221 protein-coding genes, 1 tRNA gene, 1 rRNA gene and 1 riboswitch are annotated in these 208,324 nt (G+C 70.8%); of the genes, 110 read left to right on the top strand and 113 right to left on the bottom strand.

What is annotated here, in order from left to right; genetic code table 11:
• Together rrf and ACIQWG_RS35580 are read left to right on the top strand one after the other, a co-directional pair.
• Positions 1-88, top strand: a 5S ribosomal RNA gene (gene rrf / locus ACIQWG_RS35585); the annotation flags it as partial.
• A gap of 61 nt (positions 89-149) precedes the next feature.
• Positions 150-695, top strand: coding sequence for a GNAT family N-acetyltransferase (locus ACIQWG_RS35580; RefSeq protein WP_404103487.1), 546 nt, complete (start codon positions 150-152; stop codon positions 693-695).
• A 39-nt stretch (positions 696-734) separates the two neighbouring features.
• On the opposite strand, the gene ACIQWG_RS35575 is transcribed toward ACIQWG_RS35580, so the two are convergent.
• From ACIQWG_RS35575 to ACIQWG_RS35535, 9 genes are all read right to left on the bottom strand, one after another.
• Positions 735-1,994 carry an MFS transporter gene (locus ACIQWG_RS35575; protein WP_404103485.1) on the bottom strand — a complete coding sequence of 420 codons (1,260 nt, stop codon included), beginning with the start codon at positions 1,992-1,994 and terminating at the stop codon, positions 735-737.
• A gap of 74 nt (positions 1,995-2,068) precedes the next feature.
• Complete coding sequence (locus ACIQWG_RS35570) at positions 2,069-2,698, bottom strand: ArsR/SmtB family transcription factor (RefSeq protein WP_404103530.1); 630 nt, start codon at positions 2,696-2,698, stop codon at positions 2,069-2,071.
• Positions 2,699-2,844: 146 nt separating this feature from the next.
• A complete protein-coding gene (locus ACIQWG_RS35565; RefSeq protein WP_404103482.1) occupies positions 2,845-4,413 on the bottom strand; it encodes a TraM recognition domain-containing protein in 1,569 nt (522 codons plus the stop codon).
• Positions 4,414-4,421: 8 nt separating this feature from the next.
• Positions 4,422-5,831, bottom strand: coding sequence for an ATP-binding protein (locus tag ACIQWG_RS35560; protein WP_404103479.1), 1,410 nt, complete (start codon positions 5,829-5,831; stop codon positions 4,422-4,424).
• Between the two features lie 6 nt (positions 5,832-5,837).
• On the bottom strand, positions 5,838-7,394 hold the full coding sequence (locus ACIQWG_RS35555) for an SCO6880 family protein (protein ID WP_404103476.1): 1,557 nt from the start codon (positions 7,392-7,394) through the stop codon (positions 5,838-5,840).
• A complete protein-coding gene (locus ACIQWG_RS35550) occupies positions 7,391-8,716 on the bottom strand; it encodes a hypothetical protein (protein ID WP_404103474.1) in 1,326 nt (441 codons plus the stop codon). Before ACIQWG_RS35550 ends, ACIQWG_RS35555 begins: the two co-directional genes overlap by 4 nt.
• The gene (locus tag ACIQWG_RS35545; protein ID WP_404103472.1) at positions 8,706-9,536 is read right to left on the bottom strand and encodes a hypothetical protein; all 831 of its coding nucleotides are present in this window, start codon (positions 9,534-9,536) and stop codon (positions 8,706-8,708) included. The genes ACIQWG_RS35550 and ACIQWG_RS35545 overlap by 11 nt, the downstream gene beginning before the upstream one ends.
• A gap of 197 nt (positions 9,537-9,733) precedes the next feature.
• The gene (locus ACIQWG_RS35540; RefSeq protein ID WP_003991275.1) at positions 9,734-10,042 is read right to left on the bottom strand and encodes a hypothetical protein; all 309 of its coding nucleotides are present in this window, start codon (positions 10,040-10,042) and stop codon (positions 9,734-9,736) included.
• Positions 10,043-10,404: 362 nt separating this feature from the next.
• Complete coding sequence (locus ACIQWG_RS35535) at positions 10,405-10,869, bottom strand: MarR family winged helix-turn-helix transcriptional regulator (RefSeq protein ID WP_404103469.1); 465 nt, start codon at positions 10,867-10,869, stop codon at positions 10,405-10,407.
• Positions 10,870-11,074: 205 nt separating this feature from the next.
• Between ACIQWG_RS35535 and ACIQWG_RS35530 the strand changes: the two genes are divergently transcribed.
• The gene (locus ACIQWG_RS35530) at positions 11,075-12,073 is read left to right on the top strand and encodes an alpha/beta hydrolase (RefSeq protein ID WP_404103466.1); all 999 of its coding nucleotides are present in this window, start codon (positions 11,075-11,077) and stop codon (positions 12,071-12,073) included.
• A 55-nt stretch (positions 12,074-12,128) separates the two neighbouring features.
• Here ACIQWG_RS35530 and ACIQWG_RS35525 read toward each other — a convergent pair whose 3' ends face one another.
• Complete coding sequence (locus ACIQWG_RS35525; protein WP_404103463.1) at positions 12,129-12,731, bottom strand: TetR/AcrR family transcriptional regulator; 603 nt, start codon at positions 12,729-12,731, stop codon at positions 12,129-12,131.
• A 90-nt stretch (positions 12,732-12,821) separates the two neighbouring features.
• On the opposite strand from ACIQWG_RS35525, the gene ACIQWG_RS35520 reads away from it, so the two are divergent.
• Positions 12,822-13,754: an oxidoreductase gene (locus ACIQWG_RS35520; protein WP_404103460.1), complete on the top strand. Its 933-nt coding sequence runs from the start codon at positions 12,822-12,824 to the stop codon at positions 13,752-13,754.
• 51 nt (positions 13,755-13,805) lie between these two features.
• Positions 13,806-14,564 (top strand): PIG-L family deacetylase, encoded by a 759-nt coding sequence (locus ACIQWG_RS35515; RefSeq protein WP_404103456.1) that lies wholly within the window; start codon positions 13,806-13,808, stop codon positions 14,562-14,564.
• Between the two features lie 55 nt (positions 14,565-14,619).
• Here ACIQWG_RS35515 and ACIQWG_RS35510 read toward each other — a convergent pair whose 3' ends face one another.
• Complete coding sequence (locus tag ACIQWG_RS35510; RefSeq protein ID WP_404103454.1) at positions 14,620-14,967, bottom strand: DUF1330 domain-containing protein; 348 nt, start codon at positions 14,965-14,967, stop codon at positions 14,620-14,622.
• Positions 14,968-15,184: 217 nt separating this feature from the next.
• Here ACIQWG_RS35510 and ACIQWG_RS35505 point away from each other — a divergent pair, with 217 nt between their 5' ends.
• Together ACIQWG_RS35505 and ACIQWG_RS35500 are read left to right on the top strand one after the other, a co-directional pair.
• Positions 15,185-16,192 carry an NlpC/P60 family protein gene (locus ACIQWG_RS35505; protein ID WP_404103451.1) on the top strand — a complete coding sequence of 336 codons (1,008 nt, stop codon included), beginning with the start codon at positions 15,185-15,187 and terminating at the stop codon, positions 16,190-16,192.
• Positions 16,193-16,387: 195 nt separating this feature from the next.
• A complete protein-coding gene (locus tag ACIQWG_RS35500; protein ID WP_404103448.1) occupies positions 16,388-17,098 on the top strand; it encodes a phosphatase PAP2 family protein in 711 nt (236 codons plus the stop codon).
• A 76-nt stretch (positions 17,099-17,174) separates the two neighbouring features.
• Here the strand turns inward: ACIQWG_RS35500 and ACIQWG_RS35495 are convergent, their stop codons facing one another.
• The 3 genes from ACIQWG_RS35495 to ACIQWG_RS35485 form a co-directional block, all read right to left on the bottom strand.
• Positions 17,175-18,773 carry an FAD-binding oxidoreductase gene (locus ACIQWG_RS35495; RefSeq protein WP_404103446.1) on the bottom strand — a complete coding sequence of 533 codons (1,599 nt, stop codon included), beginning with the start codon at positions 18,771-18,773 and terminating at the stop codon, positions 17,175-17,177.
• A gap of 308 nt (positions 18,774-19,081) precedes the next feature.
• Positions 19,082-20,080, bottom strand: a complete 999-nt coding sequence (locus ACIQWG_RS35490) for an anion permease (RefSeq protein WP_404103443.1) — start codon at positions 20,078-20,080, stop codon at positions 19,082-19,084.
• A gap of 7 nt (positions 20,081-20,087) precedes the next feature.
• Positions 20,088-20,708 (bottom strand): DUF47 domain-containing protein, encoded by a 621-nt coding sequence (locus ACIQWG_RS35485; protein WP_030951199.1) that lies wholly within the window; start codon positions 20,706-20,708, stop codon positions 20,088-20,090.
• Positions 20,709-20,950: 242 nt separating this feature from the next.
• On the opposite strand from ACIQWG_RS35485, the gene ACIQWG_RS35480 reads away from it, so the two are divergent.
• A complete protein-coding gene (locus ACIQWG_RS35480; protein WP_404103440.1) occupies positions 20,951-21,328 on the top strand; it encodes a metal-sensitive transcriptional regulator in 378 nt (125 codons plus the stop codon).
• Between the two features lie 23 nt (positions 21,329-21,351).
• Here ACIQWG_RS35480 and ACIQWG_RS35475 read toward each other — a convergent pair whose 3' ends face one another.
• Together ACIQWG_RS35475 and ACIQWG_RS35470 are read right to left on the bottom strand one after the other, a co-directional pair.
• Positions 21,352-21,531: a hypothetical protein gene (locus ACIQWG_RS35475; protein WP_404103438.1), complete on the bottom strand. Its 180-nt coding sequence runs from the start codon at positions 21,529-21,531 to the stop codon at positions 21,352-21,354.
• A gap of 110 nt (positions 21,532-21,641) precedes the next feature.
• Positions 21,642-22,475: a hypothetical protein gene (locus tag ACIQWG_RS35470; protein ID WP_404103435.1), complete on the bottom strand. Its 834-nt coding sequence runs from the start codon at positions 22,473-22,475 to the stop codon at positions 21,642-21,644.
• Positions 22,476-22,598: 123 nt separating this feature from the next.
• Between ACIQWG_RS35470 and ACIQWG_RS35465 the strand changes: the two genes are divergently transcribed.
• Positions 22,599-22,778: a hypothetical protein gene (locus ACIQWG_RS35465; RefSeq protein WP_404103432.1), complete on the top strand. Its 180-nt coding sequence runs from the start codon at positions 22,599-22,601 to the stop codon at positions 22,776-22,778.
• A gap of 132 nt (positions 22,779-22,910) precedes the next feature.
• Here ACIQWG_RS35465 and pstB read toward each other — a convergent pair whose 3' ends face one another.
• The 12 genes from pstB to mshD form a co-directional block, all read right to left on the bottom strand.
• Positions 22,911-23,687, bottom strand: coding sequence for a phosphate ABC transporter ATP-binding protein PstB (pstB, locus tag ACIQWG_RS35460; RefSeq protein ID WP_404103429.1), 777 nt, complete (start codon positions 23,685-23,687; stop codon positions 22,911-22,913).
• Between the two features lie 54 nt (positions 23,688-23,741).
• Positions 23,742-24,803: a phosphate ABC transporter permease PstA gene (pstA, locus tag ACIQWG_RS35455; protein WP_404103426.1), complete on the bottom strand. Its 1,062-nt coding sequence runs from the start codon at positions 24,801-24,803 to the stop codon at positions 23,742-23,744.
• Positions 24,800-25,801: a phosphate ABC transporter permease subunit PstC gene (gene pstC / locus ACIQWG_RS35450; protein WP_404103423.1), complete on the bottom strand. Its 1,002-nt coding sequence runs from the start codon at positions 25,799-25,801 to the stop codon at positions 24,800-24,802. The genes pstA and pstC overlap by 4 nt, the downstream gene beginning before the upstream one ends.
• Before the next feature lie 103 nt (positions 25,802-25,904).
• Complete coding sequence (pstS, locus tag ACIQWG_RS35445; protein ID WP_404103421.1) at positions 25,905-27,035, bottom strand: phosphate ABC transporter substrate-binding protein PstS; 1,131 nt, start codon at positions 27,033-27,035, stop codon at positions 25,905-25,907.
• A gap of 246 nt (positions 27,036-27,281) precedes the next feature.
• Positions 27,282-27,704 (bottom strand): NUDIX hydrolase, encoded by a 423-nt coding sequence (locus ACIQWG_RS35440; RefSeq protein ID WP_404103418.1) that lies wholly within the window; start codon positions 27,702-27,704, stop codon positions 27,282-27,284.
• A gap of 70 nt (positions 27,705-27,774) precedes the next feature.
• Positions 27,775-28,920 carry a CHAD domain-containing protein gene (locus ACIQWG_RS35435; RefSeq protein WP_404103415.1) on the bottom strand — a complete coding sequence of 382 codons (1,146 nt, stop codon included), beginning with the start codon at positions 28,918-28,920 and terminating at the stop codon, positions 27,775-27,777.
• A complete protein-coding gene (locus tag ACIQWG_RS35430; protein ID WP_404103411.1) occupies positions 28,901-31,276 on the bottom strand; it encodes an RNA degradosome polyphosphate kinase in 2,376 nt (791 codons plus the stop codon). The genes ACIQWG_RS35435 and ACIQWG_RS35430 overlap by 20 nt, the downstream gene beginning before the upstream one ends.
• Positions 31,277-31,423: 147 nt before the next feature.
• Entirely contained in the window at positions 31,424-32,356 is a 933-nt protein-coding gene (locus ACIQWG_RS35425) for a hypothetical protein (protein ID WP_404103408.1), read from the bottom strand.
• Positions 32,353-33,354: an ABC transporter permease gene (locus tag ACIQWG_RS35420; protein ID WP_404103405.1), complete on the bottom strand. Its 1,002-nt coding sequence runs from the start codon at positions 33,352-33,354 to the stop codon at positions 32,353-32,355. Before ACIQWG_RS35420 ends, ACIQWG_RS35425 begins: the two co-directional genes overlap by 4 nt.
• On the bottom strand, positions 33,351-34,238 hold the full coding sequence (locus ACIQWG_RS35415; RefSeq protein WP_404103402.1) for an ABC transporter ATP-binding protein: 888 nt from the start codon (positions 34,236-34,238) through the stop codon (positions 33,351-33,353). The genes ACIQWG_RS35420 and ACIQWG_RS35415 overlap by 4 nt, the downstream gene beginning before the upstream one ends.
• Positions 34,235-34,621: a GntR family transcriptional regulator gene (locus ACIQWG_RS35410; RefSeq protein ID WP_404103399.1), complete on the bottom strand. Its 387-nt coding sequence runs from the start codon at positions 34,619-34,621 to the stop codon at positions 34,235-34,237. Before ACIQWG_RS35410 ends, ACIQWG_RS35415 begins: the two co-directional genes overlap by 4 nt.
• A gap of 120 nt (positions 34,622-34,741) precedes the next feature.
• On the bottom strand, positions 34,742-35,668 hold the full coding sequence (gene mshD / locus ACIQWG_RS35405; RefSeq protein ID WP_404103397.1) for a mycothiol synthase: 927 nt from the start codon (positions 35,666-35,668) through the stop codon (positions 34,742-34,744).
• 146 nt (positions 35,669-35,814) lie between these two features.
• Here mshD and ACIQWG_RS35400 point away from each other — a divergent pair, with 146 nt between their 5' ends.
• The 4 genes from ACIQWG_RS35400 to ACIQWG_RS35385 all read left to right on the top strand — a co-directional run bounded on the left by ACIQWG_RS35400 (position 35,815) and on the right by ACIQWG_RS35385 (position 41,085).
• Positions 35,815-37,620 carry a bifunctional metallophosphatase/5'-nucleotidase gene (locus tag ACIQWG_RS35400; protein WP_404103394.1) on the top strand — a complete coding sequence of 602 codons (1,806 nt, stop codon included), beginning with the start codon at positions 35,815-35,817 and terminating at the stop codon, positions 37,618-37,620.
• A 93-nt stretch (positions 37,621-37,713) separates the two neighbouring features.
• Positions 37,714-38,931, top strand: a complete 1,218-nt coding sequence (locus ACIQWG_RS35395) for a DUF2993 domain-containing protein (RefSeq protein WP_404103391.1) — start codon at positions 37,714-37,716, stop codon at positions 38,929-38,931.
• A gap of 170 nt (positions 38,932-39,101) precedes the next feature.
• Positions 39,102-39,230 (top strand): hypothetical protein, encoded by a 129-nt coding sequence (locus ACIQWG_RS35390; protein ID WP_404103388.1) that lies wholly within the window; start codon positions 39,102-39,104, stop codon positions 39,228-39,230.
• A 100-nt stretch (positions 39,231-39,330) separates the two neighbouring features.
• The gene (locus tag ACIQWG_RS35385) at positions 39,331-41,085 is read left to right on the top strand and encodes an ABC transporter ATP-binding protein (protein WP_404103385.1); all 1,755 of its coding nucleotides are present in this window, start codon (positions 39,331-39,333) and stop codon (positions 41,083-41,085) included.
• Positions 41,086-41,141: 56 nt separating this feature from the next.
• Here ACIQWG_RS35385 and ACIQWG_RS35380 read toward each other — a convergent pair whose 3' ends face one another.
• Both ACIQWG_RS35380 and ACIQWG_RS35375 read right to left on the bottom strand, forming a co-directional pair.
• Positions 41,142-41,912 carry a carbonic anhydrase gene (locus ACIQWG_RS35380; protein ID WP_404103382.1) on the bottom strand — a complete coding sequence of 257 codons (771 nt, stop codon included), beginning with the start codon at positions 41,910-41,912 and terminating at the stop codon, positions 41,142-41,144.
• A 312-nt stretch (positions 41,913-42,224) separates the two neighbouring features.
• Positions 42,225-42,503, bottom strand: coding sequence for a hypothetical protein (locus tag ACIQWG_RS35375; RefSeq protein WP_404103380.1), 279 nt, complete (start codon positions 42,501-42,503; stop codon positions 42,225-42,227).
• A gap of 448 nt (positions 42,504-42,951) precedes the next feature.
• On the opposite strand from ACIQWG_RS35375, the gene ACIQWG_RS35370 reads away from it, so the two are divergent.
• Genes ACIQWG_RS35370 through ACIQWG_RS35360 form a run of 3 tightly spaced genes read left to right on the top strand, consistent with a single transcriptional unit; the run spans position 42,952 to position 44,552 of the window.
• A complete protein-coding gene (locus ACIQWG_RS35370; protein WP_404103377.1) occupies positions 42,952-43,785 on the top strand; it encodes a helix-turn-helix domain-containing protein in 834 nt (277 codons plus the stop codon).
• Positions 43,782-43,982: a DUF397 domain-containing protein gene (locus ACIQWG_RS35365; protein ID WP_404103374.1), complete on the top strand. Its 201-nt coding sequence runs from the start codon at positions 43,782-43,784 to the stop codon at positions 43,980-43,982. Before ACIQWG_RS35370 ends, ACIQWG_RS35365 begins: the two co-directional genes overlap by 4 nt.
• A gap of 21 nt (positions 43,983-44,003) precedes the next feature.
• Positions 44,004-44,552: a hypothetical protein gene (locus tag ACIQWG_RS35360; protein WP_404103371.1), complete on the top strand. Its 549-nt coding sequence runs from the start codon at positions 44,004-44,006 to the stop codon at positions 44,550-44,552.
• 149 nt (positions 44,553-44,701) lie between these two features.
• Here the strand turns inward: ACIQWG_RS35360 and ACIQWG_RS35355 are convergent, their stop codons facing one another.
• The 7 genes from ACIQWG_RS35355 to ACIQWG_RS35325 all read right to left on the bottom strand — a co-directional run bounded on the left by ACIQWG_RS35355 (position 44,702) and on the right by ACIQWG_RS35325 (position 51,190).
• A complete protein-coding gene (locus tag ACIQWG_RS35355; protein ID WP_404103369.1) occupies positions 44,702-45,391 on the bottom strand; it encodes a hypothetical protein in 690 nt (229 codons plus the stop codon).
• Between the two features lie 156 nt (positions 45,392-45,547).
• Positions 45,548-46,993, bottom strand: coding sequence for an ATP-binding protein (locus ACIQWG_RS35350; protein WP_404103366.1), 1,446 nt, complete (start codon positions 46,991-46,993; stop codon positions 45,548-45,550).
• Positions 46,990-47,724, bottom strand: a complete 735-nt coding sequence (locus ACIQWG_RS35345; RefSeq protein WP_404103363.1) for a response regulator transcription factor — start codon at positions 47,722-47,724, stop codon at positions 46,990-46,992. Before ACIQWG_RS35345 ends, ACIQWG_RS35350 begins: the two co-directional genes overlap by 4 nt.
• A 78-nt stretch (positions 47,725-47,802) precedes the next feature.
• The gene (locus ACIQWG_RS35340) at positions 47,803-48,000 is read right to left on the bottom strand and encodes a hypothetical protein (protein WP_404103361.1); all 198 of its coding nucleotides are present in this window, start codon (positions 47,998-48,000) and stop codon (positions 47,803-47,805) included.
• A gap of 11 nt (positions 48,001-48,011) precedes the next feature.
• Positions 48,012-49,037, bottom strand: a complete 1,026-nt coding sequence (locus tag ACIQWG_RS35335; RefSeq protein ID WP_404103358.1) for a S1C family serine protease — start codon at positions 49,035-49,037, stop codon at positions 48,012-48,014.
• A gap of 224 nt (positions 49,038-49,261) precedes the next feature.
• The gene (locus ACIQWG_RS35330) at positions 49,262-50,284 is read right to left on the bottom strand and encodes a LacI family DNA-binding transcriptional regulator (protein WP_404103355.1); all 1,023 of its coding nucleotides are present in this window, start codon (positions 50,282-50,284) and stop codon (positions 49,262-49,264) included.
• A 126-nt stretch (positions 50,285-50,410) separates the two neighbouring features.
• The gene (locus tag ACIQWG_RS35325) at positions 50,411-51,190 is read right to left on the bottom strand and encodes a winged-helix domain-containing protein (RefSeq protein ID WP_404103352.1); all 780 of its coding nucleotides are present in this window, start codon (positions 51,188-51,190) and stop codon (positions 50,411-50,413) included.
• A gap of 182 nt (positions 51,191-51,372) precedes the next feature.
• On the opposite strand from ACIQWG_RS35325, the gene ACIQWG_RS35320 reads away from it, so the two are divergent.
• The 8 genes from ACIQWG_RS35320 to ACIQWG_RS35285 all read left to right on the top strand — a co-directional run bounded on the left by ACIQWG_RS35320 (position 51,373) and on the right by ACIQWG_RS35285 (position 56,807).
• Positions 51,373-52,242 carry an alpha/beta hydrolase family protein gene (locus ACIQWG_RS35320; protein ID WP_404103350.1) on the top strand — a complete coding sequence of 290 codons (870 nt, stop codon included), beginning with the start codon at positions 51,373-51,375 and terminating at the stop codon, positions 52,240-52,242.
• 102 nt (positions 52,243-52,344) lie between these two features.
• Positions 52,345-52,599, top strand: coding sequence for a MoaD/ThiS family protein (locus ACIQWG_RS35315; RefSeq protein ID WP_404103347.1), 255 nt, complete (start codon positions 52,345-52,347; stop codon positions 52,597-52,599).
• Position 52,600: 1 nt separating this feature from the next.
• Positions 52,601-53,899, top strand: coding sequence for a hypothetical protein (locus tag ACIQWG_RS35310; protein WP_404103345.1), 1,299 nt, complete (start codon positions 52,601-52,603; stop codon positions 53,897-53,899).
• A gap of 183 nt (positions 53,900-54,082) precedes the next feature.
• Positions 54,083-54,820: a DUF2993 domain-containing protein gene (locus ACIQWG_RS35305; RefSeq protein ID WP_404103527.1), complete on the top strand. Its 738-nt coding sequence runs from the start codon at positions 54,083-54,085 to the stop codon at positions 54,818-54,820.
• Between the two features lie 223 nt (positions 54,821-55,043).
• Positions 55,044-55,124 carry an Ms5788A family Cys-rich leader peptide gene (locus ACIQWG_RS35300; protein WP_350751515.1) on the top strand — a complete coding sequence of 27 codons (81 nt, stop codon included), beginning with the start codon at positions 55,044-55,046 and terminating at the stop codon, positions 55,122-55,124.
• A 128-nt stretch (positions 55,125-55,252) separates the two neighbouring features.
• Positions 55,253-56,092 (top strand): sulfurtransferase, encoded by an 840-nt coding sequence (locus ACIQWG_RS35295; protein WP_404103342.1) that lies wholly within the window; start codon positions 55,253-55,255, stop codon positions 56,090-56,092.
• Positions 56,093-56,155: 63 nt separating this feature from the next.
• Positions 56,156-56,443: a DUF1416 domain-containing protein gene (locus ACIQWG_RS35290; RefSeq protein WP_404103339.1), complete on the top strand. Its 288-nt coding sequence runs from the start codon at positions 56,156-56,158 to the stop codon at positions 56,441-56,443.
• Between the two features lie 97 nt (positions 56,444-56,540).
• Entirely contained in the window at positions 56,541-56,807 is a 267-nt protein-coding gene (locus tag ACIQWG_RS35285; RefSeq protein ID WP_404103337.1) for a DUF3099 domain-containing protein, read from the top strand.
• Here the strand turns inward: ACIQWG_RS35285 and ACIQWG_RS35280 are convergent.
• Positions 56,801-57,163 (bottom strand): DsrE family protein, encoded by a 363-nt coding sequence (locus ACIQWG_RS35280; RefSeq protein ID WP_404103334.1) that lies wholly within the window; start codon positions 57,161-57,163, stop codon positions 56,801-56,803. The two genes, ACIQWG_RS35285 and ACIQWG_RS35280, sit on opposite strands and share 7 nt — an antisense overlap.
• Positions 57,164-57,293: 130 nt before the next feature.
• On the opposite strand from ACIQWG_RS35280, the gene ACIQWG_RS35275 reads away from it, so the two are divergent.
• The 6 genes from ACIQWG_RS35275 to ACIQWG_RS35250 all read left to right on the top strand — a co-directional run bounded on the left by ACIQWG_RS35275 (position 57,294) and on the right by ACIQWG_RS35250 (position 61,986).
• The gene (locus ACIQWG_RS35275; protein ID WP_404103331.1) at positions 57,294-58,028 is read left to right on the top strand and encodes a hypothetical protein; all 735 of its coding nucleotides are present in this window, start codon (positions 57,294-57,296) and stop codon (positions 58,026-58,028) included.
• Complete coding sequence (locus tag ACIQWG_RS35270) at positions 58,025-58,858, top strand: hypothetical protein (RefSeq protein ID WP_404103328.1); 834 nt, start codon at positions 58,025-58,027, stop codon at positions 58,856-58,858. The genes ACIQWG_RS35275 and ACIQWG_RS35270 overlap by 4 nt, the downstream gene beginning before the upstream one ends.
• On the top strand, positions 58,855-59,745 hold the full coding sequence (locus tag ACIQWG_RS35265; protein ID WP_404103325.1) for a hypothetical protein: 891 nt from the start codon (positions 58,855-58,857) through the stop codon (positions 59,743-59,745). Before ACIQWG_RS35270 ends, ACIQWG_RS35265 begins: the two co-directional genes overlap by 4 nt.
• Before the next feature lie 236 nt (positions 59,746-59,981).
• Positions 59,982-60,557 carry an FABP family protein gene (locus ACIQWG_RS35260; RefSeq protein WP_404103322.1) on the top strand — a complete coding sequence of 192 codons (576 nt, stop codon included), beginning with the start codon at positions 59,982-59,984 and terminating at the stop codon, positions 60,555-60,557.
• Between the two features lie 16 nt (positions 60,558-60,573).
• Positions 60,574-61,011, top strand: a complete 438-nt coding sequence (locus tag ACIQWG_RS35255) for a Fur family transcriptional regulator (protein ID WP_404103320.1) — start codon at positions 60,574-60,576, stop codon at positions 61,009-61,011.
• 9 nt (positions 61,012-61,020) lie between these two features.
• Positions 61,021-61,986 carry a YgfZ/GcvT domain-containing protein gene (locus ACIQWG_RS35250; RefSeq protein WP_404103317.1) on the top strand — a complete coding sequence of 322 codons (966 nt, stop codon included), beginning with the start codon at positions 61,021-61,023 and terminating at the stop codon, positions 61,984-61,986.
• A 50-nt stretch (positions 61,987-62,036) separates the two neighbouring features.
• Here ACIQWG_RS35250 and dtd read toward each other — a convergent pair whose 3' ends face one another.
• Entirely contained in the window at positions 62,037-62,462 is a 426-nt protein-coding gene (dtd, locus tag ACIQWG_RS35245; protein WP_404103314.1) for a D-aminoacyl-tRNA deacylase, read from the bottom strand.
• Between the two features lie 160 nt (positions 62,463-62,622).
• Between dtd and ACIQWG_RS35240 the strand changes: the two genes are divergently transcribed.
• Together ACIQWG_RS35240 and ACIQWG_RS35235 are read left to right on the top strand one after the other, a co-directional pair.
• Positions 62,623-63,246, top strand: coding sequence for an aerial mycelium formation protein (locus ACIQWG_RS35240; RefSeq protein WP_404103311.1), 624 nt, complete (start codon positions 62,623-62,625; stop codon positions 63,244-63,246).
• A gap of 119 nt (positions 63,247-63,365) precedes the next feature.
• Complete coding sequence (locus tag ACIQWG_RS35235) at positions 63,366-64,625, top strand: GNAT family N-acetyltransferase (protein WP_404103308.1); 1,260 nt, start codon at positions 63,366-63,368, stop codon at positions 64,623-64,625.
• Positions 64,626-64,840: 215 nt separating this feature from the next.
• Here the strand turns inward: ACIQWG_RS35235 and ACIQWG_RS35230 are convergent, their stop codons facing one another.
• Positions 64,841-65,020, bottom strand: a complete 180-nt coding sequence (locus ACIQWG_RS35230) for a hypothetical protein (protein ID WP_404103305.1) — start codon at positions 65,018-65,020, stop codon at positions 64,841-64,843.
• A 181-nt stretch (positions 65,021-65,201) separates the two neighbouring features.
• Between ACIQWG_RS35230 and ACIQWG_RS35225 the strand changes: the two genes are divergently transcribed.
• Positions 65,202-66,113: a GntR family transcriptional regulator gene (locus ACIQWG_RS35225; RefSeq protein WP_404103302.1), complete on the top strand. Its 912-nt coding sequence runs from the start codon at positions 65,202-65,204 to the stop codon at positions 66,111-66,113.
• A gap of 81 nt (positions 66,114-66,194) precedes the next feature.
• On the opposite strand, the gene ACIQWG_RS35220 is transcribed toward ACIQWG_RS35225, so the two are convergent.
• Positions 66,195-66,383, bottom strand: coding sequence for a hypothetical protein (locus tag ACIQWG_RS35220; protein WP_404103299.1), 189 nt, complete (start codon positions 66,381-66,383; stop codon positions 66,195-66,197).
• Positions 66,384-66,537: 154 nt separating this feature from the next.
• Here ACIQWG_RS35220 and ACIQWG_RS35215 point away from each other — a divergent pair, with 154 nt between their 5' ends.
• The 4 genes from ACIQWG_RS35215 to ACIQWG_RS35200 all read left to right on the top strand — a co-directional run bounded on the left by ACIQWG_RS35215 (position 66,538) and on the right by ACIQWG_RS35200 (position 71,285).
• Entirely contained in the window at positions 66,538-67,413 is an 876-nt protein-coding gene (locus ACIQWG_RS35215) for a GntR family transcriptional regulator (protein ID WP_404103296.1), read from the top strand.
• The gene (locus ACIQWG_RS35210; RefSeq protein ID WP_404103293.1) at positions 67,413-68,129 is read left to right on the top strand and encodes an HAD family hydrolase; all 717 of its coding nucleotides are present in this window, start codon (positions 67,413-67,415) and stop codon (positions 68,127-68,129) included. The genes ACIQWG_RS35215 and ACIQWG_RS35210 overlap by 1 nt, the downstream gene beginning before the upstream one ends.
• Positions 68,130-68,148: 19 nt before the next feature.
• Positions 68,149-68,904, top strand: a complete 756-nt coding sequence (locus ACIQWG_RS35205) for a GntR family transcriptional regulator (protein WP_404103524.1) — start codon at positions 68,149-68,151, stop codon at positions 68,902-68,904.
• A 152-nt stretch (positions 68,905-69,056) separates the two neighbouring features.
• A complete protein-coding gene (locus ACIQWG_RS35200; protein ID WP_404103290.1) occupies positions 69,057-71,285 on the top strand; it encodes an aminoglycoside phosphotransferase family protein in 2,229 nt (742 codons plus the stop codon).
• Between the two features lie 48 nt (positions 71,286-71,333).
• Here the strand turns inward: ACIQWG_RS35200 and ACIQWG_RS35195 are convergent, their stop codons facing one another.
• A complete protein-coding gene (locus ACIQWG_RS35195; RefSeq protein WP_404103287.1) occupies positions 71,334-72,173 on the bottom strand; it encodes a nitroreductase/quinone reductase family protein in 840 nt (279 codons plus the stop codon).
• A 201-nt stretch (positions 72,174-72,374) separates the two neighbouring features.
• Between ACIQWG_RS35195 and ACIQWG_RS35190 the strand changes: the two genes are divergently transcribed.
• Complete coding sequence (locus ACIQWG_RS35190) at positions 72,375-72,956, top strand: HAD domain-containing protein (RefSeq protein WP_404103284.1); 582 nt, start codon at positions 72,375-72,377, stop codon at positions 72,954-72,956.
• Here ACIQWG_RS35190 and ACIQWG_RS35185 read toward each other — a convergent pair.
• Positions 72,925-73,878, bottom strand: coding sequence for an NAD(P)-dependent oxidoreductase (locus tag ACIQWG_RS35185; RefSeq protein WP_404103281.1), 954 nt, complete (start codon positions 73,876-73,878; stop codon positions 72,925-72,927). The two genes, ACIQWG_RS35190 and ACIQWG_RS35185, sit on opposite strands and share 32 nt — an antisense overlap.
• Positions 73,879-73,928: 50 nt before the next feature.
• On the opposite strand from ACIQWG_RS35185, the gene ACIQWG_RS35180 reads away from it, so the two are divergent.
• Positions 73,929-74,276: a winged helix-turn-helix transcriptional regulator gene (locus ACIQWG_RS35180; protein ID WP_404103279.1), complete on the top strand. Its 348-nt coding sequence runs from the start codon at positions 73,929-73,931 to the stop codon at positions 74,274-74,276.
• A 131-nt stretch (positions 74,277-74,407) separates the two neighbouring features.
• Here the strand turns inward: ACIQWG_RS35180 and ACIQWG_RS35175 are convergent, their stop codons facing one another.
• From ACIQWG_RS35175 to ACIQWG_RS35150, 6 genes are all read right to left on the bottom strand, one after another.
• Positions 74,408-75,346, bottom strand: a complete 939-nt coding sequence (locus ACIQWG_RS35175) for an NAD-dependent epimerase/dehydratase family protein (protein ID WP_404103276.1) — start codon at positions 75,344-75,346, stop codon at positions 74,408-74,410.
• A 95-nt stretch (positions 75,347-75,441) separates the two neighbouring features.
• Positions 75,442-75,633: a hypothetical protein gene (locus tag ACIQWG_RS35170; protein WP_404103273.1), complete on the bottom strand. Its 192-nt coding sequence runs from the start codon at positions 75,631-75,633 to the stop codon at positions 75,442-75,444.
• A 119-nt stretch (positions 75,634-75,752) separates the two neighbouring features.
• Positions 75,753-76,331, bottom strand: a complete 579-nt coding sequence (locus ACIQWG_RS35165; protein ID WP_404103270.1) for a dihydrofolate reductase family protein — start codon at positions 76,329-76,331, stop codon at positions 75,753-75,755.
• A 70-nt stretch (positions 76,332-76,401) separates the two neighbouring features.
• The gene (locus ACIQWG_RS35160) at positions 76,402-76,995 is read right to left on the bottom strand and encodes an AAA family ATPase (RefSeq protein ID WP_404103267.1); all 594 of its coding nucleotides are present in this window, start codon (positions 76,993-76,995) and stop codon (positions 76,402-76,404) included.
• 50 nt (positions 76,996-77,045) lie between these two features.
• A complete protein-coding gene (locus ACIQWG_RS35155) occupies positions 77,046-77,954 on the bottom strand; it encodes an aminoglycoside phosphotransferase family protein (protein WP_404103264.1) in 909 nt (302 codons plus the stop codon).
• 87 nt (positions 77,955-78,041) lie between these two features.
• Positions 78,042-78,686, bottom strand: a complete 645-nt coding sequence (locus ACIQWG_RS35150; protein ID WP_404103261.1) for a class I SAM-dependent DNA methyltransferase — start codon at positions 78,684-78,686, stop codon at positions 78,042-78,044.
• 120 nt (positions 78,687-78,806) lie between these two features.
• Between ACIQWG_RS35150 and ACIQWG_RS35145 the strand changes: the two genes are divergently transcribed.
• The 4 genes from ACIQWG_RS35145 (at position 78,807) to ACIQWG_RS35130 (ending at position 81,525) form a co-directional block, all read left to right on the top strand.
• Positions 78,807-79,532: a class I SAM-dependent methyltransferase gene (locus ACIQWG_RS35145; protein WP_404103259.1), complete on the top strand. Its 726-nt coding sequence runs from the start codon at positions 78,807-78,809 to the stop codon at positions 79,530-79,532.
• 119 nt (positions 79,533-79,651) lie between these two features.
• The gene (locus ACIQWG_RS35140; protein WP_404103256.1) at positions 79,652-80,227 is read left to right on the top strand and encodes a helix-turn-helix domain-containing protein; all 576 of its coding nucleotides are present in this window, start codon (positions 79,652-79,654) and stop codon (positions 80,225-80,227) included.
• Between the two features lie 110 nt (positions 80,228-80,337).
• Positions 80,338-81,051, top strand: a complete 714-nt coding sequence (locus tag ACIQWG_RS35135) for a hypothetical protein (protein WP_404103253.1) — start codon at positions 80,338-80,340, stop codon at positions 81,049-81,051.
• Between the two features lie 141 nt (positions 81,052-81,192).
• Positions 81,193-81,525 carry a DUF2516 family protein gene (locus ACIQWG_RS35130; protein WP_404103250.1) on the top strand — a complete coding sequence of 111 codons (333 nt, stop codon included), beginning with the start codon at positions 81,193-81,195 and terminating at the stop codon, positions 81,523-81,525.
• Between the two features lie 196 nt (positions 81,526-81,721).
• Here ACIQWG_RS35130 and ACIQWG_RS35125 read toward each other — a convergent pair whose 3' ends face one another.
• The 4 genes from ACIQWG_RS35125 to ACIQWG_RS35110 all read right to left on the bottom strand — a co-directional run bounded on the left by ACIQWG_RS35125 (position 81,722) and on the right by ACIQWG_RS35110 (position 85,908).
• Positions 81,722-83,020 carry a PP2C family protein-serine/threonine phosphatase gene (locus ACIQWG_RS35125; RefSeq protein WP_404103247.1) on the bottom strand — a complete coding sequence of 433 codons (1,299 nt, stop codon included), beginning with the start codon at positions 83,018-83,020 and terminating at the stop codon, positions 81,722-81,724.
• Between the two features lie 286 nt (positions 83,021-83,306).
• On the bottom strand, positions 83,307-84,392 hold the full coding sequence (locus ACIQWG_RS35120; protein WP_404103244.1) for an NlpC/P60 family protein: 1,086 nt from the start codon (positions 84,390-84,392) through the stop codon (positions 83,307-83,309).
• 282 nt (positions 84,393-84,674) lie between these two features.
• Complete coding sequence (locus ACIQWG_RS35115; RefSeq protein ID WP_404103241.1) at positions 84,675-85,493, bottom strand: class I SAM-dependent methyltransferase; 819 nt, start codon at positions 85,491-85,493, stop codon at positions 84,675-84,677.
• Between the two features lie 22 nt (positions 85,494-85,515).
• Positions 85,516-85,908 carry a CPCC family cysteine-rich protein gene (locus ACIQWG_RS35110; protein ID WP_404103238.1) on the bottom strand — a complete coding sequence of 131 codons (393 nt, stop codon included), beginning with the start codon at positions 85,906-85,908 and terminating at the stop codon, positions 85,516-85,518.
• A 201-nt stretch (positions 85,909-86,109) separates the two neighbouring features.
• Here ACIQWG_RS35110 and mshA point away from each other — a divergent pair, with 201 nt between their 5' ends.
• The 3 genes from mshA to ACIQWG_RS35095 all read left to right on the top strand — a co-directional run bounded on the left by mshA (position 86,110) and on the right by ACIQWG_RS35095 (position 89,775).
• A complete protein-coding gene (gene mshA, locus ACIQWG_RS35105; protein WP_404103234.1) occupies positions 86,110-87,447 on the top strand; it encodes a D-inositol-3-phosphate glycosyltransferase in 1,338 nt (445 codons plus the stop codon).
• Positions 87,440-87,952: a YbjN domain-containing protein gene (locus ACIQWG_RS35100; protein ID WP_404103231.1), complete on the top strand. Its 513-nt coding sequence runs from the start codon at positions 87,440-87,442 to the stop codon at positions 87,950-87,952. Before mshA ends, ACIQWG_RS35100 begins: the two co-directional genes overlap by 8 nt.
• 170 nt (positions 87,953-88,122) lie before the next feature.
• On the top strand, positions 88,123-89,775 hold the full coding sequence (locus ACIQWG_RS35095; protein ID WP_404103521.1) for a glycosyl hydrolase family 28-related protein: 1,653 nt from the start codon (positions 88,123-88,125) through the stop codon (positions 89,773-89,775).
• On the opposite strand, the gene ACIQWG_RS35090 is transcribed toward ACIQWG_RS35095, so the two are convergent.
• On the bottom strand, positions 89,754-90,560 hold the full coding sequence (locus tag ACIQWG_RS35090) for an AraC family transcriptional regulator (RefSeq protein WP_404103228.1): 807 nt from the start codon (positions 90,558-90,560) through the stop codon (positions 89,754-89,756). The genes ACIQWG_RS35095 and ACIQWG_RS35090 overlap by 22 nt on opposite strands.
• A gap of 49 nt (positions 90,561-90,609) precedes the next feature.
• On the opposite strand from ACIQWG_RS35090, the gene ACIQWG_RS35085 reads away from it, so the two are divergent.
• Positions 90,610-91,047 carry a DUF2000 family protein gene (locus tag ACIQWG_RS35085; RefSeq protein WP_404103225.1) on the top strand — a complete coding sequence of 146 codons (438 nt, stop codon included), beginning with the start codon at positions 90,610-90,612 and terminating at the stop codon, positions 91,045-91,047.
• 89 nt (positions 91,048-91,136) lie between these two features.
• Here the strand turns inward: ACIQWG_RS35085 and ACIQWG_RS35080 are convergent, their stop codons facing one another.
• Positions 91,137-92,393, bottom strand: a complete 1,257-nt coding sequence (locus tag ACIQWG_RS35080) for an MDR family MFS transporter (RefSeq protein ID WP_404103518.1) — start codon at positions 92,391-92,393, stop codon at positions 91,137-91,139.
• A 205-nt stretch (positions 92,394-92,598) separates the two neighbouring features.
• Here ACIQWG_RS35080 and ACIQWG_RS35075 point away from each other — a divergent pair, with 205 nt between their 5' ends.
• Both ACIQWG_RS35075 and ACIQWG_RS35070 read left to right on the top strand, forming a co-directional pair.
• Positions 92,599-93,360 (top strand): phosphoglyceromutase, encoded by a 762-nt coding sequence (locus ACIQWG_RS35075; protein ID WP_404103222.1) that lies wholly within the window; start codon positions 92,599-92,601, stop codon positions 93,358-93,360.
• Between the two features lie 119 nt (positions 93,361-93,479).
• Positions 93,480-94,436, top strand: coding sequence for a hypothetical protein (locus ACIQWG_RS35070; RefSeq protein WP_404103219.1), 957 nt, complete (start codon positions 93,480-93,482; stop codon positions 94,434-94,436).
• A gap of 66 nt (positions 94,437-94,502) precedes the next feature.
• Here ACIQWG_RS35070 and ACIQWG_RS35065 read toward each other — a convergent pair whose 3' ends face one another.
• On the bottom strand, positions 94,503-94,847 hold the full coding sequence (locus tag ACIQWG_RS35065) for a cold shock domain-containing protein (RefSeq protein WP_404103216.1): 345 nt from the start codon (positions 94,845-94,847) through the stop codon (positions 94,503-94,505).
• Between the two features lie 10 nt (positions 94,848-94,857).
• Entirely contained in the window at positions 94,858-95,526 is a 669-nt protein-coding gene (locus tag ACIQWG_RS35060; RefSeq protein ID WP_404103213.1) for a hemerythrin domain-containing protein, read from the bottom strand.
• 92 nt (positions 95,527-95,618) lie between these two features.
• Between ACIQWG_RS35060 and ACIQWG_RS35055 the strand changes: the two genes are divergently transcribed.
• The gene (locus ACIQWG_RS35055; protein ID WP_404103210.1) at positions 95,619-96,074 is read left to right on the top strand and encodes a MarR family winged helix-turn-helix transcriptional regulator; all 456 of its coding nucleotides are present in this window, start codon (positions 95,619-95,621) and stop codon (positions 96,072-96,074) included.
• Positions 96,075-96,200: 126 nt separating this feature from the next.
• Positions 96,201-98,873, top strand: a complete 2,673-nt coding sequence (locus tag ACIQWG_RS35050) for a SpoIIE family protein phosphatase (protein ID WP_404103207.1) — start codon at positions 96,201-96,203, stop codon at positions 98,871-98,873.
• A gap of 109 nt (positions 98,874-98,982) precedes the next feature.
• Here ACIQWG_RS35050 and ACIQWG_RS35045 read toward each other — a convergent pair whose 3' ends face one another.
• Together ACIQWG_RS35045 and phoU are read right to left on the bottom strand one after the other, a co-directional pair.
• The gene (locus tag ACIQWG_RS35045; RefSeq protein WP_404103204.1) at positions 98,983-99,147 is read right to left on the bottom strand and encodes a hypothetical protein; all 165 of its coding nucleotides are present in this window, start codon (positions 99,145-99,147) and stop codon (positions 98,983-98,985) included.
• A gap of 113 nt (positions 99,148-99,260) precedes the next feature.
• A complete protein-coding gene (phoU, locus tag ACIQWG_RS35040) occupies positions 99,261-99,962 on the bottom strand; it encodes a phosphate signaling complex protein PhoU (protein WP_404103201.1) in 702 nt (233 codons plus the stop codon).
• A gap of 368 nt (positions 99,963-100,330) precedes the next feature.
• On the opposite strand from phoU, the gene ACIQWG_RS35035 reads away from it, so the two are divergent.
• Positions 100,331-101,608, top strand: coding sequence for a sensor histidine kinase (locus ACIQWG_RS35035; RefSeq protein ID WP_404103198.1), 1,278 nt, complete (start codon positions 100,331-100,333; stop codon positions 101,606-101,608).
• Positions 101,605-102,285 carry a response regulator transcription factor gene (locus ACIQWG_RS35030; RefSeq protein ID WP_015659563.1) on the top strand — a complete coding sequence of 227 codons (681 nt, stop codon included), beginning with the start codon at positions 101,605-101,607 and terminating at the stop codon, positions 102,283-102,285. Before ACIQWG_RS35035 ends, ACIQWG_RS35030 begins: the two co-directional genes overlap by 4 nt.
• 93 nt (positions 102,286-102,378) lie before the next feature.
• Here ACIQWG_RS35030 and ACIQWG_RS35025 read toward each other — a convergent pair whose 3' ends face one another.
• Complete coding sequence (locus ACIQWG_RS35025) at positions 102,379-103,092, bottom strand: DUF461 domain-containing protein (RefSeq protein ID WP_404103195.1); 714 nt, start codon at positions 103,090-103,092, stop codon at positions 102,379-102,381.
• A gap of 613 nt (positions 103,093-103,705) precedes the next feature.
• Between ACIQWG_RS35025 and ACIQWG_RS35020 the strand changes: the two genes are divergently transcribed.
• The 6 genes from ACIQWG_RS35020 (at position 103,706) to ACIQWG_RS34995 (ending at position 110,041) form a co-directional block, all read left to right on the top strand.
• Positions 103,706-104,188 (top strand): CarD family transcriptional regulator, encoded by a 483-nt coding sequence (locus tag ACIQWG_RS35020; protein WP_003953493.1) that lies wholly within the window; start codon positions 103,706-103,708, stop codon positions 104,186-104,188.
• Positions 104,189-104,468: 280 nt separating this feature from the next.
• The gene (gene ispD, locus ACIQWG_RS35015; protein WP_404103192.1) at positions 104,469-105,245 is read left to right on the top strand and encodes a 2-C-methyl-D-erythritol 4-phosphate cytidylyltransferase; all 777 of its coding nucleotides are present in this window, start codon (positions 104,469-104,471) and stop codon (positions 105,243-105,245) included.
• Positions 105,235-105,729: a 2-C-methyl-D-erythritol 2,4-cyclodiphosphate synthase gene (gene ispF, locus ACIQWG_RS35010; protein ID WP_404103189.1), complete on the top strand. Its 495-nt coding sequence runs from the start codon at positions 105,235-105,237 to the stop codon at positions 105,727-105,729. Before ispD ends, ispF begins: the two co-directional genes overlap by 11 nt.
• A gap of 108 nt (positions 105,730-105,837) precedes the next feature.
• Positions 105,838-107,235 (top strand): cysteine--tRNA ligase, encoded by a 1,398-nt coding sequence (gene cysS, locus ACIQWG_RS35005; RefSeq protein WP_404103186.1) that lies wholly within the window; start codon positions 105,838-105,840, stop codon positions 107,233-107,235.
• A 92-nt stretch (positions 107,236-107,327) separates the two neighbouring features.
• Positions 107,328-108,269, top strand: coding sequence for a 23S rRNA (guanosine(2251)-2'-O)-methyltransferase RlmB (rlmB, locus tag ACIQWG_RS35000; protein WP_404103183.1), 942 nt, complete (start codon positions 107,328-107,330; stop codon positions 108,267-108,269).
• Positions 108,270-108,403: 134 nt separating this feature from the next.
• Positions 108,404-110,041, top strand: coding sequence for a DoxX family membrane protein (locus ACIQWG_RS34995; protein ID WP_404103516.1), 1,638 nt, complete (start codon positions 108,404-108,406; stop codon positions 110,039-110,041).
• Positions 110,042-110,218: 177 nt separating this feature from the next.
• Here the strand turns inward: ACIQWG_RS34995 and ACIQWG_RS34990 are convergent, their stop codons facing one another.
• The 3 genes from ACIQWG_RS34990 to ACIQWG_RS34980 form a co-directional block, all read right to left on the bottom strand.
• Positions 110,219-110,950 carry an NDP-sugar synthase gene (locus ACIQWG_RS34990; RefSeq protein ID WP_404103180.1) on the bottom strand — a complete coding sequence of 244 codons (732 nt, stop codon included), beginning with the start codon at positions 110,948-110,950 and terminating at the stop codon, positions 110,219-110,221.
• A gap of 93 nt (positions 110,951-111,043) precedes the next feature.
• A complete protein-coding gene (locus ACIQWG_RS34985; RefSeq protein WP_404103176.1) occupies positions 111,044-111,502 on the bottom strand; it encodes a hypothetical protein in 459 nt (152 codons plus the stop codon).
• Between the two features lie 228 nt (positions 111,503-111,730).
• Positions 111,731-112,819, bottom strand: a complete 1,089-nt coding sequence (locus ACIQWG_RS34980) for an ABC transporter ATP-binding protein (RefSeq protein WP_404103173.1) — start codon at positions 112,817-112,819, stop codon at positions 111,731-111,733.
• Positions 112,820-113,035: 216 nt separating this feature from the next.
• Here ACIQWG_RS34980 and ACIQWG_RS34975 point away from each other — a divergent pair.
• The 5 genes from ACIQWG_RS34975 to ACIQWG_RS34955 all read left to right on the top strand — a co-directional run bounded on the left by ACIQWG_RS34975 (position 113,036) and on the right by ACIQWG_RS34955 (position 115,380).
• Positions 113,036-113,110, top strand: a tRNA-Thr gene (locus ACIQWG_RS34975).
• 190 nt (positions 113,111-113,300) lie between these two features.
• The gene (locus ACIQWG_RS34970; protein WP_404103171.1) at positions 113,301-113,537 is read left to right on the top strand and encodes a hypothetical protein; all 237 of its coding nucleotides are present in this window, start codon (positions 113,301-113,303) and stop codon (positions 113,535-113,537) included.
• Between the two features lie 262 nt (positions 113,538-113,799).
• Positions 113,800-114,183, top strand: coding sequence for a hypothetical protein (locus tag ACIQWG_RS34965; protein ID WP_404103168.1), 384 nt, complete (start codon positions 113,800-113,802; stop codon positions 114,181-114,183).
• 296 nt (positions 114,184-114,479) lie between these two features.
• A complete protein-coding gene (locus ACIQWG_RS34960; protein WP_404103165.1) occupies positions 114,480-114,797 on the top strand; it encodes a hypothetical protein in 318 nt (105 codons plus the stop codon).
• A 235-nt stretch (positions 114,798-115,032) separates the two neighbouring features.
• Positions 115,033-115,380: a hypothetical protein gene (locus ACIQWG_RS34955; protein ID WP_404103162.1), complete on the top strand. Its 348-nt coding sequence runs from the start codon at positions 115,033-115,035 to the stop codon at positions 115,378-115,380.
• Positions 115,381-115,496: 116 nt separating this feature from the next.
• On the opposite strand, the gene ACIQWG_RS34950 is transcribed toward ACIQWG_RS34955, so the two are convergent.
• The 3 genes from ACIQWG_RS34950 to ACIQWG_RS34940 all read right to left on the bottom strand — a co-directional run bounded on the left by ACIQWG_RS34950 (position 115,497) and on the right by ACIQWG_RS34940 (position 117,065).
• Positions 115,497-115,787, bottom strand: a complete 291-nt coding sequence (locus tag ACIQWG_RS34950) for a hypothetical protein (RefSeq protein ID WP_404103159.1) — start codon at positions 115,785-115,787, stop codon at positions 115,497-115,499.
• Positions 115,788-116,042: 255 nt separating this feature from the next.
• Entirely contained in the window at positions 116,043-116,336 is a 294-nt protein-coding gene (locus tag ACIQWG_RS34945) for a hypothetical protein (RefSeq protein ID WP_404103157.1), read from the bottom strand.
• Between the two features lie 243 nt (positions 116,337-116,579).
• Positions 116,580-117,065 (bottom strand): hypothetical protein, encoded by a 486-nt coding sequence (locus ACIQWG_RS34940; protein ID WP_404103154.1) that lies wholly within the window; start codon positions 117,063-117,065, stop codon positions 116,580-116,582.
• A gap of 409 nt (positions 117,066-117,474) precedes the next feature.
• Between ACIQWG_RS34940 and ACIQWG_RS34935 the strand changes: the two genes are divergently transcribed.
• From ACIQWG_RS34935 to ACIQWG_RS34910, 6 genes are all read left to right on the top strand, one after another.
• Positions 117,475-118,242 carry a hypothetical protein gene (locus ACIQWG_RS34935; protein ID WP_404103151.1) on the top strand — a complete coding sequence of 256 codons (768 nt, stop codon included), beginning with the start codon at positions 117,475-117,477 and terminating at the stop codon, positions 118,240-118,242.
• 71 nt (positions 118,243-118,313) lie between these two features.
• Complete coding sequence (locus ACIQWG_RS34930) at positions 118,314-118,595, top strand: hypothetical protein (RefSeq protein WP_404103148.1); 282 nt, start codon at positions 118,314-118,316, stop codon at positions 118,593-118,595.
• 79 nt (positions 118,596-118,674) lie between these two features.
• Positions 118,675-119,913, top strand: a complete 1,239-nt coding sequence (locus tag ACIQWG_RS34925) for a wax ester/triacylglycerol synthase domain-containing protein (protein WP_404103145.1) — start codon at positions 118,675-118,677, stop codon at positions 119,911-119,913.
• A 26-nt stretch (positions 119,914-119,939) separates the two neighbouring features.
• Positions 119,940-120,230, top strand: a complete 291-nt coding sequence (locus tag ACIQWG_RS34920) for a phosphopantetheine-binding protein (RefSeq protein ID WP_404103143.1) — start codon at positions 119,940-119,942, stop codon at positions 120,228-120,230.
• Positions 120,227-121,441 carry a beta-ketoacyl-[acyl-carrier-protein] synthase family protein gene (locus tag ACIQWG_RS34915; RefSeq protein WP_404103140.1) on the top strand — a complete coding sequence of 405 codons (1,215 nt, stop codon included), beginning with the start codon at positions 120,227-120,229 and terminating at the stop codon, positions 121,439-121,441. The genes ACIQWG_RS34920 and ACIQWG_RS34915 overlap by 4 nt, the downstream gene beginning before the upstream one ends.
• A gap of 51 nt (positions 121,442-121,492) precedes the next feature.
• The gene (locus tag ACIQWG_RS34910) at positions 121,493-122,824 is read left to right on the top strand and encodes a wax ester/triacylglycerol synthase domain-containing protein (protein ID WP_404103136.1); all 1,332 of its coding nucleotides are present in this window, start codon (positions 121,493-121,495) and stop codon (positions 122,822-122,824) included.
• Here the strand turns inward: ACIQWG_RS34910 and ACIQWG_RS34905 are convergent.
• The gene (locus ACIQWG_RS34905) at positions 122,772-123,263 is read right to left on the bottom strand and encodes a GNAT family N-acetyltransferase (protein WP_404103132.1); all 492 of its coding nucleotides are present in this window, start codon (positions 123,261-123,263) and stop codon (positions 122,772-122,774) included. The two genes, ACIQWG_RS34910 and ACIQWG_RS34905, sit on opposite strands and share 53 nt — an antisense overlap.
• Before the next feature lie 9 nt (positions 123,264-123,272).
• On the bottom strand, positions 123,273-124,196 hold the full coding sequence (locus ACIQWG_RS34900) for an aminoglycoside phosphotransferase family protein (RefSeq protein ID WP_404103129.1): 924 nt from the start codon (positions 124,194-124,196) through the stop codon (positions 123,273-123,275).
• 19 nt (positions 124,197-124,215) lie between these two features.
• On the opposite strand from ACIQWG_RS34900, the gene ACIQWG_RS34895 reads away from it, so the two are divergent.
• Entirely contained in the window at positions 124,216-125,622 is a 1,407-nt protein-coding gene (locus ACIQWG_RS34895; RefSeq protein ID WP_404103126.1) for an NAD(P)/FAD-dependent oxidoreductase, read from the top strand.
• A 61-nt stretch (positions 125,623-125,683) separates the two neighbouring features.
• On the opposite strand, the gene ACIQWG_RS34890 is transcribed toward ACIQWG_RS34895, so the two are convergent.
• Genes ACIQWG_RS34890 through ACIQWG_RS34880 form a run of 3 tightly spaced genes read right to left on the bottom strand, consistent with a single transcriptional unit; the run spans position 125,684 to position 129,479 of the window.
• The gene (locus ACIQWG_RS34890) at positions 125,684-127,180 is read right to left on the bottom strand and encodes an MFS transporter (RefSeq protein ID WP_404103124.1); all 1,497 of its coding nucleotides are present in this window, start codon (positions 127,178-127,180) and stop codon (positions 125,684-125,686) included.
• A 56-nt stretch (positions 127,181-127,236) separates the two neighbouring features.
• Positions 127,237-128,217 (bottom strand): zinc-binding dehydrogenase, encoded by a 981-nt coding sequence (locus ACIQWG_RS34885; protein WP_404103121.1) that lies wholly within the window; start codon positions 128,215-128,217, stop codon positions 127,237-127,239.
• A 53-nt stretch (positions 128,218-128,270) separates the two neighbouring features.
• A complete protein-coding gene (locus ACIQWG_RS34880) occupies positions 128,271-129,479 on the bottom strand; it encodes an FAD-dependent oxidoreductase (RefSeq protein WP_404103118.1) in 1,209 nt (402 codons plus the stop codon).
• 151 nt (positions 129,480-129,630) lie between these two features.
• Between ACIQWG_RS34880 and ACIQWG_RS34875 the strand changes: the two genes are divergently transcribed.
• A complete protein-coding gene (locus tag ACIQWG_RS34875) occupies positions 129,631-130,326 on the top strand; it encodes a pentapeptide repeat-containing protein (RefSeq protein ID WP_404103115.1) in 696 nt (231 codons plus the stop codon).
• 51 nt (positions 130,327-130,377) lie between these two features.
• Here the strand turns inward: ACIQWG_RS34875 and ACIQWG_RS34870 are convergent, their stop codons facing one another.
• Positions 130,378-130,878 carry a hypothetical protein gene (locus ACIQWG_RS34870; protein WP_404103112.1) on the bottom strand — a complete coding sequence of 167 codons (501 nt, stop codon included), beginning with the start codon at positions 130,876-130,878 and terminating at the stop codon, positions 130,378-130,380.
• Positions 130,879-130,921: 43 nt separating this feature from the next.
• On the opposite strand from ACIQWG_RS34870, the gene ACIQWG_RS34865 reads away from it, so the two are divergent.
• The gene (locus ACIQWG_RS34865; RefSeq protein WP_404103109.1) at positions 130,922-132,364 is read left to right on the top strand and encodes a M1 family metallopeptidase; all 1,443 of its coding nucleotides are present in this window, start codon (positions 130,922-130,924) and stop codon (positions 132,362-132,364) included.
• A 24-nt stretch (positions 132,365-132,388) separates the two neighbouring features.
• Here the strand turns inward: ACIQWG_RS34865 and ACIQWG_RS34860 are convergent, their stop codons facing one another.
• From ACIQWG_RS34860 to ACIQWG_RS34850, 3 genes are all read right to left on the bottom strand, one after another.
• On the bottom strand, positions 132,389-132,862 hold the full coding sequence (locus ACIQWG_RS34860; protein ID WP_404103107.1) for a hypothetical protein: 474 nt from the start codon (positions 132,860-132,862) through the stop codon (positions 132,389-132,391).
• A 6-nt stretch (positions 132,863-132,868) separates the two neighbouring features.
• On the bottom strand, positions 132,869-133,837 hold the full coding sequence (locus ACIQWG_RS34855; RefSeq protein WP_404103104.1) for a GNAT family N-acetyltransferase: 969 nt from the start codon (positions 133,835-133,837) through the stop codon (positions 132,869-132,871).
• A 76-nt stretch (positions 133,838-133,913) separates the two neighbouring features.
• A complete protein-coding gene (locus tag ACIQWG_RS34850) occupies positions 133,914-134,489 on the bottom strand; it encodes a TerD family protein (RefSeq protein WP_404103101.1) in 576 nt (191 codons plus the stop codon).
• 171 nt (positions 134,490-134,660) lie between these two features.
• On the opposite strand from ACIQWG_RS34850, the gene arfB reads away from it, so the two are divergent.
• Positions 134,661-135,098 carry an alternative ribosome rescue aminoacyl-tRNA hydrolase ArfB gene (gene arfB / locus ACIQWG_RS34845; RefSeq protein ID WP_404103098.1) on the top strand — a complete coding sequence of 146 codons (438 nt, stop codon included), beginning with the start codon at positions 134,661-134,663 and terminating at the stop codon, positions 135,096-135,098.
• 339 nt (positions 135,099-135,437) lie between these two features.
• Positions 135,438-136,316, top strand: a complete 879-nt coding sequence (locus ACIQWG_RS34840) for a sigma-70 family RNA polymerase sigma factor (protein ID WP_404103096.1) — start codon at positions 135,438-135,440, stop codon at positions 136,314-136,316.
• Positions 136,317-136,328: 12 nt separating this feature from the next.
• Here ACIQWG_RS34840 and ACIQWG_RS34835 read toward each other — a convergent pair whose 3' ends face one another.
• Positions 136,329-136,826 carry a GNAT family N-acetyltransferase gene (locus tag ACIQWG_RS34835; protein ID WP_404103093.1) on the bottom strand — a complete coding sequence of 166 codons (498 nt, stop codon included), beginning with the start codon at positions 136,824-136,826 and terminating at the stop codon, positions 136,329-136,331.
• A 172-nt stretch (positions 136,827-136,998) separates the two neighbouring features.
• On the bottom strand, positions 136,999-137,598 hold the full coding sequence (locus ACIQWG_RS34830; protein ID WP_404103090.1) for a flavin reductase family protein: 600 nt from the start codon (positions 137,596-137,598) through the stop codon (positions 136,999-137,001).
• Between the two features lie 364 nt (positions 137,599-137,962).
• On the opposite strand from ACIQWG_RS34830, the gene cdgB reads away from it, so the two are divergent.
• Positions 137,963-139,618 (top strand): diguanylate cyclase CdgB, encoded by a 1,656-nt coding sequence (gene cdgB / locus ACIQWG_RS34825; RefSeq protein ID WP_404103087.1) that lies wholly within the window; start codon positions 137,963-137,965, stop codon positions 139,616-139,618.
• Positions 139,619-139,736: 118 nt separating this feature from the next.
• A complete protein-coding gene (locus ACIQWG_RS34820) occupies positions 139,737-140,696 on the top strand; it encodes a CBM35 domain-containing protein (protein WP_404103085.1) in 960 nt (319 codons plus the stop codon).
• On the opposite strand, the gene ACIQWG_RS34815 is transcribed toward ACIQWG_RS34820, so the two are convergent.
• The 3 genes from ACIQWG_RS34815 to ACIQWG_RS34805 form a co-directional block, all read right to left on the bottom strand.
• Positions 140,697-141,626, bottom strand: coding sequence for a 1-phosphofructokinase family hexose kinase (locus tag ACIQWG_RS34815; RefSeq protein ID WP_404103082.1), 930 nt, complete (start codon positions 141,624-141,626; stop codon positions 140,697-140,699).
• 144 nt (positions 141,627-141,770) lie between these two features.
• A complete protein-coding gene (gene nagA / locus ACIQWG_RS34810) occupies positions 141,771-142,877 on the bottom strand; it encodes an N-acetylglucosamine-6-phosphate deacetylase (RefSeq protein ID WP_404103079.1) in 1,107 nt (368 codons plus the stop codon).
• A 104-nt stretch (positions 142,878-142,981) separates the two neighbouring features.
• Positions 142,982-143,926, bottom strand: coding sequence for an ROK family protein (locus tag ACIQWG_RS34805; protein WP_404103076.1), 945 nt, complete (start codon positions 143,924-143,926; stop codon positions 142,982-142,984).
• Between the two features lie 179 nt (positions 143,927-144,105).
• Here ACIQWG_RS34805 and ACIQWG_RS34800 point away from each other — a divergent pair, with 179 nt between their 5' ends.
• The 3 genes from ACIQWG_RS34800 (at position 144,106) to otsB (ending at position 146,709) form a co-directional block, all read left to right on the top strand.
• Positions 144,106-145,341 carry an ABC transporter substrate-binding protein gene (locus ACIQWG_RS34800; protein WP_404103073.1) on the top strand — a complete coding sequence of 412 codons (1,236 nt, stop codon included), beginning with the start codon at positions 144,106-144,108 and terminating at the stop codon, positions 145,339-145,341.
• Positions 145,342-145,406: 65 nt separating this feature from the next.
• Positions 145,407-145,661: a DUF3263 domain-containing protein gene (locus ACIQWG_RS34795; RefSeq protein WP_404103071.1), complete on the top strand. Its 255-nt coding sequence runs from the start codon at positions 145,407-145,409 to the stop codon at positions 145,659-145,661.
• Positions 145,662-145,869: 208 nt separating this feature from the next.
• Positions 145,870-146,709 (top strand): trehalose-phosphatase, encoded by an 840-nt coding sequence (gene otsB / locus ACIQWG_RS34790; RefSeq protein ID WP_404103069.1) that lies wholly within the window; start codon positions 145,870-145,872, stop codon positions 146,707-146,709.
• Here otsB and ACIQWG_RS34785 read toward each other — a convergent pair.
• Together ACIQWG_RS34785 and ACIQWG_RS34780 are read right to left on the bottom strand one after the other, a co-directional pair.
• Entirely contained in the window at positions 146,688-148,133 is a 1,446-nt protein-coding gene (locus ACIQWG_RS34785; protein WP_404103066.1) for a trehalose-6-phosphate synthase, read from the bottom strand. The genes otsB and ACIQWG_RS34785 overlap by 22 nt on opposite strands.
• A gap of 95 nt (positions 148,134-148,228) precedes the next feature.
• Positions 148,229-149,173 carry a glucosyl-3-phosphoglycerate synthase gene (locus ACIQWG_RS34780; protein ID WP_404103064.1) on the bottom strand — a complete coding sequence of 315 codons (945 nt, stop codon included), beginning with the start codon at positions 149,171-149,173 and terminating at the stop codon, positions 148,229-148,231.
• A gap of 131 nt (positions 149,174-149,304) precedes the next feature.
• A riboswitch (SAM riboswitch) is annotated at positions 149,305-149,486 on the top strand.
• An 18-nt stretch (positions 149,487-149,504) separates the two neighbouring features.
• Here ACIQWG_RS34780 and thrC point away from each other — a divergent pair.
• From thrC to ACIQWG_RS34750, 6 genes are all read left to right on the top strand, one after another.
• On the top strand, positions 149,505-150,791 hold the full coding sequence (gene thrC / locus ACIQWG_RS34775) for a threonine synthase (RefSeq protein ID WP_404103061.1): 1,287 nt from the start codon (positions 149,505-149,507) through the stop codon (positions 150,789-150,791).
• Entirely contained in the window at positions 150,788-151,063 is a 276-nt protein-coding gene (locus tag ACIQWG_RS34770) for a MoaD/ThiS family protein (RefSeq protein ID WP_404103058.1), read from the top strand. The genes thrC and ACIQWG_RS34770 overlap by 4 nt, the downstream gene beginning before the upstream one ends.
• Positions 151,064-151,505: 442 nt before the next feature.
• Positions 151,506-151,712, top strand: coding sequence for a cold-shock protein (locus ACIQWG_RS34765; protein WP_016436693.1), 207 nt, complete (start codon positions 151,506-151,508; stop codon positions 151,710-151,712).
• 353 nt (positions 151,713-152,065) lie between these two features.
• A complete protein-coding gene (gene groL, locus ACIQWG_RS34760; RefSeq protein WP_369271854.1) occupies positions 152,066-153,688 on the top strand; it encodes a chaperonin GroEL in 1,623 nt (540 codons plus the stop codon).
• Positions 153,689-154,008: 320 nt separating this feature from the next.
• Positions 154,009-155,136: an NADH:flavin oxidoreductase gene (locus tag ACIQWG_RS34755; protein WP_404103053.1), complete on the top strand. Its 1,128-nt coding sequence runs from the start codon at positions 154,009-154,011 to the stop codon at positions 155,134-155,136.
• A gap of 147 nt (positions 155,137-155,283) precedes the next feature.
• Complete coding sequence (locus tag ACIQWG_RS34750; protein WP_404103050.1) at positions 155,284-156,759, top strand: MFS transporter; 1,476 nt, start codon at positions 155,284-155,286, stop codon at positions 156,757-156,759.
• Positions 156,760-156,769: 10 nt separating this feature from the next.
• Here the strand turns inward: ACIQWG_RS34750 and ACIQWG_RS34745 are convergent, their stop codons facing one another.
• The 5 genes from ACIQWG_RS34745 to ACIQWG_RS34725 all read right to left on the bottom strand — a co-directional run bounded on the left by ACIQWG_RS34745 (position 156,770) and on the right by ACIQWG_RS34725 (position 160,026).
• Positions 156,770-157,345, bottom strand: a complete 576-nt coding sequence (locus tag ACIQWG_RS34745; RefSeq protein ID WP_404103047.1) for a hypothetical protein — start codon at positions 157,343-157,345, stop codon at positions 156,770-156,772.
• A gap of 51 nt (positions 157,346-157,396) precedes the next feature.
• Entirely contained in the window at positions 157,397-158,371 is a 975-nt protein-coding gene (locus ACIQWG_RS34740; RefSeq protein WP_404103044.1) for an ankyrin repeat domain-containing protein, read from the bottom strand.
• A 95-nt stretch (positions 158,372-158,466) separates the two neighbouring features.
• On the bottom strand, positions 158,467-158,973 hold the full coding sequence (locus ACIQWG_RS34735; protein WP_404103041.1) for a DinB family protein: 507 nt from the start codon (positions 158,971-158,973) through the stop codon (positions 158,467-158,469).
• 26 nt (positions 158,974-158,999) lie between these two features.
• Positions 159,000-159,203, bottom strand: coding sequence for a DUF397 domain-containing protein (locus ACIQWG_RS34730; protein ID WP_404103038.1), 204 nt, complete (start codon positions 159,201-159,203; stop codon positions 159,000-159,002).
• Positions 159,187-160,026, bottom strand: coding sequence for a helix-turn-helix domain-containing protein (locus tag ACIQWG_RS34725; protein WP_404103035.1), 840 nt, complete (start codon positions 160,024-160,026; stop codon positions 159,187-159,189). The genes ACIQWG_RS34730 and ACIQWG_RS34725 overlap by 17 nt, the downstream gene beginning before the upstream one ends.
• A 115-nt stretch (positions 160,027-160,141) precedes the next feature.
• Here ACIQWG_RS34725 and ACIQWG_RS34720 point away from each other — a divergent pair, with 115 nt between their 5' ends.
• Positions 160,142-160,405, top strand: a complete 264-nt coding sequence (locus tag ACIQWG_RS34720; RefSeq protein WP_404103032.1) for a hypothetical protein — start codon at positions 160,142-160,144, stop codon at positions 160,403-160,405.
• Here the strand turns inward: ACIQWG_RS34720 and ACIQWG_RS34715 are convergent.
• From ACIQWG_RS34715 to ACIQWG_RS34705, 3 genes are read right to left on the bottom strand one after another with little or no spacing between them, the layout of a single operon-like run.
• Positions 160,394-161,224: an aldo/keto reductase gene (locus ACIQWG_RS34715; RefSeq protein WP_404103030.1), complete on the bottom strand. Its 831-nt coding sequence runs from the start codon at positions 161,222-161,224 to the stop codon at positions 160,394-160,396. The two genes, ACIQWG_RS34720 and ACIQWG_RS34715, sit on opposite strands and share 12 nt — an antisense overlap.
• Before the next feature lie 25 nt (positions 161,225-161,249).
• Entirely contained in the window at positions 161,250-162,185 is a 936-nt protein-coding gene (gene murQ / locus ACIQWG_RS34710; RefSeq protein ID WP_404103027.1) for an N-acetylmuramic acid 6-phosphate etherase, read from the bottom strand.
• A gap of 39 nt (positions 162,186-162,224) precedes the next feature.
• Complete coding sequence (locus ACIQWG_RS34705; protein ID WP_404103024.1) at positions 162,225-163,136, bottom strand: MurR/RpiR family transcriptional regulator; 912 nt, start codon at positions 163,134-163,136, stop codon at positions 162,225-162,227.
• 55 nt (positions 163,137-163,191) lie between these two features.
• Between ACIQWG_RS34705 and ACIQWG_RS34700 the strand changes: the two genes are divergently transcribed.
• Together ACIQWG_RS34700 and ACIQWG_RS34695 are read left to right on the top strand one after the other, a co-directional pair.
• Entirely contained in the window at positions 163,192-163,578 is a 387-nt protein-coding gene (locus ACIQWG_RS34700; RefSeq protein ID WP_404103021.1) for a hypothetical protein, read from the top strand.
• A 25-nt stretch (positions 163,579-163,603) separates the two neighbouring features.
• Positions 163,604-163,873 carry a DUF4031 domain-containing protein gene (locus tag ACIQWG_RS34695; protein WP_404103018.1) on the top strand — a complete coding sequence of 90 codons (270 nt, stop codon included), beginning with the start codon at positions 163,604-163,606 and terminating at the stop codon, positions 163,871-163,873.
• Positions 163,874-163,906: 33 nt separating this feature from the next.
• On the opposite strand, the gene ACIQWG_RS34690 is transcribed toward ACIQWG_RS34695, so the two are convergent.
• The 3 genes from ACIQWG_RS34690 to ACIQWG_RS34680 all read right to left on the bottom strand — a co-directional run bounded on the left by ACIQWG_RS34690 (position 163,907) and on the right by ACIQWG_RS34680 (position 166,293).
• Entirely contained in the window at positions 163,907-164,380 is a 474-nt protein-coding gene (locus ACIQWG_RS34690; protein WP_404103016.1) for a carboxymuconolactone decarboxylase family protein, read from the bottom strand.
• Positions 164,381-164,496: 116 nt separating this feature from the next.
• On the bottom strand, positions 164,497-165,618 hold the full coding sequence (locus ACIQWG_RS34685; protein WP_404103013.1) for a GNAT family N-acetyltransferase: 1,122 nt from the start codon (positions 165,616-165,618) through the stop codon (positions 164,497-164,499).
• Between the two features lie 27 nt (positions 165,619-165,645).
• Entirely contained in the window at positions 165,646-166,293 is a 648-nt protein-coding gene (locus tag ACIQWG_RS34680; protein ID WP_404103010.1) for a hypothetical protein, read from the bottom strand.
• 46 nt (positions 166,294-166,339) lie between these two features.
• Between ACIQWG_RS34680 and ACIQWG_RS34675 the strand changes: the two genes are divergently transcribed.
• The 3 genes from ACIQWG_RS34675 (at position 166,340) to ACIQWG_RS34665 (ending at position 168,958) form a co-directional block, all read left to right on the top strand.
• Positions 166,340-167,014: a maleylpyruvate isomerase family mycothiol-dependent enzyme gene (locus tag ACIQWG_RS34675; protein ID WP_404103007.1), complete on the top strand. Its 675-nt coding sequence runs from the start codon at positions 166,340-166,342 to the stop codon at positions 167,012-167,014.
• A 139-nt stretch (positions 167,015-167,153) separates the two neighbouring features.
• Positions 167,154-167,849 carry a copper homeostasis protein CutC gene (locus tag ACIQWG_RS34670; protein ID WP_404103004.1) on the top strand — a complete coding sequence of 232 codons (696 nt, stop codon included), beginning with the start codon at positions 167,154-167,156 and terminating at the stop codon, positions 167,847-167,849.
• A gap of 488 nt (positions 167,850-168,337) precedes the next feature.
• Entirely contained in the window at positions 168,338-168,958 is a 621-nt protein-coding gene (locus tag ACIQWG_RS34665) for a dihydrofolate reductase family protein (RefSeq protein WP_404103001.1), read from the top strand.
• 6 nt (positions 168,959-168,964) lie between these two features.
• Here ACIQWG_RS34665 and ACIQWG_RS34660 read toward each other — a convergent pair whose 3' ends face one another.
• Positions 168,965-171,013 carry a HelD family protein gene (locus tag ACIQWG_RS34660; RefSeq protein ID WP_404102998.1) on the bottom strand — a complete coding sequence of 683 codons (2,049 nt, stop codon included), beginning with the start codon at positions 171,011-171,013 and terminating at the stop codon, positions 168,965-168,967.
• Between the two features lie 303 nt (positions 171,014-171,316).
• On the opposite strand from ACIQWG_RS34660, the gene ACIQWG_RS34655 reads away from it, so the two are divergent.
• The gene (locus ACIQWG_RS34655) at positions 171,317-171,496 is read left to right on the top strand and encodes a hypothetical protein (protein ID WP_404102995.1); all 180 of its coding nucleotides are present in this window, start codon (positions 171,317-171,319) and stop codon (positions 171,494-171,496) included.
• A 136-nt stretch (positions 171,497-171,632) separates the two neighbouring features.
• On the opposite strand, the gene ACIQWG_RS34650 is transcribed toward ACIQWG_RS34655, so the two are convergent.
• On the bottom strand, positions 171,633-173,291 hold the full coding sequence (locus ACIQWG_RS34650; protein ID WP_404102992.1) for a DNA repair helicase XPB: 1,659 nt from the start codon (positions 173,289-173,291) through the stop codon (positions 171,633-171,635).
• Between the two features lie 141 nt (positions 173,292-173,432).
• Here ACIQWG_RS34650 and istB point away from each other — a divergent pair, with 141 nt between their 5' ends.
• Positions 173,433-174,647: an IS21-like element helper ATPase IstB gene (istB, locus tag ACIQWG_RS34645; protein ID WP_404102989.1), complete on the top strand. Its 1,215-nt coding sequence runs from the start codon at positions 173,433-173,435 to the stop codon at positions 174,645-174,647.
• A 443-nt stretch (positions 174,648-175,090) separates the two neighbouring features.
• Here istB and ACIQWG_RS34640 read toward each other — a convergent pair whose 3' ends face one another.
• The 3 genes from ACIQWG_RS34640 to ACIQWG_RS34630 form a co-directional block, all read right to left on the bottom strand.
• Entirely contained in the window at positions 175,091-175,294 is a 204-nt protein-coding gene (locus ACIQWG_RS34640) for a hypothetical protein (protein WP_404102986.1), read from the bottom strand.
• 82 nt (positions 175,295-175,376) lie between these two features.
• Positions 175,377-175,505: a hypothetical protein gene (locus tag ACIQWG_RS34635; protein WP_404102983.1), complete on the bottom strand. Its 129-nt coding sequence runs from the start codon at positions 175,503-175,505 to the stop codon at positions 175,377-175,379.
• A gap of 191 nt (positions 175,506-175,696) precedes the next feature.
• Positions 175,697-178,327 carry a helicase-associated domain-containing protein gene (locus ACIQWG_RS34630; RefSeq protein ID WP_404102980.1) on the bottom strand — a complete coding sequence of 877 codons (2,631 nt, stop codon included), beginning with the start codon at positions 178,325-178,327 and terminating at the stop codon, positions 175,697-175,699.
• Between the two features lie 211 nt (positions 178,328-178,538).
• Between ACIQWG_RS34630 and ACIQWG_RS34625 the strand changes: the two genes are divergently transcribed.
• The 3 genes from ACIQWG_RS34625 (at position 178,539) to ACIQWG_RS34615 (ending at position 181,957) form a co-directional block, all read left to right on the top strand.
• Complete coding sequence (locus ACIQWG_RS34625; protein WP_404102978.1) at positions 178,539-180,149, top strand: substrate-binding domain-containing protein; 1,611 nt, start codon at positions 178,539-178,541, stop codon at positions 180,147-180,149.
• 75 nt (positions 180,150-180,224) lie between these two features.
• Positions 180,225-181,247 carry a hypothetical protein gene (locus ACIQWG_RS34620; protein ID WP_404102975.1) on the top strand — a complete coding sequence of 341 codons (1,023 nt, stop codon included), beginning with the start codon at positions 180,225-180,227 and terminating at the stop codon, positions 181,245-181,247.
• 83 nt (positions 181,248-181,330) lie between these two features.
• Positions 181,331-181,957 carry an HAD family hydrolase gene (locus ACIQWG_RS34615; RefSeq protein ID WP_404102972.1) on the top strand — a complete coding sequence of 209 codons (627 nt, stop codon included), beginning with the start codon at positions 181,331-181,333 and terminating at the stop codon, positions 181,955-181,957.
• Here ACIQWG_RS34615 and ACIQWG_RS34610 read toward each other — a convergent pair.
• The gene (locus ACIQWG_RS34610; protein ID WP_404102969.1) at positions 181,933-182,184 is read right to left on the bottom strand and encodes a hypothetical protein; all 252 of its coding nucleotides are present in this window, start codon (positions 182,182-182,184) and stop codon (positions 181,933-181,935) included. The two genes, ACIQWG_RS34615 and ACIQWG_RS34610, sit on opposite strands and share 25 nt — an antisense overlap.
• Before the next feature lie 165 nt (positions 182,185-182,349).
• On the opposite strand from ACIQWG_RS34610, the gene ACIQWG_RS34605 reads away from it, so the two are divergent.
• A complete protein-coding gene (locus ACIQWG_RS34605; protein ID WP_404102966.1) occupies positions 182,350-182,733 on the top strand; it encodes a cold-shock protein in 384 nt (127 codons plus the stop codon).
• A gap of 16 nt (positions 182,734-182,749) precedes the next feature.
• Here the strand turns inward: ACIQWG_RS34605 and ACIQWG_RS34600 are convergent, their stop codons facing one another.
• From ACIQWG_RS34600 to ACIQWG_RS34585, 4 genes are all read right to left on the bottom strand, one after another.
• Positions 182,750-183,598 (bottom strand): 1,4-dihydroxy-6-naphthoate synthase, encoded by an 849-nt coding sequence (locus tag ACIQWG_RS34600; RefSeq protein WP_404103513.1) that lies wholly within the window; start codon positions 183,596-183,598, stop codon positions 182,750-182,752.
• On the bottom strand, positions 183,588-184,301 hold the full coding sequence (locus ACIQWG_RS34595) for a futalosine hydrolase (protein WP_404102963.1): 714 nt from the start codon (positions 184,299-184,301) through the stop codon (positions 183,588-183,590). The genes ACIQWG_RS34600 and ACIQWG_RS34595 overlap by 11 nt, the downstream gene beginning before the upstream one ends.
• The gene (locus tag ACIQWG_RS34590) at positions 184,271-184,744 is read right to left on the bottom strand and encodes a DUF2771 domain-containing protein (RefSeq protein WP_404102960.1); all 474 of its coding nucleotides are present in this window, start codon (positions 184,742-184,744) and stop codon (positions 184,271-184,273) included. Before ACIQWG_RS34590 ends, ACIQWG_RS34595 begins: the two co-directional genes overlap by 31 nt.
• Positions 184,745-184,814: 70 nt before the next feature.
• Entirely contained in the window at positions 184,815-186,242 is a 1,428-nt protein-coding gene (locus tag ACIQWG_RS34585) for an MFS transporter (protein WP_404102957.1), read from the bottom strand.
• Positions 186,243-186,578: 336 nt separating this feature from the next.
• Here ACIQWG_RS34585 and ACIQWG_RS34580 point away from each other — a divergent pair, with 336 nt between their 5' ends.
• A complete protein-coding gene (locus ACIQWG_RS34580; protein ID WP_404102955.1) occupies positions 186,579-187,505 on the top strand; it encodes a DUF3027 domain-containing protein in 927 nt (308 codons plus the stop codon).
• 61 nt (positions 187,506-187,566) lie between these two features.
• Here the strand turns inward: ACIQWG_RS34580 and ACIQWG_RS34575 are convergent, their stop codons facing one another.
• The 3 genes from ACIQWG_RS34575 to ACIQWG_RS34565 form a co-directional block, all read right to left on the bottom strand.
• Positions 187,567-188,349: a DUF5707 domain-containing protein gene (locus tag ACIQWG_RS34575; RefSeq protein ID WP_404102952.1), complete on the bottom strand. Its 783-nt coding sequence runs from the start codon at positions 188,347-188,349 to the stop codon at positions 187,567-187,569.
• 54 nt (positions 188,350-188,403) lie between these two features.
• Positions 188,404-189,339: a helix-turn-helix domain-containing protein gene (locus ACIQWG_RS34570; RefSeq protein WP_404102949.1), complete on the bottom strand. Its 936-nt coding sequence runs from the start codon at positions 189,337-189,339 to the stop codon at positions 188,404-188,406.
• 199 nt (positions 189,340-189,538) lie between these two features.
• The gene (locus ACIQWG_RS34565; protein WP_404102946.1) at positions 189,539-190,012 is read right to left on the bottom strand and encodes an ATP-binding protein; all 474 of its coding nucleotides are present in this window, start codon (positions 190,010-190,012) and stop codon (positions 189,539-189,541) included.
• 158 nt (positions 190,013-190,170) lie between these two features.
• Here ACIQWG_RS34565 and ACIQWG_RS34560 point away from each other — a divergent pair, with 158 nt between their 5' ends.
• Genes ACIQWG_RS34560 through ACIQWG_RS34550 form a run of 3 tightly spaced genes read left to right on the top strand, consistent with a single transcriptional unit; the run spans position 190,171 to position 191,476 of the window.
• Complete coding sequence (locus tag ACIQWG_RS34560; RefSeq protein ID WP_404102943.1) at positions 190,171-191,046, top strand: helix-turn-helix domain-containing protein; 876 nt, start codon at positions 190,171-190,173, stop codon at positions 191,044-191,046.
• A complete protein-coding gene (locus ACIQWG_RS34555) occupies positions 191,043-191,258 on the top strand; it encodes a DUF397 domain-containing protein (RefSeq protein WP_404102940.1) in 216 nt (71 codons plus the stop codon). Before ACIQWG_RS34560 ends, ACIQWG_RS34555 begins: the two co-directional genes overlap by 4 nt.
• Positions 191,255-191,476, top strand: a complete 222-nt coding sequence (locus tag ACIQWG_RS34550) for a DUF397 domain-containing protein (protein WP_404102937.1) — start codon at positions 191,255-191,257, stop codon at positions 191,474-191,476. Before ACIQWG_RS34555 ends, ACIQWG_RS34550 begins: the two co-directional genes overlap by 4 nt.
• A 9-nt stretch (positions 191,477-191,485) precedes the next feature.
• Here ACIQWG_RS34550 and ACIQWG_RS34545 read toward each other — a convergent pair whose 3' ends face one another.
• From ACIQWG_RS34545 to ACIQWG_RS34535, 3 genes are all read right to left on the bottom strand, one after another.
• A complete protein-coding gene (locus ACIQWG_RS34545; protein ID WP_404102934.1) occupies positions 191,486-191,824 on the bottom strand; it encodes a hypothetical protein in 339 nt (112 codons plus the stop codon).
• 121 nt (positions 191,825-191,945) lie between these two features.
• Positions 191,946-192,890: an NAD-dependent epimerase/dehydratase family protein gene (locus ACIQWG_RS34540; protein WP_404102931.1), complete on the bottom strand. Its 945-nt coding sequence runs from the start codon at positions 192,888-192,890 to the stop codon at positions 191,946-191,948.
• A 61-nt stretch (positions 192,891-192,951) separates the two neighbouring features.
• The gene (locus ACIQWG_RS34535; RefSeq protein WP_404102929.1) at positions 192,952-193,875 is read right to left on the bottom strand and encodes an alpha/beta hydrolase family protein; all 924 of its coding nucleotides are present in this window, start codon (positions 193,873-193,875) and stop codon (positions 192,952-192,954) included.
• A 159-nt stretch (positions 193,876-194,034) separates the two neighbouring features.
• Between ACIQWG_RS34535 and ACIQWG_RS34530 the strand changes: the two genes are divergently transcribed.
• The 4 genes from ACIQWG_RS34530 to ACIQWG_RS34515 all read left to right on the top strand — a co-directional run bounded on the left by ACIQWG_RS34530 (position 194,035) and on the right by ACIQWG_RS34515 (position 199,883).
• Positions 194,035-194,625: a TetR/AcrR family transcriptional regulator gene (locus ACIQWG_RS34530; protein ID WP_404102926.1), complete on the top strand. Its 591-nt coding sequence runs from the start codon at positions 194,035-194,037 to the stop codon at positions 194,623-194,625.
• A 112-nt stretch (positions 194,626-194,737) separates the two neighbouring features.
• On the top strand, positions 194,738-197,860 hold the full coding sequence (locus ACIQWG_RS34525; protein WP_404102922.1) for a sacsin N-terminal ATP-binding-like domain-containing protein: 3,123 nt from the start codon (positions 194,738-194,740) through the stop codon (positions 197,858-197,860).
• Positions 197,861-198,034: 174 nt separating this feature from the next.
• Positions 198,035-198,793 carry a calcium-binding protein gene (locus ACIQWG_RS34520; protein WP_404102919.1) on the top strand — a complete coding sequence of 253 codons (759 nt, stop codon included), beginning with the start codon at positions 198,035-198,037 and terminating at the stop codon, positions 198,791-198,793.
• Positions 198,794-198,974: 181 nt separating this feature from the next.
• On the top strand, positions 198,975-199,883 hold the full coding sequence (locus ACIQWG_RS34515) for a hypothetical protein (RefSeq protein WP_404102916.1): 909 nt from the start codon (positions 198,975-198,977) through the stop codon (positions 199,881-199,883).
• 96 nt (positions 199,884-199,979) lie between these two features.
• Here the strand turns inward: ACIQWG_RS34515 and ACIQWG_RS34510 are convergent, their stop codons facing one another.
• Complete coding sequence (locus ACIQWG_RS34510; protein WP_404102914.1) at positions 199,980-202,376, bottom strand: cation-translocating P-type ATPase; 2,397 nt, start codon at positions 202,374-202,376, stop codon at positions 199,980-199,982.
• Between the two features lie 103 nt (positions 202,377-202,479).
• Positions 202,480-202,776, bottom strand: a complete 297-nt coding sequence (locus ACIQWG_RS34505; protein WP_404102911.1) for a DUF2530 domain-containing protein — start codon at positions 202,774-202,776, stop codon at positions 202,480-202,482.
• A 118-nt stretch (positions 202,777-202,894) separates the two neighbouring features.
• Here ACIQWG_RS34505 and ACIQWG_RS34500 point away from each other — a divergent pair, with 118 nt between their 5' ends.
• Positions 202,895-204,346 carry an NCS2 family permease gene (locus tag ACIQWG_RS34500; RefSeq protein WP_404102908.1) on the top strand — a complete coding sequence of 484 codons (1,452 nt, stop codon included), beginning with the start codon at positions 202,895-202,897 and terminating at the stop codon, positions 204,344-204,346.
• A 9-nt stretch (positions 204,347-204,355) separates the two neighbouring features.
• Here ACIQWG_RS34500 and ACIQWG_RS34495 read toward each other — a convergent pair whose 3' ends face one another.
• Positions 204,356-204,538 carry a ribbon-helix-helix protein, CopG family gene (locus tag ACIQWG_RS34495; protein ID WP_404102905.1) on the bottom strand — a complete coding sequence of 61 codons (183 nt, stop codon included), beginning with the start codon at positions 204,536-204,538 and terminating at the stop codon, positions 204,356-204,358.
• 154 nt (positions 204,539-204,692) lie between these two features.
• Between ACIQWG_RS34495 and ACIQWG_RS34490 the strand changes: the two genes are divergently transcribed.
• Positions 204,693-205,130, top strand: coding sequence for a MarR family transcriptional regulator (locus ACIQWG_RS34490; protein ID WP_328426930.1), 438 nt, complete (start codon positions 204,693-204,695; stop codon positions 205,128-205,130).
• Positions 205,131-205,156: 26 nt separating this feature from the next.
• Positions 205,157-206,509 (top strand): MFS transporter, encoded by a 1,353-nt coding sequence (locus ACIQWG_RS34485; protein ID WP_404102901.1) that lies wholly within the window; start codon positions 205,157-205,159, stop codon positions 206,507-206,509.
• Between the two features lie 173 nt (positions 206,510-206,682).
• On the opposite strand, the gene ACIQWG_RS34480 is transcribed toward ACIQWG_RS34485, so the two are convergent.
• Positions 206,683-207,201: a GNAT family N-acetyltransferase gene (locus ACIQWG_RS34480; protein WP_404102898.1), complete on the bottom strand. Its 519-nt coding sequence runs from the start codon at positions 207,199-207,201 to the stop codon at positions 206,683-206,685.
• A gap of 25 nt (positions 207,202-207,226) precedes the next feature.
• On the opposite strand from ACIQWG_RS34480, the gene thpR reads away from it, so the two are divergent.
• Positions 207,227-207,799 (top strand): RNA 2',3'-cyclic phosphodiesterase, encoded by a 573-nt coding sequence (gene thpR / locus ACIQWG_RS34475; protein WP_404102895.1) that lies wholly within the window; start codon positions 207,227-207,229, stop codon positions 207,797-207,799.
• Positions 207,800-208,324 lie beyond the last annotated feature (525 nt).

Genomic DNA, 208,324 nt, shown 5'->3' with positions numbered 1-208,324 from the left:
CGGTTACATTCCGAACCCGGAAGCTAAGCCTTACAGCGCCGATGGTACTGCAGGGGGGACCCTGTGGGAGAGTAGGACACCGCCGAACAAATTTTGGGAAAAGGCCCACGCCATTTGGCGTGGGCCTTTTTGCGTTTAAGCTCAGGCGTATGAACTACGTGATCCGATCCATTCGTGCGGACGAGTGGCCCGCCACGAAGGAGCTGCGACTCGCGGCGCTTCAGGACCCGGTCGCGCACATCGCGTTTCTGGAGACGTACGAGGACGCCGTGGCCCAATCCGACTCCTTCTGGAGGGGACGGGCCGCCCGGGCGTGTGAAGGTGCTGGCGGGGCGCAGCAGATCATCGCTGAGGCGCCGGACGGGCGGTGGGTCGGGACGTTGACCGTGCTGATCGAGCAGCCGGGGACGACCGATTGGGCCGGGAACGCGGTGGATCGGCTGCAAGGACATGTCGTCGGCGTCTTCGTGCGGCCCGAGGAGCGGGGGGCCGGGCTGACCGAGGTGTTGTTCGACGCGGGTCTGGAATGGGCTTGGGGGCGCGGCGCCGAGCGGGTGCGGCTCATCGTGCATGAGGAGAACGGGCGGGCCCAGCGCTTCTATCGGAGGGCGGGGTTCGTGCCGAGCGGGCTCGTCGTGCCGTTGTCCGGGAAGCCGGAGGAGAAGGAACTGGAGTTCGTCCTGGAGCGGCCGTAGCGGCAACGGGTTGGCTTCAGCCCCACCCTCCCGTGCACGTCATGTCGTGGCATCCGCGCTGTCTCGCGGAGCGTTGTGCTCCTGGTGCATCTTCAGGACGCCTCTTCCTCTCGGACGGTCCATCTCGCGCCACTCCCGTCTCAGTCCTGCCAGGTTCGTGGTGAGGAAGTACGCAGCCCCGCCGGCGAGCAGTACCGGTGCAAGTCCGACGGAGGCGACCGCCGCCCCGGCGATCAGGCCGCCGAGAGGGATGCCCGCCCAGGCCAGTGAGTCGCCGAGCGCGTTGACCCGGCCCAGCATCCGGCGGGGCACCCGTTCGAGGAGGACGGCCCCGATCACCGGGTTGAGGAAGCCCGCACCGAAGCCACTGACCGCGAAGACGGCCAGTACCGCGCCCAGCGGGGCGTCGAAGGCGAGGATCAGAAATCTCGGCGCCCCGGCCAACAGGAACCCGGTGAAGAACACGACCCTGCGCCGCAGCCGGTGTGCGGCCACCGCGGCGATCAGGCTTCCGGCGACCGCTGCGGCCCCCATCGCGGTGCCTGTGAGGCCGATCGCGGTCGGCCCGTTGCCGGACTCCTTGGCCCAGACGGGCATGAGAACCGTCATGAAGGCCGCGTCGAGCAGGTTGGTGATACCCACCATGACGATGACGGTGAGCATCAGCGGCTCGGTGCGCAGGAAGGTGAAGCCTTCGCCGAAGCGTTTCCAGTAGCCCTCTTTCGTCTCTCCGGCCTGCGGCGAGGCGCCCTCGGCCGGCTCACCCATGCCGCGAGGCAGCACCAGTGCGATGATCACCGATCCGAGAGCAAAGCAGCCCGCGTTGACGACAAGCCCTGGCAACGGGCCGAGCAGCGCCACCAAGGCGCCGTCGACCGCCGGGCCGACGGTGGAAGCGAGTCGTTCGGTCACGCCGGACAGGCCGGTGGCCCGCTCCAGCGGCACCCCACCGCGTTCAGCCGCTTCGGGGACCATGACTTCCTTGGCCAGGTCGCCGGGTCCGCGGGCGGCGCCGATCACCGTGACCAGGGCCAGCAGAAGGGGGAAGGACAGCAGGTGCAGGGCGTGGAACAGGGGGACGGCGGCGGCAGCGGTTGCGCTGGCGACGTCCGTGGTCCAGGAGACGGTCCGTGGGCCGACCCGGTCCACCAGCGGTCCGGTGAACGCCTTGACCAGTACGTAGGCGGCCATCTCGAAGAAGGCGACGAGCCCGGTCCGGGTGGCGCTGCCGGTCGTGACCAGGACGAACCAAGGCAGGGCGACCGCCGACACCCGGGTACCGGTCAGTGACACGGCCATGGCCGCCAGCACGCCACTCAGAGGCCGTAAGGACCGCCCTTTGGATATGCCGTCAGCGCCGGTGGCGTCCCCGGTCACGACGTCTCCGTCCGGGGCTCCGACGGGGCGGGCGTGTCCAGTTCGGGCAGGAGGTGGGTGACAACGCCGACCCGCTCGGCTCCCTCCGGGGCACTTGCCGCCGCCTCGGGTGTGTCTCGGCGGTACCGGGAGATGACGGCCCTCAACTCCTCCCGCAGGGCGACGGCTTCTTCGGGTGTGAGCCGCAGAGCCCAGTCGCTCATGTCGAAGGTGTTCCGCCACGCACGGGGCATCGTCTGCAACTCGTTCAGCGTCTGCTGAGTGCGCAAGGTGTACGTGGTGGCGACGGATTGCAGGAAGGCCATGGTGGCCTCGGGCTCTCGATCGGCCAGCTCCCGGTCGTTGAGCTCCGTCATCTGGTGTACCGCGCGCCACCAGCGCTCTCGCGCGTTGCCGCGTTCGGTGTCCTCCTCGACGAAACCGGCCGCGCCGAGCTGGCGCAGGTGATAGCTGGCTGTCCCGGAGTTCACGCCGAGCCGCTCCGCGAGACGGGTGGCTGTCGATGGGCCGAACTTCCGCAGCAGCCCGACCAACTGCACACGTACCGGATGCGCCATGGCACGCAGGCCCTTGGCATCCAGGACTACGGAGTCCTCTTCGGGGTTCGGGCGCTCGGGCCTCTTCATCGCATCGGGCACACCGCACAGGCTAGACCGCAAAGAGTTCTTCGCAAAGGGTTCTTCGCGAAGAACTCTTTGCGGTCTGCGTAGTACGGGAGATCCTGCGACTCGTCTTGATCTCGCGGGTTCGGCGGAGTGATCAGCGGCTGCCGCTAGATTCCGCTCCGATGCCCCCCAAGAGCCTCGTCGTGCGGCCAGCGCGAGCGAGCCTGCTCCCGGGACCGGAGGAGGGCCAGGGTCGGCATGCCCCGGTCCGCTCCGGAGGCCAGCAGCTCCGGTAGCTGAGGAAGGGGAGCCACGGCGGCGACGTCGTCCAGGACGAGCGTCAGTGGTGGGTCGAGGCGACCGGAGGATGACCGTTCGGCCATGTGCCGGCCGCGCTCGACCACGCTTGCGGCGAGTGCCGTCAGGAGTGGCATGGCGCCTGGGTTGGTTCGGGGATCCTCGATGGATTCACCCACCACATAAAGCGTGCCCGCTTCGTGGACGAAGGAATCCAAGGTGAGGGCATCGGCTCGGTTTGGAGTGCACGCCTCGCGGATGTTGACCATGGAGAGGGCGGCGAGCGCTCTGGTGGTCAACTCCTGGGCCATGTCGCGGCGTTCGGGGTGGGCCGTGAGGGCCGCTTCCAGTTCGCCGGCCGAGCCCGGCGCGGCCTTGGGGTTGGTGCGGAGGATGCGTACGGCGTCCTGGATCTGAGTGCCCTGGGACCAGCGGTGGACGTGGCGGACGGTGCGGCCGTCGATGGCGGCGGCGTGCAGGTAGCTGCGCAGGAGCGTTTCGGCCGTGTCGCTCACCGCCTGGTCCAGGCGGGACGTGGGGCGGACCGGGGTCAGCAGGGCGGCGGCCCGGGCAGCCGCGGTCTGCTTGTCCTCGCAGGCCGTCGTGGGGGACCAGTGCAGGCGGGCCGGGGTGTCGCAGAGGTGGGTGGGGTCGTAGAGGAGGACGGGGCCCAGTTTTCCGCGAGCGTCCTTCGTGCCCTGCCACAGGTCGGGGTTGGACGTGACCACGAGGGTGGGGCCTTCGGCGTCGCGCACTGCCTGGGTGGCGGTCTTCAGCCGGCCTTCCTTGGGGGCCACGAGGACTCGTTCGGGTCCGCCCAACGGTTCCGCGAGGAGAGGGGCAGCGGGCTCGGTGGCGGCCGGTGCCGTCTCCGGCTGCGGCATGTACGGACCGTCCGGCACCGGCGTCGGTGACGGCTGGTGCTGGGGCTGCCAGGTCCCCGTCGGCTCCGCTTCCTTCCTCGGTGCCGGTACCTCGCCTCTCACCGGGGAGGGCAGCGGCTCGGGGTCCGAGGACCCCGGATCCGCCCCGGCGTCCGCCTTCGCGGTGCGCCTTCCCGTCCTGACCGCCCGCCACCGGGCCACTGTGCCCAGGACGAACACCGTCAGTACGACGAGGATCATCAGCTGGCCTATGAACAGGCCCCAGAACAGGCCGTACCCGGAAAGCTGCCCGGCCGGTGTGGCGGGCCAGGCGCCCGGGATGTCGTGCGGCTCGGCGATCAGGGAGCGCATCGCGAGCGGTGTGCGGGCGAAGGTGACCCCGGTCGGCCAGGTGCCGTGCGCGAACAGTGCCGCCAGGCCCGTCGCCGTCCAGACCAGCAGGGTCATGCCGAGGAGGAAGGCGAGTATGCCGATCAGCAGGCCGTCGGGGATGCCCCCTTGGCCGTCCCGGTGCTGCCCGCGGTCCCGGTACTCCCGGCCGTGCTCCGGTCTCACGCTGCCCCCTACGCCACCGTCGATTCGGAGTCGCCCAGGTGTTGCTCCACGAAGGCCGCGGCCCGTTCCTCCGCCTCCAGCTCGGCGGCGCGCAGGGCGTCGTCGGCGAGGTCGGTGGACGATTCGGTCATCGCGCGGTCGGTGAAGACGAGGGGGCGTTCGGTCTCGGTGACCAGGTGTTTGACGACCTGGACATTGCCGTTGACGTCCCACACCGCGATGCCGGGGGTGAGGCTGGGGATGATCTCCACAGCCCAGCGCGGCAGGCCCAGCACACGGCCGGTGGCCCTCGCCTCGTCGGCCTTCTGGGCGTAGATCGTCCTGGTCGACGCCATCTTCAGGATCGCGGCCGCCTCCTTCGCCGCGGCGCCGTCGACGACGTCCGAGAGGTGGTGGACCACCGCCACGAAGGACAGGCCCAGGCGCCGGCCGAACTTCAGCAGACGCTGGAACAGCTGAGCCACGAAGGGGCTGTTGATGATGTGCCAGGCCTCCTCGACCAGGAAGATGCGCTTCTTCCGGTCGGGGCGGATCCAGGTGTGTTCCAGCCATACGCCGACGATCGCCATCAGGATCGGCATGGCGATCGAGTTGCGGTCGATGTGGGACAAATCGAACACAATGAGGGGCGCGTCGAGGTCGATACCGACCGTGGTGGGGCCGTCGAACATGCCCCGCAGGTCACCGTCGACCAGCCGGTCCAGCACCAGCGCCACGTCCAGGCCCCACGCCCGTACGTCGTCTATGGCGACGTTCATCGCCTCGGCCGACTCCGGCTCGGGGTGCCGTAGCTGCTCGACGATGTCGGTCAGGACGGGCTGTCGGTCGACGATGGTCTCGTTGACGTAGGCGTGCGCGACCTTCAGCGCGAAGCCCGAGCGCTCGTCGAGGCCGTGGCCCATGGCGACCTCGATGATCGTCCGGAGCAGCGCGAGCTGGCCCGTGGTGGTGATCGACGGGTCGAGGGGGTTGAGGCGGATGCCGTGGTCCAGGGCCGCCGTGGGGTCGAGCCGGATCGGCGTTATGCCCAGCTCCTGCGCGATGAGGTTCCACTCGCCGACGCCGTCCTCGCCCTGGGCGTCCAGGACGACGACCTGGCGGTCGCGGAAGCGCAGTTGACGTAGGACGTACGTCTTCTCCAGGGCCGACTTGCCGTTGCCGGACTCGCCGAGGACCAGCCAGTGGGGGGCGGGGAGCTGCTGGCCGTACAGCTGGAAGGGGTCGTAGATGTAGCCCTTTCCGGAGTACACCTCGCGGCCGATGATGACGCCCGAGTCGCCGAGGCCGGGGGCGGCGGTCGGGAGGTAGACCGCCTGCGCCTGGCCCGTGGACGTGCGCACCGGAAGCCGGGTCGTCTCGACCTTCCCGAACAGGAAGGACGTGAAGGCGTCGGTGAGGACGGACAGCGGGTCCCGCATCAGGTCCTACCTCCGAATGCCGGTGGCGAAGGGGAGCGTGTTGACGAATGCCCGGTGATGCTCGCGATCGCACCATTCCAGCTTCAGATACGACTTTCCGGCGGACGCCCGGATGGTCCGCTTGTCGCGCGCGAGGGCCTCGGGGGAGCGGGAGGAGACGGTGATGTAGCCGACCAGGTTGACCCCGGCGGCGCCGCTCGCGAGGTCCTCGCCGCGCTGGTCGAGGCGGGTGTGGGCGGCGACGTCGCGCGGGTCGACGGTGCGGTTCATCTTGGCGGCGCGGCTCGCCTCGGCTTCGTCGTTGGTCTTCTCGGTCAGCATGCGCTCGATGGCGACCTCGGTGGGTTCGAGGTCCATGGTGACGGCGACCGTGCGGATGACGTCCGGGGTGTGGACGAGCAGGGGCGCCAGGAAGTTGACGCCCACCGGGGTCATCGGCCACTCCTTCACCCAGGCCGTGGCGTGGCACCAGGGGGCACGGGTGGAGGACTCCCGGGTCTTCGCCTGGAGGAACGTCGGCTCCATGGCGTCGAGCTCGGCCGGCCAGGCGTTGCGCTTCGTCATCGCCTGGATGTGGTCGATCGGGTGGTCCGGGTCGTACATGGAGTGGATGAGCGAGGCCAGTCGGCCCTGGCCGAGCGGCTGCCGTACGCGGATGTCGGCTTCCTGGAGGCGGGAGCAGATGTCGGTCAGCTCGCGGGCCATGACGACCGCGAGGCCCGCGTCCCGGTCGGCCTTGCCGCCGTGCGGGCGGGCGGCACGGGCCATCGCGACGGCCTCGGCGGCCAGTTCGCGGGTGTAGTGCATACAGGCGACGAGGTACGCGCGGTGCTGCTCGCTGCTCGTGGACACCATGGACTGGAGCTGGTCGTACGACTGCTGAAGCCAGGCCGGGGAGCGCTCGTCGCCGCGTACGGCGACGTCCTTGGCGTGGGCGTCCGGGTCGGCGGGAAGGGTGCGCGCGAGCATCTGAAGACGCGTCACGAAGCCGTCGCCGTTGGCCACATGCTTCAGCAGGGTGCCGAAGCGGTCGACCAGGGCTTCCTGGTCCTCGGAGTCGCGCAGGCCGACGCCGGGGCCCTCGATCTCGATGGCGGCGGTGACGGTCCTGCGGTCCGCGTGCAGCAGTACGGCGATCTCGTCGGGCCCGAACGGGGCGGCGAGCCAGGTGATGCGGCCGATGCCCGGCGGCGGCCCGACCTCGACCTCACGTCCGTCGGCGCCGGTGCCGGCCTCCATGACGGCGGAGCGGTAGGTCGTGCCCTGGCGCAGGGTGCGCTTGTAGCTGCGGTTGATCTCGAACCACTTGTAGATGGTCCGGTTCTTGTACGGCACGTAGACCGCGGCCAGCGCGAGCATCGGGAAGCCCATCAGCAGCACGATGCGTGCGGACAGGACGGGGACGAGGAGTCCGCACATCATGCCGAGGAACGCGCCCGCGATGATCAGCGCGATCTCGCCGGTCTCGCGGTTGCGTCCGACGATGGCGTTCGGCCGGGCGCGGCCGACCAGATATGTACGGCGGGGCGTGACCGGATGGGACACGTGGGACTGCGTCGTCAACGCCCGTCACCTCCTGAACGGTTGCTGTTGCGGGTGTTGCTGGCGTGCGGGGTGTTGACCGGGCTGCTCGAACGGGGTGCGGGTGCGGCGGAGGGGACAGATCCGCCGCCTCCGTTCGAGGTGCGCGCGCTGTGCGCGGCGACGCCGCCGGAGGCGGGGTTCGAGGGGCGGGCGCCCGACTGGCCGCCGCCGCTGTTGTTGTCCGCGCGGGAACTGTGCGTCTTGATGCCCTGGGCGACGAGGGTCGCCGGGGAGCTGATGACGGCGGCGGCCTTGCTCTCGGCGCCGCTCATGATGCGGTTGTTGCGGGAGCCGGCGATCTCGTCGCCGAAGCCCGGCACGAAGCGGTAGATCATCGCGCTCGCGAAGATGGCGAGCAGGATGATGGCGAGGCCGGAGACGACCGCGGAGAAGGCGTTCGGGCCGTCGTCGGCGGACAGCGCGCCGGCCAGGCCGAGCACTATCACGATGACCGGCTTCACGAGGATGACGGCGATCATGATGCCGGCCCAGCGGCGGACGTGGCCCCAGAGGTTCTTGTCGACCAGGCCGGCGTAGACGACCGTGCCGAGGAGGGCGCCGACGTAGAGCAGCGCGGCGCGGATGACGAGCTCGAGCCAGAGGATGCCGGCGGCGAGGATGGAGACGAGGGAGACGACGATCAGCATGATCGGGCCGCCGCCGATGTCCTCGCCCTTCTCCAGGGCGCCGGCGAAGGTGCCGAAGAACGTGTCCGTCTGGTCGCCTGTCGTCTTCGCGAGGACGTCCGTGATGCCGTCGGTGGCCGATACGACCGTGTAGAGGATCAGGGGCGTGAACGCGGACGCGAGGACGGTGAGCCAGAGGAAGCCGATCGCTTCGCTGATGGCGGTGGTGAGGGGGACGCCCCGTACTGCTCGCTTGGCTACGGCCAGCAGCCAGAGGAGGAGCGTGAGGATCGTCGACGCCGCGAAGACGACGGCGTACTGCTGGAGGAACTTGGCGTTCGTGAAGTCGACGTTGGCGGTCTCCTTCACGGCCTCGCTGAGCTGCTTGACGGTCCAGGAGGCGGCGTCGGCGCAGCCCTTGGCCAGGGAGGAGAGGGGGTCGAGGGTGGCGGTGGGGTCGTCCAGGGTGCCGCCACCGGAGCGGCTGCCTGAGCCGCCGTTGTCTTTTTCGCAGTAGTCCTTGGCGGGGCCGACGATGAGGTCGCAGTTGTCACCCGACGGGGTCGGTGACGGAGTGGGTGCGGCGGCGGCACGGGTGGCCAGCAGCACGACCGTGGTCTGTACGGCGGTGAGGGTGGCGGCGACCTTGAGTACGCGGCGCGGGCTATCGGGCATACGTGAACCCTCCGTACTCCTCGACTGCCTTGGCCATGTCGTCGGCGCTGGATGCTCTGCTGTCACCCGGGACGGGTGTGGGGCCGTCCTTCTGGGAGAAGCTCTCGACCTTCCAGTCACTGCTTGCCCAGCGGAGCTTGAGCGTCATGGTGAACCAGTCGCTGCTGGCCGGATTGGTCGAAGTCTCCCCTGCCATGCCGAACACACCGGTGCACCACACCTCGACGGTCGACGCGGAGTCCGAGTGGCTCGTGACCTTGGTGCCGACCGGCACGGTGCGTGAGACGTAGGTGTTGCCTGCTGTCGCGAAGCCGTTCTCGTCCAGGCCGATGCTGCTCAGGAACTCCGTGGAGTACGCCTTGTCGAACTTGGCCGCGAGTTCGGCCTGCTTGTCGGTGACGAAGAGCTGCTGGACGATCTCGGCCCGGCGGACCGGCTGGAGGATGTCGGCCGAGACAAGCGTCACCGCATAGTTCGCAGCCGCACTAGCCACCCCCTGCTCATCCCGAGCAAACCCCCCAGGAATCCCCGCGGCCTTTCCACCGACCGGCCGCGTCCCCGTCGCCGCCGTAGTCGTGGATTTCGGCTGGTTTTCGTCCCCTGTGGGGGAATCGGAGTCGTCTCCTCCACGGTTCGCGAAGGCGATCGCGGCGATGAGGAGGACCACTACGCCGACGACGGTGACCAGGCTCCGGGACGACGAGCGGCCGCCCCGCCGCGCTCCCCCGTACACGTCACCGCTGCTCTCGGGCAGCCGGGTACGGGTCTGACCGGTGCCTCCGTACCCGCCGGAGGACTCCCGTTCGTCTCCGAGACTCATGCCGCGTACGCCCCCTCGACGTCGGACAGATACACGTTGGAGTACGACGGTAGCCGTGCTGGTTCCCGCATGGGCGCGGTGTGGTGACTCGACATCAGGGAAACGCAACCTCAGCCGGTGGGCACGACGGGTGGGTGGGGGACTAGGGGGGCCGGGCGTGCCCGGAGCGGACGGAGGGGCCGGGGTTGCCGGGGCGGCTAGACGGCCATGCCGTACACAATGGTGAACAGCGTGCCCAGGGAGCCGATGATGAAGACGCCCGTCAGGCCGGCGATGATCAGACCCTTGCCCTGCTCGGCACTGAAGGTGTCCCGCAAGGCCGTCGCGCCGATGCGCTGTTTGGCCGCACCCCAGATGGCGATGCCGAGGCAGAGCAGGATGGCGACGGCCATCACGACCTCGATCATCACCTTCGCCTCGTTGCCCAGGCTGCCGAAGGGGCCCCAGTCCGGAGCGATCCCGCCGATGATGGTGTTGATGTCGCCCTTGTCGGCCGCAAACAGCATGTAAGTCACCGCCCCTGTTGGGTAGTTCCGCAGTCCCCTGCGGTGCGCAGAGGTCAGGCATCATTCTCGCCGACAATGCTGCCGTGGTATGTCGACTTGGCGTCATTGATGGGCGGGATTCGTACGAATACCTCGTATGGTCACTCTGTGTATCACGGCAGGTCACGCCGGGCAATGAGGCCTGAGCGGAACCTGTCGTGTGGTCACGTCGTTAGCTCTCTTCACGCCGGAGGCCGTTTCTGACGGCCGGTCGGGTGAGGGGTCGTGCCGGTGTTCTGCGGGTGAAGGCTATCCCGGGATGGTGAACAGGCCGTGCTGGGGGCGCGTCGTCTCGGTCGTCGGCGAGCTGTGGTGACGGAGCGTCAGCGGCGGGGGTCCTCGGTGACGTTCGCCGTGATCTGGCGCAGGAGCTCTTTGGCCAGGGCGTCCTGTTGTGGGGTCAGGCCCATCGCGTCGCCGATGGCGAGCGGGACGGTGTTCGCGCGGTCGCGGAGCTTCGCGCCGGCCTCGGTGAGGCGCAGGGCGACCGAGCGCTCGTCGTCGGGGCGGCGTTCGCGGCGCAGCAGTCCGGCCGCTTCGAGGCGTTTGAGCAGCGGGGACAGGGTGCTGGATTCCAGCTGGAGGGTGGTGCCCAGGTCCCGTACGGAGATCGCGTCCCGTTCCCAGAGGGTCAGCATGACGAGGTACTGCGGGTAGGTCAGGCCCAGCTCTTCGAGGAGGGGGCGGTAGCGCGCGGTCACGGCGCGGGAGGCGGCGTAGAGCGCGAAGCAGAGCTGGTCGTCGAGGAGGAGGGAGCCTCCGGGGGGCTGATCGGTGGGTGGGGTCATGGTGGGCTCCTGGGGCCTCGAGGGGATGTCCGTGGCCGGATGTCTCCGTCCGAATTCTATCGCGAGCTAACCCATCGTGGCCTAATTAGTTGCGCACGACTTAGTCGCGCGCTACTTTCAAGACGTGCCGCCGAGCCCGGTGAGACCAGCCGGGTGGCCTGTCCGCGTGTGCGGGGCGTGCGGCACTCGATCCGAGGAGAGCGTCATGACCGACATAGGCAGCGGCACCGGCACCGACACCGGAGGCTTCGCCCCCGTCCGTCCCGTCCTGGAGGCCGCCGCCCAGGCCTTCGCCGAGGCGACCGCCAATCCGCCGTACCTGTTCGACCTGGGGCCCGCCGAGGGGCGCAAGGCCGTCGACGAGGTGCAGTCGGGGGAGGTGGAGAAGCCGGAGGTCGACGAGGAGTGGGTCACCGTGTCCGGCGGGCCGACAGGCGAGGTCAGGGCTCGTGTGGTCCGGCCGGCCGGGGTCACCGGGACGCTCCCGGTGATCATCTACATCCATGGCGCGGGGTGGGTCTTCGGCAACGCCCACACCCACGACCGGCTGGTGCGCGAGCTCGCCGTCGGCACCGGTGCCGCGGTCGTCTTCCCCGAGTACGACCTCTCGCCCGAGGCGCGTTATCCGGTCGCCATCGAGCAGAACTACGCCGTCGCGCGGTGGATCGTCCGCGAGGGGGCGGCCAACGGCCTGGACACCGCTCGTATCGCCGTGGCCGGTGACTCGGTGGGCGGCAACATGACGGCCGCGCTGACCCTGATGGCCAAGGAGCGCGGCGATGTGCCGCTGGTGCAGCAGGTGCTCTTCTATCCGGTCACCGACGCGTCGTTCGACACCGGGTCCTACCGGCAGTTCGCCGAGGGGTACTTCCTGCGGCGGGACGCGATGCACTGGTTCTGGAACCAGTACACGACCGACGAGGCCGAGCGGGCGCAGATCACGGCGTCACCGCTGCGGGCCACCGTGGAGCAGCTGGCCGGGCTGCCGCCGGCGCTCGTCATCACCGCCGAGGCCGATGTGCTGCGCGACGAGGGTGAGGCGTACGCCAACAAGCTGCGGGAGGCCGGGGTGCCGGTCACCGCGGTGCGCTACCAGGGCATCATCCACGACTTCGTGATGCTGAACGCGCTGCGCGGGACGCGGGCCGCCGAGGCCGCTATCGGGCAGGCGGTCAGTGTGCTGCGGGCGGCCTTCGCGGGCTGAGGCCGGGCGGAGGGGCGAGGCGCTTCCGTCGCCGTACGGCACCGGCTTAGGGGCGTCACCGTGGCTTCAAGCCGTTCAGCAGGTGGTGGACCAGGCCCTCGACGCCCGCCAGTGCCGCCTCCGGCGTCAGCCAGCCGCCCGCGATGAAGGCGGCCATGCCGTGCAGGGCGGCGCCGGTGACGAGGTTGAGTTCCTCGGGGGTGCCCTCGATGATCTCGCCTCGTCGCTGGGCGTCCGTGAGGACCTGTTCGAGGCCGCCGACCGTGCGCTCGACGGCGGCGGCCATCTGCTCGGAGGCCTCCGGGTCGTGCTTGCGGGCGTACATGAGCTCCAGCAGCTCGGCGTTGTCGACGGCGAACCCGAGATAGGCGCGGGCCAGGGCGGTGAGCCGGGGTTCCAGCGGGAGTGCGGGGTCCTCGGCGGTGTCCAGCGCCCGGCTGAGCCGCTCGTACCCGGCCAGGGCCAGGGCGTTGAGCAGGGCCTGCTTGTCCTTGAAGTGCCGGCCCGGGGCGGCGTGGCTGACACCTACCTCGCGGGCGAGTTCCCGCAGGGACAGGGCGCCGACGCCCTTCTCGCGCAGGGTGCGTTCCGCGGCGGCGAGCAGGGCGGCGCGCAGATCTCCGTGGTGGTAGGGGCGGCTCTCGGGCATGTGGACCATCGTAGCTTTATGTTGTCGTTGCCATCTTTGTTGGCGTCGTCACCATTGTTGTCATTGACAGCATTGTTGGCGACGCCTACATTCGTTTACATGGCTGACAACACGAAGACCAAGACATGGGACGCGACCCGCCTCCCCGACCTGACCGGCCGCACGGCCGTCGTGACCGGCGCCAACAGCGGCATCGGGCGTACCGCGGCCGACGCGCTGGCCCGCGCCGGCGCGCACGTCGTGTTCGCGGTACGGGACCTGGAGCGCGGGCGGACAGCGGCGGCGACGGTGGACGGCAGCACCGAGGTGCGGCGCCTGGACCTGGCGGATCTGTCGTCCGTACGGGAGTTCGCGGACGGCTGGCAGGGGCGGCCGCTGGATCTGCTGATCAACAACGCCGGCGTGATGATGCTGCCGGAGCAGCGGACCGCGGACGGCTTCGAGATGCAGTTCGGCACCAACCATCTGGGCCACTTCGCGCTGACGAACCTGCTGCTGCCGTACGTCACGGACCGGGTGGTGACGCTGTCCTCCGGCATCCATCGCATGTTCGACGCGCGGATCCGCTTCGAGGACCTCGACTTCACGTCCGGCTACAACCCGAACCAGGCGTACGCGCAGTCCAAGCTGGCGAACCTGCTGTTCACGCTGGAACTCCAGCGCCGGCTGACGGAGGCCGGGTCCCCGGTGCGCTCCCTGGCCGCCCACCCCGGCTATGCGGCCACCAACCTCCAGAGCCACACGGGGAACCCGGTGAAGCGGCTCGCCATGAAGATCGGCAACCGGGTCTTCGCCCAGGACGACAGGGCGGGCGCGCTGCCGACGCTGTACGCCGCCACGCAGGACCTTCCCGGCGCGAGCTATGTCGGGCCCGGCGGCAGGGGCGAGATGCGGGGCGCGCCGGCGCTGGTGGGGCGGAGCGCCGCGGCCAGCGACGTGGAGGTGGCGCGGCGGTTGTGGACGGTGTCCGAGGAACTCACGGGTACGCGCTGGGCGTTGGGGGAGCGGGAGCGGGTGGTGGCCGAGCACTGAGCATGCGATCCGTGCTCGGGGCAGCGGCCGGATCCGGATACGGAGGTGGCGATGGCGATGCCGAGCCTGCTCGGCGTGTTCGCGCACCCCGACGACGAGTCCCTCTTCGCGGGCGGCGTCCTGGCCCGGCACGCCGATGCCGGCGCGCGCACCGGCGTCGTGACGGCGACCTGGGCCCCGGACACACCCCGCGGGGCCGAACTCGCCGAGGCGCTACGGATCCTGGGCGCCGGCGAACGGCGGATGCTCGGCTACGCCGACGACCGGGTGCCGCACTCCGCCCCCGGCGGCCCACGGCTGCGCGACGCGCCGCTGGACGAGGCGGTGGGCCGACTGGTCGCCGAGATACGGCGGTTCCGGCCGCAGGTCGTCGTCACCCATGACGCCTACGGCGGCCTGACCGGCCACCCCGACCATGTGCACACCCACCGTCTGACCACCCTCGCCGTCCAGGCGGCCGGCCTCGAACGGCTCTACCCCGACGCCGGCGCCCCCTGGCAGCCGAGCGCCCTCTACCTGGCCACGCACCCCCACTCGGCCCTCCCCGCGCTGGGCGAACTGGCCCGCGCGGGCAAGGGTATGAACACGGTCCCGGACGAGCGCGTCACCACGACCGTCGACGTGCGCCCCTGGCTGGAGCGGAAGTGGGCCGCCGTACTGGCCCATCGCACCGAGGTGGACCGGGGAGCGGCACCGGGCCTCATCGCCGGATTCCCGGCGGCCGTCCGGGACGGGATCCTCGGTACCGAGTGGTTCATCCGGCAGGACGCGGTCTCGTCCGTGGCCGGGGAGAGCGGGCTGACCGTGTGAGGGGTTGGGGGGCCCGACCGCCACGAGCCATGCGCCCACCGCGAGCGATGCGCCCCTACTCGGCGGCCATCGCTTCCCGCATGGCCTTCGCCGTGGTCGTCGGGTCGTAGCCGTCCGGGACTCCCTCGACCATGATGATGTCGCCCTCGATGTGGCGGGAGCGCAGGGGCGCGATCTCCTGGTAGGCGGGCGAGTCCCACCAGGCGCGGGCCTGTGCGATGCCAGGGAAGCCGATCACCACCACATGGCCGGGCCAGTTGCCCTCCTTCGTCTCGTGCGGGGTGACATGGACGAGGAAGTGGCCGCCGTGCGGCTCCAGGGTGGCGTTGATGCGCTCGATGTACTCGGCGATCTCCGGGTGTGGAGCGGCGTCGCGCAGGTGGGCTATGACGTAGGCGGGCATGGTGTCCTCCCGGTCGGTCGGGCTCGGTCCCTGTGCAGACGATCGTGGCAGGCGGGGCGGGTGGGCGCGATGACCTCAGAGGTAAATGCGGCTCCGTCACCGCGTGGTGTTGCGGGGTGAGGCGGCGGCTCCGTACCGCGAGAGCGCCGGTTGCGACGAGTCCCACGGGGGAAGCTCCTAGACTGGCGCGGGCGGACTCCCGGCGGGCGAGGGGCGGTTGACGGTGCGTAAGGCATGGATCGTGGCGGGTGCCACCCTCGCGGTGGGGCTCAGCTTCGTGATGCTGCTCGTCATCGGGGTCTACATCGTCGCCGGGAACCTCGCGAACGGCGTGGGCGGCGCGTCCAAGGCGCTGGCCAAGGGGGCGGTGCCGGCCGCCTACGCGGACCTCGTGCGCAAGTGGGGCAACCTGTGCTCGGCGATCAACCCCGCGCTGCTCGCCGCCCAGCTGTACCAGGAGAGCGGGTTCAACCCGAAGGCACAGAGCCAGGCCGCCGCGCAGGGCATCGCGCAGTTCATCCCGGGGACGTGGGCCACCCACGGGATCGACGGCGACGGCGACGGCGACCGTGACGTATGGGACCCGAAGGACGCGATCCCGTCGGCCGCGTCGTACGACTGCAAGCTCGCCTCGTACGTGAAGGACGTACCCGGCGATCCGACGAAGAACATGCTCGCGTCCTACAACGCGGGGGCGTACGCGGTCATCAAGTACGGGGGCGTGCCGCCGTACAAGGAGACGCAGAACTACGTCAAGATCATCACGACCCTGGAGGAGAGCTTCGCCGCTCCCGTCAACCGGGTGGATCCCAGCAAGCAGGCGGCCGGCGCCATCTACTACGCCCAGAAGAAGCTGGGCACGCCCTACCTCTGGGGCGGCGAGGGCGGTGCCGCGGACGGTGGCCGGTTCGACTGCTCGGGGCTGACGCAGGCCGCGTACGAGAGTGTCGGGATCACGTTGCCGCGGGTGGCCAACGACCAGTGGAACGCGGGGCCGCATCCGGCCAGGGACGAACTGCTGCCCGGGGATCTGGTGTTCTTCTCGGACGACCTCGACAACTCCCGGGCCATCCGGCATGTGGGGATTTATGTCGGTGGCGGGTACATGATCGACGCGCCGAGAACGGGTGCTGTGATCCGGTTCGACCCGATCGACACCCCCGACTACTTCGGGGCCACGAGAGTCACCGAAGATGGCGCGAAAGCGCTGCCCACGACGGTATAGACGGAGCGTGAACCCACCCCCTGAGCTGCGGCGATGGGTCTCTCTTCGATAACGTCTGCGTGATCATTCAGTGGAGTGTGGAACGTATCAACAGGGGCCGTGCGTTCCTGGTGTCGTAGCCGGATCTACAACCACGGGGGTGGCGGAACGGCGTACGCACCAAGCGCCGAGAGACGATGAAGGGGCCGCGGCATCATGGCTGGACTCGCAGCATCCGGGTCGAACCCCGACGTCGAGCTGCTCTACGACATCAATGGCCTGGCCAAGGAAGCACCGCGCTGGTTCGACCGCGCCATGGAGTACGTCGGCGAGTACGGGCTGCTGCTCGGCCTGGTGCTGCTCGTGGTGTGGTGCTGGTGGTCCGTGCGGCGGCAGGGCGAGCAGGACGCCGCCTCGTCCGTGGCCGCGCTCGTCTGGGCGCCGCTGGCCGCCGCGATCGCGGTGCTGGTGAACGTGCCGATACGGGGTTTCGTCGAGCGGCCCCGGCCCTTCAACGACCACCAGGGGCTCGAAGTCCTGGTGACCGGCAAGACCGACTACTCGTTCGTGAGCGATCACGCGACCATCGCCATGGCCCTGGGTGTCGGGCTCTTCGTGGCCAACCGGAAGTTCGGGCTCATCGGCATCGGGCTGGCGCTGCTCGAAGGCTTCTGCCGGATCTACATGGGTGTGCACTACCCGACCGACGTCGTCGGCGGGTTCGCCCTCGGCACCGCCGTCGCGCTGCTGCTGTCGCCGCTGGCCATGGCCATGCTGACGCCGCTGATGTCCGCGATCGAGCGGTCGCCCAGGGGCGGCCGGCTGATCAGGGCGCGGGGGAGGTCCGGGGTGGACGGGCAGGAGGCGCTCATCCCCGGCGCTCGGAAGGAGAGCGCGGGGGCTGAGGAGCGGGATCTCGCGGCTTAGCGGATTCGCGGGCCGGCGGCGAGCGAGCGGTTTTTCGGAGCGGCGTGCGGGTGGGGCGCGTTGGGCTTTCGGGGCGTCACAGCGACTGCGGATAGCTGAAGAAGCCCTCCGGGTCGTACTGCTTCTTGAGCTTGGTCAGGCGGGTCGCCGCGTCCCCGTAGTACGCCTTGCGCCAGTCCCGTAGGGACGGGTCGGAGTAGTTCTGGTACGCGGCGCCCGACGCGTGCGGGCGCATCGCCGTGTGGGCGGACGTCAGCCACGCCTGGACGGTGGAGCCCGTCGCGCCGGCGCCCCAGGAGGCGATGTACTGGGCCAGGATGCGCGAGCGGCGGTGCACGAAGGCCGTCGCCGTGGGGGAGACGCGGTTGACGGCTCCGCCCAGGGCCGTGAGCGCGATGCTGCCGGCGCCGCCGCGGACCGACTGCACCTGCTTCAGCAGGGTCTGGATGCCCGCCGCCGAGATCGAACGGTCGAAGAAGTCCGACTTCGCGGCATACGTCTCGCGGCCCAGCGCGCCCTGCGGGGAGCGGCCGGGGGTCGAGCCGGGCAGGTGGCACTGGGCGTCCGAGGCGAAGGACGAGCAGCCGGCGTACAGCTCCATCGACTCCTCGTAGGAACGGCGCTTGAGGGTGACGCTGCTCGCGGGGCCGGGGCCGCCGGGGCGGTCGGCGAGGCGGTCGACCGCGTTCTGGAGTTCGCGGTAGGTGCCCAGGGAGAACGCGGCGACGGAGATCGTGGGGTTGCCGCCCGCGTTCTTGGCCAGGTGCAGGGACGACCAGATCTCGTCGGGCTGGTCGGGGCCCCACTCCTGCCATGCCTTGATCAGCGCGGCCGCCTTCGACCAGGGCCAGGTCATGTACGCCGTCACGGCCTGGGGGGCGGGGTGGGTCTTGAAGTGGAGTTCCGTCACGACGCCGAAGTTGCCGTTGCCCGCGCCGCGCAGGGCCCAGAACAGGTCCTTGTTGGTGGTGGCGTTGGCGGTGAGCTGCTTGCCGTCGGCGGTGATGAGGGTGGCCTGGGTGAGGCTGTCGCAGGTCAGGCCGTACGCGCGGGAGGTCACGCCCTGGCCGCCGCCGAGAGTGAGGCCGGAGACGCCGACGGTGGGGCAGGAGCCGGCGGGGATGGTGGTGCCCTTCGCGGCGAGGGCGCGGTAGACGTCGATGAGCTTGGAGCCGGCGCCGACCACGGCGGTGTTGCCGGTGGCTCGGATGCGGTTGAGCTTGGAGACGTCGATGATCAGGCGGTTGTTGCCGGAGGACCAGCCGCCGTAGGAGTGGCCGCCGTTGCGTATCGCGACCTTGAGGTGGTGGGCGCGGGCGTAGGCGAGGGTGGTGCGGATGTCGTCGGGGTGGGCGACGTAGGCGACCGCGGCGGGCTTCAGGGTGTCGAAGCGGGTGTTGTAGAGCTGGTGGGCCGTTTTCCAGTCGGCGTCGCCCGGGCGGATGAGGCGGCCGTCGAGGTCTTGGGCGAGGGCGGTCCAGGTGGCGGGGGCGGGGGCGCCTGCGGCGGCTTTGCCGGATGCGGGGGCCGTGGCGGTGGTTGCGGTGTTCTGGGTGCGGGTGGCTGTGCCTGTGCCCGCGCCGGTGGTGCTGTTGGGCTCGTTGCCGTTGCAAGCGGTTGCCGTCAGGGCGGTTATCGCTGCTGCCGTGCCGCCGATGAAGGTGCGCCGTTCCATCTCGCCTCCTGGGGGTTCGTGGAACGAGACGAGGTGGTGCGGGGTGGGGTTCCCTGGGGGGACGGTCGTTTGCCGTGCCTTGATGTTTCTCGCCCCCGCCGCCCCTACCCGTCCCATCCCCAGGGGCTTCGCCCCTTCGACCCCACCAGGGGGCTCCGCCCCCTGGACCCCCGCCGGCCCTGAAGGGGCCTTGTCCTCAAACGCCGGACGGGCTGAAAGATGCGAACCGTGCGTCGAGAGGCCCCGCTGCGAAGTGTCGCCCCACCCCAGCCCAGCCCAGCCCAGCCCGGAGAGCTACGCCCAACCCCCTACAAAAACGCCAGATTCACAACCCCGAACGCCCCCGCCGCCACCAACGCCGCTGCCGGCATCGTGATGAACCAGCCCAGGACGATGTTCTTGGCCACGCCCCAGCGCACGGCGTTCACGCGCTTCGTCGCGCCCACGCCCATGATCGCGGAGGTGATGACGTGGGTCGTGGAGATGGGGGCCTTGAAGAGGAAGGCCGTGGTGAACATGATCGACGCGCCCGTCGTCTCCGCGGCGAAGCCCTGGGGTGGGTCGAGTTCGATGATCTTGCGGCCCAGGGTGCGCATGATGCGCCAGCCGCCGGCGTACGTGCCGAGGGAGAGCATGACGGCGCAGACGATCTTCACCCAGACCGGGATGGGGTCGCCGTAGTCCTCGACGTCGGCGATGACCAGGGCCATCACCACGATGCCCATGGTCTTCTGGGCGTCCTGAAGACCGTGGCCGAGGGCCATGCCCGCGGCCGAGACGGTCTGGGCTATGCGGAAGCCGCGCTTGGCCTTGTGCGGGTTGGAGCGGCGGAAGAGCCACATGATCGCCGTCATGACCAGATAGCCGACGCACAGACCGACGATCGGTGACACGAACATCGGGATGATGATCTTCTCCAGGACCCCCGACCAGTACACCGTCGTGCCGCCGGCCAGTGCCGCGCCCACCATGCCGCCGAACAGGGCGTGGGAGGAGGAGGACGGCAGGCCGTAGTACCAGGTGATGAGGTTCCAGGTGATCGCGCCCACCAGTGCGGCGAAGAGGATGCCCATCCCCTTCGAGCCCTGCGGTGTCTGGATCAGGCCCTCGCTGACCGTCTTGGCCACGCCGGAGCCGAGGAAGGCGCCGGCCAGGTTCATCACCGCGGCCATCGCCAGCGCCGCCCGGGGCGTCAGCGCCCGCGTCGACACGGAGGTGGCGATCGCGTTGGCCGAATCGTGGAAGCCGTTGGTGTACGTGAAGAAGAGCGCGACCGCGATGGTCACGACCAGGGCGAAGGTGTCCATTGAGCGGTCAGGACTCCTTGACGGCGATGGTCTCCACCGTGTTCGCCACGTGCTCGAAGGCGTCCGCCGCTTCCTCCAGCACATCCACGATCTGCTTGAGCTTCAGGACCTCGATGGCGTCGTACTTGCCGTTGAAGAGGTGGGCGAGGAGCTTGCGATGTATCTGGTCGGCCTGGTTCTCCAGGCGGTTGACCTCGATCCAGTACTCCGTGAGGTTGTCCATCGTGCGCAGGTTCGGCATCGCCTCGGCCGTCAGATCGGCCGCCCGGGCGAGGACCTCGATCTGCTGCTCGACGCCCTTGGGCAGTTCCTCGACGTTGTAGAGGACGACCAGGTCGACGGCCTCCTCCATGAAGTCCATGATGTCGTCGAGGCACGATGCGAGGTTGTAGATGTCCTCGCGGTCGAACGGCGTGATGAACGAGGAGTTCAGCTGGTGGAAGATCGCGTGTGTGGCGTCGTCACCTGCGTGTTCCGCGGCCCGCATACGCTCTGCGATCTCGGCCCGGCCGGCGGTGTCCGCCCCGAGCAGTTCCATCAGGAGTTTCGAGCCCGTGACGATGTTGTCCGCGGATGCCGCGAACATGTCGTAGAAGCTCGTCTCCCGGGGGGTCAGACGAAAGCGCACGTGAGGGTCCTCAAGAAGCATCGGTTTCGGTCAGGCTGATGCTAAGTGCATCATCCGGCCACGGCTAATGGGCCGTCCTCCAGTGTCACCCATCATTCACAGTGGTCGGCACGGGGGCTGCCCAGTGGTCCAGTCCAGCGTCGTGGCCGGTCGCGGCTTCGGCCACAGGGCCTATACCCAGCAAAGTTCGATACGATATACCCAGTAGGGGTATATGAAGCGGTATACGACTGGAGGACGCGATGACGACCACCGGGGCCGGCGCGGGTGCGACCTCCGCCACTGATCAGGACACGGAAGCAGCCGTCCCGGAGGTCGTGACGGACCACGACCGCGGCATCCACGGCTACCACAAGCAGAAGGACGAGCACCTCAAGCGGCTCAGGCGGATCGAGGGGCAGATCCGTGGCCTCCAGCGCATGGTCGACGAGGACGTCTACTGCATCGACATACTCACGCAGGTGTCCGCCTCCACCAAGGCCCTGCAATCCTTCGCCCTCCAGCTGCTGGAGGAACACCTGCGCCACTGCGTCGCCGACGCGGCCCTCAAGGGCGGTGCGGAGATCGACGCGAAGGTGGAGGAAGCGACGAAGGCGATCGGGCGGCTGCTGCGGACCTGATCTCCGCGGATGTGAGGGACGACTCACTCACCGGCCGAGATGTCCCGCTCCTTCGCGACCCGCAGCACCTCGTCGATGCTCTCCAGGCTGAGCCGCTCCTCGCGGGCGGCCGAGGCCGCGATGATCAGCTCTCCGCACAGCTCGATCTCGGCGAGGGCCACGTGGTCCTGAACTGCCGTACCGCCGACCGGAGCCACGTGCATCACCTCTTCTCTGGCGTTACCGACTTCCTAGAGTAGGGAGCGGCCTACACACCGCGCATGGCACGGACGGGCTAGTTCTTGACGTCCGTCACGCACGCATGCACCGACCCTCACTGCTCGGCGATCTCGCCGGCGTAGATGTCGTCACCGTCGGGCAACCGTACGTCGACGGGGGCCCCGAAGTCGTACAACAGGGTCGTCGAGGCCACGGCGACGGCGTCCTGCTGCCGTCCGTTGACGAAGCTGAACCGGTGCCGGACCTTGCGGATCCGCCCCTCGTCGTCGAGGAAGACGTCGAACGGTACCTGATCCGTGGCGAACCCTTTCGCCGCCGCCGTCAGGGACTCGGCGTTCCCCTTGGCGGCCTCGCGCGCGGCAATGCCCAGGTCAGCGGTGCCCCGGTAGTGCCGCACCGGCGTACCGGCGATCTCGTCGTCCCCGACCAGCCGCGCCGTCCGCGCCCCGCGCAGCACCTCGGCGGCGATGTACGGATCGGTGGCGCCGCCGGTGACGAGGTTCCCGTCGGACAGCGACCGGGTGTCGACGCGCACCCACTTGTCGGCGGGGACGCCGGCGCCCCGGTTCTTCATGAACAGCGCTCCGGGGGCGAGCAGCTCCATGATCGGCCGATGCGGGGTCGCGCCCGCCGGATCCTGCGGCAAGAGCACCCTCAGCCGCCCGATCTGCTTGCGGAAGTCGTACACGCCCTCGCCGCGGATCGTGACCCGGGTGCCGCCGGTGGCCATCTCCATGGAGGTGGTGGCCTTGGAACTCCGGGCGTCCACGAGCGCGGCGGCCGAGCGGCGCACCGTCGCCAGGGCGCCCTCGCCCCGCGCGTCCTCGGCGGCCCCGCTCTCCGCGCAGCCGCCGCCGGCCAGGCAGACACACAAGACCCCAGCCGCGACGCCCGCCCCACGTCTCCGGTGCTGCTGCCGCTCCGTCATCGCCTGCCTACCCCCAGCCGGTACGTCCGTCACGGGCCCCCACGTTCCGGTTAACGACGGGTAGGTGCCCCCGTCACGCACGCCGGGGAGTCGCGCCCACTGGCCTTGGGTAACGTTGTCAGCGTGGCGAAGCAGGACGGACCAACCTCCCCCACGAAACAGGGCGGCCTCTCGGACCACCGCACGTCGATGGTGGAGAAGGGCCCCTTCTGTTCGGCCCACTGCACCTGCGGCTGGCGCGGCCCGGCGAGACGCGCCCGCAGTCTGGCCAGGGCGGACGCGGAGGGGCATGTGCGCGGGTGACGCCCGGCCGGATGCCGTCAGCAGTGGGCGTATGTGCCGGAAAACAGAGACGGGCCCGCCCCCCGGGAGCCGGGGGGCGGGCCCTTTATCTGCCTCGCGGTGGCACCGCCATGCAGCACCGCGAGGGGTCTGTCAGCCGAAGCGGCCGGAGATGTAGTCCTCGGTGGCCTGGACCGACGGGTTGGAGAAGATGCGCTCCGTGTCGTCGATCTCGATCAGCTTGCCGGGCTGGCCGACGGCCGCCAGGTTGAAGAAGGCCGTGCGGTCGGAGACACGCGCCGCCTGCTGCATGTTGTGCGTCACGATGACGATCGTGAAGCGCTCCTTCAGCTCACCGATCAGGTCCTCGATGGCGAGCGTGGAGATCGGGTCCAGGGCCGAGCAGGGCTCGTCCATCAGCAGGACCTTGGGCTCCACCGCGATCGCCCGCGCGATGCACAGACGCTGCTGCTGACCACCGGAGAGACCGGAACCGGGCTTGTTCAGGCGGTCCTTGACCTCGTTCCAGAGGTTGGCGCCCTTGAGGGACTTCTCGACCACGTCGTCCAGCTGCGACTTCTTGTACGAGCCGTTCAGCTTCAGGCCGGCCGCCACGTTGTCGTACACCGACATCGTGGGGAACGGGTTCGGGCGCTGGAAGACCATGCCGACCTCGCGCCGCACGGTCACCGGGTCGACCCCGGCGCCGTACAGGTTCTCGTCGTCGAGCATGACCTTGCCCTCGACCCGGCCGCCGGGGGTGACCTCGTGCATGCGGTTGAGGGTGCGCAGGAAGGTGGACTTGCCGCAGCCGGACGGGCCGATGAAGGCCGTCACGGAGCGGGGCTCGACGGTCATCGAGATGTCCTCGATGGCACGGAACGAGCCGTAGTAGGCGTGGAGGCCGCTGACGTCAATTCGCTTGGCCATGGGTATCACTGCTTCTTTCGGATCCGAGTCGCTGACTGTTCACACTTGGCCGCGTCAGCGACCGGTCTTGGGGGCCTTCCAGCGGGCGAGAGCCCGGGCCGCCAGATTCAGGATCATCACGAAGATGATCAGAGTGAGGGCCGCGGCCCAGGCGCGGTCGATACCCGCGTCCGAACCGGCGCTCAGCGAGTACTGCTGGTAGATGTACAGCGGCAGCGACGCCTGCGGACCCTCGAAGGGGTTGTTGTTGATGAACGGGTTGCCGAACACCACCAGCAGCACGGGCGCGGTCTCACCGGCGATACGGGCCACCGCCAGCATGATGCCGGTGGTGATACCGCCGATCGCGGTCGGCAGGACCACCTTCAGGATCGTGCGCCACTTCGGAATGCCGAGGGCCAGGGATGCCTCACGCAGCTCGTTCGGGACGAGCTTGAGCATCTCCTCGGTGGAACGGACCACGATCGGCAGCATCAGGATCGTCAGCGCGAGCGCGCCGGCGAAGCCGGAGAAGTTCAGGTTGAAGGCGAGCAGGATGCTGAGGATGAACAGACCGGCGACGATCGACGGGATACCGGTCATCACGTCGACGAAGAAGGTGACGGCACGGGCGAGCGCACCGCGCCCGTACTCCACCAGGTAGATCGCGGTGAGCACACCGATCGGCGCGGCGATCAGGGTGGCGATGCCGACCTGCTCCAGGGTGCCGATGATGGCGGCGTAGACGCCGCCGCCCGGCTCGGAGTTGCCGATGACGCCCATCGAGTGGCTCAGGAAGTATCCGTCGAGGACCTTGATGCCGCGCTGGACGGTCGCCCAGATCAGCGACGCGAGCGGCACGACGGCGAGCAGGAAGGCGACCCAGATCAGCGAGGTCGCGATGCGGTCCTTGGCCTGGCGGCTGTTCTCGACGCGGGAGGAGATGACGTACGTACCGAGGATGTACAGGATCGCGGCGATCAGACCCCACTGGATCTTGCTCTCGATCCCGGTGCCCAGGCAGAGGCCGATGGAGACCGCGACCGAGCCCGCGGCGATGCCGTACGGAGCCCACTTCGGCAGCTGGCCGCCCTGAAGGGAGTTCTGACGCTTGGCGGTGACGGCTGAGTGGCTCATGCGTTGGCCCCCGAGTACTCCTTGCGACGGGCGATGATCATGCGTGCCGCGCCGTTGACCAACAGGGTGATGACGAAGAGGACCAGACCGGAGGCGATCAGCGCGTCACGGCCGAACTCGTCGGCCTCGGGGAACTTGGCGGCGATGTTCTGGGCGAAGGTGCCGCCGCCGCCGTTCAGCAGGCTGAGGTGGATCAGGAAGTCCGGGGAGAGCACCGTGGCGACGGCCATCGTCTCGCCGAGCGCGCGGCCGAGGCCGAGCATCGAGGCGGAGATCACGCCGGAGCGGCCGAAGGGCAGCACCGACATGCGGATGACCTCCCAGCGCGTGGCGCCGAGGGCCAGGGCCGCCTCTTCGTGCATCTGCGGAACCTGGTTGAAGACCTCACGGCTGACGTTCGTGATGATCGGCAGGATCATGATGGCGAGCAGGATGCCGACGGTGAGCATCGAGCGCGCCGGGCCTTCGTCCCAGGAGAAGATGCCGGTCCAGCTGAAGTAGTCGTTCAGCCAGCTGAAGAGGCCGTTCATGTGCGGCACGAGGATCAGGGCGCCCCACAGGCCGTACACGATGGACGGCACGGCGGCGAGCAGGTCGATCACGTAGGCGATCGGGCCGCCCAGCCGGCGCGGGGCGTAGTGGGTGATGAAGAGTGCGATGGCGACGGCGATCGGGACGGCGATGACCATGGCGATGATCGAGGAGATGATCGTGCCGTAGGCCAGGACCGCGATGCCGAAGACCGGCGGCTTCGCGCCGGTGTTCCACTCGAAGGTCGTGAGGAAGTTGCCCTCGTCCTCGCTGATGGCGAGGACGGCGCGCCAGGTGAGGAAGGCCGCGATCGCGGCCATGACCACCAGCAGGAAGACGCCGGACCCTCGGGCGAGACCGAGGAAGACCCGGTCGCCGGGGCGGGTGGCGCCGCGGGCGGCGCGCTTGCGCTCGCCACTGTTCGGCTGGGGCGCGGGGGGAGGTGTGTCTTGGGTAGTTATGTCCATCGAGTTCTCCGGTCTGCGGAGTCGTACTCGGCGTACGGCTCCATGGCGGCGGTGCACCGGACGGTGCGGCCCGGTCTCAGTGGGACCGGGCCGCACACTCAGGTCAGCTCAGGCCCGCGACCGTGCTGCGGACCTTGGAGATGATGTCGGCCGGGATCGGGGCGTAGGAGTTCTCGGCGAGAATGCCCTGCCCGTCCTCGCTGGCGATGTAGGTCAGGAACGCCTTGACGGTGGGCAGCGTCTCCGCCTTGTTGCCCTTGTCGCAGACGATCTCGTACGTGACCAGGGTGATCGGGTAGGCGCCGTCGGCCTTGGTCGTGTAGTTGATCTCGAGCGCCAGGTCCTTGCCGGTGCCGACGACCTTGGCGTCCGCGATGGCGGCGGTGGCGCTGTCGGAGGAGGGCTTGACCGGCTGGGCGGCACCCGTGTCGATGGCGACGGAGGACAGGTCCTTGGCGTAGGACTCCTCCATGTAGCTGATGGCGCCGGCGGTCTGCTTGACCGCCTGGGCGACACCGGAGGAGCCGGACGCGGCCTGGCCGCCCGGAGCGGTCCACGCCTTGCCGCCCTCGAACTTCCAGTTGTCCGGGGTGGCGGCCGTCAGGTACTTGGTGAAGTTGTCCGTGGTGCCGGACTCGTCCGAGCGGTGGAACGCCTGGATCTTGGTGCTGGGAAGCTTCGCGTCGGGGTTCAGCTTCTTGATCGCGGCGTCGTCCCAGGTCTTGATCTGACCGCTGAAGATCTTGGCGATCGTCTCGGCGTCGAGGACGAGGTCGTCGACACCCGGGACGTTGTAGGCGAGGGCGATGGCGCCGCCGACCATCGGGAGGTCGATGCCCTGGCCGCCGTCGGTGCACGCGGTCTTCTTGGACTCGGCGATCTCCTCGGGCTTCAGCGCGGAGTCCGAGCCGGCGAAGGCGACCGTGCCCTGGTTGAACGCGGTGACACCGGCGCCGGAGCCGCCGCCCTTGTAGTTGATCTGAACGCCCTGGCAGGCGGCCGAGAACTGCTTGACCCAGGCGTCGATGGCGTTCTTCTGCGCGGACGAGCCGTCGGCCAGCAGCTGGCCCTTGGCGTCGTCGCACTTGATGGAGCCGGCCTGCGCGCTCGCCGAGGCGTCGCCGCCGTTGCCGTTGCCGGTGTCGTCGGAGCCGCACGCCGTGAGGGCCAGGGCGCCGGAGACGGCGAGAGCGCCGAGAGCGAGGACGCGCCGGTTCTTGCGCTGAAGCTTCACTTTGAGGGAATTCCTTCCAGGAGCCGCCGTCCTGAATTCGGCGGCGTGCGAAGAATGGGTGATGCGGACGCGTCTGGCGACGTGCAGCCCGTCATCGTGCAAGCCCGAAATTAGGCAGAACAGGTGAAGGAGCCGAAGGCCGTAAATGAACGGAGGGTGAACCCCTGGGTACGGCTGGGTGAGGTAACGGAACGCTTACGTTGAGGACACGGGTGTATTCCGAGGCTTTGTCGGGGTTGATTCGGACTATGCCAGTCGCAGGGACTCCAGCAGTGCGTCCACGAGGGTGCGATCCCTCGGTTGGGTCAGACGGTTTCGGGCCGCCGTGGGGGACAGCCACAGCAGACGGTCGACCTCGTCGTTGGGCATGAAGGAGCCGGCGCCCGCCTCGGCGGCCCAATAGCGGACTTCCTTCGGGCGGTCGTTGGCGATGTACCGCATCGTCGGCAGCTCGGCGCCCGGCTCGGCGGCGTGCCCCGTCTCCTCCGCCACCTCACGCAGCGCGCCGGCGAGGGGGGCCTCGCCGCGCTTCAGCTTGCCCTTGGGGTGGGACCAGTCGTCGTACTTCGGTCGGTGCACGAGGCATATCTCCAGCTGACCGTCTACCGGCGAACGGCGCCACAGGACACAGCCGGCCGCATGCACGGTGAGATCCTTCGCGTGAGTCACCGGGGGGATGCCTCCTTCAGGGGGAGTACCTGTGGTTCAGGGGTCCCAGGGCCCGCCTCCAAGAGGACCGCTAGGGCGTGCCCACCGTCTCCATCTGCCACGACTGCTGGAACGCGAACCGCGCCGCCTCCACCTCGTGGCGCTGGTCGGCGTGCAGCACACCGAGGGCGTACGCCGTCGCCGGGGCGATCCGCGGGGTGCGGGCCGCCTGGGCCGCGGCGGCCGCCGCCTCGGAGGCGTCGCGGTGCCGGTTCAGGGACTGCCCGGCCGCCAGCAGCCGTACGTCCACCGGCGCGTCGTCGCCGTGCAGGACCTCGCGGGCGTAGCGGTGCAGGCGCAGCAGCAGCCGGACCTGGTGCCAGGGCGCGTCCTGGGGATGCGGGGCCGGGTCCGGGGACAGGCCGTGGATGAGGGCCTCGGCGTTGTACGGGCTGCCCGCGGTCACCAGCGGCAGCGCCGCCACCGCGTCGGTCAGCCGCTCCTCGGCGGCGCGCGCCTGCGGGCGCAGGTCGGCGGTGGCCGCGGCCGGGGTGAGCGGAACCTCGCTGGCCAGTACGGCGATGCTGTCGGCGACCGCGTGGAAGCGGCTGCTGCCGAGGGCCTGGAGGGCGGTGCTGTGCGCCCGGGTCCGGGCGAGGGTCAGCTGGCGTTCGAGCAGTGCGCCGGCTTTGGCGGCGCCCACCGTGAGGTTGCCGCGTTCCTGGGCCGCCGCGGGGTGGGCCGGCGGGCCGGTGTCCCCGGCTGACGACTGCTGGCCGGCGGACGCCCCGCCGGGCATGCCGGCCACGCCCGGCTGGCTCGGCAGCACGGTCGCCCCCGACAGCCGGTGCAGCGCCAGCAGCAGGCGCTCCAGACGGGCCGCGTAGGCGTGCTCCATCGCGAGCGTGCCGGAGAGCCAGGCCAGTTCCGGGCGGATGGCCTCCGACCAGTCGGCGTCCAGCAGCGGGCGGAACGTGTGCAGGCTGGCGCTGATACGGCGGGCGGAGCGGCGCAGTGCCCGTGCCGCGTCGACGGAGGCCTCCGAGCCGTTGCCGTTGCCGTTGTCCCCCGTACGCGACTTGGTCCGCGCGGGGCCGCCCACGTCGCCGCCGGTCTCCCGGTGCAGGCGCAGGGCGCGGAGGAACTCCGTGGCCTGGGCGCGCAGGTACCCCGCGAGGGCGTCCCCTGACACGACCCCGGCCGTGGGGTCCGTCGGATCAAGGTGTTGCTGTGCCACGCCGGCGCCTCCGGGCGTCTATGAGCATCTCCTGGACGTTGCGCAGGGGCTGGCCTTCCGCGTCCATCGCGTGCCGGGTCCACTCGCCGTCCGGCCCCAGATGCCAGGACGCGGTGGTGTCGGACATACCGGTCTCCAGGAGCCGGTTCAGCGCGGCGCGGTGGGCCGGGTCGGTGACCCTGACCAGGGCCTCGATACGGCGGTCGAGGTTGCGGTGCATCATGTCGGCGCTGCCGATCCACACCTCGGGCTCGCCGCCGTTGCCGAAGGCGAAGACCCGGGAGTGTTCGAGGAAGCGGCCGAGCACCGAGCGGACGCGGATGTTCTCCGACAGTCCGGTCACGCCGGGGCGGATCGCGCAGATCCCGCGGACCCAGATGTCGACCGGCACGCCCGCCTGGGACGCGGCGTAGCAGGCGTCGATGATCGCCTCGTCGACGATGGAGTTGACCTTGATACGGATGTAGGCGGGACGTCCGGCACGGTGGTGCTGGACCTCCTTGTTGATCCGCGAGATCAGGCCGTCGCGCAGGGACTTGGGGGCGACCAGCAGCCGTCGGTAGGTCTCCCGGCGCGAGTAGCCGGACAGGCGGTTGAACAGGTCGGACAGATCCGCGCCGACCTGCGGGTCGGCGGTCAGCAGACCCAGGTCCTCGTACAGCCGTGCCGTCTTCGGGTGGTAGTTGCCGGTGCCGACATGGCTGTAGCGCCGCAGGGTCTCGCCCTCCTGGCGGACCACCAGGGACAGCTTGCAGTGGGTCTTCAGGCCGACCAGGCCGTAGACCACATGGCAGCCGGCCTCCTCCAGCTTGCGCGCCCACTTGATGTTGGCGTGCTCGTCGAAGCGGGCCTTGATCTCGACCAGCACGAGGACCTGCTTGCCGGCCTCGGCGGCGTCGATGAGCGCGTTGACTATGGGGGAGTCGCCGGAGGTGCGGTACAGGGTCTGCTTGATCGCGAGGACGTCCGGGTCGTCGGCCGCCTGCTCCAGGAAGGCCTGCACGGACGTGGAGAACGAGTCGTACGGGTGGTGCAGCAGCACGTCCCGGTTGCGCAGCGCCGCGAAGATGTCCGGCGCGGACGCCGACTCGACCTCGGCCAGATCGCGATGGGTGCCCGCGACGAACTTCGGGTACTTCAGCTCCGGCCGGTCGATGGAGGCGATGCGGAAGAGACCGGTGAGGTCCAGGGGGCCGGTGAGCGGGTAGACCTCGGCCTCGCTGATCTTCAGCTCGCGCACCAGCAGGTCCAGGACCTCCTGGTTGATGTTCTCCTCGACCTCGAGGCGCACCGGCGGGCCGAAGCGGCGCCGCATGAGCTCCTTCTCCAGGGCCTGGAGCAGGTTCTCCGTGTCGTCCTCCTCGACCTCCAGGTCCTCGTTGCGGGTGACCCGGAAGGCGTGGTGCTCCAGCACCTCCATGCCCGGGAAGAGCTCCTCCAGGTGCGCGGCGATCACGTCCTCCAGCGGGACGAACCGGCCGGGGGAGGCCTCCAGGAAGCGGGAGAGCAGCGGCGGCACCTTCACCCGGGCGAAGTGCGGGGTGCCGGTGACGGGGTTGCGTACGCGCACGGCCAGGTTCAGGGACAGGCCGGAGATGTACGGGAACGGGTGCGCCGGGTCGACCGCCAGCGGGGTCAGGACCGGGAAGATCTGGTGCCGGAAGAGGGTGAAGAGGCGGGCCTGCTCCTTCTCCTGGAGCTCGTTCCAGCGGACCAGGTGGATGCCCTCCTCCGCGAGCGCCGGGGCGACGTCCTCGTGGTAGCAGGCGGCGTGCCGGGCCATCAGCTCGCGGGAGCGGGCCCAGATCATCTCCAGCACCTCGCGGGGCTGGAGGCCGGACGCGGACCGGGTGGCGACACCGGTCGCGATACGGCGCTTCAGTCCGGCCACGCGGACCATGAAGAACTCGTCCAGGTTGCTCGCGAAGATCGCCAGGAAGTTCGCCCGCTCCAGCAGTGGCGTGTTCGGGTCCTCGGCGAGTTCGAGGACGCGTTCGTTGAACGCCAGCCAGCTGCGCTCCCGGTCCAGGAAGCGGCCCTGGGGCAGCTGGACACCGTCGATCTCGGTGACCTCGTAGGCGTCGAGGTCGGCGTCGATATCCGGTTCCAGTTCGGAGACCACCGCCGAGGTGACCGTGTGCGGGCGGTGCGCCGCGATGGAGCCCACGGAGGGCTGCGCGTGCTGGACCTTGGCCTGGGCGTTCCTGGACTTGCTCATATGCCCATTGTTCCGCGCCTCGCGGTTTATGGGCGCGTCGGAGCGCGCGGGTGGGAGCGTCGCGGGGAGGCGTCGTGCGTCCCCGTTCCTCGCGCTCTCCTCCGAGGGCGGCGAAGGCTCTGGCACGGCGGCGGTCATTGGCTGAGCGTCGCAAGTCCGTCTGAACCAATGGTTACGAAGACATGGCGTGTGGGATAGCGGGGGGCGGATCGCGAACGTCTACGTGTTCGGACATCTGTCCAGAAAGCGCGTCCCTCCCCCCGCGGAGGGACGCGCGGACGGTTCTCACGGGGTGCGGCGGCGCAGCACCGCGAAGGCGGTGAGGGTCGCGGCGGCGGCCAGGGCGAGCAGGACGCCGGTCTCGACGTACTGGAGGGGCCAGAAGTGTGACTCGGGGTGGTAGGTCACGCGGAGGTGCCGGACGCCGTCCTCGGTCCAGGTGTGCCGGTCGGCGACGAGCGCCGAGCGGTGCACCTCGAGGGAGCCGGTGCCGGTGCGGGTGACCTTGGGCCAGAGGTCCTCGCGGAGGCGCTCCAGCACGTAGTGAAGGAACAGCGCCACCGCGAAGCCCACCCCGCCCGCGGGTACGGCCCGGCGCAGCAGCAGCCCGGCGAGCGCGCCGAGGGCGAGGCCCGCCAAGGGGTACGCGACGGCGGTGGGCCCGGTGGCGACGAAGACGTCCGGGTAGTACCAGGCGCCGGCCAGATCGGGGCCGCCGGCCCGCCGCGCCCACCGCAGCAGCGGCATCACCACGCCGGCGCCGACGACGATCAGGGCGGCCGGCACGGCGAGCTTGGCGGCCAGCCAGCGGGCCGGGGTGACGGACTGGGTCCAGGCGAGCCGCGCGGTGCCGCTCTCCAGCTCGCGCCCGACGAGCGCGGCACCGGCCCAGGCGGCCACGAGGAGGCCCGCGTAGGCCAGGGCCGCGGTGACCGACTCCGTCCAGCCCGCGTAGACGTCGTCGACGGTCAGCCGGCCCAGGGCCGCGCAGCCCAGGTAGCCGTCGCGGGCCGGCGTGACACAGGCGGCGTCGCCCCGGCGGGCCTCGTCGCCGATGGTGACCATCCAGACCAGTACGGCCACGGCGCCGGTCAGCGCCAGGCCCCAGAAGACCAGCGCGGTGCGGTGCAGCCGCAGAACCATCCAGGTCAGCCCGTGCGGGCCGCGGCTCGCACGGCCGGCGGCGGTGGTCTCCGGCGCGGTGAGCGTGGCGGTCATACGGCGGCTCCGGAACGGCGCTTCAGCAGCCGGAAGGAGATCAGGACCGCCACCCCGGCCACGGCGAGGACGATGCCCGTCTCCACCAGCTGGAGGGGCCAGAAGTGGGAGGAGGGGTGGAAGTCGCGGTAGAAGCCGACGATGTCGTGCTCGGCGAGGCACTTGGCGTCGTCGACGCAGATCGGGTCCGCGACACGGGCGCCGGTGGAGGTGAGCGCGCCCTCGCCGGTGACCATGCCGATGTACGGGGGGTAGACGTCCTTCCCGGTCAGCGTCTCGACCGGCCACAGGTGCGGGCGCAGGTCGCCGAGCGCGTACATGAGGGCCAATAGTCCGACGACCGCCGTGCCGAGCGCGGGCAGGGCGCGGCGCAGCAGCAGGCCCGCGAGGACGCCGACGGCGAGGCCGAGAAGGGTGTAGGCGGTGGCGAGGGGGCCGTTGGCCACGAAGGTGGTGCTCTCGTGCCAGTCCCGTGAGCCGTTCAGCAGCCGCGGCCCGCCGTCCGCCGACCACACCAGGCGGTGCAGCAGGGTGAGCACGAGGGTGCCGGAGGCCAGCAGGGCGGCCGGGACGGCGAGCTTGGCGGCCAGCCAGCGGGCCGGGGTGACCGACTGGGTCCACGCCAACTGGGCGGTGCCGTCCTCCAGTTCGCGTCCGATGAGGGAGGCGCCCGCCCAGGCCGCGGCGAGGAGGGGCGCGAGGCCGAGGACCCCGCCGCCGAGGCCCACGGCGGTGTCGTACCGGCCGTACGCGGGGCCGGGGTCGTCGCAGCCCAGGCTCGGCTGCCCCGTGTCGCACCCCAGCTTCCGGAACTCGGCCCAGGCGGCGTCCGCGCCCGGTCCGTACGCCCACAGCAGGGTGCCCGCGCCGAAGATCACGAGCGGCACCCAGAACCACAGGGCCGAGCGGTGTATCCGCAGCATCGCCCAGAGCAGCCCGCGCGGACCTCGGGAGGCCGGGGCGGCGGTGGACGTGTCGATGGTCGTCACGGCGGTCATACGGCGGCCTCCCGCGGGTCGTCGAGGCGCAGGACCGGGGCCTGCGGGGCGCGCAGGTGCGCCAGGACCAGTTCCTCCAGGGTCGGGGCGGCGCTCTGCCAGGTGTCGTCGAGCGGGCCCTCGGGCCGTACCAGAGCGGTGAGTTGACGGCCCGTCGTACGGGACTCGACCACCGTGTGCGCGTCCAGGGACGCGTCGGCCCGGCCGGTGACCAGGCGGTGCGCGGCGAGCAGGTCGTCCAGCGGTCCGGCGAGGCGGACGTGGCCGGCGCCGAGCAGCAGGAGGTGGTCGCAGGCGCCCTCCAGTTCGGCCACGACGTGCGAGGACATGACAACCGTGGTGCCGTGCTCGGCCGCGTCGGCCATGAGCGCGGCCATCAGCTGATGCCGGGCCAGCGGGTCGAGATCGGCCATCGGCTCGTCCAGGAGCAGCAGTTCGGGGCGCTTGCCGAGGGCGAGGGCGAGCGCGACGCGGGTGCGCTGGCCGCCGGAGAGGGTGCGGATCCTGGCGGTCGGATCGAGGTCGCCCTCGTCGACGATCCGCTCGGCGACCCTCGCGTCCCAGCGGCCGGGGTTGAGCTCACGCCCGAAGCGCAGGGTGTCGGCGACCGTGAGCTGGAGGTGCAGGGGCTTGTCCTGGGCGACGTACGCGATCCGCTCGCGGACCTCGGCCGGGTCGTGGCCGAGGACGGTGAGGGTGCCCGCGGTGGGCCTGGTCAGGCCGGCGGCGAGGGACAGCAGGGTCGACTTGCCGGCGCCGTTCGGCCCGACGACGGCGCACACGCCGCCCCTCGGCAGCCGGAAGGAGCAGCCGTCCAGCGCCGGCTTCCCGCGCCGTCCGAACCGCTTGCCCAGTGCGGCCGCCTCCATGGCGGTCCCGGTCATGACTCGTCCCCCTTGAAGTGCGTGTCCAGTACGGAAGTGAAGAGAGCGTCCACGTCGTCGCGTTCCAGTCCTGCCGCGCGGGCCCGTACGGCCCACGCCTCCAGTTCCACGCGCAGCGGCGAGTCGGCCGGCGCGGTGTTCAGCCCGCGCCGCACGAACGTGCCGAGCCCTCGCCGTGCCTCGACCAGGCCCTCGCGTTCCAGTTCGCGGTAGGCCTTGAGCACGGTGTTGGGATTGATGGCGGTCGCCTCGACGACCTCGCGGGCCGTCGGCAGCTTGTCGCCCGGTTCCAACAGGCCCAGGCGCAGGGCCTGTTTGGTCTGCTGGACGATCTGCACGTAGGTGGCGACGCCGGAGCGCCGGTCGATGCGGTACTCGACCATCCGTTCCACCACCCTTTCACTAATTGAGTAGTGAAAGGGTGGTGGAAAGAAAGGGGCGGCGTCAAGGTCACCGCCCCTTACGGGAGTTATGTCAGGAATATGCGCTGGGTGTCCCGGGCGTCAGGTCTCCGTGCGGTACATGAGGTCCGTCTCGTACGTCGTGAACCCGAGCCGTTCGTACACCGACACCGCGGCCTTGTTGTCCGCGTCGACGTAGAGCATCGCCGTCGGCAGCCCCTGTGCCGCCAGATGCCGCAGGCCGACCGTCGTCAGGGCCTTGCCCAGGCCGCCGCCCTGCGCGCCCGGCCGGACCCCGAGGACGTACACCTCGCCCAGCCCCTCCTCCGCGTGGACCTTCGTCCAGTGGAAGCCGACGAGTTCGCCGCCGCGTTCCGCGAGGAAGAAGCCGGCCGGGTCGAACCACGGCTCGGCCTGGCGGTCGTCGAGGTCGCGCTGGGTGAGGGAGCCCTGCTCGGGGTGGTGGGCGAACGCGGCGGCGTTCACGGCGAGCCAGGCGCTGTCGTCCTGGCCGGGCACGAAGGCGCGGACCGTGACGCCCTCGGGGAGCACCGGGTCCGGCAGGTTCAGGTCCGCCAGTGAGCGGCGCATCTGGCGCAGTTCCCGGAACAGGGTCAGGCCGAGCACCTGCGAGAGATGCCGGGCGGCGGAGTGGCCGCCGTGCGCCCACACCCGCAGCCGCTTGCCGGACGCGGCGAGCAGGGCCGAGCCCAGCGCGCGGCCGTGTCCGTGGCCGCGGTGCGAGGGGTGGACTACGAGTTCGGCGGCCGGGGCCTCGACCGGGTCGGTGTCCTCCAGCTGGGCGTAGCCGACGAGTTCGCCGGCGACGGTCAGCAGCAGATGCGAGACGCCGTCGCGCTCTCCGCCGCGCAACTGGAGCCGGCCCTGCTCGGCCACCGCCTGCTGCCCGTCGTTCCGGGCGGCCTCCGCCAGCAGGTCGAGTACGGCCTCGGTCTGCTCGGGGGAGAGCGCCGAGTAGGTCTCGATGGCGCGGCCTGACAGGGGGTGTGCGGCGTCGTCGCTGGTCATGCGTACGAGGGTAAGGGGCGGTTGGGGCAAAGTCCCGGCACAGAAGCAATCAAGGTGTAACCCGGAACCCCCTGTCGCGCTACGCGCGTTGACTCTAGGCTTGCCGCCCGACAGGGCCATGTCACTCACGACTCACAGGGGGGCGGATGTCAGCCACATCCCACCAGCACCGCAGACGCCGTACGTACGCACTGGTCGCGGGCGCCGCAGCGGTCGCCACGGCGGGCGCGCTCGCCGCGGCGATTCCGGCCACGGCGTCGGCGGGGGAGGGCTCCCAGAAGCACGGCGGGCACCACTTCGACCGCTACCAGGACGTCCAGCTGCTGTCCTTCAACGACCTGCACGGCAACCTGGAGGCGCCGGCCGGCTCCTCCGGCCGGGTCACCGAGCTCCAGGCGGACGGCACGACGAAGACCATCGACGCGGGCGGTGTGGAGTACCTCGCCACCCACCTGCGCCAGGCCCGTGAGGGCAACAGGTACTCCATCACCGCGGCCGGCGGCGACATGGTCGGCGCCTCGCCGCTGATCTCGGGCCTCTTCCACGACGAGCCCACCATCGAGGCGCTGAACAAGCTCGACCTGGACGTCACCTCGGTCGGCAACCACGAGTTCGACGAGGGGCCGAAGGAGCTGGCCCGCCTCCAGAACGGCGGCTGCCACCCCACCGCCGGCTGCTACACGGACAAGAAGTTCAAGGGCGCCGACTTCCCGTACCTCGCCGCCAACGTGCTCAGCGAGAAGAGCGGCAAGCCGATCCTCAAGCCCTACTGGGTGTGGAAGAAGCGGGACGTCAAGGTCGGCTTCATCGGCGTGACCCTGGAGGACACCCCGGGTGTCGTCTCCGCCGAGGGCGTCAAGGGCCTGAAGTTCAAGGACGAGGTCGAGACGATCAACAAGTACGCCAAGGTGCTCCAGCGCCAGGGCGTGAAGTCGATCGTGGCGCTCATCCACGAGGGCGGCCTCCCGGCCTCGGGCGCGTACAACTACGACTGTGACTCCCCCGGCGCGGGCGACGGCATCTCCGGTCCGATCGCCGACATCGCCAAGAACATCACGCCGTCGGTGGACGCGCTGGTGACGGGTCACACGCACGCGGCGTACGTCTGCACGATCCCCGACCCCTCGGGCAAGCCCCGCATGGTCACCTCGGCCGCGTCCTTCGGCCGGCTCTACACGGACACCACGCTGACGTACGACCGCTTCACCGGCGACATCGCCCGTACGGCCGTGAAGTCCGCGAACCACGTGGTCACCCGGGACGTCCCCAAGGCGCCCGACATGACCGAGCTGATCTCGAAGTGGAACACCCTCGCGGCGCCCATCGGCAACCGCGCGATCGGGTACATCTCCGCGGACATCCCGAGCGCCGGCACCGAGTCCCCGCTCGGCGACCTGATCGCCGACGCGCAGCTGGCGTACGGCAAGGAGCTGGACCCGGAGACGGACCTGGCCCTGATGAACCCCGGCGGTATCCGGGCGCCGCTCACCTACGCGGCCAAGGGCGGCGAGGGCGACGGTGTGGTGACCTACGCCGAGGGCTTCACGGTGCAGCCGTTCTCCAACACGGTGAACCTCCAGGACCTCACCGGGGCGCAGCTGATCCAGGTGCTGAAGGAGCAGGTGAGCGGCACGAACGCGGCCTCGCCGAAGATCCTCCAGATCTCCTCGGGCCTGACGTACACGCTGGACATGACGAAGTCGGGCGCGGACCGCGTGGTCACGGACTCGATCAAGCTCAACGGCGAGGCGATCAACCCGACGGCCACCTACCGCGTCGCGATGAACAACTTCCTCGCGGGCGGCGGCGACGGCTTCGCGACCCTGGGCCAGGGCACGAACGACCTGGTGGGCACGGACGACCTGACGGTGCTGGAGAAGTACCTGACGGCCAATTCCTCCGCCTCGAACCCGATCGCGCCGCCGGCCGCGAACCGGATCACCGTGAAGTAGTTCAACGCAGCAATTCGTGAAGTGACGTGAACTAGATCGCAAACCCCCGGTAGAGGTTGCGGGTGGGGGGCGTGCGCATGGTCGGATGGGCCGATGCGTTCCCCCCACCACATAACGGCGCATCCCTATCCAAACCCCTACGAGGAACTCGGCACTCTGGACGACGGGCCGCTGGAGCAGTTCCTCGTCGAGGACGTTCCTGAGGAACGGGCGGCGGCGGAGGCCGAGGACGATCCCTGGGCCCCGCCCAACCACCGCCGCAGCGGCCGGCGCAAGCGGCGCGGCCGGTTCGCGGGCCTGCCGCTCGCGCTGAAGGCGGTCGTCGGACTGGTCGTCCTCGCCGCCTTCGCCGGCCTCGCCGACCGCTGGGCGCTCCTCTACGCCGAGCGCAGAGCCGCGGACACGCTCAAGGACCGGATGAACCTCGCGGCCGCTCCCGAGGTGCAGATCGACGGCTTTCCCTTCCTCACCCAACTCGCCGACGAGCGGCTGGACTCGGTCCGGGTGACCGTCCCCGACGTGGCCGCCGACCGAATCTCGCTCGCCCAGGTGAGCGCGACGGCCTCGGACGTACGGCTGAACACCGACGGCCCCACCTCGGTGCGCGGTGCCGACGTGCCCCGTCTGGAGGGCGACGTCCTGCTCTCCTTCGCCGACCTCAACCGAGAACTCGGCGCATCCCAGGTGACGTTCACCGGCGAGGGCCGTGACCGGGTCCGGGCGCGCGGCACCCTGCCGGTCGCCGGGCACGACCTCAGGCTGCGCGCCGAGGCCCGGATCGTGCGCGACGGCGACCGCGGCATCGCCACCCATATCGGCGGAATGCGCCTGGACATCGGGGAGCTGGCCACCTACCGCCCGGGTGCCCGCGCGACCGAGGGCCTCCACCTGAGCCGGGCGTCGGCGGCCCGGCTCACCCACGAGACCCGCAAGGCGAAGGCGCTGCTGTCCGTCCCCGCGGTGGTACGGCGCCTCGGTGTGCCCGACTCCGTCGTCCGCGAGGCCCTGCGCAACGAGGCCAAGCTCACCGACCTGATCGGCACCCCGCGCTTCGTCCGCCAGGCCATGCGCCTCAACCTCATCGACCTGGCCCTCGACCACCCGAAGCTGCTGGGCCTGCTGGGCTTCGACCCCGCTCTCCTCGACGCCCTGCCCCGCCTCACCCGCCCGGTCCTCGTCGACCAGCTGTCCCTGGCCTTCCGTCTGCCCGAGCCGCCGAGCGGACAGATCAGGCTGCGGGACGTCCGGGTGGAGAAGGACGGGATCAGGGTGCGGCTGGAAGGCGAGGGGCTGGCGGTGGGGCGCCGGTAATCAATTCTGTGTGAGTTCGCGAATAGTTCCGGGAATTCTCTGAAAAACTCTCTCAGGCTCAATTAATAGAGGTCTCAGCGGAATTGGCGATTTTCTGGTTCGGGGTCCCGTAACGTTTTCCGTGTCGAAAGAAATCGACGCATGAACAGCAGAAAACAAAGGAGAACCCGATGAGCTTCCACAAGATCGCCCCCGTCAAGAAGACCCGCAAGCCCGCCGCCCCGGCCCCGGCGCCGAAGAAGAAGTGCACCGCGAAGAAGGCCGCCCCGAAGCGCCGCCCGGTCGCGCACAAGGGCTGAGGTCGACGGACGAGGCGGGGTCACCGGAGCGCTCGGGCTCCGGGGCCCCGCCTCCGGCATGTCCGGACGCCTTGTCCGGTACTGGGAAAGGGACTTGAGCATGAGGGAAGTGCGCACGGCCTTCCGCCGCTTCTGGCCGCTGACGCGGGGCGACCGGAGGTGGCTGGTGGTCATCGTGGCCTGCGTGGTGGTCGCCGCGCTGGCCGAGACCGCCTCGATCCTGCTGTTCGCGCAGCTCACCGACCATGCGCTGAAGGCCGGTTCGCTGTCGGCGTTCTGGGGTCCGGCGGCGGCCTGGCTGGGTGTCGCCGCGCTGGGCGCGCTGGTCGGCTATCTGGGCAACTCACTGGCGGCATGGACCGCCGAGCGATTCGTCCTGCGGCTGCGCGCGAAGGTGTTCCGGCACGTCCAGGACATGCCGCCGCACTTCTTCCAGCGGCACCGGCGGGGCGACCTGGTCGAGCGGCTCACCGGGGACGTCGAGGCCATCGAGGAGATGGTCGTCTCGGGCGTGGTCGGCACGGTCGCGGCGGCGTTCTCGGCGCTCTTCTACGCGGCGGCGGCGCTCTACCTGCGCTGGGACCTGGCCCTGGCCACCTTCGTGCTGGCCCCCCTGTTCCTGCTGGCCGCCCGCCGCTTCGCCGGCCGTATCCGCACCGCCTCGCAGGACGAGCGGGCCGCCGACGGCGGGATCACCTCGGTGGTGGAGGAGTCGCTGGGCAACGTCGTCCTCACCCAGGCGTACAACCGCCGCCGGGCCGAGGAGAAGCTGCTCGACCGCGAGGCGCGGGCCTGGATGGAGGCGTCGGTACGGGGTGCGCGGCTGAGCGAGCTGTACGAGCAGTTCGTCGAGGTCGTGGAGACGATCTGCGTGCTGACGGTGATCGGGCTGGGAGTGTGGGAGATCTCAGCGGACCGGATGACCCTCGGCGGGCTGCTGGCCTTCGCCGCCTTCATCGGCTACCTCTACCCACCGGTCCGCAACCTCGGCCAACTCGGCCTCACCCTCACCGCCGCCACCGCCGGCGCCCAGCGCCTGGGCGAGATCCTGGACGCCGAGCCGGCGGTCACCGACCCGGCCGACCCGGTCACGCGATGGCCGGTGCGGGGCTGGGTCGGCTTCCACGGCGTGTCCTTCACCTACCCCGGGGCGGCCAGGGAGTCGCTGCGCGAGCTGACCTTCACGGCCGGCCCCGGCGAACTGATCGTCGTCACGGGCCCGTCCGGCGCCGGCAAGTCGACGACGGCCAAGCTCCTCACCCGCTTCTACGACCCGCTGTCCGGCGTGATCACCCTGGACGGCGTACCGCTGCCGCACCTGGGTCTGGAGTTCCTGCGCGAGAACGTCGCCCTGCTGCCCCAGGAGACGCTGATCCTCAACGGCACCATCCGCGACAACATCGAGTGCGGCCGCCCCGGCGCGACCGAGCAGGACATCGAGGGGGCGGCACGTGCGGCGGCGGCCCACGACTTCATCGCCGCGCTCCCCGAGGGGTACGACACCCAAATCGCCCCCGGCACGGCGGCGTTGTCCGGCGGCCAGCTGAAGCGGATCACCATCGCCCGCGCGATGCTGCGCGCCGCGCCCGTCCTGGTCCTGGACGAACCGACGGCCGGCCTGGACGCGGTGGCCGCCCGCCAGGTCGTCCAGCCCCTGCGCCGTCTGATGTCCGGCCGTACGACGATCCTGATCACCCACGACCTGAGCCTGGCGCCGGACGCGGACCGGGTACTGGTCGTGGACGGCGGGCGGCTGGTGGAGACGGGGACCCACACCGAACTGCTGGCGCGGCGAGGGACGTACGCCCGTCTCGCGGGGCCGGCGCCCGAGGACACGGTCGTGCTGAGGAGGTGAAACGGCCAGGGGCCGCGGTTAGGGAGGCCGGTCCCGAACCGCGGCCCGCGCGTAGGTCAGGCCAGACGGTGGACGCGCTGGTCGCTCAGCTCGTAGCGGGCCCCGACGACGGCGAGTTCACCGGTGGCGATCTTCGCGGCGAGGTCGGGCTCGGCGGCGAGGGCGGCGCGGACGGCCCGTACGTTGGCGTCGATGGTCGCGTCGACGCGGGCGTCCCCTTCCTTGGTGCGGTCTATGTTCGGCGCTATCCGGTCGGCTATGTACTGGATGTGGGCCGGCAACGACTCACCGCTCTCGTCCGCCGCGACGGCGGCCTTCACGGCCCCGCACGACTGGTGCCCGAGCACCATGACCAGCGGGATGTCCAGTTCGAGCACGCCGTAGGCGACGCTGCCGAGCACGGCCTCGTCCAGGACCTCACCGGCGGAGCGCACGGTCATCAGATCACCGAGCCCCTGGTCGAAGACGAGCTCCGGCGGCACCCGGGAGTCGATACAGCCGAGCACAACGGCGAACGGCTCCTGACCGGACGTCAGGCTCTGCCTCACAGCGGGCGATTCATGCGGGTGCCGCTGACGAAAGGTGCGCCAGCGCCGGTTGCCGACGGCGAGCTCACGCAGCGCCTCGTCCGGGGTACCGGGCCGGTTCCGGGACGTGGTCGTGGGGGTGGCGGATGCGGAAGCCGCGCCGAGGGCGGTGGAGACCCCCACGGCCGCGGCCCCGGTCAGCCCGGCCCGCAGCAGTGCACGACGGGCGGGCGAGGGGAGGGCGAACCGCTTGGGGGCGGATGCGGTCGGCTGTGCGCCGACGGAACTCTCAGCGTTCACGGCACGGAACGTACGCCCGAATGACCGGACAACTGTTCGCGTTACCCAATCATGACCGGGCGCGGGAACTCCATGATCGGCTTTTGGTCCGCTCTTGGTGTTCTCCCGCGCCCGCCTTGACCTTTCGCCCCGGGCGCCGCCTCAGGAGGCGGCCGGCAACCAGTCCCCGAGCCAGTCCGCGACCTCTTGCGCCGCCGCCTGAGCGTCGGTCAGCTGGGGCCGGTCGGTGCTCGCCGGGCCCGAGCCGGCGCCCGTGTTCCGTGCGGGGGATGGTCCGCGATTCGGTCGCCGCTCGGCGCGCAAAGGTTGCCGTTAGGGGATACGGCGCCCCCGGCTGACCGCGACCCGGAGCGCTTCGTCCAGCGACTCCACGGCCCGGGTGAGCGCGAACCGCACCGCGACCTCGCCCGCGACGGGGTCGGCGAGGACGGCTCTGGCGCCGACGAGAACCTGTTCCCCCGAGTCGAGCTGCGCGGCCTCCATGTCGTCGGCGAGCCGGGTGAGCCGGCTGTGGTCGCTGTCGGCACTGAGGTAGCAGGGCTTCCCGTCGGGGGTGGTCCAGGGGAGGAGGCGGAGTTCGCCGCAGCTCATCGGGAGGCCCCCTCCGGGATGTGGTGCGGGGTGGCATCGATTCCGTAGGCGGCGGCCCAGAGGGTGCGGCGGCGTTGCAGGATCCGTTCCCGCTCGCAGCGGCAGACGTGAGCGGGGCGACGGGGTGTTGCGGCCAACGGCCGCTCGGGGACCGGGCGTTGAGACGCGGCAGCCTGATGTCGTGCATCCGTTCGCAGCAGTACTCGTACGAGGGGAGCCAGTAGCGATCCGAGGAGCCGGGCGGTACGTTCGCGCATGTCGGCGGTCTCCTTCCAAGGCATGCGTCGGCCACGCCCCCGAGCCGAGTGCGATCGGCTGCGGGGGTTCTGTCATGGCCGGGGTCTGACGAGCGGTGATTACCGTTCGTGTCTCGATCGTCACAGGTGGGACGTACGCTGCGGAAGAGGGTCGGTGTTGTCTGCGGCGCCAGGCAACGGGGAGGGGTGACGTGGGCGAACTCGTTGACAGGGACGGGGGATCGGGGCGGGCCGCGCTGGGCCGGACCCTGAAGCTCCTCCGAGAGAAGGAGGGCAGGTCGCTTGGGCAGCTGGCCGACGAGACCGGGTACGACAAGAGCTACCTGAGCCGTCTGGAGTCGGGACAACGTCTGTCCAAGGCGGCGGTCATGGAGGACCTGGACGCCTACTACGGCACCGGTGACCAGCTGATTCGCCTGTGGCGCGACGCGCGCAAGGACGTCATCAAGGACAAGTACAAGGGGTTCATGGAGCTGGAGGCGACCGCGCGGGTCATGTGGATGTTCCAGCTGCGGGTGCCGGGCCTGTTGCAGACCGAGGACTACGCCCGTGCGGTGTTGTCAGGGTTGTCCGGAGCCCAGACAACGGCCGGCAACGCCGAAGAAGTCGAGGATCAGGTGGCGTTGCGGATGGGGCGGCAGGAGTTGCTGCACCGCGATCCGCCGCCGAATGTCCGGGTGATCCTGGACGAAGGGGCGCTGCGGCGGCCAGTGCCCGACGCGAAGGTGTGGGCGGACCAGTTGTCCCATCTGCTGGAAGCGACGCAACTGCCCAACGTCCGACTCCAGGTGTTGCCCTTCACCGCAGGCGTGCACGACCTGATGGACAGCCACCTCTGGCTGTTCTGGCAGCGGACCGGGGACCCTGTTGCCTACGTGGAGGGCAACGGATTCGGCGAGGTGATCGACGATCCGGACAAGGTTCTGTCGATCCGCTTGTCCTACGATCTCGTCAGGGATGCGGCGCTGACTCCCACGGAGTCGACGGCGTTCGTCACGCGCCTTCTGGAGGAGTGCAGACCATGAAGCGGACCCTGGATCTCAGCGCTGCCGTGTGGCGTAAGTCGTCCTACAGCGACGGGGGCGGGACGAACTGCGTCGAGGTCGCCGAAGGCCACCCCGGCATAGTCCCCGTCCGGGACAGCAAGCGCCCGGACGACGGTTCCGTACTCGTCTTCGCGGCGACTTCCTGGACGGTCTTCGTGGACGGCATCAAGAAGTAGGAGCCGAGCAATGGGGGTTTCATGTCGACCGTAGTCTCTAAGCCTGTCTTCCGAACGATCCTCGCCCTCTCCGCGGTCCTGCTTTCAGCTGGAGGTTGCGCGTCCGAGAGTGACGACGCGAACCACCCGCTGCCGCGGCGGGAAAAGGACGCCGCGCTGAAGTGGGCCAAGGACTACACCGCGTACATGGCCAGGATCACCGATGTTCAGCTCACCCCCTCGACAGCCAAGGTGCACTTCGAGGCCTGCATCGGGGCGAACGACGAGGTAGCCGAGGACGGTCGGTACAGCCTTTTCTACTACGTCAACTCCCCTGCACTTGCCACGGAACACACACACGTGGTGCGGACGCTCCGCCGGGAGCTGTCCGAGCAGGGGTACGAGGTCACGGGATACCGGGAGTTCAAGAATGCCCACGAGTCGGCGGTGTTCAGAGCCGGCAACAAAGAGAACGCCTATCGGGTGACGGCCGAGACCGTCGGCTCCGGTAAGACGAAGCCCCAAGCGCTCTCTTTCTCCGTACGCACCCCGTGCATGCTCCCGCCCGGCGCAAAGCAGCAGCAGTTCTGAGCGTCCAAGAGCAACGGTGAACCAGTGCCGCGTCAGGCAACGTTTGCCCTGTCGGCGAGCTCGCGGAGGCCACCGACCCCGTGCGCCCGGCGCGCAATCCGCAGCAGGCGCTTGCCTTCGTCTTACACGTGATCGCGTCTGACATGCCATCATGCGGAAACCTCAGGTGGTGCGTAGTGATGCAAGTAGTCACGCAGCTGCGGTTCGAGCTGGGACATGTCGCCGCCGTTGACCGCACGCCAAAGACGGTTCTCGATCCAGAAGCGATGGGCGAACTCCTCGAACGACGGTGCACACCAGAGGATCGCGGCCAACTGCTCCTCCGAGTCATCGAGGTCGCTCTCTGTCTCCTCCCCGTCACGTTGAGCCTCGTACTCGTATTCGTAGTCGAGGTGGGAGTGCACCACGAACGCCTCGCCGGAGGAGCGAAGGTAGAGGTACCAGATGACGCAGTCCTGCTGATCCCGCAGGAATCGCACGAGGAAGGAACCAGCATCGACCGGACTGGGTAGTGGTTGCGAGATGTCGGTCCAGCAGCCAGTCACCGAGACCTCGTCCAGCGAGCCGTACAGGTTCGCGCTGGTCTGGAAAGTGACGAAGTCCTGCGGCAGAGACAGGCTCCTGGCTGCCAGATCCCCCGCCAAGTCGTTGAGCCTCGCGACCTGCTCAGAGTCCAGGCCTCGGGTGCCACCGAGCCACTGGAAAGCGCCTGTGAACTGGATGGAGTCGAGCGGCGGCAGGCTCTCGTACGGATAGCGCTCATAGGTGTAACGGCAGGCGCGGTACTCGCCGAGGTCGGTGGCGCACCACGCGGCGTCGAAGCCGAGCGAGGACAGCACGGACCCGGATTGTTCATCAGGCATCGGAATCCCAGTTGATCACTGCGAGCGGAGATATCAGTGCCAGCTTGGCAGCCGCCACCGACAACTCCTACAACAGGCGGGCCAGACCGGTTCCCCAGAGCCGGGTCAGGGCGAACGTTGCCTGATACGGCACTAGCCGAGCTCCCGCGGCTCCGCGGGCGGAGGAGTAGCCGCCCCCGGCAGCCGTACCGTGGCCACCGTGCCCCCGCCCTCCGCGCGGGCCAGGGTCACCTGGCCGCCCGCCTGTTCGACCGTGCGGGCCACGATGGACAGGCCCAGGCCTGAGCCGGGCAGCGCCCGTGCGCTCGGGGAGCGCCAGAAGCGGTCGAAGACGTAGGGGAGTTCGTCGGCGGGGATGCCGGGGCCGTGGTCGCGGACGGTGAGGACGCCGTCGTGCAGGGCGACCTCGATCGTGCCGGACTCGGGGCTGAACTTCACCGCGTTGTCCAGGATGTTGACCACCGCGCGCTCCAGCGCCGCCGGTTCCGCCCGGACGTACCAGGGCTGGAGGTCGGCGGTGATCGTCAGCTCCGGGCCGCGCAGGCGGGCGCGGCGCAGGGCCGAGCCGACCGTGTCCTCCAGTGAGATCACCTGGACGCGTTCCCCGCGCTGGCCCTCCGAACGGGACAGCTCCTGCAAGTCGCCGATCAGGGCCGCCAGTTCGGTCATCTGTGCCTTCACCGAGGCGAGCAGGGCCTTGCGGTCCGCCTCCGGGATCGGCCGGCCCGTCTCCTCGCTGCGGGTGAGGAGTTCGATGTTGGTGCGCAGGGAGGTGAGGGGGGTGCGGAGCTCGTGGCCGGCGTCGGCGATGAGCTGCTGCTGGAGTTCGCGGGAGCTGGCCAGTGCGGACGTCATGGAGTTGAAGGAGCGGGAGAGGCGGGCGACCTCGTCCTCGGAGTCGTCCTCCACCGGGATGCGGATGTTCAGGTCCTCGGTGCGGGCGACGTGCTCGACGGCCTCGGTGAGCTTGTCGACGGGGCGGAGCCCTGCGCGGGCCACGGCGAGGCCGGCCGCGCCGGCGCCCACCACTCCTACGCCGGAGACCAGGAGGAGGATCAGGGCGAGGTCGTTGAGGGTGGACTCGGTGCCCTTGAGGGGGACGGCGAGCTGTAGGGCGACACCTTGCCCGTCGTTCTGGTCCACGCCCAGGTATCGGGTCAGCACGCGTACTTCGTTGCCGTCGTCGTCGGTGCCGTTGCGGAAGTAGATCTCCTCGCTGTTCGCGCCCTTGATCGCCTCCTCGTCGGAGCCGGTGACCTTGACCGCGCCCGGGGAGTTCTGGTCGACGCAGGGGTCGCCCTTCTCCTTGATCGCCTGGACATAGTCGTTCCGGGCAGGGAACACGTGGGTGTTCCCCTGGGGGTCCTGTGTACAGCTCTGCAAGAGCGAGGCGACCGTGCCAGGCCTACGCGCCATGTCCTTCAGGTCGTCATTGAGCTGCTCGTAGAGCTTCCCCTGCACAATGAACCAACAAGTCACCGAAACCGCCGCCACAGCGAACGCCACCGCCGCCGCGACCAGCAACGCCAGCCGCGAGCGAATCGGCAGCGACCGGAACCGGCGCAGCACCTTGCTCACTCGGCGCCGCCCTGTCGCAGGGCATAGCCCACGCCCCGCACCGTGTGCACGAGCCGCGGCTCGCCGCCCGCCTCGGTCTTGCGGCGCAGGTACATGACGTACACGTCCAGCGAGTTCGACGAGGGCTCGAAGTCGAAGCCCCACACGGCCTTCAGGATCTGCTCCCGGGTCAGCACCTGGCGCGGATGCGCCATGAACATCTCCAGCAGCGTGAACTCCGTACGGGTCAGCTCCACCGGCCGCCCACCCCGGGTGACCTCGCGGGTCGCGAGATCCATGCGCAGGTCGGCGAAGGTCAGCGCCTCGTCGTCCTCCACGGCGGCCGCCCCGGCCGCCGCGTACGAGCTGCGCCGCAGCAGCGCGCGGACCCGGGCGAACAGCTCGTCCAGTTCGAAGGGCTTCACGAGGTAGTCGTCGGCGCCCGCGTCCAGCCCCGTCACCCGGTCGCCCACCGTGTCGCGCGCGGTCAGCATGAGGATCGGGGTCGTGTCACCGGTGCCGCGGATTCGGCGGGCCGCGGTCAGGCCGTCCATGCGGGGCATCTGGATGTCGAGGACCACCAGGTCGGGCCGGTAGGCGGCCGCCTTCTCCAGGGCGTCCGCGCCGTCGACCGCGACCTCGGTGTCGTATCCCTCGAAGGCGAGGCTGCGCTGGAGTGCTTCACGCACGGCCGGCTCGTCGTCGACGATCAGGATGCGCTGGGGGTCACGGTCGACCTCGGCGGGGCTCATGGGCTCGGGATCCTCGGGTGCGGTGGGGCGGGGGCTGGGCGGCTGAACGCCTTCAGCCTTGCACGATTCTCGGCCTTCTCAGGCTCGTACGGTACGGCGACGGCCGCGGGCGGCGGTGGCCCGGCGACCCGTGCGGGGGCGGTCGGCGGCCAGCTCCGGCGCCCGGGACGCAACCGTGGGCGCATGCAGGGCGCCGGCGACGGCGAGGGCCAGGGCGAGGTCGGCCGGACCGACGCCGGTCGCGGTGTGCTCGACCTGTTCGAGCTGCTTGGTCATGTCGTACTCCTTCAGCTCTGCGACCCGCCGCGCAGCTTCGCCAGGTCGGCCTTGACGGTGTTGATCGGGATCGCGAAGCCGAGGCCCACGCTGCCCGCGTCGGACGAGCTCGAACCGGAGGCCGAGTACATCGCCGAGTTGATGCCGATGATGTTGCCGTTCATGTCGATCAGCGCGCCGCCGGAGTTGCCGGGGTTCAGGGACGCGTCGGTCTGGAGGGCCTTGTACGTAGTCGTCGACGACCCGGTGTCGCCGTTGAACTGCTGACCGCCGAACTCGAACGGCCACTGCCCGTTGCCGCCACCGCCCTGCTGCTGCCCCTCGTCCGTCGAGACGGTCACGTCACGGTCGAGCGCCGACACGATGCCGCTGGTGACCGTGCCGGTCAGGCCCTCGGGCGAGCCGATCGCCACGACCTGGTCGCCGACCTGGACCCCGTCGGAGTTGCCGAGGGTGGCCGCCGTCAGCCCGGACGCGTCCTGGAGCTTGATCAGCGCGAGGTCCTTGCTGCTGTCGGTGCCGACGACCTCGGCGGTGTACTCCTTGCCGTCGCTGGTCGTCACCTTGACCTGCGAGGCGCCCGAGACGACGTGCTTGTTGGTGATGATCTCGCCGTCGCCGGTGATGATCACGCCGGAGCCGGTGGAGGAGCCGGCGTTGGACTGGGCGTTGATCTCGACGATGCTCGGGCTGACCGCCTTGGCGACCCCGGAGACCGTGCCCTTCTGGCTGGAGGGGACGACGTTGGCGCTGGTGGAGCTGGCGGTGGCCACGGTGTCGTTGCCGGTCAGCTCCTGGATGCCGTACGCCGTGCCGCCGCCGATCGCCGCGGCGACGATGGCCACGGCGGTGAGCAGGGCCACGGGTCCGCGGGGCCGGCGCCGGGACCTCGGCTGCTGGGCGACGGGCTCGGTGAGGAGAGCGGTGGGAGCCGACGGCTGGTGGGCCGGCGGCGGCGGCCACTCCGGGTTCACGGGGGAGGAGGCGTGCTGGTACGGGTTCTCGTACTCGCCGCTGTGGCGGAAGCTCTCGGTCATGTCCATGAGCTTCTCGCCCGACCATGAGAGCTTCCTGAGCGCCGCCTGAGAAGCCCGGCAGAAGGCCGTATGCCCGATATAAAGCTCCCGCTGGCCGCGAGCGGGGGCCGCTCAGAGACCTCTCAGGAAAGCCAACCGGACTGCGACATCCCAAGGGGTGCGGGGAACCGCGCGATCAACCACACACAACCGGCAGCCGCACGACCACGGAAGTCCCCGAGTTCTCAGGCGCACCCGCACGACCGTCGGACGACAAGCTGCGACGGAAACACCTTCAACCGCTCCCGACGAGACCCCGCGACCCGCAACCCGTCATCCAGGACGAGATCCACGGCGGCCCGGGCCATCGCCGAGCGATCCGAGGCGATGGTCGTCAGCGGCGGATCCGCCAGCGCCGCTTCCTTGATGTCGTCGAACCCGGCGACGGCCAGCTCCTCCGGCACATCGATCCGCAGCTCGCGCGCGGCCCGCAGCACACCGAGGGCCTGGTCGTCGGTGGAGCAGAAGATCGCGGGCGGACGCTGCGGTCCGGCCAGCAGATCGAGCGCTATGCGATAGGCGTCGTAGCGGTTGTACGGCGCCTCGAAGAGCCGCCCCTCGGTGGGGATACGGGCCTCGGCCATCGCGCGCCGCCAGCCCTCGACGTGGTCGGAGACGGGGTCGCCGACCGCCGGGGTCTCCGCGGTGCCGCCCATACAGGCGACGTACTCGTAGCCGTGCTCCAGAAGGTGGCGTACGGCGAGCTGGGCGCCGCCGAGGTCGTCGGTGACGACGGCGACGTCGTCGATGGCCTCGGGCCGCTCGTGCAGCAGCACCACGCGCGCGTCCCAGGCCTCGATCTCGGCCGCGGCCAGGTCGTTGAGGGCGTGCGAGACGAGGATGAGCCCGGAGACGCGCATCCCCAGGAACGCCCGCAGGTAGTGGACCTCGCGCTCGCCGACGTAGTCGGAGTTGCCGACGAGCACCATCTTTCCGCGCTCGGCGGCGGCCCACTCGACCGCGTGCGCCATCTCCCCGAAGAAGGGCTGGCGGGCGTCCGGCACGATCAGGCCTATGAGGTCCGTGCGCCGCGAGGCCATCGCCTGGGCGACCCGGTCCGGGCGGTACCCCAGTTCCTTGATCGCGGCGAGGACACGCTCGCGCGTGGCCGGGGCGACCGGCCGGGGTCCGTTGTTGATGACGTAGCTGACGACGGCAGTGGAGGTCCCTGCCAGCCGTGCGACGTCATCGCGAGTCACCTTGGCCACGCGCGGAGTCTACGCGGATGGACCCGCTCTGGGCAGGGCGTGAAGGAGGTCCCTTCCCGCCCTCGGTCACCCTTCTGCGCGAAAGCGGCGCCGGGGGCGCCCCGCCGGAGGGCCGGGCGCGCCCTTCTACGCGTCGGCCCGGACCTCGGCGCCGCCGAAGGCGCCCGCCTCGTCCCCATCCTCCGCCTTTGCCTGGGCGGCCTTGGCCTTGGCCTCGTCGCCGGACCGGTCGCCCTTCTCCGGCGTAACGAATCGATAACCGACGTTCCGCACGGTCCCGATCAGTGACTCGTGCTCGGGGCCGAGCTTCGCGCGCAGTCGTCGTACGTGCACGTCGACCGTCCGGGTGCCGCCGAAGTAGTCGTAGCCCCAGACCTCCTGGAGCAGCTGTGCGCGCGTGAAGACGCGGCCCGGGTGCTGGGCGAGGTACTTGAGGAGCTCGAACTCCTTGAAGGTCAGGTCGAGGACCCGCCCCTTGAGCTTGGCGGAGTAGGTCGCCTCGTCGACCGACAGGTCGCCGTTGCGGATCTCCATGGGGGAGTCGTCGCTGACGATCTGCTGGCGGCCCATGGCCAGCCGCAACCGGGCCTCCACCTCCGCCGGACCGGCGGTGTCGAGGAGTACGTCGTCGATGCCCCAGTCGGCGGTGACGGCGGCCAGGCCGCCCTCGGTCACGACGAGGACGAGCGGGCACCCGGGCCCGGTCGACCGCAGCAACTGGCACAGGCTGCGCACCTGGGGCAGGTCGCGGCGGCCGTCGACGAGGATCACGTCGGCGCCCGGGGTGTCGACGAGGGCCGGGCCCTCCGCCGGAGCCACGCGCACGTTGTGCAGCAGCAGGCCGAGTGCCGGGAGCACCTCCGTCGACGGCTGGAGGGCATTGGTCAGGAGCAGCAGCGAACTCATACGTCGGTTCCTCCTCGGTCCCTGCGAGGACGTGTGGGGTGCGTCACCTGCTCTGCGATCCCGGTTGGCCCCGTACACCCGCGGTCACCTGGAGTTTCCCGCTTCGTATACAACGCTTCCGAAAGCACAAAAGGACCCGGGGGCTACGCTGCCCGAGTCCTCTGTCCAGCAGAATAGCCGACATGGGCGCTGGCACGGCAGGTCATGTGGCACGATCGACGGTTCGTCCGAACTCTGAGACGACCAGACGCACACCTTTGCGGACGATTCTGGCCACCGACGACGGAGTGGCGATCGATTCCGTATACGACCCGGGGTCGGTTGTATACGACTCCTCCCGTCCATCCGCCGGTGACCTGGCGTTCGTCGTCGCCCACGGCTTCACGGGCGACGTGGACCGGCCGCATGTACGACGGGTGGTGGCCGCCCTCAGCCGACACGCGGCCGTCGTCACCTTCTCCTTCCGGGGCCACGGCGGGTCCGGCGGGCTCTCCACGGTCGGCGACCGCGAGGTGCTCGACCTGGCGGCGGCGGTGCGCTGGGCCCGCGGGCTCGGGCACCGGCGAGTGGTGACCATCGGCTTCTCCATGGGCGGCTCGGTGGTGCTGCGGCACGCGGCGCTGTACGGCGAGAAGGACGGAGGCGCCGGACAGGACGGGGCGCACACGGACGCGGTGGTGTCGGTGAGCGCGCCGGCGCGCTGGTACTACCGGGGCACCCCGCGCATGCGCCGACTGCACTGGCTGGTGACCCGGCCCGAGGGACGTCTGGTGGGCCGCTACGGATTCCGTACCCGGATCCAGCACCGGGGGTGGGACCCGGTGCCGATGTCTCCGGTGCAGGCCGTCCCGAGGATCGCGCCCACGCCGCTGCTGATCGTGCACGGCGAACTGGACGGCTACTTCCCCCTCGACCACCCCCGGATGCTGGCCGACGCGGCCGGTGACCACGGGGAACTGTGGCTGGAGCCCGGCATGGGGCACGCCGAGCACGCGGCCTCCGAGGAGCTGCTGGACCGGATCGGGGACTGGGCCGCCGGCCGGGCGGGCTAGCCTGGGCGATGCTCACCGCCCATCGCGTCCGGCGCGCGCCTTGTGCGCCCCGTGCGCCCCTTGCTTCCCGGCGGTGATCATGTCGATCGATTGAGGAACCAGATGGCAAAGGTCACGGTGCGCTACTGGGCCGCCGCGAAGGCCGCAGCCGGGGTCGCCGAGGAGCCGTACGACGCGGAGACGCTCGCCGAGGCGCTCGACGCGGTGCGTGCGCGACACCCCGGGGAACTGACGCGCGTCCTGCGGCGATGCTCGTTCCTCGTCGACGGTGATCCCGTGGGCACCCGCGGACATGAGACGGTACGGCTGGCCGACGGCGGCACGGTCGAGGTGCTCCCGCCGTTCGCAGGAGGGTGAGATGACCAACCAGCCGTATGAGGGCGGGGCTCCCTACCAGGGGGCTCAGCAGGGGCACGAGGGATACGACCCGTACCAGCGGCAGACGCCGCAGGGGTGGCCCGCACAGCAGCAGGCGTACGACGATCCGCACGCCGCGCAGCAGTACACCCAGCAGTGGCAGGGGCAGACCTGGGAGACCCAGGTGCAGCCGCCGGCCGCGCCCGCCGCGGAGGAGACCGCCTATCTGCCGCCGCAGACGGGTGCCGCGGCCGGGCCCTATGTCGCCGGGTACCAGGAGGCCGCCTCCGCGGAGTACCGGGGCGGCGCACACGCCTCGGGGTATCAGGCGGGCGGCTGGGACGGGATGCCCCAGGGACCCGCACACGCGCAGGGGCAGACGGGTCAGCCGTACGTCCAGCAGCAGCAGCCGCAGGCACAGTCGCAGCCGCACCCGCAGGCACAGCCGCAGCGGGCGCACGCCCAGGCGTCCCGGTCCGGCGCCGAGGCGGACGGCGAGCAGGGCGAGGGTCCCTCCTACGGTCCGGCCACCGTCGCAGGGAACTCCCGCATCACCGACGCCCAGCGGGCGCGACTGGAGGGCCGTTCCCCGATCATCGAGCCGGGGATGCAGCCGGCCGGGCTCACGGCGCTGCTGGGGCTGCTGCTCGCGGTGGCGTCGGCCATCGGGTCGTACGCCCTTGTCGTGCCCCTCGTGGCGCTCCAGGCGGTGACCGCGGCGGGCTGGTTCCGGCTGAACGGCATGTGGCCCGCCCGGCAGGGCATCGCGCTGGCCTTCGCGGGGGCGCTGACGGCGGACGTGGCGTTGCTCGCGTCCGATCGCGCGCCGGCGGCGATTCTCGGCACGCTGGGTGTCTGGGTACTGCTCGCGCTGGTTCTCCAGCTGCGGTCGCACGCCGACCCGGACGAGCGGATGTACGGCCTGATGGCGACGGTGGCGTCTTCGGCGCTGGCGATCGTGGCATCGGGGTATCTCGCGGCCGAGGCGGACGCGGTGACCGTGGGCGCGGTGGCGGTCGCCGTCGCGATCGTGGTGCGCGCCTTGCCGCTGCCGACGGCGGCTTCCGTGGGCGCCGCGCTGGTCGCGGGCGTCGGCGCGGGCGCCGTGGCCGGTGCGATCACCGGCGTGGGGGCCGATGGGGCCCTGCTCGGCGGGGGTGCGGCGATGTGCGCGCTGATCGGGCACCGGGTGGCGAGCTACGACTATCCGTCCCGCTTCGTCCACTTCACGGCGGGCGTCGCCCTGCCGCTGGCCGCCGCGGCGCCGGCGGTCTATGTGCTCGGGCGGGCGCTGGTCTGAGGCGCGGTCCCTGCTGGGCGCCGGATCGTGCAGACCGGCGTCCAGGAGTGATCGCCCGCCTGTCACAGATGATCGACAATCTCCGGATCGACTCCCTTCCCAGGGTTACTCTCGCGCTGGACGGCCACCCGGTCGTCGTTGACCGTCGTCGTTGACGACCACCAGGTGGGGGAACACCACAACATGCGCGCCCTGCGGATACTGCTGATAGTCGTCGTGATCCTGGGCGGCCTGTTCGTGCTGGCCGACCGGCTCGCCGTCGGGTTCGCCGAGGACGAGGCGGCGAGCAAGCTCCAGAACACCGAGAACCTCGCCGAGACCCCCGATGTGTCCATCAAGGGCTTCCCGTTCCTGACCCAGGTCGCGAGCGGCTCGCTGGACGACGTCGAGGTCGGCATCAAGGACTACGAGGCCGCCGCCGGCACCGACGGCAGGACGATCCGGATCGACGACCTCAAGGCCGACATGAAGGGCGTCGAGTTCTCCGGCGACTACAGCTCCGCCACCGCGGCCACCGCCACCGGCACGGCCTCCGTCACCTACGCCGAGCTGCTCAAGACCGCCCAGGCCGAGCCCACCCAGGTCGCCCCCGGCGTCACCGCGAACGTCGTGGGCCTCGCCGACGGCGGCAACGGCAAGATCAAGGTCGCCGTCGAGGCCACCGTGCTCGGCACCAAGCTGCCCAACCCGGTCTATGTCCTCAGCTCGGTCACCGCCGAGGGCGACACCGTGCGGGTGAAGGCCGACGACCTGCCCAGCTTCGGCGGCGTCGACATCGCCGAGAACCGCGCCCGCGCCATCACCGACTTCGAGCAGAAGATCGACGGTCTGCCCGGCGGCATCCAGCTCGACAGCGTCCAGGCGGCGAAGGACGGCGTCGAGATCACGGTGAAGGGTTCGAACGTCCGGCTCGCCGGGTAGTACGGCCGGCGACGGTGGGTAGTACGGCCGGCGACGGTGGACGTGCTACGTCCAATTAGCGAGACGGCGTCGTCCGTACCGTAGATGTGATGCGCGCCGCATGAGCCCGGAGCCATGCGGCAGCGGTCTTCACGGGCCCCTCCATCCCATATTCCGGACGATCGCGTCTCAGAATGCGACACGCCGGTGACATGCCCGCCTGTCCCTCCCTACGATCGAGGTCATGAAGCGACAGGCGGATCTCACGAAGCGGCGGGCAGTGGACCTCTGCCGCGTTGCCGCCATGCTCTGTCGCCCCTTCTGAGCGGAAGCTCTTACTTCCGCGTTTCCCCCAGCCCTGACCAGGGCACAGGTGCGCCGTCTCGGCATGAGCGCGCGCACCCCCCTCGCACTCGCACGCCCCGCCGCAACTGCCCCGGAGGAGAGAAGAGCATGAGCCGTAGCGACGTCCTTGTCGACGCCGACTGGGTCGAGGCCAACCTCGACGACGCGAACATCGCCATCGTGGAGGTGGACGAGGACACGTCCGCCTACGAGAAGAACCACATCCGCAACGCGATCCGCATCGACTGGACCAAGGACCTTCAGGACCCGGTCCGCCGCGACTTCATCGACCAGGAGGGCTTCGAGAAGCTCCTGTCGGCGAAGGGCATCGCCAACGACACGCTGGTGATCCTCTACGGCGGCAACAACAACTGGTTCGCGTCCTACGCCTACTGGTACTTCAAGCTCTACGGCCACGAGAACGTCAAGCTTCTCGACGGCGGCCGCAAGAAGTGGGAGCTGGACGCCCGCGAGCTGGTCGAGGAGGTCCCGGAGCGGGCCACCACCGACTACAAGGCCAAGGCCCAGGACAAGTCCATCCGCGCCTTCCGCGACGACGTGGTGGCGGCCATCGGTTCGCAGAACCTGGTCGACGTCCGTTCCCCCGACGAGTTCAGCGGCAAGCTCCTCGCGCCCGCCCACCTGCCGCAGGAGCAGTCCCAGCGTCCGGGCCACGTCCCGTCCGCCCGCAACATCCCGTGGTCCAAGAACGCCAACGACGACGGCACCTTCAAGTCGGACGACGAGCTCAAGGAGCTCTACGCCGACGAGCAGGTCGACCTGGCGAAGGACACCATCGCCTACTGCCGCATCGGTGAGCGCTCCGCGCTGACCTGGTTCGTCCTGCACGAGCTGCTCGGCGTGGAGAACGTCAAGAACTACGACGGCTCCTGGACCGAGTACGGCAGTCTCGTCGGCGTTCCGATCGAGCTCGGCGCCAACAAGTAACCAACCCGCGCAAGCCAACCCGACCGGCCTTCCTTCCGGTCAGACCCCAACCTGGAGAAAGACATGTGTGGAGCGAAGGCCGGCGGCCCCGACGCCTCGACGATCAAGCCCGGTGAGACGACGATCCAGGGCCAGGTGACGAAGGACGGCGAGCCGGTGGTCGGTTACGTCCGCCTGCTGGACTCGACCGGCGAGTTCACCGCGGAGGTTCCCACCTCCGCCACGGGCCAGTTCCGCTTCTACGCGGCCGAGGGCACCTGGACCGTGCGCGCTCTGATCCCCGGCGCTACCGCCGACCGCACCGTCGTCGCCCAGCAGGGCGGCCTGGCGGAGGTCGCGATCGCGGTCTGAGGCGACCCGGTTCCTGAAGGGCCGCATCCCACGGGTTGGACGCCGGGGGCGCGGCCCTTCGGCATGCGTGTGGGGCAGCCGGACCTACCCTGGATGTATGTACGCACGGCGGCGTCACCTGTACTTCGCCATGATGGGGATCTGCATCGCGCTCTTCGTCCTGGCCTGGGGCGTCGTGCGTCTGTGGTCGATTCCGGCGGCCGTGGCCATGTGCGTGGTCGCCATGGTCATCCCGCCGCTCGCCGCGATGGTCGCCAACCGGCGCGGCCCGGAGGACCGCTGGTGGGACGACCCCTCCGGCGACCCGCAGTCCGACGAGTGGTGGGACGAGCTGGACGGCAAGAAGCGCCCCCGGTCTCAGTAGACGAGCGCCTGCGTCTCGTCCCCGAGCGCCTCCTGCACGAACACTTGCGCGCCCGCGATGCGTACGCCCTCGATGACGTCCTTCTCCGTGATGTCCCGGCGGGCCGCGCACTGCGTGCACAACGTCAGGCGCCCGCCCGCGAGGACGGAGTCGATCAGGTCGGGGAGCGGGGCCGCATGCGGGAGTTCGAACTCGGCGGCCCGTCCCGGGAGGGCGAACCATGCGGACTCGCCGGTCAGCCATACGGAGACGTCGACACCACTCGCCACGGCCACCGCCGCGACCGTGAACGCCTGCGAGCAGCGTTCGGGAGCGTCCGCCCCCGCCGTCAGCTTGATCACCAGCTTCTTCGCCATGGCCGAATCGTAATCAAGTCCCCTACAACTCCGTGCGCGGGCCAAGGGTCTCTTGTGCGCACGTGTACGGAATGCAAACTTCACGTTCTGTTGGGGGGACGTTTTGGAAGACCCAGAACGCATACCAGAGGTGGCCGACGAGCCCACCGATCCACCTCGTCCGCGGCGCCGCCGCGGCCGGACCGTCGCACTCATCGCCGGCGCGGCCGTGCTGGGGCTCGTGGCCGGGACCTGTGCCGGCTACCTCGTCCAGGCCGACCGCAAGCCCACCAAGCTGCCCTCGCTGTCCCAGCCGAAGCTGACACAGGCCGAGGGCGCGGCGCCCGAGCCGCTGTCCGCCACGCGCGACCGGCGGGTGCGGACCGACGGGGACCTGCGCAAGCTGCTGCTGAAGAAGCCGCGCGGGGCCAAGGACGTCGATTGGCCGACCGGTGAGGACGGCTGGATGGACCTGGCCGCCTACGCGGAGTCCTTCGAGCGGCCGGGCGGTGCCTTCGCCGATCTCGTCGAGGCCGAGTTCCGGCGAGCGGCCGTGGTCGCCTGGGAGGACGACGACGCCGCGGTGGAGATCCGGCTGGTGCAGTACCGGCAGGAGGAGTCCGCGGCGGCTGCCCAGCAGACGAGCAGCAGCCACTACTGGGCGGACTTCGAGGACAACGACAGCTACCCCGTCCCCGGCACCGAGGGCGGCATGGCCTACGTCTACGAGGACCCCGACGCCGAGCCGGGCTATGTGCCGACCTACTCGGCAAAGGCGTTCGCGTGGCGCGGCGACATCGCCCTGGAGGTCTTCGTCTCCGGCCCCGAGCCGGTCAGCGGAAAGATGATCACGAGCCTGGCCCAGCGGCAGATGGAGCGGCTGTGAGCGAGGAACAGCAGGCCGTGGCACCCGAGCAGCCCGTGCCGGACGGTGAACCGTCCGTGAGCCCGCCCGTCGAGAGGCGTCGTCGTCGTGGCCGTGTCGCCGGCGTCGCAGGCGCCGTCCTGATGGCCGCCGCGCTCGTGGCCGGGACCGGCTACACCGTCGTCACCGTGCGAGACGCCGACCGGGACGCCGGAGCGCCGGTGTGGAAGTTCCCGGCGGGCAAGGCAGGCGAAAGGAAGGCGCCGAGCGCCTCCGGCCTGGCCGGAATGCTCGTGCCGTACGGCACCGACGACTGGGTCAAGGGCCCGGACATCGCCGAGTTCGGCTCGGACCGGGAGCTCAGCGAGGCCGAGGCGACGGCCCTGCGCAAGGAGGCGCTGCGTGAGCTGCCCCGCTCGCAGCGGCGGGAGCTGGAGAAGCGGGCGGACCGGCTGCGCGTCAAGGGCGTGGCGATGCGCAGCTACTTCAGCGGCTACGGCGGCGGGCTCGGCCAGGAGCCCACGGAGGACATCTACAGCGTGAGCATCCAGCTCAGCCAGTTGGAGAGCCGGGCGGCCGTCCGGGACATGGTGACCTTCCAGACCGAGTTCCTCGACGCACTGGAGATCTTCCGGGACGGCCCGAAGGTCAAAGGCCACAAGGACGCCAAGTGCTTCCTTGCGCCCAAGGAGTTCAGCGAGGACCTCGACAGCATGTCCTGCTTCGGATACTCGGGAGACGTCCTGGTCACCGTGTCGGCGGACGGAGCCCGACCACTCGACAGCAAGGCAGTCGCGACGCTCCTGAGCACCCAGCTCGACCGCATCGCCGAGCCGGGGAAGGCCGTATGACCGAGCAGCGAACCGAGACCACCGAGCCGGCCGAGACCGTCGCCCCGACGCCCACGGGACAGGTCGTGACCGAGGAACCGGAGCCGACGACACCCGTCACGCCGCCGGTTCCGCCCGCCCCCGCGAAGGACCGGCGCGTCCTGCGTACCGTCCTGCGCTGGACCGCCGCAGTCGCCGTCTTCGCGGCCGTCGGATCCGCAACGGCGTTCGGCATCACCGGGATGGAGCGGACCGACGTACTGGGGCTGCGGACCGAGTCGGACGGACGGTGGACGTACCCGACGCTCAGCAAGCCGCCGTTGCCGTCGGGCAGCCCGCAGCCCTTCGCGCCGGAGAACAAGGCCGAGGCGCACTACGCCGACCTCCGCGCGCTGCTGCTGCCCGCGCCCGAGGGAGCCGTCGACGACCGGGCGCTGCGCGGCACGGACGGCTGGCTGGCCCCGAAGGGCTTCCTCGCGGAGTTCGCCGACAAGGACGAGCGTGCCGAGCTCCGGCAGAAGTTCGTGGACTACGGCCTGCGCCACATCGCGGCCCGGGGCTGGACCACCGAGGACGGCACCTACACCCGGATCTACCTGCTGCACTTCGACACCGGGGCCGTGCTGGACGAGCTGATCGACGACGTCGCGCCGTTCAGCGCCCCCGGCTACCGGGTGCGCGGCACCGAGATCTCGGCCATGGACCCCGACTTCGCCGAGCTGCCCTGGCCCGCCGGCTTCCCGCGCTACGCCTACGCCGAGGCGAAGCCGTACGGCGCCGAGCAGGTCCGGCAGGCCCACCTGGCCGCCGGGGACGTCCTCGGCGTGGTCATCCAGTCACGGAAGGGCACCGCGAAGGCCGTACCTTTCCAGCAGACGGTGACGTTGCAGAGCCAGCTGCTCGGCTGATCCCGCGAGGGGCCCGTGAGGGCGGACCTCGCCGGGAGGGCCGGTCCCCGGCCGCGTAAGCTGGGGGCCGGCCCTTGTACGTACCGCTCAACCTCCGCTCAATCGAGGAGCACCCCGTGGAGATCTTCTTCGAAGCCCTGCTGGTCCTGGTCTGCGTCGGCGTCCTCGCCTTCGCCGGACTGACCGTGAAGAAGCTGTACCAGGGCCAGCGCTGACCTACCCAGGAATCCAAGCTCATGATCGAGATCCCGTCCGACCTCCACAAGGACCTCGTCCCCCTCGCCTTTCTGCTCGGCAACTGGGCAGGCGCGGGTGTGCACGACTTCCCCGGCTCCGAGAAGTGCAACTTCGGGCAGGAGGTCGCCTTCACCCATGACGGCCGGGACTTCCTGGAGTACCAGTCCCACACCTGGGTGCTGGACAACGAAGGGAACAAGGTCCGGCCCCTGGAGTCCGAGCACGGCTTCTGGCGCATCGACGCCGACCGCAAGGTCGAGGTGACGATGGTCCGCGACGACGGCGTCGTCGAGATCTGGTACGGCGAGATGGCCGCGAAGAAGCCGCAGATCGACCTGGTCACCGACGCCGTGGCCCGCACGGCCGCCTCCGGCCCGTACAGCGGCGGCAAGCGGCTGTACGGCTATGTGAAGAGCGATCTGATGTGGGTCGGCGAGAAGCAGACCCCCGAGGTCGAGCTGCGCCCCTACATGTCGGCCCACCTGAAGAAGGTCGTCACCCCGGAGGATGTCGAGCGCTGGGCCAAGGCCCTGCCCGACGACATGCCGGACGACGGCATCGCTTTCTTCAAGTAGACCTAGACTCGTCGGTGTGGTGAGCACCGACTGGAAGAGCGACCTCAGGCAGCGCGGCTACCGGCTGACGCCGCAGCGGCAACTCGTGCTCGAAGCCGTGGACACCCTTGAGCACGCGACCCCCGACGACATCCTCGGCGAAGTGCGCAAGACGGCGTCGGGGGTCAACATCTCCACCGTCTACCGCACCCTGGAGCTGCTGGAGGAGCTGGGCCTGGTCAGCCATGCCCACCTCGGCCACGGCGCTCCGACGTATCACCTCGCGGACCGCCACCACCATCTCCACCTGGTGTGCCGGGACTGCGACAACGTCATCGAGGCGGATGTGGCGGTGGCCGCGGACTTCACGGCCAAGCTGCGCGAGCAGTTCGGTTTCGACACCGACATGAAGCACTTCGCGATCTTCGGCCGCTGCGAGGACTGTTCCCTGAAGGGTTCAACTACCACGTCGTAGGCTTGCCCCATGAAGAGCCCCCTGCTGACCCTGCCCGGCGCCGTGCCCGCCGAGGGCGTGGACGAAGGCGTCGCCGCCCACTACGGCGATCTGTTCCGCGAGCAGCGCGCCCTCGCCGAAGGCACCGGTTTCGTCGACCTGTCCCACCGCGGTGTCATCGCCGTCACCGGCGACGACCGGCTGAGCTGGCTGCATCTGCTGCTCACCCAGCATGTGAGCGACCTGCCGACGGGCGAGGCCACCGAGGCGCTGATCCTCTCCGCGCACGGCCACATCGAGCACGCGCTGTACCTGGTCGACGACGGTACGACGGTCTGGGCCCACGTCGAGCCCGGCACCCGGGAGGCGCTGCTCGCGTACCTGGAGTCGATGAAGTTCTTCTACCGGGTCGAAGTCGCCGACCGCACGGACGACTTCGCGGTCGTGCACCTGCCCGCCGGCTCGATCGCGGAGGTGCCGGAGGGCGTCGTCGTACGCGAGACGGCGTACGGCCGTGACCTCTTCCTGCCCCGGGCGGACCTGGAGTCGTACGCGGAGCAGGCCGGTCCGCCGGTCGGCATCCTCGCCCACGAGGCGCTGCGCGTCGAGCAGCACCGCCCTCGGCTCGGCTTCGAGACCGACCACCGCACCATCCCGCACGAGCTGGGCTGGATCGGTACGGCGGTGCATCTACAGAAGGGCTGCTACCGCGGCCAGGAGACGGTCGCCCGCGTCCAGAACCTCGGCAAGCCCCCGCGCCGCCTGGTCTTCCTGCACCTGGACGGCAGCGAGGTCCATCTGCCGGCCCACGGCACCGAGATCCACCTCGCGGACGAGGGTCCCGACGGCCGCAAGATCGGCTTCATCACCACCTCCGTGCGCCATCACGAGCTGGGCCCGGTGGCGCTGGCGCTGGTCAAGCGGAACGTGGCGCTGGACGCGCGGCTGGTGGCGGGGGAGACGGCGGCGGCGCAGGAAGCGGTCGTGCGGCCGTAGCGCCCCGCGGCGCCGGGCCCCGCGACGCCGGCATGATCCGAACGACGGCCCTACACCTCGACGAGGACGGTGAACGGGCCGTCGTTCGTCAGGGACACCCGCATCTTGGCGCCGAACCGGCCCGTCGCCACCGTGGCGCCCAGGGCCCGCAGTTGGGCGACGACCTCGTCGACGAGCGGCTCGGCGACATCGCCGGGGGCGGCCGCGTTCCAGGTGGGCCGGCGGCCCTTGCGGGCGTCGCCGTAGAGGGTGAACTGGCTGATGACGAGGAGCGGGGCGTCGATGTCGCTGCACGACCGCTCGTCGTTCAGCATGCGGATCGACCAGAGTTTGCGGGCGAGTTGGGCCGCCTTCTCCTTGGTGTCCTCGTGTGTGACGCCGACGAGCACACACAGCCCCTCGCCGGTGATCTCCCCGACCGTCTCGCCGTCCACGACGACACTCGCGCCGTCCACCCTCTGCACCACTGCTCGCATGCCGCCATCATGCCGTGCGCACTTCAGGGGCCCTCTTTGGGGGCTTCTTTTTAATCCTTAACCCCCCATCTGGGGCTGTTCATGGGCACTCGGTCACATAGCGGCCACTTGGGATGGCACCATGCTTCCCACACGCCGGTCGAGGGGACGGTTGAGGCATATGAGCACACCGAGTACCGAGCAGCCGCCCGGGGCTTTCATCTGGACGCACGCGGGCCGGCTGGAAGGTCTCAGGCCGCCCACACAACGCACCGCGGACGATCCCGGTCCGGGCCCGCACGCCCGGCTGCCCGTGGAGCCGCCCGAGCAGGACCTGACCCAGCTCAGTCTGCCCGAACTGCGCACCCTGCGGAGGGACGCACAGAGTGACGAGGCGGACCTGAGTTATGTACGACGGCTGCTTCAGGGCCGGATCGACATCCTGCGGGCGGAGCTCGCACGGCGCTCCCCGGCGGGCGCGGCGTCCGTGGTGGACCGTCTCCCGGAGATCCTCACCGACGCTCCCGCCCGCCACCGCTCCTCGGCCCGCCATGTGACCCTGGGCACCCCGCAGAGCGAGGAGTACCGACGCCTGGCGGCCGAGATGCTGGCCGAGGTGGAACTCTCCGACCTCCAGGCCCGCACGGACGCCGAACTGAACACCGCGATGGGTCGCCTGGTCCGTTACGAACAGCAGGTGTCGGGCCGCCGCCAGCGCCTGCAACAGACGGCGGACGAGTGCGGGGCGGAGATCACACGGCGGTACCGGGAGGGGGAGGCGCAGGTGGACGATCTGCTGACGTAGCGCCGCGCAAGGGGCCCGGGGGCGACGGGGCGGCGCCCCTGGGGAGGCGACGGGCAGGGGCGGTCGGGGCCCAGGAAAAGGCGGCGACACCCCCACACCCACGCGCCTACCGTGACCCCATGAGCCGTCCCGAACCCCACATCGACGTCCGCCCCATCACCGAGGCCGACATCCCCGACTGGACCCGGGCGCTGAACACCGGTTTCCTCAGGCCTCCCACCGTCGAGGACACGGAGGTCGCGGACCGGGCGTCGTACATCGTCCCGTCCCGCACGCTCGGTGCCTTCGACGCCGGCCGATGCGTAGCCACGTTCCGGTCCTTCGCCCAGGAGCTCACCGCCGTGGGCGGGGCCGGCGTCCCCGCCGACGCCATCTCGAACGTCACCGTCACCCCCACCCACCGCCGCCGCGGCCTGCTGACCCGCATGATGGCCCACGACCTCACGGCGGCGAAGGACCGCGGGGACGTCGTGGCGACCCTGATCGCCGCCGAGTACCCGATCTACGGCCGCTACGGCTTCGGCGCCGCCACCTCCACCGCCCAGTGGACCATCGACGTCCCCCGCGCCGGCCTGGACCCGAGATGGGCGGGCCCGGAGGACGGGGGCCGGATCGACATCGTGGACGGCGCGGACGTACGCAAGTCGGGCCCGGAGCTGTACGAGCGGGTGCGCCGCGCCCAGCCGGGAGCCGTCGACCGGGACGAGCGTTGGTGGCAGGTCGCCACGGGGGCGCTGTGCCTGGACCGCTCCGCGTGGACGGATCCGTTCTTCGCCGTGTACCGCTCGGCCGGCGGCCAGGTCCAGGGCCTGGTGTCGTACCAGGCGGACGACCACTGGGGCGACGCCAAGCAGCCGCTCAACACGGCGACCGTCAAATGGCTGGACGCGGCCACCCCGGCCGCCGAACGCGCCCTGTGGCGCTACCTGTGCTCGATCGACTGGATCACCACGGTGAAGACCGGCCGGCGGGCCCCCGACGACCTGCTGCCCCACTTCCTCCCCGACCCGCGGGCCGCGCGGATCACGACGCTGGCGGACTGGCTGTGGGTGCGGATCCTGGACGTCGTACGGGCTCTGGAGGCGCGTACGTACGGCGGGCGCGGCACCCTGGTGATCGAGGTCGTGGACGGCTCCGGGCCGGCCGGCGGCCGGTACCGGCTGGAGGCGGCCGAGGACGGGGCGTCCTGCACGCCGACCACGGCCGGCGCCGATCTCACCCTCGACGTGGCCGACCTGGCCACGCTCTGGCTCGGCGACGAGTCCGCCGTACGGCTCGCCGCGCTCGGGCGGGTGCGGGAAGAACGAGCGGGCGCCGCCCTGTCGGCCGACGCCCTGCTGCGTACGTCCAGGCGACCGTGGTGCCCGGACGTCTTCTGAGACCTCCTCCGATCCGACGACGGTTCTCTGCTCATCCGTAGCGAGCTTTCAGTTGTGGTTGTGGTTGTTGTTCAGTTGTGGCTGTGCGGCGATGCGTTCGATGTTCGGTTGTCGCTGTGAAGTTGTGACTGTGCTGACCGACCGGGCTCCCGGCTCCCCTCCGGAAGGGAGCCCGGTCGGCCGAACTTGGGTCCCCGGGCCCGCGCGGGGCGGACCTAGTGGGCGAGCAGCATGACGAGGATCACCGCGCCGATACCGCCGATCATGGTGTTCTTGGCCTTGATGCCGATGGTCAGGGCGAGAAAGGCGATGATGCCCATCGGCCCGTACTTCCACTGGATGAGTTGCTCGAATCCAATGACGAGCGCGGCGACGACGAGGTAGATGAGCGGCATGCCGGTCTCCTTCCGGGGACGACGGTCGACAGAACCGACTCCTGTGGCCAACCCTCCTGAAGTTTGACCATGTTGCTTAAGTTGGCGACCAACTTCACTGTACTTATGACCGCTTGGAAGCGTCTCATAACCACCTTCCTTGGAACTGCCTAAAGATGGCGGGAAGTTGTAGTGTTCGGTCGTGGAGCCGAAACACGCCTCCGTCAATGGGCGGAAGAGTTCACAGCGGCCACAGAAGTCACATCGGCAGGTGGCCGACGAGCTGCGCGCCCGCATCCGCTCGGGCGAGTTGCGGCCCGGCCAGCGCATGCCCACCCAGGCCAAGCTGGCGGACGAGTTCGGCGTCGAGCGCGGAGCCGTACGGCAGGCGCTGCGCATCCTCCAGTCGGAGCACCTGCTCACCAATGTCTCCAAGGGAGCCCCGGCCACCGTCGCCGCCGACCTCAGCAGGGCGCTGACCGGCCCCGGAGCCCCGCCGGCGTCCACCATGGTCGCCCTCGCCCCGCGTATCGCGTCCGCCTTCGCGGCCCCGCACGTCGAGATCGACGCCCTCTGCCTCACGGCGGTCTCCCTCACGCTCGCCATCGGCGAACCACTCCGGCAGATCCACGCCGGACAGCTGAAACCGGCCAAGGTCGACGTCCGGGTCCTGCTGCCGAGCCGCGACATCCCGCTCGCCTTCCCCACCCCGGTGGACGACTCTCCCGACGACGCCGACGAAGAACTGCGCCGCCGCTGGCTCGCCCAGCGCAACGCCCAGGGTCAGGTGCTGCGGCACAACCTGCTGGCCCTGCGCTCCACACACGGCATCGACGTACGGATCACCTTCCGGGCCCTGCCGTTCACCCCGCCGGTGAAGCTGTACCTGCTCAACGGCGCGGAGGCGCTCTTCGCCTACTACACGCTCAGCCGGCGTGAGGTGGAGATCGGGCAGCAGCATCTGGAGATGTACGACGCTCCCGGCATCCAGTCCACGCTGTTCGCCTTCGAACAGGGGGCCGGGATGCGGGACATGACGTTCGTGGAGCAGTCGTACGTGTGGTTCAACGCGCTGTGGGAGACGATCAGTTCAGAGCTTCAGCTCACGAGCTGATCGTCCCCCACACCGTTCGACCTGGGTGTACGTAGCCGGATGCGTAGCCGTTCTGGATGCTGTCTCGGTGTGGGGCATGGCTCACAGAGCGGGCCCCGAGACCAGGATCGCGAGGACCACGGCCCCTATGGAACTGACAGCGGGACTCTTGGCCTTGATGCCTATGGTGAGCAGCAGCAGGCCGACGATTCCGGTGGCGCCGTACTTCCACTGGAGGGTCTGCTCGACGCCGACGACGAAGACGGCGGAGAGGAGTGCGAGGACGGGCATCGGTGTTTCCCCCTTCGGGCTCCTGGGAATGGAATGATTACTTCCGCCAACTCAACCAACTACTTGCCAACTCTGACTAAGTTGTCCCCACTTGGCCCCTACTTTGAAACAAGCCACAAACAACTCCCACTAGATGGATGCGAGTTGTAGCGTTTTGGTCGTGACCCAGGAGAACGTGGCAGTGAACGGCAGCAGGAGACTCTCGCCGCAGGAGATCGCCGACATCCTGCGGGAACGCATCCGCGTCGGAGACCTCAAGGCGGGCGACCGCCTGCCCACCCAGGCCGAGCTGGCCGAGGAGTTCGGCGTGGAACGAGGCACCGTCCGCCAGGCCCTGCGCGCGCTCCAGGAGGACGGGTTGCTGACCAATGTCAGTAAGGGGAGTCCGCCGCGGATCGCCGAGCCCCCGGTCGCCTCGGGCGGACCGCAGCCGACCATGGTGAGCCTCGCTCCCCAACTCGGCGAGGCGTTCCAGGAGTCCCGAGTCCGGATCGACGCGGCCTGTCTCACCGCGGAGTCCCTGATGCTGGCCCTGGGTGAACCGATCCGACAGATCCACGAGGGCCGCGTCCACCCCGAGTCGATCGACTTCCGCGTCCTGCTCCCCTCCCGCGACATCTCGCTCGCCTTCCCGGTTCCGGTCGAAGGCCGCGACGACGACGCGGTCCACGACCGCTGGCTCGCGCAGCGCAACGCGCAGGGACACGTCCTCAAGCACAACCTCTTGGCCCTGCGCTCGACCCACGGCATCGAGGTCAACGTCACCTTCCGCGCGCTGCCGTTCACGCCGCCGGTGAAGCTCTACCTCCTCAACCAGCAGGAGGCCCTGATCGCGTACTACATGATCACGCGCCGCGAGGAGTTCACGGACTCCGGAATGATGGACATGTACGACGTCCTGGGCACCGAATCCCTCCTCTTCTCCTTCGACAAGAGGGCCGGAGAACGTGACGCCGCGTTCGTGGAGGAATCCCAGAAGTGGTTCGACGCCCTCTGGGAAACCATCACCACGGACCTGACACTCTCCTAGTGACCTCTGACAACACACCGACCGATCAGCTCCGTTCACTGCTCGCCCCCGTCCGGTACGTGCTGTGGGACCTGGACGGACCCGTCTGCCGCCTCTTCGCCGGCAAGCCCGCGGCCGGCATAGCCCGCGATCTGGTGGAGCAGATCGACAGCTATGGAATGGGTGGCCTGCTGACCGAGGCGGAACGATCCGCCACGGACCCGCACGTCCCCCTGCTCGCCGTCCACCGCAAGCGCGGCGGCGACCTGGTGGCCGAGCTGGAGGCCTGGCTGACCAGGCGTGAACTGCAAGCCGTTCCACGGGCCATGCCCACCCCGTACGCCGATCCGCTCATCAGGCGGTGGCCAACGCTCGGGGTCCGCTTCGCGATCACCACGAACAACTCGGCCCGGGCGGCCTCCGCCTACATCGAGAGCCGAGGGCTCGGCGCCTACTTCACCTGCATCCACGGCCGTGAGCAGAACCTCGACCTGATGAAGCCGAATCCGCACACGCTCCTCCAGGCGCTCAAGTCGCTGGGGGCCGAGCCGTCCCTGACCCTGATGCTGGGCGACGCGCCGACGGACTACGAAGCGGCCCTCGACGCCGGCGTCGCCTTCGCCGGCTACGCGCGTAATGCCGCCAAGAGGCAGCTGCTGGTGGAGGCCGGAGTCAAGGACGACCACATCGTGAACGAGCTGAGCCTGGTCAGGTCGGCGTTGCCGACGGTGGCATAAGTCCCGTCCTTCGCCGAGGATCCTGCCGGCGCAGCGCGTGCTGGCCCAGGAACTCGCCGTTTCCCGCGACACCATGCAGCGGGTGCTGAGATCCATGGTGGCGGAAGGCTGGATCGCGTCCCGCCAGGGCAGCGGATCAAGAGTGGTGAAGGCGCCGGCCGCGGCGGCTTCGCCCGTGCGGGGCGGCACCGTGCGGCTGGAGCACGCCCTTCCCGAGGCCTTCGCACAGCCCCGGGTCGTACTCGACGTCTTCAATCTGTCGTCGGAATCTCTCGATGTGCCCATCCGGCTCCAGCTGGACCGCATTCGCCAGGGCGAGATCGCTCCCGAGTCGGTCGCCGTACGGATGCTGCTGCCCACACCGGACGCGCCGCTGACCTATCCCCTGGTCAAGGGCCACCCGGAGGACACGCGCGCACGGGATCGCGTGCACCGGATAGCCGAGCCGCGTGTGCAGTTGCTGCGTGAGGAGTTCTCGCGGCTCGGGGAGTCCGCTCCCGCGGGGTCCTACTCGTTCGAGGTGCGCCGGGCGGCTTTGACGCCCTCGTTCAAGCTCTATCTGATCAATGGGACGGAGGCGCTCTTCAGCCCCTACACGCTGGTCGAGCGCCCGAACGTGCTGGACGACGGCAAGGAGGTCGAGACGCTGGACGTGCAGGGCCTGGGTGCGAGGCTGCACAGATTCACCCTCGGCGACCCCGCGTCCTCGGGTGGCGCGTTTGTTGAGGACATGCAGGAGTGGTTCGACTCGGTCTGGGACCTCCTCGCCCGGTAGCGACCGTGTCCGGAGGCCCTTCAGTACCAGCCGACACCTCCGTATACCTCATTGAGACCAGGTATCGGCCGACTCAAGTCGTGCGGGCCCCTGTCCGGCGCTAGGCTCTGCATCAATTTCCGGAGCCTCGTACCTTGCCCCAGGAGCAGCCGGTGGATGCGCCCACTGTTCCCTCGCCTCCCCGCGGGAGTGCTGCCCCCCACGACCCGTACAGCGAGTTCGTGCGCCGGGCGCGCACGCACGGCGAGGTGTACGACGGTTACCACAACCGGAACTTCGTGTTGCCCCTGACGGAGCCCATGGCGCGGTTCGTCGGGCGACCGTCCGGAACCCCGGCGATAGTGCGGATGCCGACGCGCACCGCGCTGCGGGTAGTGGTCAGGACCTGGAACGAGGCAGAGGTCCTCGCCGCCATCAGGGGGCGCGTCCCCAGGGCACCGGAGTGCTTCGCCCGGCGCAGCGGTTCCGCGGTCCACAGCTATGTGGAGGGCAGGCCGCTCTCCAGCCTCTGCGAGAACGGCAAGCCGGTGGCGCCGCTCCTGGTCGAGTCGCTGATGGACATCGTGGGAAGAGCCGCGCAGGTGCGCAGGGACGACCTGCCTGCCTTCCCCGGCCGAGGGACCGGGAGCGACAAGGACAGCCGGGGCTTCCTGCGCGGACTGGCCCACCAGGCCGACCGCCAGATCCGCCAGCCCAACTGGCCCGAATTCGGAGGACTGTTCGCCGCGCTGGGCGTTTCCGCCGACGCCTTCACCATGCTGGCCGAGCGGGTGCCGACGACCATGTCGCGCCGACCGTACGGCCTCCTGCACACGGACCTGCACCGGGACAACCTCATCGTCTCCGAGGGCGAGCACCCGATCGCCTGTGTCGACTGGGAACTCGCGACATACGGCGATCCGCTGCACGAGCTCGCGACGCACTTGGTGCGGATGCGCTACCCCGACGACCAGTGGGACTCCGTCGTCCGCGCCTGGGCCGAGGCCATGGAGCGGCACCGGCCCTCCGCGGTCAACGGTTTGACCAAGGACCTGAACCACTACGTCGGCTTCGAGCGGGCCCAGTCCGTCTTCCCGGACGTGATGCGGGCAGCCAGGTCGTTGGAGGACGGACTCGACGACGAGACCCTCGCCCGGGCGACCGCAGGAGTGTTCGCGGCCCTGGAGTCGGCCGCCGCACCGCTGGGGCTCGCCAGGGTGCCGGGGGTGGCGGAGATCGAGCGGGTGCTGGTCCGCTGGCGGGACTCCCGTCATCGCCGGCCCGTCGGATTCCGGCCGGTTCCGCCCCTGGAGTGGGAACCTGACAGCCGCGTACCGGAGCATCCCGACTTCCCCGGCTCCGCGGTGGAGCGTGCGCTGGTCGCCGAGGGCGCCGCCGCTGCGGGCCGCGTGTTCCGGGGCACCGCGCACCTGAACTCGGTGGTCAGGGTGGAGGGCATCGACTTCCCTGTGATGGTGCGGCGCAGGCTGGTGTCGTTCTGCCGCCGTGAGCCCAGCCACCTCAGCGAGCACGCGGTGCTTCGGGCCATCGAGCGGTCCGACGCCGGGGTCGCCGCCCCGCGGGTGCTCGCCCTGGGTATGAGCCAGGCGAAGGAACCATTCGCCATCCACACCTACGTCGGACCGATCCACAGCGATCGGCCGCCCAGCCACCCGGTGACCGGCCTGCTGCCGCATGAGGCCGATGGGCTGGTGAACCAGCTCGACGCCTTGACGCGAGTCGAGTGCTCGGAACTCGATCAGATCACCGACGGCTCGGACTTCTACACCTGGCTGAGCCGGGAGCTGGTGAGCCTGGTACGCGGGATGCCCGTCGAGTCGCAGCAGCTCGCCAAGTCTCTGGGGCTGCCGGACGCCGACCGGCTGAGCGACATCCTGGCCCGCCATCAGGTCCGCGATCGCAGACGGGTGTTGCTGCACGGCGACCTCAATCCGTGGAACCTGGTGCGCCACACCCAGCACGACGACCGCGCGCTCACCATCATCGACTGGGAGATGGCGATGGTCGGTGACCCGCTTTACGACCTGGTCAGGCATGTCCATCTGACCCCGACCCGGCCGGAGATCCGCGAGCGCATGCTCCGCCGCTGGGAGAGCACGCTGCCGCGGGAGTGCACCAGGGACTGGAGACGGGACTGGAGTGTCTACCGCTGGGTGGAAAGCATCCGGTCCGCATACGTCGACCTCGACCGCATCGTGACGGGAGCCGGTCTGGACGCCCCCAACGTGCGCCGCGCGGTGGACTCGTACGCGATGACCCTGGCGGTCGCGACCGCCTCACTGGGGCTGCGCGTCCGGCACTCGGCGCACTCCGGACTCGCGCCGTGGATGGAACGGGAAGCGGGTCCGGGAAGCGCGTCGACAGCCGCTTGTGCGGTGTGACCGTACGCCCTGGGGGGCGCCGGGGATGAAGGGCGCCCCCCAGTGCCTCTAGACGGCGTCCAGCACCGGAATCAACTCTGCCTCTTCATAAGCCAGATGCCGCTCCAGCTCCCCCGCCAGCCGCTCCACCTCCGCCCGGGCGGCACCCGGCTCCGAGTGGTCCGCGCTCACCGTGTGGCGCAGCGCCTCGACCAGTTCGGCTATGCGTTCGTGCTCCTCGCGCAGGCGGTCCAGGGTCGGGGCGAGCTCGGGGTGCCGGTCGGACAGGTGGGGGAAGAGGGCGATGTCCTCGCCGGTGTGGTGGTTGTGGAGGCCGGCGCAGAAGGTCAGGCAGTTGACGCGGAGTTGGGCGCCCAGGGTGGTGGTGCCCTTGGTCATCTCCTCGCGGATCAGGGCCAGTTCGCGGCGGAAGGCGTCGTGGACGACCTTGATGGCCTCGCCCATGGAGGAGGCGTTGATGGTGCCGGGGCCGCCCTGGGCGATCTCCTCCAGGGCGATCACGGGGATCACCCGGTCGGTCTTCTCCTGGTACGCCGCCCAGCCCGGCTCCGCCTCCACGGCCCGCGCGAAGGCCCGGTCCCGTTCCTCGGTGTCGAGTACGACCGCCCGCGCCTCGTAGGTGAACGCACCGCTCTCCACGGTGACGTGGGGGTGGGCGACCAGGTTGTGGAACCACGCCGGGTGCTGCGGGGCGCCGGCGGCCGAGGCGATCACGAGGACCCGGTCGCCGCCGTCGGGGAGGTAGCCGACGGGGGTGGTGTGGGGGCGGCCGGTGCGGGCGCCGGTGGTGGTGAGCAGTAGGAGGCGGGCGCCTTCGAAGTAGCCGCCGACGCGGCCCTTGTTGGCGCGGAACTCCTCGATGACCTGCTGATTGAAGTCGTTGGGCATGCTCTGCTTTCTCTGTCTCTTTCTCGGTCGCTGGTTTCCGTACGGAAGGGAAGGCGAAGAGAAAGAGGCGGACTCCTGGCCCGCCGCCACGGCCTCACTCAGAGGCCGGGCAACACCCAACTCGCTCACGGCACAAGGCCGACCCGGCAGTCATGGAGCCGACAGTAGCGCAGAGCCCCGCCGGGAGAGATCCTGATTTCGATGCTGCTCTTCCTCGACGTCGACGGAACGCTCATCCCCTTCGGGGCGGAGCGGCCGTATCCGCTGTACGAACCCCCGGCCGAGCTCCCCGGCCCACCGGCCCACCCCCTCCTCACCCGAGTCGACCCCGCCCTCGGCGCCCGCCTGAGCCGGCTCGCCGCGCTCGGCTGCGAGCTCGTGTGGGCCACGACCTGGCTGGACGACGCGAACACCGTCATCGCGCCCTGGCTGGGTCTGCCCCCGTTGCCGCTGGTGGACTGGCCGGACGAGGGTGCGGAACCCTCGCTCGAGCCCCGCGCCCGGCACTGGAAGACCGGGCCGCTGGTGGCGTGGGCGGCCGGTCGCCCCTTCGTCTGGGTGGACGACGAGATCACCGACGCCGACCGCGACTGGGTGGCCGCACACCACTTCTCGTCGCCGGCCGGGGAGGCGGAGCCGGCTCAGCGCCCGGAGCCGGCGTCCACTGATAGCCCGGCCCCCGCCCTCCTCCACCGAGTCGATCACCGCTGTGGACTCACCGACCGTGACTTCGCCGTCCTGGCGGAGTGGATCACCGCCGCGAGCGGCCCAGCAGCTCGCTGACCCGCATATAGCCGTCCGTCCCGTGGCCGAGCCCGACCACCCGGCGGGCCAGGCCCTCGGCCGCGCGCATCATGCTCGCCTCGATGCCGTGCGACTCGGAGGTCTCGACGATGTGGGCCATGGTCGACACGGCGGAGGTGATCGGGTTCAGCTCCCCGGAGTACGTGCCGTCGTCCACGTTCCCCGCGAACTCCTCGAAGAGCGGCGGCAGGATCGCGCCGATGCCCTGGGCGAAGGGGGCCAGCTCCCGCGCGGTGATGCCCTCGGCCCGGGCCACGGCCAGGGCGTGCGCGTAGCCGGCCATCGCCGTCCAGAAGATGTCGAGCAGGGCGATGTCGTAGGCGGCGGCCCGGCCGACGTCCTCACCGAGGTGGGTGTGGGTGCCGCCGAGCGTGTCCAGGACGGCCCGGTGCTCGCGGTACAGGTCCTCGGGGCCGCTGAGCAGGAACACCCCCTCGGACGTGCCGATGGTCGTGGTCGGGGTCATGATCGCGCCGTCCAGGTAGCGGATGCCGTGTGCGCCCGCCCAGCCTGCCGTTTCGCGGGCCCGCTCGGGGGTGTCCGCGGTGAGGTTGACGACCGTACGGCCCTTGAGTGCGGCGGTGACGGCGTCCTGGCGCAGTACGGCGTCGGCGGCGTCGTAGTTCACCACGCAGACGACGGTCAGCGTGCCGGCGGCGACCGCCTCCGCCGCGGACGCGGCCGCTGTGGCGCCCCGGCCGACGAGTTCCCGCTCCCGCCCCGGCGTGCGGTTCCAGACGGTGACCCGCAGGCCCGCGTCCAGGAATGCACCAGCCAGGGCCCGGCCCATCGGCCCGAGGCCGAGGACGGTGACGGCGGACTCGGTGATGGACTCGGTGGCGGGCTTGGCAGCGGACTCGGCTGCCGGTTCGGCTGAGGGCTCGTAGTCCTGGGTGGACATGCTCAACTCCCTGTAGGGTGAGGATGATTGCTGACAAAAGGGGTGGGGATATGACGCACCGGCGGCATGATCCGAACGTCTGCGGAGTGACCGCCGCGATCACGGTGATCGACGGCAAGTGGAAGACATCGCTGCTGTGGCTGCTGGAGTCGGGCCCGCACCGCCCGGCGGAACTGCGCCGCCGGCTGCCGGGCCTCAGCGAGAAGGTGCTGACTCAGGCACTGCGGGAGATGGAGACGGACGGCCTGGTGCACCGTGAGGTGTACGACGAGCTGCCGCTGAAGACCGTCTACTCGCTGACCGGCTTCGGCCGCGACCTCTCCGAGGCCCTCGGCCCGCTCTCCGACTGGGGCCACCGCCGCCTGGAGCGGCTGACCGGCATGCAGCCGGCCTCCTGATCCGTACGTCACCTCCGTCCGACGCGGTGTCGATGTCGATCACCCCTCAAGGGTCGGACGGCGGGGAGGCCCTGCCAAGTACGCACAAATAAGTGGGTACCGGCAGAGGTCCCTTCCCCCACCGGGCACGGCTACGACCGCCGCCCCAACTCCTCCCGGAACCCCTGCCGCCAGGACGGATAACGCGGCTCCCAGCCCAGCTCCCGCCTGGCCTTGGCATTGGAGAACCCGCGCCCCTCGGTCATCATCGTGACCGCCACGTCCCCGGCCAGCAGCCGGGCCAGCCACTTGGGCACCCGCAGCGGCGGTTTCGCTCCCGCGCACTCGGCCAGATACGGCAGCCACTCGCTCGCCGGCGCCGGCTCGTCGTCGACGATGTTGAACACGCCCCGCGCCCGCTGCTCCACGGCCAGCACCGTCGCGCTCGCCGCGTCGTCGAGATGCACCCAGGAAAAGTAGCCGGTACCGCCTCCGACCAGCGGAAACTGTCGCTTGCGCAGGAGTTCGACCTGGTCGTCGGTGGCGCCCGGCCCGTAGAAGCCGCCGTACCGCAGGACCGTACCGTCGACCCTCAGGACCGTGTGCTGGAGGTGCCGGATCCCCTCCGCCAGCTCACGCAGTCTCCCGGTCTCCACCGGCAGCGGGTCCTCCTCGGTCTTCACCCAGCCGCCCTCGCGGACGCCGTTCCAGATGGCGGCGCTCTGGACGACCACATGGGGGACGCCGGTCGCCTCCGCGGCGGCCAGCAGATGGTCGGTCCCCTCGGTGCGCAGCCGGTTGGTGGTGGCGAACCAGCGGTCGAAATGCCGGATGTCGGGCTTGCCAGAGTGCGGGGCCGAGATCGCCGTCATCTGGTGCACGATCACGTCCGGCCGTGCCGCGGCCACCGCATCCCCGACCGCCACCGGGTCGAGCCCGTCCATCACCGCCCCCTGCGCGCCCATCCGCCCCACGAGGTCGAGCTTGGCCGCGCTCGTCGTCGTGGCCGTCACCTGGTGCCCCCGCTCCACGAGCCGCGGCACCAGCCGCCGCCCGATGACGCCGGTCCCACCTGCCACGAACACCCGCATGACACTCACCGTCCCGATTCCGGAGTACGTCGTCCTTCGTAACCTTGGACGAGCCGCTCCGCCCGTTTTGTGACACGGGCCGGGGAGTCCGTGCGCTACAGCACGCGGAGGCTGGTGAGGGGGATGTTCCACTCGTTCCGCTCGATGTTCCCGTGGCCGTCCCGGGGCGCCGTCGCCGTCACCAGGGCCGGTGTCGGCCCGGCGACCACGACAGCGGTGACGACCGCGGTGACCGCGGCGAGAGCGGTGACAGCGGCTGTCAGGACGGTGACGACAGGACGCTTCACGATGTGCCTCCTCGACTACGACGGTGCCGCCCACCATGCTTCGCGCCCCGAGCCCGGCCGTCCCGGACACGCCGCCCGGCCGCCGAATTTCAGTCAGTGGAGGGGGTGGCCGGTATCGGTCATCGGTGGAGGGTGGGCCGGTAGACGAGCTCCTGGACGCGACCGTCCAGCGTCCGCTGCTCGACCAGTTCCAGGTCGAAGTCCTCCGCGCCCTGGAAGATCGGGTCGAGCCCGGTCCGGCCGGTGATGACCGGGAAGAGGGTCACCTGCAAGTAGTCGACCAGGCCGGCGGCCAGCAGCGCCCGGTTCAACGACAGGCTGCCGTGCGAGCGCAACGGCACCTCGGATTCTTCCTTGAGCCGGGCGACGACGTCGACGGCGTCACCGCTCACGACGGTCGCGTCCGGCCAGTCGAGGGGGCCCTCCAGCGTGGTCGACACCACCGTCGCCGGGAGGTTCCGCATCCGCGTGACCCAAGGATCACGTACGTCGGAGTCCTCGGTGCTCTCGGCCAGCATCTGGGCGAACGCCCGATAGGTGTTGGCCCCGAGGACCATCCGCTGGTCCCTCTCGTACAGGGCGAGGCGGTGGTCGAGCAGCTCGGGGCCCTGTTTGCCCCAGTAACCGGTCCAGTCGCCGCCGGCGGCGCCGTATCCGTCGAGGCTGGAGAAGATGTCGAAGGTGTAGGTGGCGGTCATGCCGTGCTCCCTGGGGTGTGGGTGGTTCTCGGTCACCGTCACACCGATAGACCCGGACCGCCTCCGAAACTCATCTCGCCGGTCCTGCCGACCCGGCCGCCGAGCACCCGGGACCTGTGGCCGAGCCCGTCGGCTCCGCCTGGCCCCGCTTCACCGACTCCGCGATCCGCTGCGCGGCCTCGGCGGGCGTGAGGTGCGTGGTGTCGACGACCTCCGCCTCGCCGTGCAGCCAGGTGCGAGCCGCCTCGGCGTAGGGCTGAAGGTATTGGAGACGGAACGGCGAGGGGCCGAGAACGGTGTCCCCCTCGATGCGTCCACGGAGGGTCTCCTGATCGGCGTGGAGGACGAAGTGCCGTACCGGGATGGCATGTCGGGCCAGACCGGTGCTGATCTCGCGCCAGTACTGCTCGACCAGCACGGTCATGGGCACCACCAGGGTGCCGCCGGCGTAGTCGAGGACATGGCGGGCGGTCTCCACCACGAGCTGCCGCCACGGCGGCCAGTGCTGGAAGTTGTCCGTCTCGGGCAGCCCCGGGCTGATGTCCATGAGCGTCTCGCCGACCTTCTCGGCGTCGAACACGCGTGAATCGGGGATCAGCCGCTGCACGAGGGGGCTGGTCGTCGTCTTGCCCGCGCCATGGGTTCCGTTGAGCCATACGATCATGGGCCGACGCTAGCGCTGTTGCGGTCGTGCCTTCTGGTCTTGAGAGCAACTCAGCGCGTAGCCGCGTCGGCGAGGATCGACTCAAGCCGGGCCCGGCACTCCGCCACGAAGGCGGGGAAGGTGTGCCAGTAGTAGGAGATCCCGCTGACGCCCACCGCGATGGCCCAGGCGCGGGCGCGTGTCCAGGTGATGGCGTCGAGGCTCATGGTGTCCCAGTAGGCCTGTCGTGCTTGTGGCGGCAGGTCCCAGACCGTGGAGTGCTCGGCGTCGGGGAAGCCGATCGAGAGTCCTCCGAAGTCGATCACTGCGTGCAGCTTTCCGTCCCGGACCAGGAGGTTGCTCGGCTTGAGATCACCGTGCAGCCATACGTGAGGTCCGGGAGGCTCGGGCAGCGCCAGCGCGGCTCGCCACATCCGGTCCAGGGCGTCGACGTCGAGCTCGGCACCCACCATGCCGCGGCAGTCGTCAAGGCACCCGCTGATCCACTGGTCGCATGGGCCCAGACCGCCGCCGCGGTACCAGCTGAGGTCAGCTGCCCGAGTCGCTCCCATGAGGTCGATGCGGTGGAGTTCCCTGACGACCGACGCCAGGTCCGCGCCGAAAGCGGCCCAGTCCCGCACGGTGTCCGGTCCGGCTTCGGCACCGTCGATCCAGCGGTGGACCGACCAGACCAGGGGGAAGGCGTCGGTGGGCGTCCCGGTGTGGACCGGCTCGGGAATCGGGCAGGACAGCAGGGGCGCCAGACGAGGCAGCCATTGCTGTTCCTTCCGCACGGCCTGCGCGTTGCCGGCGGTTCGTGGAAGGCGCACGAGCAGGTCATCGCCCAGCCGGTACATGGTGTTGTCCGTGCCGGCGCCCGCGGGCGACAGCGGCAGGGCGGCCCACTCCGGGCGCTGGGCCGTCAGCAGCGACCGGACCAGCGTCTCGTCGACCGGTATCTCGTGCTTGTGAAGCGTCACGTCGGCAGTCTCGTCTCGCTGAAGTTGAGGCAGGGCAGCGCTCCTACCTGGGGTCGGCCAGGGCTTCTCGCTCGTCGGATGGCTGAGTCAGGGCTGACGGTGTGCGAAGAGGACCGCCCCTGGGGTGCTCTCGTCGAGGTCGAGGAGCATGTGGGCCTCGACCGTGAACCCGGCATCGTGCAGCCAGGCCGTCACTCGGTCAGGCCGGCGACGGTGGACGTGGACGTTCATCGGGTGACCGCCGTAGCCCTGCGTCTTCAGCCTCGACTCGGCACCGACGTGGAAGCCGAGCAGCAGTGGTCCGCCAGGGCGTAGCACCCGGTAGAAGTGGCGGAAGACTCTGGGCACGGCATCGTCGGGGATGTGTATCAACGACCAGAAGGCGAGCAGGCCGGCGAGCGAAGCGTCGGCGAGGCGGAGGTCCGTCATCGAGCCGACTTCGAACCGCAGGCCGGGGTGGTCGCGCCGAGCGATGTCGATCATCGCGGGTGAAAGATCGATGCCGAACGCGTCCACGCCCAGCTCGTGCAGGTGAGCGGTGACGTGTCCAGGTCCACAGCCCACGTCCGCCACCGGCCCGCCGCCGGCGGTGTGCACCAATTCGGCGAACAGCGCCAGAGCTGCTCGAAGGTACGGTTCCCCGGCCAGAGCCTCACGCAGCTGGTCGGCATAGGCGGCCGCGACCGTGTCGTAGGAGGTGCGGGTGTCTGCCAACCACTGGTCCGGGTTCATGCATCGACACGGTAGTCCAAGTGATCGGCCGAAGATCTCTCACGGCAGGGATGCCAACACCGCTCGCACATGGCCAAATTGAGTAGGCGTCCGAGCTCAGCGGCCCCTACGTTCGGCCGCATGACGGACGAATGTTTTGGTCATCCACGGCTCGCCGCGATCTACGACCCACTCGACCCCGATCGCGGCGATCTCGACGCGTACGTCCAGATGACGGAAGAGTTCGGGGCGCGTCAGGTGCTGGACATCGGCTGTGGGACAGGTGTGTTCGCGCTGCTGCTGGCTGATCGCGAGATCGAGGTCGTCGGCGTCGATCCCGCCCAAGCGTCCATCGACGTGGCCCGAGCCAAGCCGGGCGGCGAGCAAGTGCACTGGATCTGTGGCGATGCCACGACACTCCCGCCGATGCAGGTCGACCTGGCAACCATGACGGCGAACGCCGCCCAGCAGATCGTCGATCCGCAGGCATGGCGCGAGACCCTGCGTGGCGCGTACGAAGCACTGCAGCCTGGCGGCCGTCTGGTCTTCGAGACCCGAGATCCAGCCAGACGTGCCTGGGAGGAGTGGAACCGCGAAGCCTCATATCGCGTAACGGAGATTCCGGATGTCGGCGCCGTGGAGAGCTGGGTCGAGGTGATCGAGGTGAGTGAGCCGCTGGTGACGTTCCGCTGGACCTACGTGTTCGCTGCCGACGGGGAGGTGATGACGTCGGACTCCACCTTGCGTTTCCGGGAGCGGCAGGAGGTCGAGGCGGAGCTGAGCGCACAGGGGTACGTGCTGGAGGACGTACGCGACGCGCCCGACAGGCCGGGCAGGGAGTTCGTCTTCGTCGCCCGACGTCCGTAGCTCAGCCCGGGAGGCTTCGGGCACACGGGACAGGCAGCCAGTAGGCCGACACAGTGGCGTGGCGCACTTTTGCAAGCGGGTGCTTGCAATAGTTAGCGAGGGTGCTGCAAGGTGGAGGCATGGCATCGCTCAACGTCGGCAATCTCGGTGAGTATCTGCGCGAGCAGCGGCGCAACGCGCAGCTGTCGCTGCGGCAGCTCGCCGACGCCGCCGGGGTGTCCAATCCGTACCTGAGCCAGATCGAGCGCGGGCTGCGCAAGCCGAGCGCGGAGGTGCTCCAGCAGGTCGCCAAGGCGCTGCGGATCTCCGCCGAGACGCTGTACGTCCGCGCCGGCATCCTCGACGCCGAGCGGGACCGGGACGAGGTGGAGACGCGCGCCGTCATCCTCGCCGATCCCACGCTGAACGAGCGGCAGAAGCAGGTGCTGCTCCAGATCTACGAGTCCTTCCGCAAGGAGAACGGATTCGGGATATCCCCCGAGGCGGACGAGATGGCCGAGGCGGACGAGGTCGTGGTCGAGTCGGCCACCGTCGTCGACGACCCGGACCAGGGCTCCCCGCGGAGCGACGGCCGGGCCGACGGCCGCCGCGGCCGTACGACCCGCAAGAACGGCACGACCCGCACGACCCCGACGTCCGACGGCAGCGACGCCGACCCGGAGAACCCGACCGATCCGCAGCAGTCGGCCGGCTGACCATGTGCCGCCCTGCGCGTTATGCGTACGGGCAGGCCGCCGTCAGCCGTCCGGCCGGCCGCGGAAACCCCAAACCCTCACCTGAACAGCAACCCGGGAGGACCATCACCATGGCCATCGCCGACGACCTGCGTAAGACCCTCAGCGACCCGACCCCGTTCTACTTCGCCGCCGGCACCGCCGACCTGGCCCTTCAGCAGGCCCGCAAGGTGCCCAGCCTGGTGGAGCAGCTGCGCGCCGAGGCGCCGGCCCGGATCGAGGCCGTTCGCAACACCGACCCGAAGGCCGTCCAGGAGAAGGCCACCACCCGTGCCAGGGAGGCGGGCGCCAAGGCCAAGGAGGCGCAGGAGACCTTCCAGACCAAGGTCAACGAGTTCGTCACCAGCCTGGACGCCGACGTCAAGAAGTTCGGCAGCAGCCTCGACGCCGACTTCAAGAAGTTCGGCAGCAGCCTCGACGCCGACCTGAAGAAGTTCGGCGAGAGCGCCCAGGACTTCGCGCTGCGCACCATCGGCGTCGCCGCCGAGTACGCCGTCAAGGCCCGCGAGGCCTACGAGAAGGTCGCCGAGCACGGCGAGCAGACCGTGAAGACGTGGCGCGGCGAGGCGGCCGAGGAGATCGAGGAGCTGGCGATCGCGGTCGAGCCGAACGCCGAGCCGGCCGACGCCAAGCAGGACAAGGCCGAGGCCAAGCCGTCGGTGGTCAAGCCCGCCGAGGTCAAGCCCGCCGCGGAGTCCGCTTCGGCGAAGAAGGCCCCGGCGGCCAAGAAGGCTCCGGCCCCCCGCAAGGCCACGGCCAAGAAGACGACCCCGCCCGCCAAGTAACACGGACGGGTGAAAAGGGACCGTTGGACACGGGCCGGGCACTCATGGAGTGCTCGGCCCGTTGTTCGGGTAGCGGTCGTGCGGTTGCGGGTACGGTGACCGCGTGAATACGAGTCGAACCGGGTGGTGGACGTTGTGCTGATGCAGGGCTTCGCGGGTTTCATGTGGCTGCTGAGTGTGGCCCTGATCCTCTTCAGCGGCTTCGCGCTGATCGACGCGGCCACCCGCCGCGACGACGCCTACCGCGCCGCCGACAAGCAGAGCAAGCCGTTCTGGCTGATCATCCTCGGACTCGCCTTCGTGGTGAACCTGATCTTCAACATCCTGTCGTTCCTGCCGATCATCGGCCTCATCGCGACGATCGTGTACATGGTCGACGTCCGCCCGGCGATCAAGGGCCTCCCGGGCGGCGGCCGCAACAGAAGGGGCTCCAGCAGCGACGGCCCCTACGGCCCCTGGAACGGCGGCCGCTGACCAACCCGAGAGAGACGGTTCCCTCACCCGAGAGAGACGGTTCCCTCAGAGGCGCCGGCAACGGCAGCGCCCCTAAGGGGCGCGGGGAACTGCGCGACCAGCCACAACGCACCCGCGGACGGCCCACTACAGAACCCACAACGGCGAGCCTCCGCAAGCCCGCGCCCCCAGCGGCAGCGCCCAGCGGCAGCGCTCCTCAAACCCCCCGATCCAGCAACAGCACAGCCACGTCATCCGTCAGCTCGCCCCCATTGAGGTCCCGAACCTCATTGACGGCGGCCCGCAGCAACGCCTCCCCGCGCAACCCCTCGGAGAGCTGTCGGCGGACCATCTCCACCATGCCGTCCTGCCCGAGCCGCTCGCGCCCCTCGCCGATCCGCCCCTCGATCAAGCCGTCGGTGTAGAGCATCAGGCTCCACTCCGCGCCCAGCTTGACCTCCATCCGAGGCCACCGTGCCTTGGGCAGCAGACCGAGCGCGGGCCCGTTGTTGTCGTACGGCAGCAGTTGGGCCGGCCGTCCGGGCCGGGCGAGCAGCGGCGAGGGATGACCCGCGAGGCACAGCCCCGCCCGTCGGCCGTCCGGAGCGATGTCCACCGTGCACAGGGTCGCGAAGATCTCGTCGTCGGCCCGCTCGTGCTCCAGGACCTTCTGAAGCGTCCCGAGCAGCGCGTCCCCGCACAGCCCGGCCAGCGTCAGCGCCCGCCAGGCGATCCGCAGCTCCACACCGAGGGCGGCCTCGTCCGGGCCGTGCCCGCACACATCGCCGATCATGGCGTGCACGGTGCCGTCGGGGGTGCGGACGACGTCGTAGAAGTCACCGCCCAGCAGGGCGCGCGAACGCCCCGGACGGTAGCGCGCGGCGAACCGCAGCGACGAACCCTCCAGTAGCGGCGTCGGCAGCAGACCGCGCTCCAGGCGCCGGTTCTCCTGGGCCCGCAGACGGCCCTCGGCGAGCCGTCGCTCGGCCGTGTCGGAACGTTTCCTCTCCACGGCGTACCGGATCGCACGGCTCAGCAGCCGCCCGTCCAGCTCGTCCCGGAAGAGATAGTCCTGCGCGCCGACGCGCACGGCTTCGGTGCCGCGCTCGGCGTCACCGGAGGTGGTGAGGGCGAGCACGGCGTGCCGGGGCGCGAGCTCCAGCACGTGCCGCAGCACGGCCAGCTCGTCGTCGTCGGTCCGACCGGGCGCCGACAGCGCGAGGTCCAGCAGGATGCAGTGGACGTCGTCGGTGAGGAGCCGCTCGGCCTCGGTGAGGTTGCGGGCGGTGCGCACGCGGATCGGCTTGCCGGTCGCGTCGAGCATCTCGGGCACGACCGTGGCGCCGCCGGGATCGTCCTCGATCAGCAGCAGCGTCAGGTTGGTATGGGTGGTGTTATCGGCCGCGGCTTCCTTGCGCGGGGCCACCTGCCTGGAGGTGGCGCCTGGGGACACGGCCGGCGCCTGACCAGTCTCCACGGCCGGGATCGCTCTCTGCCGCGGTACGGGTACGGGCATCGTCTTGAGTTCCTTCCCTCCCCCCGAGGGCATGGTGGAAGCGAGGGACCTCGATCCACCGACGGGGACCATAGCGGGTGTCGGCGCCGCAGCGGAATGGTGTGGGGCACGCCGTCTGTACGCTCGCCACTGTCATATGCCGCGTTCCGTACCGCAGTTGGACAGGCCGACAGAGCTGGGGGGATGACGAACGTCACGTCGGTGCCCGGTTGGGGGCGATGTGACGTGCGGTGGGTCACGTGGCGCGAGTCACGGCCGCCCGGCCGGTACAAGACGCCCTGAAACCTCACGCATCGGGCCGAACCACCCCGAGGATCCGCATCGACCCGGCGCCCGCGATGGTCACCGTCCGTCCGGGACGCGGGGCGTGGATGATGGCGCCGTCGCCGATGTACAGGGCGACATGGCTGGCGTCCTCGTTGTAGATGATGAGGTCGCCTGGCCGCATGTCCTTGATGTCGATGCGCTCCAGCTGCTTCCACTGCTCCTGCGAGGTCCGCGGAATGCCGGTGCCGGCGCTCGCCCAGGCCTCGGATGTCAGACCTGAGCAGTCATAGGTCATCGGGCCCTCGGCGCCCCATTCGTACGGTTTGCCCAGCTGGGCGGAGGCGTACTCGACGGCCTTGCGGCCCTGTTCGGAGGCCTGGCCCTTGATGTCCTTCAGGATGCCGGAGTCCAGCCAGGCGGTCTGCGCCGCGTAGGCGGCCTCCTTCTCCAGCTCGGCGAGGCGCTCCTTCTCCTCCTTCTCCAGCTGGGACTCCAGCTGTTCGGCCGCCTTGATCTGCTTCTCGATCTTCTTCTGGGCGGCGGCCTTGGCCTTGCGGCCGGCCTCCAGCTTCTGCCACTGCGCGGAGGCGTCCTTGGCGTACAGCTCCAAGTCCTGCTGGGTGCGGGTCATTTCCGCCAGTAGTCCCTTGGTCGCGCGCTGGCCCTGGAGTACTCGCCCCGCCCCGTCGAGGAAGGCCCCCGGGTCGTCGCTGAGCATCAGATGGGCCTCGTCCGGCAGTCCGCCCGAGCGGTACTGGGCGGCTGCCGCGGCGCCGGCGCGCTTCTTCAACTCCGCCAGCCGCTCCTGGCCTTTTACGATCTTCTTGGCGAGCGAGACGATCTCGGCGGACTGCCTCTCGACCGCCTCCTCGGCGGCGTTGTATGCGTCGGTGGCGACGGCGGCGGAGTGGTAGAGCTTCTCCAGCTTGGCCCGGACCTCCTCAAGTTCCTTGTTCGACACGGGGGCCGGTGGCGAGGAGGGTGATGCGCTCGGAGACGGGCTGGGGGAGGGTGCCGCGAAGGCCGTACCCGGTGCCGCCAGTACGGTGACCGCGCAGACGACGGTCACGGCCGCGGTGATCAGGCCGCGCTTGCGCGTACCCATAACTGTGCCCCCAAACTGATGTCTCGTCAGTAACATACGAGCGTCCGGGGGATCGTGCCACGACGGCGCGCAAAGGGACAGAGGTCTGCTTCCCCCCGATCCCTCCCCGTCATGTCGATCTCCCCGCCTTTGTGACGTACGACTCGCAGAGATCGTTCCGTGATCCGTGGACAACCGGGGAAACGAGAGGGAAAGGCCCGCAAACCAGAGAATCGACGCTCCGGTTCGACGCCTCGGTTCGACGTGCCGCGGCGCCGCGTCCTCCGCCGGGACGAACCGGTCCTAAGCCGCCGGCGCCAACGCCCCCCATCGCACCGTCACTTCGCCCTGCCGCCACCGTACCGGGCCGTCCGTCACCGGCCAGTCGGCCGCGAGGTCCCGCACGGCCCGGATCCAGCGCTGGCGGGCGCCGTAGGAGGCGTAGGGGGCGGCGGCGGACCAGGCGCGGTCGAAGTCGCGCAGGAAGGCGTGCACGGGTTCCCCGGGGACATTGCGGTGGATCAGCGCCTTCGGCAGTCGCTCGGCCAGGTCCGACGGCCGTTCCAGCGACCCCAGCCGGGTCGCGAAGGTCACCGTGCGCGGCCCCTCCGGCCCGAGCGCGACCCACACGTGCCGGCGCCCGATCTCGTCACAGGTCCCCTCGACGAGCAGCCCGCCCCGGGCCCCGGAGGCCGGATCGGCCGGCGCGAGCCGTGCGCACAGCCGCTGCCAGACCCCGGCGACCTCGTCCTCGTCGTACTGTCGCAGCACGTTCGCGGCGCGCACGAGGTGCGGCCGCTGCGGGATCGGGATCTCGAACCCGCCGTGCCGGAAGACCAGCCCCTCGCGTTCGTACGGCCGTGCGGCGGCGACCCGCGCCGGTTCGATCTCCACGCCGACGACCCGCGCGCGGGGCGCGGTCACGCGGAGCCTGGTCAGCAGTTCGACCGCCGTCCAGGGAGCGGCGCCGTATCCGAGGTCGACGGCGACCGGATCGGCGGCCCGGCGCAGCTCGGCGCCGTGCGTGGCCGCGATCCAGCGGTCCATGCGGCGCAGCCGGTTGGGGTTGGTCGTCCCGCGCGTGACCGTTCCCACCGGGCGGGAGGTCGCGCGGGATGCCATGTCTACGAGGGTATGCGGCGCCCTAGGGTGCCAGGTGCCGCCGCCAGTACGTGGGCCGCCAGTAGTACAGGGTGGTGAGGTCGTCCGGGTGGGGAGTGCCGGAGGACGTCCGCTCGTAGGGGTCCCGTTCCGGATCGACCGGCCGCCAGCCGGGATCCAGGTGCTCGTCCGGCCCGGGAGGCCGTACCCGGCGCTTGTGGTCCTCGTGCACCGCGCCGAACCGCTGGTAGTTGGCCTGTGCCTCGATCAGGGTGAGGCCGGTGTTGGAGCCGAGGTCGGCGTGGGGGTACCTGAGCTGGAAAGGGTCGTCCTCCCAGTAGCAGATGTCGCAGATCTCATGGCTCCACAGCTCGCCGAACATCTGGTGCCCGCACGCGGGGCACGGGTACGCGGCATCCCGTGGAGGTTCTGTCATGTCGTTGATCATAAGAACGCTCGGGCGCGCGGCCCATCCCTTTACGGACGCCTCCCGCTCTCGAACGGTTGAGCGACCTCCGGTAACGCCTAGGCAAAAACCCTCACGTCTGGAATGGGAATGCCTTCCTCCGGTGTTGGACCGCCTTGGAGGGCGCACAACCCTCCAGCAGGCATGCCCGCGGCCAAGGAGGAACGCCACGTGAGCCAGTACGTCAGCAGGCTCGGGCGCCGCTCCCCGGCGACCGCCTCGCGACTCAGGCTGCACCGCCGTCCCCGCCGCGTGGCCATGCTCTCGGTGCACACGTCACCGCTCCACCAGCCCGGCACGGGGGACGCCGGCGGCATGAACGTATACATCGTGGAGCTCGCGCAGCGCCTCGCCGCGATCAACATCGAGGTCGAGATCTTCACGCGCACGACCGCCACGGACCTCCCGCCGGTCGTCGAGCTGGCCCCGGGCGTCCTGGTCCGGCACATCGACGCGGGCCCCTACGAGGGCCTCAACAAGGAGGACCTGCCCGCGCAGCTGTGCGCCTTCACGCACGGCGTGATGCAGGCCTGGGCCGGCCACCGACCCGGCTACTACGACCTGGTCCACTCCCACTACTGGCTCTCCGGGCACGTCGGCTGGCTCGCCGCCCAGCGCTGGGGCGCCCCCCTGGTGCACGCCATGCACACCATGGCCAAGGTCAAGAACGCCAACCTGGCCGACGGCGACACCCCCGAGCCCGCGGCCCGTGTGATCGGCGAGACCCAGATCGTCGCCGCCGCCGACCGGCTGATCGCCAACACGGCCGAGGAGGCCGACCAGCTCGTCCGGCACTACGCCGCCGACCCCGGCAAGGTCGCCGTCGTCCACCCCGGCGTCAACCTCACCCGCTTCTCGCCCGCCGACGGCCGGGCCGCCGCCCGCGCCCGCCTCGGCCTCCCGCAGGACGCCCTGATCCCGCTGTTCGCCGGCCGCATCCAGCCGCTGAAGGCGCCGGACATCCTGCTCCGCGCGGTGGCCGTCCTGCTGGACGAGCACCCCGAGCTGCGCTCCCGGACCCTCGTACCGATCGTCGGCGGCCCTAGCGGCAGCGGCCTCGCCAAGCCGGAGGGGCTCCAGAAGCTGGCCGCCCGGCTGGGCATCGCGGATGTCGTACGGTTCCGGCCGCCCGTCGGCCAGGAGCAGCTCGCCGACTGGTTCCGGGCGGCGTCGGTGCTGGTCATGCCGTCGTACAGCGAGTCCTTCGGGCTGGTCGCCATCGAGGCGCAGGCAGCCGGCACGCCGGTGCTCGCGGCGGCGGTGGGCGGACTGCCGGTGGCGGTCCGCGACGGCCGTACGGGATTCCTGGTCCAGGGGCACAACCCGGCCGAGTACGCGCGCGTGCTGCGCGCCTTCGCCGACGAGCCGCATCTGTCGGCACGGATGGGGGAGGCCGCCGCCCGGCACGCGCAGGCCTTCGGCTGGGACACCTCGGCCGCCGCCACGGCGGACGTGTACACGGCAGCGACCCAGGCCTACCGCCGTCGCGTACGCTCCCACCATGGCTGACGCACAGGACGCACAGCAGAAGGCGGCGCAGGTCGTCGAGGGAGCCCTGAAGGACGCCGAGCTGGAGTGGGAGAGCCCCGCGCCCGGCAGCTACGTCGTCAAGCTCCCCGGCACCCGCAAGCTCTCCACGACCGTCTCCCTGATCGTCGGCCGCCACTCCCTGTCGCTGAACGCCTTCGTCATCCGGCACCCCGACGAGAACGAGGCGGGCGTCCACCGCTGGCTCCTGGAGCGCAACCTCAAGCTCTACGGAGTGAGCTACGCCGTCGACCGGCTCGGCGATGTCTACGTCACCGCCAAGCTGTCCCTCGACGCCGTCACCGCCGACGAGATCGACCGCCTCCTCGGCCAGGTCCTGGAGGCGGCGGACGGTTCCTTCAACACCCTGCTGGAGCTCGGCTTCGCGTCCGCGATCCGCAAGGAGTACGAGTGGCGCGTCGCGCGCGGCGAGTCGACGCGCAACCTGGACGCGTTCACGCATCTGACCCAGCGGTCGACGGACTGACGCGAGAACCGGCGTAAAGGTCCGCACCAACTCACGTCGTACGACCCCTATCGCGCGCCCGTAGGGCCGTGGCATGCTCACGCCCACCGCACTTCTGAACGTCGTTCACATCCATGAAGAGTCATGAAGAGTCACATGGAAGGACGAGCCGCATGGAAGGACGTAGGGCCATGGGTCACGCGCATCTCACCAGACGCACCCTGCTCGCCGGGGCCACGGCCGTGGCGCTCGGCGCCGCGACCGGCAGGGCACACGCCGCCGCCGAAGTCCCCGCCCTCTGGCGCGAGTTCACCCGCACCCCCTTCACGCACCCGCAGATTCCCTACGTGGGCCGGGCGGGCTGCCGAGCCGGCGCGAGGCGCTTCCCGCGCCCCCGGGTCGTGGCCGACGTGCGCGACTTCGGAGCCAAGGCCGACGGTACGACGGACTCCGCGCCCGCGATCAACCGTGCCATCGCCGCCGCCGGAAGGGCCGGCGGTGGCACGGTCACCATCCCGCCCGGCACGTTCCGCATCGACGACGTGATCCGCGTCGGCCACTCGAACGTGGTCCTCCGCGGCGCCGGCAGCACCCGCACAAAGCTCCACGCGACGAAGAACCTCACCGAACTGATCGGTCCCTACGGCTCCCGGTACGGCGGCGACAAGTCCTCCTGGTCCTGGGCCGGCGGTCTGATCTGGCTGGCGCCCGAGGCCCGTTGGAACTCCCTGGTCGCCGCGATCAGGGCGAAGGCGTGGCCCTTCGAGGGCTGGACGGGCAACCGGCGCGACGAGTGGCGCCCGCTCACCACGGTCGAGCCGGTCCGGCAGGGCTCCTGGACGGTGACCGTCGCGGACCCCTCACCTCTGCGCCCCGGCGCCCTGGTCCTGCTGCGTCTCGCCGACGACTCCGGCCACACCCTGCTGGAGCACATGTCCGGCGGCGGACCGGGCCCCGAGTCGTACACCTGGGACGACAAGACGAAACTGACGTCGTACGTGCCCTACGAGTGGCCGGTGCGCATCGCCCGAGTCCAGGGCCGGGAGGTCACCCTGGAGCGCCCGCTCCCGCTCGACGTACGCCCCGAATGGAACCCCCAACTGGTCACTCATGTACCGGAGTTGACAGGGTCCGGTGTCGAGGGCCTCACCCTGGAGGCGGTGGAGACCCCCCAGCAGCCCCACCTCCTCGACAAGGGCCACAACGGCGTCGTACTCCAATGCGCCTACGACTGCTGGGTGGACGACGTCACGGTCCGCCACGTCGACAACGGCTTCGGCCTCGTCGCGGCCTCCGCCTGCACCCTCCGGCGCACGCGTGTGGCGGGCCGGGGCAGCCACCACCCCTACTTCTGCCGCGAGGGCTCCCACGACAACCTGATCGAGGACTTCACGATCGAGGCCCGCACCACCCCGGCCCCCGCCGGCACCCAGCTGCACGGCATCAACGTCGAGGGCCTGTCGTCGTACAACGTCTGGTCCCGCGGCGACATGCGGATGGGCACCTTCGACAGCCACCGCGGCCTGCCGTTCGCCAATGTCCGCACCGACATCACGGTGGACAACAACGGCCGCCACGGCGGCGACGCGAGCGCGGGCCCGCTGTTCGGCGCACGCTTCACGCACTGGAACGTCCGGGTGACCAACGGCCGCGCCGGCATGATCCGCCTCGACGGCCTCGCGCCGTACTCGGCCACCGTCGGCCTCAACGAGGTCAGGGAGTTCGACCAGATCGACGTACCCGACTTCACGGGCGACCTGCACTCCCGCCTGGAGCTGTACGGCACCACGGACGTCATACGCCCGCGCAATCTGTACGACGCTCAGCGCACGGCGGCGCGATAGCGTCCCGGCGGCACGCCGACCAACTTCCGGAAGTGGCGGCTGAGATGGGACTGGTCGTAGAACCCGGTCGCGACGGCCACCTCGGCGGGCGAGCGGCCCGCCAGCAGCAGCCGGCGCGCGCGGTCGACGCGGCGGGACATCAGGTACTGGTGCGGGGCGATGCCGTACGCCGCGCTGAACGACCGTACGAGATGGGCGGGATGGGCCTGCACCAGCCCGGCGGCCTCGTCGAGCGCGATGCCCGGCACGACCCGTTCGTCGAGGAGTTCGCGCAACCGCCGGGCGAGGACGGGGTCGCGGCGGGGCACCTCGGTGAAGGCGGTGGGCCGCAGCTGGGCGCGCAGCCGGTCGCCGATGAGCGTCAGCCTGCTGTCCGCCTCCAGTTCGTCACCGGGGTGGGCGAGGGCGGCGTGCACCTGACCGACGCGCAGCCGGAGCACCGGGTCGCGCAGGTCGGGGGAGTCCACCGCCGGGCCGATCAGGTCGTCGCCGAGGCGGGTGCTGTCCAGGTAGAGGACACGCTTGCGGAAGCCGTGCGGGGTGGCGGGGGAGCCGTTGTGGGGGACGTGCGGCGGCAGGAGGGACACCGTGTCGAGCGGGGTGCCGTGCTCGTGCCGGTCGAGGTCGTAGCGCACGGCGCCGTCGTCGACGATCAGCAGCGTCCAGGCCTCGTGCACATGCATCGGGTACGCGTACTCGGTGAAGTGCGCGTGGAAGACCTCGGTGACGCCCGGGACGGAAGGGCGCCACGCGGTGACTTCCTCGCGGTTCCGTGCGGCGGCCATGCAAAGAACGTACAAGACGCAGTCGTACGGCGTCGGCGAGCCTCGTCGCATGAACGATGCGACTGATCGGGCCCCCGTCCGTTTCGACACCAAGATCGCCGTGCTGCTGCGCGAGGACCTGGAGTCCTGGCAGCGGCTGAACGTCACGGCGTTCCTGGTCAGCGGCCTGGGGACGGAGGTTCCCGAGGTGATCGGGGAGCCGTACGAGGACGCGGACGCGGTGGCCTACCTGCCGATGTTCCGGCAGCCGGTACTGGTCTTCGAGGGCAGCAAGGAGACCCTGACGGCGGCCCACACCCGCGTGCTCTCCCGCGCCCTGCCCCGCGCGATCTTCACCTCCGACCTCTTCACGACCGGCAACGACCGGGACAACCGCGCGGCGGTGCGGGCGGTGTCCACGGGGGAGCTGGACCTGGTGGGTGTGGCGGTGTACGGGCCGCGGAACGCGGTGGACAAGGTGATGAAGGGGGCGCGGATGCATCCGTGAGGCGGGGTGGAATCCGGAGCGCCGACCTCCGGTCCACCCACCTGCCCCAACCTGCCGACTGCGCCGAGCGCTGTGTCGCCGCGACGCGGTCAGGCCGCGCTGACCTCCGGCTTCGGGTCGGCCGGGGCGGCGGTGGTCGCCGGGGCCTCCGCCGGGAGGCGGCGCATCAGGACGCCGTATCCGATCGCCGCCGCGGTACCGACGAGCGCGCACACACCCCACAGCCACTCGGCGCCGAAGTGGTCGATCACGAAGCCGGACATCAGAGGGGCGACCAGCGCCGCCACCGCCCAGGACAGGGTGTACATGCCCTGGTAGCGGCCGCGCCCGTGGGCGGGGGAGAGGCGGACGACGAGGCCGGTCTGGGTGGGGGCGCTCAGCATCTCGCCCAGGGTCCACACGCACACCGTCAGGGCGAAGACGCCGACCGTCCCGGCGAGCGCGGTCAGCCCGAAGCCGTACCCGGCGAGCAGCGAGGACACCACGAGGATGCGCCCCACGTCCCGGCTCTGGATGAACCGCGTCACCGGAATCTGGAGCGCGACGATCAGGATGCCGTTGACGGCGATGGCCAGGCCGTAGTCGGCGGGCGAGAACCCGGCGTCGCCCATGGCGATCGGCAGTCCGACCGCGCCCTGCTGAAAGACGAGGGCGACGAGGAAGGACAGCCCGACGACCGTCATGAAGCGCCCGTCGCGCAGGACGGTGCCGAGCCCGACCTCGTCCCCGCTCCCCTTGGTGACCTCGACCGGGGGCCGTGACTCGGGCAGCTTCACGAACACCACGATCGCGCAGACGGCCGTCATGCCCGCCTCGATCAGAAAGCCCGCGAGATAGCTGACCTCGGCGATGAACCCGGCGGCCATGGACGAGATCGCGAACCCGAGGTTGATCGCCCAGTAGTTGAGCGAGAAGGCCCGCACCCGGTCCTCGGGCCGCACGATGTCGGCCATCATCGCCTGCACCGCGGGCCGGGACGCGTTCGAGGCCGCGCCGACGAGGAAGGCGACGCCGGCGATGGCGACGGGGTGGTGCATGAACCCGAGCACCGCCACGGACACGGCGGTGGAGGCCTGCGCCACGAGCAGCGTCGGCCGCCGCCCGAGCCGGTCGGTCATGACGCCGGCCCCGATCGACGAGACGACCCCGCCGAGCCCGTGCAGCGCGGCGACGAGTCCGGCGTAGGAGGCGGAGTACCCGCGGTCGAGAGTGAGGTACAGGGCCATGAACGTGGCCACGAACGCGCCGAGCCGGTTCACCAGCGTGCTGGTCCACAGCCACCAGAACTCGCGGGGGAGCCCGGAGACGGTCTCCCGGGTGGCACGTCTCAGTGCGGCGAGCGGCATGGGGGTCCCTAGGGGTACGGCGGTGCGGACGACGGGGAGAGCGTGCTCGGGCAGCCGGATGTAAGCAGCCAAATCAGCAACGGCAACTTACAAACGCAGCGCCCATGGGGGCCACTCAATTAACGGATCCCGTCAACTGACGGGCGGCTGTCCGGCTGGTGGGCGGGCCTCCTGAGGCCTGAATGCGTGGATTACGCTCTGAGGCATGGCCGACGCACCGTACAAGCTGATCCTCCTCCGCCACGGCGAGAGCGAATGGAACGCGAAGAACCTGTTCACCGGCTGGGTGGACGTCAACCTCAATGAGAAGGGCGAGAAGGAGGCGGTCCGCGGTGGCGAGCTCCTGAAGGACGCCGACCTTCTCCCCGACGTGGTCCACACGTCCCTCCAGAAGCGCGCGATCCGCACGGCCCAGCTGGCGCTGGAGTCGGCCGACCGCCACTGGATCCCGGTCCACCGCAGCTGGCGCCTGAACGAGCGCCACTACGGCGCCCTCCAGGGCAAGGACAAGGCGCAGACCCTCGCGGAGTTCGGCGAGGAGCAGTTCATGCTGTGGCGCCGTTCCTACGACACCCCGCCCCCGCCGCTCGAGGACGGCACGGAGTTCTCCCAGTCGGACGACCCGCGCTACGCGACGATCCCGCCGGAGCTGCGTCCGCGCACGGAGTGCCTCAAGGACGTCGTCATCCGCATGCTCCCGTACTGGTACGACGGCATCGTCCCCGACCTCCTGACCGGCCGCACGGTCCTGGTCGCCGCCCACGGCAACAGCCTCCGCGCCCTGGTCAAGCACCTCGACGGCATCTCCGACGCCGACATCGCGGGCCTGAACATCCCGACGGGCATCCCCCTGTACTACGAGCTCGACGCCGACTTCAAGCCGGTGACGCCGGGTGGCAGGTACCTGGACCCGGAGGCGGCCGCGGCTGCCATTGAGGCGGTCAAGAACCAGGGCAAGAAGAAGTAGCCCAACCCGATCAAGGCCCCCACCCGCGGTCTCTCCGCCGGTCGGGGGCCTTGTCGTTGGGCTCGGGAACCGCGGCCGGGCCGGGGTGCGTCCCTTACCGGGATCTTGGAGGGGACGCCATGAGCATCGACGAACCCAGCCCGGCCGGGCGGTCGTTGTACGGCGGCACGCGGACCTTGGGCGATCCGCCGCGGCCGTACACACCGCTGTGGCGGCGGCTGCGTGAGGACGAATGGCCGCCGCTGGGTGAGGTGCTGCGGGGGCGGCGGGAGCAGGTGTCCTCCTGGGTGGTCCTGGTGTTGCTCCTCCCGTGCTTCTGGTGGCTGACCGTGCCGCTGCTGGTCGGCTACCAGCTGGCCCGTACGGCCCGCCGTATCGCGCGCCAGGTCTTCCCCGTACGCCCGCGCGGGCAGGTCGAAGATCCCGTGGTGCTCCGGGTGCAGCGGGTGCGGGCCTGGCTGGCCCTCACCATCTCCGTGCTGCTGTTGGCCGTCTACGGCGGCTGGGAGGACGTGGCGGAAGCACCGGGGCAGTTCCTGCAACGGGTGTTGTTCGCGCCCTGGTTGGCGCTGCTGAGCGCGACGGTGGCGGTGGCGCTGCTGTTCTGTGTGGCCAGGTCCGGGACGCGGCGGGCGATGCGGACGCAGCTGTGGCCGGCCGGCCGGTCCGCCCTCTGGTACTTCGGTGCCTGGACGCTGGTGCCGCTGCTGTTCACGGCGGCGGCCGACGGAATGGGTCTGCTGTCCGGCAACACCAATGTGCTGCTCTGGGCGTCCGTGATGTTCGTGTGCTGGGCGCCGTTCTGGTGGGTGATCTTCTTCCTCGGCTTCGCCTCCGGCCCGGCGCTGCGCCACGCCTTCAACCTGTCCGCCCTGAACGCGGCGCTGCCCGCGCTGGTCACCTCCGTCCTGGTCTGGGTGTTCGCCTTCCTCAGCCTGTCGACGGGCGGTCTCCCGCCGGGCCCGGTGCCGATCGCGGTCTGCGCGTTCCTCGGTGGCCCGGTGTCGGTGACCGCGGTGGCCTGGTGGGAAGTTCACCGGCTGCGGCGGTGGCACGGGGTGCGGTGGCGGGGTTAGCACCGGGAGTGGATGTACGGGGGGCGGGGCGGCTCCGGCGCGTCCACCCCTGATGCCCACGCGGCCTCAGTCGGGGCGGTCGGCCTCAGCACCGCCCGCCGGTGCGTCGAACTCCAGGTGCAGGGTGCTCCGGTAGGCCGCCGACGGCTGCTGGGCGGCGGGGGCCGCGGGGGCGGCGGGCTCCTCGGGGCGCTCGTCTGCGGTCCACACGGCGGTGGCCCGGTAGTCGTATCCGTCCTGCCGGCCGCGCTCGAAGGTGAACGACACCGTCTGGCCCGAGCTGAGCGAGCGGTAGCCGCCCCTCAGTACGCTGCCGAAATGGGCCCAACAGCCGCCCGGGGTGGTGTCGGACTCGATGACTCCCCAGCCCTCGTCGCCATGCCACTCCCGCAGGATGCCGATGACTCTCACGGGAGCAGTGTCACACCTCCGCCATCCCGAGGTCATGGCCGAGCCGGTTGCGCTGCTCCGGGCTGAGAGTCGCGGAGACCGAGGCCAGTGTCCGCTCCGCCGGGCCCGGCGTGTTGTCGAGGACGTCGCGCACGATCGCCGCGCGGGGCGTGGGCGGCAGGGCGGGCAGCATTCTGTGCAGGTCGGTGAGGGTCTCCTCGGGGGTGCGGGAGGCGCGGAAGGCGGCCAGTAGGGCGCTGAGTTCCTTCTCGTCGGCGTACTGCCACAGCGCCGGCATCGCGACCGTCTCCTCCAGGTGCAGATGGGCGAGATACGCGCTGATCACCTCGCCCAGCGCGAGATAGAGCGCGTGCTGGGCCTCGGGCAGCGCGTCGGCGGGGGTGCCGGGCAGGTCCCGGGCCCGGTCGTCCAGCGCCGCGAAGGCCGCGTCGAGGCGTACGTGCTCGGCTTCCAGCGCGTCCGCCGCCTGCGGTGAGCGCTCCCGCAGGAGCTGATGGATGTAGGTGTCCTCGTGGTCGGCGTGCTCGCGCAGTTCCCGTGTCATGGCGAGGCAGCGGTCCGCCTGCTCGGCGGCGGCGCCGTTGCGCGAGATGTCCGCCGCTCCGAGTTCGACGGCGAGCGTGAACAGTCGTGCGCGCTGCCCCATGTGTACGTTCCGGTAGAGATCGATCCTGGGCATGGGCTGTCCTGCCTGTCTTTCGGGTCGGTGTTCGAGTAACATGACAACATGTTGCCGGTACGGCAATGTGTTGTCAAACGAGGAGGCGCGGGATGCCCGACGAGACGGACGAGACGGCCTTGCTGATCGCCGATGTGCTGGAGGCCGCCGGTGCGCTGCGTCGCCTCGGTGAGCGGACCGCCGGGGCCGAGGGGCTGACCCAGGCCCGTTGGCAGGTGCTGAGCGCGGTCTCCGAGCACCCGCTCACCGCCCCCCAGGCCGCCCGCCGCCTCGGCGTGAGCCGCCAGAACGTCCAGCGGGTCGCCAACGATCTCGTGTCCCTCCGGCTGGCGACCTATGAGGCCAACCCGGATCACCGCGGCTCGCCGCTGCTGACGCTGACCCCGAGCGGCAGGGAGGCGCTGGCCCGCGTGACCGACCGGGCCGCGGAACAGCACCGCACTCTCTTCGCGGCCGTACCCGACGAGGAGATCCGGACCACCAGGGCATCCCTGCGCCGGCTGCTGACCGAACTCGACCGTGAAGAAGGGGTGGAGGGCACGCGGTAGCCGCACGGCCGGCGCCGTCGCCGGTGCCCTGACCCACCCCCGGACCCTGCCCACCCCCCGGGCGATCAGGTCCATTGCTTGGACAGGCCGTAGCCAGCAGATAGCACTGATGCTAAGAATGCCCACATGTCCGACCGATTCGACCGGTTTGAGCGAGTGTCGTTGCGCTCCCTGGTCGGCAAGAGCCCCCGAAGCGTCGCCGGCCAGGTGTTCGTGCTCCAGGTGGCGCTGGTCGTGCTGCTCGTGGCGTGTGGCGTCGTCGCCCTGATCCTCCAGTCGAGCCGGGACACGCAGACCGAGGCGAAGCGCCGGTCCATAGCCGTGGCGCAGACGTTCGCGCACTCCCCGGGCGTCCTGACCGCGCTGCGGGCCCCCGACCCGTCGAAGGTGCTCCAGCCGCTCACCGAGGCGGGCCGCACCGGCGCCGGCGTGGACTTCATCGTGGTCATGGACACCCACGGGATCCGCTACACCCACCCCATGCAGGACCGGATCGGCCAGCGTTTCGTCGGCACGATCGAGCCCTCGCTGGCGGGCAAGGTGTACACCGAGAGCGTCCACGGCCCGCTGGGCGACGAGGTCCAGGCGACCGTCCCCGTGAACGACGCCGACGGCGAGGTGACCGCCCTGGTCTCCGCCGGCCTGAAGGTCAAGAACGTGACCAGCGAGGTCAACCGGCAACTGCCGATCATCCTGGCCGCCGGCGCCGGGGCCCTCGTGGTCGCGACGGCCGGCACCGCGCTGGTGAGCAGGCGGCTGCGCCGGCAGACCCACAGCCTGGCCGCGGACGAGATGAGCCGCATGTACGAGCACCACGACGCGGTGCTGCACTCGGTGCGCGAGGGCGTGCTCATCATCGACGACGACGGACGGCTGCTGCTGGCGAACGACGAGGCCAGGCGGCTGCTGGAACTGCCCCCGGACGCCGAGGGACGGCACGTCGGACAGCTGTCCGGCCTCGACGCGGAAACCGTCGACCTGCTCGACTCCGGCCGTGAGGCCACCGACGAGGTGCACTTCGCGGGGGACCGGCTGCTCGCCATCAACCAGCGGCACACCGACCAGGGCCCAGGCCCCGGGGGCACCGTGGTCACGCTCCGCGACACGACCGAGCTGCAAGCGGTGTCGGGCCGGGCCGAGACCGCGCACGAGCGGCTCAAGCTGCTGTACGACGCCGGGCTCGGCGTCGGCACCACCCTGGATGTGGCCCGCACGGCCGACGAGCTGGCGCGGATCGCCGTGCCCCGGTTCGCCGACTTCGTCACCGTCGACCTGGCCGACGGCGTCGTACAGGGCGAGGAGCCGGCCCCGACGGCGACCGACATGTGCCGGGTCGCCGTGCACGGTGTCCGCGACGACCATCCCCTCTACGAGAAGGGCAGGCTGATCGACTTCCTGCCCTCCACCCCACAGGCCCGCGGCTACGGCACCGGCCGCTCCGAGCTGGTGCCCGACCTGACGACCGCGACCGGCTGGCAGGCGCAGGATCCGGAACGCACCTGGCAGATCCTCGACTACGGCATCCACTCGCTCATCGCCGCCCCGATCCAGGCCCGCGGCGCCGTGCTGGGTATGGTCAACTTCTGGCGCACCAAGCAGCACGGGCCGTTCGACGAGGAGGAGCTGTCGCTGGCCGACGAGCTGGTGGCCCGTGCCGCGGTCAGCATCGACAACGCCCGCCGGTTCACCCGCGAGCACGCCCTGGCGGTCACCCTCCAGCGCAGCCTGCTGCCGCGGGCCCTGCCCGAGCAGTCCGCCCTCGACGTCGGCTCCCGCTACATTCCGGCCCAGTCGGGGGTGAGCGGGGACTGGTTCGACGTGATTCCGCTGCCCGGGAGCCGGGTGGCGCTGGTCGTCGGCGACGTGGTCGGCCACGGCCTGCACGCCGCGGCCACCATGGGGCGGCTGCGCACCGCGGTGCACAACTTCTCCACCCTCGACCTGCCGCCCGACGAACTGCTGAGCCACCTCGACGACCTGGTCGGCCGCATCGACCAGGACGAGGCCCGCGCGGAGACGGCCGCGGAGGTCGTCGGCGCCACCTGCCTGTACGCGGTCTACGACCCCGTGACCCGCCGCTGCGTCATGGCACGCGCGGGCCACCCCGCGCCCGCGCTGGTCAGCCCCGACGGCGAGGTCAGCTACCCCGACCTGCCGGGCGGGCCGCCGCTCGGCCTCGGCGGCATGCCGTTCGAGACCGCCGAACTCGACCTCACCGACGGCACCCAGCTCGTCCTCTACACCGACGGCCTCATCGAGGACCGTACGCGCGACCTGGACGTGGGCCAGGAACTGCTGCGCAAGGCGCTGGCCGGCCGCCCGGACCGGTCCCCACAGGAGAGCTGCCAGGCGGTGGTGGAGGAACTGCTGCCCGAGGGCCCCAAGGACGACGTCGCCCTGCTGATCGCCCGCACCCGGGCCCTGCCGTCCGAGCAGGTCGCCGACTGGGACGTGCCGCCGGACCCGTCGGCCGTGTCGGGGATGCGCGAGGCCGTCTCGGACAAGCTGGAGGAATGGGGACTGGCCGAGCTCGGCTTCGCGATGGAACTCGTCTTGAGCGAGCTGATCACCAACGCCATCCGTTACGGCTGCGACCCGATCCATGTACGGCTGATCCGGGACCGCACGCTGATCTGCGAGGTGTCCGACGCCAGCAGCACCTCGCCGCATCTGCGGTACGCCGCGACGACCGACGAGGGCGGCCGGGGCCTGTTCCTGGTCTCGCAGATGACCGAGCGCTGGGGCACGCGCTACACCGCACAGGGCAAGGTGATCTGGGCCGAGCAGGCACTGCCGTAGCGGAGTGGTCGGATACGACGACGAAGGGCCCCGGCGTCACGGCCGGGGCCCTTCGTCGTCGTACGAGATCCGCGGCGTCGTGCGCCGCGGTACTCCTTGTCCTACACCCTCACCCGCACTGGCAGGGATTGCCGGACTGGCACCCGCACCCGCACCCCGAGCCGCAGCCGCAGGCGCCGAAGAGCGGAAGGCTCCTGATGTCGGCGGGCTGCTCGGTCGGGCGTTCCTGAGTGGGGTCGGGCGTCGTGCCGGAGGTGCTGGGGGATTCGGCCATGGTCCCTCCTAGAGGCTGGAGCCTGTGCCCATTCCATGCCCGCCCCGCCAGGCGCGTCAACGGCGCACAGAGGCCCGAAGAGTGCCCGGCCCGAGCCCCCGGCACGAAGCGGGCTACGCCCCCTCCACCCCCGAGACCGGCTGGATGTCCGGCTGGATGTCGGGCTGGATCTCGTCGGCGTGCTCACCCGTCACCAGGTAGACCACCCGCTTGGCGACCGCCACCGCGTGGTCGGCGTACCGCTCGTAGTAGCGGCCGAGCAGCGTCACGTCGACCGCCGTCTCGATGCCGTGCTTCCAGCGCTCGTCCATCAGGTGCTGGAAGAGCGTGCGGTGGAGCAGGTCCATCTCGTCGTCGTCCTGCTCCAGCTGCATCGCGAGGTCGACGTCCTTGGTGACGATCACCTCGGCGGCCTTCGCCATCAGGCGCTGCGCGAGCTGGCCCATCTCCAGGATGGTGGCGTGCAGGTCCTGCGGCACCGCGCGCTGGGGGTAGCGCAGCCGCGTGAGCTTCGCCACGTGCTGGGCCAGGTCGCCCGAGCGCTCCAGGTCCGCCGACATGCGCAGCGAGGTGACCACTATCCGCAGATCCGTGGCCACCGGCTGCTGGCGCGCCAGCAGTGCTATGGCCCGGCCCTCCAGGTCGTGCTGGAGATCGTCGACCTTCTGGTCGCCCTCGATCACGCTCTCGGCCATCTTCAGGTCGGAGTCCAGGATCGCCGCCGTGGCGCGCCCGATCGCCGACCCGACCAGCCGGGCCATCTCCACCAGACTGTCGCCGATCGAGTCCAGTTCCTCGTGGTACGCGTCCCGCATCAGGGTCCCTCTCTTACGTCTGCCTCGGGGGTTCCGGGGGCCAGGAGACTGTCGTCGGACCGGCAGTCCTGTCATGGATTCGGACCGACGGTCCTACGGTCAGGACCTCCGACAGTAGGACCGTCGCGAAAACGTCAGTCGGACTGTCGTGAAACCGCCAGTGCGATGTCTACGCTAAACCGACCATGTGATCTATGCGCAGAACCGGCTGTGTGAACCCCACGGCTCTACGATCCGGTTCCTACGCGTCCGTTTCCGCCACCCCAAATGAACCAGCACTGGCTCCAAGGTGAACTCTGGGCGACGAGTGTTCGAGCTCGCACTCCGACGGCTGTGGGCACTGCCCACGACATGCCTAACCTGGATGCATGGACGTGAACGCGGCGGTCGCCGCAGCGGCAGCGATCGCCGGGGTTCTCACCGGTGTCATCGCCATGCTGGCGTTCCGCTGGAGCGAACGCGACCTGAAGCGACCCACCCGGACCTCATTGCACACCGACCCGGTCCTGCCACCCGGCGTGGACACGGTCCTGTCGGTGCTGCGCTCCTCCGCGGTGGTTCTCGACGAGGGGGACGCGGTCGTCAAGGCCAGCTCGGCGGCGTACGCCCTCGGTCTGGTGCGCGGCGGCAAGCTCTCCGTCGAACCCATGCTCCAGATGGCCCGGGACACCAGACGCGACGGCGAGATACGGCAGGTCGAGCTGGACCTCCCCAGGCGTGGCACCGGACGCGGCGAGGCGCTCGCCGTGTCCGCCCGTGTCGCGCCCCTCGGCTCCCGCCTCGTCCTCCTCCTGGTCGAGGACCTCACCGAGGCCCGGCGGATAGAGGCGGTACGACGCGACTTCGTGGCGAACGTCAGCCACGAGCTCAAGACCCCGGTCGGCGCGCTCTCCCTGCTGTCCGAGGCCGTCATGGACGCCTCCGACGACCCCGAGGCCGTGGAACGCTTCGCGGGCCGCATGCAGATCGAGGCGACCCGGCTGACCAACCTGGTGCAGGAGCTCATCGACCTGTCCCGGGTGCAGAACGACGATCCGCTGGAGGACGCCGAGCCCGTCCGCGTCGACGAACTCGTCGCCGAGGCCATGGACCGCTGCCGGCACGCCGCCGGAACGAAGCAGATCACCATGGCGGCCGGCGGCACCGAGGATCTCAGCATCTGGGGCAACCGCGGCCAGCTCGCCGCCGCCCTCGGTAATCTCGTCGAGAACGCCGTCAACTACTCGCCCGCCCGCACCCGCGTCGGCATCGCCGCACGCCGGATCGGTGCCTCGGGCGGGGACCATATCGAGATCGCCGTGACCGACCAGGGCATCGGCATCTCGGAGAAGGACAAGGAGCGCATCTTCGAGCGCTTCTACCGCGTCGACCCAGCCCGTTCCCGTGCCACTGGTGGCACCGGTCTCGGTCTCGCGATCGTCAAGCACGTGGCCGCCTCGCACGGCGGGGAGGTCACGGTGTGGAGTTCCGAGGGACAGGGCTCCACGTTCACCCTGCGACTGCCGGAGGCGGGTGCGGCCCGCGACCGCGCTCAGCAGCACCCCGATCTCGACGACGAGGCCGGCCAGCCCGCACTGTCAAAATCCCCCACTTCCCCTGACTCAGCCGCGTACGAAACGCTTTCCGCCCCGGAGGTCCTTCCGTGACCCGAGTGCTTGTCGTCGAGGACGAGGAGTCCTTCTCCGACGCCCTGTCGTACATGCTCCGCAAGGAGGGCTTCGAGGTCGCCGTCGCGACCACCGGGCCCGACGGACTCGACGAGTTCGAGCGCAACGGCGCCGACCTCGTCCTCCTCGACCTGATGCTGCCCGGCCTGCCGGGCACAGAGGTCTGCCGCCAGCTGCGCGGCCGCTCCAACGTCCCGGTGATCATGGTCACCGCCAAGGACAGCGAGATCGACAAGGTCGTCGGCCTGGAAATAGGAGCCGATGACTACGTCACCAAGCCGTTCTCCTCGCGCGAACTGGTCGCCCGTATCCGGGCCGTCCTGCGCCGCCGCGGCGAGCCCGAGGAGGTCACCCCGGCCGCCCTGGAGGCGGGCCCGGTCCGGATGGACGTGGACCGTCACGTGGTCACGGTCTCCGGCTCCAAGGTCGACCTGCCGCTCAAGGAGTTCGACCTGCTGGAGATGCTGCTGCGCAACGCGGGTCGCGTCCTGACCCGTATGCAGCTCATCGACCGGGTCTGGGGTGCCGACTACGTCGGTGACACCAAGACCCTCGACGTCCACGTCAAGCGCCTGCGCGCCAAGATCGAGCCGGACCCGGGCGCGCCGCGTTACCTGGTGACGGTGCGTGGCCTCGGCTACAAGTTCGAGCCGTAAACCACCCGGCTGGAACACGAAGGGCGGGGCCTCCGATTTCGGGGGCCCCGCCCTTCTTCTGTCTTCTGCTGTTCTACGGCCTGCTACGACCGCTCAGTGACCGGCCGCCGACTGCGAGGCGCTGTCGGCCGGGGTCGCGGTGCCGGCCTCGTCGCCCGCTCCGGCGCCCGTGCCGGAACCGGCGGTCGCCGTGGCGCTCCCGGAGGCCTCGCCGCTCGGCGTGGCCCCGGCTTCCTCGCCCGGGGTGGCGCTCGGCGAACCGCTCGGCGAGGACGTCGTGCCCGGCGCCGACGGGACCTCGCTCGGGCCCCAGCCCTCGAAGTAGTGCTCGGCCGGCACGACGAAGGCACGCAGGCTCACGTCGCCGGTCTTGCTGAAGGTGAAGGTGATCCGCTGGGCGTTGCCGTCCTGGATCGCCTCACGGCTGCTGGGCAGCGTGGCGGAGGCGTTGTCCTTGCCGCCGATGATCAGCCGGCCGCCGGCCGGGATGGTCAGGCTGCCCCCCTTGGCGGCCTTGAGCTCGGCGGTCTTGTCGGTGTCGTCCACCTTGATGGCGTCCAGCGTCTGCGGGGTGCTGCCGGTGTTGAACAGGGCCACGGAGATCACGGCGGGGCCGGTGGACTCCAGGTCGGGCTGGGTGATGACGAGAGCGTTCTGGATCTTGATGTCGCCGACGCTGGTGGCCGCGTTGTCCGGCTTGATCTCCAGCGTCTGTGCGTTGTTGCCGGCTGCGCACGCGGCGAGCGAGGTGATCGAGAACGCGAGGACGGCGGCAGCGAGTGCGCCGCGTCGAAGGCTGCTGCTCACGGCGGCGGCAACTCCTTGACTCGAACGGGGCGGGCGCGTAAAGCCGCCCTAAGTGTCTGTCAGCGGCCTTAGGTTACCGAGCCGTTCCCGCGCGATCGCACCCGACCCTCCCCTCGGCGGCCGAAGAGCTGCCGAAGTACCTCTTCCACACCCGGTTCTTCACCCACAAGTGACCCAGGAGTCACATTGCGGGGGCGCTCGTCCGTCATTCACATAAGCCCCTCGCAAGCGCCCGCGCAAAATTTCCGTGAAGGAATACGCGCCCCTCCCGGAATTGATCACCGATCACGCCGTCCACCTGGCCGTGATCAATTCCGGGAATCGTCCGGTACCGACTCGGGGCGCCGAACGGAGTAGCGGAACTCGCACACTTGGAAGCGGACATATGTGTACGTTCGGCCACTCGGAGGCGCCGCCGGATGTGTGTAACGTGCGCGTTTCCCCTTGCCCGCAGAGCGGCTCCCACCTGCGAATACCCGCTTCCGGTCGGCCCGCGCAGCACGTTCCTGTTGGAGTTGTCAAGCCCCGAGATATGCCCTGACCTGCGAAAACGCCATTCAGAACCCGCCGTTTCCGTGTTACCCTGGATAGCCACGGAAGGGGTACCTGTCACATGACGTTCAAGGTTGGCGACACCGTGGTCTATCCCCATCACGGGGCCGCGCTGATCGAGGCTATCGAAACTCGCCAGATCAAAGGCGTGGACAAGACCTACTTGGTGCTGAAGGTCGCCCAGGGTGACCTGACGGTACGTGTGCCAGCGGACAATGCGGAGTTCGTCGGCGTGCGTGATGTGGTCGGTCAGGACGGGCTGGACCGGGTCTTCGAGGTGCTGCGCGCGCCGTACGCCGAGGAGCCCACGAACTGGTCGCGTCGTTACAAGGCAAATCTGGAGAAGCTCGCCTCCGGCGATGTCATCAAGGTCGCGGAAGTCGTGCGTGACCTGTGGCGTCGTGAGCGCGAGCGCGGACTCTCCGCCGGTGAGAAGCGCATGCTCGCCAAGGCCCGCCAGATTCTGGTGAGCGAGCTCGCCCTCGCGGAGAACACCAACGAGGACAAGGCCGAGGCCCTGCTCGACGAGGTCCTCGCGTCCTGACGAGGTTCATCCGCCTCAGTTCAGCACAGCGCTGAGCATTTTCATAAAAGTGCCGCGGTGCCCGATGACATAGCTGCTGTCGCCGGGCGCTGCGGCATGTTCGCGATGTCTCCGCGCACAGAGGCTGTACGTCTTGCCTCGGGGGTGCCCCCGATACTTGATGTGCCGGGCCCGGGCAGCATGCTCGACCGCTGTCACGGAAGGGTGCGGTCAAGGCGTCGCGCCCGGCACGCTGAGGCCATACCCAAGTAGGCCGAGCACACAAACCTGACAGGAACCGATGTCTGACGATTCGCGCCCTTCGCCCTCGGGAGACCGCCCGGGAACCTCCGCCGGCACCCGTACGGCCGTCGTGATCCCCGCCGCGGGACGGGGCGTACGCCTCGGTCCGGGCGCCCCCAAAGCGCTGCGCGCCCTGAACGGCACGCCCATGCTCATCCACGCCGTCCGCGCGCTGGCCGCGTCCCGCGCGGTCTCGCTGGTGGTCGTGGTCGCGCCGCCCGACGGCGCCGCCGAGGTCAAGTCGCTGCTCGACGCGCACGCGCTGCCCGAGCGCACCGACTTCCTGGTGGTCCCCGGCGGCGAGAGCCGCCAGGAGTCCGTCAGGCTCGGCCTGGACGCGCTGCCGCCGGACTGCGACATCGTCCTGGTGCACGACGCGGCCCGCCCGCTGGTGCCGGTGGACACGGTGGACGCCGTGATCGAGGCCGTACGGGACGGAGCGCCGGCCGTGGTGCCCGCGCTGCCGCTCGCCGACACGGTCAAGGAAGTCGAGCCCGCGCGGACCCCCGGGGACCCCGAGCCGGTGGTGGCCACCCCGTCGCGCGCCCGCCTGCGTGCCGTACAGACCCCGCAGGGCTTCGACCGCGCCACGCTGATCCGTGCCCACGAGACGGTGACCGGCGACGTCACCGACGACGCGAGCATGGTCGAACAGCTCGGCCTCACCGTCGTGGTCGTGCCCGGCCACGAGGAGGCCTTCAAGGTCACCCGCCCGCTGGACCTGGTCCTCGCGGAGGCGGTCCTGGCGCGCCGGAGGCTGAACGATGGCTTCTGACGCACCCCTGCTGCCCCAGGTCGGCATCGGCACCGACATCCACGCCTTCGAGGAGGGCCGCGAGCTGTGGTGCGCGGGGCTGAAGTGGGAGGGCGAGGGCCCGGGACTGGCCGGCCACTCCGACGCGGACGTCGTCGCCCACGCCGCCTGCAACGCGCTCTTCTCGGCAGCCGGCCTCGGTGACCTGGGCCGGCACTTCGGCACGGGGCGCCCCGAGTGGTCGGGGGCCTCGGGCGTCGTACTGCTCACCGAGGCGGCCCGGATCGTCCGCGAAGCCGGCTTCCGGATCGGCAACATCGCGGTCCAGGTGGTGGGCCCCCGCCCGAAGATCGGCAAGCGCCGGGACGAGGCCCAGAAGATCCTGTCGGAGGCGGCGGGAGCCCCGGTGTCGGTGTCGGGAGCGACGACGGACGGTCTGGGCTTTCCCGGGAGAGAAGAGGGCTTGATGGCCATCGCGACCGCGTTGGTGGTTCGAGAAGGCTGACCGGCCCGACCCAGGGGCGCGGGGCGGTATCGACCAGCCCCCACCGAGCCGCACCCGACAACAAGGCGCGGCCCCACGCACTCCCACCGGCCCACTACCCTAGGCACCGTGACTATTCGCCTGTACGACACCAGCGCCCGGCAGATCCGTGACTTCACCCCGCTCACGCCGGGCTGCGTCTCGATCTACCTCTGTGGCGCCACCGTGCAGGCCGCGCCGCACATCGGCCACATCCGCTCCGGCCTGAACTTCGACATCATGCGCCGCTGGTTCGAGTACCGCGGCTATGACGTGACCTTCATCAGGAACGTCACGGACATCGACGACAAGATCATCGCCAAGTCCGCCGACCAGGACCGCCCCTGGTGGTCCATCGGCTACGAGAACGAGCGCGCCTTCACCGACGGCTACACCGCCCTCGGCTGCCTCCCGCCGACGTACGAGCCCCGCGCCACCGGCCATGTCACCGAGATGGTCGAGATGATGCGCGGTCTCATCGAGCGCGGACACGCCTACGAGGCGGACGGCAGCGTCTACTTCGACGTCCGCTCCTGGCCCTCCTACCTGGAGCTGTCCCGGCAGGACCTCGACGAGATGCGCCAGCCCGCCGAGGAGGGCATCACCGGCAAGCGTGACCCGCGCGACTTCGCGATGTGGAAGGCCGCCAAGCCGGGCGAGCCGGACTGGGAGACGCCGTGGGGCCGGGGCCGTCCGGGCTGGCACCTGGAGTGCTCGGCGATGGCGCACCGGTACCTGGGCTCCGCCTTCGACATCCACGGCGGTGGCCTCGACCTGATCTTCCCGCACCACGAGAACGAGATCGCCCAGGCCAAGGCCTACGGCGACGACTTCGCCCAGTACTGGGTGCACAACGCCTGGGTCACCATGAGCGGCGAGAAGATGTCGAAGTCGCTCGGCAACAGCGTGCTCGTGTCCGAGATGGTCAAGCAGTGGCGCCCGATCGTGCTGCGCTACTACCTGGGCACCCCGCACTACCGCTCCACCATCGAGTACAGCGAAGAGGCCCTGCGCGAGGCGGAGTCCGCGTTCGCGCGCATCGAGGGCTTCGTGCAGCGCGTGGTGGAGAAGGCCGGCGTCGTCGAGCCGGCCGCCGAGGTCCCGCTCGCCTTCGCCGAGGCGATGGACGACGACCTGGGCGTCCCGCAGGCGCTCGCCATCGTGCACACCACGGTCCGGCAGGGCAACAGCGCTCTGGCCGCCGACGACAAGGAAGCCGCCGTGGCGCGCCTCGCCGAGGTACGGGCCATGCTCGGCGTCCTCGGTCTGGACCCGCTCGACCCGCACTGGGTCGGCGAGACCGACCGCGGCGAGGACCTGCACGGCGTGGTCGACAGCCTGGTCCGCATGGTCCTCGACCAGCGCGAGGCGGCCCGCTCCCGCAAGGACTGGGCCACCGCGGACGCCATCCGCGACCAGCTCGGCCAGTCGGGCCTGGTCATCGAGGACGGCCCGCAGGGTCCGCGCTGGAGCCTGGGCCCGCGCTAGCCGCCGACGGTGATCGATTGTGCCGCCCGGCCTTCCGGGCGGCACACTTCATAGACGTACGTACGAAAAGCTTCACGACAGACGGGTAGATCATGGCCGCGAACAACCGCCGCATGTCCGGCAAGAAGGGCGCGCAGGTCGGCAGTGGCGGCCAGCGGCGCAAGGGCCTGGAGGGCAAGGGCCCGACCCCGCCCGCCGAGATGCGCAAGGGACACAAGAAGAACCGCGTCGCCAATGCCAAGGCGAAGCAGTCCGTACGCCGTCCCGCGCCGCGTGGCCGCGGCGGCAAGGGCACCTCGGAGCTGGTCGTCGGCCGTAACCCGGTCGTCGAGGCGCTGCGCGAGGGCGTTCCTGCGTCGACGCTCTACGTCCAGCAGTTCATCGACAACGACGAGCGCGTCCGCGAGGCCCTCCAGCTCGCCGCCGAGCGCGGCGGCATCAACCTCATGGAGGCCCCGCGCCCCGAGCTGGACCGCATGACGAACGGCCTCAACCACCAGGGTCTGGTCCTCCAGGTCCCGCCGTACGAGTACGCCCACCCCGAGGACCTCGCCAGTGCCGCCTACGACGGTGGCGAGGACCCGCTCATCGTCGCCCTCGACGGTGTGACGGACCCGCGCAACCTCGGTGCGGTCGTCCGCTCGGTCTCGGCCTTCGGCGGCCACGGCGTCGTCGTACCCGAGCGCCGCGCGGCGGGCATGACGGCCGGCGCCTGGAAGACGTCGGCGGGCGCCGCGGCCCGCACCCCGGTCGCCCGCGCCACGAACCTGACCCGCGCCCTGGAGGCGTACAAGAAGGCGGGCATCGTGGTCGTCGGTCTGGCCGCCGACGGCGAGGCCGAACTCGGTGACCTGGCGGCCCTCGACGGCCCGGTGGTCATTGTGGTCGGCAGCGAGGGCAAGGGCCTGTCCCGCCTGGTCGGCGAGACGTGCGACCACCGGGTCCGCATCCCGATGCCGGGCGGCGCCGAGTCGCTCAACGCCGGTGTGGCGGCGGGCATCGTGCTGTACGAGGCGGCCCGTCGACGCGTCTGAACAGAAGTCCGTGACGTCACCCGTGCGGGTTAATTCTGGTGACAGTGGTGCGACCTGCGCATCTTTGACGGGGTCCGGACAGATCGGACCGGTCAAAGCAGTGTCCTAACCACATGTCACTCGGTTAGTTGAGTGTGGACACCAGAACACCCCGCACACCCACGGGGGACCGCTCGTCGGGATACGACGACGCTCCCGCGCTGAGCATGGTGAAGGTGCCGAGCGATCCGGCGCAGATCATCGTCAATCACGCGAGCTTCCGCGTGCTGCTGGGCGCGTCGACCGGGCGCACCAAATCCCCGCAGATCGCACGGCACTTGAGCGCCACCGAGGACACCGCCCGCTTCCCCGTCGTGGGCGCGGCCGGCAGAGCGGGCGCGGCCTCCGGCCCCCGCCGCCGCGTCGCCGTCTGGAACGGCACGTCCGCGCCCGACGACACCGGGGCCCACCGCCTGCTCCAGGCCGTGCGGGACGGCAGTGTCCGCCACGGCGACGAGTCGGCCCCCGTCGGCGGCGGCACCCAGGTCATCCCGCGCGTCGACGTCGGCGGCGGCTATGACGGCTACGACCCCTACGACGACGAGATGGCGCAGACGGTCGAGACGCCGATCGTCGGACCGCAGCGCACGCACGAGTCCCACGAGACCCGACTGCTGCCCGGCATGCGCACGGTCGAGAGCGCGTACGACGAGGAATTCGCGTACGACGCCGAGGGCTTCGAGCGGGCGGAGGGCGAGGACGACACCGGCGCTCCACCCAGGCGCTCCGGCGACGACCCGGCACGGCACGCCTACTACCCGGGCCGCCGGATGAACCTCGGCGTGGTCCTGCTCCCGCTCCGGGTCTTCCTCGGATTCATCTCGATCTACGCCGGCATGGGCAAGCTGTGCGACCCCGTCTACTTCGACGGCGGCCAGCGCGGCTCCATGGTCAAGTGGCTGAACACGCTCCACCCCTGGGAAGTGGCGGAGCCACTGCGCCAGTTCGCCCTCGAACACCCCGTGGGCTCCGGCCTGGTCATCGCCTTCTTCCAGGTCATCGTGGGGGTGCTCACGGTCCTGGGCTGCTGGCAGCGCGTCGCCGCGGTGGTCGGCGCCCTGCTGTCCGCCGCGCTGCTGGTCACCGTCAGCTGGAAGAGCGTCCCCGCCTACGACGCCCCCGACATCATCTATCTCGCCGCCTGGTCCCCGCTGATCATCGCCGGTGCCCCCGTCTACTCCATCGACGGCCGGCTCGCGGGCATGGCCTGGCGCCGGCTGGGCCCCCGCTCGGACATCTGGGAGCTTCGCCAGTACGTGCTGCGTCGCGGCGCCCTGATCACGGCGATCGTCACCGGTCTCACCCTGCTGATCGGCTCCCTGCTGGGCGGGGCGGTGCGCGACGCCGACCGCGTGGTGGTCCCCGGCCCCGGCGAGGCCCCGCGCAACGAACTCCCGGGTTCTCCCCTGCCCGAGGAGTCGGACAGGCAGCGCGACAAGACGCCGTCCGCCTCCAATTCGCCCACCCAGGGCGCCACATCGGGTGCGGCCACCCCGTCCGGCGCGGCGACCACGCCGGGCGCCACCAGCGACGCGGGCAGCTCGGGCGTCGGCACGCCCAGCCAGACGCAGGGCACGGAGGGACAGGCTCCGCCGGAGCAGACCACCCCCGCCGACGAGGCCCCCAGCACCACGACCGGCCCCACGTCCGGAGGCCCCACCTCCGGCGGCGGCTCGACGGGCGGCGGCTCCACGGACGACGAACCGGGCCTGGTGGGCGGCCTGTTGGGGTAGGCGGGCCGGTGGGCGACCTGCTCGGCAAGGGCCCCACCGGCTGACATCACACGGCCGCCGAACATGACGATGAGGGGCCCCGGACGGCGAATCCGTCCGGGGCCCCTCATCGTCATGCTCGGCGTCTACGCGCAGCCGCGTGCCGCGGCAAGGGGACATCCCCCGGCGCGGGCCTGCTCACCGCCCCAGCGCGGCCAGTTCCTTCGCCGCCTCGGTCAGGTCCTTCGCGGTGTCGATGGCCCGCCAGTACGCCCCCTGCGGGATCGGGAACCCCGCCAGCCGCCGCTCACGGGCGAGGTGCGGGAACGTCGTACGTTCGTGGTCGCCGCGCTCGGGCAGCAGATCGGCGAAGGCAGGGGAGAAGACGTACACACCGGCGTTGATCTCGAACGTCGACGGCGGGGACTCGATGAAGTCCGTGATGTGCCCGAAACCGTCCGTCTGCACCGCGCCCCACGGAATGCGCGGCCGCGCGAGGGCGAGCGTCGCCGTGGCGTCCCGCTCGGCGTGGAAGTCCGCCATGTCGCGCAGCGAGAACCGGGTCCAGATGTCACCGTTCGTCGCGTACCACGGCTTCTCCGGATGCGGCAGATGCGCCGCCGCGTACTTCAGTCCGCCACCCCGCCCGAGCGGCTCCGTCTCGACGACGGTGGTGACCCGCACCGGGAGGTCGGCCGACTTCAGCCACTCCTGGAGCACCTCGGCGAGATGACCGCAGCTGATCACCACATCCGTCACACCTTCCTCGGCGAGCCAGGAAAGCTGATGGCCGATGATCGGCGTCCCCGTTCCGGGGATCTCGACCATCGGCTTGGGCCGGTCATCGGTGTACGGACGCAGCCGGGACCCCTGGCCCCCGGCGAGGACCACGGCTTGAACGGGGCGGGACGCGGCGTTCGGATCAGTCATGCCCGAACTGTACGCGGCGCCCCGCCCACGGCATCCGCCGGCAGTCGTTCCTCGAAAGGGGACCCCCTGGGGGCCCTCTGGGGCCTCCGGGGCCTATCCGTGCGCAGTGGCGACACCCGAGGCGAAGGCCGTGTCGCACACGGGCCGCGAGTACGACTGCGCCCGCGTCGGACCGTACACGCGCACCGCGGCCCGGCCGAGCGCGCGGGCGATCGAGGCGCAGTGCCGGGCGAGCGACGGTCGCTCGTCCACGGCCTGCTGGAGGTGGGTGAGGGCGACGCCCGGGTCCTTCTCCTGCAACTCGGTCAGCAGCTGGTCGCGCAGCACGTCCTGCGGGGCGCGCGGGGCGGACTTCCTGGCGTCACCCGCGCTCGATACGTCGGTCGCGGTGAGCACCGAGTCCGAGGGGTCCCCCGACCAGTTGACCCGGGTGACCGCGAGCGTCCCGGAGAGCACCAGGACGACGGGCAGGACGAAGGCGATGGTGCGGCCGAGCTGGCGGGCGGGGCCCCGGTGGCCGCGTCGTGTCTGTTGGGTGGTGGAGTGCTTCACGCGAGTGAGGGTAGCGTTCGGTACTGATATGGCGACATTTAGTCACCGGTTCGAGGGACGAAGAGCCCCTCAAACCCAGGTTGCGTGTTGACGTACAGCGCTCGAAATGACCGCTATGCCGGGGTATTTGTCGACAACGAAGAGGGCCCCGCAGCGCTCTGCGGGGCCCTCTTCGTCAACCTGGGTGAATTACCCGGGGATGTCCTGCCGGTATGTCCCGGTGTGCGCTCAGTCGGAGAGCCGCTCACCCGTGGAGGTGGAGAACACGTGGGTCTCGCCGGAGCGCGGGACGATGTGCAGCGTGCTGCCCTTCTCCGGCACGTCACGGCCGCTGACCCGGACGACGAGGTCCTTGGAGTCCTCGCCGACCTTGGCGGTGCCGTAGACGTACGCGTCGGCGCCCAGCTCCTCCACGACGTTGACGGTGACCGCGAGACCCTGGTCCGATTCGGAGCCGGCCACGTCGAAGTGCTCGGGGCGGACACCCACGGTGACGGTCTTGTCGGGGGCGGCGGAGAGCGCGTCGCGGTCCACCGGCACGACCGAGTTGCCGAACTTCACGCCGCCGTCGGTGATCGGGACCTCGACCAGGTTCATGGCCGGGGAGCCGATGAAGCCGGCGACGAAGAGGTTGGCCGGGCGGTCGTACATGTTGCGCGGGGTGTCGACCTGCTGGAGCAGACCGTCCTTGAGGACCGCCACGCGGTCGCCCATCGTCATGGCCTCGACCTGGTCGTGAGTGACGTACACGGTGGTGATGCCGAGACGGCGCTGGAGCGAGGCGATCTGCGTACGGGTGGAGACGCGGAGCTTGGCGTCCAGGTTGGACAGCGGCTCGTCCATGAGGAAGACCTGGGGCTCACGCACGATGGCGCGGCCCATGGCGACACGCTGGCGCTGACCGCCGGAGAGCGCCTTCGGCTTGCGGTCCAGGTACTCCGTGAGGTCGAGGATCTTCGCGGCCTCTTCGACCTTCTTGCGGATCTCCGCCTTGTTGACGCCGGCGATCTTGAGCGCGAAGCCCATGTTGTCGGCGACGGACATGTGCGGGTACAGCGCGTAGTTCTGGAACACCATGGCGATGTCCCGGTCCTTGGGCGGCAGGTGCGTGACGTCGCGGTCACCGATTCGGATGGCGCCGGCGTTGACGTCCTCCAGCCCCGCCAGCATGCGGAGCGAGGTCGACTTGCCGCAGCCGGACGGGCCGACCAGAACGAGGAACTCGCCGTCCTCGATGTGGATGTCGAGCGCGTCCACGGCGGGCTTCTCGGTGCCCGGGTAGATCCGGGTCGCCTTGTCGAACGAGACAGTGGCCATGGTGAATGGGCCCCCTTCTACCGGCAGGAACGTGCCGGACGATCCGTTGTAGGAAGGTGGTTGGTTTAGTCCACATGTACGGACTGGATCTGGACGGTACCCGGCGTTCGCCCGTATGTCAGTACCTGGAGGCATGTGAACTTCGCGGAAATTTTCGACAGGGCGTCCTCGGAACCTGGGTACACTGCACGGGCGCGTGCGTGACAGCGCGTGCAGGCCTCCTTAGCTCAGTTGGTCCAGAGCGGCTGTCTTGTAAACAGCAGGTCGTCGGTTCGAATCCGACAGGGGGCTCTTCCATGGCGGGGCGGTAGTCGAAATGACACCGCCCCGCACGTCTTTTCCCATTCCCCTTTCGTGTCCCCATGTCCCCATTGGGACACGGGACATGTACCGGCGTGGAATAGGATCGCTACTGCTAGTGTTCGTTCCGTCACAGTAGGCAATCAGCCTCGATGTACATGTAATGAAATCCGAGGGTTCCATGCGCAAGCTTTCCCAGGTCATGATCGCCGCGGCGGCCGCCGGCGGCCTGTCCGCCATCGGTGCCGGCACCAGCGTCGCCTACGACGTCACGCCGTCCGTGTCGGACCTGTACCGCCCGTACCAGGAGTGCAGCCCCCAGACGGTGGCCGCGACCGATGTGCCGGTCGCCGTCCTCGGCCTTTCCGAGACCTTCGACACCACCTGCGGTCAGTTCAACAACGCCTTCACCGGCTGAGGTCGGCGACGTAGTCGTGCGCGACGCCTCTCGCGGGCCCCTTCGGGGTCACTCCCGAAGGGGCCCGTCCCTGTGCGGTTGCCCGGAGCGCGATCGTGCTCCTGCGGCCCGTACGCGTTCGCGTCGGCCCTGAACTGCGATGCGGCGATGAGCGGTTGGCCCCCTGTCGGCCGGCCGCCTGCCCGGGTCGGTCCTTGTCGGTCCTTGTCAGTCCTCCTTCCTTTCGTCAGCGAACACCCCCCACAAAAAGGAGACACAACACATGTTCACCGGGAAGAAGTTCATGGCTGTCACGGGGCTTCTCGGCGGCCTCGCCATGACCTGTTTCGGAGTAGGCCAGGCCCACGCGGCGGGCCCCGGCGTCTGCACCCTCGACAACCAGGGCAACATCATCTGCACCCAGCAGATCACCGGCCAGACCCCCGAGGGTGACGGCTTCGTGCTGCGCCGCTCGGTGAACTGCCAGCCGACGCAGCCCCTGACCCTGCCGAGCCCCGGTCTGCTGTCCAACGGGCAGACCCGGATCGGTCCCCACATCACCTGCGCCGAGCAGGCCACGCCGGTGACCGAGGCTCCGGCCCCCATCTCCAACAACACCAACGACAGGGACGAGGCCACCCCGTTGATCTCCCGCCTGTTGGGCTGAGGCTCTTCGCGCGGCGGACGGCCGGACCGGGACCACCGGATCCGGCCGTCCGCCGTTTTTCGTGCCGTCACAACGGAGTTGTCGGCAAATGGGTGACCGGTCGGCGGCGCCCGTGACCCGACCACGGGGAAGGGTCGTTTCCCTTTCAGGAAATCGGTGTGCGCACCGGTGTCTTTGGCATGGCCCGACACGACACAGAGAAGGGGCAAAGGTCCCAAATTGCTACGGTTCGCTTGTATATGCTCACATTAAGTAGTCAAACCAGGGCTTCGTGCCCGGGAAGAAAGGGTCTAACTATGCGCAGGTTTCAGCGCGTTGCCGTCGTAGCGGCCGCGGTTGCCGGACTGTCCGCCTTCGGTGTCGGTGTCGGTGCCGGTACCGCCTCCGCCCACGAGGACGACTGGGACGGCCAGGCCGTCACCGCGGTGGCCAACTCGACGGCCAACGCGATGGCCACGTGGGGTGCCCCGTACGACAAGGCCGCCGCTGCCCCTGAGGCTGCTCCGCACGCCGCGCCCGTCGCCGCTCCGGAGGCCGCGCCGGTCGCCGCTCCCGAGGCTGCCCCCAAGGCCGTCGCGCCGGAGTACGGCTACGGCGAGTACGCCGCCAAGTAAGAAGACGCCGAGCGTCGATGCGTGAGTTTCAGGGCAAAGGCGCATCGACATTCCACGGAACACCGAATGCACGGCACACGATCTGACGCCCCAGCTCCTGGACCAGGTCGGGCTGTTCAACGGTGTGCTGGACAACACCCTTAGCAAACGCAGCCCGGACGCGCGGCAGACCCATCGGGGAGCGCGGCCGGGCTGCGGCATTTCGACCTTCTCCAAGGCAAAAGGAACGCAGCACATGATCGGTCGACAGAAGATCGCAACCGTCTCCGGGCTTCTCGGGGCTCTCGCCGTGATCTACAGCGGCGCGGCGCCGGCGTACGCCGACGACCCGAAGGGGCAGTGCACGATCACCGCCCAGGGAGACATCGTCTGCATCAAGAAGAGCGAGGTCGTCCGCAAGGACAAGCGCGACGGGTACGTCGTCCAGCAGAAGCACGACTGCTCCACGACCGAGCGGCCCCGCTTCGTCCGGTCCGACGAGCGGCTGGCGGAGAGCGGTTCCGTGTCGAGCGGTCCGGTGGTGGAGTGCAACAACAGGGCCGAGCTGCCCAAGGGGGTCCAGCTCCCCAAGTTCGACTTCTGAGTCGGACACGCGAATGCCGGACCGGGAAATGATCCCGGTCCGGCATTCGTGTGTCCGGGCACAAAGACCGGTGCCCCGGCCTGGGGCCGGGGCACCGGAGAAGGATCTGTCCTACGTCACTTGCCGAAGGCGCTGTTGCTGCATCCCATGCTGGAGCCCAGGTGCGTGTCCTGCGCGCCGGGGTTGCCCTCGCCGTTCAGCAGGTTGCCGCCGAGGCCGTTGGCGATGCCGACCTGGCCGAGGATGTCGACGTTGGCGTCGTGCGACCGGCAGTTCGAGCTCTGAAGGACTTCGATGCTGTTGCCCTTCTTGCCGAAGTCGCCGTCGGCGTGCGCGGCGCCGGAGCCCAGGAGTCCGAGGCTCCCGAGGGCGGCGACCATGACGGCGGCCGTGCGGAGCTTGTGCATGTTCATCTCCGGTGGAGTGGAGTGGGTCGATCTGTCGCAGATCGACTTCGTACAATTACGGAGGCTAATAGGAAGTATTCCGACGCAATCGGCGGCACGCCGAATTCGGAAAAGTCTCACTACCTTGGCCGATGGTCCTGAATTGCCGTGCCCGGCAGGTGATTCCGGCGCAAAAAGGAGTCCCGGTACCGGGCTCGCGGCTCGGTACCGGGACTTTTGCTTCCCGCTTCGGTCGTCTGTGCGACCGTCAGAGCCTCAGAAGGCGCTGTTGTTGCAGCCCATGGTCGAGCCCAGGTGCGTGTCCTGCGCGGCCGGGTTGCCCTCGCCGTTGAGGCCGTTGCCCAGCAGGCCGTTGATGAGGCCGACGTTGCCCAGGACGTCGACGTTCAGGTCGTGCGACTTGCAGTTGGAGCTCTGGAGCACGCTGAACTTGTCGCCGCCGCTCTTGCCGCCCTGGCCGTGGCCGTCGGCGGTGGCCGTGCCGGCGCCGAGGAGGCCGACGGTGCCGATGGCGGCGACCACGACCGCAGCCTTGCGAAGCTTGTGCATGTCATCTCCGGTGGAGTGAGGTGGGTGCGATCTGTAGGAGATCGACTTCGTACAGTTACCGGAGATTAATAGGAAGTATCTGGACATGTAGGTACGACGCGCCGAGGCCCGTGATCTCGCGCGGGAAGCACCCGGAAGTCGCACATCGGGCGAACGGGCCCCGGGTGCCCGGCTGTCGGCGGCGTTGGGGCCCGTCGTCGGCGTCGCTGGTCACAGGCCCTCGTTCAAGGCCGTGACATCGGCTCAGCGCGTGTAGCGGGCGTGCGCGAGGGAGTTCGCCTGGCTGTTGGCCTGGTCGCAGTCGACGCCCTCGGTCTCGGCCGCGGCGAGTACGGCGACCGGGACGGCGGCGTTGAGCAGGGACTGCGGGCTGCACTCCTGGTACGGGCGGAACAGGTTGGCCTGCTCGATCGGCCCGGACGGGGCCACCGACGGCTGCGGGTTGACCTGCGGGCTGATCTTCGGGCTCAGTTGGGGGTTGACCTGCGGGCTGACATCGGCGCCCTCGCGGTGCGGCGCCGCCTGCCGCTGCGCGTGGGGCGAGTTGGAGGATTGCGCGCTGGCCTGGGTACGGCTCCATGACGTGGCCTGAAGGTCCTGCTGCCCGACCGGTGGCGGAACGGTGCCGTTGTACCCGACGGGGACGTCGGCGACGCTCGGGCCGACGCCCAGGGCCGACAGACCACTGGCTGCTGCTGCGATGAGCGCGACCTGCTGAAGCTTGCGCATGGGAACTCGGCCCTTCATTGACCTGTGCATGGAACGTATGGAAATGCGGCTGCGATGGACCATCGCTCTCTCCTGGTGCGGAACGAGAGAACCGTGAATTCAGTCACGTAAGCAGAGGCGGGGTCACCCGATTGCCAGAGGTGTGTGTAAATCCGATGGATGGCAATGGAGTGACTGAATGGCCGATCCCGTGACTTGGCCCGGGAAATGTCGTTGCCAGCGGAGAGAGGGCAGTGGCAGGAATCAGAGAGAGGCAACGGGATCCGCTGCTTCTCCGGCGTGAAGTCCACATGACAGCTCAGGCATTACCCCTGTAAGGGCGCAGTACGAATATCAGACTGAGCACACGCAAGACTGCACTGAAATACAACGGATTTCCCTGTACAGGTAATGAAGGGCCGAGGGTTCCATGCGCAAGCTTCACAAGGCCGCGCTCGTCGTCGCAGCGGCCGGCGGTCTGACCGCCATCGGCGCCGGCGTCAGCGAGGCGGCCGAATATCCCTATGGGTACGCCGGTGCCGCTCCGGCGCCCGCTCCCGAGTACCACCCGGCACCTCAGTACGCACCCGCTCCCCAGTACGCCCCGGCGCCGCAGTACGCGCCGGCCCCCCAGTACGCCCCGGCGCCGCAGTACGCACCCGCGCCGCAGTACGCCCCGGCGCCCGCTCCCCAGTACGCGCCGCCGCAGCACAGCGCCCCGCAGGCGATGGCGGCCTCGAGGTCGTCCGGCGTCGCGCAGGTCAGCCGGCCGCAGTACCAGCCGCAGTACCAGCCGCAGCCACAGCCGGCGCCGCAGTACATGGCTCCGCAGCCCGCCCCGCGCGAGGAGACCGGTTACGCCACCGCTTCCGCCTCGTCCGGCGGCTTCGCGGAGGCGACCAACGCGCCGCGCCCGGCCCCGCAGCAGTCGATGCCGCAGGTCATGCCGCAGGTCACCCCGCAGACGGCACCGCAGGTCATGCCGCAGGTCGCCCCGCAGGTCTCCGCCCCGCAGGTGTTCAACCCGGAGCCCCCGCCGCGGGTCGCGCCGCAGGTGAACCCGCAGGTCAACCCTGAGGTGAACCCGCTGATCAACCCGCTGGTCTCGCCGGCCAGCGCGCCGCAGGTGCCCGGGCTCGGTCTCGGACAGGTCGCGGCGCCCCCCGTGGGCCAGCTCGGTCTGCCCCGGCTCGGCTGACGGCTCCGCAAGAGCCCACCGTTCCCACCTCATTCGCCGCACATCCCATCTGCTCGACCAACGGAGAAGAAATGCGCAAGCTTCACAAGGCCGCCCTCCTGGGTGCCGTCCTCGGCAGCGTCGGCTCCCTCGGCGTGGGCACCGCCGCCGCCCACGGTGAGGCCCTGGCCCACGACGTCGACATCACGCAGGGCATCGAGTGCCGTTCGCACGACATGAACATCGACATCCTCGGCAACGTCGGTGCCCTCAACAGCGTGCTGGCCAACGCGCTCAACGGTGAAGGGTCGCCGGGCGCGCAGCCCAGCCACCTCGGCTCGGACATGGGCTGCAACAGCCAGGCGCTCAAGTAGCCGTACGAAGCGTCCGGTTCAACGCCCGCTCCGTCACGGGGCGGGCGTTGATGCTGGCCCTGGAGATCCGGAGGGACCGGTGCGACTGTCCTGCGCCGACGAAATGCTGCTGCTGAACGGCTGCCCGGGAGTCATCGGCCTGGCGGTGGTCCTCTCCGGTGAGCGGCCCGACGTGGACCGGGTGCGGGCGCGGGTCGTCGAGCGCTGGGCCGGCCTGGAGCGGATGAGCCGGGTCGTCGCCGGGCGGCGCGGACGGGCGCGGTGGGCCGTACCGGCGCCGTTCGATCCTCTGGCGCAGGTGGCCGTGGCGCGCGGCGGGTTGGACGAGCTGTGGGCGCGGAGCGTGGACCGGCCGCTGGGCGACGGGGTGCCGCCCTGGCGGCTGTTCCTGGTCCCGGACGCGGCGTACGGCGGTGACTTCGCCCTGGCGCTGGTGGCGCAGCACGCGCTGCTGGACGGGCGGTCGCTGGCGACGTTGATGCGCTCGCTGATGGACGAACCCGCGTCGGCGCGGGAGTCACGCCCGCCGGTGCCGTTGCCGCGCAGCGGGGTGCGGGCGGCCGGCCGGGAGCTCAGGGTGATGTCGGCGCCGGGGCAGGCCCTTCCGACGAGGGAGCCGGGTCGGACGTACGCCTCGGTCGCGGTCCGTGAACTGGGCGCGCACACCGTGCGATCCGCGCGCCGGCAGCCCGCCGAAGGGCGCGGCGCGACGCTGAACGAGCTGCTGGTGGGCGCGGTGGCCGGGGCGCTGCGGGACCGGTACGGCCCGGTGCGGCGGTGGCGGGGGCGGGAGGTGCCGGCGTACACGGCCGTACCCTGCGATCTGCGCACCCGGCGCAATCCGGCGGAACTCGGCAACACCCTCACGGTCGTCCGGGTCCCGTTGCCCGTGGACGTGGACGGTCCGGTGGCGCGGCTGCGGGCCTGCCAGGACGCGCTGGCCGGGGTGCCCGAGCGGGCCGCCGTACACGCCACCGTGCTGTTCCCGGCGGCGGAAGCGGCCCGGCGTACGGGCCCGTGGGTGACCCGGCTGCTGACCAGCCGCGGCCGGCACTCCTGTTTCGCGGCGACCGCGACCACGGCCATGAAGTGGCCCGGATCGGTGAGCACCTTCCAGGGCTGCCGACTCGTGCGCACGGTCGGGCTGCCGCCCTTGCAGCACCCGGGCACCGTCAGCTTCGCCCTGGCACAGGCAGGGGACACGTTCACGCTCACCGCGGTGGGCAACGCGGACCCGGACGACGCGGGTCGGCTCGCCGACGCGGTCGTCACGGAGTTCGAGACATGGGCTCGGACGGCTACGCCGTCAGTGCTCTGACGGCACCAGGAGATGGAGGCAGTTGCATGGAAGCCGAGCGCCGGGACACCGGGGACGTCTGGGAAGCGCTGCGCCCGCTGTGCGCGCGAGTGATGTCGGTGCCGCAGGAAGCGGTCGTGCCCGAGGCCCGGCTGGTCGCCGACCTGGGAGCCGACAGTCTGGACGTCACCGAACTGGAGGCGGCGTCCGAGGAGTTGTTCGGGGTGTCGCTGCGGGGGACGGACAAGAGCCTGGTGTCCACCGTGGGCGATGTCGCCGAGCTCATCGTGCGGCTGCGCGCCGGCGCCCCTGACGTCCACAGCACCGTCGCCCGATGACCGCCCGGCACGCCGTCACCGTCGCCGTCACGGGGCTGGGCGTCCGCTGTGCGGCCGGGGCGACGCCGCAGGCGCTGTGGGAGAGCCTGCTGGACTGCCGTTCGGCGGCCTCGCTGCACGTCTTCGACGACGAGGGAACCGTCGTGCACCCCGCGTGTCCGATGACCGACTTCGACCCCGCCGGACATCTGACGCCCAAGGAGGTGCGGCGGGCGGACCGTTCGGTGCAGCTGGCGGTGTGCGCGGCCGCGGACGCCGTGGCGGACGCCGGCGGGCTGCACGTCGATCCGGCGCGGCGGGCGGTGGTCACCGGGACCGGGTACGGCGGGGTGATCAGCCAGGAGGGCGGGATCGGACATCCCGATGTGCTCTACGCGCCCCGGCTGATGCACAACGCGGGGGCGTACTGGATCAGCGCCAGGTTCGATGTCACCGGGCCGAGTCTGACCGTCTCCACGGCCTGCGCCTCCGGGACGCACGCGGTGGGCGAGGCGATGCAGATGATCCGGGCCGGGTACGCGGACGTGGTGGTGGCGGGCGGGCACGACAGCCCCCTGACCCCCACGACGGCGTCGGCCTTCGGGCGGGCCGGGGCGATGGTCACCGAGTGCGAGGATCCGGCGTCCGCGTCACGGCCGTTCGATGTCGCCCGGCGCGGCTTCGTGCTCGCCGAGGGGGCCGCCTTCCTGGTGCTGGAGCGCCTGGACCTGGCCCGCGCGCGGGGCGCCCGTGTCCACGCCACGCTCACCGGGTACGGGCGCACCTCCGACGCCCACCACCTCACGGCACCGCATCCCGACGGGGCGGGCGCGCGGGCGTGCATGGAGCAGGCGCTCGCCGACGCCGGTACGTCGGCCGAAGCCGTCACCCATGTCAACGCGCACGGCACCGGCACCGAGCTGAACGACCTCGCCGAGGCGCGGGCCATCAGTGCCCTGTTCGGGCCGCGCGCGGTGCCCGTGACCGCGCCCAAGGCGGTGACCGGGCACGGTCTGGGGCTCGCGGGAGCGCTGGAGGCGGTGATCACGGTCCTGTCGGTGCGGGAAGGGCTCGCGCCGCCGACCGCCCATCTCACACGGCTGGATCCCCGCTGCGAACTGGACGTGGTCACCGGCGAGGCCCGCAAGATCCCGGACGGACCGGTGATCAGCAACAGCTTCGCCTTCGGCGGCCACAACGCCTGTGTCGTCTTCGACTCGCCCCACGGCTGAGCCGCGGAGCCGGGGGCTTTCGGGGGCCTTGGGAACGGAAGGCTGGGGAAGATGAGGCTGACGGCCATCGAGGAAGGGCATCTGCGCAACGGGCTGCCGGGGACGATCGGCATCGCCGCGATGTTCCCCGGCGACGCGGGGCCGCTCGACCTGGCGCGGATGCGGTCGCGGGTGCTCGAACGGTGGGGTGCGCTGGACCGGATGAGCCTGGTGCCGGTGCCTCCCGCCGGGCCCTCCGCGCTGTCGGGCCATCGGTGGTCGGCCGACCGGCCGTTCGATCCCGCCGCGCACATCGCCGGCACCGACCTGGACGTGGAGTCGCTGCTGTCCGAGGGGGTCTCGCGGCCCCTGCCGCCGGACCGGCCGCCGTGGAAGCTGCTGGTCACGGGGCCCACCACACCGGCGGGTGAACACGCCGTGGTGCTGCTCGCCCATCACGCGCTGCTGGACGGACGGTCCCTGGAGACCCTCTTCCGGCTGCTGATGGACGACGCCGCGCCGCCGCAGCCGTCCGCGCCGGCCGTGCCGACGCGAGGGCGTCGGGGCGTCCGTGCGGCCACCGTCGGACGGGAGTTGCGTCGCATCGGAGCCGTCGGCCGGCCCGTCCCCCCGTCGTCCGATGGCGAGGCCCGTCCTTCGGTGGCGGTGGTCGGGATCGACCCGCGAGTGATGCGCGCGGCCCGCCGTCAGCCGGCCGGCGGGCGCGGGGCGACGCTCAACGAACTGCTCCTGAGCACGTACGCCGGTGCCCTGCGCGCCTGGTCGAAGGATGTGCCGTCCCCGCTGTACGCCACCGTGCCGGTGGACCTGCGGACCCGGTACGACGCACAGCGGCTCGGCAACGGCGTCACCGCGCTGCGCGTCGAACTGCCCCTGGACCTCGACTCCCCGGTGGCCCGGCTGCGGGCGTGCCAGGAGCAGGTCGCGGCGTTCGAGCTGCGCTGCGACGCCCACCGCGCGATCCTTCCCACGCTCCAGGCCGCCGCGCGCACCGTCCCGTGGCTGGCCGGGGTCATGGCCAGGCGGCTGGCCCGCCCGGAGCTGACCACGAGCCTGTGCACCGCCTTCAAGTGGCGGGACAACCCGAGCCACTTGTACGGCCGCCCCCTGACGCGGGTCGTCCCGCTGCCGCAGCTCTCCCCGCCGGGCACGGCCAACCTCTGCCTCGTGCACACCGCCGACGCCTACACGCTCACCGTCGTCAGCCATCTGCGCGCCGGGGACGCCGGGCTGATCGGCGCGGCCGTGGTGCGGGAGCTGGAGGCGGTCGCGGCGGCGGAGGTGCCCGCCGCCCAGGTGGTCCAGGGGGTGCCGCGGACCGGGGCGCGGGTCAGGGCGTCCTCGTCGGCGACGAGCCGAGGTCGGCGAGCGCCTCGTCCGTGAGGCGGTACACCGTCCACTCGTCCTGGGGGCGGGCGCCGAGGGACTCGTAGAAGGCGATGGACGGGGTGTTCCAGTTCAGTACGGACCACTCCAGGCGCTGGTAGCCGCGCTCCACGCAGAGTCGGGCCAGTTCGGCGAGCAGGGCCTTGCCGTGGCCGGCGCCGCGGGCGGTGGGGCGGACGTAGAGGTCCTCCAGGTAGATGCCGTGGACGCCGCGCCAGGTGGAGAAGTTCAGGAACCAGAGCGCACAGCCGACGGTCTCGCCGGTGGTGTCGTCGGCCGCGATGTGGGCGTAGGCGGCGGGCCGGTCGCCGAAGAGGGCCTCGTGGAGTTGCTCCGGGGTGGCCCTCGCCTCCTCCAGTGCCTTCTCGTACTCGGCGAGTTCGCGGATCAGGGCGTGCAGGGCGGGGACGTCGGCGGGAGTGGCGGGTCGGATCATGGGATGAGGCTAACCGGGGTGGTGCCGCAGGCGCCGCGCGATTTCCAGGTGGGCGGCGAGCGGGGTGTCGCCTTCCTCCAGCCGCCACAGCGAGTTCTGTAGCACCCGGCCCAGCGTCCAGGCGCGGGCCCGGCCCCGGTCCAGGCCGAGCACCCCGGTCATGGCGTCGAAGCGCCACTCCACCTCGTCCGCGTCGAAGCGGTTCCACAGCGCCGGGAACAGGTCGAAGCCGGGGTCGCCCGCGAGCGGCTTGGGGTCGATGGCGAGCCAGGGTGCCCGGTCGCAGGCGAGGACGTTCTCGAAGTGCAGGTCCCAGTGCAGCAGCCGGTCGCCCGGGTCGGCGGCGACCTCGCGCACGGCCGCCGCGCAGTCGGCGATCAGGCGGCGGGTGGCGGGGTCGGGGATCGTCTCCAGAACGGCGGGGGTCCGCTCCAGCATGGCCGTGGCGATGTCGCCGAGGCGGCGCATGTCGGGTGGGGCCTGGGTGGAGGTGAGCCGGGCCAGGAGGCGGGCGACGATCAGTGTGGCCTCGCGGGCGTCCGGGTGGGCGTCCAGCATCCGGTCCGGGTCGAGCCGTTCCAGCAGCAGGGTGCCGCTCTCGTCGTCGGCCTCCAGCAGCCGGACCGCGCCGTCGCCGTGCCACGCCCGCAGCGCGGCCGGCTCGCCCACGGTCTCCTCGTCGACGTCCTGGAGCTTGAGCACGGCCCGTGTCCCGTCGGCCCGCAGCACGGGCAGGACCAGCGCGCAGCGGCCGTACATCGTCGGGCCGTCCACCCGGAGCCGCCAGTGATCCAGGAAGCGGCCGGCCCGTTCCGCGAGCGCGAAGACGTGGGCGCGGCCCGCCTCGCCGTCGTACCGCACATGCTGGGCGATGAGCTCGTCCGGGATGTCGATCACTTTGCGGACCCTACTGGGGTGCCGGAATCGGCTCATGCGAATTAACGTCCTCGCCATGAGCAGCTCGGGCAGCGGTGCCGTGAACGGCGGCATCTCCTACTGGTACGCGGACGACGGCATCCCTGCGGCGCGGGAGCCGCTGGGCGGGGACGCCGCCGCGGACGTCGTGATCGTGGGTGGCGGGTACACGGGTCTGTGGACCGCGTACTACTTGAAGAAGGCGGTCCCCTTCCTTCGCATCACCCTTCTTGAACAGAAGTTCTGCGGCTACGGCGCCTCGGGGCGCAACGGCGGCTGGCTGTACAACGGGATCGCGGGGCGCGACCGGTACGCCAAGCTGCACGGCCACGACGCCGCCGTACGGCTCCAGCGGGCCATGAACGACACCGTCGACGAGGTCATCGCGGTCGCGCGGGACGAGGGCATCGACGCCGACGTCCACAAGGGCGGGGTGCTCGAAGTGGCGCGTACGCCCGCCCAGTTGGCGCGGCTGAAGGAGTTCCACGCGCACGAGCTGGCGTACGGCGAGAAGGACCGCGAGCTGTACGACGCCCGCCGGACCGCCGAGCGGATCCGGGTCGCCGACGCGGTCGGCTCGACCTGGACGCCGCACGGCGCGCGCGTGCACCCCGTCAAGCTGGTCAAGGGGCTCGCGGCGGCCGTCGAGGCGCTCGGCGTGACGATCCACGAGCTGACGCCGGTCACCGAGATCCGGCCGAAGCACGCGGTCACCCCGTACGGCACCGTCCGCGCGCCCTACGTCCTGCGCTGCACCGAGGGCTTCACGGCGAACCTCAAGGGCCAGCACCGGACCTGGCTGCCGATGAACTCCTCGATGATCGCCACCGAGCCGCTGACCGACGAGCAGTGGGAGTCGGTGGGCTGGGACGGGCGCGAGACGCTGGGCGACATGGCTCACGCCTACATGTACGCGCAGCGCACGGCCGACGGGCGGATCGCGCTGGGCGGGCGCGGGGTGCCGTACCGCTTCGGGTCGCGCACGGACAACGACGGCCGGACCCAGCCGGAGACCATCGAGGCCCTGCGCGAGATCCTCGTCGGGTTCTTTCCGTCGCTGGCGGGGGTGGGGATCGAGCACGCCTGGTCCGGGGTGCTCGGGGTGCCGCGTGACTGGTGCGCGACCGTCACGCTGGACCGGTCGTCCGGGCTCGGCTGGGCGGGCGGCTACGTCGGCTCGGGCGTCGCCGCCGCCAACCTCGCGGCACGGACCCTGCGGGACCTGGTGCAGCTGGACTCGGGCCAGGGAGTGAAGACCGAGCTCACCGAGCTGCCGTGGGTCGGGCACCGGGTGCGCAAGTGGGAGCCGGAGCCGCTGCGCTGGCTGGGGGTGCACGGACTGTACGCCGCGTACCGGGCGGCGGACCGCCGGGAGTTCGGCACGCCGCGCGCCGAGTCCTCGCGGGCGGCGCGGGTGGCGGACCGGATCGCCGGGCGGCACTGACGCGACACGGTGAGGGGGAGGGGCTCCGCGGTCCGAGGGGGCCCCTCCCCGGTTCGTGGGGTCAGGCCACCGGCTCCGGTGTCGGCGTCCGCCGCGGGGAGCCGTGTTTCGGGGCCTTCGCCGTGACCATCAGGGTCGCGACCACGCCGGCCATGAGCATGATGGCGGCGGCCCACCAGATGGCGACGGTGTAGCCGTGCACGACGCCCTCCTTGGTGACCAGGGCCCGCTGGGCCGGGTCGGTGAGATGGGCCGTGATGTAGGCGGTACTGCTGGTGGTGGCGATGGTGTTCAGCAGGGCCGTGCCTATGGAGCCGCCCACCTGCTGCGAGGTGTTGACGGTCGCCGAGGTGACACCGGAGTCCTGCGGGGCCACGCCCGCCGTCGCCGTCGCGAACACCGGCATGAAGATCAGGCCCATGCCCAGGCCCAGCAGGATCAGGGCGGGCAGGATGTCGGACGCGTACGACGAGTGCACCGTCAGCCGGGTCAGCAGCACCATGCCGACCGCCGCCAGCAGGGCGCCCGGGCCCATGAGGACGCGGGGTGCCACATGGTCCAGGAGGCGGGCGGCGATCTGGGTGGAGCCGATGATGATCGCGGCGGTGAGTGGGAGGAAGGCGAGGCCGGTCATCACCGGCGAGTAGTCGAGGATGACCTGGAGGTAGTAGGTCATGAACAGGAACAGCCCGAACATGCCGATCACGGCCAGCGCCATGGTGAGGAAGCAGCCGGCGCGGTTGCGTTCCCTGATGATGTGCAGCGGCAGCAGGGGCATCGGCGCCCGGGTCTGCCACCAGACGAAGGTGGCGAGGAGCGCGACCCCGCCCGCGAAGAGCGCGAGGACCAGCGGGTCGGTCCAGCCGCGCGGCTCCGCCTCGGCGAATCCGTAGACGATGGCGACCAGGCCGCCGCAGCCCAGCAGTACGCCCGGTACGTCGAGCCGGGCGCCCGGGTGGGTGGGGCTGTCGTGCAGCAGGGCCAGGGCGCCGAAGACGGCGATCACGGCGATCGGCACGTTGACGTACAGGCACCAGCGCCAGTCCAGGTACTCGGTGAGCAGCCCGCCGACGATGAACCCGATCGCGCTGCCGCTGCCGGCCAGCGCGCCGTAGATGCCGAAGGCCTTGCCGCGCTCCTTGGGGTCGGTGAAGGTCGTGGTGAGCAACGACAGGGCCGACGGGGCCAGTACGGCGGCGAACACGCCCTGGAGGGCGCGGGCGCCGAAGAGCATGCCGGCCGTGGTGGCGGCGCCGCCGAGCGCGGAGGCGGCGGCGAAGCCGATGAGGCCGACGACGAAGGTGCGTTTGCGGCCCACCAGGTCGGCTATCCGGCCGCCGAGCAGCAGCAGCCCGCCGAAGGCCAGGGTGTAGGCGGTGATGACCCACTGGCGGTTGCCGTCGGTCATGCCGAGGTCGTCCTGTGCGGACGGGAGGGCGATGTTCACGATGGTCGCGTCGAGGACCACCATGAGCTGCGCGAGCGCGATGATCACCAGCCCCCACCAGCGGCGGGGGTCGGCTTCCCGGGCTTGTTCACCCGTTCGGGTGACGGTCATCTGGCCAGAAGACCATGCTTCGGGGAGGGACGCATCTGGGGACTGCTTACGGCTGGTCACGGCTCCAGCACCACCTTTCCGGTGGTCGCGCGGGTCTCCAGGGCGCGGTGCGCGGCCGCCGCCTCGGCGAGCGGAAAGCGCCGCACGGCCGGGGTGAGACGGCCCGCGGCGGCCTCGGCGAGGGCGCGCAGTTCGAGGGTCCGTACCGGGTTGGGGCCGCCTGCCCTGCGCATCATCGCGGGGCCGAGGACGTTCTCGGAGACGCCGTCGACGAGGTACGGCTCGCCTTCGTGCGGACCCTGGCCGGACCAGCCGAAGACGAGGTGCCTGCCGCCCGGCGCGAGCAGGGCCACGCACGCGCGGGCCACGTCGCCGCCGACGCCGTCGAGGACCACGGTGGCGCCGCGTCCGCCGAGGAAGGCGCGGACCTTGTCGGGCCAGGCCGGGTCCGTGTAGTCCACGGCGAGATCGGCACCGTTGTCCCGCACCCGGGCCGCCTTCCGCGGCCCGCCGGCCAGCCCGACGACGACGGCGCCGGCGTTCCCGGCGTACTGCACGAGCAGGGTGCCGATGCCGCCCGCCGCCGCCGGGATCACGGCCACCGCGTCCGGGCCGAGGTCGGCGAACTGAAGGATCCCCATCGCCGTACGGCCCGTACCGATCATGGCGACGGCCTCGGCGAAGTCGAGGTTCTCCGGGATCTCGTGGACGCGGTCCACGTCCGTGACCGCCAGTTCGGCGTAGCCGCCCGGGGCGAAGCCGAGGTGGGCCACGACGCGCTTGCCGAGCCAGAGCGGCGCGACGCCCTCGCCGAGGGACGCGACGACTCCGGCGACCTCGCGGCCGGGGATCGTGGGCAGCGTCGGGAGCTCGGGCGCGGGGCCCTGGACGCCCTCGCGCAGCACGGTGTCGAGGAGGTGGACGCCGGCCGCCGCGACGGCGATCCGTACCTGGCCGGGGCCTGGTCCGGGGTCGTCGAGTTCCTCGTAGGCGAGATTCTCGGCCGGGCCGAAGGAGTGCAGACGGATGGCGTGCATGGGGTCCCCCATCGGTTCGAACGCGGGTCTGTCAGGCCGCCAACTCTTCAACCTCAAGCTTGCTTGAGGTCAAGGGTGGGCCGGCCGGGCTTTCCGAGGGGGTGCGCTCCGGCGGCGTGCTGTCCGAGCGCCAGGGACACGGCCGTGAGGGCGCTGTTGAAGGAGACCTCGGACAGCACGCCGGGGGCGGCGACCTGATCGCCCGCCAGATAGACCCCGTCGCCGCGGTCGACGGCCGGGCGGTCGCGCCAGCTGGTGCCGGGCAGGTCGACGGCGCCGGTACGGCCGTTCGACATGGCCTCGCGGCGCCAGGTGACCCGCTCGCGCCAGCCGGGGAAGCCGAGGTCGAGCAGCCGCTCGGCGCGGGCGATGCCGTCGGCCTTGGACTCGTGCGGGGCGATCGGGATCTGTCCCTGGATCAGCTGTTCACCCGCCGGTGCCAGCGACCGGTCCTGCGCGGTGAACCGCTCCAGCCACCCCGTCTCGTCGAGATCGGATACGACGAAGGCGTCCCCGCGCCGGGTGCGCACCGCCAGATCGATGAGCGCCGTACGCCCGCCGGTCCAGGTCAGGGAGTCGTCCTTCAGCAGGCGCCGGGCGGCGTCGAGGGAGGTGGCGACGACGAGGGGCGCGTCGGACGGCAGGTCGTCGAGGCTGTCGACGCGCGAGACGGTCTCCATCCGCACGCCGAGATTCCACGCCCGTGCCGCCATCCGGTCGATGACGCTCGCCCAGCCGCCCACCGGGTAGTGCGCCTCGGGAGGCAGCTTGGTGGCCCGGCGCAGCCGCTCCTGCACGAACGCGGCGGACAGGGCGCCGGGGTCGTGGTGGAACAGGGCGACGGCGCAGTAGTGCGCGGCGGCACGGGCGCCCTCCTCGCCGGCGACACCGGTGGCCCAGGTCATGAAGTCGACGTCGACGGGTGCCTGTGGCAGGGCGGGCCGCAGCAGCTTGAGCATGCCGAAGGGCGGGGTGCGGCGCAGGACGCCGCGGTGCCGCAGCCGGAGCCGGGCGGCCTCCAGGGGCGGGATCGGCGCGAGCGGCCCGATGAGGTCGCGCTGCTTGAGCCAGGCCCAGTGCGGGCCGCCGTTGTACAGGGCGTGCGGTCCCTCGTTGGTCCGGTACGGCCCCGCGGTGGTCCGCGCGCGTCCGCCGAGCGTGTGATGGGCTTCGTACACGGTCACCTTGGCGCCCGCCTCGGCGGCGGTGATGGCCGCGGTGAGTCCGGCGAAGCCGCCGCCGATGACGGTGATGCGATGCATGACTGGGGTCTCCCTCTGGCTCGGGTCGCCTTCGTTGCCCTCTTTCCGTGCATACGACGGCCCTGGGCACCCGGAATGTGACATCGCGGCTGTCGGCATGGTGTTCGTGCAGGTCACGGGGATTGTCAGTGGCGGGGTGCAGCATGGGGACATGGCGAGGAGAGCGATGGGCGGGGCCGGTGGGCCAGGCAGGGGCGGTGTGAAGGGGGCGCGGCGCCCGGAGCTGCGGCTGCCGCCGCTGGAGCCGTACCGGGACGGGCGGTTGGAGCCGGACGGGGACTACGACAGCCTGGAGTTCCGGGAAGAGGACCTGACCGGGCAGAACGGCCGGGGTGCCCGTTTCATGGACTGCGCGCTGAAGGGCTGTGTCCTGGACGAGACGGGGCTTCGGCACGCCAGGATCCTCGACTCCGTCCTCACCGCGCCCCGCGGTGTCGGCACCGACCTGGCGGAGTCGACGCTGCGGGATGTGGAGCTGACCGACGCGCGGCTGGGCGGGGTGCAGCTGCACGGGGCGGTGCTGGAGCGGGTCGTGATCAGGGGCGGCAAGATCGACTACCTGAACCTGCGCAAGGCCGGACTGAGAGACGTCGTCTTCGAGGGCTGCGTCCTGGTCGAGCCGGACTTCGGGGGCGCCCGGCTGGAGCGGGTGGAGTTCACGGACTGCGCGCTGAAGGGGGCGGACCTCACCGGGGCGACACTGACTGACGTCGATCTGAGGGGGGCGGCGGAGCTGGAGATCGCTCGCGGGGTGGGGCGGCTGGCGGGGGCGGTGATCAGCGCGGGGCAACTGGTGGATCTGGCGCCGGTGTTGGCCGCGGAGTGGGGGATTCGGGTGGAGGGGTAGGGGGTCTCGGGGCGAGCTTTCGCCGGGGTCTGGTGGGGGCCGGCCCGGGGTTCAGGCCACCCGGGGATAGCGGGCCTGGAGGGTCCAGATCGCCGGGTTCTCGCCCAGGTCGTCGTGCAGGTCGATCAGGTCGGCCAGGAGGTCGTGCAGGAAGTCCCGGGCCTCTCGGCGCAGTTCGGCGTGGGCGAAGGACAGCGGGGGCTCCTCCGCGGGCATCCAGTCCGCCTCGATGTCCACCCAGCCGAAGCGGCGCTCGAAGAGCATGCGGTCGGTGGACTCGGTGAAGTCCAGCTCGGCCCGCTGGGGGCGGGCGGCGCGGGAGCCGGCCGGGTCCTGGTCCAGCTGTTCGGCGATGTCGCACAGGGCCCACGCGAAGTCGAGCACCGGCACCCATCCCCAGGCTGTGGACAACTCCCGGTCCGCCTTGGTGTCGGCGAGATAGACGTCCCCACAGAACAGGTCGTGACGCAGGGCGCGGACGTCCGCGCGGCGGTAGTCCGTCTGCGGGGGGTCCGGGAACCGGTTGGAGAGGGCGTAGCCGATGTCGAGCACGGAGGTGATGGTGTCACGGCCGGTCGCTCATAGGATCACTGGCGTGTCCCGTTCCGTGCCTGTTGTCCCGACCGTCCGTTGTCTGCCGGCCGTCGGCTGCGCCCTGCTCGCCCTCGCCCTCACCGCGTGCGGCGGGGGAGTCCATGGCACGCCGGGCGGTTCCGGGGTGCGCGACCCGTACTTCCCCAAGGCGGGCAACGGCGGCTACGACGTCACCCACTACACCCTGGACCTCGCCTACGACCCGGACGCCCCGGACGACCGCCGGCTCACCGGCACGGCGGAGATCACCGCCCGCGCCGACAAGGACCTGTCCGCCTTCGACCTCGATCTGAAGGGGATGGACGTCGAGCGGGTCTCGGTGGAGGGGGAGCGCGCCCGCTGGAGCCGTAACGGCCAGGAGCTGGTGGTCCGTCCGCACGACGAGCTCGACGAGGGCGAGACCTTCGCCGTCACCGTCCGCTACTCGGGAAGCCCGCAGACCGTCACCGACCCCGACGGCTCCGAGGAGGGCTGGCTCGCCACCGACGACGGTGCGCTCGCCCTCGGGGAGCCGGTGGGGTCGATGGCGTGGTTCCCGGGCAACCACCACCCCTCGGACAAGGCGTCGTACGACATCTCGGTCACCGTGCCGGAGGGGCTCCAGGTCGTCTCCAACGGGGAGTTGGCCGACCGGAGCACGAGCGGCGACAGGCGCCGTACGACCTTCCACTGGCGCACGGCGGAACCCATGGCCACGTACGTCGCGATGCTCGCGATCGGTGACTACGACATCCGCCGCACCACGGTCCCCGGCGCGGCGGGGGGACGGCTGCCCGTCTACACCGCGGTCACCCCCTCCCAGGCGGCCCCCGCCCGCAAGGTGCTCGACCGGATCCCCGAGATCATGGAGTGGGCGGAGTACAACTTCGGCCCCTACCCGTTCTCCTCCACCGGAGCGGTCGTCGCCACGGAGGAGGCCTCCGACTACGCCCTGGAGACCCAGAACCGGCCCGTCTTCCCGGGCGCCCCCAGCACCGAGCTCCTCGTCCACGAGCTGGCGCACCAGTGGTTCGGCAACTCCGTGACGCCGAAGAGCTGGCGGGACATGTGGCTGAACGAGGGCTTCGCGACCTACGCGGAGTGGCTGTGGCAGGAGGACAACGGGGGCGACACCGCCCAGGAGACCTTCGACGCCCTGTACGACCACGGCGAGGACGAGCACGAGGACCTGTGGTCCTTCCCGCCCGCCGACCCCGCGAGCGCCGCGAACATCTCCGACTCGCCGGTGTACGAGCGGGCCGCGATGCTCCTCCACAAGATCCGCCGCACGGTCGGCGACGACACCTTCTACGACATCGTCCAGGGCTGGGCGGCGGACCACCGCCACGGGAACGCGAACACGGAGGACTTCACGGCCTACGTCGAGGAGAAGGCCCCGGACAAGGACTTCACCGCGCTGTGGGAGGACTGGCTGTACGGCGACGGCAAACCCGAACGGCCATGACGGCCCCGCGCCTCCCCCGGCCTCTCACCCGGCCCTCTCCAGATCCCGCCGCATCGCCGCCCGCGCGGCCCAGACCGCCTCGGCATGCTTGAGCCGCCGCTGCTGCAACTCCGGTGAACCGAGCGGCGGGTCACCGGCGGCGAACACGTCCTGGAGGTCCCGCAGGGTCGCGTACACCTCTTCGAGTACGTCCGACAGCTCCTGAGGGGCGCAGATCAGGGCACTCTCCCGGGCCTCGTCGCATCCCGACGCCCGGAACGCCTCCCGCACGGCCGACTCCCGTACGCCCTCCTCCTGGCCGCGACCGGTCACGGCGGCCGTGTGCATGGCCTCGTAGGCCAGCCGGTACTTCGTCAGAACGGTCACATAGATCTGCCTGCGCTCCTGCCGGGTCCGGTCGGCCAGGTCACGGCGCCAGCGCACGCGATCCGCGAACAGCGTCGAGCCGACACCGACGAGAGCGCCGAGTGCGGTGGCGGCGAGTGTCGTCCAGTCCACGTCGGTCTAGACGTCCCGCTTCGTGTCCCACTCGTCCAGCAGCTGGGCCAGGTCCGGCGGCCACAGGGGCTCCGGGGACGCGGACAGTTCCGCGCGGGTCCACCAGCGCCAGGTGAGGATGCCGTCGGCGGCGTGGGCCGCGGGGAGGTCGGCGCCGGTGGGCTCGCGGTGGGGGCCCTGGGTGACGTAGACGTGTTCGTGCTGGTGCACCGGTGTCCCGGCGTGGGTGAAGTCGTGCTCCCAGGTGCACAGCAGCGGGCCCGGTTCCAGGTCCGTCCAGCCGGTCTCCTCGCGCAGTTCGCGCAGGGCGCCCTCGCGGGGTGTCTCGTCCGCCTCCAGACCGCCGCCGGGGAGCGCCCAGTGGACGCCGACCTCGCTGTTGTCGTAGCGGAACATGAACACCGCCCCCTGGGGATCGACGACGGCCATTCGGGCGGCCCGGCGTGGGGTGCGCGGGGGGCCGGTCAGCTCCTTGCGCAGGACGGTGCAGGGACGGTCCAGCCGGCGGTCCCTGCCGTAGCCGAGGGTCTCGTAGCCGAGGGCGGTCCAGAAGGCCAGCGCCTGGGGGTTGTTGTCGAGGACGGCCAGACGTACCGCGCTGTGGGCCGCCGCGCGGAAGCGGTCCTCGACGAGGGTGGCGAGCTGCCTGCCGTATCCCCGGCGATGGTCCGTCCCGTCCACCATCAGCAGACCGATCCAGGGGTCCGGGTCGACCGGGTCCGGGTGCCGGGCGAGTGTCACCGCGATACCCACCAGCCGGCCCTCGCTGCGGGCGAGCAGGACCTCCGCCCCGGGTTCCGCCAGTTCGTCGGCCAGCACGGTGGCCACCTGCTCGGGGCGGATGTCGTCCGGGTCCGGGAACTCGCCGCTGAGCGCGTGGAAATCGCGGTTGGAGGCGTACAGGGCGGTGAGTTCGGTGAGGACCGGGGCCGGGATGTCGTGGTCGGGGGTGAGAGGGAGGGGGTCGAGGATCATCCGGGCAACCTATCGAAGGGCCCGAACACCGGAACCCCCGGCCGAGGCCAGGGGTTCCGGCACAGCGAGGTGTCCGTCAGACGTTCACGCCGAAGTCCTGCGCGATGCCCACCAGGCCCGAGGCGTAGCCCTGGCCGACCGCGCGGAACTTCCACTCGGCTCCGTTGCGGTACAGCTCGCCGAAGACCATGGCGGTCTCGGTGGCCGCGTCCTCCGACAGGTCGTAGCGGGCGATCTCGGTGCCGCCGGCCTGGTTGACGATACGGATGTAGGCGTTGCGGACCTGGCCGAAGTTCTGCGAGCGGTTCTCCGCGTCGTAGATCGAGACCGGGAAGACGATCTTGTCGACGTCGGCCGGGAGACCGGCCAGGTTGACGTTGATCGCCTCGTCGTCGCCCGCGCCCTCGCCGGTGCGGTTGTCACCGGTGTGGACGATGGTCTGGTCCGGGGTCTGCTTGTTGTTGAAGAAGACGAAGTGTCCGTCCGAGTAGACCTTGCCCGTGGGGTTGACCGCGATCGCCGAGGCGTCGAGGTCGAAGTCCGTGCCGGTGGTGGTGCGGACGTCCCAGCCGAGGCCCACGGTGACGGCGGTCAGGCCCGGAGCCTCCTTGGTGAGCGAGACGTTGCCACCCTTGGACAGGCTTACAGCCATTGTTGGGAGTCCCTTCCCTCGTTGCGGTACGGCTAGAAGCTACAGCTACCCCTAAGAACGCGGAGAGGGGTACCTCAAGTTCCAGGTGTCTTTACTTTCTTTGCCAAAGAGCACCCGTAGGGGACTACCAGGGCGATATTCGCGTGACGTGGACCGGACAGACGAGGGACCATGGACGGCATGTCTGGTCCGCACGTCATCCGTGGCTCCGTCTCCCTGCCCGAGGCCGAGCTCATGTGGCGTTTCTCCAGGTCGAGCGGCCCGGGCGGCCAGCACGTCAACACCAGTGACTCAAGGGTGGAACTGAGCTTCGACCTGGCGAAGACCGAGGCGCTGCCCGACGTGTGGAAGCAACGCGCCCTGGAACGCCTGGCCGACAAACTGGTCGACGGTGTCCTCACCGTCCGCGCCTCCGAACACCGCTCCCAGTGGCGCAACCGAGAGACGGCGGCGGTACGCCTCGCGGCACTCCTCGCCCAGGCCACAGCGCCACCCCCCAAGCCCCGCAAGCCGACCCGCATCCCCCGAGGCATCAACGAACGCCGCCTGCGGGAAAAGAAGCAACGCTCGGACACGAAGCGAGGCAGATCCGGCCGCGACTGGACGTAGCCCCACCTGGGTGGGCGTAGGCCCCACCGTCCCGCACCCGCGTACGGCGGCAAGGGGACGTGCCGGGGGGTGTCCGCCCGCAGCGGCGGGCGTCAGGAGGGCTCCGGCCTCCCTGCCCAACGGCAACCGCCCGACCGAGGACGGACACCCCCCGGCGCGGCCCCGACCCACCACCACACGGCAGGCGCTACGCCCCCCCCACCGAACCCGCACATGCGCCGCAGGCATCCGCACCCGCACTCCACCCCACACCCACCCCACTCCCTGTCACATCCCCGCCCCGAGATCCGTCACCCCAACAACCGACCGACGGATCACGACGACGAGAGGCTGCGACAGATGCACGCCGACGACACCGACTTCCTCGCCCAGCGCTTCGAGGCACACCGCGGACACCTGCGCGCCGTCGCGCACCGCATGCTCGGTTCGACCGCCGAGGCGGAGGACGCCGTACAGGAGGCCTGGTTCCGGGTCAGCCGGTCCGACACCAGCCGCGTAGACAACCTCGGCGGCTGGATGACGACCGTCGTGGGCCGCGTCTGCCTGGACATGCTCCGCTCCCGCAAGTCCCGCGCGGAGGAACCCCTGGACACCACGGCACCCCCGCCCGCGGCCGCACCCCCCGCCGACCCCGAGCAGGACGCCCTCCTCGCCGACTCGGTCGGCGTCGCCCTGCTCGTCGTACTGGACACCCTGACCCCCGCAGAACGCCTGGCCTTCGTGCTGCACGACCTCTTCGCCGTGCCGTACGACGAGATCGCGGCCGTGGTGGACCGCACGCCAGCCGCCGCCCGGCAACTCGCCAGCCGCGCCCGGCGCCGGGTGCAGGGCGCCGACGTGCCCGACCACGACAGCGTCCGGCAGCGCAGGCAGTGGGAGGTCGTCGACGCCTTCCTCGCCGCCGCGCGGGACGGCGACTTCGAGGGACTGCTCGATGTCCTCGACCCGGACGTCATCGCCCGTACCGAGACCGGCGTGACGACCGGCGCGGCGGCCGTGGCGCGGGGCGCCTCGACCTTCGGGTCCGTCGCCCTCGCGGCCCGCCCCGTCCTGGCCGTCGGGCACGCGCTCGTCGACGGAGCGACGGGGTTTGTGGTGCTGGTCGACGGGCGGGCGGAACGGGCGTTGAGGTTTGCGTTCGTACGGGACCGCATCGCCGTGATCGACATCGTGACGGACCCCGATCGACTGGCCCGCCTCGACATCCGCCCTGTCTAGAGACCGCCTGGGCTAGACATCACCCGGAGTCAGCTCGTCGAGGTCCAGCACCCCCACCGTCTGCCCTCCGGAGGTCTCCCCGTTCGCCCGAAAGCCCAGGCCCAGGTAGAAGCCTTCGGGACCGTCGGGCCCGGGGTGCCAGGTCACATACATCTCCCGCCCGCCCCGCCGCCGTATCTCCCCGGCCACCGACGCGACCGCGAACCGCCCGTACCCCCGCCCCTGCTCCTCCGCGGCGATGTTCAGCCGCCACAGCCCGGAGCGGAACAGGCTGCCGTCGCCGCGCCAGTCGATGTCGAGGAAGGCCATCAGGAACCCGACCGGCCGGTCGCCGTCGACGATCAGCCGAGGCCAGGCGACGCCCTCGGGGTGGACGTAGGCCTCGGCGAGGGACTTGGTGACGGAGGCCACGGCGTGGTCCTGGTCCGGGCGGACCCGGATGCCGACCGCGGCCTCGAAATTCGCAGGTGTGATCTTTTCAAGGTGTACCGAAGAAGTGATCGACGTCATCCGCGCACGATAAGCGGAGTGATCATTCGCGGCCACGGAATTCTTCCCCTCACCCGACCCGCGCGATTCCCCGACCAGCCCCCGGCGATTCGCTCGCCCCCGCACCCGACGATTCGCTCCGACCCGGCGCCCGGCGATTCCCCCCGCCTCCGCGATTCCCCCGACACGGAAATCACCCCAACTGCCGGTAACGGCCCCGGAAATACGTCAGCGGCCCCCCGTCCGCACTCGGCAGCGAGGCCGACAGGACCCGGCCGATCACCAGGGTGTGGTCACCGGCTGTCACCCGCTGCTCGGTGCGGCACTCCAGGGTGGCCAGCGCGCCGCCCACCAGCGGAGCGCCGGACTCCTTGCCGCGGACGTACGGGATGTCGGCGAAGAGCAGGCGGTCGCTGACGCGGCCCTTCATGGCGAAGCGCCCGGCGATGTGGCGCTGGCTCTCGGCGAGGACCGACACCGCCCACAGCGGCTGCTCGTCGAGCAGGTCGTCCATGCGGGACCCCTCACGCAGGCTGACCAGCACCAACGGCGGGTCCAGGGACACCGACATGAACGCGGTGGCCGTCATGCCGACGTCCTCGCCGGCCGGCGCGTGCGGATCGTCCGGGTCCAGCGGTGGCTCCAGCGCGGTCACCAGGACCACACCCGCGGCCAACCGCGACATCGCGGCACGGAACTCGTCGTTGCTCACTCCCTCAGCATGCCCAAAGGGACTGGAGGAGGCGGGGAGGACGGCGGTCACGGGCTGCGCGGGGGGAGAAGTGTTCGGCACGCCGGAAACGCTAATGTCGGTTCCGCGCGCGCCACATCGGGCCTCCGCCCGAGAACGGTCCTAGGACTCCGGACGGACCGGCGACGAACCGACGCGGAACCGGCACGGCAGGGAACTGCTCACGCCGTTTCGCGCGATCTCCACGAGCGCACCAACTTTGCGCTCAGTAAACACACAGGAAAAACGCAGAAACACCGCTCAATTGTTCACGTTTACCTGTGACTTGAGTCACAAGAGCCATTAATTGTTGACCCTGTGTACCGAGTGGGCAGCGCGCTGTGATTCAGTGGCGGGGAACTAGCAAGGGAAGTTACGCCGGAGTAGAACCCTTGATTCGCTGCGAGGTCTCGGGGGGAGGGCGAGCATGGAGACCGAGTCGGAGCCGTACGTCCGTCTTGCGACTCTGCGACAACTGCACCAGGTCATGGCTGACATGAACACGGCCCGAAGCCTGGCGGACACGTTGCAGACCGTCGCCGACGGCGTCGTGACCGGCCTGGGCTACGAGCTCGCGTGCGTCAACCTCGTACGCCCCGACGGTGATCTCGTCGTCGCCGCCTTCGCCGGGAACCCCGCCGCCGAGGCCCTCATCACCGGCCGTGTCGGCTCCCGTGAGTCGTGGGAGCGCCGGCTGAACATGGGCGAGCACTGGGGCGACCTGGTGTTCATACCGCACACCGAGGGCTGGATCCTCGACGACGACGACGTCCCGCAGTGGTACACCGACGGCCCAGCGCCCCGCTTCGAGGACGAGTGGCACCCCGCGGACCGCCTCTTCGCGCCGATGTACACGCCCGGCGTGCAGGGCGGCGCGTGCGGCGAGCTGATCGGCGTCCTGTCCGTGGACCGGCCGCGCAACGGCCGGCTGCCGGGCGCGTGGGGGCGCGAAGCGCTCCAGATGTACGCGTTCCAGGCGGCGATCGCCATCAGCAACGCACGTCTACGCGCGAATATGCAGCGGGCACTGGTCAGGCTGGAGCGCGACCAGCAGGCCCTGCGCGCCAGCGAGGAAAGCTTCAGGCAGGCCTTCGAGTACGCCCCGTCCGGCATGGCCATCGCCGAGATGGGCGGCGACCAGCACGGCCGGATCCTCAGGACCAACGACGCGCTCTGCCGCCTCCTCGGCCGCCCCGCCTCCGCGATGCGCCGCTACTCCTTCTCCGACCTCGTCCACCCCGAGGACATCGGCACCCTGCTGCGGACCTCGGCGGAGGGCGGACGGGCGGAGCTCAGGCTGGGCCGCCGGGACGGCACCTACGTCTGGGTCTCGCTGCGCAACTCCGTCGTGGCCGACGCCGCCGACGGCCCCCGCTTCCTGCTCACCCACGTCGAGGACATCGAGGAGCGCAAGCGCCGCGAGCTCCAGCTCGCCCACCGCGCCTCGCACGACTCGCTGACCGGCCTGCCGAACTCCGCCGAGCTGCGCTCGCGTCTGTCCGCGAGGCTGTGCAGGCGCCCGTCGCACGCGGGGGCGCTGGAGTCCATGGACGCGGCCTACGGCCACCCGGCGGTCTTCGACGCCAACGGCCACGGCTTCGACTTCCCGGGCGCGGCGGTGCTGGAGGGCTACGACCACCATGTCCACACCGTCTCGCCGGACGAGGCCGAGCGCGACGACGGCACCAAGGGGCTCGCGGTGCTCTTCTGCGACCTCGACGGCTTCAAGTCGATCAACGACCGGTTCGGGCACAACGCGGGTGACGCGGTTCTCATCGAGGTCGCCAGGCGCCTGTCCCGCCAGGTCCGCGACGGCGACACCGTCGCCCGGCTCGGCGGCGACGAGTTCGTGATCCTCGCCGACGGGCTCGGCCGCGCCGACGCCCAGGACCTGGCCGTACGCCTGCGGAACGAGATCATCCAGCCGATCCGGGCCGAGGGACGTGCCGTACGGGTCGGCGCGAGCTTCGGCATCGGGTGGGCGCACTGCGGGATGACCGCGGACGAAGTGTTGAAGTCCGCTGACGAGCGGATGTACGTAGAGAAACGATCTCGTCCCAAACAACACAGACGCGCGGGATGAATCCCAGGTCAGCGAGCTGATGCGGTCTGAGTCACCCGTTTGGGCCAGCAGGAGCGGGTAGGCTCGCCATTCTGACCGTCCTATCGCAACGCCCGCACCTGGTGAGGAGTACCAAGGGATGACGTCCGGCAACAACGGCGCCAGCACGCCCGAGGACGACGACCCGTTCGGCTACCTCTACGCCGACGGGCAGGCCAACGGCGCCCAGCCGCCCTCCGGTGGCTACGGGTACCCGAACTCGGTCAACCGCGTGCGTGCCGTCGGGCAGCGCCAGTACGGCCAGCCGGCGCCCACGGCCGCCTACGGCCAGGCGCCACCTCAGCAGCAGGGCACGTACGGCCAGCCGAACGCGCACTACGCGGCCCCGGAGACGCTGCCCGGCGGTGCGACCACGACCCAGACGTCCTACAGCGGCGGCACCGGGTCCGGTTCGGGCCGCGGCCGCGGGCCCAACACCAAGGGCCTCCTGATCGGCGCCATCGCCGTGGTCGCGGCGGTCGTCATCGGCATCGGCGTGGCGATGCTCGGCGGCAGCGGCGACGAGGACAAGAAGGACGACGAGGCGCAGAGCACCCCGACGCAGTCGCAGGAGAGCACCGCGCCGAGCCCGTCGAACAGCAACAGCCAGGCGGCCGAGGACGACCTGCCGACGATCGACGCCAAGGCGCTCGCCCTCGCCGGCGGCGCCACCACCGCGTCCGACATCAAGGGCGCCCAGGCGGACGGCGGCGTCTACGTCACCGGCTTCAACGCCGTCGGCTCGTCGCTCACCTGGACGGTGAACGGCATCCCGAAGAGCGGTAAGTACTCCGTGTTCCTCGGCTACAGCGTTCCCGGCAAGGACGGCAACGCCACCCTCACGGTGAACGGCACCCCGTCCACCGCGCCGGTCAATCTGAAGAACTACGCGCACGGCCCCGAGGGCGACTACGAGAAGGGCTGGACGAAGACGTACAACTGGATCCAGCTCAACAAGGGCACGAACACCATCAAGATGTCCTGTGAGCAGGGCAATCAGTGTGACGCCCTCGTCGACCAGATGTGGCTGCGCAAGGGCTGGGTCAAGTCCTCGTCCTGATCACGCGGCGGTGGCCTCCCCGGTCACCGCCACCCGTCCCAGCAGCTCCTCGTACACCCCGCGGTCGAACTCACCCGCCACCGGCGCCACCACGCTCGCCGCGCTGAGCGCCGCCGCGCGAGCCAGGCGGTCCGGCCAGGGGAGTTCTTCGACCAGGCCCGACAGCAGGCCCGCGACCGCCGCGTCGCCCGCGCCGGTCGGGTTGCCGTGCAGGCGGGCCGGGGGAGTCGCGCGCCAGCGGCCCTCTGGGGTCACCGCGAGCAGGCCGGCCTCGCCCAGGGAGGCCACCACCGTGCGGGCGCCTCGCCTTCGGGCGTCCTGGGTGGCACGCGACGGCTCGTGGGAGCCGGTCAGTTCGGCCAGTTCGTCGGCGTTGGGCTTGATGACGTCCGGGCGGGCGGCGACGCCCCGGCGCAGTGCCTCGCCGCTGGTGTCCAGCAGGACGGGGACGCCCGCGGCCCTCGCGGACCGGACCAGACCGGCGTACGCCCCCACCGGCACCCCCGGCGGCAGGCTGCCGCACAGGGCCACCGCGGAGGCGGCGGCGAGGAGGTCCTCGTACGCCTCCTGGAAGGCGGACCACTCGGCCGAAGTGACCGTCGGGCCGGGCTCGTTGAGCTGGGTCGTGTCGCCGGTGTGTTCGTCGACCACGGCGATCGTGCGCCGGGTCGGGCCCGTCACCGGGACCAGCGCGTCCACCACGCCGGGCGTGCCGGTGAGCTGTTCCTGGACCACCCGGCCGGTGGCACCGCCGACGAAGCCCGTGACCGTCACCTCGTGGCCGAGGCGCGCCAGCACCCGGGCCACGTTCAGGCCCTTGCCGCCGGGGCGTTCGGTCACCTCGGTGATGCGATGGGAGGCGTGCGGCCGCAGGGACCGTACGCGATAAGTGATGTCGAGTGCGGTGTTGAGCGTGACCGTGAGGATCACCTGTACTCGACCTCCCCCGAGGAGTTCAGCATGTGTGTGCCGTCCGTCCGCCGGCTGTTCTCTCCGGCAGATGCCGATCATGCCAAACGGACGGCGGTCGTCCCAGTCTCGCAGGACAACCACCGCCCTCAACAGGCGGACACATCACCCCAGTTGGGGATCGACCACCCATTCTCCCCGGCGCATGACGCCCTTCAGGTCGAAGTCGGAGTCCAGTACCAGCAGGTCGGCGTCCTTGCCGGGCTCCAGCGAGCCGATGCGGTCGTAGCGGCCGAGCAGCTTCGCGGGGTTGGCGGACAGGGCCGCCACCGCGTCCTCGACGGGCAGCCGGTCGACCGTCACCGCGCGCTTGAAGGCGCGGTCCAGGGTGAGGGTGGAGCCCGCGATCGAGCCGCCCTCGACCAGACGGGCCACTCCGTCGGACACCTCCACCTCCAGCGGGCCGAGCATGTAGCGGCCGTCGCCGAAGCCGGCCGCGTCCATCGCGTCCGTGATGAACGCGACCCGGTGCGCGCCCGCGTGATGGAACGCCAGCTGGAGGGAGGCCGGGTGGAGGTGCGTTCCGTCGTTGATCAGCTCGACCGTGACCCGCTCGTCCTCCAGCAGCGCCGCGATCGGGCCCGGCTCGCGGTGGCCGAGCGGCGGCATCGCGTTGAAGAGGTGGGTGGCGACCGTGGCGCCCGCCTCGATGGCCTCGACCGTCTGCTCGTACGTGGCGTCCGTGTGCCCGATCGCCGCGATCACACCGTGCTCGGCCAGCAGGCGTACGGAGTCGATGCCGCCGGGCAGTTCGGTGGCGAGGGTGACCATCGTGGCGTGACCGCGAGCCGCGTCGACCAGCTTGCGGACGTCCGCCGGAGCCGGGTCGCGCAGCAGCGCCTCGGAGTGCGCGCCCTTGCGGCACGGGGAGATGAACGGTCCCTCGAAGTGGATGCCCGCGATGTCGCCCTGTTCGGCGAGTTCGCTGAGCAGGCCCGCGCGGCGGGTGAGGAAGTCCATGTCGCCGGTGACGGTGGAGGCGACGAGGGTGGTGGTGCCGTGCAGGCGGTGGGTGTGGATGCCGGTCAGTACGTCCTCGGGGGTGCCCGAGGTGAAGGAGGCTCCACCACCGCCGTGGTTGTGGATGTCCACGAAGCCGGGCACCACGAAGTGGCCGCGGAGGTCGATGACCTGGGCGTTCTCCGGGGCTGTGGCGGCGATTCGGGTGCCGTCGACGACCACTCGGGCGTCCTTTACGGAACCGGTGGGCATGACCGCGGTGGCGCCGGACAGGACGAAGGGCGCATGGCCGGATGCGGGCTGCGGGTCGTTCGTGGCTTGTCGCGCAGTTCCCCGCGCCCCTAGGGCGTTCACCATCAGCGGGTTACCTCCGTACGGTCGGTGTGGTCGAGGAGATCCCAGGCCAGGAGCCCGGCGCCCAGGCATCCCGCCGTGTCGCCGAGGGCCGCGGGGACGATGGACGGCAGCCGCTGGAAGGTCACCCGCCGCCGGACGGCATCCCGCAGCGGTGTGAACAAGGTTTCCCCCGCCTCGGCCAGGCCGCCACCGATGATGAGGGTGCGGGGGTCCAGCAGGGTGAGAGCGGTGACCAGGCCGTCGGCGAGCGCGTCGACGGCGTCCTGCCAGATCCGTACGGCGTTCGGGTCGCCGGACGCGACGGCCTTGGCGCAGTCCGCGGCGTCCGCCTCCGGGTCCCCGCAGGCGGCGGCCCACGCCTCGCTCACCGCCGCCGCGGAGGCGAACCGCTCCAGGCAGCCGCGCTGTCCGCACGGGCAGGGCGCACCGCCGGGCCGTACGACGATGTGGCCGATCTCGCCCGCGAAGCCGTGCGCACCCGCCTCCACGCGGCCGTCGATGCCGATGGCGCCGGCGATCCCCGTGCCGAGCGGCACGAAGAGGAAGCGGTCGGTGCCCCGGCCCGCGCCGATCCGGCCCTCGGCGAGACCGCCGGTGCGCACGTCGTGGCCGAGGGCGACGGGCAGACCGCCGAGCCGGTCGGCCATGAGCCGGCGCAGGGGTACGTCCCGCCAGCCGAGGTTGGCCGCGTAGGCGGCGACGCCCTGCTCCTCGTCGACGATGCCGGGGACGGCGACGCCGGCGGCGGCCGCGGGCTCGCCGAAGCGCTCTTCGCCGTACGCGCGTAGCTCGGCGGCGAAGTCGAGGATGGCGTCGACGACCGCGTCCGGCCCGCGCTCGCGGCCGGTCGGGCGGCGGGCCTGGTGGAGCAGCTCGCCGCTCGCCCCGGCCAGGGCGGCCTTCATCCCGGTGCCGCCCACATCGAGGGCGATGACATGTCTCACGGGGGACAGTGTGTCTTGCGCACCCACGAGAGGTCTAGTCCACTTACGTGGTGTAGACCTTAGGGGGCAATATGTATGACGTTTCGAAAATTTCGAGCATGGGTGTGGGGCGGGATCGCGTGCAGCGGCGGAGTCGTAGTCGTATTCGCAGTCGTAGGCGTACGGGAGCGATCGCGTCGGTGTCCGCGCTGGGCCTGACGGCGGCGCTGGGCGGCTGCGGGCTGACCGGCGACTCGGGCGATGTGACGCTGCGGCTGGTCGCCGCGGACTACGGGGACAGCGACGCGAACAGCTCCCAGAAGTACTGGGACAAGCTGGTCAAGGCGTACGAGGCCGAGCACCCGGGGGTGACGGTCGACGTCACCGTGTACTCCTGGAAGGACGTCGACGCCGAGGTCAAGAAGATGGTCGACGCCGGGGAGGCGCCGGACATGGCGCAGATCGGCGCGTACGCGGACTACGCCGCGAAGGGTCTGCTCTACGAGGCCGACGAACTGATCTCCATCCCCGTCCAGGCGGACTTCGTCGCCCAGTTCGCGGACGCGGGGCAGGTGAACGGGGTGCAGTACGGCATACCCTTCGCCTCCTCCACGCGCCTGCTCTTTTACAACAAGACGCTCTTCGAGAAGGCCGGCATCTCGGCGCCGACCACCTGGAAGGAGCTGGCCGCCGACGCCGAGGCGCTCAAGGCGGAGGGGGTGAAGTACCCGTACGCGCTGCCGCTCGGGCCCGAGGAGGCGCAGGCCGAGACGATGCAGTGGCTGCTGAGCGGTGGGGGCGGGTACACCGACACCGACCTCGGGACGTACAGCATCGACTCCGCGCAGAACGTCGACACCTTCAACTGGCTGAAGAACGACCTGGTCGGCAAGGGTCTCACCGGGCCGGTGGCGCCGGGCGAGCTGAACCGGGCCGACGCGTTCTCGGCCTTCGCGGCGGGGGATGTCGGCATGCTCAACGGGCATCCGTCGCTGATGCAGATGGCCGGGAAGAAGGGCGTGAAGTTCGGCATGGTGCCGATGCCCGGGGCGGACGGGCCGAGCAAGGTCTCCATGGGTGTGGCGGACTGGATGATGGCGTTCAAGGAGAACGGCCACGCCGACCAGGTGGGCGAGTTCCTCGACTTCGTCTACGACAAGGAGAACGTCCTGGACTTCTCCCGTGAGTACGACCTGCTGCCGGTCACGAACTCCGCGTCCAGGGTGATGACGGCGGCCTCGCAGGACGCGGACCTCAAGCCGTTCCTGGAGGAGCTTGCGCTGTCCGAGCTGTACCCGGTCGGCCGGACGTCCTGGGCGGCGGTGAGCGCGGACGTCAAGCAGCGGATCGGCAAGGCCGTGTCCTCCGGCGGGAGTCCGGCGGCGATCTTGCAGCAGCTCCAGTCGACGGCTACGCGGGCGGAGAGCGCGGAGTAGTCGGTCGCGGGAGTGGAGTCGGTCGCCTGGGTCGGTTGTCGGTGGTGAGGGTTACGGTGCGGGGCATGGACCAGCACCAGGATCATCCGCCCGAGGGCGCCCTCGCCGACCGCGAGCGTGCGGTTCTCGCGCTGGAGCGCCGGGGTTTTTCGGGGCCCGGTGCGAAGGAGCGGGCGATACGTGAGGAGCTGGGGCTGGCCCCGGTCCGCTACTACCAGCTGCTGAACGCCCTGCTGGACGACCCGCGGGCGCTGGCCCATGATCCGGTGACGGTGAACCGGCTGCGACGGGTGCGGGAGGTTCGGCGGGGGGAGCGGTGACGGGGGTACGGGCCGGGATGTTCCTCGCCCCCGCCGCCCCTACCCGTCCCATCCTTCTGGGGGCTGCCGCCCCCAGACCCCCGCTTCGGCCCTGAAGGGGCCTCGTCCTCGAACGCCGGACGGGCTGAGAATCCAGTCCCGCTGCGGGGGCGGGGAAAAGCCCCCGGGCCGGGAGGTTCATTCGCCCGCCGCTGGATAGGGTCGCCCCATGGCCAGTCACCAGGATCTGACCGCCCCCACGACCCACGCCGGCCGGGACGGACTCGCCGCCCTCCTCGCCCGCCCCGCCCGCGCGCTGATCGCGCTGGACTTCGACGGCACCCTCGCCCCGATCGTGTCCGACCCGGAGCAGGCGCGGGCCCACCCCGACGCCCTGCCCGCCCTCACGGCCCTCGCCCCGAAGGTCGCCGCCGTCGCGGTGATCACCGGCCGGCCGGCCGACGTCGCCGTGCGGTACGGCGGCTTCGCCGGGGTCCCCGGGCTGGAGCACCTCGTCGTGCTCGGCCACTACGGCGCCGAGCGGTGGGACGCCGTGAGCGGCGAGGTCACCGCACCCGACCCCCACCCGGGCGTGGCCGCCGTCCGGGCCGAACTGCCCGCGCTGCTCGACGGCCACGGCACCTGGACCGAGGACAAGGGTCACGCCGTCGCCGTGCATACGCGCCGCGCGGCCGACCCGCAAGGCACCTTCGACGCCCTGCGCGAACCCCTCACGGACCTGGCCACCCGCAACGGCCTGATCGTCGAACCCGGCCGGATGGTCCTGGAACTGCGACCGCCCGGCATGGACAAGGGCGTCGCCCTGAGCGCGTACGTCCGCGAACTCGGCGCCGAGTCCGTCCTCTACGCCGGCGACGACCTCGGCGACCTGCCCGCCTACGCCGCCGTCGACCGGCTCCGCGCCGACGGCACCCCCGGCCTGCTGGTGTGCAGCGGCAGCGAGGAGGTCACCGAGCTGTCGAAGCAGGCGGACGTCGTGGTCGACGGCCCGGCGGGAGTCGTACGGCTGCTGCGGGCGCTCGCCGCTCAGGCCGAGGGGCCGGGCTGACCCTGCGCCCCTTGCGCGCCCTCCTCCAGCGCACGCAACTGGTCCAGGAACCACTGCGCGGGCGGCAGCGCGGTCGCTGCCGCCGCCAGCCGCTTCGACCGCTCCGCCCGTTCCTCCGGCCGCATGGTCAACGCCTGGTGCAGCGCTCGGGCGGTGCCGATCACGTCGTACGGGTTGACGACGTAGGCGTCCTCGCCGAGTTCCTCGAAGGCCCCCGCCTCCCGTGACAGCACCAGCGCGCACCCCTCGTCGGAGACGACCGGGACCTCCTTCGCGACGAGGTTCATGCCGTCCCGGATGGGGTTGACCAGGGCCACGTCCGCCAGCCGGTAGGCCGCCAGCGAGCGGGCGAAGTCGTCCTTCACGTGGAGCACGATCGGCGTCCAACCCGGCGTTCCATAGCGGGAGTTGATGTCGTCCGCCAGGCGCTGGACCTCGGCCGTGTAGTCGCGGTACACCGCGAGGTCCTGCCGCGAGGGGTACGCGAACGCCACGTGCACCACCCGCTCGCGCCACTCGGGGTGGTCGTCGAGCAGCTGCCGGTACGCCAGCATGCCGCGCACGATGTTCTTGGACAGCTCGGTCCGGTCGACCCGGACGATCGTCCTGCGGCCCTCGCCGATCTCGTCCTTCAGCGCCGCCATCCGCTCGGCCACATCGGCCTGACGCGAGCGCGTCCGCAGGAAGTCCGCGTCCGCGCCCAGGCCGTGCACCCCGATGCGCGTCCCGGCGAGCCCGCCGGCGAACTGCGCGCAGCACGCCTCGAACGCGTCCGCCCAGCGGCGGGTGAGGAACCCGAGCCGGTCCGCGCCGAGCATGCCGCGCAGCACCTGCCCGGCGATGTCGTCGGGCAGCATCCGGAAGTACTCCGGCGGGGCCCACGGCGTGTGCGAGAAGTGGCCGATCCGCAGGTCCGGGCGCAGTTCGCGGAGCATCCCCGGCACGAGTGTGAGGTGGTAGTCCTGCACCAGAACCGCGGCCCCCGGCGCCGCCCGCCCGGCCAGCGCCTGAGCGAAGGCGCGGTTGAACGTCTCGTACGACGCCCATTGCCGCCGGAACTCCGCGTCGAAGACCGGCTCCAGCGGCGTCTGATACAGCATGTGGTGGACGAACCAGAGGACCGAGTTCGCGATGCCGTTGTACGCGTCCGCGTGCACGTCGGCCGGGACGTCCAGCATCAGCACGCCGTCCTCGCCGACCCCGCGCCGCACCGCCTCCCGGTCCCCGTCGGACAGCGCCGAGCACACCCAGAGGGCGCCCGCGTCCGGCCCGATGGCGGACAGTCCGGAGACGACTCCGCCGCCGCCCCTCTTGGAGTGCAGCGAGCCGTCTTCGCGTACCTCGTACGAGACCGGGCCGCGGTTCGACGCGACCAGCACCTTGGCAGCGTCCTGCGCGCCCGGAGCACCCTGCGTGGAAGCCATAAGCCTCAACCTAGCCCGGCCCGGAAACGCTCAAACGTACGGTTCCGCTCAGTGGGCGGCACTTGTACGCCCTGTATACGGCCGGTTTCCGTCGTTTACGCGACCTTCCGCGTCGCATACTCGGCGATCTCCACCATCGGCGGCCGTTCCTCCGTGTCGACGGAGTACGTACGCGGCTCGAAACCGTCCTCGCCCCGTTCGAACTGGGTGAGGGAGGGCCGCACGAGATGGCCGCGGGCCAGCCTCAGTTGTGCCGTGCGGTAGATCGCGGCGGACATCCGGCCGAGCGCCTGGCCGTCCTGGTGGCGGTGTCTGCGCACACCCACGTCCACCTGGGCCAGCGCGTCCAGGCCCACCAGATGCAGGGCGTCGACCAGCATGCCCAGCTCGACGCCGTACCCGACCGGGAAGGGGAGCTGTTCGAGCAGTGACCTGCGCGCCGCGTACTCGCCGCCGAGCGGCTGGACGAACCCGGCCAGCTGCGGCCAGTGCATGTTCAGCAGCGGGCGGGCCATCAGCTCGGTCACCCGGCCGCCCTGTCCGGCCGCGGTGCCGAGCGGGCGGTCGTACATCGCCTTGACCAGGTCCACTCCGGGGTCGGTGAGCAGCGGGCCGACGATGCCGGAGACGAAGTCGGAGGAGAAGTCCTTCAGGTCGGCGTCGATGAAGCAGACGATGTCCCCGCTCGTGACGAGCAGGGAGCGCCAGAGCACCTCGCCCTTGCCGGGCACGGCCGGGACGCGCGGCAGGATCTCGTCCCGGTGCACCACCCGCGCGCCGGCCGCGGCGGCCACCTGGGAGGTGCGGTCGGTGGAGCCGGAGTCGACCACGACGATCTCGTCGACCAGCGGAACCTGCCGCATCAGGTCATGGGTGATGATCGCGACGATGTCGCCGACCGTCTCCTCCTCGTTGAGCGCGGGCAGCACGACGGACACCGACTGGCCGGTGCGCTGCTTTGCGGCCAGGATGTGGTGCAGGGGGCGGTCGGCAACGGACCAGGAGCGGCTGCTCAGCCAGCGCTCGACTTCTTCCAGCACGGTCGGCGGCTCCTCACGGTTGTCTCGCGTTACGGACGGCTCTCTCAACTGTCCTGGCGTTCGGTTACAGTCTTGAACAACGCGGATGACCATCGCATGTCCGAGGCCGTCCGTCGTCCACAACCGAATACCGCTCATCCAGAGGGGCAGAGGGATACGGCCCGATGAAGCCCCGGCAACCCTCCAGCCGGTCTCGTAGACCAGCGTCGATCGTCATTGCCGATCGATACCGCTGATCGTCTCCGCGAGGCTCCCGGCTAGGGAAGGTGCCAAATCCGTCTCACGGCGAGATGCGTCGTGAGGAAGATGAGGAGAAAGGGCCTCGCCTCACATGGCTGTGCAGACTGTTGCAAGCACCACCGACTCCACCGTAGACCTCGGTCCCGCCGCCGCGCTGTCGTGCCGCGAGTGCGGCCACCGGGTGTCTCTGGGCCCGGTCTTCGCGTGCGAGGAGTGTTTCGGCCCGCTGGAGATCGCGTACGACTTCTCGGCCTACGACACCGAGGAGCTCCGCAAGCGGATCGAGGCGGGTCCCGCGAACATCTGGCGCTACGCGCCGCTCCTGCCCGTCCCGGCGGACGTGGCCACGAAGCCGAACATCAACCCCGGCTGGACCAAGCTCGTCCAGGCCGACCACCTGGCGAACGAGCTCGGCGTCGACGTCGGCAAGCTGTTCGTCAAGGACGACTCCGGCAACCCGACGCACTCCTTCAAGGACCGCGTCGTCGCCCAGGCCCTGGAGGCCGCGCGCGCCTTCGGCTTCACCACCCTGTCCTGCTCCTCGACCGGCAACCTGGCCGGCGCCGTCGGCGCCGCCGCCGCCCGGGCCGGCTTCCGCTCCTGCGTGTTCATCCCGCACGACCTGGAGCAGGGCAAGGTCGTCATGGCCGCGATCTACGGCGGCGAGCTCGTCGGCATCGAGGGCAACTACGACGACGTGAACCGATTCTGCTCCGAGCTGATCGGCGACCCGGCCGGCGAGGGCTGGGGCTTCGTCAACGTCAACCTGCGGCCCTACTACGCCGAGGGCTCCAAGACGTTGGCGTACGAGATCTGCGAGCAGCTCGGCTGGCAGCTCCCCGACCAGCTGGTCGTCCCGATCGCGTCCGGCTCCCAGCTCACCAAGATCGACAAGGGGCTCCAGGAGCTGATCAAGCTCGGGCTCGTCGAGGACAAGCCGTACAAGATCTTCGGTGCGCAGGCCGAGGGCTGCTCGCCGGTGTCCACGGCCTTCAAGGCGGGCCACGACGTGGTCCGCCCGCAGAAGCCGAACACCATCGCCAAGTCCCTCGCGATCGGCAACCCGGCCGACGGTCCGTACGTCCTCGATATCGCGCGGCGCACGGGTGGTTCCGTGGAGGACGTCACCGACGAGCAGGTCGTGGACGCGATCAAGCTCCTCGCCAGGACCGAGGGCATCTTCGCCGAGACGGCGGGCGGCGTCACGGTGGGCGTCACGAAGAAGCTCATCGAGAATGGCCTCCTCGACCCCACCAGGACCACCGTCGTCCTCAACACCGGCGACGGTCTGAAGACCCTCGACGCGGTGGCCGGCACCGGTCTGACCGCCACCATCCGCCCGAACCTGGACTCCTTCCGAGAGGCTGGCCTCGCATGAGCGTGACCGTTCGCATCCCCACCATCCTGCGCACCTACACCGGCGGCCAGGCCGAGGTCGCCGCCGAGGGCGGCAATCTGGGCGAGATCATCGCCGACCTGGAGAAGAACCACACCGGGATCGCCGCCCGCGTGCTGGACGACCAGGGGAAGCTGCGCCGGTTCGTCAATGTCTACGTCAATGACGACGACGTGCGTTTCGAGCAGGGGCTGGAGACCGCGACCCCGGACGGTGCCGGTGTCTCCATCATTCCGGCCGTCGCCGGAGGCTGACCGAATGACCGATCATTACCGTCGGTAACTCCGGTCACTAAGAGTTCACCGAATTGCCCCCTCCGTGAGAGAAGCGGAGGGGGCAATTCTGTGTGGTTGAGCGAGGTACAGTTGGGGAACGTGCCGCCGATCTCCGAGTCGGCCGGCTTTGATTTCTGCCGCAAGCCCGACAAGAAGTAGCCAAAGTGTGCGGGTTTTATGCGGCTTTTGTTCCGTTTGCCGGGCCCGACTTGACCTGAAGTCAGCGGAATTGTCCCCACATTCCCGACCGGTCGTGCCCGGATTTCTCGTCCGATTGACCTGTTGCAGACGGCAGTTGGGCAGATACATTCAGCCGCGGTCGACGCGTTCCGGCGCACGCCCCCGACCGATGGGGGGTGAGGTCTGACCCGGATCCGCGAAGTGTGGATCTGTGCAAGGGCCAGTAATAGGGGAGTTAGGCATGGCTCAGGGCACCGTCAAGTGGTTCAACGCGGAGAAGGGGTACGGCTTCATCGCGGTCGACGGTGGTGCGGATGTTTTCGTCCACTACAGCGCGATCCAGATGGACGGGTACCGCACCCTGGAAGAGGGCCAGCGGGTCGATTTCGAGATCTCGCAGGGTCAGAAGGGGCCGCAGGCGGACATGGTCCGGCTGGCGGCCGGCTGAAGCACGCGTCGACTTAAAGCAGCGACGTTCTTCTTCGAAGGGCCCGCACCTCCTCGGGGTGCGGGTCCTTCGTCGTGCCGTTCACCATGCCCTTCGTGGCGTCCGGACCCCGTTCTCCCCCTGTTCGCGCGCGGCGGAGCGCCTCGCCCGATCCCCGAGAGCCGCTTGCACTCGCCTACCCCGAGTGCTAATCATTGCGTTAGCACTCTGAAGGTGAGAGTGACAAAGAAGGACCGGGTCGGTGAGGCCCGCAGGCCGGGTGGGGCAAGGAACCACGAGGCAGGCGAGCCGTCCGTCGCGGGCGCGGGCGCGGTCCGAAGGAATCACCCCCAGTCCTGGAGGGACCACTTCACATGGCCAAGATCATCGCGTTCGACGAGGAGGCGCGGCGCGGCCTCGAGCGCGGCATGAACCAGCTCGCGGACGCCGTGAAGGTGACGCTCGGCCCCAAGGGCCGCAACGTCGTCCTCGAGAAGAAGTGGGGCGCCCCCACGATCACCAACGATGGTGTCTCCATCGCCAAGGAGATCGAGCTCGAGGACCCGTACGAGAAGATCGGCGCCGAGCTGGTCAAGGAAGTCGCCAAGAAGACGGACGACGTCGCCGGTGACGGTACGACCACGGCGACCGTTCTCGCCCAGGCCCTCGTCAAGGAAGGCCTGCGCAACGTAGCCGCCGGCGCCAACCCGATGGCCCTCAAGCGCGGCATCGAGCGTGCCGTCGAGGCCGTCTCCGCCGCCCTGCTGGAGCAGGCGAAGGACGTCGAGACCAAGGAGCAGATCGCTTCCACGGCCTCCATCTCCGCCGCCGACACGCAGATCGGCGAGCTCATCGCCGAGGCGATGGACAAGGTCGGCAAGGAAGGCGTCATCACCGTCGAGGAGTCCCAGACCTTCGGTCTGGAGCTGGAGCTCACCGAGGGTATGCGCTTCGACAAGGGCTACATCTCGGCGTACTTCGCCACCGACATGGAGCGTATGGAGGCGTCGCTCGACGACCCGTACATCCTGATCGCCAACTCCAAGATCGGCTCCGTCAAGGACCTGCTCCCGCTCCTGGAGAAGGTCATGCAGTCGGGCAAGCCGCTGCTGATCATCGCCGAGGACGTCGAGGGCGAGGCCCTGTCGACCCTGGTCGTCAACAAGATCCGCGGCACCTTCAAGTCCGTCGCCGTCAAGGCCCCGGGCTTCGGTGACCGCCGCAAGGCGATGCTGAACGACATCGCCATCCTCACCGGTGGCGAGGTCATCTCCGAGGAGGTCGGTCTCAAGCTCGAGAACACCTCCCTGGACCTCCTGGGCAAGGCCCGCAAGGTCGTCATCACCAAGGACGAGACCACCATCGTCGACGGTGCCGGCTCCTCCGAGCAGGTCGCGGGCCGGGTCAACCAGATCCGCGCCGAGATCGAGAACAGCGACTCGGACTACGACCGCGAGAAGCTCCAGGAGCGCCTGGCGAAGCTCGCCGGTGGCGTCGCCGTCATCAAGGCCGGTGCCGCGACCGAGGTCGAGCTCAAGGAGCGCAAGCACCGCATCGAGGACGCCGTGCGCAACGCCAAGGCGGCCGTCGAGGAGGGCATCGTCGCCGGTGGTGGCGTGGCTCTGCTCCAGGCTTCCCAGGTGTTCGAGAAGCTGGAGCTCGAAGGTGACGAGGCGACCGGCGCCAACGCCGTGAAGCTCGCGCTGGAGGCCCCGCTCAAGCAGATCGCCGTCAACGGTGGTCTCGAGGGTGGCGTCGTCGTCGAGAAGGTGCGCAACCTCACGGTCGGCCACGGCCTCAACGCCGCGACCGGCGAGTACGTCGACATGATCGCCGAGGGCATCATCGACCCGGCGAAGGTGACGCGTTCCGCGCTCCAGAACGCCGCGTCGATCGCCGCGCTGTTCCTCACCACCGAGGCCGTCATCGCCGACAAGCCGGAGAAGGCCGCCGCGCCTGCCGGTGGCGGTATGCCGGGCGGTGACATGGACTTCTGATCTCCCAGGGGCTTCGGCTCCGGTTGATCAACGTCCTTACCGAGGGCGGTACTTCCTGTTGCGACATTCGCGACAGGGGGTACCGCCCTCGGTGCGTTCGGCGGGTGCGGGCCGGTGGGGGCCGGTCGCGCAGTTCCCCGCGCCCCTTGAGGGACGTGCAGCGGGCGTACGTCCAGGGGCGCGGGGAACTGCGCGAGCAACCAAGGGAACCCCTTCCTCGGGAATGTGCGGCCTCGTGCGACCGGTTGCTTAAGGTGGTGCAACAATGCGCGTGCACATACTGACCGGTTTTACCGACTCGCTTCCAAGGAGCCCCCCACGTGACCGTCACCCAGCCCACCGCCTCCCGCGCGGCCCAGATCCTCTCCCGGCCGACCGTGATCAACGGCCTCACCGTCCCGAACCGCATCGTGATGGCGCCGATGACCCGGATGTTCTCGCCGGGCGGCGTCCCCGGTGAGGACGTGCTGTCGTACTACTCCCGTCGCGCCGCCGCGGGCGTCGGTCTGATCGTCACCGAGGGGACGTACGTCGGTCATGACTCCGCCGGGCAGAGCGACCGGGTGCCGCGGTTCCACGGGGAGGAGCAGCTGGCCGGGTGGGCGAAGGTCGCCGACGCCGTGCACGCGGCGGGCGGGACGATCGTGCCGCAGCTGTGGCACATCGGCATGGTGCGCAAGCAGGGCCAGCCGCCGTTCGCCGACGCCCCGGCCGTCGGTCCTTCCGGGCTGCGGATCGGTGCCGACGAGGCCACCGGCCGGGCGATGACCCAGCGCGACCTGGACGACGTGATCGGCGCCTTCGCCGAGGCCGCCGCGGACGCCGAGCGCATCGGGTTCGACGGTGTCGAGATCCACGGCGCCCACGGCTACCTGGTCGACCAGTTCCTGTGGTCGGGCACCAACCGCCGCACGGACGCGTACGGCGGTGACCCGGTCGCCCGTACCAGGTTCGGCGCGGAGATCGTGGCCGCCGTGCGCGAGAAGGTCTCGCCCGACTTCCCGGTGATCTTCCGCTACTCGCAGTGGAAGCAGGAGGCCTACGACGCCCGTCTCGCCGAGACCCCCGAGGAGCTGGAGGCCGTCCTGGCCCCGCTCGCCGCGGCCGGCGTCGACGCCTTCCACGCCTCCACCCGCCGCTACTGGGTCCCCGAGTTCGACGGCTCCGACCTCAACCTCGCCGGCTGGACGAAGAAGCTGACCGGCAGGCCCACCATCACCGTCGGCTCGGTCGGCCTGGACGGCGAGTTCCTCGGCGCGTTCGCCGGGCAGGGCTCCGGACTCAAGGGCATCGACGACCTCCTGGACCGTCTGGAGGCGGAGGAGTTCGACTTCGTCGCCGTCGGCCGTGCGCTGCTCCAGGACCCGGAGTGGGCGGCGAAGGTGCTGGCGGGGCGGTTCGGCGAGCTGGCGCCGTACGACGCTGCCTCGCTGAAGACCCTGAGCTGACGTCCGCCTGGTCACCCCCCACCCCCCTCTGTGTGCGGGAGGTGGGGGGTGACCTGCGTCGCTTGAGTAAGTCAATCAACTGACTTAAAGTTGCCTCGGTCAATCACGCGTGCTCTTTCACGCTCGTACGCCGACGGAGGCCCCGCAATGTCCGAAAGCCCTGCCCCTTCCGCCGAGGCCGGGGGTGCCCCGCCGAGGTCGAACGCCGTGGTGGCGGTGCTGGCCTTCGCCGGGATCGTCGTCTCGCTGATGCAGACCCTGGTCATTCCGATCGTCCCGGAGCTGCCCCGGCTGCTCGACGCCCCGGCGTCGGACACCGCCTGGGCGGTCACGGCGACGCTGCTAGCCGCGGCCGTCGCGACGCCCGTGATGGGCCGCCTCGGCGACATGTACGGCAAGCGGCGGATACTGCTGGTGAGTGTCGTACTGCTGGTGGGCGGCTCCGTGGTGTGCGCCCTCAGCGACTCGCTGGTCCCGATGATTCTCGGACGGGTGCTCCAGGGACTGGCCTCCGGTGTCATCCCGCTCGGCATCAGCATCATGCGTGACGAACTCCCCGCCGAGCGCCTCGGCTCCGCCACCGCCCTGATGAGCGCCTCCCTCGGTATCGGCGGCGCGCTCGGCCTGCCCGCCGCCGCGCTCATCGCGGACAACTTCGACTGGCACATGCTCTTCTGGACCTCGGCCGGCATGGGCGTGGTGGCCCTGGGGTGCGTGCTGCTGTTCGTGCCCGAGTCGAAGGTGCGCACCGGTGGGCGCTTCGACCTGGTCGGCGGCATAGGCATGGCGGCCGGGCTGGTCTGTCTGCTCCTTGCCATCTCCAAGGGGGCCGACTGGGGTTGGGGCAGCGGTACGACGCTCGGCCTGTTCGTCGCGGCCGTCGTGATCCTGCTGGCCTGGGGCTGGTGGGAGCTGCGGACCGAGCAGCCGCTGGTCGACCTGCGTACGACCGCCCGCCGGCAGGTGCTGGTGACCAACCTGGCCTCGATCGCCGTCGGCTTCGCGATGTTCGCGATGAGCCTGGTCATCCCGCAGCTTCTCCAGCTCCCGGCGCAGACGGGCTACGGCCTCGGCAAGTCGATGCTGGTCGCGGGCCTGTGCATGGCGCCGTCCGGACTGGTCATGATGGCGACGGCCCCGGTGTCGGCGGCCATCTCCCGGGCCAAGGGGCCGAAGGTCACGCTGATGGTGGGTGTGCTCATCGTCGCCGTCGGCTACGGCCTCAACATCGTCCTGATGTCCGAGGTCTGGCACTTCGTCCTGGTCGCCTGCATCATCGGCGCCGGCGTCGGCTTCGGCTACGGCTCGATGCCCGCCCTCATCATGAGCGCGGTGCCCGCGTCGGAGACGGCCGCGGCGAACAGCCTCAACACGCTGATGCGTTCCCTCGGTACGTCCACGGCGAGTGCCGTCGCGGGCGTGATCCTCGCCCAGATGACGACGAACCTCGGCGGCTACGCCCTTCCGTCCGAGAACGGCTTCAAGGTGGTCCTGGCCGTGGGTGCCGGGGCGGCGCTGCTGGCGTTCGTGGTGGCGTCGTTCATCCCGCGGCAGGGTTCGCCCGCGGCCGGCGAGCCGGTGTCGGCGAAGGCCGCGGAGCCGGCCGGAGCGGCAGCCAAGTAGCCCGTTGCGGCTAGAGGTTGCCCATCGGCTCGATGTAGACCTTCACCGGGGTTCCCCAGACGCGGAGCACCTCGTAGTCGGTGAACTCGTGCACGATCCGGTAGGCCATCGCGGGCCGTGGACCGCGGCGCTGGGCGGCGAGATACAGCTCGGCCTCCCGGCGGTCGCGGCGCGGGGTGCCGCACAACTGCCACTCCTGACCGTTCCACAGCTCCGGCAGCCAGCGCTGCTGGGGCTGTGGGCGATCGCCTCGCACGCCGTACCGGGAGGGGACGGGGTGCTCGGGGGAGTGGCCGGCGGCGGGACCGGAGCCGTTGAACTCGGCGCGACGGGCCGCCCGGCGCCGGGTTTCGCAGAGCAGGCAGAGGTCGGGGGCGGCGCTGTCCACCGGGCCGTTCGGGTGCTCCGGGCAGCGGGTGGTGGGGGCGGCGCCGGTGACGCTCTCGTCCAGGCGGTCGAGGGCGCGGCGCAGGTCCGCCTTGACCTCGTGGAGTCTGGCGTCCGAGGTGTCGGCGGTGAGGGACTCGCCGTGTTCGCCGAGCAGGCGCAGGGCTCGGCCCAGGGCGGTCAGTTGGGCGTGGTTCACGGGCTGGCTCCGGGGGCTTGCGGCGGCCTTGGTCAGGTGGTGCGGGGCGGGTCAGGTCGCCCAGTAGTCGCGGTCCGGCAGCTCGACCCAGTGGTCCGGCGGGCCTACCACCGCTCGGGCGTCGGTCGGGCGCAGGCCGGCGTAGGCGAGCGCGTAGGCCACCGCGTGGTGGCAGTGGACGTACGAGAACAGGACCTCCTGCGGAGTGTCCCCGCTGTCCGGGCCGCCGCCCGGGTGCAGGTCCCAGTCTTCGCAGACGCCGTCGCGGTGGATGCTGCCCTGGTTGCCGCTCTTGGGGTTGGCGTACAGACCGTAGGAGACGGTACCCGCGGACAGGCGGGTGTGGACGCCCGGCATCGACGGGCCGTATCCCCAGGGCTGGGTGACGACGCAGCCGCCGGGCACGGTCGTCACGCCGACGAGCCGCAGGGTGTCGTCCAGGTCGTAGTCGTACGGGTCCGCCAGCAGGTCGGCCATCAGCTCGGCGTCGGCCGGTGTCGCCTCCAGACGGCGTATCGCCTCCTCGGCGTCGATCCCGGCCACGCACGCGAGCCCGAGGCCGTCGTCGTAGAAGTCGCCGAGCGCCGCGATGAGCCGGCGCCCCTCCTCGGCCACCGCGCGCTCCGCCTCCGTCAGGCCGGGCCGGTCCCGGGGCAGGGCGAACGGACCGGGCTCCGGCCCGGCGAGGCTCAGCCGCGCCGGCGTCCATCCGCCGTGCCCGATCCACTCCGGGTCGGCTCCGGCGGCGGCCAGTGCCCGCGCGTTCTCGGAACGGCCCGCGACCACCGCGTCCCACAGCGCGGTGGTCCCGTTCTCCAGCGCGTCCACGTCCGCCACTCGGCGGGCCAGTTCCGCGACGACCTCGGGCGAGCCGAACACCGCCGCCCGGTGCAGGGGCCGCGAGCCTCCGACGCCCCACCGCTCCGGATCGGCTCCCGCGTCCAGGCGCCGCGACACGTCCTCGCGGTCCTCCCAGCCTCGGTAGTCCATGTCCGCCCAGCCGCCGGCGTCCCCCGTGCCCGTCATCCCCTGCCCCTCCCGCCGCCCTCTGTCTCCGTGCTGACACCATCGCAGACAGCACTGACAACGGGCCGTGCGGGCCGGAACCCCCGCGCCCTCACTCAGCCCATGCTCTTCGCCCCGTCCAGGGACTCGCGGATGATGTCGGCGTGGCCGGCGTGCTGGGCCGTCTCGGCGATGATGTGCAGCAGCACCCTGCGGGCCGACCACTGCGCACCGGGCTCGAACCACGGGGCCTTGGGAAGCGGGTGGGAGACGTCCAGGTCGGGCAGAGCGGCCACCAACTCGTCGGTTCGGTCGGCCACTTCCTCGTAGGCCGCCAGTACGCCGTCGAGCGTCTCGCCGGGGAGCATGCGGAAGTCGTCCGCGCGTCGCGCGAAGTCGGCCTCCGTCATGGAGTCGAAGTCACGCATCGCCGACGTGCCCTTCTCGATGAAGTTCGCCCAGTTCCGTTCCGTCGACGTGACGTGCTTGATCAGCCCGCCGAGGCACAGCTCGCCGGCGGTGGTCCGCTGCCCCGCCTGCTCGTCGGTGAGGTCACGGGTGGTGAAGCGGAGGAAGTGGCGGTGCTTGGCCAGTGCTTCCAGGAGATCAGTGGTCTCAGTCATGGAACCTACGGTAGGAACCGATTAGGTCAGATTCTGACCGCATCTATGAAGGCGGACCAAGCCGATGTGGTGAATATGAGCTTCGGGCCGTGGGGGTTCTTGGAGTCGCGGACGGGGGTGAGGATGGGGAAGTCTTGGGTGACCTCAAGGCAGTTGCCGCCGTCGCCGCCGCTGTAGCTGGACTTCTGCCAGGTGGCCGCGTCCAGGTCGTACTCAGGAATGCTCCTCATGGGCGTAATCCTGCGCCATCGTCTCGAGGAGAGCCAGAGACTTCTGCGGCGACAACGCGCAGGCAGAGAGGAGGTCGTAGGTGCCGCGCTGGTACCTGACGGTGGCCGGGTCGTCCTCCAGCCGCCCGGTGCCGACCCCTTCGAAGTAGACCAGTGGGGGCGCGTCTTCGAAGTCCATCAGCTTGATGGCGCCCTGCATCGCCGCGTGTGCTCCCCCGTCGAACGGCAGCACCTGCACGATGATCCGGCTCCGGCGTACGAGGCCGATGATGTGCTGGAGGGCCTCCGCCATCACCTCCCGCCCACCCGTCACCCGTCGTAGCGCGGCCTCGTCAAGCACCACCCACAACAAAGGATCTGTTGGATCGGTCAGGAGGCGGGCCCGCTCCATCCTGGCCGTCACGAGTTGCTCGATCCTGTCGTCCGGCGCTGTCGGCTGGTGCGCGCGGCACACCGCTCGTGCGTAGCCCGCGGTCTGGAGCAAACCGGGGATGAGCAGGGGTGCGTACTCCTTGATCTCCGTGGCTTGCGCCTCGGCCTCCGCCGCCTCCGCGAAGTGCTCCGGATACCGGGACTTGTTGGACGCCCGGCAGTTCCGTTCGAAGAACCCGTCCGTCCCCAGCGCCTCGTCCAGCAGTGGAGCCATATCGGGCCGCAAGCGCCTTGTACCCGCCTCCAGTTGGCCGATGAACGTGCCGCTGACGAAGAGCTTCAGGCCCAGGGCCTCCTGGCTGAGGCCCTTCCTCTCGCGTACGTGACGCAACTCCGCCCCGAGCAGCGCGCGCGGGGATGAGGAGGGGTCGAGGTCCTTGGGTCCCGGCATGGCAGCTCCCGGTCGAACAACGCAGATGTTGGTGCCGACTCTCTGGCCAGGCTAGAGCCGGACCCGACACGCTGTGTCGCGAACAGTGAACTCTGCGTGGAGAGGTGAGGTCAGCGTGCGGTCGACCGAAGAAGTCGTGGCGTTGCTGCGAGAGGCCCTCGGGGGCGTGGGTGTCGTACTGCCGTCCCTGTGCGTGGATCCGGTGACCGGGGCCGGCAAGGAGCCGTTCGCCCTGGTCCAGTTGGGCCGCTGCAATGTGCGCACGGCCGAGCGGCTGGTGGCGGCGCTGCGGGGCGAGCCCTTGGCACCCGTGCCGACGAACGAGCAGTTGTTCGCGCGGGTCCGGGAGGTCAACAGGGAGGGGAGGCTACCGCGTTAGACGCTCGTACTGGTCCTGGGTGAGGTGTACGGCGTCCGCCCCGAGGTTCTCCTCCAGGTGCGCGACGCTGGACGTCCCCGGGATCGGGACGATCACCGGCGAGTGGGCGAGGAGCCAGGCGAGGGCGACCTGGGTCGGCGTGGCGTCGAGTTCCTTCGCGACCTGGGCGATGGCCGACGACCGTGCCCCCGACTGGCCCGCCGCCGAGGGGCGCCATGGCAGGAAGGCGATGCCGGCGTCCTGGCACGCCTGGAGTACGGGCTCGTGCTCGCGGTCGAGGAGGTTGTAGCGGTTCTGGACGCTCGCGATGTCCACGACGGCGCGGGCCTCGGCCAGTTCGGCGGTCGTCACCTCCGACAGTCCGATCCGGCCGATCTTGCCCTCGTCGCGCAGGTCGCGGAGGGCGCCGAGCTGGTCGGGGACGGGCACGCCCGGGTCGAGGCGGTGGAGCTGGAGCAGCTCGACGCGGTCGAGGCGGAGCCGGAGCAGGGCCTCGTCGACCTGGGCGCGCAGATCGGCCGGTTCGCCCGCGTGCCGCCAGCCCTCGCCGGAGGTGGTCCGGCGGATCCCGACCTTCGTGGCGAGCACGAGCCCTTCCGGGTACGGGTGCAGCGCCTCGGCGAGGAGATCCTCGTTGCCGCCCCAGCCGTACATGTGTGCCGTGTCGATCAGCGTGACGCCGAGCTCGACCGCGCGCCGGGCGACCGCGACGCACGCGGCGCGGTCCTCGGCGGTCTCGGGCCGCAGGTGCATCGCCCCGAACCCGAGCCGTCGTACTTCCAGATCGCCGCCGATGCGGAACGTCGTCGGTGCCGTCATGCGGCCACGCTAACAGGGGAGTTGGCTACTTCCGCGCGGTTTTCAGGGCCGCCCGCAGGTGGCCGTCGGCGTCGGCCAGGAGCCCGGTCGCCGTCGCCCCGTCCACTCCCGCCAGCAGGACCAGGATCGCCGTCTTGACCTCGCCGTCCGCCTCGGTCAGGGCGTGCTCGATGTCGGTGTCGTCGGCGCCGGTGGCGAGGGCGACGATGCGGCGGGAGCGGGCTCGTAGTTTGTCGTTGGAGGCGCGGACGTCGACCATCAGGTTTCCGTAGGTCTTGCCGAGCCGGATCATCGTGATCGTCGACAGCATGTTGAGGACCAGCTTCTGGGCGGTGCCGGCCTTGAGGCGGGTCGAGCCGGTGAGCAGTTCGGGGCCGACGACGATCTCGATGCCGTGCTCGGCGGCCGCCGCGAGGGCGCTGCCCGGGTTGCAGGACAGGCCGACCGTCAACGCGCCCTGCCGACGGGCGTGTTCGACGGCGCCGATCGCGTACGGGGTGCGGCCGGAGGCCGAGACGCCGACCACCGTGTCGGCCGGGGTGAGGACGAGGGCGTCGAGGTCGGCGCGGGCCAGTTCGGTGGAGTCCTCGGCTCCCTCGACCGAGGTGACCATCGCCTCGGGGCCGCCCGCGATGAGTCCGACGACCTGGTCCGGGTCGGTGTTGAAGGTGGGCGGGCACTCGGAGGCGTCGAGGACGCCGAGCCGGCCGGCGGTGCCGGCGCCCGCGTAGACGAGCCGCCCGCCGCGAGCCATCCGCGCGGCGACGGCGTCGATGGCGGCGGCGATCTCGGGGAGCCGTGAGGCGACGGCGGCGGCCACGGAGGCGTCCTCGCCGTTCATGAGCCGGGCGATGTCGAGGGTGGGGAGCTGGTCGATCTCGGCGAGTTCGGGCCGGAACGCCTCGGTGGTCAGGGACTCCAGCTCGGCACGGAGGTCACGGGGGGCAGATGCAGAGGTCATGAGGAGGACGGCTCTTTTCCAGGTTCCGGTGCCTACGGTCTATCTGCGATGCCGGTGTGCCAGCGCCTCGTAGGACGCGGCGAGCGCCGGCGCCGCGGTGTCGTACGTCCGCTGGGCCACGCCCACGAACAGGCAGTCCACGACGAGCAACTGACTGGTGCGCGACGACATCGCCGCCGGTCGCAGCTCGCTCTCCCGGGCCGTGGACGTCGTGAGGACGTGATCGGCGTACTGGGTCACCGCCCCGTCCGGCCGCCCGGTGATGGCGACCGTCGTCGCCCCGCGCTCGAACGCGACCCGCAACGGCTCGATGACGTCACCGGTCGACCCGGAGTGCGTGATGGCGATGGCCACGTCACCGGCCCGCAGCTGCACCGCGTTGGTCACGGCGAGATGCGGATCGCTGTGGGCGTGGGCTATCAGCCCTATCCGCAGCAGCTTCTGCGTCAGATCCTGTGCGACCAGCCCCGACGCTCCGACGCCGTACACATCGATCCGGCGGGCACCGGCGGCGGCCGCGACCGCCGCGCCCAACTGGACCGTGTCCAGCCCCGCGGCCGTGTCGGCGAGGGTCTGCTGTTCGTCGTAGGCGAGCTTGGCGACCACGTCGGCGATCGGGTCGTCCACCGCGATGTCGGTCGTTATGGCGGGGGCGCGTCCCGACTGCTGCTGGGCGGCGAGGCCGGCCAGGGCGAGGCGCAGGTCGCGGTAGCCGGGGTAGCCGAGGAGGCGGGCGGTGCGGACGACCGTGGCCTCGCTGGTGCCGGTGAGTTCGGCGAGGCCGGTGACCGTGAGGGCCGCGCAGCCCGCCGGATCGTTCGCGACCGCCTCCGCCACGCGCTGCATGGAGCGCGTCATCGACGGGGCGAGCGTGCGCACCTTGGCCGCGAGCGCGGCGGGCGCGGGTGCCGCGCCCGTGCGACCGAAAGTTTCCTTCACTTCATTGGTCACACCTGAAAGGTATTTTCAGGACGGTGTCGTGGTCAAGAGTGCGCACAATAGGAGCATGGAACCCGTCACTCCGCTGGAACAGGCGCTGCACACCGCCCGCGCCCTCGTGCTCGCCGACCTGGTCGCGGGCGAGGTCGCCGAGGCGGACGTGGTGTCGCTGGTCGAGGAGGCGGTCGTACAGCGGCGATGGTGGGTGGAGCAGTGGCCGCAGGGCGCGGAGTACGTGGCCGGGCTGGTGGCGCAGGACGTACAGGACGCGCTGCTGGACCGCTACGGCCGCTGGCCGCTGTGCCCGGTGTGCGGCGGCGGCGATCCGCACGCGCTGGACATCGAGCCGGAACTGGGCCCCGACCCGTACTGGGTGTGCCACAAGGCGGGGGTCAAGGTCGCCGCCGTGGGGTTCCTGGGGCAGGCCGCCGCCGGCGAGGCACCGTCCTCGTGAGGTGCTCCGTGGCGCTGGTGACGTCGTGACGATCTACATCGACCCGCCCACCTGGCCGGGCCACGGCCGGATGTGGTCCCACCTGGTGAGCGACCTGTCCTACGACGAACTGCACGCGTTCGCCGACGGGTTGGGCGTGCCACGGCGGGCCTTCGAGCGGGACCACTACGACATCCCCTCACACCGCTACGCCGACGCGGTACGCGCCGGCGCGGTGGAGGTCAGCAGTCGTGAGGTGGTGCGGTTGTTGCAGGGGGCGGGGTTGCGGAGGGCGAAGGGGCGGGGGTGGGACTGACGCCCCCTCGGCCTCGCGCCGGGCCGCTCGCGGTTACGCGAACTGTCCGGGCCGGTAGGAGCCGGCCGGCTGCTGGACCATGACGTTCAGTCGGTTGTAGGCGTTGATCAGGGCGATCAGTGACACCAGCGCGCCGAGCTGTTCCTCGTCGTAGTGCTTGGCGGCGTTCTCCCAGACCTCGTCGGGTACGCCGCCGGCCGCGTCGGCGATGCGGGTGCCCTCCTCCGTCAGCGCCAGCGCGGCGCGCTCGGCCTCGCTGAAGACGGTGGCCTCGCGCCAGGCCGCGACGAGATTGAGACGGACGGTGTCCTCTCCGGCGGCGACGGCGTCCTTGAAGTGCATGTCCGTGCAGAAGCCGCAGCCGTTGATCTGGCTGGCGCGCAGCGTGACCATGTTCTGCGTCGCGACGGGCAGCGACGAGTCATGGATCACCTTGCCCGCGGCGCCGATGTGCTTCAGGGCCTTGCCGACGGTCGGGATCTCGAAGGCGTTCAGACGGGCGCTCATGGCGAACTCCTCGGTCAGTGGCTGTGGTGGGTGGTTCGGTGACTCGGTGGTTCGGTGGTTACACAGCTATGACGGAGTGGGTCCGCGCGATGTGACGGCCGTGGGTGTGACCTGGGTCACTGCCCTTGCCGGGGCGCGCTCCTGCGGACGTAGAGCCGAAGGTCCCGGTCCATGTCCCGCTGCTCGTAGGCGAAGCGCTCCTCCTCGACGGTCGCCCGCACATAGCCCGCGCGGGCGGCGACGCCCTGCGAGGGGGCGTTGTCCTCGTGGATGGCGGCGATGAGGGCCTGTACGTCGTCCCTGGTCAGGGAGTGGTCGGAGAGGGCGCGCAGGGCCTCGCTCGCGTAGCCGCGGCCGCGGACGCCCTCCACGAGGTCGTAGCCGACCTCCGCCAGGCCCTCTTCGTCCGGGGCGCCGTGGAAGCCGATGCCGCCGACCGCGAGGTTGTCCTCCTCGCGGACGAGTACGAACAGCCCGAACTCGGGGCGGTGCACGCCCGACCCGTACGCCTTCAGCACCATCTCGGCAGCCTGCCGTGTCCCCTCGAAGGGGCCGCCCACGACCCAGGTGAAGCCGCCGTCGCCGCCCTTGCTCAGGTCGGCGGCGGCCGCGGGGGTGACGCCCTGGAGGGTGAGGCGTTCGGTCGCGAGGACCAGGTTGTTGTTCCAGCGCCATTCGGTGACCGGCGCGCGGCCGGGCAGGTCGCCGCGGCCGGTGGCCCACAGGAGGGTGCGCCAGTGGTCCGGGCCGGGGCGGACGTGCGGGAAGATCGTCGTGAGGACGAACTCTGCCAGTTCGGCGGCCGGTTCGTACGTCACTCCCAGTCCCTCGGCGATGTCGTGCGTGTGCAGCAGCACCTCGGCGACTCCCATCGCGGCGAAGCCCTCGGGGTTCGCGCTGCGGAAGGGGTACGGGTGGAAGGCGCGGACGCCGGGGGGTGTGGTGCGGACGGCGGCGGTGAGCAGGGCGCCGGTCGTCTCGACGACCTGGAGCAGCCCTTCGTTGTCGGTGCCCTCGTCGACGGCGATGTCGAAGGGGACGTAGGCCCGCTGGGCGCGGCCCGCCAACTGGCCGGCGTAGGCGATGAGATCGCTCGCGATGTGCTCGGTCGTGGCCCGGCAACTCCATTCCAGGTGCCCGGCCTTCACCCCCTCCCAGTCCTGGTCCACCACGGTGCGCAGCAGCGCCAGACAGCTCGCCACGGCCTCGGTCACGTGTTCCCCGCCCCTGTGTCGCATGTGCGGCAGGCTACGGCCCGCCCCCGGTCACGGCGACAGCATTTCCAGCTCGCCGGCGAGGTTGTAGCGGGCGGTGGCCTCCCACTCCTTCTGGCCGTGCGGGGTGCGGAACAGGCTCGGCAGGGCGAGGAGTTGGCGCAGGATCGCGGCGCGGCCCGCACGGAAGTCGTCGTTCGGCACGAAGTGGTACTCCTCGCGGACGGCGGCCGTGTAGGCGGCGTACGCGGAGGGCGGCGCGGCGAGGATCGCGAGGTCGGCGTCGCACAGGACCTGGCCGTCGCGGTCCTCCGGCGCCGGGTCGTGGGTGGTGGTCAGGCGGACGAGACGGGCCACCTCGGCGGTCCGCTCCGGGGGGACGCCGGCTTCTTGGAGGGCGCGTTCGGCCAAGCGGGCGGAGCGTTCCTCGTTCGTGGACCGTTCCGGCAGGTACACGGCGTCGTGGAACCAGGCCGCGAGCCGCACCGCCACCACGTCGTCCGCGTACTGCTCCAGTACGTCGACGTGCCGGAGGACCGCCGCCAGGTGCTCGACCGTGTGATAGCGCCGCTGCGGCTCCGACCAGCGGCGCAGGAGGGCGTCCCCGTACCGGTGGGGGTCGATGGCGCAGGAGTCGTCGGCGCGTGCCGCGAGCAAGGTGCCCAGCCAGCGGGAGCGGAGATCTTCGAGGTCGGCCATGTGCCCATTCTCCCGGGCCGCGGCCCGGCGCTCTAGCGTGGAGGTCATGACTACTGCTGACGTGCACGACGTACGGGATCCCGAACTGCCGGGGCGGCTGCTGGTCGTCGAGCGGGACGCGCTGGTTCCGCTGTTGCGGGCGCGGCCGGACGCCGACTTCGCGCTGCCGACCGTCGCGTGTCCGGGGTGGTCGGTGCGGGATGTGCTGGCGCACTGCTCGGCCGCTTTGATGCGGGTGGTCGAGAGCCGGTTCGAGGAGGGCGTGTTCTCACCCGCGTCCAACGACCGGGACATCGCCGAACGCGCCGACTGGACGAACGCGCAGGTCCTCGACGAACTGGAACGCGGGATGACTGAGGCGGGGCCGGTGATCGCCAAGGCGGGCGGGGCGCTGGACGGCGTCGCGCTCGGGGAGTGGGTGCACGCCGGGGACGTACGGGAGGTGCTCGGGGAGCCCGGCGCGTATGCCGGGGCCGGGCTGCCCGACGCGCTGCGGCTGCTCGCGTGGCTCACCCGGGAACGCCGGCACGTCCCGCTGCACGCGGACCTGGACGATGTGGACGAGCCCCTGCGCCTGGGCGACCCGACGGCACCGCGGCCGCCGGCGCGGTACATCGGGGAGGCGGCGACGCTGGTGCGGCTGTACGCGGGGCGGCCGGTGGAGGGGGCGTCGTACGAGCTGGCGGGGGCGGAGGCGGGGGAACTGAACATGTTCGGATGACGGTGGCTCCGGGCGGCGGCGCCTCGGATCACGGCGTGTCCTGGGTTGGGCCGATCTTCGGCGGGGCAGGCGTACCCTGGATTGGACTAGACCTGTAGGCGTCCAGTGGTAGCCGTCGAATGCCGAGAAATGGGGTCCCATGAGCAAGCGTGCAGTCCTGGAGGTGATCGCCCTCGGCGTCGAGGACGCGGTCGCCGCCCAGGCCGGAGGTGCGGATCGGCTCGAACTGGTCACCGACATGGCGGCCGACGGGCTCACCCCGCCGGTCGAGACCTTCGCCGGGATCCGGGCCGCCGTCGACATCGACCTGCGCGTGATGCTGCGACTGGCGGACGGGTTCGCGGCGGGGGACGTCGAGGACGTGGTGCGCGTGGCGCGCGAGCTGCGCCGGGCCGGGGCGGACGAGTTCGTGCTCGGCTTCCTCGACGCCGACGGCGGGGTGGACCTGGAGGCCGTCGAGCGGGTCGTCGGCGCACTGGACGGGTGCCGCTGGACCTTCCACCGCGCGATCGACCGGGCCGCCGACCGGGACGCGCTGCGCAAGCAGCTGGACGGGATGCCGGGGCTGGACACGTACCTGACGGCCGGATCGGCGAGCGGTGTGGACGAGGGTCTGCCGACACTGCTCGCCGAGGTGGCCAGGAGCGGGGAGCCCGGATACGAGCCGCGGATCCTGGTGGGGGGCGGACTGCGACTGGATCATGTGCCGGGGCTGTTGGCGGCAGGGATCGACGGATTCCACATCGGCGGGGCGGCGCGCCCCGGTGGATGGGACGGGCCGGTGTCGGTGGAGGCCGTGGCGGGGTGGCGGGCGGTGTTGGACGGGGTGGCGTAGGCGGCGGTGCGCGGGGCCCGGGTGGGGTGCCGGGGCTGGACGCGCGTATGTGACGGCCGGCGGCGGGGTCGACGCGTTCTGCATCGCCGGGTCGCCGGGTCGCCGGGTGGCCGGGTCGCCGGGTGGCCGGTTCGTCGGGTCGCCGGGTCGCCGGGTGGCCCGGTGGGTGGGACGGGCCGGTGTCGGTGGAGGCCGTGGCGGGGTGGCGGGCGGTGTTGGACGGGGTGGCGTAGGCGGCGGTGCGCGGGGCCCGGGTGGGGGTGCCGGGGCTGGACGCGCGTATGTGACGGCCTGCGGCGGGTTGCCGGGGCTGGTGGCGGCTCGGGTGTCGGCGTGCTTCAGCCGTGGCGGGCTGTGCTGGACGGGGTGGCGTAGGCGGCGGTGCCTGCCGTTGGACACGGGGTGTCGTGGTCGACAGCGGCCCCGTGAGGGGCGAGGCTGGCAAGGCGGCGAGCACGAGGTTCGCGCGTGCCGGTGAGGAGAGGGCCATGACCGCGCCAACGGGCAAGGTGACCTGCGACATCACGATCTCGGCCGACGGGTACTCGGCCGGGCACAACCAGACCGAGGAACGCCCGTTCGGCGACGACGGCAGCGACGGCTCGGGCGACAGGCTGCACGCCTGGATGTTCGACACCCCCGACGAGAACCGGGCCGAGATCGACCAGCTGGGCGCCGCCAAGGCGTTCATCATGGGGCGCAACATGTTCGGTCCGGTACGCGGTGCGTGGGACCGGCAGTGGAACGGCTGGTGGGGCGACAACCCGCCGTTCCACGCCCCGGTGTTCGTGCTCACCCATCACGCGCGCGAGCCGCAGCCGATGGACGGTGGCACCACGTTCCACTTCGTCACCGACGGCATCGAGGCGGCCCTGGCCCAGGCACGCGCGTCGGCCGGCGAAGGCGACGTCGCGATCCAGGGCGGCGCGACCACCGTCAACCAGTACCTCACCGCCGGCCTGATCGACGAGCTGCGGCTGCACATCGCGCCGCTCACCCTCGGCGCCGGCACCCGGGTGTTCGAGGGCGTCCCGCCGCTGAAGCTGGAGCAGGTCGGGTCACGGTCGGCGAGCCAGGTCACGCATGTGACCTACCGCGTGCTGCGCTGAGCCCGCTCACCGCAGCTGATCCGGCAGCGGCGCCCCGTGCGCCACGATCAGCCCCGACACCGCTCGCGTCAGGGCGACGTACAGCCGCCGCAGCCCCGTCCGCTCGTCCGGTTCGCCGTCCACCACCGCCTGGGGTTCGTCCAGGACGACATAGTCGTACTCCAGGCCCTTGGCCAGCGACGCCGGGACCAGTGTGAGGCGGGTCTGTTCCGTCGTCTCCTCGCCGGGGGCCAGGCAGCCGATGCCCTGCGCCGCCAGCGCCTGCGACAGCGCCGGAACCCGCGCGTCCGCGGCGATCAGGCCGACCGACCCCTCGTTGCGCAGCAACTCCTCGCACGCCGCGACGACTTCGGCCGGGTCCGACACCCCACGGACCTCGAAGAACCCCGGGTTCTCACGGATCGACTCGACCGGAGTGAGGCCCGGCGCGATGTGCGGGAGGAGACGGGAGGCGTAGGTGATGACGTCCGTCGGGACGCGGAAGCCCGCCGTCAGCTCCTCGATGACCCCGTCCGACTTGCCGAGATGGGCCAGCGCCTCGTCCCAACTGCGCGTCGCCCACGGTGTCGTGCCCTGCGCCAGATCGCCGAGGACCGTCGCCGAACCGGTCGTGCAGCGGCGGCCCACCGCCCGGTACTGCATGGGCGAGAGGTCCTGCGCCTCGTCGAGGACGACATGGCCGAGGGACGGTGTCCGGGTGACGAGGTCGGCCGCCTCGTCGACCAGCACCGCGTCCGCCGCCGACCACTTGGCCGACTTCACCGACCGCACCGGCTTCGCCCACAGGATCGTCTTCTGCTCGTCCTCGTCCAGGAGACCTCGCGCGTGTTCGGCCAGGAAGTCCGCCTCCGTCAGCAGCCGCAGCACCAGCTTCGCCGGGTCGACCGGCGGCCAGATCGCCTTGACGGCGGCCTTCACCGCGCTGTTGCGCGCCACCGCGTCCTGCACCCGGTCGTCCGGCGCCTCGCCCGACCGCTCCATCTGCACCAGCACGGCATGCGCGATGCGCTGCGGAAGGGCCTCACGTGCGGCGCCGTAGCGGATGTCGCGGGCGAGCAACTCGCGTACGGTCTCTTCGAGTTCGTACGCCGGGACGCGCCAGCGGCGTGATCCCCGTACGACGACCACCGGCTCGGTCGGCATGGTCACATGCGAGTGGATCGCGCGCCGCAGCACCTCCGCCATCCGCGCGTCACCCTTGATCACCGCGGCCGCCGCCTCGTCCGTGCCGCGCACCTCGACATGGGCGACCAGGTCGTCGACCGTCGCCTGGCGGACCGTCAACTCGCCCAGCGCCGGGAGGACCTGCTCGATGTAGTGCAGGAACGACTTGTTCGGGCCGATGACCAAGGTGCCGGTGCGGGCGAGCCGCTCGCGATGGGCGTAGAGGAGATAGGCCACCCGGTGCAGGCCGACGGCCGTCTTCCCGGTGCCCGGCCCGCCCTGCACACACACGGTCCCGCCGAGCCCGGACCGGACGATCTCGTCCTGCTCCGGCTGGATCGTCGCCACGATGTCCCGCATCGGGCCGACGCGCGGGCGCTCGATCTCCTGCTGGAGCAGCTTGCTGGTGCGGGCCGCCTCGCCCGGGTCGGACAGGTGCTCGTCCTCGTACGCCGTGAGGTCGCCGCCCGTGTAGCCGAAGCGGCGGCGCAGCGCGATGTCCGACGGATTCTTCTTGGACGCCCGGTAGAACGGCTGGGACACCGGTGCCCGCCAGTCGATGACCATCGGGTCGCCCTCGGCGTCGTGCACATGCCGGCGCCCGATGTAGAAGCGCTCGCCCCGCGCGCCCTCCGCCTTCTCGACGCCCGGTGCGTGCAGATAGTCGAGCCGGCCGAAGAACAGCGGGGTGTCGCTCAGGTCGGCCAGGGCCTTGATGCGCTCGTCGATCTGGTGGGCGAGGACTGCGGCGTTGACCCAGTTCGCGGTGACGTCGGTGATGTCGAGGGACTCGACGTCCTCCCGCATGGCGCGCAGGGCGGCACGGGAGGAGGCGAGGTGGGAGCGCTCTCGCTGGAGCGGGTCCAGCGGGTCGTCGACGGGCGTGGACAAGGGGGTGCCTCCGGAGGACCTGCGGTGAGTGGTCGACAGAGCCGACCGGTTTCCGTCCGGACGGCGGCGCTCCGTGAACGGAGGCGGGCAAGAGCGGAGATTTTAGGTGAGCGTCCACGCTGGATGCCACCTGGTTTTTCCGTCCCGGTGCCACCTGGTTTTTCCGTCCCCGGCCCCGTCCCCTAGGGGGCGCGCCCCTCCCCCCTGGGGGTAGGGGGTCCGTCCCGAGGTGTACGGCGGCCGTACCCGGCTTGGCACCCCAGGCCGATGCGGTCTTGATGCCTGCGAACCCATCATGGAGACATGAGCGCAGCAACCATCCACCCAGCCCCTACGGGCCCCCGAGGAGCGACAGCGCTCGAAGGGAGCCACCGTCATCGCCTCGGCGAAGCCCTGCGTGCCATCAGGGTGTTCGCGGGTGCGGCCTTCGACGTGATCGTCCTCGGTGAGTACGGCGAGGAGGCGGGCGTCCGCCGCAAGTGAGCCCCGGGATCGCCCGGGTTCACGCGGGCCGCTCGGTGACCCGCCGGTCACACTCCGCGACCCGCGGGCAACTCCGCACGCACACTCCGGCCGCACACTCGGGCCGCACACTCCGGCCGCACACTCGGGCCGCCGCCTACCCGTCCGCCGTCGACCCGTCCGCCAGGATCTCGTCCGCGTCCACGATCCGGTACGCGTAGCCCTGTTCCGCCAGGAAGCGCTGGCGGTGGGCGGCGAAGTCCTGGTCGATCGTGTCGCGGGCGACCACCGAGTAGAAGTGGGCCTGGTGGCCGTCGGCCTTCGGCCTGAGCACCCGGCCCAGCCGCTGCGCCTCCTCCTGGCGGGAGCCGAAGGTGCCCGAGACCTGGATGGCGACCGTGGCCTCCGGCAGGTCGATCGAGAAGTTCGCGACCTTGGACACCACGAGCACGCTGATCTCGCCCTGCCGGAAGGCGTCGAAGAGCTTCTCGCGCTGGGCGTTGGAGGTCTCGCCCTTGATGACGGGGGCGTTCAGATGCTCGCCCAGTTCGTCGAGCTGGTCGATGTACTGGCCGATCACCAGGGTCTGCTGGCCGGCGAAACGCCGGACGAGGGCCTCGGTGACCTTGCGCTTGGTGTCGGTCGTCGCGCAGAAGCGGTACTTCTCCTCCTGCTCGGCGGTCGCGTAGGCGAGCCGCTCGGCGTCGGTGAGATTGACGCGGACCTCGACACAGTCGGCGGGCGCGATGTAGCCCTGCGCCTCGATCTCCTTCCAGGGCGCGTCGAAACGCTTCGGGCCGATCAGCGAGAAGACGTCCGACTCGCGTCCGTCCTCACGGACCAGGGTCGCCGTCAGACCGAGCCGGCGCCGGGCCTGGAGATCGGCCGTGAACTTGAAGACGGGGGCGGGCAGCAGGTGCACCTCGTCGTAGAGGATCAGTCCCCAGTCGCGGGAGTCGAAGAGCTCCAGATGCGGGTAGACGCCCTTCCGCTTGGTCGTCAGCACCTGGTAGGTGGCGATGGTGACCGGGCGGATCTCCTTGCGCGTCCCGCTGTACTCGCCGATCTCCTCCTCGGTGAGCGATGTCCGCTTCACCAGCTCGTGCTTCCACTGCCGGGCCGAGACGGTGTTGGTGACGAGGATGAGCGTGGTCGACTTCGCCTGGGCCATGGACCCGGCGCCGACGAGGGTCTTCCCGGCGCCACAGGGCAGCACGACGACGCCGCTGCCGCCGTGCCAGAAGTTCTCCACGGCCTGCTTCTGGTACGGCCGCAGGGCCCAGCCGTCCTCGACCAGGTCGATCGGGTGCGCCTCGCCGTCGACGTATCCGGCGAGGTCCTCGGCCGGCCAGCCCAGCTTCAGCAGCGTCTGCTTGATCTGACCGCGCTCGGAGGGGTGCACGGCGACGGTGTCCGGGTCCAGCCGGGCGCCCACGAGCGGCGCGATCCGCTTCGAACGCAGCACCTCCTCCAGGACCGGGCGGTCGGTGGTGGTGAGGACGAGGCCGTGCGCGGGGTGCTTGGAGAGCGTGAGGCGGCCGTAACGGTCCATCGTGTCGGCGATGTCGACCAGCAGGGCGTGCGGCACGGGGTAGCGGCTGTACGTCACCAGCGCGTCCACGACCTGCTCGGCGTCGTGCCCGGCCGCGCGCGCGTTCCACAGGCCGAGCGGGGTGACCCGGTAGGTGTGGATGTGCTCGGGCGCCCGCTCCAGCTCGGCGAACGCCGCGATCGCCCGACGGCACGCGTCGGCCTGCTCGTGATCGACTTCCAGGAGCAGGGTCTTGTCCGACTGGACGATCAGTGGTCCGTTCACGTGCGTACGTCCTTCCGCTCGACCACCCGGCCAAACGTCCAGTGTGCCTGATCGATTCCTGATCGAAACCGGAGTCGTACAGGATGTCTTTTCATTCCTGTGAGTGGCGTGGTTTCACCTGTACGGCGGCGGCTGCGAAGAATGCCGAGCGTGCAGGCCATCGACCGTGATCCGTCCCCGCCGACCACCACCCTCGGGTACGCGCTGTTCGCCACCCGGTGGTTGCAGGCGCCGCTCTACTTCGGCCTCGTGGCCGCCCAGGGGGTCTACGTCTACAAGTTCTTCAACGAGCTCTGGGCTTTAATTCTCCGCTGTGTGACCGGGCAGGCGACAGAGACCTACGTCATGCTCGCCGTGCTCAAGCTCGTCGACGTCGTGATGATCGCCAACCTGCTGATCATGGTGATCGTCGGGGGCTACGAGACCTTCGTCTCCCGTATCGGCCTCCAGGGCCACCGTGACCAGCCCGAATGGCTCTCGCACGTCAACTCCAACGTGCTGAAGGTCAAGCTGGCCACCGCGATCGTGGGCATCTCCTCGGTCCATCTGCTCCAGATGTTCGTGGACGTCCACCGCACCTCCCACCACTCCCTGCTGTGGGGGACGGTGATCCACATGGCGTTCATCGCCTCGGCGGCGATCCTGGCGTACATGTCCGGGCCGATGGCCGCGCAGGCGGAGCGGGCCCATCACCCGGCGCACCACGAGCCCGCCCCCGAGGCACCCGGGAAGGTCTTCGTCCCGGCGCAGGCCGCCTCGCGCGAGGACGAGCCCAGCGGCGAGGAGCGGCTGCGCGCCGCCGGGTTCCCGGCCCGCAAGCTGCTGGAGGACTTCGACTCCGAGCACCCGCGCTCCTTCGACCGGGAGGCCGTGGCCCGGCTCGGCAAGCTGGACTTCGTCACCGCCGGACGGAACGTGGTCTTCGTCGGCCCGCCCGGCACCGGCAAGACACATCTGGCCGTCGGCCTGGGCGTGCGGGCCTGTCAGGCGGGCCACTCGGTGCGGTTCGCGAGCGCGACCCAGTGGGCCGCCAGGCTGGCCGGCGCGCGGGACGCCGGCCGGCTCACCGAGGAACTGTCCGCGCTCGACGCCCACGCCCTGCTGATCGTCGACGAGATCGGCTACACGCCCTTCGACGCGGAGACCGCCACGCTCTTCTTCGACCTGGTCGCACACCGCTACGAACGGTCCTCCCTGATCGTCACCACCGACCGCCCCCTCGGCCGCTGGGACGAGATCTTCGACGGCCCGTCGGCCCACGCGATGGTGGACCGGCTGGCCCATCATGCGGAGCTGGTGCGGATCGAGGGCGAGAGCTTTCGGCTGCGCCGGGCTGGGGCGGCGTGGGTGGATTGAGGGGGTGACCGGGGGGCGCCTGCTGGGGGGTGACGCGGGCCGACGGGGGCCGTCCGAGCGGTGTGTCGGGCTGGGGCGGGCGGCTTCGGCACGGGCGGATGGGTGGTCGCGCGCCGCTGGGGGCAGGGCTTGTTGGCCGTGATGGCCGGCCATCTTCGACGGCCCGTCGGCCCACGTGATGAGGGACCGGCTGGCTAACCATGCGGAGCCGGCCCCAGCGGCGCGCGAGATGGCTGCCTGCTGGGGACCGACGGGGGCTGTCCGAGCGGTGTGTCGGGCTGGGGCGCGGCCCTTTGGCGTCGGCGGATCGGTGGTCGCCTGTCGCTGGCGGCGGGGTCCGTTGGGCGGGATCGTCGGCCTTCCGCTCGGTCGCCGGGCGGGGGCTTCTGGGTGCTCCGTGCGGGCGATGGTGGACCGGGGGGCCCACCATGCCGAGCGTTCGGCTACTTCAGTGTGGGCAGATTGAGGTTGTTGATCAGCGGGCCCTCGATGGTGAGGCCCTCGGTGACCAGGGACTCGCCGGCCGGGGCCGGGAGGGGGAGCGGCAGTGCGGCGGCCTGCGGGGCGAGGGCGGTGGCCAGCGCGGTCGCCGACAGCAGGGCGGTGACGGCGACGGTACGGGCGCGGACGGGGCGCTTGGAAACCATGAGGACTTCGGAGGCCTTTCGCGTGCGGAGGGCGGGCCGGCCCTGATCGCCGGGCCGGCCCGTCGGGTGCGGTGCGGTCGCGTCAGATCTGCGGCGTCTCGATCACCAGCCCGGCCACATCGACCCCGATGGCGGCGGCCTGGGTGGTGAAGGCGCCGATCATCATGGCCGCGGCGGCCAGAACGGTGGCAAGACGACGAGCTGTGCGCATGGGACAACTACCTCTCTGTTGCGCTCACTTGAGCCGGTGAGCGTGATCAGGACACGGGGTGGCTGCCCGGGGCCCCACAGCGGGATGCGGAAAGATCCGAAAGGTCCCTCAAGAGTTGGAAAAGCCCGGCGTGGCGTACATGAACCGCCGCGTACGCCCGAACGAGTGAGCCGCAGGAGCCCGGTCCGGCGTCAGATCTGGTCGTCCGCCAGTTCGGCGACGCCGGTGATCCGGTGCAGCGGATACGTCCGCACCTCGTCCGCGGTGTGGTCGTACGCCGTGACGAACCCGCCCTCGACCCGCACCGGCGCGATCACCCGCTGACTGGCGGCGCCCTCGGCGTTGACGTACCCGATCCACAGGGTCGCCCCGGTCAGGACGGCGGCCTGCATGGTGGCGAGGGTCTCGGCGGAGGTCGTGCGGGGCAGCCGGCCGCCGGTCACCGGGGCCGTGTCCGCGCTCGGCTTGCGCGGGGTCGTGGAGGCCAGGTCCCCCGCCCGGATGGCGCGGATCGCGGCGGCCAGCAGGGTGGCGTCCGGCGTCGGCGGACCGTCCGGCACCGGCTCCGGCGCCGTACGCGGCGGGGTGCGGTGGGCGTCGGCCCGGGTGATCACGACATCGCCCTCCGCCGACTCCGCGGCCGGCGCGAAGCCCATCGCGCGCAGGCCGTCCAGCAGCCCCGCCGGGTCCACCTGGGCGGCCAGGACGGTCGGCGCCAGACGGCGCAGCCGCAGCCCGGCCGCACGCTTGTCGGCGAGGATCTCGTTCAGCACCGCGTCGTCGTCGCAGCGGACGTACGCCGACGCCGCGCCCACCCGCAGATGGCCGTGCCTGCGGGCGACGTCGTCGATGAGATACGCCAGCGGCTGCGGCACCGGCGTACGCGCGTGCTCGGCGAGGAAGGCGTGCAGGTCGGAGGCGCTGCGCCCGGCGTCCAGCGCGCGGCGCACCGAGCCGGGCGTGAACCGGTACACCGTCGCCCCGCCCTTCGACTCGACGTCCGCGAGCACGTCCAGCATGGCCGCGAGCGGCCGCCGCAGCGGGCCCGGCGCCACGGCCGTCAGGTCGGCCTGGAGCAGGACGTGGTCGAGCGGCTCGGGGAGGAGCGGGGCGAGGAGACGGGCGGCGGTGGCGGAGGCGACGGCCTGCTCGGCGGGGGTGAGGGGCTCGGGGGCGCCGGCCGGCCGCTCGTGGTGGACGGGGAGTTTGTCGCCGGGGCCGGTGGGAGGCGGCCCGGAGGGCGCGGCGGTCAGGGCCGCGTCGTGGGCCGTCGCCGACGGACCGGTGGCCGACGGGCCGGCCGCGCGGTCCCGGTCCGTCTGCTTCCCGGCGGATTTCGGCGCGGGCGCCCCCAGCAAGGCCCGCCCGTGCGCCGACAACGCCCCCCGTCCCGTCACCCCCAGCAGCTCCGCCTCGTTCAGCGTCCACCGGGCGAGGCGGCCCCGCAGGTCGTCCTCCCGCTGCGGGCCCCGCAACGGCCGCTCCCAGCGCAGCCGGGCCAGCACCGACTCGGCCGACGGGGACGCCCCCTCCGGCAGCCCGGCCAGCAGCGTCAGCACCCGGTGCCGTACCTCCGGGGCGGCGGAGCGGTCCAGCCCCGGGCCCAGCGCCGACAACGTACGGTCCTTCGCGTCCCGGCCGCCGATCAGCCCCGCCGTGCGGGTCGCCGTCAGCCACGCCTCCGCCAGCCGTGCCCAGCGCTCGGCGGCGGGCTGCTCCAGCCACTCGTCGTGGGCGGGCGTCGCCGCGTACCGCTCGTCGGCCTCGCCGTCGGAGGCCAGCAGGCCCGCCGCGTACGCCAGCTCGACCCAGAACGCGGCGATCGGCTCGGACACGTCCAGGGCGACGGCGGTGCGCTTGAGGTCGCGCACGCTGAGCCCACCGGCCCGCAGCACGGCGGGACCGCCCTCGTCCCAGTCCTTCAGCAGTTCCTCCACGGTGGCCAGCGCCGTGTACGCCTGCCCGGCCGCCGTCGCGTCCACAACCTGTGGACGGTGCGGGCCGGCCGGCTCGACCGGCGGCGGCAACGGCTCGGTGGCGCGGTGCGCGCGGCCCGCGCGCAGATGCAGGGCCACCTCACGGGGCAGTACGACCGTTCCGGGCGCCGTCGGCAGCAGCAGCCCGCGGTCCAGCAGCCAGCGCAGCCGGGCCGCCGGGTCGGCGGTGACCTGGCCGTACGGCGGCCCCCACACCAGCCGGGACATGACCTCCCGGGACTCCTCCGGCGCGTCGGCCAGCAGCGCCGCCATCCGGCGCCGGTCGGTGAACAGCGAGGTCAGCGAGGACACGGCGGACACGGCGTCGTGGGTCGAGGGCAGCCCGGCCGCCGTCACGATCTCCTGGATCCGCCCCGGCGAGATGCCCGCGGCGGCCTCCTGCACGGTCGGGCCCAGTCCGGTGGGCGACGGGTGCTGCGGCGAGGGCGCGAGCAGCTCACGCGCGGTGCGGACCAGTCGCAGCCGGTCGTCGGCGCCCCACACCAGGGCCTGCTCGCGCAGCGTCCCGAGCGCGTGCGGCAGCGCGCCCGCGACCGCCGGGTCGCCCTCGTCGCCGGCCATCAGCCCGAGCAGTTCGTCGTACGTCGCCGGGTCCGCCGCCACGGCCAGCGCCTCCGCCGTCTGAAGCGCGAAACGGTCCAGCCGCTCCAGCGCGCGCACCACGGAGGCCCGGGTGCCGGCGCGGGTCGCCAGCTGGGTGAGGTCGGTGGGGACGGGCGTGATGAGGTCGGGCCGGCTGCGCAGGAGTACGGCCAGCGAGGCGTCGTCCCGCGCGCGGAGAGCTTCCGCGAGGGAACGGGGCGGCGGTGTAGCCGGGTCGCTCATCCGACCAAATCTAGCGGGTGGGACGCCACGGCAGGGGGTGCGCGAAGGGCTCGGCTCGGGGGCGGACCGGCGAACGGAACGTTGCACAGATGACCCCCGGATGAACATCGTCCGGAGGAATCCGGCACCCCTGGCAACACCCCGCACCCAGTCGTCACCCTGGGCACTCCGTCAACTACTACACGGCTCAAGGGAATTGGGGGTCCCAGCGGTGAGCGAGCAGGTGGAGCAGTGGATCGCGATCACCAGCCTGGTGATCCCCCTCTTCGCGTTCCTGTGGGAATTCGCGGTCGTCGGCCGCAAGCGGCTCGGCTACCGGGTGCAGATGGACACGGTCGCCGCGAACCAGACACAGTCCGCGCACGCCGAGATCCTCGAACAGCTGGAGCGCGACGGACACCAGCTGAAGGACCCCTCGTTCGTGCTGCTGCGCATCGAGAACGCGGGTTCCGCCCCCATCGAACCCGGCGACTACCTGACGGACGAGAACGACCCCAGCGGCATCTGGGCCACCTTCCGCCGCCGCCAGGTCGCCGGCATCGTCGTCACCGAGCTCAGCCAGCGCGAGCTGCGCCGCTTCTTCCGGCAGGGGGCCGCGGGGTACGGCTTCCGGAACAACGAGGCCCGGCGCGAGGGCGTCATCGAACTGCCGAAGGTCAAACTGCCCCGGGGAGCCGAGTACAAGATCCTCGTCATCCTGGAGCGCTGGCCGGACGACACGAGCGACGAGGACTTCCCCAAGCCGGACATCGTCGGCGCGGTCGGCACCGACCGGCGCTGGTTCGACCCGCTGGTGAAGTACTTCCGGTTCAAGCTGACCAGGACCGAGAGCCATCTGTTCGCCTCCCGTCCGGCCTGGTTCGCCATCGGGTTCCTGGCGCTGGCGGTCCTCGTCCAGTCGGTCTTCACGCTGTTCCTGCGCGACGAACGCCGGCCCCCGCTGGACTGTGTCAGCGGCACCCTGTACCTGCACGGCTCCACCGCCTTCGGCCCCGCCGTGCGGGCCGCCGCCGAGGACTACCTCGACCGGTGCGAGGGCGCGGAGGTCGCCATCCCGCTCAAGGACGACCCGTTCAAGGGCAGCACCGACGGCGTCACCGCGCTGGACCGGGCCGGCCGCGACGCCGACGTCACGGTCAGCGAGGGTCTGCCCGACCGCATCGCCTTCACCGACGGACTGGCCTCCGACGGCCACCCCCGGCTGATCCCCAAGCCGATCGCCTTCTCCGTGTTCACCCTCGTCGTCAACAAGGGCGCGGGTGTCGAGAACCTGCGGCTGGCCCAGATCCGCGACATCTTCGCCGGCCGGGTGCGCAACTGGTCCGAGGTCGGCGGGAACGACGTCCCCGTCCACCTGATCAACCGCGACCCCGGCTCCGGCACCCGCAGCACCCTCGTCGCCAAGGTCCTGGAAGGCCGTGAGCCGCCCCAGTTCACGGTGACCGATTGCGCGGCCCTGAAGTCGACCCGGTACGGCCGCTGCGAGGTCACGGGCACCGACACCATGCTCGACACGACCGCCGCGACCCCCGGCGCCATCGGCTACAGCGAGGCCGCCGGAGTCGCCGACCACAAGGCCGCCGACCAGCTCGTCAAGCTGCGGATCGACGGCCGGGAACCCACGGCGGAAGGCGTCGAGGACACCAACTACCCCTACTGGCAGACCGAGTACGCCTACACCTACGGCCCGGCCCCGGCCGGCTCCGTCGCGGCGGCCTTCCTCAACTTCCTCACCCAGCAGAGCGGCCGCGACATCCTGCACGAGCACGGCCACGGACTGTGCTCCGAAGCGGAGAACTCGGGCGAGTGCCGACCGATCTGACCGACCCGACCCGTCCTGTCCTGCGCTAACGTCGTGCCACGGGGTATCCAACGCACCCACCCCGGAGGGGACTTCGTGGGTATCGAGAGCGACCAGGTCGTCTACGAGTATCTGAGCCGCGTCGGCGACGTGGCCCAGCAGCGTCAGCTGTCGTCGGCCACCCGTATGCGCCTGGTGAACGAGTTGCGCGGCGAGATCGACCGGCGCCGGGCCAAGGCGCCCGTCGACAACCCCGCCGCCGTCCGCCGCATCATCGCCCGCCTCGGCACCCCGGACGAGGTCGTCTCGGCCGCCGGGGGAGGCAGCACGCCCGCCGCGCAGCCGCCGGTCGCCTCCCTGCCCGTGCGGCAGGACGCCACCGCCGACGAGGCCGCCGAGGTGCGCCGCAAGGGCCTGCGCCGGATCGTGCCGCGCCCGCGCCCCGCCGAACCGCCGGCCACCCGCGACGACGCGCCCCCGCCACCCCACCTCGCGAGCACCTCGGACCTCGGCGGCAGCGCGACGCAGCCCGACTGGTGGCGCGTGGACAGCAGCCCCTTCGGCCCCGGCGAGGACGTCCCCGGCTTCGTCGGCGGCATCGAGATCCCGGAGATGCTCCGGCGCCCGCCCGCGCCGGGGGAGACCTCGGAGACCTCGCTCCGGAAGAAGGAGCCCGTCCCGGCCGCCGTGGAGGACGTCGAGGAGGAGGTGCCGAGAACCCCGCGTCGCCGTCGTCTCTTCCGCCGCCCGGCCCTCCCCGCCGGCTCCGCCGGCAAGTCCGCCCGCTGGAGCAACCCCTTCCTCCTGCTCGCCGCCGCCCTGCTGGTCGCCGGCGCGGTCCTCGGCAACCTGATCCCGCTGGCCCTCGGCTGGCTCATCGCCTGGGGCTCGCGCCGCCTGACCGACGCCGAGACCAAATGGGCCGTGATCATCCTCCCCGGCCTCTCCCTCACCGCCGGAGTGGCCTGGCTCTGGGGCCGCACCAACGGCCGCTGGGGCGACCCCATCGCGGAGGGCCAGACGAACGCCGCGCTCGCGGACACCTGGCCGTGGGTGGTGCGGGGCGCGGCACTGGCGTCGGCCCTGTTCATCGTCTGGCGCTCCCAGAAGCGCTCCTGAAGGGGCGCGGGGAACCGCGCGACCAGCCCCCACAGGCCCGCAGCCGCCCCTCAGCAAGAAGTACCGACCCCCTGGGCGGCACAATGACCCATATGGCACTCACCGTCGGCTTCGACCTCGACATGACCCTCATCGACTCCCGCCCCGGCATCCACGCCTGCTACACGGCCCTCGCCGAGCGCACGGGAACCCCCATCGACGCCGACCTCGCGATCACCCGCCTCGGGCCCCCGCTGGAGGAGGAGCTGATCAACTGGTTCCCGGCGGAGCGGATCGCGGCCATGGCGGACCTGTACCGCGAGATGTACCCGAGCATCGCCATCGCCGCCACGCCCGCGCTGCCCGGCGCCCGCGAGGCCATCGCCGCCGTGCGGGACGCGGGCGGACGCGCGATCGTCGTCACCGCCAAGTACGAGCCGAACGCCAAGCTGCACCTGGAGCACCTCGGTATCGAGCCCGACGCGGTCGTCGGCGACCTGTGGGCCGAGCAGAAGGCCGCCGCGCTGCGCGAGTACGACGCGGGCGTCTACGTCGGGGACCACGAGGGCGACATACGCGCCGCCCGCGCGGCCCACGCCCTGTCGGTCACCGTGGCGACCGGGCCGTTCGGCGCCGATCAGCTGGCCGCGCTCGGCGCGGACGTGGTCCTCGCCGACCTGACGGAGTTCCCGGCCTGGCTCGCCGACTACCGCGAGACGCCACGCGCCTGACGCCGCCCCGCCGCGACCGAGCGGAGAACTCCCGCGCCGGCGACGAGGAATCCGACGCCCATCAGCATGCTCAATCCGAACATGTACGTCGGAAAGGGCGTCGCACCGAGGAGGAACGGGGCCACTGTGACCAAAGTGGCCACGGCACCGATGAAGAACACGACCGCACCGGCACGGATCAGTCGGTCACCGGGAGCGGCGGAATTCGTTTGGGTTTTGTCACGCACCGGACCAGGGTAGTTCCCTGCCCGAGGGAACAGCCGGGCGACGTCTTGTCACCCGCCCGGGGACCATTAGCCTTGGTACCGGCGGGTCGAGGTCGACCCGCTGTAGTGCTATCAAGAGCCGTTTTCAGAAGCAGTTTTCCGACGAGTACGAGGACGAGGACAGACGTGCCTACCGGCAAGGTCAAGTGGTTCAACAGCGAGAAGGGCTTCGGCTTTCTCTCCCGCGACGACGGCGGTGACGTCTTCGTCCATTCCTCGGTCCTCCCCGCCGGAGTCGACGTACTCAAGCCGGGACAGCGAGTGGAGTTCGGTGTCGTCGCCGGTCAGCGCGGTGACCAGGCACTGTCGGTCACCATTCTCGACCCCACCCCGTCCGTCGCGGCCGCCCAGCGCAAGAAGCCGGACGAGCTGGCGTCGATCGTCCAGGATCTGACGACCCTCCTGGAGAACATCACGCCGATGCTCGAAAAGGGCCGTTACCCCGAGAAGACCTCCGGCAAGAAGATCGCCGGTCTGCTCCGGGCGGTCGCCGACCAGCTCGACGTCTGAGTACCGCAAGTCCCGGTCACGGGAAATTCAACGCATCCGGGCCGAGGGGCGGCAGCAGCCCCTCGGCCGCCGCACGTGTGAGCAGCCCCCGCACCGCGGCGTAGCCGTCCTCGCCGAGGCCGGCGGTGAACTCGTTGACGTACAGCCCGATGTGCTGGTCGGCGACGGCCGGGTCCATCTCCTGGGCGTGCTCCATGACGTAGGGGCGGGAGGCCTCGGGGTCGTCCCAGGCGGACCGGACGGACGTAGTGATCGACTCGGCGAGCTGGCTCAGCCCGGCCGCGCCCAGGGACCTCTTCGCGATGATCGCGCCCAGCGGGATCGGCAGCCCGGTGGTGTTCTCCCAGTGCTCGCCCATGTCGGCGAGCTTGTGCAGCCCGTAGTTCTGGTACGTGAAGCGTGCCTCGTGGATGACGAGACCCGCGTCGACCTTCCCGTCCCGCACGGCCGGCATGATCTCGTGGAACGGCATGACCACGATCTCGCCGACGCCGGAGGGAACCGTGTCCGCCGCCCAGAGGCGGAACAGCAGATACGCCGTCGACTTCTCGCTCGGCACCGCGACCGTACGGCCGGTGAGATCGACCCCCTCCTCCCGCGTCAGCACCAGCGGGCCGCACCCCCGGCCCAGCGCGCCCCCGCACGGCAGCAGCGCGTACTCGTCGAGGACGTACGGCAGCACGGCGTACGACACCTTCAGCACGTCGTACTCGCCGCGCTCGGCCATGCCGTTGGTGATGTCGATGTCCGCGAAGGTGACGTCGAGCGCGGGGGCGCCGGGGACGCGGCCGTGGGCGAGGGCGTCGAAGACGAAGGTGTCGTTCGGGCAGGGGGAGTACGCGATCTTCAGCGGCTCACCGGTCATGCGGGTCATGTGGGTTCCAACTCTCCAGTACGGGCGCGAGCTTCCCGAAGCCCTCTGCGAGGGCGGCCAGCGCGTCGCCGATGCGCCAGGCGGCCCGGTCACGGGGGCCCACGGGGTTGGAGATCGCGCGCAGCTCCAGTACGGGCGTGTCGTGCGCCGCGGCGGCTTCCGCGACACCGAAGCCCTCCATGGCTTCGGCGAGGGCCGTGGGGTGGCGCTCCCGCAGCCGGGCGGCACGGACGGCGGTGCCGGTCACGGTCGAGACGGTGAGGACCGCGCCGAGGCGTGCGCCGGTGGCGTGCGCGGCTTCTCGTACGAGTGTTTCCGGCGGACGGTGGGTGACGGTGCCGAAGCCCAGGTCGGTGACCGGCACAAATCCGTCGGGGGTCTCCGCGCCGAGGTCGGCCGCGGTGATCTCGTCGGCGACGACGAGGGAGCCGACGGGCGCGTGGGGCGCGAAGCCGCCCGCGATGCCCGCGGAGACGACCAGGTCGTACGGGGTGCCTGCGAGGGCGGCCCGGGTGAGGGCGGTGGCGGTGGCCGCGGCGGCGAGCGCGGGGCCGACGCCGGCGGCGATCACGTCGACGCCGGGCCGTTCAGCGAGCGCCCGCGCCACCGCGTCCCGCTCGGCGGGGACGGCGGTGGCGACGAGGACATGGGCAGCGGACGTGGTCAGCTGTCCTTCTCGAGCTTGAAGGACCACAGGCCGGTGATGTCCTGCTCGCCCTCCTTGATGGAGACCAGCGTGGAGTTGCCGCTGGCGCCGTACTGGGCGTTGAAGAACACGCTGCCCGGGACGGTGCGGTAGGTCTTGGTGCTGGAGTCGGTGAGCGGCTGGCCGTTCATGAGGATGGTCCAGCCCTCGTCCGCGATCTCCGGGTCGACACCGAAGCGCACGGTGTCGTCCGGGTCCACCTTGATGGACTCGATGCCCTTGTCCTTCAGGCACTTCGCGAGGTCCGTGGTCTTCAGCGTGTCGCCCTCACCGCCGCACGTGGCCTCGGAGTGGACGGAGGCGGTGCCGACGGTGACGGTGGCCAGCGGCGTCGGCTTGTCGCAGGCCGACAGGACGAGCAGTCCGGCGGAAACGGCGCCGGCGGCGGCGACGGCGCGGCGGCGTCGCACAACGGATTGCAGCGTGGTCATGGGCGAAGGCTATCGGGCGGGTGTGACCGGCTCCCCACGCGGGGGCGGCGTGCCGTAGGTCACGTGGACGTCATGCGACACGGGGCCGGGCGTGGCCGCCGTGCCGGGCCGAGCTGATCAGTCCCTTGACGGTGGCCAGCCAGCCGGCCGCGACGATCGCGGCCCCGACGAGCAGGCCCAGCGAGCCCCGCAGCGGCAGCACGATGCCGACCGCGCCGCCGAGCACCCAGGACATCTGGAGCAGCGTCTCGGAGCGCGCGAACGCCGACGTACGGACCAGCTCCGGCACGTCCCGCTGGATCAGCGCGTCCAGCGACAGCTTGGCCAGCGCCTGCGCGAACCCGGCCGCCGCCGCCAGACAGGCCACCACGACCGCGCCGAAGAAGGCCGCCGCCGTGATCGCCACGGCCAGCACGAAGCCCACCACGGTCACGATGATGATCTCCGGCGCCCGGGATCTGAGCCAGGCCCCGACGGCCGTACCGAGCGCGTTGCCGACCCCGGCCGACACGGCGACGATGCCCAGGGACACGGCGGCGCTCTGCCCGGACATCGGGTGCTCGCGCAGCAGGAACGCCAGGAAGAAGATCAGGAAGCCGGACAGACAGCGCAGGGCGGCGTTCGCGCCCAGGGCGTGGGTGACGGCGATGCCGACCGTACGCAGCCCGGGACGCTTGACGGGCTGCCGGTGCGGCCCGTGCAGATGCTGTTCGTCGGCCGCCAGCAGCGCGCGGTCCTCGCCCTTGGCCGAGTCGACCTTGTGCGGCAGCGTGAAGGACAGGAACGTACCGGCGATGAAGATCACGAAGGCGCCGTAGAGCGGCCAGCGCGGCCCGATCGCCTGCAACCCCGCCCCGATGGGCGCGGCGATGCCGGTGGCGAGCAGCCCGCCGAGAGTGACCCGCGAGTTCGCCTTCACGAGGGAGAAGCGGGGCGGCAGCAGACGGGGCACGACGGCACTTCTGACCACCCCGTACGCCTTCGAGGCGACCAGCACCCCGAGCGCGGCCGGATAGAGCTGGAGGTCGCCGCTGACGACCGCGCTGGACAGGACCAGGGCGAGCAGCGCCCGCGCGAGCATCGCGCCGGCCATCGCCGCGCGGCGGCCGTGCGGGAGGCGGTCGAGGAGCGGGCCGATCACCGGGGCGAGGAGCGTGAACGGCGCCATGGTGATGCCGAGGTAGAGGGCGACGCGCCCACGGGCCTCGTCGGTGGGGACCGAGAAGAAGACGGTGGAGGCGAGCGCGACGGTGATCATCATGTCCCCGGCGCCGTTCACCCCGTGCAGCTCGATCAGCTTGCCCAGGCCGGACTCGCCGGCGCCCTGCGCGTGGGTGGCCTTGCGGATGCCGCGGGCGGGGCCGGTGACCGGGAAGTGCAGGGCACGGCCGAGCGCGCGGAGGGGGCCGCCCATCCGGCCCGTTCCGCCACCTCGGCTGCGGCCGCCCTTGGCCCCACCGACTCCGGTGGCGCCCTGGGGCGACCTCGCGGCTGCCACGACGCAATAGTGCCCCGAGATGGGGGTGGCTAGTGCGGTTACGGCGCGTATGGGGGGCACATCATGGGCAAGGTCTCAGGTTGGTCGAAGGCAACTCTCAGGTCGGCGGCACGGGTTCCGCCCCTCGCCGCGCACGGTGAAAGGGCCGTCGGTGTAGGCCCAGCGCTCTCGAACAGGTAGCGTGCGTATCTCAGCCATCCCGCACAATGGATGACGTAGGTGCGCCCGAGCGCGATTCGGACGCGGACGTCGACGCGGCCCACAGGTCCGCTCCGTCTGCTCGACCGCCTTTAGGCGACCGCACCCGAGAGACGGCGTAGGAGAGAAGCGATACCTGTGAGCGCAGCGACAACGCGAAGCCGCACCCCCGACCGTCTGTGCGCCGAGGCTCTCGACCTCGCCCGCAGCGCCGCCGAGGAGGCCGCCGCGCCCGGCGTCGTGGGCGAGCACTCGGGTCTGGTCTCCGAGGGCGACCGTGTTGTCACGCACTACTTCGAGTGCAAGGAGCTCGGGTACCGCGGCTGGCGCTGGGCGGTGACGGTGGCCCGCGCGTCCCGCGCGAAGGTCGTCACGCTCGACGAGGTGGTCCTGCTCCCCGGCTCGGACGCGCTGCTCGCGCCCGAGTGGGTGCCGTGGAGCGAGCGGCTGCGCCCCGGCGACATGGGCCCCGGCGACCTGCTGCCGACGGACGCCGAGGATCTGCGCCTGGAACCCGGCTACTCGGGTGAGGACGAGCCGGCGGCCGACTCCGCCGTCTCCCACGAGATGGCCGAGCTGGTGGAGGCGGAGGACGCCGAGGTCACGGGCGGCACTCCCGCGAACCTGCCGGTGGCCCCGTCCCGGGGCTCGATCGCGGCGGTGGCGGAGGAACTCGGCATGCGCCGCGCCCGCGTCCTGTCCCGCTACGGCCTGCACGTCGCCGCGGACCGCTGGGAGGAGTCGTTCGGCGCGAAGACCCCCATGGCCCAGGCGGCCCCCGCCTCCTGCGTCACCTGTGGCTTCCTCGCCCCGATCGGCGGTTCCCTCGGCCAGGCCTTCGGTGTCTGCGCCAACGAGTTCTCCCCGGCCGACGGCCGGGTCGTCGCCCTGACCTACGGCTGCGGCGGGCACTCCGAGGCGGCGGTCATGCCCGCGCCGCCGCGGCCGGCTCCGCCGGTGATCGACGAGACCCGTGTCGACCCCTTCCCGCTGCGTCCGGCGCCGGACTCGGGTTCGGTGACGATCATGGCCGACGAGGACTCGGCGGAGCTGGGCCACTCGTAGCGGGGCGCTCCGCCGCTACGGCGACCGGCGGCGCCCCCTTTCGAGGACGCCGCCGGGGCGGTCACTTCGCGTCGACGAAGTCGAGCGAGGAGCCGGCCGCCGAGGTGCTGGACGTGCCGAGGAACACGAAGCGGTAGAAGCCGTCGTCCTTGGCCGTGGCCGAGGTCTTCAGCCAGCCCTTGCTGCCGGACTTCGCCGCCTTGAGGTTGGTGAAGGGGCCACTGCTCGCCTTGCGGTACTGGAGGTTGACCGACTGCCCGACGTAGCCGACGTTCGTGCCCGTCTCCCAGTTCGCGATCGTCAGCTGACCCGTGGCCTCCAGCGGCCTGCCCTTCCTGACCGGCTCCGGCGAGGCGTCGATCCACAGCTGGGTGGCCCGCTGGACCCGCGCGGTGCCGATGACGTCCTGGCGGAAGTCGTCACCGTCGCCCATGACGGCGACCGCGCGCACCTTCCAGGTGCCGGCGAGGTAGTTCTTGCGCAGGTTGGTCCGGGTGTCGGCGACCACCGTGAAGTCGCAGGTCGAGGTGGCGGCGTCGACCCGCTCGCAGGTGCCCGGCGCGACGCCGGCGAGGCGCCCGTCCGCGTGCGCCCGGTCGGTGCCGTGCCAGAGCTCGACCCACATCTTCTGAACACCGGAAGGGTCCTTCACCGTCACGGTGACGGGAAAGCTCTTCTTCTGGATCCGGTTGACGACCACGTTGTTGCCGTTGTTGACACTGACGTGCGTGATCTTGGTGTCCGCGGTGTTCGCGGTGACCCCCGTGGCCTGGGCGGCCGGCGCGACGAGGGCGGTGCAGGCCAGGGCGCCGCACAGGGCGGCGACGGTGGCGCGTACGCGCATGATGTGTTCCCCACGTTCGACGAAGAGCCGGCGAGTCCGGTCTTCTCATCCGCATCAGACATGGGGCACATAGGAACGGTTGTGCGCCTTTTTACGACTTTCCCCGTTCATCTGGGCGTTGCCTCGACTCTGCTTGGATCCCGCGTCTCGTACGGCATCCAGGAGATCGGACCGGCAGTCCCGGCAGTGGCCGGGGTGGGGTGCCCGGAAGGCGCGGTCGCAGCCGTCACAGGTCTGGAGGGGGTGCCGGACGTGGCGGACGGGGGGAGGTGGGGTGAACGGGGGCGGGGGCGGTAGCCGACTGGCCAGGCGGTGGGCCAGGAGGGCCGCCGGGCGGCACAGCGGCTCGGGTGGCAGGTCGGTGGTCAGGGCGTGGCGTACGGCGGCGGGGGTGACGTCGCGTTCCAGCCAGGCGGCGACGCCGGGGGTGAGGTGGGCGGTGTCGTCGACGGACAGGAGCAGGCGGGGGTCGTGGCGGCGGAGGTCAGCGAGGAGGTCCGTGGCGCTCTGGAGCAGGGCGGGGGCCGGGTAGGCGGGACGCGGTACGTCGGGCAGGAGCTTGCGGGGTGTGCGCTTCTCGCGCTGCTTCGGAGCCGCGGGCCGGGGCTCGGCCGGTCGGCGGTGGCCGGGCTGGTTGCAGGAGATCGTGCGGGTGACGATGTGGCCGGCGGGGGTGCGACGGCGTTCGCGGCGCAGGTAGCCGTGGGCTTCCAGCTCGCGCAGGGCCGCTGAGATGCGGGTCGTGCCCTCGGGGAAGCGGGCGGCGAGGCTCTTGATGTCGGCGCGGGCACCCGTGGGCAGCGACTGGATGTAGACGGCCAGTCCGATGGCGAGTGCCGACAGCTCCGGGTGCTGGGCGAGGTGGTTGCCGATCACCGTGAAGCGGGTGGTGTGGCGGGTGTGGTCGTGGACCAGGCCCGCCTGCGGGTGGTCTTTGCCCGCGTTTCGGGACTGGGCGCGCGAGGGCGCGCTAGGGTTTTCGGTATCCATCGGGAAGGGGCTTTCTTCCTTGGTGGTCAGGCCCTCGCACTGGGATTGCCGTCCCGGCGAGGGCCGTTGCATGTCTGCGGCTGTGTTGCGGCGAGCGTAAGGCAGGCGACCTGCCCCGAATCCAGCCGAGTTGGTGATGTTCACCCGCTTGGGTGAGTTTGCGCCGCGGGCGGGAGGGGTGGGGCTTGGTGGGGTCCTTTCACCCTCCTGTTCCTTGAGGGAGACCGCCCGTGCCGCCGGAGCACGGTTTCCCGGGTTCCGGTGAGAGGTCGACCTCGGCCCAGACCGTCTTGCGCGGCGAAAGCCCCGGCATCACGCCCCAGCGGTCGGCCAGCGCGTCGACGATGGTGAGCCCACGGCCCGACTCCGCGTCGTCGGCGGGCCGTTCGGGGTACGGCAACCGGTCGGCCCGGGTGTCGGTGACCTCGATACGGAGCGTGTCGCCGACGGCGTGGACGTGGAGCAGGAAATCCCGCCCGGGGACGCGACCGTGCGTGACCGCGTTCGACGCCAGCTCGGCCACGATGTGCGCCGCCGGGTCCAACGGCAGACCCCAGCTGCGCAGTTGTTCGGTGGCGAGAAGCCGGGCGAGACGGGCGCCGCGCGGGGTCGGGGAGAGCTGCACGCTGAAGTGGCGCAGGGGGGTGGCGAGTTCGGCGGTTTCCTTGTTCACGTCACTCAGCGTGGTGGCGCGTGCCTACCGTGAACAGTGACTCAGCGGGGGCGTCGGGTGACTGTCCGGAGTTTGTCCGGCGGTGTCCGGGCTGTCGGGACGTTGAGCGCGGGTAGGGCGCTGCTGCATCAGGGGCGGCACGGACGGAGGGGTACGGCATGACGGTCGAGGCGGACGCGGGTCGGCTCAAGGGCGAGGCGGACGAGCCGGGTTGGGAGGTGGATCCCGACGACGAGTGGGGTGTCGCGGTCATCGCGACCGTCGGCCGCCAGCTGAAGCTGCGGCGCGAGGCGGTGGGGATGCGGGCCGCCGAGTTCGGTGCGGCGGTGGGGTACGGCGAGGACCTGGTCTACAAGATCGAGGGCGGGAAGAGGATTCCCCGGCAGGAGTATCTGGACAGGGCCGACGAGGTGTTGGGGGCGGGTGGGCTCATTGCGGCGACCTGGGAGGACGTGCAGAGGGTCCGCTATCCGAAGAAGGTGCGGGCGCTGCGGGAGATGGAGGCCAGGGCAGTCGAGTTGCAGCTCTACGATCCGCTCAACATCCATGGCCTGTTGCAGACGGCGGAGTACGCACACGGGCTCCTTCTGATGCGGCGACCTGCCTACACCCAGGACGAGGTGGAGCGCTTCACCTCGGCGCGCATGGCCCGTAAGGCCGTGTTCGAGCGGGACCCGGCGCCGGAACTCAGCTTCGTCCTGGAGGAGTGGACGCTGCGGCGTCCACTCGGGGGCAGGGCGGCATTGCGTTGCCAGCTCGAACATCTGCTGGAACTGGGACGATTGCGGAACGTCGAGCTCCAAGTCATGCCGATGGATCGGGAGGAGCATGCCGGGGTGGACGGCGGGATCGAGGTGCTGAAGTTCGCCGATGGCTCGGGGGTGGGGCGATCGCCAGTCGTGGCCAACGGCCGACCGGTGTCAGAGCCCAGGCAGCTCCGTATTCTGGAACTGCGGTATGGCATCATCCGGGCGCAGGCCCTCACACCGCGTGAGTCGTCTGCCTTCATCGAGCAACTGCTGGGGGAAACATGATCCGCAACACCTCGGCCGGGAACGCCGCCGAGCTCGTGTGGTTCAAGAGCAGCTACAGCAGCGGCAGCGAGGGCGACTCCTGCGTCGAGGTCGCGGTAGCCCCCGGCACGATCCATGTCCGGGACTCCAAGTACCGCGACACCAGCCCTCGTCTCGTCGTCGCGCCCGAGAGCTGGGCGGCGTTCGTTACGGAGCTGCTGGGGGAATCGTGATCCGCAGGCCGACGGCCAAGGACGTCTCCGAGCTGGCGTGGTTCAAGAGCAGCTACAGCAGCGGCACTGATGGCGACTCCTGCGTCGAGGTCGCGGTAGCCCCCGGCACGATCCACGTCCGGGACTCCAAGTACCGGGACACCAGCCCTCGCCTCGCCCTCACGCGGAAGGCCTGGGCCGACTTCGTGCCGTACGTGTCCCGGAGCCCACGGATCTGACGAGCGGGTTCACACCGCGTCGACGCCGAACCAGCAGATGTCGATGAAGTCGACGGGATCTTCGTAGCGCGTCATCTCATCCGCGACGCGGGCCAGCGCGTCTTCCTTGCTCAGGTCCCAGGGAAGGACGCCTTCGCCGTCCCGAGGACTCATGTCGCCGATCCGTACGCCTTGATCGAGCATGTCGCCGATCAACCGCAGGGTGACCTGCTGAACCTCCGTCTCGCTGCTCCCGGAACCGGCGATTCTCTCGGCCGCGTCGCGCAACGGGACGAAATAGAGCGGGGCCATGCGGACATAGCGCACGAGATAGTCGAGCTCTTCCGCGTAGATGGCCTGCTGCGGCATTCAGTCTCCTCGATGAAGTCGGCCTGTCGACGGACGGCGTGAGCCTCCGAAGGATCATCCGACGGAGGCTCACGCATGGCGGCGTGCTAGCCGCCGAGTTCCTCCAGGCCCGGGATCGGGCTCAGACCTCGTGGCCCGCGCGCAGCCACGCGATGTAGTCGGCGGCGGCCCGTTCGGTGTCGTACTGCGGCCGGTAGCCGGTGTCCTCCGTGAGCCGGCCGATGTCGAGGACCAGGTGCGTGGCGCCGCCCCCGGCAGGGAGGTCGGCCCGGGCGTCGGGGACCGCCTTCCTGATCGCATCGATCACCATGGCGTTGGTGGTGAGGCGGCCCGAACCGACGTTGTACGTACGGTGGTTCAGCCTGTCCGCGAGCTGGAGGAGGGCGAGTGCGCGCCCGGTGTCCTTCACGTAGGTGAGGTCGAGCCCGTCGTCGGTGAAGGCGGGCCCCATGAGGCCCGACAGGTCCGGGTCCGTACCGCGCGCGGCGGCGTGGACGAGCGCGGGCGCGGCGAAGAACGGATCGGCGTGGCCGAGCGGGCCCCAGGTGCCGGAGACGCGGTAGTTCACGATGTCGAGCCCCGTGGTGTCGGCGAGGAAGCCGCCCAGCAGTTCGCCGACCTTCTTGAAGGTGGGGATCGAGACGCCCGCGCTCATCGACAGCGGAGCGTCCTCGCGCAGTGGCCCGTCGGTCGCCGCGCCGAAGTAGACCCCGATCGTGCTGGCGACGCCGAGCCGCCGTACGCCCCATTCCTGGGCCGCCTCCACGATGTTGAGCAGTCCGCCGAGCGCCTGCCGGGTCGCCTCCACCGGGGCCTCGGGGACGGGCGGCCAGGGGTGGGACCCGGCCAGGTGCACGATGCCCGTGATGTCGTGGCGGCGGCCGATCGCGAGCAGGGCGTCGCGATCGGTGACGTCCGCCCGCTCCACGGCCACCCGGGCCCCCGCGAGTACCGCCGGGAGCTCGCGGGGGCGGCGCTGGACCACGACGCACTCCTCGCCCTGGTCGAGCAGCGCTCGCACGGTGTGGGATCCGATGAAGCCGAGGCCTCCGGTGACGAGGATCATCGCCCTTCCTTTCCATGGTGGTTCGGGTCATTGCGGGTGGGCCGGGTCCGGGGCGGGTTCATCACTTGCTCCGCAGCTCACCCAGCGGCTCGGGGTCGTCCTCCAGCGCGGTGGCCGCCGCCTTCCAGCCGGTGTCGTCGCCGTGCAGGGCGCTGTGCAGGAAGGCCGTGGTGAGGCGCTGGATCAGGGCGACGCGGGCGGGGCTCTCGTCCGTCGTCTCGGCGGCCTCGTGGCCGGCGATGCCGCCCAGTGAGTGCTCCGCGCCGAAGAGGGTGAGCAGGCTCTTGGGCCCGGGGCTGTAGGCGTAGGGGTCGGTGAACCAGTCCGGTCCGCGCGTGGAGAGACGCGACTGGTCCTTGTCGCCGGCGACAAGGAGGGCCGGTGTGGTCATGCTGTCGAAGGACGGCCGCATGAAGGGGAAGTGCTCGGCGGCGAACGGGGTCAGGTCGTCGCCCAGGCCCGTCAGCGCCAGCAGCACACCGGCCTTGACCCGGGGGTCGGACAGGTCCTCGCCGGGAGTGCCGTCGGAGCCGAGGACCCGGGCGCCCAGCAGCGTGCTCGCCGTCTGTGCTCCCCAGGAGTGGCCGGCCACGGCGACGCGGTCCCGGTCGACGCGCCCGGCGAGACCCGGAACGGCGGCTTCCAGGGTGTCGAGCCCGTCCAGCGCGCGGGTCAGGTCCTCGATGCGCAGGCGCCAGATCCGTGGCGTACGGGGATCCTCGGCGGGGATGCCGAGCGTTCGTGAGTCGAGGTGGGTCGGCTGGACGACCACGAAACCGTGCGCGGCCCAGTGGTCCGCGAGCGGGGCGTAGCCGTTCATCGACGAGCCGAAGCCGTGCGACAGGACGACGACGGGCAGGCCGTCGCCGGTCGCGGGGGCGGAGACGCGGACCTGGAGGTCCTCGCCGCGGCCCGGGGCGGGCAGGACGACCGGCTTCGCGGAGACGACGGTGGTGGGCGCGTGCCCGCTGTTCGAGTCGGACATGGAGGTGCCTTCCATCAAGGGCTCGGTGTGCGACGCCGGGCACGGACGCGCTCGCGCGGGACCCCGCGGTCTGCCATCATGGCTGAACCGGAACGTCGCTCCGTTAACGATACGGAGCGTTGTTCCGCTTTGCAAGGTGGGCTGGGGAAGGAGAATCGGGTGAACGACGGCGGCCAGGGCGCGGGAAGCGCGGCCGGCTCCAGGCGCAAGGACGCCCGGCGCAATCAGCAGGCCCTGCTGGACGCGGCGGCCGCGGTCTTCGTGACCTCGGGCGTGGACGCCCCGGTGCGTGCGATCGCCGCCGAGGCCGGCGTCGGGATGGGCACGATCTACCGGCACTTCCCCACCCGGGCGGATCTGATCGTCGCGGTCTACCGGCACCAGGTCGACGCCTGCGCGCAGGCCGGCCCCGCCCTGCTCACGAGCAGCCCGTCACCGCACGCCGCCCTCGCCGCCTGGATCGACCAGTTCGTCGACTTCCTGGTCACCAAACACGGCCTGGCCGCCGCCATGCAGACCGACAGCGCCGGCTTCGAGACGCTGCACGCCTACTTCCTGGACCGTCTGGTGCCGGTGTGCACCCAGCTCCTCGACGCGGCCGCCGCCTCCGGCGAGATCCGCCCCGGCCTCACCGCCTACCAGCTCATGCGCGGGGTCGGAAACCTCTGCATCGGCGCCGAGAGCGACCCCCGCTACGACGCACGCGCACTGGTCGCGCTCCTGGTGGCCGGACTGCGTCAACCCCGCTGAACGGACCGGCCGGCGTTCCGCGGCCCGCGCGGTCCGGCTCCGGGGCGGGCGGGCGGCGCACCCGTGTCCCATCGGCGGTACCTTCATCACCACGCCGATGAGGAGAGTCAACGTGAGCAAGTTCGTGCGGCCCGCGGCCGAAGGCGCCGACCCCTTCGGCACGGCCCGTCTGCGCCGCGGAGTGCTGGACGCCTGGGCCACCAGCCCCGCCCGCTTCCGGGAGGACGCCAACGCCGAGGAGGACCTCGTCCTCGGTGGCTACCGGGACCGGCTGGTCGTCGAGCTCGCGCAGAACGCCGCCGACGCCGCCGCACGGGCGGGCGTCGCGGGACGGCTGCGGCTGACCCTCCGTGAGGGTGTTCTCGTCGCCGCCAACACGGGCGCCCCGCTGGACGCCGCCGGTGTCGAGTCGCTGTCCACCCTGCGCGCCTCCGCCAAGCGGGACACGGCCTCCGTCGGCCGGTTCGGCGTCGGGTTCGCCGCCGTCCTCTCCGTCACCGACGAGCCCGCCGTCGTCGGCCGGCACGGCGGAGTCCGGTGGGCGCTCGCCGAGGCCCGCGAGCTGGCCCAGGAGACCGCGCGGCACAGCCCGGGGCTCGGCGACGAGATCCGGCGCCGGGACGGCCATGTGCCCCTGCTGCGGCTCCCCTTCGCCGCCGAGGGCACCGCCCCCGACCCGTACGACACGGCCGTCATCCTTACCCTGCGCGACAGCGCCGCCGCCGGCCTCGCCGAGCGGCTGCTCAACGCCGTCGACGACGCCCTGCTGCTCGCCCTGCCCGGCCTGGAGGAGGTCGTCATCGAGGCCGGCGACGACGAGCCGCGCACCCTGCGCCGCCGCGTCGACGGCGCCTTCACGGTCGTCGAGGACTCCCGGGCCGGCGTCACCCACTGGCGTACGTCCACCGCGCACGGCCCGCTCACGCCCGAACTCCTCGTCGACCGCCCCGTCGAGGAACGGCTGCGCCCGCACTGGTCGCTCACCTGGGCCGTGCCCGTCAACGCCGCCGACAGCACACCCGACCGCCCGCGCACCGCCCCCGTCGTCCACGCCCCCACCCCCAGCGACGAGGCCCTCGGCGTCCCGGCCCTCCTCATCGCCTCCTTCCCGCTGGACACCACCCGGCGGCACGCCGCGCCCGGCCCGCTGACCGACTTCCTGGTGCAGCGCGCGGCGGACGCCTACGCCGAACTGCTCGCCGACTGGCGCCCGGTGGGCGAGGGCATCATCGGCCTCGTGCCCGGCCCGCTCGGCAAGGGCGAACTGGACGGCGCCCTGCGCCAGGCGATCCTGGAGCGGCTGCCCCGCACCTCCTTCCTCCCCCCGGCCGTCGAGCCGCACGAGCCCGACTCCGAGCTGCCCGAGTCCCTGCGCCCCCGTGACGCCGAGGTGGTGGAGGGCGCGGGCGCCGACACCGTGCAGGTCCTCGCCGAGGTACTGCCCACCCTCCTCCCCGCCGGGCTCGAACGACGCGTGGAGCTGCGGACGCTGGGCGTCGCCCGGGTCCCGCTCACCGACGCGATCGACCGCCTCGCCGGGCTGGAGAAGGAACCCGGCTGGTGGCGGCGGCTCTACGACAGCCTCGCCGGCGTCGACCCGGACCGGCTGTCCGGCCTGCCCGTGCCGCTCGCCGACGGGCGCACCACCATCGGCCCCCGGCAGATCCTGCTGCCCACCCCCGACGCCGCCCGCGTCGAGCCCGAGACCCTGGCCCGCCTCGGCCTCAAGGTCGCCCACCCGGACGCCACGCACCCGTTGCTGGAGAAGCTGGGCGCCCTCCCGGCGACCCCGCGGGCCGTACTCACCACGCCCCAGGTGCGAGCCGCGGTCGCCGCTTCCCTGGACGAGGACGGCGGGCCGATCTGGGAGGAGGACGCGCCGGACGCCGAGGAACTGGCCGACACCGTCCTCGCCCTCGTGCGGGACGCGGGCCTGGAGCCCGGTGACGAGCCCTGGCTCGGCGCGCTCGCCCTGCCCGACGAGGAGGGGGAACTCGCCCCCGCCGGTGAGCTGGTCCTGCCCGACAGCGCCTTCGCGCAGATCATGCGGGAGGACGAACTCGCCACCGTCGACGCGGAGCTGGCCGAGAAGTGGGGCGAGCAGCCCCTCGCCGCCTGCGGCGTCCTCGCCAACTTCGCCCTCGTCCGCGCCACGGACGTCGTCCTCGACCCCGACGAACTGGAGCCCCGCGAGGGTGACTTCGCCGAGCCCGACGACGCGGGTCTGCTGGACGCCGTGGACGTCTGGTGCGAGGACATCCTGGACCGCTTCCCGGACTCGCCCGTACCGCCGGTCGCCACCGAGCTGATCGCCGTACGCGATCTGGACCTGGTGGACGACGACAAGTGGCCCCAGGCCCTCGCCCTGCTCGCCCAGCCGCCCCTGCGCGACGCGCTCACCCAGCAGGTCCGGATCCTGCTCCCCGACGGCACGCACGAGGTCGTACGGCCGTACACGGCGTGGTGGCTGCGCGGCAACCCGGTGCTGGACGGCCGCCGCCCGGCGGGCCTGCTCGCCTCCGGCGGCGACCCGCTGCTGCGCGGCCTGTACGACGAGGCCGACGCGACCGGCTTCGACGACGAGCAGGTGCTGCGGGCGCTCGGGGTGCGCACCTCCGTCGCCGCGCTGCTGGACGAGCCGGGCGGCGCGGCCGAACTGCTGGACCGCCTGGCCGACCCGGAGCGCGAGGTCACCGGCGCTCAACTGCACGCGCTCTACAGCGCCCTGGCCGATCTGGACCCCGAACAGGTGACGCTGCCGGACGAGCTGCGGGCCGTGGTGGACGGGCGGGTCGAGGTCGTGGACGCGGCGGACGCGGTGGTCGTGGACTCGCCCGACCTGCTGCCGTTCACGGAGGGCATGCCGCTGTTGCCGGTGCGCCCCGCACGGGCGGCCGAACTGGCCGAGCTGTTCCAGGTGCGGCGCCTGAGCGAGTCCGTGACGGCGTCGGTGGACTCCGAGGGGACCGAGCACGACGTACCGGAGTCGGTGCGGGTACTGCTCGGCGCGCGCACACCGGAGTCGTACGTCGAGCACGAGGAACTCGTCGTGGACGGCGTCGAGATCGACTGGCGCCTCACCGAAGACGGCGTCCTGCACGCCGCGACCCTGGAGGGCGTAGCCGCGGGCCTGGCCTGGGCGGCCCGGCAGTGGCCGCGGCGGTTCGAGGTGGCGGCGCTGCTGGAGGATCCTTCGCGGACGGGGGAGCTGGCGCGGGATCGGTGGTTCGACTAGGCGGCCGGATCCCGCACTGTGTCCGTACACACATTCTTCACCTGCCGTACAACCTTTCGTTGCCATCGCTGATCTGATCACCCGAGCCAGCAGGCTCAACGATCACTTGGGCCCGGCCGGCGACGAGCCGTACGGAACGACCACGGTCGGGCCCCTTCTCCTCCTGGGGAACGCATGCGCATTCGAGCCACCGTGGCCGCCGTCACCGGCGCCCTCGCCCTCTCCGTCCTCGCCGTTCCGGCCGCGCAGGCCGACTCGAGCGTCGGTGACACGACGATCACCAAGGTCGTCGTCGACGGCGACAACATGGCCTCCGTGGGCACGTCGGTCGCGAAGACCATCAAGGTCAGCGTGACGGCGCGGGACGACTCCGGCATCTCGGGCGCCGAGGAGTTCTCGCTGTCGGGCCCGGACTACGGCTACTTCTCGACCGGTAAGCCGACCTGCACGGCCAGCGGCGCCACCACCTCCACCTGCACGGCCTCGTTCCTGGTGGACCCGAAGGTCGACTATCTGACCAACGCCTCGGCCGGCACCTGGTACGTGGACGCGCTGGTCGACGCCAGGGACGGCGACTTCGTCTGGGAGACGAAGGCCGGGTCCTTCAAGTTCCAGCGCGCCTCCAAGCTGACGGTGAACGCCTCGCCGGAACCCGTGAAGAAGGGCAAGACCATCACGGTCACGGGCAAGCTCTCCCGTGCGAACTGGGAGGACCTCCTGTACCACGGCTACACCAACCAGTCGGTCAAGCTCCAGTTCCGCAAGAAGAACAGCACCACTTACAGCACCGTGAAGACCATCAAGACGAACTCGGTGGGCGACCTCAAGACGACCGTCACGGCCTCCACCGACGGCTACTACCGCTACAGCTTCGCGGGCACCACGACCACCCCCGCGGTCAACGCCACGGGTGACTTCGTCGACGTGCGCTAGTCCGAGTCGTCACGAACTCCCGGGCGCTGTCCGGGGGTTCGTGACGAAGGTCACTGAATTCCGTGGGCGGCGAGACAACCGGCACCTCCGGACGCGTATCTGATCACATGGGTCAACAGGCCCCACGATCGCCGGGCCCCGTCATGACCAGCGGGGCCCCTTTTCCGTACCAGGGGAACGCATGCGCACCAGAGCCACCGTGGCCGCCGTCTCCGGCGCCCTTGCCCTCTCCGCCCTCGGCGTCCCGGCCGCGCAGGCCGACGACTCCGCCGCGTCCTACCGGGCGGGCGTAGCGAAGGTCCGCGAGGCCGCGCAGGCCGGGTCGGGCAGGGCCGCGGGCAAGCCGTACAACCTGAACGTCAGCTTCTCCGACGTCAAGATCGCCAAGACGGTCAAGGTCGGGACGACCGGTCATGTCGCCACGACGGTGACGTACACGCTGACGCACGGCGCGGACGTCGACATCACCGCCCGCGACTTCCTCACCGACCCCGTCCTCTACCGGGGCTCGCCCACCGCGCCGGAGAACAGGCTCTACGGCAACAAGCCGGCCAAGTGCACGGCGACTTCGGCGACCACCGCCAACTGCAAGGGCACGATCGACGTCTACCCGGGCGGCAGCGAGCGCGAGCTGCGCAACGCGGACGCCGGCACCTGGCGGGTCGCGGCCGAGGCCACCGACTACAACGGTCAGGACCCGGACGGCGAGATCTTCGACATCACCAAGACCGGCTACAAGAGCCAGGCCGGCCTCGGCACCACCCTGATGCAGCGCGCCTCGAAGCTGACGGTCGACGCCGCGCCCGAGCCGGTGAAGAAGGGCAAGCCCATCACCGTCACCGGCAAGCTGTCCCGCGCCAACTGGGACCGCGGCACGTACAACGGCTACGTCGAGCAGCCGGTCAAGCTTCAGTTCCGCAAGAACGGCAGCACCACGTACACCACGGTCAAGACCATCAAGACCAACGCGACGGGCAACCTGAAGACCACCGTCACGGCCGCCCAGGACGGCTACTTCCGCTTCACCTTCGCGGGCACGACGACCACTCCGGCGGCCACCCCTGCGGGCGACTTCGTCGACGTCCGGTAGGACGACGCCCCTCAGGGGCGCGGGGAACTGCGCGACCGGCCACCACGGACCCGCGGTGACCCACGGCGCTTCATCGGCGCAGGCCCAGCACAGCGCCTAGTCAGGGACCCGGCGGTCGACCCACTTCCAAGCGAGCTCCAGGGCGACCGCCGCCCCCGCCGAGATGCCCACCGCGATCCACGGCATCGTCATTCCCACCAGCCGCAGGGCGAAGAACTCCTGGAGCCACGGCACGACCAGTACGACCAGGAAGCCGAGGCCCATCGAGGTCACCAGGACGACCCGCCACCAGGTGTAGGGGCGGGCGATGATGGCCAGGACCCACATCGAGATCAGGAAGAGCGTCAGCGTGGCGACGCTCGTCTCGGCGTCCAGTGCTCCCTCGCCCGAGTAGTAGTGCCGGGCGATCAGGTAGGTGCCGAAGGTCGCGACGCCCGCGACCACACCGCCCGGGACCGAGTACCGCATGACCCGCCGTACGAAGTGGGGTTTCGCGCGCTCCTTGTTGGGCGCGAGGGCCAGGAAGAAGGCCGGGACGCCGATCGTGAGGGTGGACAGGAGCGTCAGGTGGCGGGGGAGGAAGGGGTACTCCACCTGCCAGAACACCACCAGCAGCGCCAGCAGGACCGAGTAGACCGTCTTGACGAGGAACAGCGTCGCCACGCGTGTGATGTTGCCGATGACCCTCCGGCCCTCGGCCACCACCGACGGCAGCGTCGCGAAGCTGTTGTTCAGCAGCACGATCTGCGCGACCGCCCGGGTCGCCTCCGAACCCGAGCCCATCGCCACGCCGATGTCGGCGTCCTTCAGCGCGAGGACGTCGTTCACGCCGTCGCCGGTCATGGCGACGGTGTGCCCGTGGGACTGGAGCGCGCCCACCATGTCCCGCTTCTGCTGCGGGGTGACCCGCCCGAACACCGTGCCGTCGTCGAGGGCGGTCGCCATCCCCTCCTTCTCCTGGGGGAGCGTGCGGGCGTCGACCGTCGTGCCGCTCAGCCCGAGCTTGGTCGCCACCGCGCCCACCGACACCGCGTTGTCCCCGGAGATCACCTTCGCCCGGACGTTCTGCTCCGCGAAGTAGCGCAGGGTGTCGGCGGCGTCGGGCCGCAACCGCTGTTCCAGTACGACGAGGGCGGCCGGCTTCGCGCCCTCGGCCACGTCGGGATCGTCCAGGTCGCGGCCGACGCGGGCCAGCAGCAGGACCCGTAGGCCCTGTTCGTTCAACCGATCGGTTTCGGCCAGGGCGGGATCGTCGTCGGCAAGGAGCACATCGGGCGCGCCCAGCAGCCAGGAGCTGGTCTCGCCGTCGCCCTCGCTGAAGCTCGCGCCGCTGTACTTGCGGGCGGAGGAGAAGGGCAGCGCCTCGGTGCAGCGCCAGTCCTCGGCGTCGGGATAGGCGTCGATGATGGCCTGGAGGGACGCGTTCGGGCGGGGGTCGGACTCACCCAGGGCGCCGAGCACCTTGCGTACGTACTCCTCGTCGTTGCCGCCCAGCGTGCGCAGCTCGGTGACGTCCATGCCGCCCTCGGTGAGGGTGCCGGTTTTGTCCAGGCAGACGGTGTCGACGCGGGCGAGGCCCTCGATGGCGGGGAGTTCCTGCACGAGGCACTGCTTGCGGCCGAGCCGGATGACGCCGATCGCGAAGGCGACCGAGGTGAGCAGGACCAGCCCCTCGGGGACCATCGGCACGATGCCGCCGACGGTCCGCGCGATGGAGTCGTCCACGCCCTTGTTCTTCACGAAGAGCTGGGTGACGATCAGGCCGATCGCGGCCGGGACCATCATCCAGGTCACGTACTTGAGGATGGTGGAGATACCGGAGCGCAGCTCGGACTGGACGAGGGTGAAGCGGGACGCCTCCTCGGCGAGCTGCGCGGCGTAGGCCTCGCGGCCGACCTTGGTGGCCTGGAACGCGCCGCCGCCCGCGACGACGAAGCTGCCGGACAGGACCTGGTCCCCGGACCGTTTGACGACCGGATCGGCCTCGCCGGTGAGCAGCGACTCGTCGATCTCCAGCCCGTCGGCCTCGACGCACACGCCGTCCACCACGGCCTTGTCGCCGGGCCCGATCTCGATCAGGTCGTCCAGCACGATCTCCGAGGTGCCGACCTCGGCGGCGACCCCGTCCCGCCGCACGGTGGGCCGTGCCTCACCGATCACCGCGAGCGAGTCGAGGGTCTTCTTCGCCCGCCACTCCTGGACGATCCCGATGCCGGTGTTGGCGAGGATCACGAAGCCGAACAGGCTGTCCTGGATCGGCGCGACGAACAGCATGATCACCCAGAGCACGCCGATGATCGCGTTGAACCGGGTGAAGACGTTGGCCCGGACGATCTCGAGCATCGACCGGCTGCTGCGCACCGGAATGTCGTTGACCTGCCCGCGCGCGACCCGCTCGGCCACCTCGGCGGCGGTGAGCCCGCTCGTCGCCACCGGGACGGGGACGGGGTGCGCAGTCCTGCCCACTTCGGCGCCCGCGTCGGTATGCGTCATGCATTCGACGGTACGTGCGGATTTACGCCTTCACCCGCCGAGTGAGCGGAAGTTCCGACTTGGGGAGGACCGGCCTCGTGCCCTGGTTGTAGGGCGCGAGGGCTCAGGACGACTGGGGTTCGCCGGTGGTTTCCCGGGGCGTCTCCACGGCCGCCGCCCGCTTGATGGCCGCGTCGCGGCGGCGGACGTACCAGATGCCGAGCAGCCCGAGGCCGCCGCCGGCCAGGCAGGTCCACACCCACCAGGCCTGCCCGCGGTCGTCGAACCAGCTGTAGAAGGGGAGCTGGACGAGGAACAGGACGAACCAGATGATCGTGCCGCCGACGATGGTGGGGACCACGGGCCCCTCCAGGGGCTCCGGCGCCTCGTGCTTGATCGGTCCCGTGAAAAATCCGGCCATGGGGGACAGCTTACGAGGTGATCAGGTCTACGCGCGGAGATGGCCGTTCGAGGCTTTATATGTTCATACTGAAACGGTTTGCGTCTGACCACTTCTCTTCGTAGGAAACACCAACAGCATGCCCACCTCGGCTCCTGCCAAGGCCCCCACCCCTGAACAGCCGGGAGCCGGGCCCTCTTACGGTGCACTCGACCGTTTCTTCAAGATCTCCGAACGCGGCAGCACCGTGTCCCGCGAGATCCGCGGCGGTCTCGCCACCTTCTTCGCGATGGCGTACATCATCGTGCTGAATCCGATCATCCTCGGCAGCGCGAAGGACATGTACGGCCATCAGCTGGACAACGGCCAGCTGGTCACCGCGACCGCCCTGACGGCGGCGTTCACCACGCTGCTGATGGGCGTCATCGGCAATGTGCCGATCGCGCTCGCCGCCGGTCTCGGCGTGAACTCGGTCGTCGCGCTCCAGCTCGCGCCCCGGATGTCCTGGCCGGACGCCATGGGCATGGTCGTCCTGGCCGGCTTCGTGGTCATGCTGCTGGTCGCCACCGGTCTGCGCGAGCGCGTCATGAACGCCGTGCCCTACGGCCTGCGCAAGGCCATCGCCATCGGCATCGGCCTGTTCATCATGCTGATCGGCCTGGTCGACTCGGGCTTCGTCTCCCGCATCCCGGACGTCGCCCAGACCACGGTCCCGCTCCAGCTCGGCGGCGACGGCCACCTCAACGGCTGGCCGGTGCTGGTCTTCATCCTCGGTGTGCTGCTCACCCTCGCGTTGATCGTCCGCAAGGTCCCCGGCGCGATCCTCATCTCGATCGTCGCGATGACCCTGCTCGCGGTCCTCATCGAGGCCGTGGCGAACGTGCCGTCCTGGGGCCTGACCACCCCGAAGTGGCCCGGCAACCCGGTCGACACCCCCGACTTCGGCCTGATCGGCGAGGTCAGCCTGTTCGGCGGCTTCGACAAGGTCGGCGCCCTGACCGGCGTCCTCTTCGTCTTCACCGTCCTGCTGTCCTGCTTCTTCGACGCCATGGGCACGATCATGGGCGTCAGCGACGAGGCGAAGCTGACCGACGCCCAGGGCCAGATGCCGCGGATCAACAGGGTCCTGTTCGTCGACGGCCTCTCGGTCGCCGCGGGCGGCGCCAGCTCCTCCTCGGCCACCACCGCCTTCGTGGAGTCCACGGCCGGCGTCGGCGAGGGGGCCCGTACGGGCCTCGCGAACGTCGTCACCGGTGCCCTGTTCGGCATGGCGCTGTTCCTGACGCCGGTCGCCACCATGGTCCCGTCGCAGGCGGCCACCCCGGCGCTGCTCGCGGTCGGCTTCCTGATCCTCGCGAACTCCGTCAAGGAGATCGACTGGGCCGACTACACGATCGCGATCCCGGCCTTCGTGACGATGGTGATGATGCCGTTCACCTACTCGATCACCAACGGCATCGGCATGGGCTTCATCACCTTCGCGGTGCTGCGCCTGGCCGCCGGGCGGGGCCGGGAGGTGCCGGTGGCGATGTACGTCGTGTCGGCGGTCTTCACCTTCTACTACCTGATGCCGGCGCTGGGGCTCACGTAGCCCCGGATCTCAGGTGAGGCCGTAGAACTTCTCGGTCTCCTCCACGGCGGACTGGAACCGTTCGTCGAAGTCATCGCGGATGAGCGTCCGGACCACATAGTCCTGGACGCTCATTCCTCGTTTCGCGGCATGCTGTCGGAGCCGTTCGAGCAGCTCATGGTCTATTCGCAGGCTGAGCACGCTGGTCCCCATGAACACGAGGGTCGCGGCACTCTTCGGTGCGGTGTGTCACGTTCCGCCGCCGGATCACCCATATGAGTGATGTGGTGATTCAGTGGCCCGGGTCACGGGCATTCGCGCGCGTTCCCGGTGGTCCTTAGCGAGAGTAATGAGTTACTCTAAAGAGATGTCGGACCTTACCCATGGCGACAACGCTGCCGCCGTGAACTCTTTGCGCTCCGCCGTGATGCGACTGTCGCGCCGGCTCAAGCACCAGCGGGTGGACGAGTCGCTGAGCCCCACCGAGATGTCGGTCCTGGGCACCCTCTCCCTGTGCGGCAAGGCCACCCCGGGTGAGCTGGCCCGCAAGGAGCATGTCCAGCCGCCGTCGATGACCCGCATCGTCGCGCTGCTGGAGGCCAAGGGACTGGTCCGCCTGGAGCCGCACCCCGAGGACCGGCGCCAGAAGGTCGTCACGAAGACGGAGCAGGCCGAGGCGATGCTCGAGGAGAGCCGCCGCAAGCGCAACGCCTTCCTGGCCACCCTGGTCGAGGGTCTCGACGAGGACGAGTGGGCGAAACTGCGCGCCGCCGCCCCCGTGCTGGAGAAGCTCGCACACCTGTAAGCCGCGTTCACGAGGAGGCGAACCTGTTGAGTACGGGACCCGGAGCAGCTTCCGCACCCGCACCGACCACCCCCACTACCTCTGGCCCCCACAAGTCCTCGATGTTCAGCTCGCTGAAGGTCAGGAACTACCGCCTGTTCTTCCTCGGGCAGGTCGTCTCCAACACCGGCACCTGGATGCAGCGCATCGCCCAGGACTGGCTGGTGCTCAGCCTCACCGGATCCGCCACGGCCGTCGGTATCACCACGGCCCTCCAGTTCCTGCCGATGCTGCTCTTCGGTCTCTACGGCGGTGTCCTCGTCGACCGGCTGCCCAAGCGCGGCACGCTGCTCGTCACCCAGACCGCGATGGCCGTCACCGGCCTCGCGCTCGCCGTCCTCACCCTCACCGGCAACGTCCAGGTCTGGCATGTCTACCTGGCCGCGTTCGCCATGGGCCTCGCGACGGTCGTCGACAACCCGGCCCGGCAGTCCTTCGTCTCCGAGATGGTCGGCCCCGACCAGCTCCAGAACGCGGTCAGCCTGAACTCCGCGAACTTCCAGTCCGCCCGGCTGGTCGGCCCCGCCGTCGCAGGCGCGATGATCACCGGCGTGGGCACGGGCTGGGCGTTCCTCGCCAACGGTCTGTCCTTCGTCGCGCCCATCGCCGGGCTGCTGCTGATGCGGGCGCGTGAGCTGTACGCCGTGCAGCGCGCCCCGCGGGGGAAGGGACAGCTGCGGGAGGGGCTGCGGTATGTCGCCGGACGACCGGAGCTGGTCTGGCCGATCGTGCTGGTCGGCTTCGTCGGCACCTTCGCCTTCAACTTCCCCGTCTACATCTCCGCCTTCGCGGACGACGTGTTCGACGCCGGCGCGGGCTGGTACAGCATGTTCAACACGCTGATGGCGGTCGGTTCGGTGACGGGCGCGCTGCTCGCCGCGCGGCGCGGTACCGCCCGGATGCGGCTGCTGATCGTGGGTGCGGTGCTCTTCGGCACGGTGGAGATCGTGGCGGCTCTGACCCCGTCGCTGTATCTCTTCGCCCTGCTGATGATCCCGATAGGGCTCTTCGGCATGACGATCAACGTCACCGCCAACACCAGCATCCAGATGGCCACCGACCCGGCCATGCGGGGCCGTGTGATGGCCCTGTACATGATGGTCTTCCTGGGCGGCTCCCCGGTCGGCGCCCCGATCGTCGGCTGGATCACCGACACCTACGGTGCCCGGGTGGGCCTGGCGGTCGGAGGCGCGATCGCCGCGGTCGCGGCAACGGTGATCGGCCTGATCCTGGCGCGGGTGGGGGGTCTGCGGTTGTCGGTGGGCTGGAACAAGGGGCATCCGCAGGTGCGGTTCGTGCCTCGGCAGGGGCGGGAGGAGGAGCTGGCGACGGTGGCGTAGGAGGGGGCGCCGAGGGGTCAGTCGCGGGGGAAGTCGTCGGTCTTGAAAGTCGTCAAGGACGGACATCGTGGCGCTCCTGCCCGGCCGCCGCTCGGTCACGACGGCCGCGCAGCACAACGATACGCACGGTGACGGGGGCACGTGTGGCGATGGTCACCCCGCTGCCCAGGGGGCTAGACCCTCCGCGCCAGCACCTGCCCCGGCCAGTCGCCCCGGCCCACATAGGTCTCGGTACGCACGAAGCCCTGGCTCTCGTAGTAGCGGACCAGCTTGCCGTCGTCGCCCGCATAGCAGTCCACCCGCAGCAGCGGGACGCCCGCCCGGCGCGTCTCCTCGGCGGCGTGCGCGAGGAGAGCGCTGCCCGCGCCGTGGCCCGCGAAGCGGCGGTCGGAGGCGAGCCAGTGGATGTAGCGCTCGGGCTCGCCGGGCGGCGGGAGGTGGGCCAGGTAGGCGCCGGGGGAGTCCGTGAGGGTGAGCGTGGCGGCCGGTGCGCCGTCGACCTCGGCGATGAAGGCGGCGCCCTCGGCCATGTTCCGGGTCACCGACTCCACGGTCCCCGGATTCTCCGACAGCGGCTTCGTCCCCCACTGCCCCGTGCGCCCCTGCGCGACCAGCCACTCCACACAGCTGTCCAGCATGCCGAGTATCACGGGGATGTCGTCGGGCCCGCCGTCCCTGATGGTGATCGTCATCCCGTCATGGTGCCAGGCTGGACGCATGAGACTCTTCGCCGCCCTGCTGCCGCCCGAGGACGTCACGAGTGAACTGGCCGCCGAGGTGGCCGAGTTGAAGAAGCTGCCCGGAGCGGACGGGCTGCGCTGGACCGGCCGCCCGGGGTGGCACTTCACCCTCGCCTTCTACGGCGAGGTCGACGACGACCTCGTACCCGACCTGTCGGCCCGCCTGGAGCGCGCCGCGCACCGGACGCCGGCGTTCCGGCTGGCTCTGCGCGGCGGCGGGCAGTTCGGGCACGGCCGCGCCCTGTGGACGGGCGCCGAGGGCGATCTGCCGACCCTGCGGCTGCTGGCGGAGCGGAGTGAGGCGGCCGGGCGGAAGGCCGGGGTGGAGATGGGGGACCACCGGCGGTACAAGGCCCACCTGACGGTGGCCAGGAGCCGGTCGGCGGTGGACGTACGGCCGTATGTCGCCGTCCTCGACGCGTTCACGAGCCGGACCTGGACGGTGGACGAGCTGGTGCTGATGCGCAGCGAACTGCCGAGGTCCGGGATCCCGGGCGAGCAGCCCCGGTACGAGGCGGTCGCCCGCAGGCCGCTGACGGGGGCCGGTTAGGCTCGATGACGTGGACCCGAAAACCCGGAACCGGATCATGGCCGGTGCGCTTGTGCTGATGTTCGCCCTCGTCGCCGTGGCGGCAGCGCTCGGCAGGTAGCCGCGCGCTGCCCACTCCCGCCGGCAGCCGACAGAAGCCCGCCGGAGCCGGCCCAACGCCGGACGCGTGCCGCGCCGCGCACTTTCCGGTGGCGCTGCTTCCAGGCTCACGCCTCCCGAGGCGGCCCCGGGCCGGAGGCGTGCCGCGCCGAGAGCCGTGTGTGGCCGGGCCGGACGCGTGCCGTGCCGCACCCCTTCCGGCGGCGCCGCTGCCAGGCGCAGGTCTCGGGGAGGCCCTGGGCGGGGGAGGTTCTGGTCCGGGCCGGTCGGCAGTTCCTTGGGCGGCTTTGGTTCGGCGGCGCATGGTGTGGGGCTAAATCAGAGCCGTGAGTGGCCGGGCCGGACGCGTGCCGTGCCGCACCCCTTCCGGCGGCGCCGCTGCCAGGCGCAGGTCTCGGGGAGGCCCTGGGCGGGGGAGGTTCTGGT

Origin of the sequence: Streptomyces sp. NPDC098781 (assembly GCF_044759995.1) — a bacterium.
In the GTDB taxonomy this organism is placed as follows: domain Bacteria; phylum Actinomycetota; class Actinomycetes; order Streptomycetales; family Streptomycetaceae; genus Streptomyces.
This window is presented reverse-complemented; position numbering and strand designations above follow the sequence as displayed.

Bases quoted from the DNA above. Each gene is read 5' to 3' on its own strand.
- ACIQWG_RS35580 (WP_404103487.1), top strand. From the start codon at position 150: ATGAACTACGTGATCCGATCCATTCGTGCGGACGAGTGGCCCGCCACG.
- ACIQWG_RS35575 (WP_404103485.1), bottom strand. From the start codon at position 1,994: ATGGCCGTGTCACTGACCGGTACCCGGGTGTCGGCGGTCGCCCTGCCT.
- ACIQWG_RS35570 (WP_404103530.1), bottom strand. From the start codon at position 2,698: ATGAAGAGGCCCGAGCGCCCGAACCCCGAAGAGGACTCCGTAGTCCTG.
- ACIQWG_RS35560 (WP_404103479.1), bottom strand. From the start codon at position 5,831: ATGCGGGACCCGCTGTCCGTCCTCACCGACGCCTTCACGTCCTTCCTG.
- ACIQWG_RS35550 (WP_404103474.1), bottom strand. From the start codon at position 8,716: ATGCCCGATAGCCCGCGCCGCGTACTCAAGGTCGCCGCCACCCTCACC.
- ACIQWG_RS35545 (WP_404103472.1), bottom strand. From the start codon at position 9,536: ATGAGTCTCGGAGACGAACGGGAGTCCTCCGGCGGGTACGGAGGCACC.
- ACIQWG_RS35540 (WP_003991275.1), bottom strand. From the start codon at position 10,042: ATGCTGTTTGCGGCCGACAAGGGCGACATCAACACCATCATCGGCGGG.
- ACIQWG_RS35535 (WP_404103469.1), bottom strand. From the start codon at position 10,869: ATGACCCCACCCACCGATCAGCCCCCCGGAGGCTCCCTCCTCCTCGAC.
- ACIQWG_RS35530 (WP_404103466.1), top strand. From the start codon at position 11,075: ATGACCGACATAGGCAGCGGCACCGGCACCGACACCGGAGGCTTCGCC.
- ACIQWG_RS35525 (WP_404103463.1), bottom strand. From the start codon at position 12,731: ATGGTCCACATGCCCGAGAGCCGCCCCTACCACCACGGAGATCTGCGC.
- ACIQWG_RS35520 (WP_404103460.1), top strand. From the start codon at position 12,822: ATGGCTGACAACACGAAGACCAAGACATGGGACGCGACCCGCCTCCCC.
- ACIQWG_RS35515 (WP_404103456.1), top strand. From the start codon at position 13,806: ATGGCGATGCCGAGCCTGCTCGGCGTGTTCGCGCACCCCGACGACGAG.
- ACIQWG_RS35510 (WP_404103454.1), bottom strand. From the start codon at position 14,967: ATGCCCGCCTACGTCATAGCCCACCTGCGCGACGCCGCTCCACACCCG.
- ACIQWG_RS35500 (WP_404103448.1), top strand. From the start codon at position 16,388: ATGGCTGGACTCGCAGCATCCGGGTCGAACCCCGACGTCGAGCTGCTC.
- ACIQWG_RS35495 (WP_404103446.1), bottom strand. From the start codon at position 18,773: ATGGAACGGCGCACCTTCATCGGCGGCACGGCAGCAGCGATAACCGCC.
- ACIQWG_RS35490 (WP_404103443.1), bottom strand. From the start codon at position 20,080: ATGGACACCTTCGCCCTGGTCGTGACCATCGCGGTCGCGCTCTTCTTC.
- ACIQWG_RS35480 (WP_404103440.1), top strand. From the start codon at position 20,951: ATGACGACCACCGGGGCCGGCGCGGGTGCGACCTCCGCCACTGATCAG.
- ACIQWG_RS35475 (WP_404103438.1), bottom strand. From the start codon at position 21,531: ATGCACGTGGCTCCGGTCGGCGGTACGGCAGTTCAGGACCACGTGGCC.
- ACIQWG_RS35470 (WP_404103435.1), bottom strand. From the start codon at position 22,475: ATGACGGAGCGGCAGCAGCACCGGAGACGTGGGGCGGGCGTCGCGGCT.
- pstB (WP_404103429.1), bottom strand. From the start codon at position 23,687: ATGGCCAAGCGAATTGACGTCAGCGGCCTCCACGCCTACTACGGCTCG.
- pstA (WP_404103426.1), bottom strand. From the start codon at position 24,803: ATGAGCCACTCAGCCGTCACCGCCAAGCGTCAGAACTCCCTTCAGGGC.
- pstC (WP_404103423.1), bottom strand. From the start codon at position 25,801: ATGGACATAACTACCCAAGACACACCTCCCCCCGCGCCCCAGCCGAAC.
- ACIQWG_RS35430 (WP_404103411.1), bottom strand. From the start codon at position 31,276: ATGACCGCCGCCGTGCCAGAGCCTTCGCCGCCCTCGGAGGAGAGCGCG.
- ACIQWG_RS35425 (WP_404103408.1), bottom strand. From the start codon at position 32,356: ATGACCGCCACGCTCACCGCGCCGGAGACCACCGCCGCCGGCCGTGCG.
- ACIQWG_RS35420 (WP_404103405.1), bottom strand. From the start codon at position 33,354: ATGACCGCCGTGACGACCATCGACACGTCCACCGCCGCCCCGGCCTCC.
- ACIQWG_RS35415 (WP_404103402.1), bottom strand. From the start codon at position 34,238: ATGACCGGGACCGCCATGGAGGCGGCCGCACTGGGCAAGCGGTTCGGA.
- ACIQWG_RS35410 (WP_404103399.1), bottom strand. From the start codon at position 34,621: ATGGTCGAGTACCGCATCGACCGGCGCTCCGGCGTCGCCACCTACGTG.
- mshD (WP_404103397.1), bottom strand. From the start codon at position 35,668: ATGACCAGCGACGACGCCGCACACCCCCTGTCAGGCCGCGCCATCGAG.
- ACIQWG_RS35400 (WP_404103394.1), top strand. From the start codon at position 35,815: ATGTCAGCCACATCCCACCAGCACCGCAGACGCCGTACGTACGCACTG.
- ACIQWG_RS35395 (WP_404103391.1), top strand. From the start codon at position 37,714: ATGCGTTCCCCCCACCACATAACGGCGCATCCCTATCCAAACCCCTAC.
- ACIQWG_RS35390 (WP_404103388.1), top strand. From the start codon at position 39,102: ATGAGCTTCCACAAGATCGCCCCCGTCAAGAAGACCCGCAAGCCCGCC.
- ACIQWG_RS35385 (WP_404103385.1), top strand. From the start codon at position 39,331: ATGAGGGAAGTGCGCACGGCCTTCCGCCGCTTCTGGCCGCTGACGCGG.
- ACIQWG_RS35375 (WP_404103380.1), bottom strand. From the start codon at position 42,503: ATGAGCTGCGGCGAACTCCGCCTCCTCCCCTGGACCACCCCCGACGGG.
- ACIQWG_RS35365 (WP_404103374.1), top strand. From the start codon at position 43,782: ATGAAGCGGACCCTGGATCTCAGCGCTGCCGTGTGGCGTAAGTCGTCC.
- ACIQWG_RS35360 (WP_404103371.1), top strand. From the start codon at position 44,004: ATGTCGACCGTAGTCTCTAAGCCTGTCTTCCGAACGATCCTCGCCCTC.
- ACIQWG_RS35345 (WP_404103363.1), bottom strand. From the start codon at position 47,724: ATGAGCCCCGCCGAGGTCGACCGTGACCCCCAGCGCATCCTGATCGTC.
- ACIQWG_RS35340 (WP_404103361.1), bottom strand. From the start codon at position 48,000: ATGACCAAGCAGCTCGAACAGGTCGAGCACACCGCGACCGGCGTCGGT.
- ACIQWG_RS35335 (WP_404103358.1), bottom strand. From the start codon at position 49,037: ATGACCGAGAGCTTCCGCCACAGCGGCGAGTACGAGAACCCGTACCAG.
- ACIQWG_RS35325 (WP_404103352.1), bottom strand. From the start codon at position 51,190: ATGAGTTCGCTGCTGCTCCTGACCAATGCCCTCCAGCCGTCGACGGAG.
- ACIQWG_RS35320 (WP_404103350.1), top strand. From the start codon at position 51,373: ATGGGCGCTGGCACGGCAGGTCATGTGGCACGATCGACGGTTCGTCCG.
- ACIQWG_RS35315 (WP_404103347.1), top strand. From the start codon at position 52,345: ATGGCAAAGGTCACGGTGCGCTACTGGGCCGCCGCGAAGGCCGCAGCC.
- ACIQWG_RS35310 (WP_404103345.1), top strand. From the start codon at position 52,601: ATGACCAACCAGCCGTATGAGGGCGGGGCTCCCTACCAGGGGGCTCAG.
- ACIQWG_RS35305 (WP_404103527.1), top strand. From the start codon at position 54,083: ATGCGCGCCCTGCGGATACTGCTGATAGTCGTCGTGATCCTGGGCGGC.
- ACIQWG_RS35300 (WP_350751515.1), top strand. From the start codon at position 55,044: ATGAAGCGACAGGCGGATCTCACGAAGCGGCGGGCAGTGGACCTCTGC.
- ACIQWG_RS35295 (WP_404103342.1), top strand. From the start codon at position 55,253: ATGAGCCGTAGCGACGTCCTTGTCGACGCCGACTGGGTCGAGGCCAAC.
- ACIQWG_RS35290 (WP_404103339.1), top strand. From the start codon at position 56,156: ATGTGTGGAGCGAAGGCCGGCGGCCCCGACGCCTCGACGATCAAGCCC.
- ACIQWG_RS35285 (WP_404103337.1), top strand. From the start codon at position 56,541: ATGTACGCACGGCGGCGTCACCTGTACTTCGCCATGATGGGGATCTGC.
- ACIQWG_RS35280 (WP_404103334.1), bottom strand. From the start codon at position 57,163: ATGGCGAAGAAGCTGGTGATCAAGCTGACGGCGGGGGCGGACGCTCCC.
- ACIQWG_RS35265 (WP_404103325.1), top strand. From the start codon at position 58,855: ATGACCGAGCAGCGAACCGAGACCACCGAGCCGGCCGAGACCGTCGCC.
- ACIQWG_RS35260 (WP_404103322.1), top strand. From the start codon at position 59,982: ATGATCGAGATCCCGTCCGACCTCCACAAGGACCTCGTCCCCCTCGCC.
- ACIQWG_RS35250 (WP_404103317.1), top strand. From the start codon at position 61,021: ATGAAGAGCCCCCTGCTGACCCTGCCCGGCGCCGTGCCCGCCGAGGGC.
- dtd (WP_404103314.1), bottom strand. From the start codon at position 62,462: ATGCGAGCAGTGGTGCAGAGGGTGGACGGCGCGAGTGTCGTCGTGGAC.
- ACIQWG_RS35240 (WP_404103311.1), top strand. From the start codon at position 62,623: ATGAGCACACCGAGTACCGAGCAGCCGCCCGGGGCTTTCATCTGGACG.
- ACIQWG_RS35235 (WP_404103308.1), top strand. From the start codon at position 63,366: ATGAGCCGTCCCGAACCCCACATCGACGTCCGCCCCATCACCGAGGCC.
- ACIQWG_RS35230 (WP_404103305.1), bottom strand. From the start codon at position 65,020: ATGCCGCTCATCTACCTCGTCGTCGCCGCGCTCGTCATTGGATTCGAG.
- ACIQWG_RS35220 (WP_404103299.1), bottom strand. From the start codon at position 66,383: ATGCCCGTCCTCGCACTCCTCTCCGCCGTCTTCGTCGTCGGCGTCGAG.
- ACIQWG_RS35195 (WP_404103287.1), bottom strand. From the start codon at position 72,173: ATGCCCAACGACTTCAATCAGCAGGTCATCGAGGAGTTCCGCGCCAAC.
- ACIQWG_RS35190 (WP_404103284.1), top strand. From the start codon at position 72,375: ATGCTGCTCTTCCTCGACGTCGACGGAACGCTCATCCCCTTCGGGGCG.
- ACIQWG_RS35185 (WP_404103281.1), bottom strand. From the start codon at position 73,878: ATGTCCACCCAGGACTACGAGCCCTCAGCCGAACCGGCAGCCGAGTCC.
- ACIQWG_RS35180 (WP_404103279.1), top strand. From the start codon at position 73,929: ATGACGCACCGGCGGCATGATCCGAACGTCTGCGGAGTGACCGCCGCG.
- ACIQWG_RS35175 (WP_404103276.1), bottom strand. From the start codon at position 75,346: ATGCGGGTGTTCGTGGCAGGTGGGACCGGCGTCATCGGGCGGCGGCTG.
- ACIQWG_RS35165 (WP_404103270.1), bottom strand. From the start codon at position 76,331: ATGACCGCCACCTACACCTTCGACATCTTCTCCAGCCTCGACGGATAC.
- ACIQWG_RS35160 (WP_404103267.1), bottom strand. From the start codon at position 76,995: ATGATCGTATGGCTCAACGGAACCCATGGCGCGGGCAAGACGACGACC.
- ACIQWG_RS35150 (WP_404103261.1), bottom strand. From the start codon at position 78,686: ATGAACCCGGACCAGTGGTTGGCAGACACCCGCACCTCCTACGACACG.
- ACIQWG_RS35145 (WP_404103259.1), top strand. From the start codon at position 78,807: ATGACGGACGAATGTTTTGGTCATCCACGGCTCGCCGCGATCTACGAC.
- ACIQWG_RS35140 (WP_404103256.1), top strand. From the start codon at position 79,652: ATGGCATCGCTCAACGTCGGCAATCTCGGTGAGTATCTGCGCGAGCAG.
- ACIQWG_RS35135 (WP_404103253.1), top strand. From the start codon at position 80,338: ATGGCCATCGCCGACGACCTGCGTAAGACCCTCAGCGACCCGACCCCG.
- ACIQWG_RS35130 (WP_404103250.1), top strand. From the start codon at position 81,193: ATGCAGGGCTTCGCGGGTTTCATGTGGCTGCTGAGTGTGGCCCTGATC.
- ACIQWG_RS35125 (WP_404103247.1), bottom strand. From the start codon at position 83,020: ATGCCCGTACCCGTACCGCGGCAGAGAGCGATCCCGGCCGTGGAGACT.
- ACIQWG_RS35120 (WP_404103244.1), bottom strand. From the start codon at position 84,392: ATGGGTACGCGCAAGCGCGGCCTGATCACCGCGGCCGTGACCGTCGTC.
- ACIQWG_RS35115 (WP_404103241.1), bottom strand. From the start codon at position 85,493: ATGGCATCCCGCGCGACCTCCCGCCCGGTGGGAACGGTCACGCGCGGG.
- ACIQWG_RS35110 (WP_404103238.1), bottom strand. From the start codon at position 85,908: ATGACAGAACCTCCACGGGATGCCGCGTACCCGTGCCCCGCGTGCGGG.
- ACIQWG_RS35100 (WP_404103231.1), top strand. From the start codon at position 87,440: ATGGCTGACGCACAGGACGCACAGCAGAAGGCGGCGCAGGTCGTCGAG.
- ACIQWG_RS35095 (WP_404103521.1), top strand. From the start codon at position 88,123: ATGGGTCACGCGCATCTCACCAGACGCACCCTGCTCGCCGGGGCCACG.
- ACIQWG_RS35090 (WP_404103228.1), bottom strand. From the start codon at position 90,560: ATGGCCGCCGCACGGAACCGCGAGGAAGTCACCGCGTGGCGCCCTTCC.
- ACIQWG_RS35085 (WP_404103225.1), top strand. From the start codon at position 90,610: ATGAACGATGCGACTGATCGGGCCCCCGTCCGTTTCGACACCAAGATC.
- ACIQWG_RS35080 (WP_404103518.1), bottom strand. From the start codon at position 92,393: ATGCCGCTCGCCGCACTGAGACGTGCCACCCGGGAGACCGTCTCCGGG.
- ACIQWG_RS35075 (WP_404103222.1), top strand. From the start codon at position 92,599: ATGGCCGACGCACCGTACAAGCTGATCCTCCTCCGCCACGGCGAGAGC.
- ACIQWG_RS35070 (WP_404103219.1), top strand. From the start codon at position 93,480: ATGAGCATCGACGAACCCAGCCCGGCCGGGCGGTCGTTGTACGGCGGC.
- ACIQWG_RS35060 (WP_404103213.1), bottom strand. From the start codon at position 95,526: ATGCCCAGGATCGATCTCTACCGGAACGTACACATGGGGCAGCGCGCA.
- ACIQWG_RS35055 (WP_404103210.1), top strand. From the start codon at position 95,619: ATGCCCGACGAGACGGACGAGACGGCCTTGCTGATCGCCGATGTGCTG.
- ACIQWG_RS35050 (WP_404103207.1), top strand. From the start codon at position 96,201: ATGTCCGACCGATTCGACCGGTTTGAGCGAGTGTCGTTGCGCTCCCTG.
- ACIQWG_RS35045 (WP_404103204.1), bottom strand. From the start codon at position 99,147: ATGGCCGAATCCCCCAGCACCTCCGGCACGACGCCCGACCCCACTCAG.
- phoU (WP_404103201.1), bottom strand. From the start codon at position 99,962: ATGCGGGACGCGTACCACGAGGAACTGGACTCGATCGGCGACAGTCTG.
- ACIQWG_RS35035 (WP_404103198.1), top strand. From the start codon at position 100,331: ATGGACGTGAACGCGGCGGTCGCCGCAGCGGCAGCGATCGCCGGGGTT.
- ACIQWG_RS35020 (WP_003953493.1), top strand. From the start codon at position 103,706: ATGACGTTCAAGGTTGGCGACACCGTGGTCTATCCCCATCACGGGGCC.
- ispD (WP_404103192.1), top strand. From the start codon at position 104,469: ATGTCTGACGATTCGCGCCCTTCGCCCTCGGGAGACCGCCCGGGAACC.
- ispF (WP_404103189.1), top strand. From the start codon at position 105,235: ATGGCTTCTGACGCACCCCTGCTGCCCCAGGTCGGCATCGGCACCGAC.
- rlmB (WP_404103183.1), top strand. From the start codon at position 107,328: ATGGCCGCGAACAACCGCCGCATGTCCGGCAAGAAGGGCGCGCAGGTC.
- ACIQWG_RS34990 (WP_404103180.1), bottom strand. From the start codon at position 110,950: ATGACTGATCCGAACGCCGCGTCCCGCCCCGTTCAAGCCGTGGTCCTC.
- ACIQWG_RS34980 (WP_404103173.1), bottom strand. From the start codon at position 112,819: ATGGCCACTGTCTCGTTCGACAAGGCGACCCGGATCTACCCGGGCACC.
- ACIQWG_RS34970 (WP_404103171.1), top strand. From the start codon at position 113,301: ATGCGCAAGCTTTCCCAGGTCATGATCGCCGCGGCGGCCGCCGGCGGC.
- ACIQWG_RS34965 (WP_404103168.1), top strand. From the start codon at position 113,800: ATGTTCACCGGGAAGAAGTTCATGGCTGTCACGGGGCTTCTCGGCGGC.
- ACIQWG_RS34960 (WP_404103165.1), top strand. From the start codon at position 114,480: ATGCGCAGGTTTCAGCGCGTTGCCGTCGTAGCGGCCGCGGTTGCCGGA.
- ACIQWG_RS34955 (WP_404103162.1), top strand. From the start codon at position 115,033: ATGATCGGTCGACAGAAGATCGCAACCGTCTCCGGGCTTCTCGGGGCT.
- ACIQWG_RS34950 (WP_404103159.1), bottom strand. From the start codon at position 115,787: ATGCACAAGCTCCGCACGGCCGCCGTCATGGTCGCCGCCCTCGGGAGC.
- ACIQWG_RS34945 (WP_404103157.1), bottom strand. From the start codon at position 116,336: ATGCACAAGCTTCGCAAGGCTGCGGTCGTGGTCGCCGCCATCGGCACC.
- ACIQWG_RS34940 (WP_404103154.1), bottom strand. From the start codon at position 117,065: ATGCGCAAGCTTCAGCAGGTCGCGCTCATCGCAGCAGCAGCCAGTGGT.
- ACIQWG_RS34935 (WP_404103151.1), top strand. From the start codon at position 117,475: ATGCGCAAGCTTCACAAGGCCGCGCTCGTCGTCGCAGCGGCCGGCGGT.
- ACIQWG_RS34930 (WP_404103148.1), top strand. From the start codon at position 118,314: ATGCGCAAGCTTCACAAGGCCGCCCTCCTGGGTGCCGTCCTCGGCAGC.
- ACIQWG_RS34920 (WP_404103143.1), top strand. From the start codon at position 119,940: ATGGAAGCCGAGCGCCGGGACACCGGGGACGTCTGGGAAGCGCTGCGC.
- ACIQWG_RS34915 (WP_404103140.1), top strand. From the start codon at position 120,227: ATGACCGCCCGGCACGCCGTCACCGTCGCCGTCACGGGGCTGGGCGTC.
- ACIQWG_RS34910 (WP_404103136.1), top strand. From the start codon at position 121,493: ATGAGGCTGACGGCCATCGAGGAAGGGCATCTGCGCAACGGGCTGCCG.
- ACIQWG_RS34905 (WP_404103132.1), bottom strand. From the start codon at position 123,263: ATGATCCGACCCGCCACTCCCGCCGACGTCCCCGCCCTGCACGCCCTG.
- ACIQWG_RS34900 (WP_404103129.1), bottom strand. From the start codon at position 124,196: ATGAGCCGATTCCGGCACCCCAGTAGGGTCCGCAAAGTGATCGACATC.
- ACIQWG_RS34895 (WP_404103126.1), top strand. From the start codon at position 124,216: ATGAGCAGCTCGGGCAGCGGTGCCGTGAACGGCGGCATCTCCTACTGG.
- ACIQWG_RS34890 (WP_404103124.1), bottom strand. From the start codon at position 127,180: ATGACCGTCACCCGAACGGGTGAACAAGCCCGGGAAGCCGACCCCCGC.
- ACIQWG_RS34885 (WP_404103121.1), bottom strand. From the start codon at position 128,217: ATGCACGCCATCCGTCTGCACTCCTTCGGCCCGGCCGAGAATCTCGCC.
- ACIQWG_RS34880 (WP_404103118.1), bottom strand. From the start codon at position 129,479: ATGCATCGCATCACCGTCATCGGCGGCGGCTTCGCCGGACTCACCGCG.
- ACIQWG_RS34875 (WP_404103115.1), top strand. From the start codon at position 129,631: ATGGCGAGGAGAGCGATGGGCGGGGCCGGTGGGCCAGGCAGGGGCGGT.
- ACIQWG_RS34855 (WP_404103104.1), bottom strand. From the start codon at position 133,837: ATGATCCTCGACCCCCTCCCTCTCACCCCCGACCACGACATCCCGGCC.
- ACIQWG_RS34850 (WP_404103101.1), bottom strand. From the start codon at position 134,489: ATGGCTGTAAGCCTGTCCAAGGGTGGCAACGTCTCGCTCACCAAGGAG.
- arfB (WP_404103098.1), top strand. From the start codon at position 134,661: ATGGACGGCATGTCTGGTCCGCACGTCATCCGTGGCTCCGTCTCCCTG.
- ACIQWG_RS34840 (WP_404103096.1), top strand. From the start codon at position 135,438: ATGCACGCCGACGACACCGACTTCCTCGCCCAGCGCTTCGAGGCACAC.
- ACIQWG_RS34835 (WP_404103093.1), bottom strand. From the start codon at position 136,826: ATGACGTCGATCACTTCTTCGGTACACCTTGAAAAGATCACACCTGCG.
- cdgB (WP_404103087.1), top strand. From the start codon at position 137,963: ATGGAGACCGAGTCGGAGCCGTACGTCCGTCTTGCGACTCTGCGACAA.
- ACIQWG_RS34820 (WP_404103085.1), top strand. From the start codon at position 139,737: ATGACGTCCGGCAACAACGGCGCCAGCACGCCCGAGGACGACGACCCG.
- nagA (WP_404103079.1), bottom strand. From the start codon at position 142,877: ATGCCCACCGGTTCCGTAAAGGACGCCCGAGTGGTCGTCGACGGCACC.
- ACIQWG_RS34795 (WP_404103071.1), top strand. From the start codon at position 145,407: ATGGACCAGCACCAGGATCATCCGCCCGAGGGCGCCCTCGCCGACCGC.
- otsB (WP_404103069.1), top strand. From the start codon at position 145,870: ATGGCCAGTCACCAGGATCTGACCGCCCCCACGACCCACGCCGGCCGG.
- ACIQWG_RS34785 (WP_404103066.1), bottom strand. From the start codon at position 148,133: ATGGCTTCCACGCAGGGTGCTCCGGGCGCGCAGGACGCTGCCAAGGTG.
- thrC (WP_404103061.1), top strand. From the start codon at position 149,505: ATGGCTGTGCAGACTGTTGCAAGCACCACCGACTCCACCGTAGACCTC.
- ACIQWG_RS34770 (WP_404103058.1), top strand. From the start codon at position 150,788: ATGAGCGTGACCGTTCGCATCCCCACCATCCTGCGCACCTACACCGGC.
- ACIQWG_RS34765 (WP_016436693.1), top strand. From the start codon at position 151,506: ATGGCTCAGGGCACCGTCAAGTGGTTCAACGCGGAGAAGGGGTACGGC.
- groL (WP_369271854.1), top strand. From the start codon at position 152,066: ATGGCCAAGATCATCGCGTTCGACGAGGAGGCGCGGCGCGGCCTCGAG.
- ACIQWG_RS34750 (WP_404103050.1), top strand. From the start codon at position 155,284: ATGTCCGAAAGCCCTGCCCCTTCCGCCGAGGCCGGGGGTGCCCCGCCG.
- ACIQWG_RS34740 (WP_404103044.1), bottom strand. From the start codon at position 158,371: ATGACGGGCACGGGGGACGCCGGCGGCTGGGCGGACATGGACTACCGA.
- ACIQWG_RS34735 (WP_404103041.1), bottom strand. From the start codon at position 158,973: ATGACTGAGACCACTGATCTCCTGGAAGCACTGGCCAAGCACCGCCAC.
- ACIQWG_RS34730 (WP_404103038.1), bottom strand. From the start codon at position 159,203: ATGAGGAGCATTCCTGAGTACGACCTGGACGCGGCCACCTGGCAGAAG.
- ACIQWG_RS34725 (WP_404103035.1), bottom strand. From the start codon at position 160,026: ATGCCGGGACCCAAGGACCTCGACCCCTCCTCATCCCCGCGCGCGCTG.
- ACIQWG_RS34715 (WP_404103030.1), bottom strand. From the start codon at position 161,224: ATGACGGCACCGACGACGTTCCGCATCGGCGGCGATCTGGAAGTACGA.
- murQ (WP_404103027.1), bottom strand. From the start codon at position 162,185: ATGACCTCTGCATCTGCCCCCCGTGACCTCCGTGCCGAGCTGGAGTCC.
- ACIQWG_RS34700 (WP_404103021.1), top strand. From the start codon at position 163,192: ATGGAACCCGTCACTCCGCTGGAACAGGCGCTGCACACCGCCCGCGCC.
- ACIQWG_RS34690 (WP_404103016.1), bottom strand. From the start codon at position 164,380: ATGAGCGCCCGTCTGAACGCCTTCGAGATCCCGACCGTCGGCAAGGCC.
- ACIQWG_RS34685 (WP_404103013.1), bottom strand. From the start codon at position 165,618: ATGCGACACAGGGGCGGGGAACACGTGACCGAGGCCGTGGCGAGCTGT.
- ACIQWG_RS34680 (WP_404103010.1), bottom strand. From the start codon at position 166,293: ATGGCCGACCTCGAAGATCTCCGCTCCCGCTGGCTGGGCACCTTGCTC.
- ACIQWG_RS34675 (WP_404103007.1), top strand. From the start codon at position 166,340: ATGACTACTGCTGACGTGCACGACGTACGGGATCCCGAACTGCCGGGG.
- ACIQWG_RS34670 (WP_404103004.1), top strand. From the start codon at position 167,154: ATGAGCAAGCGTGCAGTCCTGGAGGTGATCGCCCTCGGCGTCGAGGAC.
- ACIQWG_RS34665 (WP_404103001.1), top strand. From the start codon at position 168,338: ATGACCGCGCCAACGGGCAAGGTGACCTGCGACATCACGATCTCGGCC.
- ACIQWG_RS34655 (WP_404102995.1), top strand. From the start codon at position 171,317: ATGAGCGCAGCAACCATCCACCCAGCCCCTACGGGCCCCCGAGGAGCG.
- istB (WP_404102989.1), top strand. From the start codon at position 173,433: ATGCCGAGCGTGCAGGCCATCGACCGTGATCCGTCCCCGCCGACCACC.
- ACIQWG_RS34640 (WP_404102986.1), bottom strand. From the start codon at position 175,294: ATGGTTTCCAAGCGCCCCGTCCGCGCCCGTACCGTCGCCGTCACCGCC.
- ACIQWG_RS34635 (WP_404102983.1), bottom strand. From the start codon at position 175,505: ATGCGCACAGCTCGTCGTCTTGCCACCGTTCTGGCCGCCGCGGCCATG.
- ACIQWG_RS34630 (WP_404102980.1), bottom strand. From the start codon at position 178,327: ATGAGCGACCCGGCTACACCGCCGCCCCGTTCCCTCGCGGAAGCTCTC.
- ACIQWG_RS34615 (WP_404102972.1), top strand. From the start codon at position 181,331: ATGACCCATATGGCACTCACCGTCGGCTTCGACCTCGACATGACCCTC.
- ACIQWG_RS34600 (WP_404103513.1), bottom strand. From the start codon at position 183,598: ATGACCGGTGAGCCGCTGAAGATCGCGTACTCCCCCTGCCCGAACGAC.
- ACIQWG_RS34590 (WP_404102960.1), bottom strand. From the start codon at position 184,744: ATGACCACGCTGCAATCCGTTGTGCGACGCCGCCGCGCCGTCGCCGCC.
- ACIQWG_RS34575 (WP_404102952.1), bottom strand. From the start codon at position 188,349: ATGCGCGTACGCGCCACCGTCGCCGCCCTGTGCGGCGCCCTGGCCTGC.
- ACIQWG_RS34570 (WP_404102949.1), bottom strand. From the start codon at position 189,339: ATGGATACCGAAAACCCTAGCGCGCCCTCGCGCGCCCAGTCCCGAAAC.
- ACIQWG_RS34560 (WP_404102943.1), top strand. From the start codon at position 190,171: ATGACGGTCGAGGCGGACGCGGGTCGGCTCAAGGGCGAGGCGGACGAG.
- ACIQWG_RS34555 (WP_404102940.1), top strand. From the start codon at position 191,043: ATGATCCGCAACACCTCGGCCGGGAACGCCGCCGAGCTCGTGTGGTTC.
- ACIQWG_RS34545 (WP_404102934.1), bottom strand. From the start codon at position 191,824: ATGCCGCAGCAGGCCATCTACGCGGAAGAGCTCGACTATCTCGTGCGC.
- ACIQWG_RS34540 (WP_404102931.1), bottom strand. From the start codon at position 192,890: ATGATCCTCGTCACCGGAGGCCTCGGCTTCATCGGATCCCACACCGTG.
- ACIQWG_RS34535 (WP_404102929.1), bottom strand. From the start codon at position 193,875: ATGTCCGACTCGAACAGCGGGCACGCGCCCACCACCGTCGTCTCCGCG.
- ACIQWG_RS34520 (WP_404102919.1), top strand. From the start codon at position 198,035: ATGCGCATTCGAGCCACCGTGGCCGCCGTCACCGGCGCCCTCGCCCTC.
- ACIQWG_RS34515 (WP_404102916.1), top strand. From the start codon at position 198,975: ATGCGCACCAGAGCCACCGTGGCCGCCGTCTCCGGCGCCCTTGCCCTC.
- ACIQWG_RS34510 (WP_404102914.1), bottom strand. From the start codon at position 202,376: ATGACGCATACCGACGCGGGCGCCGAAGTGGGCAGGACTGCGCACCCC.
- ACIQWG_RS34505 (WP_404102911.1), bottom strand. From the start codon at position 202,776: ATGGCCGGATTTTTCACGGGACCGATCAAGCACGAGGCGCCGGAGCCC.
- ACIQWG_RS34500 (WP_404102908.1), top strand. From the start codon at position 202,895: ATGCCCACCTCGGCTCCTGCCAAGGCCCCCACCCCTGAACAGCCGGGA.
- ACIQWG_RS34495 (WP_404102905.1), bottom strand. From the start codon at position 204,538: ATGGGGACCAGCGTGCTCAGCCTGCGAATAGACCATGAGCTGCTCGAA.
- ACIQWG_RS34490 (WP_328426930.1), top strand. From the start codon at position 204,693: ATGTCGGACCTTACCCATGGCGACAACGCTGCCGCCGTGAACTCTTTG.
- ACIQWG_RS34480 (WP_404102898.1), bottom strand. From the start codon at position 207,201: ATGACGATCACCATCAGGGACGGCGGGCCCGACGACATCCCCGTGATA.
- thpR (WP_404102895.1), top strand. From the start codon at position 207,227: ATGAGACTCTTCGCCGCCCTGCTGCCGCCCGAGGACGTCACGAGTGAA.